Annotated in this window: 214 protein-coding genes, 4 tRNA genes and 2 pseudogenes; 80 read left to right on the plus strand and 140 right to left on the minus strand. The window is 58.7% G+C overall.

The annotated features are described in order from the left end of the window. Nucleotides 1-122: 122 nt before the first annotated feature. Nucleotides 123-593, minus strand: coding sequence for a hypothetical protein (locus tag AAEZ05_RS11425; protein ID WP_350647431.1), 471 nt, complete (start codon nucleotides 591-593; stop codon nucleotides 123-125). Between the two features lie 43 nt (nucleotides 594-636). Further along, a complete protein-coding gene (locus tag AAEZ05_RS11430; RefSeq protein ID WP_350647616.1) occupies nucleotides 637-1,032 on the minus strand; it encodes a DUF6957 family protein in 396 nt (131 codons plus the stop codon). A 159-nt stretch (nucleotides 1,033-1,191) separates the two neighbouring features. Between AAEZ05_RS11430 and AAEZ05_RS11435 the strand changes: the two genes are divergently transcribed. Then, complete coding sequence (locus tag AAEZ05_RS11435; protein WP_350647433.1) at nucleotides 1,192-1,647, plus strand: helix-turn-helix domain-containing protein; 456 nt, start codon at nucleotides 1,192-1,194, stop codon at nucleotides 1,645-1,647. Between the two features lie 175 nt (nucleotides 1,648-1,822). Here AAEZ05_RS11435 and tnpA read toward each other — a convergent pair whose 3' ends face one another. Continuing rightward, nucleotides 1,823-2,248, minus strand: a complete 426-nt coding sequence (gene tnpA, locus AAEZ05_RS11440) for an IS66 family insertion sequence element accessory protein TnpA (RefSeq protein ID WP_350647435.1) — start codon at nucleotides 2,246-2,248, stop codon at nucleotides 1,823-1,825. Nucleotides 2,249-2,428: 180 nt separating this feature from the next. On the opposite strand from tnpA, the gene AAEZ05_RS11445 reads away from it, so the two are divergent. Together AAEZ05_RS11445 and AAEZ05_RS11450 are read left to right on the plus strand one after the other, a co-directional pair. Beyond that, the gene (locus AAEZ05_RS11445; protein ID WP_350647437.1) at nucleotides 2,429-2,806 is read left to right on the plus strand and encodes a DUF1413 domain-containing protein; all 378 of its coding nucleotides are present in this window, start codon (nucleotides 2,429-2,431) and stop codon (nucleotides 2,804-2,806) included. A gap of 4 nt (nucleotides 2,807-2,810) precedes the next feature. Then, nucleotides 2,811-3,089 (plus strand): hypothetical protein, encoded by a 279-nt coding sequence (locus AAEZ05_RS11450; protein ID WP_350647439.1) that lies wholly within the window; start codon nucleotides 2,811-2,813, stop codon nucleotides 3,087-3,089. Between the two features lie 180 nt (nucleotides 3,090-3,269). Here the strand turns inward: AAEZ05_RS11450 and AAEZ05_RS11455 are convergent, their stop codons facing one another. Genes AAEZ05_RS11455 through AAEZ05_RS11475 form a run of 5 tightly spaced genes read right to left on the minus strand, consistent with a single transcriptional unit; the run spans nucleotide 3,270 to nucleotide 10,993 of the window. Further along, nucleotides 3,270-3,998: a M48 family metallopeptidase gene (locus AAEZ05_RS11455; protein WP_350647441.1), complete on the minus strand. Its 729-nt coding sequence runs from the start codon at nucleotides 3,996-3,998 to the stop codon at nucleotides 3,270-3,272. Further along, on the minus strand, nucleotides 3,988-7,101 hold the full coding sequence (locus AAEZ05_RS11460) for a type I restriction endonuclease subunit R (protein ID WP_350647443.1): 3,114 nt from the start codon (nucleotides 7,099-7,101) through the stop codon (nucleotides 3,988-3,990). The genes AAEZ05_RS11455 and AAEZ05_RS11460 overlap by 11 nt, the downstream gene beginning before the upstream one ends. Next, nucleotides 7,095-8,318, minus strand: coding sequence for a restriction endonuclease subunit S (locus tag AAEZ05_RS11465; RefSeq protein WP_350647445.1), 1,224 nt, complete (start codon nucleotides 8,316-8,318; stop codon nucleotides 7,095-7,097). Before AAEZ05_RS11465 ends, AAEZ05_RS11460 begins: the two co-directional genes overlap by 7 nt. Further along, nucleotides 8,315-10,726, minus strand: a complete 2,412-nt coding sequence (locus AAEZ05_RS11470; RefSeq protein WP_350647447.1) for a type I restriction-modification system subunit M — start codon at nucleotides 10,724-10,726, stop codon at nucleotides 8,315-8,317. The genes AAEZ05_RS11465 and AAEZ05_RS11470 overlap by 4 nt, the downstream gene beginning before the upstream one ends. Nucleotides 10,727-10,735: 9 nt before the next feature. Next, the gene (locus AAEZ05_RS11475; protein WP_248094449.1) at nucleotides 10,736-10,993 is read right to left on the minus strand and encodes a hypothetical protein; all 258 of its coding nucleotides are present in this window, start codon (nucleotides 10,991-10,993) and stop codon (nucleotides 10,736-10,738) included. Between the two features lie 181 nt (nucleotides 10,994-11,174). On the opposite strand from AAEZ05_RS11475, the gene AAEZ05_RS11480 reads away from it, so the two are divergent. Together AAEZ05_RS11480 and AAEZ05_RS11485 are read left to right on the plus strand one after the other, a co-directional pair. Beyond that, entirely contained in the window at nucleotides 11,175-11,648 is a 474-nt protein-coding gene (locus AAEZ05_RS11480; protein WP_350647449.1) for a hypothetical protein, read from the plus strand. A 57-nt stretch (nucleotides 11,649-11,705) separates the two neighbouring features. Then, nucleotides 11,706-12,275: a hypothetical protein gene (locus AAEZ05_RS11485; protein ID WP_350647451.1), complete on the plus strand. Its 570-nt coding sequence runs from the start codon at nucleotides 11,706-11,708 to the stop codon at nucleotides 12,273-12,275. A gap of 332 nt (nucleotides 12,276-12,607) precedes the next feature. Here AAEZ05_RS11485 and AAEZ05_RS11490 read toward each other — a convergent pair. After that, a pseudogene (locus AAEZ05_RS11490) lies at nucleotides 12,608-13,216 on the minus strand (histidine phosphatase family protein); the annotation flags it as partial. Nucleotides 13,217-13,723: 507 nt separating this feature from the next. Here AAEZ05_RS11490 and AAEZ05_RS11495 point away from each other — a divergent pair. After that, on the plus strand, nucleotides 13,724-14,131 hold the full coding sequence (locus AAEZ05_RS11495; RefSeq protein ID WP_350647453.1) for a hypothetical protein: 408 nt from the start codon (nucleotides 13,724-13,726) through the stop codon (nucleotides 14,129-14,131). 16 nt (nucleotides 14,132-14,147) lie between these two features. Continuing rightward, nucleotides 14,148-14,354, plus strand: coding sequence for a hypothetical protein (locus AAEZ05_RS11500; RefSeq protein WP_350647455.1), 207 nt, complete (start codon nucleotides 14,148-14,150; stop codon nucleotides 14,352-14,354). A 17-nt stretch (nucleotides 14,355-14,371) separates the two neighbouring features. Here the strand turns inward: AAEZ05_RS11500 and AAEZ05_RS11505 are convergent, their stop codons facing one another. Continuing rightward, a complete protein-coding gene (locus AAEZ05_RS11505) occupies nucleotides 14,372-14,911 on the minus strand; it encodes a hypothetical protein (protein ID WP_350647457.1) in 540 nt (179 codons plus the stop codon). 191 nt (nucleotides 14,912-15,102) lie between these two features. Between AAEZ05_RS11505 and AAEZ05_RS11510 the strand changes: the two genes are divergently transcribed. Further along, nucleotides 15,103-15,690, plus strand: coding sequence for a sce7726 family protein (locus AAEZ05_RS11510; protein ID WP_350647459.1), 588 nt, complete (start codon nucleotides 15,103-15,105; stop codon nucleotides 15,688-15,690). Here the strand turns inward: AAEZ05_RS11510 and AAEZ05_RS11515 are convergent. The 3 genes from AAEZ05_RS11515 to AAEZ05_RS11525 are packed head-to-tail and all read right to left on the minus strand — an operon-like array spanning nucleotide 15,649 to nucleotide 18,221. Then, nucleotides 15,649-16,725, minus strand: a complete 1,077-nt coding sequence (locus AAEZ05_RS11515) for a beta family protein (RefSeq protein WP_350647461.1) — start codon at nucleotides 16,723-16,725, stop codon at nucleotides 15,649-15,651. The two genes, AAEZ05_RS11510 and AAEZ05_RS11515, sit on opposite strands and share 42 nt — an antisense overlap. Continuing rightward, nucleotides 16,718-17,584: an ImmA/IrrE family metallo-endopeptidase gene (locus AAEZ05_RS11520; protein ID WP_350647463.1), complete on the minus strand. Its 867-nt coding sequence runs from the start codon at nucleotides 17,582-17,584 to the stop codon at nucleotides 16,718-16,720. Before AAEZ05_RS11520 ends, AAEZ05_RS11515 begins: the two co-directional genes overlap by 8 nt. Next, nucleotides 17,577-18,221 carry a hypothetical protein gene (locus AAEZ05_RS11525; RefSeq protein ID WP_350647465.1) on the minus strand — a complete coding sequence of 215 codons (645 nt, stop codon included), beginning with the start codon at nucleotides 18,219-18,221 and terminating at the stop codon, nucleotides 17,577-17,579. Before AAEZ05_RS11525 ends, AAEZ05_RS11520 begins: the two co-directional genes overlap by 8 nt. A gap of 498 nt (nucleotides 18,222-18,719) precedes the next feature. On the opposite strand from AAEZ05_RS11525, the gene AAEZ05_RS11530 reads away from it, so the two are divergent. Next, nucleotides 18,720-19,817 (plus strand): type IV toxin-antitoxin system AbiEi family antitoxin, encoded by a 1,098-nt coding sequence (locus AAEZ05_RS11530; RefSeq protein ID WP_350647467.1) that lies wholly within the window; start codon nucleotides 18,720-18,722, stop codon nucleotides 19,815-19,817. Nucleotide 19,818: 1 nt separating this feature from the next. Further along, the gene (locus tag AAEZ05_RS11535) at nucleotides 19,819-20,739 is read left to right on the plus strand and encodes a hypothetical protein (protein WP_350647469.1); all 921 of its coding nucleotides are present in this window, start codon (nucleotides 19,819-19,821) and stop codon (nucleotides 20,737-20,739) included. Between the two features lie 183 nt (nucleotides 20,740-20,922). Here AAEZ05_RS11535 and hrpB (AAEZ05_RS11540) read toward each other — a convergent pair whose 3' ends face one another. The 6 genes from hrpB (AAEZ05_RS11540) to hrpB (AAEZ05_RS11565) all read right to left on the minus strand — a co-directional run bounded on the left by hrpB (AAEZ05_RS11540) (nucleotide 20,923) and on the right by hrpB (AAEZ05_RS11565) (nucleotide 32,053). Further along, nucleotides 20,923-23,445 carry an ATP-dependent helicase HrpB gene (gene hrpB / locus AAEZ05_RS11540; RefSeq protein WP_350647471.1) on the minus strand — a complete coding sequence of 841 codons (2,523 nt, stop codon included), beginning with the start codon at nucleotides 23,443-23,445 and terminating at the stop codon, nucleotides 20,923-20,925. Nucleotides 23,446-23,626: 181 nt separating this feature from the next. Continuing rightward, nucleotides 23,627-24,058, minus strand: a complete 432-nt coding sequence (locus AAEZ05_RS11545) for a hypothetical protein (RefSeq protein WP_350647473.1) — start codon at nucleotides 24,056-24,058, stop codon at nucleotides 23,627-23,629. A 2-nt stretch (nucleotides 24,059-24,060) separates the two neighbouring features. Further along, the gene (locus AAEZ05_RS11550) at nucleotides 24,061-26,112 is read right to left on the minus strand and encodes an integrase (protein WP_350647475.1); all 2,052 of its coding nucleotides are present in this window, start codon (nucleotides 26,110-26,112) and stop codon (nucleotides 24,061-24,063) included. Continuing rightward, a complete protein-coding gene (locus AAEZ05_RS11555; RefSeq protein WP_350647477.1) occupies nucleotides 26,112-28,001 on the minus strand; it encodes a hypothetical protein in 1,890 nt (629 codons plus the stop codon). The genes AAEZ05_RS11550 and AAEZ05_RS11555 overlap by 1 nt, the downstream gene beginning before the upstream one ends. Further along, nucleotides 27,991-29,481, minus strand: a complete 1,491-nt coding sequence (locus AAEZ05_RS11560) for a site-specific integrase (RefSeq protein ID WP_350647479.1) — start codon at nucleotides 29,479-29,481, stop codon at nucleotides 27,991-27,993. The genes AAEZ05_RS11555 and AAEZ05_RS11560 overlap by 11 nt, the downstream gene beginning before the upstream one ends. 82 nt (nucleotides 29,482-29,563) lie before the next feature. After that, nucleotides 29,564-32,053, minus strand: coding sequence for an ATP-dependent helicase HrpB (hrpB, locus tag AAEZ05_RS11565; protein WP_350647481.1), 2,490 nt, complete (start codon nucleotides 32,051-32,053; stop codon nucleotides 29,564-29,566). A 110-nt stretch (nucleotides 32,054-32,163) separates the two neighbouring features. Here hrpB (AAEZ05_RS11565) and pmcY point away from each other — a divergent pair, with 110 nt between their 5' ends. Together pmcY and AAEZ05_RS11575 are read left to right on the plus strand one after the other, a co-directional pair. Next, nucleotides 32,164-32,583 (plus strand): periplasmic Zn2+ metallochaperone PmcY, encoded by a 420-nt coding sequence (gene pmcY / locus AAEZ05_RS11570; RefSeq protein ID WP_045062063.1) that lies wholly within the window; start codon nucleotides 32,164-32,166, stop codon nucleotides 32,581-32,583. A gap of 26 nt (nucleotides 32,584-32,609) precedes the next feature. After that, the gene (locus AAEZ05_RS11575) at nucleotides 32,610-33,515 is read left to right on the plus strand and encodes a cation diffusion facilitator family transporter (RefSeq protein WP_045062064.1); all 906 of its coding nucleotides are present in this window, start codon (nucleotides 32,610-32,612) and stop codon (nucleotides 33,513-33,515) included. Here the strand turns inward: AAEZ05_RS11575 and AAEZ05_RS11580 are convergent. Beyond that, complete coding sequence (locus AAEZ05_RS11580; RefSeq protein ID WP_350647483.1) at nucleotides 33,500-34,561, minus strand: DUF6515 family protein; 1,062 nt, start codon at nucleotides 34,559-34,561, stop codon at nucleotides 33,500-33,502. The genes AAEZ05_RS11575 and AAEZ05_RS11580 overlap by 16 nt on opposite strands. 415 nt (nucleotides 34,562-34,976) lie before the next feature. On the opposite strand from AAEZ05_RS11580, the gene AAEZ05_RS11585 reads away from it, so the two are divergent. Both AAEZ05_RS11585 and AAEZ05_RS11590 read left to right on the plus strand, forming a co-directional pair. Beyond that, entirely contained in the window at nucleotides 34,977-35,456 is a 480-nt protein-coding gene (locus AAEZ05_RS11585; protein ID WP_045062103.1) for an Lrp/AsnC family transcriptional regulator, read from the plus strand. Between the two features lie 215 nt (nucleotides 35,457-35,671). After that, nucleotides 35,672-35,881 (plus strand): DUF2788 domain-containing protein, encoded by a 210-nt coding sequence (locus tag AAEZ05_RS11590; RefSeq protein ID WP_045062067.1) that lies wholly within the window; start codon nucleotides 35,672-35,674, stop codon nucleotides 35,879-35,881. Here the strand turns inward: AAEZ05_RS11590 and AAEZ05_RS11595 are convergent. From AAEZ05_RS11595 to AAEZ05_RS11610, 4 genes are all read right to left on the minus strand, one after another. After that, nucleotides 35,876-36,517, minus strand: a complete 642-nt coding sequence (locus AAEZ05_RS11595; RefSeq protein ID WP_350647486.1) for a pseudouridine synthase — start codon at nucleotides 36,515-36,517, stop codon at nucleotides 35,876-35,878. The two genes, AAEZ05_RS11590 and AAEZ05_RS11595, sit on opposite strands and share 6 nt — an antisense overlap. 71 nt (nucleotides 36,518-36,588) lie before the next feature. Then, nucleotides 36,589-38,088, minus strand: a complete 1,500-nt coding sequence (amn, locus tag AAEZ05_RS11600; RefSeq protein ID WP_177328595.1) for an AMP nucleosidase — start codon at nucleotides 38,086-38,088, stop codon at nucleotides 36,589-36,591. Between the two features lie 129 nt (nucleotides 38,089-38,217). Further along, nucleotides 38,218-39,867, minus strand: coding sequence for an acyl-CoA dehydrogenase family protein (locus AAEZ05_RS11605; RefSeq protein WP_350647488.1), 1,650 nt, complete (start codon nucleotides 39,865-39,867; stop codon nucleotides 38,218-38,220). 75 nt (nucleotides 39,868-39,942) lie between these two features. Continuing rightward, nucleotides 39,943-42,321 carry a hybrid sensor histidine kinase/response regulator gene (locus tag AAEZ05_RS11610; protein ID WP_045062070.1) on the minus strand — a complete coding sequence of 793 codons (2,379 nt, stop codon included), beginning with the start codon at nucleotides 42,319-42,321 and terminating at the stop codon, nucleotides 39,943-39,945. A 283-nt stretch (nucleotides 42,322-42,604) separates the two neighbouring features. On the opposite strand from AAEZ05_RS11610, the gene AAEZ05_RS11615 reads away from it, so the two are divergent. The 4 genes from AAEZ05_RS11615 (at nucleotide 42,605) to AAEZ05_RS11630 (ending at nucleotide 46,146) form a co-directional block, all read left to right on the plus strand. Next, nucleotides 42,605-43,402, plus strand: a complete 798-nt coding sequence (locus tag AAEZ05_RS11615) for a hydroxymethylpyrimidine/phosphomethylpyrimidine kinase (protein WP_045062071.1) — start codon at nucleotides 42,605-42,607, stop codon at nucleotides 43,400-43,402. Nucleotides 43,403-43,434: 32 nt separating this feature from the next. Further along, nucleotides 43,435-44,058 carry a thiamine phosphate synthase gene (gene thiE / locus AAEZ05_RS11620; RefSeq protein WP_350647490.1) on the plus strand — a complete coding sequence of 208 codons (624 nt, stop codon included), beginning with the start codon at nucleotides 43,435-43,437 and terminating at the stop codon, nucleotides 44,056-44,058. Between the two features lie 31 nt (nucleotides 44,059-44,089). Further along, nucleotides 44,090-45,373: a glutamate-1-semialdehyde 2,1-aminomutase gene (gene hemL, locus AAEZ05_RS11625; protein WP_045062073.1), complete on the plus strand. Its 1,284-nt coding sequence runs from the start codon at nucleotides 44,090-44,092 to the stop codon at nucleotides 45,371-45,373. A gap of 224 nt (nucleotides 45,374-45,597) precedes the next feature. Then, nucleotides 45,598-46,146: a tetratricopeptide repeat protein gene (locus AAEZ05_RS11630; RefSeq protein ID WP_045062074.1), complete on the plus strand. Its 549-nt coding sequence runs from the start codon at nucleotides 45,598-45,600 to the stop codon at nucleotides 46,144-46,146. Nucleotides 46,147-46,284: 138 nt separating this feature from the next. Here AAEZ05_RS11630 and AAEZ05_RS11635 read toward each other — a convergent pair whose 3' ends face one another. Continuing rightward, nucleotides 46,285-46,614, minus strand: a complete 330-nt coding sequence (locus tag AAEZ05_RS11635; protein WP_045062075.1) for a DUF1820 family protein — start codon at nucleotides 46,612-46,614, stop codon at nucleotides 46,285-46,287. Nucleotides 46,615-46,749: 135 nt separating this feature from the next. Here AAEZ05_RS11635 and miaB point away from each other — a divergent pair, with 135 nt between their 5' ends. From miaB to lnt, 5 genes are all read left to right on the plus strand, one after another. Continuing rightward, nucleotides 46,750-48,078, plus strand: a complete 1,329-nt coding sequence (miaB, locus tag AAEZ05_RS11640; RefSeq protein WP_177328596.1) for a tRNA (N6-isopentenyl adenosine(37)-C2)-methylthiotransferase MiaB — start codon at nucleotides 46,750-46,752, stop codon at nucleotides 48,076-48,078. Between the two features lie 228 nt (nucleotides 48,079-48,306). After that, nucleotides 48,307-49,311 carry a PhoH family protein gene (locus AAEZ05_RS11645; protein ID WP_045062077.1) on the plus strand — a complete coding sequence of 335 codons (1,005 nt, stop codon included), beginning with the start codon at nucleotides 48,307-48,309 and terminating at the stop codon, nucleotides 49,309-49,311. Then, nucleotides 49,304-49,798 carry an rRNA maturation RNase YbeY gene (gene ybeY, locus AAEZ05_RS11650; RefSeq protein ID WP_350647493.1) on the plus strand — a complete coding sequence of 165 codons (495 nt, stop codon included), beginning with the start codon at nucleotides 49,304-49,306 and terminating at the stop codon, nucleotides 49,796-49,798. The genes AAEZ05_RS11645 and ybeY overlap by 8 nt, the downstream gene beginning before the upstream one ends. Before the next feature lie 5 nt (nucleotides 49,799-49,803). Next, nucleotides 49,804-50,643: a CorC family transporter gene (locus AAEZ05_RS11655; RefSeq protein ID WP_045062079.1), complete on the plus strand. Its 840-nt coding sequence runs from the start codon at nucleotides 49,804-49,806 to the stop codon at nucleotides 50,641-50,643. 8 nt (nucleotides 50,644-50,651) lie between these two features. Continuing rightward, nucleotides 50,652-52,175 carry an apolipoprotein N-acyltransferase gene (gene lnt / locus AAEZ05_RS11660; RefSeq protein ID WP_205893047.1) on the plus strand — a complete coding sequence of 508 codons (1,524 nt, stop codon included), beginning with the start codon at nucleotides 50,652-50,654 and terminating at the stop codon, nucleotides 52,173-52,175. A gap of 85 nt (nucleotides 52,176-52,260) precedes the next feature. On the opposite strand, the gene AAEZ05_RS11665 is transcribed toward lnt, so the two are convergent. Together AAEZ05_RS11665 and AAEZ05_RS11670 are read right to left on the minus strand one after the other, a co-directional pair. Continuing rightward, nucleotides 52,261-53,022: a YdcF family protein gene (locus tag AAEZ05_RS11665; protein ID WP_350647495.1), complete on the minus strand. Its 762-nt coding sequence runs from the start codon at nucleotides 53,020-53,022 to the stop codon at nucleotides 52,261-52,263. Nucleotides 53,023-53,128: 106 nt separating this feature from the next. After that, nucleotides 53,129-53,449, minus strand: coding sequence for a hypothetical protein (locus AAEZ05_RS11670; protein WP_045062082.1), 321 nt, complete (start codon nucleotides 53,447-53,449; stop codon nucleotides 53,129-53,131). A 279-nt stretch (nucleotides 53,450-53,728) separates the two neighbouring features. Here AAEZ05_RS11670 and leuS point away from each other — a divergent pair, with 279 nt between their 5' ends. The 4 genes from leuS to AAEZ05_RS11690 all read left to right on the plus strand — a co-directional run bounded on the left by leuS (nucleotide 53,729) and on the right by AAEZ05_RS11690 (nucleotide 59,549). Then, the gene (leuS, locus tag AAEZ05_RS11675; RefSeq protein WP_350647497.1) at nucleotides 53,729-56,335 is read left to right on the plus strand and encodes a leucine--tRNA ligase; all 2,607 of its coding nucleotides are present in this window, start codon (nucleotides 53,729-53,731) and stop codon (nucleotides 56,333-56,335) included. An 87-nt stretch (nucleotides 56,336-56,422) separates the two neighbouring features. After that, nucleotides 56,423-57,028 (plus strand): LPS-assembly lipoprotein LptE, encoded by a 606-nt coding sequence (locus AAEZ05_RS11680; protein ID WP_045062084.1) that lies wholly within the window; start codon nucleotides 56,423-56,425, stop codon nucleotides 57,026-57,028. Between the two features lie 39 nt (nucleotides 57,029-57,067). Beyond that, a complete protein-coding gene (gene holA / locus AAEZ05_RS11685; protein ID WP_045062085.1) occupies nucleotides 57,068-58,105 on the plus strand; it encodes a DNA polymerase III subunit delta in 1,038 nt (345 codons plus the stop codon). Between the two features lie 121 nt (nucleotides 58,106-58,226). Then, the gene (locus AAEZ05_RS11690) at nucleotides 58,227-59,549 is read left to right on the plus strand and encodes a lytic murein transglycosylase (RefSeq protein WP_350647499.1); all 1,323 of its coding nucleotides are present in this window, start codon (nucleotides 58,227-58,229) and stop codon (nucleotides 59,547-59,549) included. A gap of 117 nt (nucleotides 59,550-59,666) precedes the next feature. On the opposite strand, the gene AAEZ05_RS11695 is transcribed toward AAEZ05_RS11690, so the two are convergent. From AAEZ05_RS11695 to AAEZ05_RS11755, 13 genes are all read right to left on the minus strand, one after another. Then, nucleotides 59,667-60,617, minus strand: a complete 951-nt coding sequence (locus tag AAEZ05_RS11695) for a S66 peptidase family protein (protein ID WP_350647501.1) — start codon at nucleotides 60,615-60,617, stop codon at nucleotides 59,667-59,669. A 172-nt stretch (nucleotides 60,618-60,789) separates the two neighbouring features. Beyond that, nucleotides 60,790-61,812 carry a lipoyl synthase gene (lipA, locus tag AAEZ05_RS11700; protein WP_045062088.1) on the minus strand — a complete coding sequence of 341 codons (1,023 nt, stop codon included), beginning with the start codon at nucleotides 61,810-61,812 and terminating at the stop codon, nucleotides 60,790-60,792. 1 nt (nucleotide 61,813) lies between these two features. After that, a complete protein-coding gene (gene lipB, locus AAEZ05_RS11705) occupies nucleotides 61,814-62,461 on the minus strand; it encodes a lipoyl(octanoyl) transferase LipB (RefSeq protein ID WP_205893040.1) in 648 nt (215 codons plus the stop codon). After that, nucleotides 62,461-62,736 carry a DUF493 domain-containing protein gene (locus AAEZ05_RS11710; RefSeq protein ID WP_045062090.1) on the minus strand — a complete coding sequence of 92 codons (276 nt, stop codon included), beginning with the start codon at nucleotides 62,734-62,736 and terminating at the stop codon, nucleotides 62,461-62,463. Before AAEZ05_RS11710 ends, lipB begins: the two co-directional genes overlap by 1 nt. Before the next feature lie 86 nt (nucleotides 62,737-62,822). After that, nucleotides 62,823-63,980: a D-alanyl-D-alanine carboxypeptidase family protein gene (locus AAEZ05_RS11715; protein ID WP_045062091.1), complete on the minus strand. Its 1,158-nt coding sequence runs from the start codon at nucleotides 63,978-63,980 to the stop codon at nucleotides 62,823-62,825. Between the two features lie 180 nt (nucleotides 63,981-64,160). Then, nucleotides 64,161-65,174 (minus strand): septal ring lytic transglycosylase RlpA family protein, encoded by a 1,014-nt coding sequence (locus tag AAEZ05_RS11720; RefSeq protein WP_045062092.1) that lies wholly within the window; start codon nucleotides 65,172-65,174, stop codon nucleotides 64,161-64,163. Continuing rightward, nucleotides 65,174-66,184, minus strand: a complete 1,011-nt coding sequence (gene mltB, locus AAEZ05_RS11725) for a lytic murein transglycosylase B (RefSeq protein WP_045062093.1) — start codon at nucleotides 66,182-66,184, stop codon at nucleotides 65,174-65,176. The genes AAEZ05_RS11720 and mltB overlap by 1 nt, the downstream gene beginning before the upstream one ends. A gap of 17 nt (nucleotides 66,185-66,201) precedes the next feature. Continuing rightward, nucleotides 66,202-67,305 (minus strand): rod shape-determining protein RodA, encoded by a 1,104-nt coding sequence (gene rodA, locus AAEZ05_RS11730; protein ID WP_350647618.1) that lies wholly within the window; start codon nucleotides 67,303-67,305, stop codon nucleotides 66,202-66,204. A 31-nt stretch (nucleotides 67,306-67,336) separates the two neighbouring features. Then, a complete protein-coding gene (gene mrdA, locus AAEZ05_RS11735; protein ID WP_350647504.1) occupies nucleotides 67,337-69,232 on the minus strand; it encodes a penicillin-binding protein 2 in 1,896 nt (631 codons plus the stop codon). A gap of 10 nt (nucleotides 69,233-69,242) precedes the next feature. Then, nucleotides 69,243-69,710 (minus strand): 23S rRNA (pseudouridine(1915)-N(3))-methyltransferase RlmH, encoded by a 468-nt coding sequence (gene rlmH, locus AAEZ05_RS11740; protein ID WP_003185785.1) that lies wholly within the window; start codon nucleotides 69,708-69,710, stop codon nucleotides 69,243-69,245. A gap of 12 nt (nucleotides 69,711-69,722) precedes the next feature. After that, complete coding sequence (gene rsfS, locus AAEZ05_RS11745) at nucleotides 69,723-70,217, minus strand: ribosome silencing factor (protein WP_045062095.1); 495 nt, start codon at nucleotides 70,215-70,217, stop codon at nucleotides 69,723-69,725. Nucleotides 70,218-70,289: 72 nt separating this feature from the next. Then, entirely contained in the window at nucleotides 70,290-70,979 is a 690-nt protein-coding gene (nadD, locus tag AAEZ05_RS11750) for a nicotinate-nucleotide adenylyltransferase (protein WP_177328597.1), read from the minus strand. Between the two features lies 1 nt (nucleotide 70,980). Beyond that, nucleotides 70,981-72,252 carry a glutamate-5-semialdehyde dehydrogenase gene (locus AAEZ05_RS11755; RefSeq protein ID WP_350647506.1) on the minus strand — a complete coding sequence of 424 codons (1,272 nt, stop codon included), beginning with the start codon at nucleotides 72,250-72,252 and terminating at the stop codon, nucleotides 70,981-70,983. 188 nt (nucleotides 72,253-72,440) lie between these two features. On the opposite strand from AAEZ05_RS11755, the gene AAEZ05_RS11760 reads away from it, so the two are divergent. Both AAEZ05_RS11760 and AAEZ05_RS11765 read left to right on the plus strand, forming a co-directional pair. Further along, a complete protein-coding gene (locus tag AAEZ05_RS11760; protein WP_205893036.1) occupies nucleotides 72,441-73,139 on the plus strand; it encodes a DNA-3-methyladenine glycosylase in 699 nt (232 codons plus the stop codon). A 185-nt stretch (nucleotides 73,140-73,324) separates the two neighbouring features. After that, entirely contained in the window at nucleotides 73,325-74,641 is a 1,317-nt protein-coding gene (locus AAEZ05_RS11765) for a bifunctional DedA family/phosphatase PAP2 family protein (protein WP_045061507.1), read from the plus strand. A gap of 23 nt (nucleotides 74,642-74,664) precedes the next feature. On the opposite strand, the gene AAEZ05_RS11770 is transcribed toward AAEZ05_RS11765, so the two are convergent. Genes AAEZ05_RS11770 through AAEZ05_RS11780 form a run of 3 tightly spaced genes read right to left on the minus strand, consistent with a single transcriptional unit; the run spans nucleotide 74,665 to nucleotide 76,342 of the window. After that, nucleotides 74,665-75,255: an LON peptidase substrate-binding domain-containing protein gene (locus AAEZ05_RS11770; protein ID WP_045061508.1), complete on the minus strand. Its 591-nt coding sequence runs from the start codon at nucleotides 75,253-75,255 to the stop codon at nucleotides 74,665-74,667. A gap of 11 nt (nucleotides 75,256-75,266) precedes the next feature. Continuing rightward, nucleotides 75,267-75,983, minus strand: coding sequence for an LrgB family protein (locus AAEZ05_RS11775; protein ID WP_045061509.1), 717 nt, complete (start codon nucleotides 75,981-75,983; stop codon nucleotides 75,267-75,269). Further along, nucleotides 75,980-76,342, minus strand: a complete 363-nt coding sequence (locus tag AAEZ05_RS11780) for a CidA/LrgA family protein (RefSeq protein WP_045061510.1) — start codon at nucleotides 76,340-76,342, stop codon at nucleotides 75,980-75,982. Before AAEZ05_RS11780 ends, AAEZ05_RS11775 begins: the two co-directional genes overlap by 4 nt. A gap of 196 nt (nucleotides 76,343-76,538) precedes the next feature. Between AAEZ05_RS11780 and AAEZ05_RS11785 the strand changes: the two genes are divergently transcribed. From AAEZ05_RS11785 to AAEZ05_RS11795, 3 genes are all read left to right on the plus strand, one after another. Continuing rightward, complete coding sequence (locus AAEZ05_RS11785; protein WP_045061511.1) at nucleotides 76,539-76,994, plus strand: MaoC family dehydratase; 456 nt, start codon at nucleotides 76,539-76,541, stop codon at nucleotides 76,992-76,994. Nucleotides 76,995-77,107: 113 nt separating this feature from the next. After that, nucleotides 77,108-78,826 carry a C13 family peptidase gene (locus AAEZ05_RS11790; protein ID WP_045061512.1) on the plus strand — a complete coding sequence of 573 codons (1,719 nt, stop codon included), beginning with the start codon at nucleotides 77,108-77,110 and terminating at the stop codon, nucleotides 78,824-78,826. 27 nt (nucleotides 78,827-78,853) lie between these two features. Then, the gene (locus AAEZ05_RS11795) at nucleotides 78,854-79,495 is read left to right on the plus strand and encodes an oxidoreductase (RefSeq protein ID WP_045061513.1); all 642 of its coding nucleotides are present in this window, start codon (nucleotides 78,854-78,856) and stop codon (nucleotides 79,493-79,495) included. Nucleotides 79,496-79,594: 99 nt separating this feature from the next. On the opposite strand, the gene AAEZ05_RS11800 is transcribed toward AAEZ05_RS11795, so the two are convergent. The 4 genes from AAEZ05_RS11800 to AAEZ05_RS11815 all read right to left on the minus strand — a co-directional run bounded on the left by AAEZ05_RS11800 (nucleotide 79,595) and on the right by AAEZ05_RS11815 (nucleotide 83,943). Continuing rightward, nucleotides 79,595-79,879 carry a YceK/YidQ family lipoprotein gene (locus AAEZ05_RS11800; RefSeq protein ID WP_045061514.1) on the minus strand — a complete coding sequence of 95 codons (285 nt, stop codon included), beginning with the start codon at nucleotides 79,877-79,879 and terminating at the stop codon, nucleotides 79,595-79,597. After that, a complete protein-coding gene (ubiX, locus tag AAEZ05_RS11805) occupies nucleotides 79,872-80,504 on the minus strand; it encodes a flavin prenyltransferase UbiX (RefSeq protein ID WP_045061515.1) in 633 nt (210 codons plus the stop codon). The genes AAEZ05_RS11800 and ubiX overlap by 8 nt, the downstream gene beginning before the upstream one ends. Beyond that, on the minus strand, nucleotides 80,501-81,850 hold the full coding sequence (mpl, locus tag AAEZ05_RS11810) for a UDP-N-acetylmuramate:L-alanyl-gamma-D-glutamyl-meso-diaminopimelate ligase (protein WP_045061516.1): 1,350 nt from the start codon (nucleotides 81,848-81,850) through the stop codon (nucleotides 80,501-80,503). Before mpl ends, ubiX begins: the two co-directional genes overlap by 4 nt. Nucleotides 81,851-82,026: 176 nt before the next feature. Then, nucleotides 82,027-83,943: a sigma-54-dependent Fis family transcriptional regulator gene (locus AAEZ05_RS11815; RefSeq protein WP_045061517.1), complete on the minus strand. Its 1,917-nt coding sequence runs from the start codon at nucleotides 83,941-83,943 to the stop codon at nucleotides 82,027-82,029. Nucleotides 83,944-84,242: 299 nt separating this feature from the next. Here AAEZ05_RS11815 and exaC point away from each other — a divergent pair, with 299 nt between their 5' ends. From exaC to AAEZ05_RS11870, 11 genes are all read left to right on the plus strand, one after another. Beyond that, nucleotides 84,243-85,763, plus strand: coding sequence for an acetaldehyde dehydrogenase ExaC (gene exaC, locus AAEZ05_RS11820; protein ID WP_045061518.1), 1,521 nt, complete (start codon nucleotides 84,243-84,245; stop codon nucleotides 85,761-85,763). Nucleotides 85,764-85,911: 148 nt separating this feature from the next. Next, the gene (eat, locus tag AAEZ05_RS11825; protein ID WP_045061519.1) at nucleotides 85,912-87,363 is read left to right on the plus strand and encodes an ethanolamine permease; all 1,452 of its coding nucleotides are present in this window, start codon (nucleotides 85,912-85,914) and stop codon (nucleotides 87,361-87,363) included. A gap of 51 nt (nucleotides 87,364-87,414) precedes the next feature. Continuing rightward, nucleotides 87,415-88,809 carry an ethanolamine ammonia-lyase subunit EutB gene (locus AAEZ05_RS11830; protein WP_045061520.1) on the plus strand — a complete coding sequence of 465 codons (1,395 nt, stop codon included), beginning with the start codon at nucleotides 87,415-87,417 and terminating at the stop codon, nucleotides 88,807-88,809. An 8-nt stretch (nucleotides 88,810-88,817) separates the two neighbouring features. Next, the gene (gene eutC, locus AAEZ05_RS11835; RefSeq protein ID WP_045061521.1) at nucleotides 88,818-89,642 is read left to right on the plus strand and encodes an ethanolamine ammonia-lyase subunit EutC; all 825 of its coding nucleotides are present in this window, start codon (nucleotides 88,818-88,820) and stop codon (nucleotides 89,640-89,642) included. A gap of 118 nt (nucleotides 89,643-89,760) precedes the next feature. After that, nucleotides 89,761-90,219 (plus strand): GNAT family N-acetyltransferase, encoded by a 459-nt coding sequence (locus tag AAEZ05_RS11840; protein WP_045061522.1) that lies wholly within the window; start codon nucleotides 89,761-89,763, stop codon nucleotides 90,217-90,219. Between the two features lie 344 nt (nucleotides 90,220-90,563). Next, nucleotides 90,564-91,220, plus strand: a complete 657-nt coding sequence (locus AAEZ05_RS11845) for a DedA family protein (protein ID WP_045061523.1) — start codon at nucleotides 90,564-90,566, stop codon at nucleotides 91,218-91,220. A 6-nt stretch (nucleotides 91,221-91,226) separates the two neighbouring features. Further along, complete coding sequence (locus AAEZ05_RS11850; protein WP_045061524.1) at nucleotides 91,227-92,039, plus strand: M90 family metallopeptidase; 813 nt, start codon at nucleotides 91,227-91,229, stop codon at nucleotides 92,037-92,039. A gap of 113 nt (nucleotides 92,040-92,152) precedes the next feature. After that, the gene (gene ppa / locus AAEZ05_RS11855; protein ID WP_045061525.1) at nucleotides 92,153-92,680 is read left to right on the plus strand and encodes an inorganic diphosphatase; all 528 of its coding nucleotides are present in this window, start codon (nucleotides 92,153-92,155) and stop codon (nucleotides 92,678-92,680) included. A 230-nt stretch (nucleotides 92,681-92,910) separates the two neighbouring features. Then, nucleotides 92,911-93,663, plus strand: a complete 753-nt coding sequence (locus tag AAEZ05_RS11860) for a S24 family peptidase (protein ID WP_045061528.1) — start codon at nucleotides 92,911-92,913, stop codon at nucleotides 93,661-93,663. 471 nt (nucleotides 93,664-94,134) lie between these two features. Beyond that, complete coding sequence (locus AAEZ05_RS11865) at nucleotides 94,135-94,389, plus strand: helix-turn-helix domain-containing protein (RefSeq protein ID WP_205893027.1); 255 nt, start codon at nucleotides 94,135-94,137, stop codon at nucleotides 94,387-94,389. Between the two features lie 69 nt (nucleotides 94,390-94,458). Beyond that, complete coding sequence (locus tag AAEZ05_RS11870) at nucleotides 94,459-94,890, plus strand: SRPBCC domain-containing protein (RefSeq protein WP_350647514.1); 432 nt, start codon at nucleotides 94,459-94,461, stop codon at nucleotides 94,888-94,890. Nucleotides 94,891-95,068: 178 nt separating this feature from the next. On the opposite strand, the gene AAEZ05_RS11875 is transcribed toward AAEZ05_RS11870, so the two are convergent. Together AAEZ05_RS11875 and AAEZ05_RS11880 are read right to left on the minus strand one after the other, a co-directional pair. After that, a complete protein-coding gene (locus tag AAEZ05_RS11875) occupies nucleotides 95,069-95,542 on the minus strand; it encodes a hypothetical protein (protein ID WP_350647516.1) in 474 nt (157 codons plus the stop codon). Nucleotides 95,543-95,792: 250 nt separating this feature from the next. Then, complete coding sequence (locus AAEZ05_RS11880) at nucleotides 95,793-96,530, minus strand: response regulator (protein WP_236695812.1); 738 nt, start codon at nucleotides 96,528-96,530, stop codon at nucleotides 95,793-95,795. Between the two features lie 404 nt (nucleotides 96,531-96,934). Between AAEZ05_RS11880 and AAEZ05_RS11885 the strand changes: the two genes are divergently transcribed. Beyond that, on the plus strand, nucleotides 96,935-97,345 hold the full coding sequence (locus AAEZ05_RS11885; protein ID WP_205892813.1) for a hypothetical protein: 411 nt from the start codon (nucleotides 96,935-96,937) through the stop codon (nucleotides 97,343-97,345). 157 nt (nucleotides 97,346-97,502) lie between these two features. Here the strand turns inward: AAEZ05_RS11885 and AAEZ05_RS11890 are convergent, their stop codons facing one another. From AAEZ05_RS11890 to AAEZ05_RS11900, 3 genes are all read right to left on the minus strand, one after another. Beyond that, nucleotides 97,503-99,935, minus strand: a complete 2,433-nt coding sequence (locus AAEZ05_RS11890) for an ATP-binding protein (protein WP_350647519.1) — start codon at nucleotides 99,933-99,935, stop codon at nucleotides 97,503-97,505. A 232-nt stretch (nucleotides 99,936-100,167) separates the two neighbouring features. Further along, the gene (locus AAEZ05_RS11895; RefSeq protein WP_350647521.1) at nucleotides 100,168-100,602 is read right to left on the minus strand and encodes a cupin domain-containing protein; all 435 of its coding nucleotides are present in this window, start codon (nucleotides 100,600-100,602) and stop codon (nucleotides 100,168-100,170) included. Nucleotides 100,603-101,077: 475 nt separating this feature from the next. Then, a complete protein-coding gene (locus AAEZ05_RS11900; protein ID WP_350647523.1) occupies nucleotides 101,078-101,437 on the minus strand; it encodes a nuclear transport factor 2 family protein in 360 nt (119 codons plus the stop codon). A gap of 300 nt (nucleotides 101,438-101,737) precedes the next feature. On the opposite strand from AAEZ05_RS11900, the gene AAEZ05_RS11905 reads away from it, so the two are divergent. The 15 genes from AAEZ05_RS11905 (at nucleotide 101,738) to AAEZ05_RS11975 (ending at nucleotide 116,549) form a co-directional block, all read left to right on the plus strand. Continuing rightward, nucleotides 101,738-102,367 carry a response regulator gene (locus AAEZ05_RS11905; protein WP_350647525.1) on the plus strand — a complete coding sequence of 210 codons (630 nt, stop codon included), beginning with the start codon at nucleotides 101,738-101,740 and terminating at the stop codon, nucleotides 102,365-102,367. Between the two features lie 34 nt (nucleotides 102,368-102,401). After that, the gene (locus tag AAEZ05_RS11910) at nucleotides 102,402-104,570 is read left to right on the plus strand and encodes an ATP-binding protein (protein ID WP_350647527.1); all 2,169 of its coding nucleotides are present in this window, start codon (nucleotides 102,402-102,404) and stop codon (nucleotides 104,568-104,570) included. A 198-nt stretch (nucleotides 104,571-104,768) separates the two neighbouring features. Then, nucleotides 104,769-106,253, plus strand: coding sequence for an N-acetylglucosamine-binding protein GbpA (gene gbpA, locus AAEZ05_RS11915; RefSeq protein WP_350647529.1), 1,485 nt, complete (start codon nucleotides 104,769-104,771; stop codon nucleotides 106,251-106,253). An 83-nt stretch (nucleotides 106,254-106,336) separates the two neighbouring features. After that, nucleotides 106,337-106,852: a cytochrome b gene (locus AAEZ05_RS11920; protein ID WP_205892807.1), complete on the plus strand. Its 516-nt coding sequence runs from the start codon at nucleotides 106,337-106,339 to the stop codon at nucleotides 106,850-106,852. Nucleotides 106,853-106,888: 36 nt separating this feature from the next. Next, complete coding sequence (locus tag AAEZ05_RS11925) at nucleotides 106,889-107,437, plus strand: type II secretion system protein N (RefSeq protein ID WP_350647532.1); 549 nt, start codon at nucleotides 106,889-106,891, stop codon at nucleotides 107,435-107,437. An 11-nt stretch (nucleotides 107,438-107,448) separates the two neighbouring features. Next, on the plus strand, nucleotides 107,449-109,389 hold the full coding sequence (gspD, locus tag AAEZ05_RS11930; protein WP_350647534.1) for a type II secretion system secretin GspD: 1,941 nt from the start codon (nucleotides 107,449-107,451) through the stop codon (nucleotides 109,387-109,389). Continuing rightward, on the plus strand, nucleotides 109,386-110,876 hold the full coding sequence (gene gspE, locus AAEZ05_RS11935; RefSeq protein ID WP_350647536.1) for a type II secretion system ATPase GspE: 1,491 nt from the start codon (nucleotides 109,386-109,388) through the stop codon (nucleotides 110,874-110,876). Before gspD ends, gspE begins: the two co-directional genes overlap by 4 nt. A gap of 2 nt (nucleotides 110,877-110,878) precedes the next feature. Next, nucleotides 110,879-112,096: a type II secretion system inner membrane protein GspF gene (gene gspF, locus AAEZ05_RS11940; protein ID WP_205892803.1), complete on the plus strand. Its 1,218-nt coding sequence runs from the start codon at nucleotides 110,879-110,881 to the stop codon at nucleotides 112,094-112,096. A gap of 17 nt (nucleotides 112,097-112,113) precedes the next feature. Beyond that, on the plus strand, nucleotides 112,114-112,548 hold the full coding sequence (gspG, locus tag AAEZ05_RS11945; protein ID WP_336512425.1) for a type II secretion system major pseudopilin GspG: 435 nt from the start codon (nucleotides 112,114-112,116) through the stop codon (nucleotides 112,546-112,548). Nucleotides 112,549-112,551: 3 nt separating this feature from the next. Then, nucleotides 112,552-113,037 (plus strand): type II secretion system minor pseudopilin GspH, encoded by a 486-nt coding sequence (gene gspH / locus AAEZ05_RS11950; RefSeq protein ID WP_205892802.1) that lies wholly within the window; start codon nucleotides 112,552-112,554, stop codon nucleotides 113,035-113,037. Continuing rightward, nucleotides 113,021-113,407 carry a type II secretion system minor pseudopilin GspI gene (gene gspI / locus AAEZ05_RS11955; RefSeq protein WP_350647539.1) on the plus strand — a complete coding sequence of 129 codons (387 nt, stop codon included), beginning with the start codon at nucleotides 113,021-113,023 and terminating at the stop codon, nucleotides 113,405-113,407. The genes gspH and gspI overlap by 17 nt, the downstream gene beginning before the upstream one ends. Continuing rightward, on the plus strand, nucleotides 113,404-114,024 hold the full coding sequence (gene gspJ, locus AAEZ05_RS11960; RefSeq protein ID WP_205892801.1) for a type II secretion system minor pseudopilin GspJ: 621 nt from the start codon (nucleotides 113,404-113,406) through the stop codon (nucleotides 114,022-114,024). Before gspI ends, gspJ begins: the two co-directional genes overlap by 4 nt. Beyond that, complete coding sequence (gene gspK, locus AAEZ05_RS11965; protein WP_205892800.1) at nucleotides 114,017-114,904, plus strand: type II secretion system minor pseudopilin GspK; 888 nt, start codon at nucleotides 114,017-114,019, stop codon at nucleotides 114,902-114,904. Before gspJ ends, gspK begins: the two co-directional genes overlap by 8 nt. A gap of 5 nt (nucleotides 114,905-114,909) precedes the next feature. Beyond that, on the plus strand, nucleotides 114,910-116,052 hold the full coding sequence (gene gspL, locus AAEZ05_RS11970; RefSeq protein WP_350647542.1) for a type II secretion system protein GspL: 1,143 nt from the start codon (nucleotides 114,910-114,912) through the stop codon (nucleotides 116,050-116,052). Next, nucleotides 116,049-116,549 carry a type II secretion system protein M gene (locus tag AAEZ05_RS11975; protein ID WP_350647544.1) on the plus strand — a complete coding sequence of 167 codons (501 nt, stop codon included), beginning with the start codon at nucleotides 116,049-116,051 and terminating at the stop codon, nucleotides 116,547-116,549. The genes gspL and AAEZ05_RS11975 overlap by 4 nt, the downstream gene beginning before the upstream one ends. Here AAEZ05_RS11975 and AAEZ05_RS11980 read toward each other — a convergent pair whose 3' ends face one another. The 11 genes from AAEZ05_RS11980 to AAEZ05_RS12030 all read right to left on the minus strand — a co-directional run bounded on the left by AAEZ05_RS11980 (nucleotide 116,550) and on the right by AAEZ05_RS12030 (nucleotide 128,185). Continuing rightward, nucleotides 116,550-117,815 (minus strand): M20/M25/M40 family metallo-hydrolase, encoded by a 1,266-nt coding sequence (locus AAEZ05_RS11980; protein WP_350647546.1) that lies wholly within the window; start codon nucleotides 117,813-117,815, stop codon nucleotides 116,550-116,552. A gap of 227 nt (nucleotides 117,816-118,042) precedes the next feature. After that, nucleotides 118,043-119,320, minus strand: coding sequence for a hypothetical protein (locus AAEZ05_RS11985; protein WP_350647548.1), 1,278 nt, complete (start codon nucleotides 119,318-119,320; stop codon nucleotides 118,043-118,045). Further along, complete coding sequence (locus tag AAEZ05_RS11990; RefSeq protein ID WP_350647550.1) at nucleotides 119,310-119,810, minus strand: CS1 type fimbrial major subunit; 501 nt, start codon at nucleotides 119,808-119,810, stop codon at nucleotides 119,310-119,312. Before AAEZ05_RS11990 ends, AAEZ05_RS11985 begins: the two co-directional genes overlap by 11 nt. A gap of 316 nt (nucleotides 119,811-120,126) precedes the next feature. Beyond that, on the minus strand, nucleotides 120,127-121,374 hold the full coding sequence (locus AAEZ05_RS11995; RefSeq protein ID WP_350647552.1) for a hypothetical protein: 1,248 nt from the start codon (nucleotides 121,372-121,374) through the stop codon (nucleotides 120,127-120,129). 53 nt (nucleotides 121,375-121,427) lie between these two features. Further along, the gene (locus AAEZ05_RS12000) at nucleotides 121,428-121,901 is read right to left on the minus strand and encodes a CS1 type fimbrial major subunit (protein ID WP_350647554.1); all 474 of its coding nucleotides are present in this window, start codon (nucleotides 121,899-121,901) and stop codon (nucleotides 121,428-121,430) included. A 50-nt stretch (nucleotides 121,902-121,951) separates the two neighbouring features. Then, entirely contained in the window at nucleotides 121,952-122,692 is a 741-nt protein-coding gene (locus AAEZ05_RS12005; RefSeq protein WP_350647556.1) for a molecular chaperone, read from the minus strand. A gap of 41 nt (nucleotides 122,693-122,733) precedes the next feature. Beyond that, nucleotides 122,734-125,256: a TcfC E-set like domain-containing protein gene (locus tag AAEZ05_RS12010; RefSeq protein WP_350647558.1), complete on the minus strand. Its 2,523-nt coding sequence runs from the start codon at nucleotides 125,254-125,256 to the stop codon at nucleotides 122,734-122,736. Between the two features lie 110 nt (nucleotides 125,257-125,366). Continuing rightward, nucleotides 125,367-125,855, minus strand: a complete 489-nt coding sequence (locus AAEZ05_RS12015; RefSeq protein ID WP_350647560.1) for a CS1 type fimbrial major subunit — start codon at nucleotides 125,853-125,855, stop codon at nucleotides 125,367-125,369. Between the two features lie 502 nt (nucleotides 125,856-126,357). Then, nucleotides 126,358-126,687, minus strand: a complete 330-nt coding sequence (locus AAEZ05_RS12020) for a YceK/YidQ family lipoprotein (RefSeq protein ID WP_350647562.1) — start codon at nucleotides 126,685-126,687, stop codon at nucleotides 126,358-126,360. A gap of 48 nt (nucleotides 126,688-126,735) precedes the next feature. Continuing rightward, nucleotides 126,736-127,206: a GNAT family N-acetyltransferase gene (locus tag AAEZ05_RS12025; RefSeq protein WP_350647564.1), complete on the minus strand. Its 471-nt coding sequence runs from the start codon at nucleotides 127,204-127,206 to the stop codon at nucleotides 126,736-126,738. Nucleotides 127,207-127,756: 550 nt separating this feature from the next. After that, nucleotides 127,757-128,185 carry a hypothetical protein gene (locus AAEZ05_RS12030; RefSeq protein WP_350647566.1) on the minus strand — a complete coding sequence of 143 codons (429 nt, stop codon included), beginning with the start codon at nucleotides 128,183-128,185 and terminating at the stop codon, nucleotides 127,757-127,759. A 479-nt stretch (nucleotides 128,186-128,664) separates the two neighbouring features. Between AAEZ05_RS12030 and AAEZ05_RS12035 the strand changes: the two are divergent. Next, nucleotides 128,665-129,727 (plus strand): annotated as a pseudogene (locus AAEZ05_RS12035) (PDDEXK nuclease domain-containing protein). A gap of 66 nt (nucleotides 129,728-129,793) precedes the next feature. On the opposite strand, the gene AAEZ05_RS12040 reads toward AAEZ05_RS12035, so the two are convergent. From AAEZ05_RS12040 to AAEZ05_RS12065, 6 genes are read right to left on the minus strand one after another with little or no spacing between them, the layout of a single operon-like run. After that, nucleotides 129,794-130,600 (minus strand): YfaP family protein, encoded by an 807-nt coding sequence (locus AAEZ05_RS12040; protein ID WP_350647568.1) that lies wholly within the window; start codon nucleotides 130,598-130,600, stop codon nucleotides 129,794-129,796. Nucleotides 130,601-130,603: 3 nt separating this feature from the next. Continuing rightward, nucleotides 130,604-132,223: a DUF2300 domain-containing protein gene (locus tag AAEZ05_RS12045; protein WP_350647570.1), complete on the minus strand. Its 1,620-nt coding sequence runs from the start codon at nucleotides 132,221-132,223 to the stop codon at nucleotides 130,604-130,606. Nucleotide 132,224: 1 nt separating this feature from the next. Then, a complete protein-coding gene (locus AAEZ05_RS12050) occupies nucleotides 132,225-136,790 on the minus strand; it encodes an alpha-2-macroglobulin family protein (protein ID WP_350647572.1) in 4,566 nt (1,521 codons plus the stop codon). Next, nucleotides 136,787-137,389, minus strand: coding sequence for a DUF1175 domain-containing protein (locus AAEZ05_RS12055; RefSeq protein ID WP_350647620.1), 603 nt, complete (start codon nucleotides 137,387-137,389; stop codon nucleotides 136,787-136,789). The genes AAEZ05_RS12050 and AAEZ05_RS12055 overlap by 4 nt, the downstream gene beginning before the upstream one ends. A gap of 32 nt (nucleotides 137,390-137,421) precedes the next feature. Further along, entirely contained in the window at nucleotides 137,422-139,119 is a 1,698-nt protein-coding gene (locus tag AAEZ05_RS12060) for a DUF2138 domain-containing protein (RefSeq protein ID WP_350647574.1), read from the minus strand. 51 nt (nucleotides 139,120-139,170) lie between these two features. Then, entirely contained in the window at nucleotides 139,171-139,962 is a 792-nt protein-coding gene (locus tag AAEZ05_RS12065; protein ID WP_045057509.1) for a YfaP family protein, read from the minus strand. Between the two features lie 276 nt (nucleotides 139,963-140,238). On the opposite strand from AAEZ05_RS12065, the gene AAEZ05_RS12070 reads away from it, so the two are divergent. The 5 genes from AAEZ05_RS12070 to AAEZ05_RS12090 all read left to right on the plus strand — a co-directional run bounded on the left by AAEZ05_RS12070 (nucleotide 140,239) and on the right by AAEZ05_RS12090 (nucleotide 146,678). After that, the gene (locus AAEZ05_RS12070; protein WP_350647577.1) at nucleotides 140,239-141,384 is read left to right on the plus strand and encodes a Fic family protein; all 1,146 of its coding nucleotides are present in this window, start codon (nucleotides 140,239-140,241) and stop codon (nucleotides 141,382-141,384) included. 131 nt (nucleotides 141,385-141,515) lie between these two features. After that, nucleotides 141,516-141,758 (plus strand): exodeoxyribonuclease VII small subunit, encoded by a 243-nt coding sequence (locus AAEZ05_RS12075; RefSeq protein WP_003228627.1) that lies wholly within the window; start codon nucleotides 141,516-141,518, stop codon nucleotides 141,756-141,758. Next, the gene (gene ispA, locus AAEZ05_RS12080) at nucleotides 141,755-142,642 is read left to right on the plus strand and encodes a (2E,6E)-farnesyl diphosphate synthase (RefSeq protein ID WP_205892783.1); all 888 of its coding nucleotides are present in this window, start codon (nucleotides 141,755-141,757) and stop codon (nucleotides 142,640-142,642) included. The genes AAEZ05_RS12075 and ispA overlap by 4 nt, the downstream gene beginning before the upstream one ends. 92 nt (nucleotides 142,643-142,734) lie before the next feature. Beyond that, nucleotides 142,735-144,633, plus strand: coding sequence for a 1-deoxy-D-xylulose-5-phosphate synthase (gene dxs / locus AAEZ05_RS12085; RefSeq protein ID WP_350647579.1), 1,899 nt, complete (start codon nucleotides 142,735-142,737; stop codon nucleotides 144,631-144,633). 161 nt (nucleotides 144,634-144,794) lie between these two features. Further along, nucleotides 144,795-146,678: a TonB-dependent receptor domain-containing protein gene (locus AAEZ05_RS12090; RefSeq protein WP_350647581.1), complete on the plus strand. Its 1,884-nt coding sequence runs from the start codon at nucleotides 144,795-144,797 to the stop codon at nucleotides 146,676-146,678. 125 nt (nucleotides 146,679-146,803) lie between these two features. On the opposite strand, the gene AAEZ05_RS12095 is transcribed toward AAEZ05_RS12090, so the two are convergent. From AAEZ05_RS12095 to nrdR, 12 genes are all read right to left on the minus strand, one after another. After that, on the minus strand, nucleotides 146,804-147,607 hold the full coding sequence (locus tag AAEZ05_RS12095; RefSeq protein ID WP_350647583.1) for a cobalamin-binding protein: 804 nt from the start codon (nucleotides 147,605-147,607) through the stop codon (nucleotides 146,804-146,806). Next, entirely contained in the window at nucleotides 147,607-148,026 is a 420-nt protein-coding gene (locus AAEZ05_RS12100; RefSeq protein WP_122838872.1) for an MFS transporter, read from the minus strand. The genes AAEZ05_RS12095 and AAEZ05_RS12100 overlap by 1 nt, the downstream gene beginning before the upstream one ends. Continuing rightward, a complete protein-coding gene (gene ribA, locus AAEZ05_RS12105; protein ID WP_045057501.1) occupies nucleotides 148,023-148,640 on the minus strand; it encodes a GTP cyclohydrolase II in 618 nt (205 codons plus the stop codon). Before ribA ends, AAEZ05_RS12100 begins: the two co-directional genes overlap by 4 nt. A gap of 227 nt (nucleotides 148,641-148,867) precedes the next feature. Next, the gene (locus AAEZ05_RS12110) at nucleotides 148,868-149,593 is read right to left on the minus strand and encodes a substrate-binding periplasmic protein (RefSeq protein ID WP_350647586.1); all 726 of its coding nucleotides are present in this window, start codon (nucleotides 149,591-149,593) and stop codon (nucleotides 148,868-148,870) included. Nucleotides 149,594-149,616: 23 nt separating this feature from the next. Then, on the minus strand, nucleotides 149,617-150,120 hold the full coding sequence (locus AAEZ05_RS12115) for a phosphatidylglycerophosphatase A family protein (protein ID WP_045057499.1): 504 nt from the start codon (nucleotides 150,118-150,120) through the stop codon (nucleotides 149,617-149,619). Beyond that, complete coding sequence (thiL, locus tag AAEZ05_RS12120; protein WP_350599322.1) at nucleotides 150,117-151,082, minus strand: thiamine-phosphate kinase; 966 nt, start codon at nucleotides 151,080-151,082, stop codon at nucleotides 150,117-150,119. The genes AAEZ05_RS12115 and thiL overlap by 4 nt, the downstream gene beginning before the upstream one ends. An 18-nt stretch (nucleotides 151,083-151,100) precedes the next feature. After that, nucleotides 151,101-151,601 (minus strand): transcription antitermination factor NusB, encoded by a 501-nt coding sequence (gene nusB, locus AAEZ05_RS12125; RefSeq protein WP_045057497.1) that lies wholly within the window; start codon nucleotides 151,599-151,601, stop codon nucleotides 151,101-151,103. Beyond that, on the minus strand, nucleotides 151,598-152,074 hold the full coding sequence (ribH, locus tag AAEZ05_RS12130; RefSeq protein WP_003185938.1) for a 6,7-dimethyl-8-ribityllumazine synthase: 477 nt from the start codon (nucleotides 152,072-152,074) through the stop codon (nucleotides 151,598-151,600). The genes nusB and ribH overlap by 4 nt, the downstream gene beginning before the upstream one ends. Before the next feature lie 91 nt (nucleotides 152,075-152,165). After that, the gene (gene ribBA, locus AAEZ05_RS12135) at nucleotides 152,166-153,257 is read right to left on the minus strand and encodes a bifunctional 3,4-dihydroxy-2-butanone-4-phosphate synthase/GTP cyclohydrolase II (protein WP_045057496.1); all 1,092 of its coding nucleotides are present in this window, start codon (nucleotides 153,255-153,257) and stop codon (nucleotides 152,166-152,168) included. Between the two features lie 30 nt (nucleotides 153,258-153,287). Continuing rightward, entirely contained in the window at nucleotides 153,288-153,953 is a 666-nt protein-coding gene (locus AAEZ05_RS12140) for a riboflavin synthase (protein WP_045057495.1), read from the minus strand. 46 nt (nucleotides 153,954-153,999) lie between these two features. Further along, nucleotides 154,000-155,133 (minus strand): bifunctional diaminohydroxyphosphoribosylaminopyrimidine deaminase/5-amino-6-(5-phosphoribosylamino)uracil reductase RibD, encoded by a 1,134-nt coding sequence (ribD, locus tag AAEZ05_RS12145; protein ID WP_350647588.1) that lies wholly within the window; start codon nucleotides 155,131-155,133, stop codon nucleotides 154,000-154,002. Further along, nucleotides 155,130-155,594, minus strand: coding sequence for a transcriptional regulator NrdR (gene nrdR, locus AAEZ05_RS12150; protein WP_003228656.1), 465 nt, complete (start codon nucleotides 155,592-155,594; stop codon nucleotides 155,130-155,132). The genes ribD and nrdR overlap by 4 nt, the downstream gene beginning before the upstream one ends. Nucleotides 155,595-155,722: 128 nt before the next feature. On the opposite strand from nrdR, the gene AAEZ05_RS12155 reads away from it, so the two are divergent. From AAEZ05_RS12155 to trxA, 3 genes are all read left to right on the plus strand, one after another. Beyond that, complete coding sequence (locus tag AAEZ05_RS12155; protein WP_045057533.1) at nucleotides 155,723-156,187, plus strand: YbaY family lipoprotein; 465 nt, start codon at nucleotides 155,723-155,725, stop codon at nucleotides 156,185-156,187. Next, a complete protein-coding gene (locus tag AAEZ05_RS12160) occupies nucleotides 156,184-156,843 on the plus strand; it encodes a class I SAM-dependent methyltransferase (protein WP_350647590.1) in 660 nt (219 codons plus the stop codon). The genes AAEZ05_RS12155 and AAEZ05_RS12160 overlap by 4 nt, the downstream gene beginning before the upstream one ends. Before the next feature lie 169 nt (nucleotides 156,844-157,012). Beyond that, on the plus strand, nucleotides 157,013-157,885 hold the full coding sequence (gene trxA, locus AAEZ05_RS12165) for a thioredoxin (RefSeq protein WP_045057492.1): 873 nt from the start codon (nucleotides 157,013-157,015) through the stop codon (nucleotides 157,883-157,885). Between the two features lie 96 nt (nucleotides 157,886-157,981). On the opposite strand, the gene AAEZ05_RS12170 is transcribed toward trxA, so the two are convergent. Continuing rightward, nucleotides 157,982-158,326, minus strand: coding sequence for a hypothetical protein (locus AAEZ05_RS12170; RefSeq protein WP_350599311.1), 345 nt, complete (start codon nucleotides 158,324-158,326; stop codon nucleotides 157,982-157,984). Between the two features lie 128 nt (nucleotides 158,327-158,454). On the opposite strand from AAEZ05_RS12170, the gene AAEZ05_RS12175 reads away from it, so the two are divergent. The 5 genes from AAEZ05_RS12175 to AAEZ05_RS12195 all read left to right on the plus strand — a co-directional run bounded on the left by AAEZ05_RS12175 (nucleotide 158,455) and on the right by AAEZ05_RS12195 (nucleotide 162,650). Next, complete coding sequence (locus AAEZ05_RS12175) at nucleotides 158,455-159,057, plus strand: DUF2796 domain-containing protein (RefSeq protein ID WP_350647592.1); 603 nt, start codon at nucleotides 158,455-158,457, stop codon at nucleotides 159,055-159,057. Nucleotides 159,058-159,196: 139 nt separating this feature from the next. Further along, nucleotides 159,197-159,907, plus strand: coding sequence for an ABC transporter ATP-binding protein (locus tag AAEZ05_RS12180; protein WP_350647594.1), 711 nt, complete (start codon nucleotides 159,197-159,199; stop codon nucleotides 159,905-159,907). A 1-nt stretch (nucleotide 159,908) separates the two neighbouring features. Continuing rightward, a complete protein-coding gene (locus tag AAEZ05_RS12185) occupies nucleotides 159,909-161,174 on the plus strand; it encodes an ABC transporter permease (protein WP_045057488.1) in 1,266 nt (421 codons plus the stop codon). An 11-nt stretch (nucleotides 161,175-161,185) separates the two neighbouring features. Next, nucleotides 161,186-161,704, plus strand: a complete 519-nt coding sequence (locus AAEZ05_RS12190; RefSeq protein ID WP_045057487.1) for a DUF3299 domain-containing protein — start codon at nucleotides 161,186-161,188, stop codon at nucleotides 161,702-161,704. Nucleotides 161,705-161,951: 247 nt separating this feature from the next. Next, nucleotides 161,952-162,650: an OmpW/AlkL family protein gene (locus AAEZ05_RS12195; RefSeq protein ID WP_045057486.1), complete on the plus strand. Its 699-nt coding sequence runs from the start codon at nucleotides 161,952-161,954 to the stop codon at nucleotides 162,648-162,650. A gap of 94 nt (nucleotides 162,651-162,744) precedes the next feature. Here AAEZ05_RS12195 and pgnE read toward each other — a convergent pair whose 3' ends face one another. The 3 genes from pgnE to AAEZ05_RS12210 form a co-directional block, all read right to left on the minus strand. Then, nucleotides 162,745-163,674, minus strand: a complete 930-nt coding sequence (gene pgnE / locus AAEZ05_RS12200; RefSeq protein WP_350599300.1) for a UDP-N-acetylglucosamine epimerase PgnE — start codon at nucleotides 163,672-163,674, stop codon at nucleotides 162,745-162,747. Then, nucleotides 163,667-164,551, minus strand: a complete 885-nt coding sequence (locus AAEZ05_RS12205; RefSeq protein ID WP_122838858.1) for a sugar nucleotide-binding protein — start codon at nucleotides 164,549-164,551, stop codon at nucleotides 163,667-163,669. Before AAEZ05_RS12205 ends, pgnE begins: the two co-directional genes overlap by 8 nt. A 241-nt stretch (nucleotides 164,552-164,792) precedes the next feature. Then, nucleotides 164,793-166,916, minus strand: a complete 2,124-nt coding sequence (locus AAEZ05_RS12210) for a mechanosensitive ion channel family protein (protein WP_350647598.1) — start codon at nucleotides 166,914-166,916, stop codon at nucleotides 164,793-164,795. A 231-nt stretch (nucleotides 166,917-167,147) separates the two neighbouring features. Here AAEZ05_RS12210 and AAEZ05_RS12215 point away from each other — a divergent pair, with 231 nt between their 5' ends. Genes AAEZ05_RS12215 through AAEZ05_RS12230 form a run of 4 tightly spaced genes read left to right on the plus strand, consistent with a single transcriptional unit; the run spans nucleotide 167,148 to nucleotide 171,127 of the window. After that, a complete protein-coding gene (locus AAEZ05_RS12215) occupies nucleotides 167,148-168,074 on the plus strand; it encodes a DUF72 domain-containing protein (RefSeq protein ID WP_350647600.1) in 927 nt (308 codons plus the stop codon). Then, a complete protein-coding gene (locus AAEZ05_RS12220; RefSeq protein WP_045057481.1) occupies nucleotides 168,071-168,865 on the plus strand; it encodes an endonuclease/exonuclease/phosphatase family protein in 795 nt (264 codons plus the stop codon). The genes AAEZ05_RS12215 and AAEZ05_RS12220 overlap by 4 nt, the downstream gene beginning before the upstream one ends. Next, nucleotides 168,862-170,154 carry a cardiolipin synthase ClsB gene (clsB, locus tag AAEZ05_RS12225; protein ID WP_350647602.1) on the plus strand — a complete coding sequence of 431 codons (1,293 nt, stop codon included), beginning with the start codon at nucleotides 168,862-168,864 and terminating at the stop codon, nucleotides 170,152-170,154. Before AAEZ05_RS12220 ends, clsB begins: the two co-directional genes overlap by 4 nt. Then, complete coding sequence (locus AAEZ05_RS12230; RefSeq protein ID WP_045057479.1) at nucleotides 170,141-171,127, plus strand: lysylphosphatidylglycerol synthase domain-containing protein; 987 nt, start codon at nucleotides 170,141-170,143, stop codon at nucleotides 171,125-171,127. The genes clsB and AAEZ05_RS12230 overlap by 14 nt, the downstream gene beginning before the upstream one ends. A 67-nt stretch (nucleotides 171,128-171,194) precedes the next feature. On the opposite strand, the gene AAEZ05_RS12235 is transcribed toward AAEZ05_RS12230, so the two are convergent. The 3 genes from AAEZ05_RS12235 to AAEZ05_RS12245 form a co-directional block, all read right to left on the minus strand. After that, entirely contained in the window at nucleotides 171,195-171,953 is a 759-nt protein-coding gene (locus AAEZ05_RS12235; protein WP_045057478.1) for an alpha/beta hydrolase family protein, read from the minus strand. After that, entirely contained in the window at nucleotides 171,943-173,052 is a 1,110-nt protein-coding gene (locus AAEZ05_RS12240) for a DUF3182 family protein (protein ID WP_045057477.1), read from the minus strand. The genes AAEZ05_RS12235 and AAEZ05_RS12240 overlap by 11 nt, the downstream gene beginning before the upstream one ends. Nucleotides 173,053-173,181: 129 nt before the next feature. Beyond that, nucleotides 173,182-174,168: a GlxA family transcriptional regulator gene (locus tag AAEZ05_RS12245; protein ID WP_205892765.1), complete on the minus strand. Its 987-nt coding sequence runs from the start codon at nucleotides 174,166-174,168 to the stop codon at nucleotides 173,182-173,184. A 101-nt stretch (nucleotides 174,169-174,269) separates the two neighbouring features. Between AAEZ05_RS12245 and AAEZ05_RS12250 the strand changes: the two genes are divergently transcribed. Together AAEZ05_RS12250 and AAEZ05_RS12255 are read left to right on the plus strand one after the other, a co-directional pair. Further along, nucleotides 174,270-174,824 carry a cysteine hydrolase family protein gene (locus AAEZ05_RS12250; protein ID WP_045057475.1) on the plus strand — a complete coding sequence of 185 codons (555 nt, stop codon included), beginning with the start codon at nucleotides 174,270-174,272 and terminating at the stop codon, nucleotides 174,822-174,824. A gap of 135 nt (nucleotides 174,825-174,959) precedes the next feature. Further along, entirely contained in the window at nucleotides 174,960-177,164 is a 2,205-nt protein-coding gene (locus tag AAEZ05_RS12255; protein ID WP_350647604.1) for an OsmC domain/YcaO domain-containing protein, read from the plus strand. Between the two features lie 78 nt (nucleotides 177,165-177,242). Here AAEZ05_RS12255 and AAEZ05_RS12260 read toward each other — a convergent pair whose 3' ends face one another. Further along, nucleotides 177,243-177,776 carry a single-stranded DNA-binding protein gene (locus AAEZ05_RS12260; RefSeq protein ID WP_045057473.1) on the minus strand — a complete coding sequence of 178 codons (534 nt, stop codon included), beginning with the start codon at nucleotides 177,774-177,776 and terminating at the stop codon, nucleotides 177,243-177,245. Nucleotides 177,777-177,785: 9 nt separating this feature from the next. Then, complete coding sequence (locus AAEZ05_RS12265; protein ID WP_350647606.1) at nucleotides 177,786-179,183, minus strand: MFS transporter; 1,398 nt, start codon at nucleotides 179,181-179,183, stop codon at nucleotides 177,786-177,788. Nucleotides 179,184-179,374: 191 nt separating this feature from the next. Here AAEZ05_RS12265 and uvrA point away from each other — a divergent pair, with 191 nt between their 5' ends. Next, nucleotides 179,375-182,209 carry an excinuclease ABC subunit UvrA gene (gene uvrA, locus AAEZ05_RS12270; RefSeq protein ID WP_045057471.1) on the plus strand — a complete coding sequence of 945 codons (2,835 nt, stop codon included), beginning with the start codon at nucleotides 179,375-179,377 and terminating at the stop codon, nucleotides 182,207-182,209. Between the two features lie 132 nt (nucleotides 182,210-182,341). Here the strand turns inward: uvrA and bfr are convergent, their stop codons facing one another. From bfr to birA, 50 genes are all read right to left on the minus strand, one after another. After that, nucleotides 182,342-182,806: a bacterioferritin gene (gene bfr / locus AAEZ05_RS12275; RefSeq protein ID WP_045057470.1), complete on the minus strand. Its 465-nt coding sequence runs from the start codon at nucleotides 182,804-182,806 to the stop codon at nucleotides 182,342-182,344. A 149-nt stretch (nucleotides 182,807-182,955) separates the two neighbouring features. Further along, nucleotides 182,956-184,410, minus strand: coding sequence for a catalase (locus AAEZ05_RS12280; RefSeq protein WP_350647608.1), 1,455 nt, complete (start codon nucleotides 184,408-184,410; stop codon nucleotides 182,956-182,958). Nucleotides 184,411-184,634: 224 nt separating this feature from the next. Further along, nucleotides 184,635-185,021: a 50S ribosomal protein L17 gene (gene rplQ, locus AAEZ05_RS12285; RefSeq protein WP_007896790.1), complete on the minus strand. Its 387-nt coding sequence runs from the start codon at nucleotides 185,019-185,021 to the stop codon at nucleotides 184,635-184,637. Nucleotides 185,022-185,063: 42 nt separating this feature from the next. Next, on the minus strand, nucleotides 185,064-186,065 hold the full coding sequence (locus AAEZ05_RS12290; protein WP_003176403.1) for a DNA-directed RNA polymerase subunit alpha: 1,002 nt from the start codon (nucleotides 186,063-186,065) through the stop codon (nucleotides 185,064-185,066). A gap of 22 nt (nucleotides 186,066-186,087) precedes the next feature. Then, nucleotides 186,088-186,708 carry a 30S ribosomal protein S4 gene (rpsD, locus tag AAEZ05_RS12295; RefSeq protein WP_003210056.1) on the minus strand — a complete coding sequence of 207 codons (621 nt, stop codon included), beginning with the start codon at nucleotides 186,706-186,708 and terminating at the stop codon, nucleotides 186,088-186,090. Between the two features lie 18 nt (nucleotides 186,709-186,726). Further along, nucleotides 186,727-187,116 (minus strand): 30S ribosomal protein S11, encoded by a 390-nt coding sequence (gene rpsK, locus AAEZ05_RS12300; protein WP_002555466.1) that lies wholly within the window; start codon nucleotides 187,114-187,116, stop codon nucleotides 186,727-186,729. Between the two features lie 30 nt (nucleotides 187,117-187,146). Beyond that, complete coding sequence (rpsM, locus tag AAEZ05_RS12305) at nucleotides 187,147-187,503, minus strand: 30S ribosomal protein S13 (protein ID WP_045057468.1); 357 nt, start codon at nucleotides 187,501-187,503, stop codon at nucleotides 187,147-187,149. Between the two features lie 130 nt (nucleotides 187,504-187,633). Continuing rightward, nucleotides 187,634-187,750, minus strand: coding sequence for a 50S ribosomal protein L36 (rpmJ, locus tag AAEZ05_RS12310; protein WP_002555468.1), 117 nt, complete (start codon nucleotides 187,748-187,750; stop codon nucleotides 187,634-187,636). Between the two features lie 27 nt (nucleotides 187,751-187,777). After that, nucleotides 187,778-189,106: a preprotein translocase subunit SecY gene (secY, locus tag AAEZ05_RS12315; protein WP_008073883.1), complete on the minus strand. Its 1,329-nt coding sequence runs from the start codon at nucleotides 189,104-189,106 to the stop codon at nucleotides 187,778-187,780. Further along, nucleotides 189,107-189,544, minus strand: a complete 438-nt coding sequence (rplO, locus tag AAEZ05_RS12320) for a 50S ribosomal protein L15 (protein WP_007896782.1) — start codon at nucleotides 189,542-189,544, stop codon at nucleotides 189,107-189,109. Between the two features lie 3 nt (nucleotides 189,545-189,547). Continuing rightward, nucleotides 189,548-189,724 carry a 50S ribosomal protein L30 gene (gene rpmD / locus AAEZ05_RS12325; protein WP_003186033.1) on the minus strand — a complete coding sequence of 59 codons (177 nt, stop codon included), beginning with the start codon at nucleotides 189,722-189,724 and terminating at the stop codon, nucleotides 189,548-189,550. A gap of 2 nt (nucleotides 189,725-189,726) precedes the next feature. Next, on the minus strand, nucleotides 189,727-190,227 hold the full coding sequence (gene rpsE / locus AAEZ05_RS12330; protein ID WP_003186035.1) for a 30S ribosomal protein S5: 501 nt from the start codon (nucleotides 190,225-190,227) through the stop codon (nucleotides 189,727-189,729). Nucleotides 190,228-190,230: 3 nt separating this feature from the next. Continuing rightward, on the minus strand, nucleotides 190,231-190,581 hold the full coding sequence (gene rplR, locus AAEZ05_RS12335) for a 50S ribosomal protein L18 (RefSeq protein WP_017341069.1): 351 nt from the start codon (nucleotides 190,579-190,581) through the stop codon (nucleotides 190,231-190,233). 10 nt (nucleotides 190,582-190,591) lie between these two features. Further along, entirely contained in the window at nucleotides 190,592-191,125 is a 534-nt protein-coding gene (gene rplF / locus AAEZ05_RS12340; protein WP_003176412.1) for a 50S ribosomal protein L6, read from the minus strand. 12 nt (nucleotides 191,126-191,137) lie between these two features. Beyond that, complete coding sequence (rpsH, locus tag AAEZ05_RS12345; protein WP_008065722.1) at nucleotides 191,138-191,530, minus strand: 30S ribosomal protein S8; 393 nt, start codon at nucleotides 191,528-191,530, stop codon at nucleotides 191,138-191,140. Nucleotides 191,531-191,738: 208 nt separating this feature from the next. Then, nucleotides 191,739-192,044: a 30S ribosomal protein S14 gene (rpsN, locus tag AAEZ05_RS12350; RefSeq protein WP_003176414.1), complete on the minus strand. Its 306-nt coding sequence runs from the start codon at nucleotides 192,042-192,044 to the stop codon at nucleotides 191,739-191,741. A 13-nt stretch (nucleotides 192,045-192,057) separates the two neighbouring features. Next, nucleotides 192,058-192,597, minus strand: coding sequence for a 50S ribosomal protein L5 (rplE, locus tag AAEZ05_RS12355; protein ID WP_003176415.1), 540 nt, complete (start codon nucleotides 192,595-192,597; stop codon nucleotides 192,058-192,060). Between the two features lie 22 nt (nucleotides 192,598-192,619). Continuing rightward, nucleotides 192,620-192,934 carry a 50S ribosomal protein L24 gene (gene rplX, locus AAEZ05_RS12360; protein ID WP_003176416.1) on the minus strand — a complete coding sequence of 105 codons (315 nt, stop codon included), beginning with the start codon at nucleotides 192,932-192,934 and terminating at the stop codon, nucleotides 192,620-192,622. Nucleotides 192,935-192,945: 11 nt separating this feature from the next. After that, nucleotides 192,946-193,314 (minus strand): 50S ribosomal protein L14, encoded by a 369-nt coding sequence (gene rplN, locus AAEZ05_RS12365; protein ID WP_002555479.1) that lies wholly within the window; start codon nucleotides 193,312-193,314, stop codon nucleotides 192,946-192,948. 23 nt (nucleotides 193,315-193,337) lie between these two features. Next, a complete protein-coding gene (gene rpsQ, locus AAEZ05_RS12370) occupies nucleotides 193,338-193,604 on the minus strand; it encodes a 30S ribosomal protein S17 (RefSeq protein ID WP_003176419.1) in 267 nt (88 codons plus the stop codon). 2 nt (nucleotides 193,605-193,606) lie between these two features. Further along, nucleotides 193,607-193,798, minus strand: coding sequence for a 50S ribosomal protein L29 (rpmC, locus tag AAEZ05_RS12375; protein ID WP_008030901.1), 192 nt, complete (start codon nucleotides 193,796-193,798; stop codon nucleotides 193,607-193,609). Further along, a complete protein-coding gene (gene rplP, locus AAEZ05_RS12380) occupies nucleotides 193,798-194,211 on the minus strand; it encodes a 50S ribosomal protein L16 (protein ID WP_045057467.1) in 414 nt (137 codons plus the stop codon). The genes rpmC and rplP overlap by 1 nt, the downstream gene beginning before the upstream one ends. Nucleotides 194,212-194,223: 12 nt before the next feature. Then, the gene (rpsC, locus tag AAEZ05_RS12385) at nucleotides 194,224-194,910 is read right to left on the minus strand and encodes a 30S ribosomal protein S3 (protein WP_003176422.1); all 687 of its coding nucleotides are present in this window, start codon (nucleotides 194,908-194,910) and stop codon (nucleotides 194,224-194,226) included. A 13-nt stretch (nucleotides 194,911-194,923) separates the two neighbouring features. Continuing rightward, a complete protein-coding gene (gene rplV, locus AAEZ05_RS12390) occupies nucleotides 194,924-195,256 on the minus strand; it encodes a 50S ribosomal protein L22 (protein WP_003103908.1) in 333 nt (110 codons plus the stop codon). Between the two features lie 11 nt (nucleotides 195,257-195,267). Beyond that, on the minus strand, nucleotides 195,268-195,543 hold the full coding sequence (gene rpsS / locus AAEZ05_RS12395; RefSeq protein WP_003232420.1) for a 30S ribosomal protein S19: 276 nt from the start codon (nucleotides 195,541-195,543) through the stop codon (nucleotides 195,268-195,270). Nucleotides 195,544-195,559: 16 nt separating this feature from the next. Continuing rightward, on the minus strand, nucleotides 195,560-196,384 hold the full coding sequence (rplB, locus tag AAEZ05_RS12400; RefSeq protein WP_045057466.1) for a 50S ribosomal protein L2: 825 nt from the start codon (nucleotides 196,382-196,384) through the stop codon (nucleotides 195,560-195,562). Nucleotides 196,385-196,398: 14 nt separating this feature from the next. Further along, on the minus strand, nucleotides 196,399-196,698 hold the full coding sequence (rplW, locus tag AAEZ05_RS12405) for a 50S ribosomal protein L23 (protein ID WP_002555488.1): 300 nt from the start codon (nucleotides 196,696-196,698) through the stop codon (nucleotides 196,399-196,401). After that, nucleotides 196,695-197,297, minus strand: coding sequence for a 50S ribosomal protein L4 (gene rplD, locus AAEZ05_RS12410; RefSeq protein WP_007896707.1), 603 nt, complete (start codon nucleotides 197,295-197,297; stop codon nucleotides 196,695-196,697). Before rplD ends, rplW begins: the two co-directional genes overlap by 4 nt. Nucleotides 197,298-197,309: 12 nt before the next feature. Beyond that, a complete protein-coding gene (gene rplC / locus AAEZ05_RS12415) occupies nucleotides 197,310-197,945 on the minus strand; it encodes a 50S ribosomal protein L3 (protein ID WP_003186059.1) in 636 nt (211 codons plus the stop codon). 80 nt (nucleotides 197,946-198,025) lie between these two features. Beyond that, nucleotides 198,026-198,337 carry a 30S ribosomal protein S10 gene (rpsJ, locus tag AAEZ05_RS12420; RefSeq protein ID WP_003186070.1) on the minus strand — a complete coding sequence of 104 codons (312 nt, stop codon included), beginning with the start codon at nucleotides 198,335-198,337 and terminating at the stop codon, nucleotides 198,026-198,028. A 141-nt stretch (nucleotides 198,338-198,478) separates the two neighbouring features. Then, nucleotides 198,479-199,672 carry an elongation factor Tu gene (gene tuf / locus AAEZ05_RS12425; RefSeq protein WP_008145495.1) on the minus strand — a complete coding sequence of 398 codons (1,194 nt, stop codon included), beginning with the start codon at nucleotides 199,670-199,672 and terminating at the stop codon, nucleotides 198,479-198,481. Nucleotides 199,673-199,703: 31 nt separating this feature from the next. Continuing rightward, nucleotides 199,704-201,809 (minus strand): elongation factor G, encoded by a 2,106-nt coding sequence (gene fusA, locus AAEZ05_RS12430; RefSeq protein ID WP_045057465.1) that lies wholly within the window; start codon nucleotides 201,807-201,809, stop codon nucleotides 199,704-199,706. A 30-nt stretch (nucleotides 201,810-201,839) separates the two neighbouring features. Then, nucleotides 201,840-202,310, minus strand: coding sequence for a 30S ribosomal protein S7 (rpsG, locus tag AAEZ05_RS12435; RefSeq protein ID WP_002555493.1), 471 nt, complete (start codon nucleotides 202,308-202,310; stop codon nucleotides 201,840-201,842). A gap of 117 nt (nucleotides 202,311-202,427) precedes the next feature. Further along, nucleotides 202,428-202,799, minus strand: a complete 372-nt coding sequence (gene rpsL, locus AAEZ05_RS12440) for a 30S ribosomal protein S12 (protein ID WP_002555494.1) — start codon at nucleotides 202,797-202,799, stop codon at nucleotides 202,428-202,430. Between the two features lie 216 nt (nucleotides 202,800-203,015). Then, nucleotides 203,016-207,215 (minus strand): DNA-directed RNA polymerase subunit beta', encoded by a 4,200-nt coding sequence (gene rpoC / locus AAEZ05_RS12445; protein WP_045057464.1) that lies wholly within the window; start codon nucleotides 207,213-207,215, stop codon nucleotides 203,016-203,018. A gap of 64 nt (nucleotides 207,216-207,279) precedes the next feature. After that, on the minus strand, nucleotides 207,280-211,353 hold the full coding sequence (gene rpoB, locus AAEZ05_RS12450) for a DNA-directed RNA polymerase subunit beta (protein ID WP_045057463.1): 4,074 nt from the start codon (nucleotides 211,351-211,353) through the stop codon (nucleotides 207,280-207,282). Nucleotides 211,354-211,573: 220 nt separating this feature from the next. Beyond that, a complete protein-coding gene (gene rplL, locus AAEZ05_RS12455; protein WP_008145490.1) occupies nucleotides 211,574-211,939 on the minus strand; it encodes a 50S ribosomal protein L7/L12 in 366 nt (121 codons plus the stop codon). An 80-nt stretch (nucleotides 211,940-212,019) separates the two neighbouring features. Continuing rightward, nucleotides 212,020-212,520 carry a 50S ribosomal protein L10 gene (gene rplJ / locus AAEZ05_RS12460; protein WP_350647612.1) on the minus strand — a complete coding sequence of 167 codons (501 nt, stop codon included), beginning with the start codon at nucleotides 212,518-212,520 and terminating at the stop codon, nucleotides 212,020-212,022. Nucleotides 212,521-212,718: 198 nt separating this feature from the next. Then, nucleotides 212,719-213,414, minus strand: a complete 696-nt coding sequence (rplA, locus tag AAEZ05_RS12465; RefSeq protein WP_007896626.1) for a 50S ribosomal protein L1 — start codon at nucleotides 213,412-213,414, stop codon at nucleotides 212,719-212,721. Continuing rightward, entirely contained in the window at nucleotides 213,414-213,845 is a 432-nt protein-coding gene (gene rplK, locus AAEZ05_RS12470; protein ID WP_003210097.1) for a 50S ribosomal protein L11, read from the minus strand. Before rplK ends, rplA begins: the two co-directional genes overlap by 1 nt. A gap of 117 nt (nucleotides 213,846-213,962) precedes the next feature. Further along, nucleotides 213,963-214,496, minus strand: a complete 534-nt coding sequence (gene nusG, locus AAEZ05_RS12475; RefSeq protein WP_007896622.1) for a transcription termination/antitermination protein NusG — start codon at nucleotides 214,494-214,496, stop codon at nucleotides 213,963-213,965. A gap of 9 nt (nucleotides 214,497-214,505) precedes the next feature. Continuing rightward, nucleotides 214,506-214,874, minus strand: coding sequence for a preprotein translocase subunit SecE (gene secE / locus AAEZ05_RS12480; protein ID WP_009045851.1), 369 nt, complete (start codon nucleotides 214,872-214,874; stop codon nucleotides 214,506-214,508). Between the two features lie 45 nt (nucleotides 214,875-214,919). Then, nucleotides 214,920-214,995 (minus strand) — tRNA-Trp (locus tag AAEZ05_RS12485). Between the two features lie 53 nt (nucleotides 214,996-215,048). Beyond that, nucleotides 215,049-216,242 carry an elongation factor Tu gene (gene tuf, locus AAEZ05_RS12490; RefSeq protein WP_007896619.1) on the minus strand — a complete coding sequence of 398 codons (1,194 nt, stop codon included), beginning with the start codon at nucleotides 216,240-216,242 and terminating at the stop codon, nucleotides 215,049-215,051. An 84-nt stretch (nucleotides 216,243-216,326) separates the two neighbouring features. Then, a tRNA-Thr gene (locus AAEZ05_RS12495) sits at nucleotides 216,327-216,402 on the minus strand. A gap of 26 nt (nucleotides 216,403-216,428) precedes the next feature. After that, nucleotides 216,429-216,502: transfer RNA gene (locus AAEZ05_RS12500), tRNA-Gly, on the minus strand. A gap of 23 nt (nucleotides 216,503-216,525) precedes the next feature. Further along, a tRNA-Tyr gene (locus AAEZ05_RS12505) sits at nucleotides 216,526-216,610 on the minus strand. A gap of 142 nt (nucleotides 216,611-216,752) precedes the next feature. After that, entirely contained in the window at nucleotides 216,753-217,193 is a 441-nt protein-coding gene (locus AAEZ05_RS12510; RefSeq protein ID WP_350647614.1) for a hypothetical protein, read from the minus strand. A 7-nt stretch (nucleotides 217,194-217,200) separates the two neighbouring features. Continuing rightward, nucleotides 217,201-217,950 (minus strand): pantothenate kinase, encoded by a 750-nt coding sequence (locus tag AAEZ05_RS12515; protein WP_045057460.1) that lies wholly within the window; start codon nucleotides 217,948-217,950, stop codon nucleotides 217,201-217,203. Beyond that, the gene (birA, locus tag AAEZ05_RS12520; RefSeq protein ID WP_045057459.1) at nucleotides 217,940-218,899 is read right to left on the minus strand and encodes a bifunctional biotin--[acetyl-CoA-carboxylase] ligase/biotin operon repressor BirA; all 960 of its coding nucleotides are present in this window, start codon (nucleotides 218,897-218,899) and stop codon (nucleotides 217,940-217,942) included. Before birA ends, AAEZ05_RS12515 begins: the two co-directional genes overlap by 11 nt. Nucleotides 218,900-219,052: the final 153 nt, after the last annotated feature.

A 219,052-nucleotide genomic window follows, 5' to 3' on the forward strand; every position in this document is an offset into this window, starting at 1 on the left:
GACTGCCTGGCCGGATGAGCGTGGAACGAGTGGCCGGATGTTGGTGGACTGGGTGGCCGGATGGCGTGGAATGCGCAGCTTCACGTGAAGATCTACTGCGACCGTGTTGATCTCTGACATGACTACAAAACCCCCAGTTCAGAATTCGACACGGCTGCCGGAACGCTGCGCCGGTATAGCTCCTTCAGACACTTTAGGGACGCGACATCTAGATCACGCTGATGGGTGTCAACATACACAGCGCCACCCTCGACCTTTAGGACGCAGATCGGCACCTCCACCTGATTGAACCCCATCGACAGCGACGTCAGTTTTTCCATCTTCCAGCCCGAGCCTTTGTTCATCCAACTCGGCGTGACGACCTGGACTTCCTGAACCACTAGGCTCTCATCCTGGGCAACCAACAGCTCAACTAGGCGCGGTTCATCATTCAGCATCTCTTCGTAAGCCACGAGCCGCCCCTCGTGTCGACGCTTGAGGCTCACGTGATACCAATGCGTGGCCAAGGATCGTGACATGGCGTGAAAATGGGTAAGCCCATCCCCAAACATCCCAACGAGGCCAGCTTGGTCTTGCATGCTAATTCTGAACATCATGTATCTCGTGTGGAGCAGGCCCGCCTAGCGGCGCCCGCGATTAACATAAGCCGAATATTGTCTTCAGCGAGGCGGTCATCTCACGCCCCTGGCCCATAAGCACGTACACCGTGTTCCGGGTCTCGAACATGCACACGTCGTCGAAGGTCTTGCACAAAGTCGACCGTACCCATCCGCCAGGTGGGAACCGCCCCAGGCTGTCGTAGGTGACGCAATGGGCGTACATGAAGATCGGCAGCAGGCCTGTCGCACGCACCCTGGCAAGCGACTCAGGAGGCTCGTCCACGTGAAAAATGAGCCAATCCTCGACCAGGCAGTATGGTTTTCGACCGAAGCGATCCGCCACTAATGCCTCAATTTCGATTTGAGACAGTTCTGTTCCGTAGGACGAGATCTCACCCTCCCGGAGCAGCTCATGCTCTGAGGAATTACTCATAAATTGCTGATCCTCGTGACGACAAGAGGAATTCAGGGCGAGCCACATAGGCTAACCACCCTATGACGATCCACGAATTCCCACGACCATGACTATATACATTTGAGTGGGAACGATCAAACCCGGCATACCGTCTCCTTTTTGGAAAGGATTGCTTGGATGTCTTTGCGCAAGGCATACGCAGCAACGCTGCAGTGGCTGAGAGTTAGGCGCGGCTTATCGCAAGCGGAGCTCCAAACCCAGACCGACCAAGGCCACATAAGCCGCTTGGAGGCGTCGACGACTTCAGCCAGCGTCGACCTGAGTGCCGACCTAGCTAGGGCACTGGGCTTAACACCACTGTCGTTCTTTGCGCTGATAACAGCAGCCAGTGAGGGCAAAACGGCACGCGCAGCCTTAACGGATGCGCTTGCAGAGTTAGAGCTAGTGGGTGTTCTCGATGAGGAGCTACCTGGAGAACCTCAAAAGCTCACTCCGCCAAGAAAGATTACTGCAGAAGAAAAGCTCAAGGCGATTCGCGAGCTGAGGGAGGCGGGGCTTACTCAAATGGAGGTTTCCCGGAAGCTGGGATTACCAACAAGCACCGTTGGGCGACTTTGGCACATAGATGGTTAACCCTCAGATCACCGCCTGCGACGTGGTTTTGTCTGGAGGTATTTATGCTCCGCCTGGTCACATGGGAAACAGGTCGATAGCTGAGATACTGATCAAAGCACGGTGCGGATGATACTGATCCCTCGGCGCCAGCGTCTCAGGAATGTGCGCTTGAAGGTGAGTAATGCGAGCCCAGCTATTTGTCTGCTTTAGAAAAGAATTTGGCCGAGCCAGGAGGCTGCTCATTCAAAACCGCCCACAGGATTCGACCCAAAAGGCTGAAGGAAGCGTCGGTGACTATCGAACTGCCGCTTGGCGAGCAACACTCACAGTGAATGGCCAATAACCACGCCGACTCCACCGCGCGAGGAAACACCATCTCCCAGCCGCTTGGGTGTCGTCGCCGCTGGTCACTTGTTTGAGCGGGTTCATGTACGGTGATGGGTACCAACGTCAGCGTCTCATTTTGCAGCTCGCGACTTCGAAACCAATAACCAAAAGATTTGGCGTTGAGCTGGTGTTGCTCGCAGTAGGCGACTTGCGTCAGCCCGCTGTCGCGCCATGCCTGGACATGCTCAGCCCAGAATGCACGCCGGGCAGTGAGTGTGGCGGGTACTTTCATATGCGCTCGGCGACCCGGCTCCTAAACCTGCGCAGTAGAATGTGCTGAAGGGTACAAATGTGCTCTTCGCTAATTCGGCATAAACCAGAAAACCTTTTCTCTCCTTAGCAAAGGTTTTACTTCCAGGGCTTCATACCGCATACTCCTCCTAAATAAAATGCAGTCAAAAGGAGAGAACTCATGAAAATTACTGTGGAGATTCGTGACGATTTGTTAGCTGCACTGCTAGACCGCAGCAGCAGCTCGAACAGTACAGCTGAGGACGTGCTGAATGGCCTACTTGCGGCTGCCTTGGATCAGCCTGAAGCCGAATCTGTCGATCTGGTGAATGCTATCCAGGTCACCCTGAAGGCTGTGGAAAAGGTGCCTCACGGGGAGACTTTTCTAGTCGAGGATGTGATACCGAACGACATCTGGCAATCGATGACGACTGGTGACCGGAAATCCTTCGGCAAAACGTTCCGTAAACAAGTAGACCAAGCCGGCTTGGCCGCTTGGGTCACACGAAACAGCGGTAACAAAGCCATCTACCGCCGTTCAATTAATTCAGGAGAGTAAGAAAATGACTACATTGATCGACATTTCGCTTGCAGATCGATTCCTTGATGCGTCGATTGACGGTTTGCTGGGGAAAGGCCAGCTTGTCACTCGTCAAGAATTCATCGACTTTTTTGCAGACGAACCCAAGAACACCACCGGCTGCTTTCTGTCCAATTCCGAGATGAATAGCGGTACCCATAGCCCGCATTACCGCAAGCTGACTCTTCGGGTCAGTGATGGCGTTTATCGGATTCATCCTGATGTACTACTCGAACGCATGAAACAGCGAAATATAGTTTGATGCTACCAAGCAGTGCATGACTTGGCCGGTGGGTTACTGCCTTCCCCCACCGCGACCATTAATAATGTCTTGGATGTCCGCCCGTCGTTCTGATCATCGCCGCAAGCTGGCAACCCACAGTAACTGTCTTAGGGTTTGTGATAAGGCACCTGGCTCAGGCAAATCTGCGTAAGCAGTTATTTAATAATCCCAGCGCTCATCGGCCAATAATGAGCTATTTAGCTCATCTTGACGCGCCTGCCATTGCGGCAAATGCTGATCCATCAGGCCGCGAAAGCGGTCGTTGTGGTGGCGTTCGATCAAGTGCAGGAGTTCGTGGACGAGGATGTATTCCAAGCACTGGATAGGTTTTTTGGCGAGTTCAAGATTAAGCCAAATGCGGCGGGCTGCAATGTTGCAGGTGCCCCACTTGGTTTTCATCTTCTTGATGCCCCAAGCGTACGCCTCAACCCCCAAGATCGGCTGCCATTTATCTAGCAGCGCGGGGATGAGGCTTTTCAGCTCGGCACGGTAGAAGGCTTGCAGCAGTTCTTCACGTCGCTCCGTACTGGTCTCCGGACGCACGAACAGATCTAGCGAGGCCTTGCCCCGCAATGCGACCCGCATCGGTGTGCTGCCTTCGACTACACGCAGACGATAACGCTGACCCATAAAGTAATGGCTCTCGCCGCTGACCATGCGCCGTTGGGATTGTCGCGGCTGGGCTTGAAACTTGGCGCGCTGGCGTTTGATCCAGCCGAGTTTGCCAACCACTGCTAAGCGCACAGCATCGTCGCTGACGGTCGTTGGGGCAGCCACGCGCACTCGCCCCAAGGGCGGATAAACGCCTAGGTGTAGGTTTTTGATGTTCTTGCGCACCACCTCAACGCTCAGGCCGCTGACGGTGATGTTGTGGCTGTCAGTAGTCACGTTGGCTCGTTACCAGTTCTAGCAGTTTATCCAAGGCCTGATTAGTCGCGCCCGCGTGGTACTCGCCGACAAGCTCTGCCGCATCGTGGCCGGCTGCATCAAGCACCTCTTTTAACGCCAGCCGCACCTTGCGTACCTTGAAGGCGTTGTTGCGCCAATCGTCCTGACGGTTGGCCATTACTGCGTTATCGACCGCCAGTGCCAATCCAGCGTTTTTATCCAGGTTGTCGTACAGCGCCTGCCGCGCCCCGGTGTTCATGGTCGAAGGATAGCTATTGGTACTGCCGGGGTTCTTGGCCTGCTTGGCCAGCTCCACAACCTCCTGCAAATACTCCTGATAGTTGATGGCGTCCTCTTTGCGCTTGGCGATTAAGGCATCCAGCAGAGATGACATGGTCTCGTAATACTTCGGGTTAATCGGCGACTCATCGATGATCAGCTTACGCACGTTGTTCTCGATGGTTTCTGCCACGGCCTCCTGGCTGCCGCGAATCCCCTTGGGCAACGCGTCTACCGCATCAATGCCACGCTCGACGATCAGCTGAATCAGCGACATGTCATCGAATGCCGAAATTTTCTCGCTCTCTTCGGCACGGATGTAGGTGTCGATTAAAAAGCGCATGTCCGGCTCATAAGCCTTGAGGTCGATGTAGTCGCCGCTGGCAACCTTCACCTCGTCACGTACTTTGTTGTAGTGATCAACTTCTTCTTTGATCTCGGCAATTTGCTTGGCACTGTAGCCTGCCTCTTCAAGCTCGTTGGCCACAGCGGCGAAGCAGCGAATCAAGGTAGCGGTCATCTTGTACAGGTTTAGCCGGCGTGGCTCGTTGGCTTTTAGTTGCTCGGCATTGCCCGATTCAGTCCCGCAAAAATAGCGTAGATAAGCCGGCGTATCTCTTGGCCGATCAACAAGCTCGCACAGCGCTTTGATCGTCTCACGCGCATCCTCAAGGTCGTCACGGGCATTACTGAGACGGTCTTCCAGCAGGCCAGCGACATCGGCTTTATCGAAGCCATCCAGCGCTCCGCTGGTGTAGTCGCCGATTGAGTTTTCTAGCTGTTTGAACAGATCTTTGTAGTCGACGATGTAGCCGTATTGCTTGTCTTCACCATCGAGGCGATTGACCCGGCAGATGGCTTGAAACAGGCCGTGGTCGCGCATCTGTTTGTCGATGTACAGGTAGGTGGCTGATGGTGCATCAAATCCAGTCAGCAGCTTATCGACCACAATCAGCAGCTTCATCTGCCCTGGCTCTTTGATGAACTTCTGCTTGACCTCTTTCTCGAATACTTCCGGGTCTTTGCCATTCAGCATCTGGTTGTAGATGTTGTATTTACGCAGTTTCTCGGTCAGCCCTTCGCCGGTAGCCTCGCCCTTAATGTCGGCTGGTGATGGCTTGTAGCTGGTGACTATGGCGCAGGTATCGGCCATGCCGGCTTTGGCGAATAGCTCGTAGCATTTGCAGGCCTCGAAGATGCTGCTGGTGACCAGCATGGCATTACCCCGGCCATTGGCCAGGCGGTCACGGGTGGCCAGGTCGAGCATGATGTCGGCGACGATCTTCTCCAGCCGCGACTGGCTCGACAGCACCTTTTGCATACTGCCCCAGCGCTGCTTCAGCTGGGCCTTGGCCAAGTCATTCAGGCCTTTGGTTTTGGCCTCAAACCACTGATCGATCTTTTTCTGTGAGGTTATGTTCTGGTCGATGTCGCGGGCTTCGTAGCGTAAGTCGAGCACCACCCCATCCTTAACAGCCTCATCAAACTTGTAGGTGTGGATGTAACCGCCAAACACCTCGATGCTCTTCTGCTTGTCCGCCTTGAGCAGCGGCGTGCCGGTGAAACCAACAAACAGCGCATTGGGCAGAATCGCCTTCATCGCTTTGTGCAGTTCGCCAGACTGGGTGCGGTGGCACTCATCGACGAACACATAAATATCGCCCTTAGCTCGAAAATCAGCAGGCAGGTTCTTACGCAACTCCTCAAGGAAACCTTTGATATCCGGGTTATCGGAATCGTCTTCTTCGCGGCTGCCGAACTTATGCACCAACGAACATAACAACCAGGGCGCCGGTTGGTTCAGCTTGGCGATCAAGTCAGCTCCGCTCTGGCTGCGGTAAATTTGCTCATTAACCCCGGTGAAGACCTTCTCTATCTGCTCATCTAGCTCGGTGCGGTCGGTGATGATCAGTACCCGAGAGTCCTGGATGTTTTCACGAATCCATTTGGCCAGCCAGACCATAGTCAGTGACTTACCACTGCCTTGCGTGTGCCAGATGATCCCACCCTCACGACGGCGAAGGTGATCCTGCGCTGCACGCACACCGAAATACTGGTTCTGCCGGCAGAGCTTTTTCACCCCGCTGTCGTACACCACATAGTCGTGCACCAACTCCAGCAAACGGCGTTTGCTGCACATCTGCTGCAGGTGGCGATCCAGAAGGTTCTCGACTGGACTTTCTTCCTTCCAGGTCAGGAAATACTTCTCTCCTGTCTGGATGGTGCCGTAGCGCATGCCCTGTGTGTCGTTACCCGCCATCACCAACTGCATGGTAGAAAAGAACGGCTGGATGAATTCAGGCTTCTGGTTATCAAGGTTCTGGCGAATACCCTGATTGACTGCCGTGCGGGAACGTTTCAACTCCAGCACGGCTAAGGCGACACCGTTGATGTACAGCACGATATCCGGACGTTTGGAGCTTGCCTTGGCATCTGCGCCCCTGACCGTTACTTCCTCGGCCAGCGCGAAGTGGTTGTTTTCGGCGTTTTTCCAGTCGACTAACCACACCGTTTGGGTGTTCTCGCCAACCTCCGGCTTGACCCGCACCCCATAGCGCAACAGCTCATACACTGCTTTGTTGCGGTCATACAGGCTTTTGCTGGCATCGGCGGCCACCTTGGTCAGCTCGAACAATGCGCGGGTGATCAGCGTGGCGTCTTCCCCCTGCTTGGTCAGCCAGCTACGCAGCAGTTCTTGCTCGATGTTGGCGTTGTCGGCGCGATCCGCCCAGTCACCCAGATACTCGTAGCCGAGGGTGTGCTGGAACAGCTCTACCACGCGGTCTTGGGTCTTACGTTCGATCTGGCCAACTGCGGTTAGCATAACTTTGCCTCCTGCGAGCTTTGAGATAACCGAATTCTGCCGGTCAGTAGCTCTTGCATCATGCCCAGTTTGAGTTCTCGGGCTTTGTCGCGGCGGGTTTCAAGGGTCGCAAGTTCTCTGTCCATATCGGAGAGAATGGTGGTGATGGCGGATTGTTCGTCTTTACTGGGAGGCAAAGTGATTTCGAAACTCTGAAAGGTAGGCAGCCTGAGTGAATCCACCGTTGCCTTTACTGAGTTCTGCATTGCATGCGCACCAAAGTGCATGGTCATGTAAAGGTAAACAAATTTTCCTGACGTGTCGGGTGCAAACTGAGTTATGGCATAAACACGCTGATGAACATCAAAACGTCCATTTATATAATGGAAAATGCTACCGATATTGCCCTCCCCAGGGACGAGAATGGCCTCGCAGTCGAGAGAGAAACTATTAATATTCTCTACCGTTGCAGAACGTACAAAAAAAGGATATTGACCATCCTGAACTTTATCTTGGTTGTTACGACTGCCTGTTTTTATATTAGCCAGATCACCCAGCCGCTTCACCACCCGCTCCCCGCTAAACCCTGGTAGGCGTTGTTTTCCGGAGAGGAGTTGTTGCATAGTGGCTTGTTTGATGTCGCGTTTTTTGGCGATCAATTGATCGAGGCCACTGATCAGGGCGTCCATGTCGGAAAGGATGCCGCCGATGGCACGCTGCTCATGGACGGGGGGCATTGGCACAGAAAAATTACGTATTTGCTCTACGTTTATACGCTTGAAAGTCGAGCCAACCATCAAGTTAGTCAACTGATTCACGATCACAGGGGACTTGAAAACTGTTTGAAGATATGAGGTTGAGTAATTTTTCGACTTCTTTCTTAACAAACAAACATCTTGACCCATCGCAAAAGGAGGATGCCACTCTTCGACTTGGGCAACCTCCCCAACAGTTGCATTACGGCTCATGATCAGGTCGCCCGATTGTGGTTTACGACCACCTTCAATCAGTGACAAATAATATTTTTCCGTTGTTTTCTTTGCGTTATCGAGATCAATATATTTGCTTTGTACCTCGCGAATGCTCGCTACAGGGATACCACCTGTTGACACAAACTCAGCGGTGATGTGCTTGCAGTCTGTGACATCCCAGAATCTACCAAGACTTCCTGATTCCCAATCCTGCGGAATCACCCCAGCTTCAGTCAGCTTGTACCCCGGCCTAATATGCGCGCTCATAGCGCAAATCCCATCTTGGCTAAATGCTCGCTCACCCTGGCTGCCAGCGCCTCGACCTCAAGAGTCAATTGTGGCAACGGCGTGGCGTAGCGTTCGGCGAGTTGGCGGATGCGTGAAGTTAATGCTTGGGACACACGATCCAGTTCGGTCTGTACATCCAAGGCCAAGATCGCGAGCCATTTGTCTTCAATCACTAGGGCTTTGATATCCGCTTCGCTGAGTTGTGCATATTGCTTGGCGACTTTAGTATCCAGGGCCTTTTGCGCCTCTTTGACTTTTTTCCCAGCGGCGGCTTCTTGCTCCAGCACGGCGAGGTAATGCTCAAGGGCGGCGCGTTCATCGGAGGCATCCAGGTCGTTTTTGATCGCCTTGATGCGGTCTTTTATGCTTTTGGCGCTGAGTTTACCTTTGTCGGTTTTACCCTCGGCTAACAGGCCGTCTTCGCTGCCTTGCTCTTCGTCCAGCTCTTCCAGCTGGCGGCTAAAGGTGTCGCGAGCGGCTTCCAGCTGTTCGATTGCTGCGGCATCGGTGGCGAAGTAGCGCTTGATCAGCAGCTCTGGCGGCAGCAAATCGGTGTTCGGTTGGCCTTTGTTGGCACCGTCAACAATTAGAGCCTGCCAGCCGTCACTGACCAGTTGATAGAGATCGTCCTGCATCGCTGTGGCCCAGTAGTCGAGCAGGTGCTGGTACACGTCGTAGGCATCCAGCAACGGGGCTTGGGCGAAGCTGGCGAGCAGGTCTTCAGCCAGACTGTCGATCAAAGCCTTGGGTTTGTCGCCAATTGCGATGGCGTGCAGATGCGGACGATTGCGGATCTTCCAGCCTTCGAACAGATCGGTGATGGTCTGGTTGAAGGCAGTGAATTCAGGGTGAGCAAAGATGGTCGGCTTAATCTCGCCAATGGCCACCTGCAGCTGGCTGTAGCCGGCTCGCGCTGGAGTAAACAAGCTAGTGCGTACCGCCGGGATAACCTGCCAATAGGCGGCCAACACATCGATGTCGCGGTTGGGAATGCCGCCTTGCAGGTGGGCGGCAATGTCTTGCAGGTCTTCAGCGACGCTGGCATCGATATAGCGCGGGATGTTGAGGTTGTAGTCGTTGGCGGCAATCTCGGCCAGTGGCACCAGGCGGGCGTATTTGGCTACTTCGTGCTGCTGCGTAAAGGTGTCAACGATTTTGTGAATGTCTTGCTCGCGCAGGCGGTTTTTGTTGCCATCCTTAATGAAGCATTTGCTGGCATCCAGCATAAAGATGCCTTTGCGGCTGTGGGAGTGCTCTTTATCCAGCACGATGATGCAGGCCGGGATGCCGGTGCCGTAAAACAGGTTGGCCGGCAGACCGATGATTCCCTTGATAAAGCCCTGCTCCAGGATGCGCTGGCGAATAGCTCCCTCGGAACCGCCACGGAACAGTACGCCGTGGGGCAGAATCACCGCACCTTTGCCGGAGTGCTTGAGCGACGTAATGATGTGCAGCAAGAAGGCGTAGTCACCATTCTTCTCCGGCGGGATACCAAAGTTGAAGCGTTCAAACTCATCTTCAGCCGGATTGAAGCCGTTGCTCCAAGCTTTGGTTGAGAACGGTGGGTTAGCGACGACGAAGTCAAAACGCTTGAGCTTGCCTTTGAACGGGCCGTGGGCCTCGACGAAGTACGGTGCAGAGAGGCTATTGTCCTTCCAGATGGTAGCCGTCTCGCAGCTGTGTAAGATCATATTCATTTTGGCCAAGGCGCTGGTGGCGTTGTCCATTTCCTGGCCGTAGATGCTCAGGTCGAGGTTAGTGGCGTGCTTGGCCTCGTCGTGAGCTTTCAGCAACAGCGAGCCAGAGCCGCAGGCCGGGTCATAAATGGTCTGGGTACTGTCGGTGGCGCCGCTAATACCGATGACCTTGGACATAATCCGTGAGACTTCTGCCGGAGTGTAGAACTGCCCCTTGCTCTTGCCCGACTCAGTGGCGAAGTGGCGCATGAGGTATTCGTAAGCATCGCCGAGGATGTCATCACCCTGAGCGCGGTTCCCTTTGAAGTTTAGGCCTGGTGAATCGAAGATGCTGACCAGGTTGGAGAGCCGATCCACCATCTCCTTACCTTTGCCAAGCTTCTCGGCATCGTTGAAGTCAGCCACATCAATCACGCCGGTTAGGCCGTTGGCCTCGGCAAGGGTGCGAATGATGATGTTGAGCTTGTCGCCAATCTCCTTGTCGCCTTTGAGCGCAATCATGTCGGCAAAGCCACCGCCGACCGGCACCTCAAGCATGGCGCTGTGGTTGCCGGCGTACTTGTCGGATACGTACTTCACGAACAACAGAACCAAGACGTAGTCCTTGTACTGTGAAGCATCCATACCGCCACGCAACTCGTCGCAGGATTTCCACAGGGACGAATAGAGTTCAGATTTTTTGATGGCCATGGGGGTAAGTTACTGCCTTAGAAAAAGGGGGAGAAAGGAGGTTGAAATGGCCAGGTATTGCTCCTGATCCGAGGCGCGAATTGTCTGCAAAGGCTGCTTATGCACTATTGACTTGGGAAGGCTGAGGTTTCGTGGCAAATCTGGGTTGTTTCGTCTGGCGATGAGCAATGCACCGCCCTGCGTGCAGCCTGCAGCTCCTGGAAAGCCCATGAGTGCGCCGTTCGAGTGACCTAGGTAGCCATTACCTATTTGATACTGCCGTTCCATGCTGCCCTCCGTGCGCTCGGTAATGTGCAGCATTGTCGTGAAGTGGGAGATCAGGAGCAACCACCATGCGGCGTCCGCTTGCTTTTCCACGAGTTGAAAGCAGCGCTTCTACCCTCACGACTATAATCGTACGCTTTAGAGGTCAGCCGGAATGCTGACCCTCTGTCAGATGGAGGTCGTCATGGCCAGAACAAACCATCCGAAATCCAAAGCTCGACGAGGCCGCCCGAGGCTCGAAATGCAAAGGGCTCTTTATCAAATCAAGCTGTCCGGGTGGAACTTTACATGGTCGTTCAGTCTAGCCGTGCCTAATCATTCGTGGGCTAACGAAGGTCATTATAATGAGCACATGATCCTCACGTTAAAAGGCGAAGTGCTCTACCCTGAGTGCTTCAAATACCCAGAGGTCGAGTGCCAGCTCTATGCAGACCCGCGATTGACTCAAGACATTGATCCCCCCAAAGGAATAGGGTCTATGACAGCAAGTGGAACACGATTGATTGCGTATATAGCCGTACCTCGTGAGCGGATGGACGCCTTGGCCTGTGTGGCCGACCGGCTTTTGTCCCTAGAGTTGAACGCCACCCCTTTGCATTACCGACGTGCGCTGGTGATGTCGATTCATTTGGGTACAGAGCCAGAGCCAGATTGGTGATCCCATTTCCAGCATTGACCAGGCTCCCCGCAGTGCCTATCAAGGAACGCCACACAAATGCCGACTACCCAATTTGAAATCCGCGCCCTGACAAATCTACCGGTGCTCGTTTGGCATGTTGTTTGCGATGGTGCTGTAAATCAGCAGAATCCGGAAATCGACGTTTACGACGTACTCCAGCAAATGGCAAAGACTCATCCACTCGGTGAAAATTTGCTGTTCTGCGATTTTCGCGGTGTTTCACTCGACCGATTGGACAGTATTCTCAAATACGGGGTAGATGTGTGGCCGACAGATCAACCGATCTATGTCGCAGACTCTGACAAAGCCCTGGCATATGGGGAGTGGCCGAAGCTACTGATGTTCTTTCATCCTGACCAGCTCCAACCCACGTGGCGCGAAGTCCCGGCCACGCTCGATCCCGTCGAACTCACCGAGATGCGAAAGACCTATCCCACCCAGTTCGTGTCTAATGACGGTATTAAACTTTGGCTCAGCCGCTTCAGCCCGGACGCACCGCAAGTGGGAACTGACTATGAAGTAGCCTACGGTAAATACATACCGGGCAACCCATTCGACGCACTGGCCGGTGTGCTCGTGCTTGCCCCCGCCAGTTGGCAGCTGTAATCGCCAGATTTGGGGAATATCTAAACCCCGTTAACTTCCAAACACAAGGCAAAGAGCCTTCAATGAAGTCCAAAGAAATGCCATTGCTATTTGTGGGTTGGGACGTTGGGGGGTGGAGTTGCGACAAGAACCCGAACAGCCGCTTTTGCCTCTCGCAGTCTTTGCTCAGCGTACATAGCCGAGTCATCCTCTGGCAGCGGATACCCTGCCTTTGAGAGCGCCTTGGCCCGCTCTTCGATCAGCACGCGTTCAGGATTACGAACAGCTTGGTAGGCTCTGCCTGGAACGCGCCAAGTTGCGTCCATTCGCGGCTCTGCACGGGCTGACTGGTTTACTCTCAAAGCGGCATCATCAGGATATTTAGAAAGCATGTAGCCACCACAGTTGGGCACGTGGTTGGTGATTTCATACTCACGCCAGTCCGTCATGGCTCGCCCATCAATGACCAGCGGCTTTCGGTCGATCAGCCAAGCTACGGCGTTTATGAATTGTCCATGCGAAAATACCGCGATGTCTTGGGCGGGATGCTTTGCAAGTTGCCCCAGGAAGGACTGAACTCTGAATATGAAGTCCAAGAACGACTCGGCACCTGCACCATCCGTGAACACGGGGTCTGACTTGGCCCAATATGTCTTCACCCAATCTCGCCTCTGGGCAACGGTAGTGTTGGCACACCGCGCTGGTTCGAGGTAGGTGAATTCGTGAATCGGCCAGGTTTCGAGCGGGGTGCTAGGGAACGCAGCTACGGTCGCCATCGCGGTTGTCTGCGCTCGAGACAACGGAGAGGTGACTATGAGAGCAGGAGCATGGTTGAACGACCGGGCCACCAAATGCGCTTGTTCTACACCCTTCATCGTGAGAGGAATGCTCGCGTGATCCAGACTGGCTTCGCCTGCGTTAGCGGAGCTTTCTCCATGACGGATCAGCCTGACATGCTTCATTTACCAAATACCTGCCCAGTGCTTATCAAACGTAAAGCTAAGTATATCCGCGCGCTCTTGCCTAATGCGTCGGAATGATTTCTGTGATCGTCAATCGCGTCTCGTCGGATGACACTACGTCGGTTATGGTGTTGACAGTCCTTCAAGGGCTGGATTGGGACACACCCTTGCGCTAGGTTAGTGCTAACGACTGCGTTCACTGGAGAGAGCACATGTGTCTACGTGAAGAAGACTGGATCTGAAGCATAAGGTCGTAGCAAAAGTGGGCTTCCTGCGAGCTGAGTACAACGCCCGCCGCACCCACTAGAAATCGCATTCAGAATCCAGGTTTGCTGAGCCAGATACCCTGGCCATTCGAGCACCAGGCAAGCGGAGCGCGCAGGCGTGCGGGATGTCAGCCCGAAGGGCCGAGACGTGGCTTTCTACGGCTCGGTTCACGACAACTCTCCGCCATCGGCGGAACGCCACTAACCTAGGCCAGCTTCAACCAACCTGAAAGAGGCTGGAATGACCAACGTTGAACTCCGAAAGCTTGAGCGCGCCAAGCGGAGGGCCCTTTGGGAGATTGCCAGATTCTGTCCAGGTGACCCAAAGGCAGCCGATACCTTGGCCATCCTTGATGAGCTCGACGCCCAAGAGCGAACCGGTACGCCCTCAACCGCTGAACCACTCGAGCTGAAAGGGGTTCGTGACTCTGTCCCAGTGCAGCATCACAACTGCGGCATCAACATAGTCTTGGAACTAACCATTCCGCAGCCATGGAGGGAGCGTTTCCAGCAGGCGAGCATCGGTTCGACACGGGTGGTCGAAGGGCCTTACGCCACGGACTGGGATAAGTTCCTGTCTAGATGGGAAGCAGAGATGCTGCACCTCCAGCAACATAGAGCCGCGAGACACAAACCTGGAACAGATTGAGGGGGGGGCTACGGGTATGGCAGAAGACGACGATGACACGGTGTACTGCGACATTCAGATGCCGGTGGCCCAAGGCCGAGAGCTGCTGGAGCTAGTGAACGCACTGCGAGAATCGAAAGCACATCCCCGTCTCGATAAAGTCTTCGAGCACATGCAACACGAGCTCAGCATCTCAATAGATATCATTGAGAATCCGCCATCTTGGGGCCCATGGTGTCAGTGAGCCGTACTACGCGGACGTCAAAGCGCTGCGTCCCATGCATCCATAGCCTCACCCACAGTCGCGTACCAGTCGAGCTTGCTGTTTTGTAGGGCACAAGCGACGTGCCTGTTTGTATTGCTGTCGATCCAAGGCGGGAGACTCTCCGCCCCCCCAGAGAACAGGCTGGCTGCAGCGACAAAGAATCGACCTGTGCTCATGCACTGGAGACACGTGTAGCGCACAGCCGCGCCGCTGGTAAGCCGACGCCAAGCCACGACCTCGATGCAGTCCAGGGCTCCTTGTGGAGCATCTACGGCAGGACGCGCTCCTTGGCCTACCCTGGAAGTGCATCCTAGGCTAGGCGCTCCTGGCTTGTAGATAAGATGCTTCAAGTGCTCACGTGCCGCGACAATTTGCTCACGGAGCTCTTCAGGGTCGATAAACATTCCCCCCTCTGATGTCACCCTGAGGGTCTTTAAGCCGTTCGCTGCCTGGATGAACTCGCGCTCACGCCTCTGCTCCCAGTCGGGACGGCGGTCGGGAAACAGCCAGGCAAAAAAGCGGTTGAGGTTGATCATGTGGGGCTCCGGGTGCGGATGGTAGCGACGAGGCTCCACTAGGCTATCACCCCAACGCTTCCAGCCCGAATCGACCTTCCATGGCACCATAGCGCTATCGGTCGGGACGTGTTCAGGAAGAGGCGAGCGGACTCCACAATCGGGAGCTTCATAGGCTAAAATGTTGCGTTTGTACCCGCCTGGAGCTCTGAGTGCTCAGAGATAGAGAAATCCGAACCGCTTTAGTTGACCACTTAATGAAGCGGTCGCCTAAACCTGCTCGCGTGCTCGAAGAGCTCACCATCGATAATGGTAATGCCATTGCCGACGTAGTTGCCTGCTATCGGGAGATGCACTGCTATGAAATCAAAGGCGAGACCGATAACGTTCGCCGGATTCTGTCTCAGTCGGAGTTCTATTCAAGGTCGTTCCCCAAACTGACTTTGGTAACAACAGAAAACCATGTGCGTTGGGCAATGGAAAAGATCCCTGCCTATTGGGGCATTATTCTCGCCACACCAGGCAAAGAAAGGACAATCTTGCGTTATGTCCGCAAGGCCGGCACCAACCCAATGTTCTCCAAGAGAGATGCCCTTCTTATGCTCTGGAAGGCAGAGTTGACGGCAATTGCGACCGCACACCCTCAAGTGATCTTCAAAAAATCCTTCAACCGTGACGCTATCGCTGAGCAAATCAGCTACCAGCTGAGTCGGGACGACGCCCTGGCAGGAATCCAAGGCGCCCTCATCGAAAGGCGCTCAAATGTTGTTAACTACGAAAGTGATGTGAGCGGCAGTTGAGCTTTTAATCCACGTTCCTGGGTTGCCTGTCTTCTTCGACCTTGCCGGAGCCTTGTAGCTCCGCTCATGAATGTACTGTTCCCCATATGAGTAATGCGGTGTACGCAGCCTAAAGAATAGTTCATTCACAATCACATCAGAAATATCGAAATACTGCCTAAACTTGTGAGTTTTGAACCGTCGCCCACGGGCAATGAAAAAGCTATCGCTATAGGTGTAAAAAACTTTAGGCGCCGCCCGACTACTAATATACTCGGGCTCCATTTCGAAGTCTGAATACTCTGGACTGACCACGCCGTAATCTCCAAACAAAACCTCCTTGAAGTCCGGTGTTGAGCTCAGAGCCCGCCACAGCTTGTACTCCTCCCGAGGAATGTGAGCCTTGGAGTTTGTCGACAGGAGCCCAGCGATAGATGCAGGCACTACCGACCCAGAGACAACCACTTTGGCATCTGGAAAGTCACCTTGAAAGCTAGCCACAAACCTTTCCACTTTTCTCTTGGAGTCGGCTGGATCCTCGATGATGCGTAGATCAATCAAAAGGATTACTGTTTGCGGCTTGGCCACAGCCAAGTCTGCCCAAAGAGCCTGAAGATTACTCTTTGTGAGGTTATAACTTTCAATATCGACCATCTGAAGACGGATACCGACATCTGTCCCTGGTCGCGACTTCAAGAAATCAAGCGCCGCGACGTTATGATCTGGATGCCGATCAAATGCCAAAACTGGCATAACCCGATAATTCGACAGCGTTGCAAGAACGGCCCTGTACTGCGGGACACCGCCCAGATCGACACTGTCGTCGACGTCGAAGTTATCGATAAAGAATTTGTAACTGATGTCCTTTTCCTGAGCATTCCCTAGCTCTTTGTCTGCAATCCTCAAGCGATCAATGACCTCAGCTTCATCCATCACTTTCTGCGTTCGGGGAATGTCATACATCGGAGCGATTTGATCGCGAATCCCTCCATCCAAAACCCCTACACTCTGGATCTCATTCTGCTTAAGCTTTAAAAAAGGAAAGTATTTAATCATTGGCAAACCCGAAAGCGCTTTTAACGTCCATAGAGTGATGCAATTCAGGGTAAAGCTTGTAGTTCTTAGCTTGGTGGCGAATCATCCCCGCCATGATGGACGGATGAACTTCAGCCTTAACGCAAACATCCAGCAGCTGCTTTTTATCGGCCCTAACATTCCAGGCCGTCCGCCAGTATTGGCGAGAGACCAAACTATCTTTAGCAATGATATTTGCCTCGACCTCGCGATCAGAATCGTTTTCTTCTTCAAGGTCGTCCAGGATTGGATTGTCGAGATAGTCGTAATGCCTATGGATATGGGCAAGTTCATGCATGAGCGTGAACCAGAAGTTGTCGTAGCGGTTGTAACGAAGCGCTATCCCAACAACTGGCGTACCCTGCGACAACTTGAATGTGCACCCGTCCATTTTCATCGACTTGAAGCCAGGCTCTACCACCAAGAGCACCCCGTAGGACTCCGCCAGAACTTCAACCAAGGAGGTGATATTTCCAGGCTTGAGGCTCAGGAGAGCGATCTCTCGGAGCTGAGAGGAACTCAAGCCCTCGAAAGCAGGCACCATCCGGCTCAGTACAGTGAACTTGGATTTCTCATCGATCAGCGACAACCACGCCTGGATCTTGGTCTCTTCCGCAGAGTCATTTTTGCGATAGAGCACCGCCTTGTTGGTGGTCGCGTTGAGGGCAAGCCGAATGATGAAGTCGTCATACGCCTCACCAGGTCGCGCATGCGTCTTGGCATCCGCCGGCTTCAGCGCTTTCTTCAGGCTGGACAGAGCCGCCGTGAACTCAACCGCAGCACCCCGCGAGGATGGATAGACCTCGAAGTCGCCTGGAAGCCCTTCTGGAGCATCAGACATGATGAGCCTCCCCTGCCAGCTTCCCAGCTATCTCAGGGGGCGCTTCGAAGTAACGCAGGTTCTCTTTATCGGCATCAACGTCGTAATCGATCATACCCAGGTAGCGGTAGTACCCCTCCGCAGTCGGCAGCGAGTGCAAGCAGAAGCCTGGACGGTAGCCCAGCTGGTTGATGGCGAAGTGGGAGGCATGGGCGATCAGGATCCGGCTGACGCTCCCAAACTGCTTTACGTAGTTCGGTCGATCACGGTTCCAGTACGCGGACGCGACGTAGTCGATGTAAAAAATGCGCTCACCATCCAGGCGGCTTTCCTTGGGATGGTAGATGACGCAGGTCGCCTGGATCCGTCCCTGAGCACTCAGGAAGAACCAGTGGTAGTCATCGCTACGGAAGGCGAAGGCCTTATCCAGCCAGCTCCAATGGAAATCCGAAAGGCCATACGCCGGTAATTGATCGAAAAGCACGTTGGGGTCTTCAGCGGCAGCAGGGACATCCGCCATCAGCTGCCTCAGGATCTGACGCTTCTCGGCGTCCCATTGCTCGTTCAGCTGGAACACGTACATAGGTGCCAGGCCCTGGTGGATCTGGTAAGGCACCTGCTGCCCCGTATGGCGGCACTTCAGCGTTGGCTCACTCATCAACGCGCCCATCGCTCAAGGCGCAGCACTCGGCTAGTCCGAATGACGTCATGTGGAAATCCCTCCCCGTACTGATGGCTAGATGATGCCACCAATGATCGTTGGCCTCAACGTTTGGCTTATGGCGTCAAAATCCCATTGGCATCTAGACGCTCACTCAACCTCCCCAACCATGGCACAGCGCTGCCTGGGTCGCGATCTAGATTTTCTTGATTTCCTGTACAGGAAAAATAGGCTATACGCCGAATCAAGGGCTAATTTCGCTTGATTTCCTGAACAGGAAAAATAGCCGAAACACCGAACCAAAGCCACGATTCGCTTGATTTCCTGAACAGGAAAATGGCCAAAATACCGAATCAAGGCCTAATTTCGGTTGATTCCCTGTACAGGAAAAATAGGTCAAAAACCGAATCAAGCATTGATTTTTTTAAAATCTAGCGTAGCTTTGGGCTAAGAAATGGATGGAGGTTCGTCCAAGCTTTCGGTGCAGGGGTAGCAATGAATTACGATCTCGAAAAGCATGAACCGCTGATGAGCGCCTTCGCTGAGGCAATTGAGGAGGCCACAGGATCAGCGTTGTCATCTATCAACATCAATCCTAAAGGTGAGCCTTGGGAGCCGGATGCCACGGGTCGCCTGAACACCCCCGAGGGCGACTGGCGTCTCGTGTTCTCCATCAAGAAAGAAGCGTATCCACGAGACATCAAAGATGCCTTGTGGGATCTGCAGGGGCATCAGAGCCGAACGAGGAATGCTTCTGACATGGTGCCAATTTTCCTTGCCGAACACATCAGCAAAGGGGCGCGTGACGAACTCAGAAACCGTGGGGTGAGCTTCTTCGATGCCAGTGGCACACTGTTCTTCAAGCATCGAAACTGGCTAGTCAACATCGAAAAAGGTAAGTCTGCGACCAAAGGCACACTCCGAGAAGTGGATGTGTTCAAAGGTTCACGTGAGAAAATTATCCATACTCTGCTTCATATGGATAGGGACTGGTTTCATGGTCAGCAGGTAGTTGAGCTTTCCCAAACATCTGGCGCTACCGTGTCTAATTTGCTCCAAGAACTTGAGCGTCTTGGCTGGGTAGAATCCCAAGGAGAAGGACGGCACCGAATTCGCCGGCTCATCAGGCCTACCGAACTACTGGACGCCTGGGCCGAAGTATGGGTACAACGCAAGCAGCAAACTTCACGCTGGTATTTCTTCTGCCAAAACCCCAAAAGGCTTGTCGAGGAATTGTCCTCAAATATGAGCTGGAATGGTCGTGATCAACGAGATGGTTTGTCGGTAGCATTCACCGGCGCTATCGCTGCCAATCGTCTGTCACCCCTACTCACTCATGTCGATATTGCAGAAATCATAGTACCGACAAAAGCTGAGCGAGTTGCTGAAAAGCTTGGTCTAAAACCAGCCGAAAAAGGTGCCAACGTTGTTTTGGTCGAGCGCTCAGGAGCTAGTGAGCTCTTCCAAGAGTATTCGCACAATGAACAAGCCTGGTTTGCGAGTCCTTTCATACAATACCTTGACCTCTTAAATGGCCGTGGACGAAATGCAGAACTTGCGGCCCAATTTCGTGAAGATATCTTAAAGGTGTAATGTGGCAGTAGAAGCTAAACCACAGTCGGCTGATGGATACAGTGCTGCACAGACACATACCTGTGAGCAAGTGCTCGTCACCCTCCTCAGTGCCTTCGGTTCACTGAAGGATACCATCCGCCTGGTAGGCGGGTTGGTGCCGAGGTATTTGACGCCTGAACAGTACCCAGATGTGCCGGCCCACTTTGGTACATCGGATGTCGACGTTGCGCTTAATCTCTCCGTGCTCGCATCCGGAAAATATACTTCTCTGTCCAAGCAACTGCTGGCTCGTGGATTCAAGCGATGGGTTGATCCAAAAAATGGCTGGGACACAGCATGGCGGTGGGAGTATCAGATTTCTCCCAAGCAAGTCGTTTTGGTTGAATTCCTCAGAGGTTCAACCGATGACTGCCCACCAAGCAAGATTGCTGCACTCGATGGCGAGGATGTTTCAGCACTGTCAGTAGAGCACATGGAAATTGTGCATGACTGGTACGCGTCGAGAAAAATTGAGGCGGAAATGCTCGGTGATCGTGGCGTTACTATCGAGACCGTACATTACGCTGACGTCCCGGCATTCATCATCCTCAAAGCTTTGGCATTTCACAGCCGCGCAGAGAAGAAAGACTCGGGAGACCTGATTCATGTGATGCGCTTTGCCGGCACTCTCGAAGATGTAGTGGGCCAATTTGTTGCGCGTGCGAACTCTGGCCTGCATCCAGAGGCCGTCAAGGCATGCCGGATCGCATTGAAAGAGAGATTCTGCAGCACCCTGAAGACAGAGGGGCACGATCTGATTGGGCCTAAATCGTATGCTCAGTTTATGCTCGGAAAAGGGGCCGATGACGAAGAACTTGTATCCGAGGCCCGTTACGCGTCGGGCCTCATCGAAAATTTCCTGAAGTTGCTTGAACGTGATCTTGGGCCAGTTGATAACTAGCCTAAACCGCAGAAAAACAGGCAGCTGGGTCGTAACGGCTAGCGGCCTGGTCTAAGCACCATGCTGAAAAGCAAGCGGAGCACGCAAGCCAGGATGGCTGAAGGCGTGAGGATGGAAGCCCGCAGGGCCAAGACGCCAAGGCGGCTTGGTTCACGACAGCCGTCCGACAGGCACGCCCAAACCTCAGGGCTTCCTAGGCTTCGCTCTGGCAGTCGCCTCGGCCACCAATGGATCTTCAGGCCAATGGTGCTTGGGGTATCTACCCTTGAGATCTTTCTTCACCTCCGCATAGGTGCTGCGCCAGAAATTGGCGAGATCCTGGGTCACCTGTACAGGCCTCCGGGCCGGCGACAAGAGATGCAGAACCAGCGGTTGTTTTCCCTGAGCTATGCGAGGTGTTTCGGCCAGGCCAAAAAGCTCCTGCAGCCGCACAGCGAGGATTGGTGGATGCTGCGAGTAGTCGATACGAATACTCGAGCCGGAAGGCACCTGGATTGTCTGAGGAGCCTGAGCCTCCAGTTCTTGCGGAAGCGGCCAAGGCAGGAGATTTCTGACTATCGAAGACAGATCCAACTGGCTGAAGTGGCTGAGCCTGGTAACTTTGCCCAGGTACGGGGTGAGCCACTCTTCAAGTGTATCCAGGAGGTTGATATCGCTGAGGTCGGGCCACTTGCTTGCCGCCTGGCCATTTTGGATATCAAGCTGACGCAGCAAATCGACCCGCGCTTGCCACTGCCGCAGCTCAGGATTCCAGGGCAGAAGCTCGATTCCCTTGCGCCTCACTAGGTTGACCAAGGCCAACGAACGGGTTTGCTCATCAAGACTCGGCAGGGCTGTCGTCGACAAGATGAGTTGCCCAACCTTCAACTGCCGCTCAGCCTTGAGCACCCCTTCCCTTTCGTCCCAGTCAACCTCGTCGACAGACCTCACAAGGTCAGCCAGTTCGTCATCGAACAGGGCCGGATCGAGGTCACTCGCCAGGTAGATCCGCTCCTCACGCTGTCCTTGCCGGCTACCCAGATCGGCCACCACCAGCCACTCGTGCTTGGTAAGAGCATCGGGCTCTGAGAACACAGCAGCCCGACCGTTGGAGAGACGGTACTCGGATGCACTTGCACGCCTCTGGAGGCCGATTCGGTCAGGGTAGGCGAACGCCAGTAGGCACCCTACCCATCTTGGGTGATCGGGCTCGCTGACGGGGCTGGAAGCTTTTCCACGCAGCAGGGAGCGGTACTGCCGAGCAGACTGCTTCACCCGCTGGAGGGAACCGCCACTTCGACGTAAATGCTGCTCGCCTGACAAGGCACTCAGCCTAGTGTGAAGGTCGGCACCGGCTCCACGCAGGATGTCCTTCTCACCCAACAGCGCCGCGATGTTGCAACCCAAGTCATCCAGGCCCATCGCATTGCCTTTGATGAGCATGTGACCGATCCGTGGATGCGCTGGGAGCTCGCTCATGGCTGATCCGTGTGGTGTTAGCTGTCCAGCATCGTCGAGTGCGCCCAGGCGCTTCAGCAGGTCTCTGGCTTGGGCGAAGGGAGCTGATGGAGGCTGGTCGAGCCAGGTCATTTCCTCAGGCTTCATTCCCCATCGGGCCAACTGGAGTGCCAGCGCTGCGAGATCCGCCTGCAGGATCTCAGATATGCTGTAGCCGGCCATTTGTTCGTGTTGCGATTCCGACCACAGGCGATAGCAGACTCCTGGCTCCAGTCGCCCTGCCCGTCCTGCACGCTGAGTAGCGCTGGCCTTCGAGATACGCTGTGTGTCGAGTCGAGTCATCCCGCTACGAGGATCGAACTTCGGCACTCGCTCAAGACCACTGTCCACCACGACCCTGACGCCTTCGATGGTCAAACTGGTCTCGGCGATGTTCGTGGCCAGTACGATCTTCCGGGAGCCCTTGGGCGCCGGGTCTATAGCAGCACGCTGAGCGTTCAGGTCGAGGTCACCGTACAGCGGGCATACGATCACCTCTGGACGGCTGCTCAACTCCTCTTTGAGTGTCTCTGCCACCCGTCGAATCTCTGCCTGCCCAGGAAGGAAAACCAGAACGCTTCCTGACTGCTCATTGATGGCGGCCAAGCAGGTGTCCGTGACTCGCGCATCGATTCGCTCACCCGGCTGATATGGGCTGCCCCAAACCGTTGAGACTGGATACATCCGCCCTTCACTGGTGACCACAGGCGCATCATTCAGCACCTTTGAAAGGCGAGCACCTTCCAGCGTGGCGGACATCAGGAGCAGCTTGAGCGGGGGCTCATCGCGCAGTAGTTCGCGGGCACTCAGGCACAGAGCCAGTGCAAGGTCAGAGTCAAGGTTTCGAAGGTGGTACTCATCAAAGATGACCACGCCTACACCATCCAGTGCAGGGTCGTCTTGGAGCCGGCGAGCCAGAATACCTTCGGTGACCACTTCGATCTGGGTTCGCGGGCCTACTTTGCTTTCAAGGCGAATGCGGTAGCCGACAGTCTCACCAACCTTCTCACCCAGCTCACTCGCCAAACGCTCAGCAGCCGCCCGAGCGGCCAATCGACGGGGCTCGAGCATGATGATCTTCTGGTCACCAAGCCAAGGTTCGTTCAGTAGCGCTAGGGGCACTCGAGTGGTCTTGCCTGCACCAGGAGGAGCTTCAAGGATAACTTCGTGGCGGTTGGACAGGGCTTCTCGTAGGTCTGGCAATACGAGGTCAATAGGTAGAGAAATCATCGAGGCTCCCAAAGCAAGGGAGCAGTATACGCGGAGGGCGTGGAGCAGCGATTCAATCCAGGAAACTCGCGAGCATTTGAACTAGAAAATGGTATTGAAGCAAGGATAAGAGGGAGCGGCCAGCTGCAAACGCCACTGACCGCTTAGGCTATCCAGGTAAGAAGGGGCAGGCGCTTTTACCTTAAACTCTCGTTTTTTGCCTCTGGCCACCATTCACCTCAGCGACGTTATTGTGAATCTTGAGTAGCTCCTCAAGGTGGCGCACACGCTCGACCAACTGGACGTTCTGTGCCATGACTTGGTAGAGCTGAGAACGTGCAATTTCCAACTCTGCTAAGGCATTCGCCGCCTTGTCATTAGCACGCTTGACCTGTAACGCCTTGGAAGTGCTCTCAGTGCCATGGCTTTTGCGGTAGGCTTCAATCTCGGCGATCAAAGGCTGATGATTGGGACGATCTTTCTTGAGGTAGCCACGGTCGAAGCCACTCTCCACGCTCACGATGCCAGCGGTGACTTTCGTAGGATCCAAGCCAACATGCGCCGCGACCCGAGGCGTCCCAGCCTTGATCCTCTCAAAGCCCTCTCGGCATCTATCTATACCTTTAGCAGCCACGGTCACACCTCTACAACAGCAATAAATTTCTGGTGGAATTTCTTCAAGCTGTCCAGCTCCGCTTCGACCACTTGATATTCACCAGAGCCAGGCTCATACAAAGCAAGATCTGCCTCATCATCCTTGATAGCACCTTCAAGCTTGCATTTGTCAATAATCCCGTCCTTGCAGGACAAGCAAGATGACGCATCGCCCAGCAAATACGAATCGCACCTATCGACAGCGGTACAGCTACCCAGCAGCGTTACTTTGTGGGAGATTTTCCCTTCCGCAGCCAGTTTTTCGGTTTCCCTGCGAATGTCAGCGATATGAATATCGCCCTGCTCCATTTTCTTGCGCTGGTTGGAGATGTAAGTACCAGTCCCACCAAAAATCGGGGCATCACTACCAAAAGCATGATCGAGCAAGTCATATGCAATGCTCATCGGCACACCTGTTTGGTACTCGAACAACACATGGTTTTCTGGCAGGACAAAGTCTTTCGCCTCTTCATCGTAATAACCAAAGATAGTTTTGAGCTTATCAAAATTATTAGTGTAGTAGCGACTCATCTGCATCGTAAGATGCTTAAACTGCTTCCGAAGAGTTGGAAGGGATATGAATCCACTATTACTCCCAAAGAATGCCAAGGATCGACGAAACTGATGGCTCGCAAATGGCCATGGCGATCCAACCCTGAATTTTGCCTTTTGACTAAAATCCCGACCCGGATCACTAGCCTGCAATTCTTGAAAGTCAGCTTCAGTGATAATGAATCTTTCAGTCAAGAGCTTTGGCTTGTTACCTGGATCCAACTCCGCAACTTTAACGACATTGTTAGAGCTGACGCTGAAGATACCTGGCGTCAAAAACAAGGGCATATCATCAGGTGGCATATTGAAATGGCTCGACACACCACGACAGATGGAGCGTAAAATCTCGACCGCGCGAACCACCTCTTCGGTAGCCAGCCACGAAGCAGCCTTGCGATAGCCCGTATACTTGGTCGTAGTCGACAGCACCTTAACTGTCATCGCGTTGTCGACGGTAACACCATCCTCGTTTACTGTTGGAGCTACAATGTCCTCTGAATCAATACAGTTGTAAACCAACCGCATGACCTCTTGATCGCGCATGCCCGTATAGAGATGGATAACTGTCTTGAGGATCCATTGGATCTTTAGAATCCCTCCAGACAAATTATTCCTACCCACGCAAGCCAGATCACCCGTAAAGATCTGATCTACGCCATGTATTCGAAGAGCCTCATTGAAATCCGGCTCGTAGCGTTCCAAGCCAGGCGAAAACTTACTTTGATTTTTTCGCGTATAGCCATAGAGAGGATTCAAAAATGCCTTGATGAACTCTTCAATCGAGTCCCTCTTCTCATAAAGGTCATTCATTACATCGCCGGTAGCATTGATTATCCCAAGATAAATCCTGGTCGGGATAATTGGCGTTTGATTGTCCCTCCCATCATCACTACCGAACTTCAAATGAAAGACCCCTTGGATCTTGTATCCGAGACGCTGCTCTCCCATGGAGACCATGTGCTTTAACAGGGCACGCGTGGTCTTTCTTTCCATCCGCCCAATCTTATTCCTCACCATCCAATGGCTGTAACCGTCGAGATAGACGGGATTTGTAAGCAGTTGCTGGAGACTCAAAGCGCCAATCAGCGGGTTGGATTTAAGATCAGAACAGTACCTTGCAGCACGACGCAGCGCCACAAAATACTTGACCAATGTCTCAGCACTAACTCGGCCAAGGCGACCTGCCTGGACATAGAAAAGGAGACAAAAGAGAAGATACCTAACCTCTTCAACCAAGGCAGATTGCTCAGAATTGGGTTCTTCGAAAATGCTCTCAAAGGAAATCTTCTGAATACGATTTGCCATGAGCCTAATAGGACTAAGATCCCAAATAGGGCCACTGTAGACAGCCGTAGGCAGTCCCCTGTCATCCCGACAAATAACGAAGTCTGCCGAAGGCCTCCAAAAAGGCTCAACTGGAATTTGCGAAGCTGTCGCTGCAATTCGCTGCTCAACCATGTCGCTGTTGCGAAAAACTTCCATTAGAAATAGATACCCATCTTTTCATATCGCTGCAGCCGCTTTTCCCAGAAGACTGTCAGGATTCCAAGATCAAAGACTTTTTTCTTGACTGCTTTTACCAAAGCAGCCGACTCATCTGACCGCGAGGAAATACCCTCTAGGATGAAATTAATTCGAATAACCAAATCCTTGAAAACCTCTTCAGAGAATTGAAAATTCGGAGCATTGGCTCTCACGCCTTCGATCACATACAAAAAACTCAGAAGTTTATGAATATCTACCTCATCCGAATGGAGAAGGTAGTGGACACAAAACAGACATCCATATTGAGTTTTGCAGTCTGGCTCAATAGCCACAACGGGAATATCTTTCTGCGGACTGTCCATAGCCCCGCAATGACCAACGACAGTTGAGACACCTGGAATATCAGCAGAATTCTTAACCCGCTCAGCGGTTTTCCTTACTGCAGCCCAATATCTGCTATATTCATCACTCTGCCCAGAAACCGTAATGCCAGAATAACGTTCGGTGTTCGTGCGTACACTATGATTTAACACCGCGCTGACCAACAGTGGCGAGTGTCGTAGTTGGTGAAGAATGAGGCTTTTGTACTTTCGAACAAGGCGAGGAGGAATATTACTAACTCCTTCCGGGAGAAAAACGCCTTTCAGGATAGTAAAGAACTTGCTGGAAAATTCATTCTCCAAGGGATTAGGGGTAGCGTGAATTCCTTCACGGCTCCATGCCTGAAAGAAAAGATATTCAGTTTCTCGACCATTGAGAATCCATTCACGAAACTTAAGGTATTCTCGCAAAATTTCCATACCAGGCCCACGCCCGATTGAATAACTCACCTCTAGCCCTTTGGCCCGGAGCTTTATAGCAGATAGCTCATTTTTCAATGGTGACTTTATCAACCCAATTGCATCATCATTCAAAAATTGAACAAGCTCGCCAGAGTTCGCACCTACTACCATGTTGATGAGACAGGCAAACGCCCTCATAGCCACAGACGCTAGTCGCATTCTAAACTGATGTAGATGTTCAGAATTCCCATCACTTATGGCTTTGTTACCGGTCTCTACTGCCTCCTTAATAGTCCACAATGCCTGATCAGGCCGTTCCAGCACTAACTCATCAATACTCTTGATACGGCCATTTTTATAATCATAAGCCATCGAGCCATGCTTTCCCTCGGTGAGAGGGGTGATGAATTTTCCGTTACCAGGAAAAATATAGGTATGGTAGTAGTTAGTTTCAAACCTTAACGGATATTTTGCGCCACTGGTTAGAAACCTTGAGAACGTGAATGCAATTACCAAAGTTATATCGACATACTGACGGACATGGCGCTCTTCTGGCGGCTCTAGACCTTCTCGATTGGGCTGTATTGTAGGAACCCCCGTGATTATATATTCAGCCTCCAGAGGAAATTGCACTTCTAACGCACGTTTAAGCCCCCACTGATACAGTGACCCAGTATTCGGCTTCAATCCATCTGCACCCAGAACAGACTGAAACAGATGATTCGTATAGCTCACGTAGCTGGCACGAGCAGCCTCCGCGCTGCATAATACATCGCTAAAACCATTAGAATCACACCAGTCGAGAGCGTACTCAACAATCTTAAACTCAGTATTGATGCTCCGGTCGCTAGATCCTTGGACACTATATCTATCCAGCAACGCAATTAAAAACCCTCTACGGCTAGGAACGATGGAGGTTTTATCAACCCAAAAAAAACCCTTGACCTTCTTCCGTTTGGAGTAGGCTAGGCCTCCCACGTCTAGAGGATTCGCACGATGTTTCAATTTCAGGGCGAGCGATTCCGGATGAAGAATATGCTCCTGCTGCGCGACATGAAATAATTCAACCGCATTAATTTTTCGCGATGTAAAATTAGCCTGCATTGCGGTCAACCAAAATCAGATCACGATAAGATGACATCTCGAATAAGGCACCTTCATAATCCTCTTGAGCCTTAAGCTTTTCTGGGATCATAGTAAAGAGCTTCAAGTAATTTTCCGTAGTTTCACGTCGCTCATGATGAAGCCGTGCTTGAATAATGGAAATCTCTTCACCAGGTAACAGTCGGCGATCCTCAAGCCTTGGAACTAGGCGCTGATAGAGTTGATAAGCAAAGGTTGCTCGGAGCCAGTGATAGGTAAAGTCAGGAGGAAATTCTGCGGAAACGGATCGCATCAGTTTTTTCTTGAGGGTATCAGCTACAGCGCCCATAGGCGGGGTCTTGACGAAGCGATAGCGGGGATCAGACTCTGCCATGTAATAGCAGTTAGCTCGCTCAGACAGAAACACATATTCATCACCTTGGGCTATAGGCTCAAGATTGGGGTAACTAGCAGCGTAGCCTTGGCTGAACCGATTTCGACGGCTCTTGGCAAAGGGACTTCTAACATACGTTAGCAGATCCTCGGCAAGATCTTTTGGGACGTATAGAGTCTGTGACTTGCTGTTTTTGGTATCAATTCCAGTACCGGGCCCAGCCTTCAAGATGTATGTGCCTTCAGGCTGAAGCGGCCCTTTCATTAGCGCTTCAATATGTTTAACCCTCAGGGTCAGAACAGTTTGCTTCCTCGCACCAGTCATCAGGGCGAAAAGGATTACCAGCCGCTCTTGGGCGTCCCATCCATCGGAATTTATTACATCCACCAAACTTGCTAACTCTAGGTTCGTCAAGGGACGCAGGCACTCGCCCTCATCGTCAACAAAGCCCATAGGTATTACTCTGGTCTTATTATACGTCTGCGTCTGGCTTCGCTTCTCAACAGTTATTTGACGACTCTGCCCGTAGGTATTTTCAACAAAGATCCTTATCTGCTGTACGGTATCAACTCGCTCAATATCAATAGGATGCCAGTAGCGAGAGACAAACTTGTAGAACTGATAAACCACTCCAGTGTATTGGTTAGCCACTTGAGCGCCACGCGTACTCACTCCCATCAAATGCAAGTGATAGCGATAAGTTGGCCTTTGCGTAATTCTCCGCGCCGAGAAATCCAGCCAATCTATTCCGTTGTCTTCAGTAAAAATCAAATAGTCTAACAGGCGACTAGCCTTGCGCTGAGCATCGTCAGTTGGCCGATTGTGTGCATGTTTGTTTTTTACGATATCAAGCAGAAAAGAATTGGCTTCAACCCATGGTGCACCGTTGCGGCGGAATAGAAACGGCAAGTTGAATACACTTCGATCTACGAAGTCCCCGACAGATTCATTAACTTGAAATCCAGGGATATTATGATCTACTCCAACAATCTCAACAGGCACAGAATTGTTAGGCTCTATTCCAAAATAGAGATCGGCAAATGCTTCAGTTACTTGGGGGATTACCACCAAACGTGTCGAGTGGTTTTGGTTTACAAAAGCAGGCAAAGCTCACATCCAATCCGGGCTATCTGTCAATGATACACGTTGCATGATTATTTTAAAATCAAAATGTCAATGCACAAACGTTTCATGAGCAAGGCAATCCATGAACGTTGCGTGATAGCTTGGGGTATCGTCCTTTCAAGTCCTTCTTCACCTCGACGTAGGTACTGCGCCAGAAGTTCGCCAGGTCCTGGGTCACTTGCACCGGCCGGCGCGCCGGGGATAGCAGGTGCAGTTTCACCACCTGCCTGCCGCCGGCGATGCGCGGGGTGTCCGACAGACCGAACAATTCCTGCAAGCGTACCGCCAGGATCGGTGGCTGCTCGCTGTAATCCAGGCGGATCGACGAGCCCGACGGCACGTTCAGGTGATGCGGCGCCTGCTCGTCCAGGCGTTGCGGCAGCGGCCAGGGCAACAGGTTGTGGACGATGCTCGACAGGTCCAGGTTGCTGAAATGGCTCAGCCGCGAAACCTTGCCCAGATACGGCATCAGCCAGTGTTCAAGGCTTTTTAGCAATGCGGCGTCGCTGACGTCCGGCCATTCGCTCTCGCCCTTCCCCGCCAGATCCAGCTGGCGCAGCAGCGCCACTCGCGCTTGCCACTGGCGCAGCTCCGGGGTCCACGGCAATAGCTCCAGGCCCTTGCGCCGCACCAGGTTGACCAGCGCCTGACTCCGGGCGCTTTCATCCAGGCCGGTCAACGGCTCGCGGCTGAGGATCAGTTCCCCAACCTTGCGTTGGCGCTCGGCGCGCAACACGCCCTCGCGCTCATCCCAGTCAAGCTGGTCGACCACGCGCACTTGCTCGCACAGCACGGAGTCGAACAGCGCCGGATCAAAATCCGTCGCCAGGTAAATCCGTTCCTCTCGCTGGCCCTGGCGACTGCCCAGGTCGGCAATTACCAGCCACGCTTGCTTCATCAGGCTGTCCGCTTCGGCGAACAGCGCCGCCCGGCCGTTGGCCAGGCGATACTCGGCGCCGCCGGCACGGCGTTGCTGCGCCACGCGGTCGGGATAGGCCAGCGCTAACAACGCGCCCAGCCAGCGTGGATGTTCGGGATCACTGACCGCCTGCGTCGCCTTGCCCCGCAGGTAGCCGCGATACTGCCGTGCCAGTTGCCGCGCACGCTGGACGCCGCCCTGGGCGCCACGCGCGGCGCGTTCTGCGCCGGACAACAGCACCAACCGGCTATGCAGATCGGCACCGGCGCCGCGTAGGATATCGCGCTCCCCCAGCAGAGCAGCGACGTCGCAGGCCATGTCAGCCAACCCCAGGTCCTGGCCGCGCAACAGTAAATGACCAATACGTGGATGCGCCGGCAGCTCGGCCATGGCCTGGCCGTGGCGGGTCAGCGTCTCGCCATCCAGAGCGCCCAGGCGTTGCAGCAGATCCTGCGCCTGCGCATAGGCGGCGGCCGGCGGGATGTCGAGCCAGACCAGTTGCCCGGGCGTTACGCCCCAGCGACCGAGTTGCAAGGCCAGGCTGGCAAGGTCAGCCGAGAGGATTTCCGCACTGGCATAGGCCGCCAGCTGTTCGTGCTGATCCTGGGACCACAGGCGATAACACACCCCCGGCTCCAGGCGCCCGGCCCGGCCCGCACGCTGGGTGGCACTGGCACGGGAAATTCGCTGGGTGTCGAGGCGGGTCATGCCACTGCCGGGATCGAAGCGCGGCACCCGCGCCAGCCCGGCATCGATCACCACACGCACACCGTCGATGGTCAGGCTGGTCTCGGCGATGTTGGTGGCCAGCACTACTTTGCGCTTGCCCGCAGGAGCCGGCTCAATAGCCGCGCGCTGGGCGCCAAGGTCCAGCTCGCCGTGCAGCGGGCAGAGCAAAACCTGGGAACTGTCGCCCAGCGCATCGGCCAGCTGTTGATGCACCCGCCGAATTTCCGCCTGCCCGGGCAGGAACACCAGGACGCTGCCGGCTTCATCGTTCAAGGCTTCAAGTATTGTCTGCACCAGCCGCGGTTCGATGAATTCACCCGCCTGGAACGGCCTGCCCCAGCGCATCGCCACCGGGTACATGCGCCCCTCGCTGCGCAGTATCGGCGCATCATCGAGCAAGCCGGCCAGGCGCTCGCCTTCGAGGGTGGCCGACATCAGCAGGATTTTCAGCGGCTGGTCTTCCCGGAACAGCTCCCGGCCGTTGAGGCTCAGGGCCAAGGCCAGGTCGGCATCCAGGCTGCGCTCGTGGAATTCGTCGAAGATCAACAGGCCCACGCCTTCCAGGGCCGGGTCATCCTGCAGGCGTCGGGTGAGGATACCTTCGGTTACCACTTCGATACGGGTATTGGGCCCCACCCGGCTGTCCAGGCGAATCCGATAGCCCACGGTTTCCCCGACCTTCTCGCCCAACTCACTGGCCAGGCGCTCCGCCGCCGCTCGCGCGGCCAGACGCCGTGGTTCGAGCATGAGGATGGTCTGACCGGCCAGCCAGGGCTCGTCGAGCAAGGCCAGTGGCACCCGAGTGGTCTTGCCCGCGCCGGGCGGTGCTTCGAGCACCGCTTCATGACGTGCGGCCAGAGCTTCACGCAGGGCGGGTAAAACTTCATCGATCGGTAAAGAAATCATGCTGGCTCCCAAACAGAGGCGCGAGTATAACGGCGAACTGCCTGGCGTTTCTCACGGTCCTAATTCATACCGACGACGCTTCGTTTTCCAGATGACTCAAGGAGATTCATATGCGTGCTCCCTTTCGCCTGATTGGTGGTGTTCTAGTTGCGACCCTGCTGACTCAAGTGACCGCCTGCGGATCGATCTTCTACCCTGATCGCCGCGGTCAGATCGATGGCAAGATCGATCCGGCCATTGCCGTGCTCGATGCCGTGGGCCTGCTGTTCTACATCGTCCCGGGCCTGATCGCCTTCGCCGTGGACTTCGCCACTGGCGCGATCTACTTCGAACCGGGGAAGACCGCCCAGGTCGCTCCGGAAAAGCTCCAGGAAGCGATTGGCGCCGACGGCAAGGTCGACAACCGCAAGTTGCAGACCATCCTGGAAACCGAACTGGGCCGCAGCTTCCCGCTGGATGATCCACGCCTGATCCAGCACAAGGGCAGCACCCAGCAGTTGGCCATGTTCGGCCTGCAACCCGCTGCATAAACCTGTTGCAAGGAACCGCCGCACCTATGATCTCAAGCTCCGAACACGCCCGCCTGCTGCGGCTGGCGACCCGTGCCTCGGTGGCGGTGGCCTGTACGCTGATCGTCGCCAAAGCCATTGCCTGGTGGTTGAGCGGCTCGGTCAGCATGCTCGCCGGGCTTACCGATTCGACGCTGGACGGCGTCACTTCGATGCTCAACCTGCTGGCGGTGCATTACGCCCTGCGCCCGGCCGATGACGATCACCGCTACGGCCATGGCAAGGCCGAGTCGCTGGCCGGTATGGCCCAGGCGTTGTTCATTGGCGGGAGTGCGGTGCTGATCGCCCTGCAGGCGTGTGACAGGCTGCAGCACCCCGAACCGATAGGCGCAGCCTGGATCAGCATCGGGGTGATCCTGTTCTCCCTGGCACTGACCCTGGCGCTGCTGATGCTGCAGCATCGCGTGGTCAAGGCCACCGGCTCCAATGCAGTGCGCGCCGACTCGCTGCACTATCGCTCGGACATACTGCTCAACGGCAGCATCCTGGTGGCACTGGTGCTGGCGGCGTTCGGCTGGCATCAGCTGGATGCGTGGTTCGGGCTGGGCATCGCCGCCTACATCTTGTGGAGCGCCATCCAGATCGCCCGGGAGAGTTTTACCGTGCTGATGGATGAAGAACTACCACTGGATGTCAGCCAGCACATGCTTGAACTGGCCTGCAGTGTACCGGGCGTGCTGGGTGCGCATGACTTGCGCACCCGGGTCTCGGGCAACCAGTGGTTCGTGCAGTTACACCTGGAGCTGCCCGGCGACCTGACCCTGTCAGTGGCCCACGGCATCAGCGACCAGGCCGCTGATGCCATCCACGCCGCCTACCCACGGGCCGAGGTGTTGGTGCACGCCGACCCGCAGGAAGTGGTGCAAGCGGCCCGCGCTCAGAATTTGACCTGATAACCGCGACTGCCCAGGCAGTTGCCCTGGGCCTGACGGTAGATCTGCACCACCGAGGGGTCCGGCTGATAAGTATCGGCACGTGGATCGAAACCACTCTGCTCGACTGCATAGCGGTAGCAGTCGTAGCCGTCCTGATTGACCTGCTCCGGCGACTGTCCATTGGCCGGATAAGCTTCAACGTCGTAACCGTTGCTGGCCGACTGCGGCAGCGGTTGTCCCGGTGGCTCGACCACCACGTAATCCCGGGTGCTTTCCTGATAGGCGTAGTACGAACCGGCCGCCAGGAACAGCAGCGAACCGCCGATCCACACCTCGCGTGCGTAATCGGGCAGGTAGCCCACGCGAATCCCGCGCGGCGGTTGCACCACCACATAACGTGGCCCCTGTGGACGGTACCAGTAGCCGCCCGAGTAGAAGTAATCGCGGCCACCGTAGGGCACACGATAATCACGGTCCGGGAAGCGGTCGATCACGTGCCCTGGACGATACTGCGGCCCTGGCCCCCAGCCATTACCGTGCCCAGGCGGGCGACCGGGCCAGCGATTGTCATCACGATGGTCATCGGGACGCGCCCCCGGCCCGCCGACTTGCCACTGCGGGTTACCGTCGTTGCGCCGTGGCACATCCTGATAATAGCCCCGCTGAGGTTGCTGGGTCTGGCGCACGCTGTCGGGGCGACCCTGGATCGGCAGGTCATTGGCGGGTAACTGGGGTGGAGGCGGCGGTGGCCGCACCGGGCTGTTGTAATCCGGTGGCGGGCGGCTTTGCCCGTTGCGATTTTGTCCGTTCTGCTCGAACTGTCGGCTGTTGTCGCCACGAATGATGTCGTTGCCCTGCCCGCGGGGCTGATTATTCTGCTGAGGCGCATTCTGCGGGCGCTGCGCATGATCGTTGCCACCGCGCCCCGGATTGTTACCCTGGTGACCCTCACCTTGCTGTACACCGTCAGGCCCCCGATTGTGCGGCTCGTCAGCCAGCGCCTGGGTGGTGACACTGATGCACAGCAAACCAACACCGGCCAAACGCCAGATGCGCGACTTCATGCTTTTCCTCACAGTAGCTCAGGGCTTGTACGTAAGACTGGGAAAGCACAGGCCGGTTCTGCAACAGGTTATCAGTCGCGCAGTATTTTTCGCAGGCATTAAAAAAGGGAGACCCGTCGGCCTCCCCTTGAGAACTTCGTCCGTGCTCGACGCTTATGACGTCGGCTCACCTCACGCCGTCTTCTGGACAGTGTGCAGCTCGGAGGCCGGCACATCCCCGGTGGGGGTGGCGGCCGCAGCTGGCCTGATTGGGCGAGCTGCAGTGGACTGTTTGTCCGAGCAGTGATTCTGGTAATAAGAATAGGCTTGAGGCTGCGGCAGAGGATTGCGAAGATTGCTGAATTAAACATCACTTGCGCAATTTTTAACCCTGGATAGATAATCCGCCGCAATAGTTATGATAAAGGCCTGAATGATGAGCAAACTCGACCGATACGACTTGAGCATTTTGGCGGAATTGCAGCGTGATGCGCGCATCTCCAATCAGGAGCTGGCCGAACGCATAGGGCTGTCGCCTTCCCCTTGCTCACGTCGGGTCAAGCAGTTGGAGGACGACGGCTACATCACCCGCCAGGTGGCCCTGCTGGATCGCAAGATGCTCGGCCTGAGCCTGACCGCGTACGTGCTGATCGGCATGGACCGGCACACGCCGGAACGCTTCGAGAACTTCGAAGCGGCGATCCGCACTTTGCCCCAGGTGCTCGAATGCAGCCTGGTGACGGGGATGGACGCCGACTATCAGCTCAAGGTAGTGGTGCCGGATATGGATCACTACCAGAAGCTGCTGCTGGGGCACTTGACCCGGATTGACGGGGTGACGAGTGTGCGCTCGAGTTTTGTGTTGAACCAGGTGTTGAACAGTACCGAACTGCCTTTGACGCATCTGCGCAGTTGAAGACGCCATCGCGGGCAAGCCCGCTCCCACAGGTTTTGTGTTGAACTCACGATTGTGAGCGAGCACAAACCCTGTGGGAGCTGGCTTGCCAGCGATAGGGCCGGCGAAGGCGACCAATGACTGCGGCACACCGACGCAGGTCAATGCTGCGCGAACCTTGCGTGGCGTATACTCGCCCCCCGCAATTTTAGCCGCGTCCACGCCGGAGAGTTTCGATGGATCCTGCCGTATTCGAAGAGTGGATGATGACCGGACTGGTCACCATCCTGATCATATTCATGGGTTTCATCGTCTGGGATCTGGCGAAGAAATCCAAGGCCGGCCGCTTCGGTTCAATGATTCTGTTCTTCGTGCTGGGCCTGGGTGTGGCCGCGTTCGTCATCAAGAGTGTGGTGATCGGCCTGATCGAATCCGGCGCCTTATAAACGCGCCGGCACTTCCTTCCACTGGCCTTGATCGAGCCCTTCGATCGACCAGTCGCCAATTCTGACGCGCACCAGACGCAAGGTCGGCAAACCCACGGCAGCCGTCATGCGCCGCACCTGGCGGTTGCGGCCCTCGCGAATCACCAGTTCCAGCCAACTGGTGGGCACACTCTTGCGAAAACGCACGGGTGGGTTGCGCGGCCAAAGCTGCGGCTCGTCCAGCTGCCGCGCCTGGGCGGGCAAGGTCATGCCGTCATTGAGCTCGACGCCATCGCGCAAGCGCTGCAGCTGCACAGCGTTCGGCTCGCCTTCCACTTGCACCCAGTAGGTCTTGGCCAGCTTGTGTTTCGGGTCGGCGATGCGCGCCTGCAGCTGTCCGTCATTGGTCAGCAACAGCAAGCCTTCGCTGTCGCGATCCAGACGTCCGGCCGGGTATATGCCGGGTATCTCGATGTAATCCTTGAGCGTCGCCCGCCCTTCGCCGTCGCTGAATTGAGTCAGCACATCGAATGGCTTGTTGAACAGGATCAGCCGGGGTTCGGCAGGCGGCGCTTTGGCGACCCGGCGCGGGGCCGAAGCCGATGGCGCAAGGTTCGCACCGGGGCGGCGGGAAGCAGGACGTGGGGGACGAGACATGGCGAAGAGAACATCTAACGGTCAGGGCTGCTAATGCTAGTGCCCTGACCGCCAAATGACCATGAGAACAATCAGCGGAACGGCGGCTCGTCGAAGCTGCGCAGTTTGCGCGAGTGCAGCGAGTTGAGTTCGGTGCGCAACAGGTCCACCGCTTCGATGCCAATCTTCAAGTGCTGGCTGACCGCACGCTCGTAGAACGCGTTCGCCGAGCCCGGCAGCTTGATTTCACTGTGCAGCGGCTTGTCCGAAACGCACAGCAACGTGCCATACGGCACCCGCAAGCGATAGCCCTGGGCGGCAATGGTGCCGCTTTCCATGTCCACCGCCACGGCGCGGGACAGGTTGATCAGCGGACGCTCCTGGGCCCAGCGCAGTTCCCAGTTACGGTCGTCATAGGTCAGTACGGTGCCGGTGCGCAGACGCTTCTTCAGCTCGTCGCCCTTCTCGCCAGTGATGTTCGCCGCCGCCTGCTGCAAGGCCATCTGCACTTCTGCCAGGGCCGGAATCGGGATATTTGGTGGCACCACCCGGTCGAGAATGCCGTCGCGCCGCATGTAGGCGTGAGCCAGCACGTAGTCGCCGATGGTCTGGGACTGACGCAGGCCACCACAGTGGCCGATCATCAGCCAGCAATGCGGGCGCAGTACCGCCAGGTGATCGGTGATGTTCTTCGCGTTGGAGGGGCCGACGCCGATATTCACCAGGGTCACGCCATGACCATCGCTGGCGATCAGGTGATAGGCCGGCATCTGGTAGCGATGCCACACCACGCCTGCGGCAATGGCCGATGCCTCGCCGTGGTCCATGCTCTTTTCAATGATCACGTTGCCCGGCAGTACCATGCGCACGAAACGCGGGTCGCTGCGCAACTGCTCAAGGCCATGCACGATGAACTGGTCGACGTAGCGGTGGTAGTTGGTCAGCAGGATCCACGGCTGCACATGGCGCCAGTCGCTGCCGGTGTAGTGCACCAGGCGACGCAGGGAGAAATCCACCCGTGCGGCGTCGAACAGGGCCAGTGGCAGCGGGTCGGTGTTTTCCCAGTCGTACAGGCCGTCGGCAATGCCATCGGTGGCGGCGGACAGGTCGGTACTGGGGAACACGCGTGCCAGGACGGCAGCCGTTACCCCGGACCCCGCCAGCTCGTCGCCTTGCTCAACCACGTACGGATAAGGAATGTTCTGCTGGCTGATCCCGACTTCCACGGTCACGGTGAAGTCATGCATCAGCGGCACCAGCTGTTCGAGCAGGTATTTGCGAAACGCCGCAGGGTGAGTGACGGTGACGCTGTAAGTGCCCGGCAGTTGAACCTTGGCGTAGGCGCGGGTGGTCTGCGGCACTTCGCCCTGGCAGTGATAGGTCAGACGCAGTTCGGGATAACGAAACATCGCACGCTGTTCGGCGTCCGGTTCTATACGATCCTTGAGGTAACGCTTGAGCGCCTGATTCAGCGCAGTGGTTGCACGTTCGTGCAAGAGCGCAAGCCGATCCACGGCTTGCTCGGCGGTTTGAACGACAATAAAAGCTTCGGTCACGATCAGCATCCTGTGTTCTGACTTGCAGAGCTTCATCTTGCCTGCATCGTCGTCGGACGGGAACAGTGAAAAACAGATCGCAGCCTTCGGCAGCTCCTTGAAGAATCGCGAATCCCCGCAGGAGCTGCCGAAGGCTCGGGCCGCGTTCGGACGATCTTTTGCCCTTCAAATCATCTGCGGGGTTGATCGGGCGACGATCGCTTCTACCTCCAGGCCGCGTGGCAGCGCACCATACACGCGGCCGTTCGAGCCGAGTCGGCTGGCGATGAACGCATCACTGACGGCAGCATTACCCGCCTCCAGCAACAACCTGGCCTGCAAACCCAGGGCGATGTCCTCGGTGAGCTGGCGGGCTCGGTACTGGATATCGCCCGTGTCCTTGAATGCTGCGTGCAGCCGCTGGATATGCGCCGCCAGGCGCTTGTCGCCATGGCCATCGCCCAATTCATTGAACAGCACATCGAGCACGCCGGGCTCTTTCGACAACGCCCGCAGCACGTCGAGGCACTGCACGTTGCCGGAGCCTTCCCACGTTGAGTTCACCGGCGCCTCGCGGTACAGGCGCGGCAGGATGCTGTCCTCGACATACCCCGCACCGCCCATGCATTCGGCGGCTTCGTTGATCATGGCCGGTGCACGTTTGCAGATCCAGTACTTGCCCACGGCGGTCACCAGCCGGGCGAATTTTGCTTCATGATCGTCAGCCAAATGATCCAGGGCGCGGCCCATGCGCAGGCTCAAGGCCAGGGCCGCTTCGCTTTCCAGGGCCAGGTCCGCCAGCACATTCTGCATCAGCGGTTGCTCATTCAGCAGCCTGCCCCCGACGCTGCGATGCGCGCAGTGATGGCTCGCCTGGGTCAAGGCCTGGCGCATCAGCGAACTGGAACCGACCATGCAATCAAAGCGAGTCATGGCCACCATCTCGATGATGGTCGGCACCCCGCGCCCTTCCTCGCCGACCATCCACGCCAGCGCGCCGCGAAACTCTACTTCGCTGGAGGCATTGGAGCAGTTGCCGAGCTTGTTTTTGAGGCGCTGGATGTAGAACTGGTTGCGAGTGTCGTCCGGGCGATGGCGCGGCAACAGGAAGCAGGTCAAGCCTTTGTCGGTCTGGGCCAGCGTCAGGAACGCATCGCACATCGGCGCCGAGCAGAACCACTTGTGACCCACCAGTTCGTACGCCTGGCCCGGCCCACTGGCGCCAACCGGATAAGCCTTGGTGGTGTTGGCCCGAACATCGGTGCCGCCCTGTTTCTCGGTCATGGCCATGCCGATGGTGACGCCCGCCTTGTGCGCCATGCCGATGTTGCGTGGATCGTATTCGGTGGCGAGGATTTTCGGCAGCCAGATGTCAGCCAGATTTGGCTGCAGGCGCAGGGCCGGCACGCTGGCAAACGTCATGGTCAGCGGGCAACCGCTACCGGCTTCGGCCTGGCTATGCAGATAGGTCATGGCAGCGCGGGCAACGTGCGCTCCCGGCTGCGGCTGCGCCCAGGGCAACGACGTCAGGCCATGCTCGACCGCCGTGCGCATCAACTCATGATAGGCCGGGTGAAATTCCACCAGGTCGATGCGATGGCCGTATCGGTCGTGGCTGGAAAATACCGGCTTGTTCTCGTTGGCCAGGAACCCGGCTGCCATCAGCGGCCCACCGGCCAACGCACCGTAGGCATCAATGCGCGATTCGGCCCAGCCGGCGCCAAAATGCCGCGACCATTGCTGCAGCGGCAAATCCACGCGGTACAGGTTGGCGCCATCCAGCGACGGTGGCTGGTTGGTGACTTCGTGGGTTTCGGCGAACTGATGCAGGTTCATGACGGGGCTCCTTTGGTCGGCCAAGGGGTTTTCAGTTAAGCACTGCCCCCTGACCGTTCAAAGTGTCATACCTGCCTAATTGGCGGCGCTTTCGCCCTGCTCAAAACCCAGCACCCGGCGTTGCAGTGCTGCCTGCAAATCCTCGAACTTCACCGGCTTGCTCAAGTAGTCGATGAAACTGGCGCCGGTGCAGTGCTCGCGATCAATGCTCAAGGCAATCATGAAGACCGAAAGCTCGGCGCAGCCCGCCAGCGTACGGATCTGGCTACTGACAGACATGCCGTTCAATGGCGGCAATTGGCAGTCGAGCAATACCGCATCAAACGCCTCCCGCTGCAGGTAATCGAGTGCCGCGGACCCGCTGTCGGCCGTGCGCACCTGGTACCCGAGCTTGAGCAGCATGCCGCGGATAACCAATTGGTTGACGGTGTTCTCATCCACCAGCAGCACCTTGCAATCTCGCGGCTGGCGCAGGCGCGAGTAATGCTGTGAGGTGCGAGGCGGGGATTGCGTTATTGACAGTTCAAATTCGACATCCAGCTGGAACCGACTGCCGCGACCGGGCTCGGAACGGTGCGTCAGTCGCCCCCCAAGCAACTCGACCAGCTGCCGACAAATGGCCAGACCCACGCCCAGCCCGCCATACTCGCGGGTCATTGAGCCATCGAGCTGGAAGAAGCGCTGATACATGGTCGCCTCCCCCAGGTCGGTAAAACCGATACCGGTATCAATCACCGCAAAACACAGCGCCATTCTTCCAGGTTGCGCGGGTTTGCCTGTGACGCGCAGCGCCAGCCCGCCGACCCGGGTGAACTTGATCGCATTGTCCAGCAGGCATTCCAGGCATTGCGTCAGCTTGGCGCTATCACCGTGCAGGCGGTCCGGAAGGCCGGGTGTCACATCGACCTTGAAGTCCAGCAACTTGCTCAGGGCATTGCCCTCGAACTGCACGCGCAAGGCTTCGATCACGCTGCGCAAACTGAACGACGCCGCGCTGGCCGAAAGCCTGCCGGCCTGCAACTCGGTCAACGTGAGGATGCCGTTGACCATGCGCATCATGTCCCGGGCAGATCCCGCCGCTGTTTGCTGGTACTGCTCCAGCTCCGGATCCATCTCGACGGTTTGCATCAGCTCCAGCGAACCGATGACCCCGTTCATGGGCGTGCGCAACTCGTGGGTCAGGGTGGCGAGGAATTCGTCTTTGAGCCGGTTGCTGTGGGCCAGTTGCTGGTTCAGCACTTCGAGCTTCTGCCCGGCATCAAACAGGGTCTGCGCCTGCTGCTCGCGCATGGCATTGATGCGGTCGGCCAGCGCCAGGGACAGAAGTGCCACTTCGATGGCCGAACCGATCTGACTGGAATACATGGTCAGGAACACGTTTGGCAGGTAACCCAGGACCATCAGTGTGTTGATGATGCCGCCGAGCAAAAAGGCCGACCAGGCAATGATGAAATACCGCGCCACGCGCAAACCGCGCAGCCAGGCGAAGATCCCTGCGGCAAAAATCACCACGGTGAAAGTCAGCGCCAGGGCCGTGGCCAGGCGCAGGGCCAGGGCGTAGCTGGTCATGAGGGACAAACCAATGACCACTGCGCCAAACACAACCAGCGCCAGCAACAAGCGATCGAGCCAGCGACTGTGGGTGGCCGTCTGCAAGAAGCTGCGGGCGAACTGACTGCCAAACAACCCGGAACAGCCGATGAAGAACGGCGTGGCGGCATTGGCCCACCATGGACTGTCCGGCCAGAAATATTGCACGGCCGCACCGTTCACCGACAGTTGGTACAAGCCGAACGAGGCAATATAGAAGATGTAATAGAGGTAGCTGGTGTCCCGCACGCTCAGGTAGATGAACAGGTTGTAGACCAGCATCCCCAGCAACACACCGTAGATCAGGCCCAGCACGTACAGGCGCAGCGGTTGCTCTTCGAGGAACGCGGTACTGGACCACAAGGTCACCGGCGCCTGGATCGACCCCTCGCTTTGCAGGCGCAGGTACAGGGTTTGCGCCTGGTCGGGGGTGAAATCGAGATCGAACAGGTAATTGTTCTGGCGAATTTCGCGGGTGGAGAAAGGCAAGGCATCGCCGGTCTGGCGCACCAGTCGGTATTCGCCAGCAGCGTCGGGTAAATACAGATCCAGATGATCGAGGGGCGGGTAGGCCAGTTCCAGCAGCCAGGTTCTTTGCGCCGCTGGATTCTTCGGACGATAGTGCAAGTCGATTTTCAGCCAGAACGCTGAACGCGAATAGCCGGCGTTGAGGGTGGCATTATCGTGGGGCTTGAACCGTCCTGCGGCATCCTCGGCGCGGACGTCGGCAATGGTCGCTTGCCCGCCCGCGTCTTCGAACACTTGCAGGGTTCGGCCCAATGGCAGGCTTTGAGTGTTCTCGTCGAATTCGACTGCGCTCGCCAAAAGGGGCAAGCAGAGCAGCAACATCAGCAAATAGCGCATCTAAGCCCCAGCGTGGCCGGTCCGGTTATCTCAGGAAGCCCCTCATTCCCTTTGAGTAGACGTAAAACCGGTATTACCTGTTATTGATTTGGATCCACTCTAGCATAGCCGTTAGTGGCCAATGAACACCATTGAAAAATATACTCGAAAGGCTCTAGTACGGGCTTTGCAGCGCTATCTATTGAGCTAGAGCGGTTGCCCCCTCATGCCGACTGTGGGAGCGGCCCTGCTGCTACAGAGTCCACTGTCATGAGTCGAGTGACTGGTGGTAAGCTCGCGCACCATGAATATCTACAGCTCCCGCCCCGTTGTCCTCTGTCTCTCCGGCCACGACCCAAGTGGTGGCGCCGGCTTGCAGGCAGATATCGAAGCCCTGCTCGCCCAGGGTTGTCATGCGGCTCCGGCCGTCACCGCGCTGACTGTGCAAGACACGGTCAACGTCACTGATTTCCGCGTACTCGACCGAGCGTGGGTACTGGCCCAGGCCAACGCCGTGCTTAACGATTCCGAAGTCGCCGCCGTCAAGCTGGGCATGCTCGGTTCGCTGGAAATGGTCGACACCGTGGTCGAGCTGCTGCAGGCGCATCCGCACTTGCCGATGGTTTGCGACCCGGTACTGCGTGCGGGCGGCGGCGGACGCCTGGGCAAGGACGAAGTCGGCTACGCGATGCGCGAACGCCTGCTCCCACTGGCGATCATTGCCACCCCCAACCTGCCCGAAGCGCGCATCCTCGCCGAGCTCCCCGAAGGCACGGCAGACCAATGCGCGGAAAAACTGCTGCCCTACGTCAAGCATCTGCTGATCACCGGCGGTCACGGCGACGAGCAGGAAATTCACAACCGCCTGTACACACGCGACGGTCGCCGCGAAACCTTCACCTGCCAGCGTTTGCCCGGCAGTTACCACGGTTCCGGCTGCACCCTGGCCAGCGCCCTGGCCGGTCGTCTGGCGCAGGGTGAAAACCTCGTCAGTGCTGTGCAGACCGCGCTTAACTACACATGGCGCACCCTGCGTGATGCCGAGCAGCTGGGTAAAGGTCAATTTGTGCCACGCCGCCTGCCGCTGGATTTCTGTTCGTAACTTCCCATTAGTCATGCGGTGAGGCTTGTCCGATGAAACTACGTGGCCTTTACGCCATCACCGACAGCCAGTTGCTGGCCGGTAAATTCCTCTCGTACGTGGAGGCGGCGCTGGAAGGTGGCGTCACCCTGCTGCAGTACCGCGACAAGAGTACGGACGAAGCGCGGCGCCTGCGCGAGGCCGAAACCCTGCGGGATCTGTGCGACCGCTACAAGACCCGGCTGATCATCAATGACGATGCCGAGCTGGCTGCGCGCCTGAACGTTGGCGTACACCTCGGCCAGACCGACGGCCCGCTGACCCCGGCCCGCGCATTGCTGGGCCGCCAGGCGATCATCGGTTCGACCTGCCACGCGCAGATCAACCTTGCCGAGCAGGCCGCCAAAGAAGGCGCCAGTTACGTTGCCTTCGGTCGCTTCTTCAATTCCAGCACCAAACCCGGCGCGCCGACCTGCAGCCTCGAACTGCTGGATCAGGCTCGCAGCACATTGCATTTGCCGATCTGCGCAATCGGTGGCATCACCCTGGAAAACGCGGAGCCGCTGGTGGCCCACGGGGTCGATCTGCTGGCGGTGGTCCACGGCCTGTTTGGCGCCCAAAGCACGACTGAAGTCACACGCCGCGCCCGCGCATTCAACGAACTGCTTTCCATTTAAGTCGCTTAAAATCTGATTTGAGAGTCCGATCATGTCTCGTTCCGAAACGCTATTTGCCAATGCCCAGAAACACATCCCCGGCGGTGTGAACTCGCCAGTGCGCGCGTTCAAGAGCGTTGGCGGTACGCCGCTGTTTTTCAAACACGCTGAAGGGGCCTACGTCACCGACGAAGACAATAAGCGCTACGTTGATTACGTCGGCTCGTGGGGCCCGATGATCCTCGGCCACAGCCACCCGGACGTTCTGGACGCCGTGCGCAAGCAGCTTGAGCACGGCCTGTCCTATGGCGCACCGACCGAGATGGAAACCCAGATGGCGGATCTGGTGTGCTCGCTCGTGCCTTCAATGGAAATGGTGCGCATGGTCAGCTCCGGCACCGAAGCGACCATGAGTGCCATTCGCCTGGCCCGCGGCTTTACCGGTCGCGACAGCATCATCAAGTTCGAAGGCTGCTATCACGGTCACTCCGACAGCCTGCTGGTCAAGGCCGGTTCCGGCGCCCTGACCCAAGGCGTGCCGAGTTCGGCAGGTGTACCGGCGGCATTTGCCAAACACACGCTGACTTTGCCCTTCAACGACATCGACGCCGTCGAAACCATGCTGGCTGAAGTGGGCCAGGACGTCGCGTGCATCATCGTCGAGCCGGTGGCCGGCAACATGAACTGCGTTCCTCCGGCACCGGGCTTTCTCGAAGGCCTGCGGACCCTGTGCGACAAGCACGGCGTGGTGCTGATTTTCGACGAAGTGATGACCGGTTTCCGCGTGGCACTGGGCGGTGCACAAGCGCATTACGGCGTGAACCCGGACCTGACCACCTTCGGCAAGATCATTGGTGGTGGCATGCCGGTTGGCTGCTTCGGCGGCAAGCGTGAAATCATGTCGCACATTGCACCACTGGGGCCTGTTTACCAGGCCGGTACGCTGTCGGGTAACCCGCTGGCAATGGCGGCGGGCCTGACCACCTTGCGCCTGATCAGCCGTCCTGGCTTCCATGCCGAGTTGACCGACTACACCAGTCGCCTGCTCGATGGCCTGCAACAACGCGCCGATGCAGCCGGTATCCCGTTCGTGACCACCCAGGCCGGCGGCATGTTCGGCCTGTACTTCAGTGGTGCCGATGACATCGTGACCTTCGACGACGTAATGGCCAGCGATGCCAAACTGTTCGGGCGTTTCTTCCACCTGATGCTCGAAGGCGGCGTGTACCTGGCGCCAAGCGCATTCGAAGCCGGTTTCACCTCCATCGCCCATGGCGAAGCCGAGTTGAAACTGACGCTGGATGCCGCTGAACGTGCATTCGCTGCCTTGAAGTAATGCCGTGCCGCTGACGTTGGCGATTGCCAGCGTCAGTATTCCCTGCATCCGCGCCCCTTTTCCTGCTCATCTGCCAGGTTTTTCCCGCAAAGTGGGTTATATATTTCCCTCGCAGCAGAAAAACGAGTAAAGACTTTGTAAGGATGGCCCTGCTTATTTCATAATGCGCGCTTATTGGATCCCCTCGATGGGTCCGCGCGCCCTTCAGAGGTAAGTCGATTCCCATGAACCGCACCGGCCGCGCCCTTGCACTGGGCTGCCTGTTGCTCCTTCAGCCCTTGCTTGTACAAGCAGGCGGCAACTCGTTGTTAATCCCAGCGATGGGTCGCTGCACCCTCAATACTCAGCCGCAGGACTTGGCCCAGGCGCTTGCTGCCTGCCAGAAAGCCTCGGATGAAGGGGATGCACAGGCGCAATACGAGTTGGGTGAGTTCTACTACGACGGCAAAAATGCGCCGCGCGACCTCAATCAAGCCCTGAGCTACTTCGAAAAAGCCTCACTGCAAGGCCACGCCCAGGCGCAATTCAAGCTCGGCACCATGTTCTTCCACGGCGAAGGTGTGCCGGCCAACAATGTCCAGGCGTATATCGTGCTGAAGATGGCGGCGGTCAATGGCGCGGAGGATGCGCTGGACACTGCCGACGAGGTGGCCGAGAAGATGCCGCGTGAAGAGCTTGAGGTGGCCACTCAGGTGCTCGGGCAGATTTTCCGCAAGTACTTGATGGAATTGCAAAGCGCGGATGGGCGAACGCCGTTTTCGCCACTTCCCTGATTTTTGCTTCTATCTGACGACCCCATCGCTGGCAAGCCAGCTCCCACAGGAGCGCTGTCGTTCACAAATAATGTGAACGCCGCAGATCTACTGTGGGAGCTGGCTTGCCAGCGATAAGGTCGACGCGGTCTCGAAGGCTTACTTGTCCGGCATCGGCATCGGAAACGGCATCACATTGCCGACCGCGCCACGGGCTTCGCTGATTTTTGGCGTACCCAGGCGCTCGACTTCATCGATGCGCACAATCGAATGCATCGGCACAAAACTGCGTACCACACCCTCGAACTGAGCCTTGAGCTTCTCTTCGCTCGGATCGACGACCACTTGCGTGCGCTCGCCAAAGACGAATTCTTCCACTTCCAGGAAACCCCACAGATCACTTTGGTAGATCTGTTTGGCATACATTTCGTACACCTGGCCCTGGTTGAGGAAAATCACCTTGTAGATTGGAGCTTCACGTTTGGTCATGGTGGGCGAGCAACACATCGGGGGATAAAAATGAGGGCGCGAACTATAGCATAGCCGCCGGACGCACAGCGGTAGGAACATGGGACCATGTTCCCTATAATGCGCGGTTCTTTGAATCACGTGATGACTCTGTCCATGGCCAAGAAGCTTTACATCGAAACCCACGGTTGCCAGATGAACGAGTACGACAGCTCGCGCATGGTCGACTTACTGGGTGAACACCAGGCCCTGGAAGTCACTGCTCGCGCTGAAGATGCCGACGTGATCCTGCTCAATACCTGCTCGATCCGCGAACGTGCCCAGGACCGGGTGTACTCCCAGCTCGGCCGCTGGCGCGAATTGAAACTGGCCAACCCGGACATGGTGATCGCCGTGGGCGGTTGCGTGGCGAGCCAGGAAGGTGCGGCCATTCGCGACCGCGCGCCCTATGTCGACGTAGTGTTCGGACCACAGACATTGCACCGCCTGCCAGAAATGATCGACGCCGCGCGTGCCACCAAGTTGCCGCAAGTCGACGTCTCCTTTCCGGAAATCGAAAAATTCGACCACCTGCCCGAGCCGCGCATCGACGGCCCAAGCGCCTACGTGTCGGTCATGGAAGGGTGCAGCAAGTACTGCACTTTCTGCGTGGTGCCTTACACCCGCGGCGAAGAAGTCAGCCGCCCGTTCGACGACGTGATCGCCGAGATCATCCACCTGGCCGAAAATGGCGTGCGTGAGGTGACCCTGCTGGGCCAGAACGTCAACGGCTATCGTGGCGCCACTCACGACGGACGCCTGGCCGACCTGGCCGAGCTGATCCGCGTAGTTGCGGCTGTCGATGGCATCGACCGCATCCGCTACACCACTTCACACCCGCTGGAGTTCTCCGACAGCCTGATCCAGGCCCACGCCGAAGTACCGCAACTGGTCAAACACCTGCATTTGCCGGTTCAGTCAGGTTCCGATCGGATTCTTTCGGCGATGAAGCGCAACCACACGGCGCTGGAGTACAAATCCAAGCTGCGCAAATTGCGTGCAGCCGTTCCGGGAATTTGCATCAGTTCGGACTTTATCGTCGGTTTCCCGGGCGAAACCGAAAAAGATTTCGAGCAGACCATGAAGCTGATCGAGGACGTCGGTTTCGACTTCTCCTACTCGTTCGTCTATAGCCAGCGCCCGGGCACCCCGGCAGCCGACCTGGCGGACGAGACGCCGGAAGCGTTGAAAAAAGAGCGCCTGAACGCTTTGCAACATCGCCTGAACCAGCAAGGTTTCGAAATCAGCCGACAAATGGTCGGTTCGATCCAGCGGATCCTGGTCACCGATTATTCGAAAAAGGACCCTGGCGAACTGCAAGGCCGCACCGAGAATAATCGTATCGTCAACTTCCGTTGCGACAATCCAACCCTGATTGGCCAGTTTGCCGACGTGCACATCGATGCCGCCCAGCCGCACTCACTGCGGGGCTCGTTGATCCAGTAGCAAATATCCGAGGCATTGAAGACTTTGTGGGAGCTGGCTTGCCAGCGATAGCGGCGTAACTGGCAACATCTTCGCTGGACTTGATGGCCTCATCGCTGGCAAGCCAGCTCCCACAGTGGACCGAGTTGATCATAAGAATGAGCTCATCCATTTAAGAGCTTTCGCACCCAGCCCACTGGCGTTATCCTTGATTTCATCCTAATTGCCCCAGGGCGGCTAAATACGACCTTGAACGCACCTATCGAACCACATCGCTTTATCCTCGAGCCCTTTGAGGCTCGCCGCTTCGCCAATCTGTGCGGGCAATTCGACGAGCACCTGCGCTTGATCGAACAGCGCCTGACAATCGAGATCCGCAACCGCGGGAACCAGTTCGAGCTGATCGGCGACCCTAAACACACCACCTCCGCGGAAAACCTGCTGCGCCGCCTGTACCGGGAAACCAAGGGTACCGAGCTGTCGCCAGACATGGTCCACCTGTTCCTGCAGGAATCGGCCGTCACAGAGCTGGATAACGTGTCCCCGTCCGAACCGTCCGTCGCCCTGCGCACCAAAAAAGGCATGATTCGCCCTCGCGGCTTGAATCAGTTGCGCTACGTGAAGGAAATCCTCGGCAACGACATCAACTTCGGCATCGGCCCCGCCGGTACCGGCAAGACTTACCTGGCCGTTGCTTGCGCAGTAGATGCGCTGGAACGGGAGCAAATCCGCCGCATCCTGCTGGTTCGTCCGGCGGTTGAAGCGGGCGAAAAGCTCGGTTTCCTGCCCGGCGACCTGTCGCAGAAGATCGACCCTTACCTGCGCCCGCTGTACGACGCGCTGTACGAAATGCTCGGCTTCGAATACGTGGCCAAGCTGATCGAACGCCAGGTAATCGAAGTCGCACCGCTGGCCTACATGCGTGGCCGCACGCTCAATAACAGCTTCATCATCCTCGACGAAAGCCAGAACACCACCGTCGAGCAGATGAAGATGTTCCTGACCCGGATCGGCTTCGGCTCCACGGCAGTCATCACCGGTGACATCACCCAGGTCGACCTGCCAAAGGGCACCAAATCCGGGCTGCACCACGTGATCGAGGTGCTCAAGGACGTGCCAGGCATCAGTTTTACCCATTTCATGCCCAAGGACGTCGTGCGCCATCCGCTGGTGCAACGCATCGTCGAAGCCTACGAGCGCTTTGAAAACCGTGTGGCCGACGAAGCACCGAAGGACAGCCGCCGCGATGCTTGAGCTTGATCTGCAGCTGGCTACCAAGGCGCCTGTTCCCAGCGAAGCCGAGTTCCGCCAATGGTGCGAGCTGGCCCTGCGCCAACGCACTGCCGATTCCGAAATGACCATTCGCCTGGTTGACCAGGAAGAGGCGCGCGAGCTGAACCACACCTGGCGGCAGAAAGACTATGCCACCAACGTGCTGTCGTTTCCGGCTGACGTGCCTGACGAGTTCCTCGATATACCGCTGCTGGGCGATCTGGTGATCTGCGTGGCGGTGGTCGAGCGCGAGGCCGCTGAACAAGGCAAGGAACTAAAGGCCCACTGGGCGCATCTGGTGATTCATGGCTGCTTGCATCTGTTGGGTTACGACCATATAGATGACGACGAAGCCGAAGAAATGGAAGCGCTGGAACGAACGTTGCTTGCCGAGTTGGGTCATCCGGACCCGTACGCGGACGACGAAACACAAACATCCCCTATCGTTACAACAAAGGATTCAGAGTAATCGCTATGAGCGAAGATCGATCGAGCAACGGGCAGAAGTCATGGCTGGGTAAGCTCACCCAGGCTTTTGCCCACGAGCCGAAAAACCGCCAGGAGCTCCTCGAGCTTTTGCGTGATGCCCACCAGAACAAGTTGCTGGACAGCGAAGCGCTGGCCATTGTCGAAGGCGCCATCCAGGTCGCTGACCTGCAGGTACGGGACATCATGGTCCCGCGCTCGCAGATGATCAGCATCAAGGCGACCCAGACACCCCGCGAGTTCCTGCCTGCCGTGGTCGATTCGGCCCACTCCCGCTACCCGGTGATCGGCGAAAGCCACGATGACGTGATGGGCGTGTTGCTGGCCAAGGACCTGCTCCCGTTGATCCTCAAGGAGAACGGCGACAGCTTCAACATCAAGGATCTGCTGCGCCCGGCCACTTTCGTGCCGGAGTCCAAGCGCCTTAATGTGCTGCTGCGCGAATTCCGCGCCAACCACAATCACATGGCCATCGTGATCGACGAATACGGCGGTGTCGCGGGCCTGGTGACCATCGAAGACGTGCTGGAACAGATCGTTGGCGACATCGAAGACGAGCACGACGTCGAAGAAGACAGCTACATCAAGCCACTGCCCAGCGGTGACTTCCTGATCAAGGCCCTGACGCCGATCGAGAACTTCAACGAGTTCTTCGACAGCGAGTTCTCCGATGACGAGTTCGACACCGTCGGCGGCCTGGTGATGAGCGCGTTCGGGCACTTGCCAAAACGCAACGAAATCACTGAAATCGGCCCTTACCGCTTCCGCATCCTGAACGCCGACAGCCGTCGAATTCACTTGCTGCGCCTGACACCCATTGCTCGCTAAGGATTGAAATGCGCCGTCTGACCGCCCCCGGCTGGCCCGGTAACCTGCTGGCCGTGGCGGCCGGTGCACTCACCACCCTGGCCCTGGCGCCGTTCGATATCTGGCCGCTGGCATTGCTGGCGGTCGGCTTTTTCTACGCCGGCTTACGCCAACTGACTCCACGCCAGGCCTTGGGCCGTGGCTGGTGCTTCGGTTTTGGCCTGTTCGGTGCCGGTACCAGCTGGATCTATTACAGCATCCACCACTTCGGTGGCGCCTCGGTGCTGCTGGCCGGGTTCCTGATGCTGATCTTCACGGCGGCGATCGCCTGGTTCTTCGCGCTGCCCGCGTGGATCTGGGCGCGCTGGCTGCGCCGTAATGAGGCGCCGCTGGCTGACGCCCTGGCATTCGCCGCGTTGTGGGTCGCCCAGGAAGCCTTCCGGGGCTGGTTCCTCACCGGTTTCCCGTGGCTCTACTCCGGTTACAGCCAGCTCGACGGGCCTCTGGCCGGGCTCGCGCCTGTGGGCGGGATGTGGCTGATCTCCTTTGCCCTGGCCCTCACGGCGGCGCTTATCTGTAACGGCCTGCGCCTGGTCCGCACTGGACACAAAGGTTTCATGGCGGTGGGCGTATTACTGCTGGCCGGCCCGTGGGTGGCAGGCATTGCGCTGAAGGAACACGCCTGGACCAGCCCCTCGGGGGCGCCGCTGAGTGTTGCCGCGATCCAGGGTAACGTCGAACAGAGCATGAAGTGGGACCCGGCGCAGCTGAACGCTCAGCTTGCCCTGTATCGCGACATGAGCCTCAGCTCCAAGCGGGTCGACCTGCTGATCTGGCCGGAAACCGCGGTTCCGGTACTCAAGGAATCCGCCGAAGGCTACCTGAACATGATGGGCAAGTTCGCGGCCGAGCGTGATTCTGCGCTGATTACCGGCGTGCCGATCCGTCAGGAAGTTCACCACCAGAAACGCTTTTACAACGGCATTACCGTGGTCGGTGAAGGCGACGGGACCTACCTCAAGCAGAAACTCGTCCCGTTCGGTGAATACGTGCCGCTGCAGGACATCCTGCGCGGGTTGATCGCGTTCTTCGACCTGCCGATGTCCGACTTCGCACGCGGCCCGGCCGATCAGCCACTGCTGCAAGCCAAGGGTTATCAGATTGCGCCGTTCATTTGCTACGAAGTGGTGTATCCAGACTTCGCCGCCGACCTGTCGGCGCGCAGCGACCTGCTGCTGACGATCAGCAACGACACCTGGTTTGGTACGTCCATCGGCCCGCTGCAACACTTGCAGATGGCGCAGATGCGCGCACTGGAGGCCGGTCGCTGGATGATTCGCGCGACCAACAATGGCGTCACCGGGCTGATCAACCCATTCGGCCAGATCACCGCACAGATTCCGCAGTTCGAGCGCGGCATCCTGTATGGCGAAGTGGTGCCGATGCATAACCTGACGCCGTACCTGCAATGGCGTTCGTGGCCGTTGATCGTGGTGTGTGTGTTGTTGTTTGGCTGGGCCCTGGTGGCGAACCGGATGGCCAAGACCGTTTAATTTAATTGTGATGCCTTAAAAGATCGCAGCCTCGTTTCACTCGACAGCTCCTACCGGGTGACACGCCGCTGCGATCTTTTGATCTTCAACGGTAAAACAACGAATACCCCACCTGTCCTACCGCCTCGTTCATCAACTGCCCGCTCTGCCAGATCGACTTGAACTCCGGCATCCAGCCGCCCAGCGGTCGCGCGTTATCCCCACCGAGAAACCCCACCGGCGCAGGCACCACCTCGAATCCGGCTTTCTGGAAACTCCAGACCGCCCGCGGCATGTGGGCCGCCTGGGTTACCAGCACCACGCGCTTGATCCCCTGGGGCAGCAACATGCTGGCGCTCATCTGCGCGTTCTCCCAGGTCGTGCGGCTGAGTCCTTCCTGCCAGCGTACGGTCACCCCGAAATCGTCCAGCATCGAATCCGCCATCAACCTGGCTTCGGAAGGTGGGGTGCCGTAATGCAAGCCGCCACTGGTCAGCACCGGCAACCCCGACGCCTTGGCCAGGCGCGCGGCATAACGTTGCCGCTCCAGCCCGATACCTGTCGGCTGATCGGCGCCCCATGCCGGGTCACCACGCTCGCGCCCTGAACCCAGAACCACGATGGCATCGGCACGCTGGCCAAGTGTCGCCCACTCTTCACGTGCCAGCGGCGGCACGCGTTCCAGGGCATTGGCACTCCATTGCACGACAATCGGCAGGCTCATCAGCCAGAAGCCCCCCAGGCCCAACGCAAAGCACAGGCCAGCCAGTCGTGGCCGGGTGCGGCGCAGCCACCAGCCAAGGGCCAGCAAAAGCAACAGGATGCCGGGCGGCAAGAGAAGTTGTTTCACGAAATAACGAAAAGGCATCGAGCATCTCCAGAGATGCCCGAAGCCTAAGAGGGTTGACGCAATGCGACAACTAAATCGAAAGGACTAGACTGCTTCATTGCCTGAAATACGGCCGGAGCCTTATTTATTTGAATTGCAGCGACCGGACCTTTACCGCGTCCCTGCCAGGTACCTTGTCCTTGAGCCAGATGATTTTGGCCGAGCGCGGTGCGTCAAGCTGCTTCACTGCTTCTGACAGGCATCCGTGTGTTTCACGTTCACTGCGGTCCAGATACGCTTTTACCAAGGCAAATTCTGCGGGGCTCAGGCCACGCAGTTCCAACTCGAGGGGGCGCTCATCGCGCAGCCGGTCAGCGGTTTTAGCAGCGTCCAGGGCGATCCCCAGACGATCGATCAGTCGTTCATACAGCTGCGGTTTCGTGACTTTTTGCTGTGACTCAACCATCCCTCACCTCATTGAAGATAAGTCTTGCTCCCCATTTAGAGCTTAGCTTCCATCACCAAACCGGCTAAGCGCCGCGACCAACGGCCCTCGCCGGGCAAATCGGGCGGCGCCTGCGTGCAATCAGGGTTTCCCTCGGCAGAGCGCGGTCATGTATGCTACGGCGCTTCCTGTAACTCCACTTCCAGCTCGCCTGGACAGCGAAACGTCGAATTGGCGCGTTCACCGTCCAGCATTGCAACGAAGAGGATTAGGCCACCCCTATTCAGTTCAAAAGTAGCCATGCACGAACAATATCAGCCCCGTGAAATCGAAGCCGCCGCCCAGTCATTCTGGGACGAGCAAAAGTCCTTTGAAGTCAGTGAACAGCCAGGCAAGGAGACTTTCTACTGCCTGTCGATGTTCCCTTACCCTAGCGGCAAGCTACACATGGGGCACGTGCGCAACTACACCATCGGCGACGTGATCTCCCGCTACCAGCGCATGCAAGGCAAGAACGTCCTGCAACCCATGGGTTGGGACGCCTTCGGCATGCCGGCGGAAAACGCCGCGATGAAGAACAACGTGGCTCCCGCCAAGTGGACCTACGAAAACATCGCCTACATGAAGAACCAGCTGCGCAGCCTGGGCCTGGCGGTGGACTGGTCGCGTGAAGTGACTACCTGCAAGCCCGATTACTACCGCTGGGAACAATGGCTGTTCACCCGCCTGTTCGAAAAAGGCGTGATCTACAAGAAAAGCGGCACCGTGAACTGGGACCCGGTCGACCAGACCGTCCTGGCCAACGAACAGGTGATCGACGGTCGCGGCTGGCGTTCCGGCGCGCTGATCGAAAAACGCGAAATCCCGATGTATTACTTCAAGATCACCGCCTACGCGGATGAACTGCTCGAGAGCCTCGACGAGCTGACTGGCTGGCCTGAACAGGTCAAGACCATGCAGCGCAACTGGATCGGCAAATCCCGCGGCATGGAAGTGCAGTTCCCTTACAACGTCGACTCCATCGGCGAAACCGGCGCGTTGAAAGTCTTCACCACCCGTCCGGACACCCTGATGGGCGCCACCTACGTGGCCGTGGCCGCCGAACACCCGCTGGCGACCCTGGCGGCACAGAACAACCCTGAACTGCAGGCGTTCATCGCCGAATGCAAAGGCGGCAGCGTGGCCGAAGCCGACGTCGCCACCCAGGAGAAAAAAGGCCTGCCGACCTCGTTGTTCGTCGAGCACCCGCTGACCGGTGAGAAACTCCCGGTATGGGTCGCCAACTACGTGCTGATGCACTACGGCGACGGTGCGGTCATGGCTGTTCCGGCCCACGACGAACGTGATTTCGAGTTCGCGACCAAGTACAACCTGCCTATCAAGTCCGTGGTGCGCACCAGTTCCGGCGACACCAACCCGGCGCCATGGCAGGACGCCTACGGCGAGCACGGCATGCTGATCAACTCCGGCGAGTTCGACGGCCTGGACTTCCCGGGCGCGTTTGACGCCATCGAAGTCGCGCTGATCAAGAAAAACCTCGGTGCCTCGCGCACCCAGTTCCGCCTGCGCGACTGGGGCATCAGCCGTCAGCGCTACTGGGGCTGCCCGATCCCGATCATCCACTGCCAGTCTTGTGGTGACGTGCCGGTTCCGGAAGATCAACTGCCTGTCGTATTGCCCGAAGACGTGGTCCCGGATGGTGCAGGTTCACCTCTGGCGCGCATGCCCGAGTTCTACGAGTGCAACTGCCCGAAATGCGGCCAGCCGGCCAAGCGCGAAACCGACACCATGGACACCTTCGTCGAGTCCTCGTGGTACTACGCCCGCTACGCCTCGCCGCACTATGAAGGCGGCCTGGTGGAGAAATCCGCCGCTGACCACTGGTTGCCGGTGGATCAGTACATCGGCGGCATCGAGCACGCCATCCTTCACCTGCTGTACGCGCGCTTCTTCCACAAGTTGATGCGTGATGAAGGCCTGGTGAGCTCCAACGAACCGTTCAAGAACCTGCTGACCCAGGGCATGGTGATCGCCGAGACTTACTATCGTCGCGAAGCCAATGGTGCCTACACCTGGTTCAACCCGGCGGACGTCGAACTCGAGCGCGACAGCAAGGCCAAGGTTATCAGCGCCAAGCTGATCGCCGATGGCCTGCCGGTGGAAATCGGTGGCACCGAGAAGATGGCCAAGTCGAAGAACAACGGCGTCGACCCACAGTCGATGATCGACCAGTTCGGCGCAGACACCTGCCGCCTGTTCATGATGTTCGCCTCGCCACCCGACATGAGCGCGGAATGGTCCGACTCTGGCGTGGAAGGCTCGCATCGCTTCCTCAAGCGCGTCTGGCGCCTGGCTCAAGGCCATGTCATTCAAGGCTTGCCGGGCAAACTGGACGTCGCCGGCCTGAACGACGAGCAGAAGGCCATTCGCCGCTCGATCCACCTGGCTATCAAGCAGGCCAGCCACGACGTCGGCCAGAACCACAAATTCAACACCGCCATCGCCCAGGTGATGACACTGATGAACGTGTTGGAAAAAGCCCCGCAAGTGACCGAGCAGGATCGCGCCCTGGTGCAGGAAGGCCTGGAAGCCGTGACCCTGCTGCTGGCTCCAATCACTCCGCACATCTGCCACGAGCTGTGGAATCAGCTCGGTCACCCGGATGCGGTGATCGACGCCGGCTGGCCGGTGCTGGACGAAACCGCGCTGGTGCAGGACACCCTGACGCTGGTTATCCAGGTCAACGGCAAATTGCGTGGGCAGATCGAAATGCCGGCCAGCGCGACTCGCGAAGAAGTCGAAGCCGCTGCCCGCACCAACGAGAACGTGCTGCGCTTCGTTGACGGCCTGACTATTCGTAAAGTGATCGTAGTGCCCGGGAAACTGGTCAATATCGTCGCCAGCTAATTGGACCAGGCGCCAGGTGAGCCTGGCGCCGAGTAAAACCTTTCGGGCCGCACAGTCGGCCCACCTGGTTTCAAGGGGAACAACAAGATGATCAAACGCAATTTGCTGGTGATGGGCCTTGCGGTCCTGTTGAGCGCCTGCGGTTTCCAGCTGCGTGGTACTGGTACGACTGAGCTGGCGATCAAGGAACTCGACCTGAGCGCACGTAATGCCTACGGCCCTACCGTGACCCAGATGCGCCAGGTGCTCGAAAGCAGCGGCGTCAAGGTTATCGCCGGCGCGCCGTACAAGCTGATCCTGACCAACGAGCAGGAGAGCCAGCGCACTCTCAGCTATGCAGGTGCCGGCCGTACTGGCGAGTACCAGCTGACGACCGTGCTTGAGTACGATATCCGTGGCCAGCGTGATCGCGAGCTGCTGAGCGACAAGATCGAAGTGCAGAAGGTGTTCATCCACGACGGCAACAACCTGGTGGGCTCCGAGCTGGAAGCCGATGATGCGCGCAAGGAAATCCGTCGCGATCTGGTCCAGCGCATGATGTTGCGCCTGCAACAACTCACCCCGGCCCAATTGGATAAGATGCAGCAGACTGCTGACGCCAAGGCCCAGGCTGAGGCCGCCGCCATGGAAGCGGCGCAGAAAGCCGAGGCGGAGACGCCACGTCAATCGCCCGTTGAACTGCCGCAGCAGTAAGACCTGCGGGGCGCCCAGGCGCCCCGCTCCCCCTTTCCCATGAAACTCGCCCCCGCCCAACTCGCCAAACACCTGCAAGGCAACCTCGCGCCGGTCTACATCATCAGCGGCGACGACCCGCTGCTGTGCCAGGAAGCCGCCGACGCCATCCGCGCTGCGGCTCGCCAACAGGGGTTTGATGAGCGCCAGGTATTCGCCGCCGACGCCAGTTTCGACTGGGGCACCTTGCTGCAAGCAGGTGCCAGCATGTCGTTGTTCGCTGAAAAACGCTTGCTTGAACTGCGCCTGCCGTCGGGTAAACCCGGCGACAAGGGCGCTGCCGCTTTCATCGAATATTGCTCGCGACCTGCCGAAGACACAGTACTGCTGATCAGCCTGCCCAAGCTGGACGGCAGCGCACAGAAAACCAAGTGGGGCAAGGCGTTGGTCGAAGGCCAGCACACCCAGTTCGTGCAGATCTGGCCGGTGGATGCCAACCAGCTGCCCAGCTGGATCCGCCAGCGTCTGTCGCAGGCCGGGCTCTCCGCCAGCCAGGACGCGGTCGAACTGATTGCCGCAAGGGTCGAAGGCAACCTGCTGGCTGCCGCCCAGGAAATCGAAAAGCTCAAGCTGATGGCCGAGGGTGGGCAGATCACGGTGGAAACCGTGCAAGCGGCGGTGGCCGACAGCGCGCGTTTCGACGTTTTTGGCCTGACCGATGCGATTCTCAACGGCGAAGCGGCCCACGCACTGCGAATGCTTGAAGGCCTGCGCGGTGAAGGCGTCGAGCCACCGGTCATTCTCTGGGCCCTGGCGCGGGAGCTGCGTTTGCTCGCCAACCTGTCGCTGCAATACAGCCAGGGCGTACCACTGGACAAGGCATTCAGCTCAGCCCGACCACCGGTCTGGGACAAGCGCAAACCGCTCATGAGCAAGGCCCTGCAACGCTACTCGGCGCAACGCTGGGCGCAGTTGTTGCTCGAAGCGCAGCGTATTGATGCGCAGATCAAAGGTCAGGCAGCGGGCTCGCCATGGATGAGTTTGAGTCGGTTATCGTTGTTGATGGCTGGGCAGAGATTGTCGTTGCCTGCGGAATAAGATCAAAAGATCGCAGCCTTCGGCAGCTCCTACGGGTTGTTACTTTCGGGCGTCCTGAAAGGCAAGCAACCGCTCAACATGTTAAGGTCTGCACCTGACTCGTTTTTCCCTGGACCTGTGCATGCCCCTTAGTCTTTCCCGTCGTTGGCCCCTGCGCCAACTGCTAGCTGCCTCCAGCCTCGTTATGCTTGTCGCTTGCGCGGAAAAACCCACCGCCGCCGACGCTCAACCGCTCCAGACCCTCCCTGTCGCAACAGCCCCTGCGGTCATTCCGCCGGTTGTCCCGACCGGTGAAAATCTTGACCTCCAGCCCACGCAGACGTTTGCCGACTGGCAGGCCGGTTTCCGCAAGGAAGCACTCGCCGCCGGGATCCGTGCCGATCTGTTCGATCGCACGTTCGCCAATGTCAGCCTGGACCCCAGTGTCATTCGCGCCGACCGCAGCCAGCCGGAGTTTTCCCGCCCGGTGTGGGAATACCTCGATGGCGCGCTTTCGCCCCTGCGGGTGCGCAAGGGCCAGGCGCTGGTCAGCCAGTACGCCGACATCCTGCAAAGCATCGAGCAGCGCTATGGCGTTGACCGGCAGGTACTGGTGTCGGTCTGGGGCATGGAGAGCAACTTCGGGCAGTTCCAGGGCAGTAAATCGGTCATCAACTCCCTGGCAACCCTGGCCTACGAAGGCCGCCGTCCGGGCTTCGCCCAGGCGCAGTTGATCGCCGCGCTGCAAATCCTGCAACAGGGTGATATCGAACCCGAGAAAATGCTTGGTTCCTGGGCCGGGGCCATGGGCCAGACCCAGTTCATCCCGACGACCTACAACACCCACGCCGTGGACTTCGATGGCGACGGGCGCCGTGACATCTGGGGCAGCTCCGCCGACGCGCTGGCCTCCACCGCGCACTACCTGCAAAGCTCGGGATGGCAGAAAGGCCAGCCCTGGGGCTTTGAAGTTCAGCTGCCGACCGGTTTCAACTACGTCCTGGCAGACGGCACGCTGCGCAAGAGTGTCGCCGAATGGCGGCAGCTGGGCGTAACCCTGCCCGGTGGTGCCCAGGTTCCAGCAGGCTCAGAGCACCTGTCTGCCGCCCTGCTGCTGCCGGCAGGTTACCGTGGCCCGGCCTTCCTGGTGCTGGATAACTTCCGCGCGATTCTCAAGTACAACAACTCGTCGTCCTACGCCCTGGCCGTCAGCCTGCTGTCGGAACGGTTCAGCGGTGGTGGCCTGATCAGTGGTACCTGGCCCAAAGATGACATGCCGCTGAGTCGTACCGAGCGCATTGAATTGCAAAGCCTGCTGAGTGCACAGAACTACGACGCGGGCACCGCCGACGGGATCATAGGCGCCAATACGCGCAAGGCGATACGCAGTGCCCAACAGTCGTTTGGCTGGCCGGCGGATGGGTATCCGACGCACAAGTTGCTGGAAGGCCTGCGTAACCGCTAAAAGCTTCGCGGGCAAGCCCGCTCCCACAGGATCCAGGGCGTACGCAACATTCGCATTCAACCTGGTACTTGTGGGAGCGGGCTTGCCCGCGATGACTGACTATCAGTCCGTGATGATCTAAGACTTGATTACAACATCCTGCTCCAACACCAACGCCTTGCCCCCCGCATCGAGCTTCACCAACGCCCCCATCGGCAGCGTCAGGTTCGGATCACAATGCCCGCTGCGCCAACCGGCCAGTACCGGAATGCGTAAAGGCTCGAAAGTCTGCTTGAGCAACCGCTCAAGCGCAGCCGTCTCCACCCCCGCCACATCGCCAACCAATACCCCGCGCAGCTGGGCCAGCGTGCCCGCCAGGCGCAGGTGCGTCAGCAGCCGGTCAATACGGTACAGCGGCTCGTTGATGTCCTCGATAAACAGGATGACGCCCTCGGCATCGATCGCGTAGGGCGTGCCCATGACGGCCGCGATCATCGACAAGTTGCCGCCGAGCAAGCGCCCGTGGGCAATGCCTGGCTCGATCGTGATCAAGGGGTAGGCCACCGGGTGAGTCAGTACACTCCCCGCCTTCACCTGCCCTCTAAGCATGTTGAAAAACGAGGACTCGGTCGGCCGCTTCCGGTCACCCAGCAGGTCGGCATTGAGCAGCGGCCCGTGAAAGGTCACGAACCCCGCGTATCGACTGATCGCCAGGTGCAGCGCGGTGATGTCGCTGTAGCCAATGAATGGCTTGGCATTGTTGCGCAACAGGTCGAAATCAATGCGATCGAGCAAGCGCGGGGTGCCGTAACCGCCACGCAAGCAAATGATCGCATCGACTTGCGGATCGGCAAACGCGGCGTGCAAATCCGCCAGCCGCCTTTCGTCGCTGCCGGCAAGGTAACCCTCCTTCTCGTAGACCCCGGGAAAAATCCGCAGCGCATACCCGCGAGCACGCATCCAGGCGGTGGCTTTGTCGGTGTCCAGAGGCGCAGGGCCGGCGGGAGCGATGACGCCGATCAGGCCCTCGGCAGGCAGCGCCGGGACAGGAGCGTGCGGGCTGAGAACGTGGGTTGGTTTAACGGTCATCCATGAATCTCCCGGTGTGAAGGCGTCTTGCACCACAGTAGTCAGGAACGGGCACAAACAGAAGAGGGACAGCGCCCTCCAACTGCAGGAAAAAATCGCGGTGTGCCTTAGGCCAGGCAAAAAACAGCCCGCAAGCCGGACAGGCCTTGCGGGCTGTTTTACCAGCAGTTGATCAGGACGACATCAGCTCGGCCTTGACCAGCTTGGCCTGCTCGTCAGCGTGATACGAAGAGCGAACCAGCGGGCCGGATGCGACGTTCTTGAAGCCCATCTTGTAACCTTCCTCGGCGAACCAGGCGAAGGTGTCCGGGTGCACGAAGCGCTGGACTGGCAAGTGGCTGCGCGACGGTTGCAGGTACTGGCCCAGGGTCAGCATGTCGATGTCATGTTCGCGCATGCGCTTCATCACTTCGATGACTTCTTCATCGGTTTCACCCAGCCCCAGCATCAGGCCGGACTTGGTCGGAATGTGCGGCATCATCTGCTTGAAGCGTTGCAGCAGGGTCAGCGACCACTGGTAGTCCGAGCCCGGACGCGCAGCCTTGTACAGGCGCGGCACGGTTTCCAGGTTGTGGTTGAACACATCAGGCGGCTCAGCCACAGTGATTTCCAGCGCCACGTCCATGCGTCCACGGTAATCCGGGACCAGGGTTTCGAGCTGCACATTTGGCGACAGCTTGCGAATTTCGCGGATGCAGTCGGCGAAGTGCTGGGCACCGCCGTCACGCAGGTCATCGCGGTCAACCGAGGTGATCACCACGTATTTGAGTTTCAGATCAGCGATGGCGATGGCCAGGCTTTGCGGCTCATTGACGTCCAGTGGCTTCGGACGACCATGGCCCACGTCGCAGAACGGGCAACGACGGGTGCAGATGTCCCCCATGATCATGAAGGTCGCCGTGCCGCCGGAGAAGCACTCGCCCAGGTTCGGGCAGGACGCCTCTTCGCACACGCTGTGCAGCTTGTGTTTGCGCAGCAGCGCCTTGATGCGGTCGACTTCTGGGGAAACCGGGATGCGCACACGGATCCAGTCCGGCTTTTTTGGCAGTTCGGTGGTCGGAATGATCTTTACCGGGATGCGTGCAACCTTCTCGGCGCCGCGCAGCTTGACGCCGGCTTCAACCTTGGCACGCGGGGCCGGACGCTCGGTAACATCCAGCGTCGGGATCATGGTTTGCACTGCATCAGTAGTCATATCAGTCGATTCCGCCCGTTAGGGTCGTCTGCTCAGCATAGTCGAGGTGTTTGACGAGCTGCGCGCGCAGCCGGGCACTTACCTCGGCAAATTCAATCGATCCTGCGTGATCGCTCAGCTGGGTCATCGCCAGCCCGGCGTAGCCGCAGGGATTAATCCGTCGAAACGGTTCCAGGTTCATGTCCACGTTCAGGGCCAGGCCATGAAAAGAACAGCCGTGGCGAATGCGCAAACCCAGGGAGGCAATTTTTGCCCCGTTTACATACACACCCGGTGCATCCGGCTTGGCTGCAGCGATAACGCCGTAGCTCGCCAGCAGCTCGATCAGGCAATGCTCCATGCGGGTGACCAGGTCACGCACACCAAAACCGAGTTTGCGTACATCGAGCAACAGGTAGGCGACCAACTGGCCGGGGCCGTGATAAGTCACCTGGCCACCACGGTCGACCTGCACCACCGGAATATCACCCGGCAGCAGCAGATGTTCAGCCTTGCCGGCCTGGCCCTGGGTGAACACCGGTGGGTGCTCGACCAGCCAGATCTCGTCCGCGGCATTGCTGCCACGTTCGTTGGTAAAGCGTTGCATGGCATGCCAGACCGGCTCGTAAGCCATCTGGCCAAGCTCGCGAAAGCCCAGCGTGCCAGACATCACAGCACCATGTGCACAAAACCGGTAGCGCGCAATTCGCTGTTGATGTCGTACAGCTGCTCTTGACCGGTAGCGATGATGTGCAGCTGGATGGTCGTGTACTTGCCGTTGGTGCTCTGGCGTTCGGCGAACGTCTTGAGGTCAACAGTGGCGTGCTTCTCAAGGATCGCGATGATCCTGTCCTTGAAACCTACGCCGGTATCGCCGATCACCTTGATAGGATAATCCGCGCAGGGGAATTCGATCTTTGGCGCCTTTACTTCGGTATCGGTCATGGCGTAACGGCCTCGTAAGCGTAAGCCGTGGTAACGAACATGGCCCCGCACCGGATTGGAACGGGGCCATGCAGGTCCACACTAAATCAGTTGAACAAGCCGTAGAAGAATAGACGGATGCTATCCCACATGCGACGGAAGATACCACCCTCGTCGACCGCGTCCAGTGCGATCAGGTCTGCGCTGTGCACAACCTTGTCGTCCAGTTTCACTTCGACTTTACCGATCACGTCGCCTTTGGCGATTGGCGCAATCAGTTGCGGGTTCATGGTCATGCTGGCGGCGAGCTTCTTCAGCTGACCTTTTGGCAGGGTCATGGTCAGGTCTTGAGCCAGGCCGGCCTTGACCTGGTTGGTGGTGCCTTTCCAGACTGGAGCCTGGGCCAGCTCGGCGCCTTTCTGATAGAAGGTCTGGGTTTCGAAGAAGCGGAAACCGTAAGTCAGCAGCTTCTGGGTCTCAGAGGCGCGAGCCACTTCGCTGTTGGTGCCGAAGACCACGGCGATCAGGCGCATGCCGTCACGTACAGCCGAAGACACCATGCAGTAGCCGGCTTCGTCGGTGTGACCGGTTTTCAGGCCGTCCACGGTCTTGTCGCGCCACAGCAGCAGGTTGCGGTTAGGTTGCTTGATGCCGTTCCAGAAGAACTCTTTCTGCGAGTAGATCGCATAGTGAGCAGGGTCTTCGTGGATGATTGCGCGAGCCAGCACGGCCATGTCGTGAGCCGACGAGTAGTGCTCCGGGTTCGGCAGGCCAGTCGGATTCATGAAGTGGCTGTTGGTCATGCCAAGGTCGGCCACGGTTTTGTTCATCATGTCGGCGAAGGCGTCTTCGCTGCCGGCGATGTGCTCGGAGAGCGCAACACTGGCGTCGTTACCCGACTGGATGATGATGCCGTGCAGCAGGTCACTGACCGTTACCTGGGAGCCGACTTTGATGAACATCCGCGAACCGCCGGTGCGCCAGGCGTTTTCGCTGACGGTCACCGGATCGTTTTCGCCGATCTGGCCACGACGAATTTCCAGGGTCGCGATGTACGCGGTCATCAGCTTGGTCAGGCTGGCCGGAGGCAGACGCTGGTCACCGTTGTTCTCGACCAGCACGTTGCCGCTGCTGGCGTCCATGAGTACATAGGATTTAGCCGCCAGTTGAGGTGGCGACGGCATCATCTCGACCGCGAAAGCGGCAGGCGAGATGAGCAGCGGGACTAGCAGGCAAAGGCGTTTGGCAAAGGTGGTGATGTTCATCCGTCTCTCGAAATCGCTAATGGGAACTGCCCAAAGGCAAAACTAATCAGACAGCACTCTAACGAGCTGTCGCGTGTTCAGTTGTTCACTCATAACCCTTGCCGGGCTTTTATTCTTCATCGAGCCAACAACCAGGCTCACCCCCAAATCGCAAGTGAGCCTTCAATCAAGTACTACGTATTACTCGGCGGTGACCAGGCTCGGCGAACCGAGATTGGCCAGTCGCACGCTGTTCTGCACCTGCTGGATTTCACCCGGCGAGCCCATTGGCCCCAGGCGCACCCGGTGCAGGGTTTGCTGATTGCGCACTATCGAACTGATGAACACCGGAGCGCTCACCATTCCGCTCAGCTTCGATCTCAGGAGCTCTGCAGCGTCCGGGTTGGCGAACGCGCCCACCTGCAGATACTGGCCAGAGGCTGGTGCAGAAGCGTTTTTTTTTGCATCGATCTGCACGGGCACTACGGCCGCCGCGTGTTGCTGTGGCGGCGGAGTCCATTGCTCCACCGTACCGGCCGAAGCCGTGATGACCGGTGCCTTGTTCTGGGCGATCTGCGGTTCATTGAGCATCAACGGCGCCGGACGCCCCTTGGCGGCCCACCATTGTTGCGGGTCGATACCCTCGACCTTGACGCGCGCGGTCCCGGTTTCGGCATAACCGAGCTTCTTGGCTGCCGCATAGGACAGGTCGATGATCCGGTCGGAGTAGAACGGCCCACGATCGTTGACTCGCAGCACCACTGATTTGTTGTTGTCCAGGTTGGTCACCCGAACGTAACTTGGCAGTGGCAAGGTCTTGTGGGCGGCACTCATGCCGTACAAGTCATAGACTTCGCCGTTGGCGGTGTTCTGGCCATGGAACTTGGTGCCATACCAGGACGCCGTGCCCGATGCCACGTAGCTCTTCGATTCCTGAATCGGGAAGTAGGTCTTGCCCAGCACGGTGTAGGGGTTGGCTTTGTAAGGACCGGTATGCAGGGTCGGCGTGGCATCCGGAATGCGCGATACGTCGACATCCCACCATGGCGCGCCGTCTTTGTGAGCGCGGTTGATGTCCAGGCCCGGCATGGTGCGCACAGCCGTGGTCGCAGGTTTTTGCGTAGGAGAACGGCTGGTCGAACAACTGGCGACCAGCACCGCCAAGGCACCGAATGCCATCAGCTTCAGGGGTTTATTCATAGGCAATGCCCGCATTACTTGACGCCCCGTGCTTGGACCAGCTGTTCAGACAGTTGATGTACGGCCATGGCATACATCACGCTGCGGTTATAACGCGTGATCGCGTAAAAATTCTTCAGGCCCATCCAGTATTCAGGACCTTGGTCACCTTCCAGGCGGAAAGCCGTGACCGGCATATCATCGCGCAGCGCATCATGACTCGACCACCCCAACGCTCGCAACTCCCCGACGGTTTTAGTCGGCTCGATGCCCGTGGTCAAACCCTCGTCCACCTGGTCGCCACGCGCATCGGCGCGACTGACCACGGGTTCTCCGGCCACCCAGCCGTGACGCTTGAAATAACTGGCGACGCTGCCGATTGCGTCGTCCGGGTTGGTCCAGATATTAATGTGACCATCACCGTCGAAATCCACTGCATAGGCGCGAAAACTGCTCGGCATGAACTGCGGCAGCCCCATGGCCCCGGCGTACGAGCCCTTGAGGGTCAATGGATCGACCTGTTCTTCCCGGGCCAGCAGCAGAAACTCGCGCAATTCCTTGCGGAAAAATTCGGCACGGGGAGGATAGTCGAAACCGAGGGTGGACAAGGCATCGATCACCCGGAAATTACCGGTATTACGGCCGAAAAAGGTCTCAACGCCGATAATTGACACAATCACCTGGGCCGGTACCCCGTATTCCTGTTCGGCACGCGCCAATACGGCTTCGTGCTGGCGCCAGAAGTCCACACCGCGGGCAATGCGCGCGTCGGAGATGAACATCGGGCGATACTCATTCCACTGCTTGACCCGCTCGGCAGGTTTCGAGATCGCGTCCAGAATCGACTGCTTGCGCTCGGCTTCGCGGAACACGCCCATCAGCTGCTCACCGGCGAAACCGTAGTCGCGGGTCATTTCACCGACGAACTCGGCCACCTGCGGAGTGCCTTCGTAATCGCCGGCCAGCGCTTGCTGCGCTGTGCCAAGGATGCCTACCAGGCCGACCCACGGCGCGTATCGAGTCGCCCAGCCACGCATTTCTTGCATTGAAATCTTCACCTTATTCAAACTTGCGCGATCCACTTACGATGGGTATGGATCGACATCAAAACCCCAAACGCTGACAGCAGTGTCACCAGCGAAGTTCCTCCGTAGCTAATGAACGGCAACGGCACCCCCACAACCGGCAACAGGCCACTGACCATACCGATGTTGACGAAAACGTAAACAAAAAACGTCATGGTCAGGGCACCGGCGAGCAATTTTCCGAACAATGTCTGGGCCTGGGCAGTAATGACCAGGCCCCGGCCAATCAGCAACAGGTAGATCAGCAGCAGCGCACAGATGCCCACCAGGCCAAACTCTTCGCCCAACACCGCAATAATGAAGTCGGTGTGGCTTTCCGGCAGGAAGTCCAGGTGCGACTGGGTACCCAGCAGCCAGCCCTTGCCGAACACCCCGCCGGAACCAATGGCGGCTTTGGATTGAATGATGTTCCAGCCGGTGCCCAGCGGATCGCTCTCAGGGTCGAGGAAGGTCAGGACCCGCTGTTTCTGGTATTCGTGCATCACGAAGTACCACATGGCGACGGACACCGGCACCGCGGCCGCAAGCACGCTGAGGATCCAGCGCCAGCGCAGGCCACCCATGAACAACACGAAGGCGCCCCCCGCCAGAATCAGCAGCGAAGTGCCGAGGTCGGGCTGGCGCACGATCAGGATGAACGGCAAACCGATCAGGAACAGGCTTACCGCCACGTGCTTGAGCTGCGGCGGCAAGGTGCGCCTGGACAGGTACCAGGCGATGGTCGCCGGCATCAGGATCTTCATGAACTCCGAAGGCTGGAAGCGGATGACCCCGGGAATGTTGATCCAGCGCGTGGCACCCATGGCGTTGTGGCCCATGATGTCGACCACCACAAGCAACAGCACGCCCAGCACGTAACCTACCGGCACCCAACGGGCCATGAAGCGCGGCTCGAACTGGGCGATGACGACCATCGACACCAGGCCGATGCCGAACGAGGTGGCCTGCTTGGCCAGCAGATCCCAGCTCTTGCCGCTGGCCGAATACAGCACGAACAGGCTGCCGGCCGCGAGGGTCAACAGCAGGATCAGCAACGGACCGTCGATATGCATGCGTTGCAGCAGCGTCGCACGGCGACGCATCACATCTTCACTGGAGAGGATGCGGTCGAAATTACTCTTCACGGGCCGTAGCCTCCGCACTGGTAGGGCTGGCGTACTCGGCTTTCAGCCGACCGTCCTGGCCAAGGAGCCAGGCATCCATGATCTGACGGACCACTGGTGCCGCAACGCCGGAACCGGACTCGCCGTTCTCGACCATTACCGACACGACGATTTTCGGGTTATCGGCCGGCGCGAAGCCGACGAACAGGGCGTGGTCGCGGTGACGTTCCTGAACCTTGGAGCGGTCGTACTTCTCGCCCTGCTTGATCGCGACCACCTGGGCCGTACCACTTTTGCCGGCAATGCGGTATTGCGCACCAATGGCTGCCTTGCGCGCAGTGCCCCTGGCACCGTGCATCACCTGCTGCATGCCGTGGTTGACCTTGGCCCAGTCCGACGGATCGCGCAGGATGATATCCGGCATCGGGTTTTCGTCCTTGGGTCTCTCGCCTTCGACCGTCTTGGCCAGGTGCGGACGATTCCAGACGCCCTTGTTCGCCACCAGGGCCGTGGCTTGCGCCAGTTGCAGCGGTGTCGACTGCATGTACCCCTGGCCGATCCCCAGGATCAATGTCTCGCCAGGGAACCACGCCTGACGGCGGGTGGCGCGCTTCCACTCGCGGGACGGCATCAGCCCCGGCGATTCTTCGAACATGTCCAGCGAGACCTTCTGGCCGATGCCGAACTTGCCCATATAGGCCGACAGCCGATCGATCCCCAGCTTGTGGGCCAGGTCGTAGAAATAGGTGTCGTTGGAGCGCATGATTGCCGTGTCCAGGTCGACGAAGCCGTCACCGGAACGGTTCCAGTTGCGGTACTTGTGGTCGTAGTTTGGCAACTGGTAGTAACCCGGATCGAACACCCGGGTCGATGCGGTCACCACGCCTGAATCCAGGCCGGCAATGGCCACGGCAGGCTTGATGGTCGAGCCCGGCGGGTAAAGGCCGCGCAACACGCGGTTGAACAGCGGCCGGTCAATGGAATCGCGCAACTCGGCATAGGCCTTGAAGCTGATGCCGGTGACGAACAGGTTAGGGTCGAAACTCGGCTGGCTGACCATCGCCAGCACTTCGCCGGTGGCCGGGTCCAATGCCACCACGGCGCCGCGCCGACCGCCAAGTGCCGCTTCGGCAGCTTCCTGCAATTTGATGTCCAGGCTCAGGACAATGTCCCTGCCGGGAATCGGATCGGTACGCTTGAGCACCCGCAGTACACGGCCTCGCGCGTTGGTTTCGACCTCTTCGTAACCCACCTGGCCGTGCAGTTCGGGTTCGTAGAATCGTTCGATACCGGTCTTGCCAATGTGATGGGTGCCGCTGTAATTGACCGGATCGAGGGATTTGAGCTCTTTCTCGTTGATCCGCCCCATGTAACCCACCGAGTGCGCGAAGTGCGCGCCCTGCGGGTAGTGGCGCACCAGTTGCGCGACCACTTCCACCCCGGGCAGGCGGAACTGGTTGACCGCGATCCGGGCGATCTGTTCTTCCGAGAGTTCAAACAGGATCGGCACCGGCTCGAACGGCCGGCGCCCCTGTTTCATGCGCTTTTCGAATATCACCCGATCGTCCGGCGTCAGCTCCAGGACTTCGACGATCACATCGAGCACCTGCTGCCAGTCGCCGGAACGCTCGCGGGTCATGCTCAGACTGAAACTGGGCCGGTTGTCGGCGACAACGACGCCATTGCGGTCGAAGATCAACCCGCGAGTCGGAGGGATCGGCTGCACATGCACCCGGTTGTTTTCCGACAGGGTCGAGTGATACTCGTACTGAATCACCTGCAGGAAATACAGCCGCGCAATCAGCACACAAATCAGCGTCACCACCGCAATTGCCCCGAACACGACGCGGCCACGCACCAGACGGGCGTCTTTTTCGTGGTCCTTGATGCGGATTGGCTGGGGCATGAGGGCAAAGCTACTTGTGGTAAGGGTGGCCGGACAGCACTGTCCAGGCACGATACAGCTGTTCGCCGATCAGGATCCGCACCAGGGGGTGCGGCAGGGTCAACGGCGAGAGCGACCAGCGCTGATCTGCCCGGGCACAGACTTCCGGCGCCAGCCCTTCGGGGCCACCGACCATGAAGTTCACCGTACGCGAGTCCAGGCGCCAGCGATCGAGTTCGACCGCCAACTGCTCTGTACTCCAGGGCTTGCCGTGGACTTCGAGAGTGACAATCCGCTCGTTCGGGCCGACTTTAGCCAGCATGGCTTCGCCTTCCTGTCGGATGAAGCGTGCCACGTCGGCGTTCTTGCCACGGGTATTGAGCGGTATTTCCACCAGTTCCAGCGCCAGCTCGGATGGAAGACGCTTGGCATATTCATGCCAGCCTTCTTCCACCCATTTGGGCATGCGTGAACCGACGGCGATCAGTCGCAGTCGCACAGCGATCCCTTATTATTGCTGGTCTTTGTTGAGCTTGGTGAAGTGCTCATGGGTGTTCTCTGGGCTGTGGTGTGCAGCGCTGGCCGAGCGACTTTGCTCGGCACCGGCCCACAGGCGTTCCAGGTCATAGAACTGACGTGCCGAGGCAGTCATCATGTGTACGATGACGTCGTCCATGTCCAGCAATACCCAGTCGCTGTCGCCCTTGCCTTCTTCACCCAATGGCTTGACGCCCAGGGCTTTGACGGCTTCGCGGACCTTGTCCAGCATCGCGCCGATCTGGCGGTTCGAAGTACCGGTGGCGATGATCATGAAATCGGTGATGCTCTGCTTTTCACGAACGTCGATGACCTGGATGTCCTGGCCCTTCACGTCTTCCAGGGCTGCAACGGCAACCTTGACCAGCTCTTCACCGCGCAACTCCGGCCCGGTTGGCGCCTCTACTGGCAGAGGGGCGCTCTTGAATGTGCCTTTGCGCTTTACTTTAGCTACGTCTTTGTCAGTCATATAAAACTCGTTTTGCTCGTATGTTCGGGCGCTTCGCTACACGTGATCACGTGCCTTGAAGCTCGCCGTTTTTCAGTTCGACGCACGGTAGAGTCCGTGCGCATCGATGTAGGCCAGGACCGCGTCGGGCACCAGGAAACGTACCGACTTACCGCTGGCCAGCAGTTGACGGATCTGGGTGGCGGATACCGCGAGCGGCGTCTGCCAGACGAATGCAATCTGTCCGCTCGGCCCTTTCAGGGCCAGCGGGTCGCTCACCGAACGCGCTGCCAGCAGGTTGCGCAAGGCATCCGGCGGTTCGCTGTCGGCATCCGGGCGTTGCAGCACCAGGATGTGGCAATGCTGGAGTAACTCTTCCCAGCGATGCCAAGTGGGCAGGCCGCAAAATGCGTCCCAGCCCAAAAGTAGAAAAACCTGGTCCTCAGCGGCCAGTTCGGCGCGCATCAGCTCCAGGGTGTCGATAGTGTAGGACGGTTTGTCCCGCTGCAATTCGCGAGCGTCCACCACCAACGGTGCCACACCGGCCACCGCGCATTCGACCATTGCCAACCGGTCCTTCGCCGACACCTGCGGCGTACCGCGATGAGGCGGTCGGGCGCTGGGTGTCAGGCGCAATTCGTCCAGTGCCAGGGATTCGGCGACTTCCAGCCCACCGCGCAAGTGGCCGATGTGCACCGGATCGAACGTGCCGCCCAGTACGCCTATGCGTCGCGGGGCAGGCTCGTCGGGAGTGACCGGCGCTGTCAGGTCGAGGTCGCCCAAGTCAAACCGACGCCTGGCCGCGCAACTGGCCATCGCCGACCACGATATATTTCTCGCAGGTCAGGCCTTCCAGACCCACAGGTCCGCGGGCGTGCAGCTTATCAGTAGAAATGCCGATCTCGGCACCTAATCCATATTCAAACCCGTCGGCGAAGCAGGTCGGGGTGTTGATCATCACCGATGCCGAATCGACTTCGGCGACGAAACGTCGCGTGTCGGCGAGGCTTTCGCTGACAATCGAGTCGGTGTGATGGGAACCGTGCTGGTTGATATGTTCGATGGCCTGGTCCAGCCCATCGACTACGCGGATCGACAGGATCGGCGCCAGGTATTCGGTGTTCCAGTCGTCTTCGGTGGCCACGGCCGCATCGATGATCGCCCGGGTCCGGGCGCAGCCGCGCAGTTCAACGCCTTTCTCGCGGAACTGGGCGGCCATCGACGGCAGGAAATCCCTGGCAACGGTTTCATCCACCAGCAGGGTTTCCATCGCACCGCAGATGCCATACCGGTAGGTCTTGGCGTTGAAGGCGATGCGCCGGGCTTTCGCCAGGTCGGCGTGAGCGCTGACGTAAACGTGGCAAATACCGTCAAGATGCTTGATCACGGGCACTCGCGCATCGCGGCTGACCCGTTCGATCAGGCCACGGCCACCACGGGGCACGATGACATCGACGTACTCGGGCATGGTAATCAGGGCGCCGACTGCTGCACGGTCAGTGGTTTCGACCACTTGCACCACGGCGGCAGGCAACTCGGCCTCGGCCAGGCCGCGCTGGATGCACGCAGCGATGGCGCGATTGGAGTGAATCGCCTCTGAGCCGCCACGCAAAATGGTCGCATTACCCGACTTGAGGCAAAGGCTGGCGGCGTCGATGGTCACATTGGGACGCGACTCGTAGATGATCCCGATCACCCCCAGGGGCACACGCATCTTGCCGACCTGAATACCGGAAGGCCGAAAGCTCATGTCGCGAATGGCGCCTACAGGGTCGGGCAAGGCCGCGACCTGGCGCAGACCGACGATCATCCCGTCGATACGCTCCGGCGTCAGGGCCAGGCGCTCCAGCAGCGCAGGCTCCAGACCATTGGCACGACCGGCCGCCAGATCCAGCTCATTGGCAGCGGCAAGCTCGACGCGCGCCGCGTCCAGCGCATTGGCAGCAGCCTGCAGGGCGCGGTTTTTCTGCGCGGTGCTGGCACGGCCAATGACGCGAGAAGCTTCGCGGGCAGCGCGACCCAGGCGGGTCATGTAGTCAAGAACGGACTCAGTCATGGTCTAGAGTGGTCTTTGCTTGGTCTTGTTAAAGAGTAAAGCGGCAGATTATAGCTGCCGCGACCCGTGACTAACAGCGGTGACGGGCGGATGGTCGAAATGGACTTCAATTTGCCGACGTTCAGCCGTAATTAAGGTGCACATTGTTATCATCACGGCTCAATCAGCCCTGATAAACGCTGTTCCTCATGACTAACCTGAATGCCCCATCCGTCGCCGCCCTCAAGCCCCACGGGCTTGCGGACGCTTTTTTCGACCGCGACGCACAGACGCTGGCGCGGGATCTGCTGGGCAAAGTTATCCGGCACCGGGTCGGTGGATTGTGGCTCAGCGCCAGAATCATCGAGACCGAAGCCTATTACTTCGAAGAAAAAGGCAGCCACGCCTCCCTAGGCTATACAGAAAAGCGTAAGGCTTTGTTTCTGGATGGCGGCCACATCTATATGTATTACGCCCGCGGCGGTGACTCCCTGAACTTCAGCGCCCTCGGGCCGGGCAATGCCGTGTTGATCAAGTCGGCCTACCCCTGGGTCGACGAACTGAGCGGCCCGGCCAGCCTCGCGCAAATGCTGTTGAACAACCCCGATGGCCAAGGACGCCCTCGCCCGTCGCAGAAGCTCTGCGCCGGGCAGACCTTGCTGTGCAAGGCGCTGGGCCTGAAAGTGCCAATGTGGGACGCCAAGCGCTTTGACCATGAGGTGCTGTTGGTGGAAGACGTGGGAGCGGCACCGGCTCATGTGATCCAGACCACTCGACTGGGAATTCCCCAAGGACGGGATGAACACCTGATGTACCGCTTCGTCGATGCTGCTTATGCGCCCTATTGCACGCGGAACCCGCTGCGACGCGGGCAGGTCGAAGGGCGGGATTATATTTTGCTGAATTGATTAATCGAGCCCCCTGTAGGCGCGAGCTTGCTCGCGATGTTTTCCAGAGAGCCGCGCTGATGCAGAAAGCACTCGCTATCGTTAGCGACCATCGCGAGCAAGCTCGTTCCTACAGGGTCGGTGGTGTGTTGAAGCCTGCGTTCGTCCACTGCGGACGCTTATAAAAATTCGATGGAGTAGTTTTTATGGGCCCATGGCTCGATAGCGTGACCGGATGGCTTGCGGCAAACCCGCAGTGGTTGGCCGCGGCTGTATTCATCGTGGCCTTCGTCGAGTGCCTGGCGATTGCAGGACTGATTGTCCCCGGTACCGTATTGCTGTTTGCCGTCGCAGTGCTGGCCGGCAGTGGCGCGCTATCCTTGAGCGAGACGTTATTCCTGGGATTTATCGCCGGCATATCGGGCGATATCGTGTCGTACTTCATCGGGCGACATTTTCACCAGAACATCCGTCGCCTGCCAGGCTTGCGCCATCATCCGGAATGGATTGCCGGCGCAGAGTCGTACTTCCAGCGTTATGGCATTGCCAGTTTGCTGGTTGGCCGCTTCATCGGCCCGCTGCGTCCCATGCTGCCCATGGTCGCGGGAATGTTCGACATGCCCTTCCCGCGCTTTGCCGCCGTAAGCCTGTTGGCTGCTGCTGGCTGGAGCGTCGCCTACCTCCTGCCTGGCTGGGCCACCGGCGCGGCGATTCGTCTGCCTTTGCCGGAAGGTTTCTGGCCGGAAGCCGGCATCGTGGCGGGCAGCATTGCGGTGATGGTCGGCTTGAGCATCACCAGCAGCATGCGTCGCCATCGCAAGGCGACGGTGTTGATTGCCAGCATGAGCCTGCTGATTCTGGCCGGGTTGTTCATCGGCTATCCGCACCTGACCGCACTCGACCAGGGGGTGATGACGCTGGTGCAGGAACATCGCAGCCCGACACTCGATGAAGTCGCCGTGACGCTGACGATTATTGGCGAATTCCGCAACATGCTGCTGTTCAGTGCACTGCTTGTGACCTTGCTGCTGGTGATGCGTCAGTGGCGCCAGGCAGTATTCGCCTGCGCAACCTTGTTGATCACGGCACTGGCCAATACCGGGACCAAACAGTTCTTCGCCCGGGTACGTCCGGAAATTCTCAGCGACCCACTGACCAGCTACAGCATGCCCAGCGGCCATGCCTCCGGAGCGTTTGCGCTGTTCCTGACCCTGGCGGTGCTGGCCGGTCGCGGGCAACCCCCACGCATGCGCCTGACCTGGCTGCTGGTGGGATGCCTGCCGGCGCTGGCGATTGCGTTGTCGCGGGTCTACCTGGGTGCGCACTGGCCGACCGACATTACGGCAGGGGCCATGCTGGCGGCCTGTGTCTGTGCGGCAAGCCTGTGGACAATACAGCGCGGTGAAGAATTGAAGGCCATGCCACCCAGGGTCTGGTGGCTGGTATTGCCGGCAATGGTGGCGCTGTTCGGCTTCTTTGCCCTGCGCCACTTGCCGCATGCCATGCTGCGCTACGCCTACTGAGGCGCAGCGCATTGGCGTGGTGATCAGGTGAACAACTCACCTTGCAGTTCATCGAGCAGTGCCTGGATGGCATCCAGGCGCTGCTGCGGATCATCGAGTTGCAGCAAATCGATCTTGTCCACTTCGGCGAACGGCAACAGATACGCCAGCTGATTGGCCAACGACTGCTGCCCGGTCGCTTCGGTCCCCATGTTCAAGGCCTCGACCATCGGGTGCTCGGCCAATGCCTTGAGCAAGGCCACCAGGTCCGCGTCTTCGTCCTGCAGCGGTTGCTCCGGCTCGTCTTCCAGCCACTCGACCTCGGCAACCGTCAACTGATCGCGCTGGACCTCGGTGCTCAGCACATTGAAGCGCCTGCCGCCTTGGACGCGGATGCCCAGCAAACCATTGGCCTGCTGCTTGAAGTCGGTGATCAGCGCTTCACATCCCACCAGCGCATAACCCTGCGGAGCAAGGCCGACCTCTTCGCCATCAAGGATGCACACCACGCCGAACCCGCCGCCCTGCTTCATGCAACGGCCGATCATGTCCAGATAGCGCGCCTCAAAAATCTGCAAGTCGAGGATGCAGCCAGGAAACAGCACTGTGTTCAGTGGAAAAAGCGGCAAGCTCATAGACATTTTCCTTACACCACCATCGACACCGCCAACGGCAGGAACACCGCCGTGGCCACGCCCATCAGACTCATTGCCAGCGCCGCAAAGGCGCCGCACTCTTCACTTTCCTGCAGGGCTACCGAAGTGCCCACCGCATGGGCCGTCATGCCCAACGCCATGCCCCGCGCCTCAGGGCTGTGCACGCCGAGCCGATTCAACAGGCCAGGCCCGAAAATCGCCCCGATCACGCCGGTTATGAGCACGAACACCGCCGCCAGCGCGGCCACCCCACCAATCTGCTCCGCGACCAGCATCGCAATCGGCGAGGTCACGGACTTGGGCGCCATGGTCATCAGGATCATGTGCTCTGCGCCAAACGACCAGCCCAGCAACACCCCAAGACCGGTAGCGACCACGCCGCCTATCACCAGCGTAGTAAATATCGGCCAGAACAACTGCCGAATGCGTCGCAGGTTCAGGTAAAGCGGCACGGCCAGCGCCACAGTCGCCGGCCCCAGGAGGATGCTGAGGATCTCGGTGCTCTTGCGATACTCGGCATAAGTAATGCCGCAACCTGCCAGCACTGCAATCACCAACAGCATGGAGACCAGTACCGGTTGTAAAAAGACCCAGCGGGTCTTCTCGAATGCCGCCAGCACCAGCTGGTAGGCGCCCAGCGTAATGCCGATGCCGAACAATGGATGGTGGATCACGGACGTCCAGGCGCCCTGCCAGTCAAAGATCATTGGCTGTCCTCAGGCGGCGCGTGACGCTTGACCAAACGCTGCATCAGCACCCCGGCGAACGCCATCGACAGCAACAGCGACAGCACCAGCGCGCCAACAATGGCCCAGAAGTCTGCGGCAATATCCTTGGCGTACACCATCACGCCCACGGCTGGCGGCACCAGCAACAGCGGCAGGTAGCGCAGCAGGCTGCCGGCTGCCAGGCTCAGTGGCTCGCCCACCTGCCCGCGACTGATCAGATACGCCAGCAACAGCAGCAGCCCGACGATGGGCCCTGGCAACACCGGCAAAAACAGGTGATTGATCGCTGTTCCCAGCAATTGGAACAGCACCAGCCATGTCAAACCTCGTAGCAACATCCTGGCCTCCCGCCAATCCCGTCACCCGCAATGGCGGGCCGAGCATTATAAGCATGCCAACGCTATGGACCGGCATTCGCCAAAAGCATGGTCAGTTGACCGCAGTAAACGGCCATGGTGATCTAAAGTGGTAATTCGGGAGGTCTGAGCCCCCCACCTCAAAACTATAAAACCGATGAACCCAAGGAGAGTCTCAATGCCCTATGTTCCAGTTGCAGAGCTCAAAGATTATGTCGGCAAGGAACTTGGAAGTTCCGAATGGCTCACCATCGACCAGGAGCGCATCAACCTGTTCGCCGAAGCCACCGGGGATTACCAGTTCATCCACGTCGACCCGGTCAAAGCCGCGCAAACGCCATTCGGGAGCACCATCGCCCACGGCTTCCTGTCGCTGTCGCTGATCCCCAAGCTGATGGAAGACATCCTCATACTGCCTGAAGGCCTGAAGATGGTGGTCAATTATGGCCTCGACAGCGTGCGGTTCATTCAGCCGGTCAAAGTCAATTCCAGGGTCCGCCTCAAGGTCGACCTGGCCGAAGTCACCGAGAAAAAGCCCGGCCAATGGCTCCTCAAGGCCACCGCCACGCTGGAAATCGAAGGCTCAGAGAAACCGGCCTACATTGCCGAACCCCTGTCGCTCTGCTTCGTGTAAATGATCCTGGATGCGAAGCAGCTCATGCTGTTTCGCGCCTTCTCCTGCTTTCCTGGCTATATAAGGTCATGGAGCTGCGGCATACTCGGTCGCCTAATTGCCCGGATCCCGCTATGCGCTCGATTGCCCTCCTCGCGTTGACCCTGTTGCTGACCGCTTGCGGAGACGGCGAATCGCTGCTGCCCCCTGACGCGCGCCTGCCGGACGGCGGACGCTATCGCGGCGAACTGGTAGATGGATTGCTGCAAGGCCAGGGCCGCGTCGATTATCCGAACGGCAGCTGGTATGCCGGCGAGTTCGACAAAGGCCAATGGCATGGCCAGGGCGAGTGGCACGGCAGCAATGGCGAAGTGTATCGCGGACAATTCAACCAGGGCCTGTTCGACGGCCAGGGTACGCTGACCACCAATGGCAGCAGCTATACCGGCGGTTTCAAGGCCGGTCGAAGGGACGGCGAAGGCACCCTCAAAGAAAACGGCATGACCTATCGCGGCGAGTTCAAGGCCGATCAATATTCAGGACTGGGTCGCCTCGAGCTCGAGGACGGCAGTTCGTATCAGGGCCAGTTCGCCCATGGCAAACCCAACGGTGAAGGCCAGCGCGGCGACGCCAGTGGCAACCAGTTCACCGGCAATTTTGTCGACGGTCAGCTGGAGGGTAACGGGACCTTCAACAGTGCCGATGGCGATATCTATGTCGGCAGCTTCAAAAACAACCAGCTGCACGGCAAGGGTCGCTACGAGAATGCCGATGGCGATGTCTGGCTCGGGCAGTTCAAGGAAGGGTCGCTCAATGGCAAAGGCGAACTGATTGGCGCCGATGGCAGCCATTACGTGGGTCAGTTCAGCGATTGGCGCTTCAGCGGCCCGGGGCGATTGAACCTTGCGGACGGCAGTTTCTATGTTGGCCAGTTCGACAATGACAGCTACTCGGGTCGCGGCACGCTGGTGTTGACTGACGGCACCGTGCAAAGCGGTACCTGGATCGCTGGCCAGCGGGTTCGCGATGCCGAAGGCAAGCTGCTGCCTGACAGCCTTGAGCTTGGCCTGCTGGCCCAGGGGCGGTTACTGGACGACGCGCTGGCAAGCGTGCCCGCCTCGACGCCAGCCGTCGAGCTCTACACCCTGACCCTCGGGGGTGATGGCAAGCAGAGCGTGTTCCTGCGCGAGTCCGATTACGTCAGCAACATGCTCAGCAGCCGTTTCGGTGCGTTTGGCCAGATCCGCCTGGTCAATCATCGCGACCATCTGGTGGATCGACCGATGGCCACCCGGGAAAACCTGCGCCGCGCCGCGGCGACCCTGGCCGAGCGCAGCGGGCCGGAAGACCTTATTTTCATTTACCTGACCAGCCACGGCACCAGCGAGCATGAACTGGTCCTGGACCAACCGCGCATGGAGTTGTCAGACCTGCCGGCAGACGAGCTTGCCGCAGTGCTGGCCCCGCTGAAAAATCGCGACAAGATCATCGTGATTTCCGCGTGCTACTCCGGTGGTTTCATCCCGACCCTCAAGGATGAACGCACCCTGATCATGACCGCCTCACGGGCTGATCGCGTGTCGTTCGGCTGCTCCGAGGAAGCCAACTTCACCTATTTCGGCGATGCCCTGTTCGCCCAGGCGCTGAACCAGACCGATGACTTGGAACAAGCCTTCAAGCTGGCCAGGGCCACCGTGGCCGAGCGCGAGCTGGCTGACAACTTTGAAGCATCCGAACCGCAGATCTGGGCGCCCAAAACCGTCCTGTCGCACTGGCAATTATTGCGCAAGCAGCAGGCACGCAAAGCGCTGCAAAGTGTGTCTGTCGACAGCAAGGATGCAAAGAGCAACTAAGCTGAACAGTATCAAGGGAGAAACACTATGTACTTGACGCCTCAGCACGTATTGCTTGCCGGAGCTACCGGTTTGACCGGTGAACACTTGCTTGACCGCCTGCTTAATGAACCCACGATTAACCGGGTATTGGCGCCCTCACGCCGGCCATTGGCCAAGCACCCCCACCTGGAAAACCCTGTCGGCGACCCGGCGGTGTTTCTGCCGCAACTCAACGGCCGCGTGGACATTGCCTACTGCTGCCTCGGCACAACCATCAAGCAGGCCGGCTCGGAACAGGCGTTCCGCGCCGTGGACCTGGACATGGTGGTGGCATTCGCCAAACGCGCCCGGGAGATGGGCGCTCGGCACCTGATCGTGGTCAGCGCGCTGGGAGCGGATCCGAAGTCATCGGTGTTCTATAACCGGGTCAAAGGCGAGATGGAACAAGCCTTGCGCGCGCAAGACTGGCCGCAATTGACTATCTGCCGCCCTTCTCTACTGCTGGGTGATCGAGTTGAGCCACGCCTGGCTGAAAAGGTCGTCGGGCCGTTATCCCGGCTGATTCCGGGCAAGTACCACGGGATCGAAGCCTGCCAACTGGCGCGGGCGATGTGGCGCCTGGCACTGGAAGAACAGGATGGGGTTCGGGTGGTTGAGTCGGATGAATTACGTAAGTTAGGTAAATAAGATCAAAAGATCGTCCGATCGCGGCCCGAGCCTTCGGCAACTCCTACGAAAAATGCGCAAATCCTGTAGGAGCTGCCGAAGGCTGCGATCTTTTGACTTTCACAATCCCCCGGTCGCCTGGAAACCCACGCCAATCACCGTCAACAACGACAACGGCAACAGCAGCGTATCCAGCAACGCACTCGCCGGCAGGTCTACGCCAGGGTAGCTGGGAGCCTCAGCGCCAAAGCGATCCATGGCGCAGCACCCGCCGTTCAAGGCATACAAGTCCAGACGAGTCCCCGAATAAACCACTGGCGCCCCGGGCTTGGCGGCATCCAGCGTGCGTGCCGTGGCACAGCCGCCCAGTTGCAGCGCGAGGACGATCAACAGCAGCTTATTCATCGCTGGTCAGATGGTGTTCGCCCCAACGCGGCAGCATGTCCTGGGGAATGTTCAGCAGGTTGAGAATCCGCGCCACGACAAAATCGATCAGGTCATCAATCGTCTGCGGCTGATGATAGAAGCCCGGCGATGCCGGCAGAATGGTCACGCCCATGTTCGACAGCTTGAGCATGTGCTCCAGATGAATGCTCGAATAAGGCGCTTCACGGGGCACCAGGATCAGCTGGCGACGCTCTTTCAAGGTGACATCGGCCGCCCGTTCGATCAGGTTGTTGCAGGCCCCGGTGGCGATGGCCGACAAAGTCCCGGTGGAACAGGGCACCACCACCATCGCCGCCGGAGCCCCGGAGCCCGAAGCGACCGGCGACATCCAGTCTTCCTTGCCATAGACGCGAATCTGCCCGGCGGCAGCGCCGGTGTATTCGGTCAGGAACGCCTGCATCATCTGGGTTTTCGGTGGTAGCGAAACGTCAGTCTCGGTGGCCATCACCAATTGCGCCGCCTTCGAGATCAGAAAGTGCACCTCGCGGTCTTCGCGCACCAGGCAGTCCAGCAGGCGCAAGCCGTATTGGGCGCCCGAAGCGCCGGTCATCGCCAGCGTGATGCGTTCCGGACCGTTGTTCATTGCAGCGCCTCGGCAAGTTTGCCGTGCAGGCCGCCGAAGCCGCCGTTGCTCATGATCACCACGTGAGTGCCGGGCTGGGCCTGGCTCTTCACGCGTTCGATGATGCCTTCCAGGGAATCACTGACAATCGACGGTACCGTGCACAGCGCGGCGGTCGCGCCCAGGTCCCAGCCAAGATTGGCCGGGGCATACCAGATCACCTGGTCGGCATCGACGACGCTTTCCGGCAGGCCATCACGGTGTGCGCCAAGTTTCATGGAGTTGGAACGCGGTTCGATGATCGCAATCAGCGGTGCGTCGCCGATTCGCTTGCGCAGGCCGTCGAGCGTCGTGGCGATAGCCGTCGGGTGGTGAGCGAAGTCGTCATAGATGGTGATGCCGCGAACTTCCGCCACTTTCTCCATCCGCCGCTTCACGCTTTTGAAGGCGCTCAGGGCTGCGATGCCCATGGACGGCACCACGCCGACATGTCGCGCCGCCGCCAGGGTTGCCAAGGCATTGGCAACGTTGTGCTGGCCTGTCATATCCCACTCCACCACGCCCTGGACCTTGTCTTCGAACATCACTTCGAATTTCGAGCCGTCTTCGCTGAGCAGCCTGGCCTGCCACTGGCCGCCGGCACCGGTGGTCTGCACAGGTGTCCAGCAACCCATGTCGATCACCCGGTGCAGGGCAGGCTCGGTAGTCGGATGGATCACCAGGCCTTCACTCGGGATGGTTCGGACCAAATGGTGAAACTGCCGTTCGATAGCCGGAAGATCCGGGAAGATGTCCGCATGATCGAACTCAAGGTTATTCAGGATCGCGGTGCGCGGACGGTAATGAACGAATTTGGAGCGCTTGTCGAAAAAGGCACTGTCGTATTCGTCTGCTTCGATGACGAAGAACGGCGTATCACCCAGACGCGCCGACACCGAGAAATTCTGCGGCACGCCGCCGATCAGGAAACCCGGGCTCATGCCCGCGTGTTCCAGCACCCAGGCGAGCATGCTGCTGGTAGTGGTCTTGCCATGGGTCCCGGCGACGGCCAGCACCCAGCGGCCTTGCAGCACATGGTCCGCCAGCCACTGCGGGCCGGAGACATACGGCAGGCCTTTGTTCAGGACGTATTCGACTGCCGGGTTACCGCGGGACATGGCGTTGCCAATCACCACCAGATCCGGAGCCGGGTCCAGTTGCGCGGGATCGTAACCCTGGGTCAACTCAATGCCCTGAGCCTCAAGCTGAGTGCTCATTGGCGGGTAGACGTTGGCATCGGAGCCCGTGACACGATGGCCCAGCTCTTTGGCCAGGACCGCCATCGAACCCATGAAAGTGCCGCAGATACCAAGAATATGAATGTGCATAGTCGACCTCGTAAAACATGGCCGCAGGTTAGCCTAGGGAGGCAAAATTCGCACCCTGTGTTTCAAGATCACCGCCTACCCTGTAGGAGCGAGCTTGCTCGCGAAAAACGTCAACGATGACGCGTGTATTCTGAATGAGCACATTGTTCTCTGGTTTTTCGCGAGCGAGCTCGCTCCTACAGGGATCGGCTTAGGCCGTGCTTGCGAAGTTTGCGATACAGCGTATTTCGGCTGACACCCAGCTGCTCGGCCGTGTGAGTCATGTGCCAGCGCGTTTGCTCCAGCGCATTGAGCAAGGCCAAACGCTCGGCATCCTCCAGCGGATGCTCCGATGGTGCGGGGGCAATATCCGTTTGCGGCAACGCCTGGCGAATCATTGCCGGCAAGTCCGCAAGACCGATCCGCCCGCCGTCGCACAACGCCGCCAAGGTGCGCAGCACATTGCGCAGTTGGCGCACATTACCCGGCCAGGCAAACCCGAGCAGCGCCTGGCGCGCAGGCTCTTCAATCAGCACAGCGTCCGAGCCGGCCTCCTCGGCCAGCAGGAAATCGAGCAACTGCGATTTATCGGAGCGTTCGCGCAGCGCCGGCAAGGCGACTTCGAGTCCATTGAGCCGGTAATACAAGTCTTCGCGGAAACTGCCGTCCTGCACCCGCCCCAGCAAGTTACGGTGAGTCGCACTGATGATGCGTACATCCACCGCCTCCGGTTCACCGCCGATCGGCACCACCTGGCGATCTTCCAGCACCCTGAGCAGGCGGGTTTGCAATGCCAGGGGCATGTCACCGATCTCATCCAGGAACAGGGTGCCGCCATCCGCCTGCTGTAGTTTGCCTCGCATGCCTTCCTTGCGCGCCCCGGTAAAACTGCCGCCGCGGTAGCCGAACAACTCACTTTCAATCAGGCTTTCGGGGATGGCCGCACAGTTGAGCGCGACGAATGCTTTTTCGCAGCGCTGGCTGGCGTTGTGCACAGCTTTGGCAAAAGCCTCCTTGCCCGAGCCCGTCTCGCCGTTGATCAGCAGCGGCACGTCACGCTCGAAGACTCGCAAGGACTTGCGAAAATCCTCCTGCAGCGACGTATCCCCCAGGCAAATGCCGGCAGGACGCGGTTGCTGCGGCGCTACCGGGCTCTTTACTAGTGGTGCCGCAACACTGCGCGATTGCCCGCGCAACAAGGCGAACAGGTTGCGCCCGTCACGGGTGCGCAGTGGCCAACTGGCGCTGGCATTGATACTTGCACGACCGAGCAGCTCGTCCAGCGAACAGTCGAAAAACGCCTCGACGGGCTTGCCGAGCAGCCCGCCGCGAATGTGCCCCAACAGATTCAGGGCGCTCTGGTTGACGGCGCTGATCCGCCCTTCCCCGTCAAATGCCAGCAAGCCTTCGCTGAACAGTCCGACGGATTCGGCTTGCAGGTGAAAGCGCAGCAGCCATTGATTATCGAAATAGCGCAGGAAATAACAGCTCTCGATCATCTTCGCCGAGAGGTTGACCAGGGCCATGGTGTGGAACTGGCTCTGGCGCGATACATCGTGGCGCGCCGAGGACACGTCGAGCACCGCCAGCAGCTCGCCATGCGGGTCGAACACGGGGCTCGCCGAACAGGTCAGGCCGGTGTGACGCCCGCGAAAATGTTCATCCTGGTGGATGGTCAGCGACTGACGCTCCACCAGGCAGGTGCCGATGCCATTGGTGCCTTCGCACGCTTCGCTCCAGTCGGCGCCCAGCCAGAGGCCGGCACGCTCGAAGATCTTGCGTTCGGCAGGCGCCGTGACACAGTTGAGAATCACCCCCCGGGCATCGGTCAGCAGCACGGCATGACCGGCGCCGGACAATTGCTGGTGCAGGCTGGTCATTTCAGTACCGGCGATATGCAGCACTTGCTGTAAGCGCTCGCGACTTTCCAGCACGCGGCCGTGCTCCAGCACCGTGGGCGCCATCGTCAGGGAAGGGTCAAGGTGATAATCCTCAAGACAACGCAGCCACGAACGGGCGATGGACGGATCACTGCCGGGGCCCTGCAGGTGGGATTTGCCCTGGGTGACGGTCATGACCTGCTGGGCATGACGGCTCAAATGGTTGTCTTGCATCTCTTATTATTCTCCCGAGAGGTCCTACGCGGTCCATCACGCCCACTGAGCATCCTCCAGGCTCCAGCGCATTGCAATGCTGGCAAGACTGCCCAGTCACAAGGTGTGGCAAATCCGGCACAAACTGTCACCCACGCTGTGCCGATACCGTCACAGCGCCCGCCCACCCGTCCGAGAAAAACCGCGCAACCCCTTGATTCCCCTGCCCTGCAAGGCAGTGGCCCAACCTTTGCTCTACGCTTATGGCAAGCGCACATGCGCCACTCCCTCAATAAGCATAAAAGCCAAGGAGAACCATCATGCGTTACGCTCACCCCGGTACTGAAGGCGCTATCGTTTCGTTCAAAAGCAAATACGGTAACTACATCGGCGGCGAGTTCGTCGCGCCTGTCAAAGGTCAGTACTTCACCAATACCTCGCCAGTCAATGGCCAACCCATCGCCGAATTCCCGCGTTCCACCGCCGAAGATATCGACAAGGCGCTGGACGCTGCACACGCCGCCGCTGACGCCTGGGGCAGCACTTCTGCCCAGGCCCGTTCGCTGGTACTGCTGAAAATTGCCGATCGTATCGAGCAGAACCTGGAAGTCCTGGCGATCACCGAATCGTGGGACAACGGCAAGGCCGTGCGCGAAACCCTGAATGCCGACATCCCGCTGGCGGCCGACCATTTCCGCTACTTCGCCGGTTGCCTGCGCGCCCAGGAAGGCAGCGCTGCCGAGATCGACGGCAACACCGTGGCCTATCACATCCATGAGCCCCTGGGCGTGGTCGGGCAGATCATCCCGTGGAACTTCCCGATCCTGATGGCCGCCTGGAAACTCGCCCCGGCGCTGGCCGCCGGTAACTGCGTAGTGCTCAAGCCAGCCGAGCAAACTCCACTGGGCATCACCGTGCTGATGGAGCTGATCGGCGACCTGCTGCCGCCGGGCGTGCTCAACGTCGTGCAAGGCTTCGGCAAAGAAGCCGGCGAAGCGCTCGCCACCAGCAAGCGCATCGCCAAGATCGCGTTCACCGGCTCGACCCCGGTGGGCTCGCACATCATGAAATGCGCCGCCGAAAATATCATCCCGTCCACCGTGGAGCTGGGCGGCAAGTCGCCGAACATCTTCTTCGCCGACATCATGGACGCTGAAGAAACTTTCATTGAAAAGGCCGCTGAAGGCCTGGTGCTGGCATTCTTCAACCAGGGCGAAGTCTGCACCTGCCCGTCCCGCGCACTGGTGCAGGAGTCGATCTACGACGACTTCATGAAAGTGGTGATGAAAAAAGTCCTGCAGATCAAGCGGGGCGACCCGCTGGACACCGACACCATGGTCGGCGCACAGGCGTCCGAGCAGCAATTCGACAAGATTCTTTCGTACCTGGAAATTGCCAAGGGCGAAGGCGCGGAGCTGCTGACCGGCGGCAAGGTGGAAAAACTCGAGGGCAACCTGGCGACCGGGTATTACATCCAGCCGACCCTGCTCAAGGGCACCAACAAAATGCGCGTGTTCCAGGAAGAAATCTTTGGCCCGGTGGTGAGCATCACCACCTTCAAGGACGAAGCCGAAGCCCTGGCCATCGCCAACGACACCGAGTTCGGCCTGGGTGCCGGCCTTTGGACCCGCGACATCAACCGCGCCTACCGCATGGGCCGCGCCATCAAGGCCGGTCGCGTATGGACCAACTGCTACCACCTGTACCCGGCGCACGCCGCGTTCGGCGGTTACAAAAAATCCGGCGTCGGTCGTGAAACCCACAAGATGATGCTCGACCACTATCAGCAGACCAAAAACCTGCTGGTGAGCTACGACATCAATCCGCTGGGCTTCTTCTAAAACTCGCAGCACTTGCTCCCCCTGTGGGAGCGAGCCTGCTCGCGATAGCGGTTCACCCTTTCAACGCATCAGTTGAATGATCCACCGCCATCGCGAGCAGGCTCACACCCCACAAGGCCCACCCAAAACAATAAGAATGGTGAACCCTATGCCTAGCGAATCCCCTTCGGGCGTCCCGGCGACCGGCTCTTCCGTGGACTTTGAAAAAGTCGACTCGCAATACTTCCAGCAACGTGAACTGAAAAAAGGCGCCGCCGGCTGGGTCCTGCTGGTCGGCCTCGGCGTGGCCTACGTCATTTCCGGCGATTACGCCGGGTGGAACTTCGGCCTCGCCCAAGGTGGCTGGGGTGGCATGTTCCTCGCCACATTGCTGATGGCCACCATGTACCTGTGCATGTGCTTTTCACTGGCCGAACTGTCTTCCATGATTCCTACCGCTGGTGGCGGTTACGGTTTCGCCCGCAGCGCATTCGGCCCCTGGGGCGGATTCCTGACCGGAACAGCGATTCTGATCGAGTACGCCATCGCACCCGCAGCGATCGCGGTGTTTATCGGCGCCTATTGCGAGTCATTGTTCGGCATTGGCGGCTGGATGATCTACCTGGCGTTCTACATCATCTTCATCGCCATCCACATCTTCGGTGTCGGTGAGGCCCTGAAGCTGATGTTTATCATCACCGCCGTTGCCGCGCTGGCCCTGGGCGTATTTCTGGTGGCGATGGTGCCGCACTTCAACGTCGCCAACCTGCTGGACATTCCCGTAACGGACGCCAAGGGCGCGAGCAGCTTCCTGCCCTTTGGTTACGTCGGCGTGTGGGCCGCGATCCCCTACGCGATCTGGTTCTTCCTCGCGGTCGAAGGTGTGCCGCTGGCGGCAGAAGAAACCAAGAACCCGAAACGCGACCTGCCCCGCGGCCTGATCGGCGCGATGCTGGTGCTGGTGAGCTTTGCCCTGCTGATCCTGGTCATCGGGCCCGGTGGTGCAGGTGCCAACGCGCTGCTTACCTCGGGCAACCCGCTGGTCGAAGCCTTGAGCAAAGCGTATGGCGGTTCGACCTGGATGGGCGGCTTCGTCAACCTGGTGGGCCTTGCAGGCCTGATCGCCAGCTTTTTCTCGATCATCTATGCCTATTCGCGGCAGATTTTCGCCCTGTCCCGCGCCGGCTACCTGCCGCGCAAACTGTCTGAAACCAATAAAAGCAAAGCACCGGTGCTGGCGCTGATCATTCCAGGGATTATCGGTTTCGGCCTGTCGCTGACCGGCCAGGGTGACCTGCTCATCCTCGTGGCCGTGTTCGGCGCGACCATTTCCTACGTCCTGATGATGGCCGCCCACATCACCCTGCGCATTCGCCGCCCCAAAATGGATCGGCCATACCGTACGCCGGGCGGCATCTTCACCTCCGGCGTAGCCCTGGTACTGGCCTGCATCGCGGTAGTGGCGGGCTTCCTGGTGGATCCGCGGGTGGTCATCGGCGCAGCGATCATCTATGGAGTGTTAATTGCTTACTTTGCGTTCTACAGTCGGCATCACTTGGTAGCAGGCACGCCCGAAGAAGAGTTCGCGGCGATTCAGGCCGCTGAAAAAGCCTTGCACTGACCGCCGCAAACCACGGCGCAGGCCCGGCCTGCGCCGTCACGGAGAATCTGTATGGCTAGTTTTGCTCACACCGTCGGCGCCCAGGTCTATCGGTTCGAAAGCCTCAAGGACGTCATGGCCAAGGCCAGCCCGGCACGCTCCGGGGACTTCCTGGCCGGCGTTGCCGCGCTCAACGACGGCGAGCGGGTGGCCGCGCAAATGGCGCTGGCCGACATCCCGCTGACCCACTTCCTGCAGGAAGTACTAATCCCCTATGAAGCCGACGAAGTCACCCGGCTGATCATCGACACCCACGACAAGCAGGCCTTCGCGGTGGTCAGCCACTTAACCGTCGGCGGTTTTCGCGACTGGCTGCTCAGCGACCACGCCGACGAACAGAGCCTGCGCGCCCTCGCACCTGGCCTGATCCCGGAAATGGTCGCTGCCGTGTCGAAGATCATGCGCGTACAGGACCTGGTGCTGGTCGCGCAGAAGATCCGCGTGGTCACCCGGTTCCGCGGCACGATGGGCTTGCGCGGCCGGCTCTCCACTCGCTTGCAGCCCAATCACCCCACCGACGAACCCGCCGGCATTGCCGCGAGCATTCTCGATGGCCTGCTGTATGGCAACGGCGACGCCATGATCGGGATCAACCCGGCCACCGACAGCATCGCCTCCATCTGCGCGATGCTGGAAATGCTCGATGCCATCATCCAGCGCTATGACATCCCGACCCAGGCTTGTGTGCTGACCCATGTCACGACCTCCATCGAAGCGGTCAATCGCGGAGTTCCCCTGGACCTGGTGTTCCAGTCCATCGCCGGCACCGAAGCGGCCAATGCCAGTTTCGGCATCAACCTCAATGTCCTGCAGGAAGGCTACGACGCCGGGCTAAGCCTGAATCGCGGCACTCTGGGGCAGAACCTGATGTATTTCGAGACCGGCCAGGGCAGTGCGTTGTCCGCCAACGCCCACCACGGGGTCGATCAACAGACTTGTGAAACCCGGGCCTACGCCGTTGCGCGACATTTCAAACCGTTCCTGGTGAACACGGTGGTCGGGTTTATCGGCCCCGAATACCTGTACAACGGCAAGCAAATCATCCGCGCCGGCCTCGAGGATCACTTCTGCGGCAAGCTGCTGGGCGTGCCCATGGGCTGCGACATCTGCTACACCAACCACGCTGAAGCCGACCAGGACGACATGGACACCCTGCTGACCTTGCTGGGCGTTGCCGGGATCAATTTCATCATGGGCATCCCCGGCTCCGACGACATCATGCTCAACTACCAGACCACCTCGTTCCATGACGCGCTCTATGCCCGGCAGACCCTGGGCCTGAAACCCGCGCCGGAATTCGAACAGTGGCTGGCCAGGATGGGCATCTTTACCCAGGCGGAAGGCAAGGTCCTCTTCGGCAACAACCTGCCCCCGGCTTTCCGCCAGGCCTTGGCGCAATTGGGATGAGTGTTGATATGGACAAACCACCTGTTGATCCGCAAAACCCCTGGCTGGAACTGCGCCGCCTGACACCGGCGCGGATCGCCCTCGGACGAACCGGCACCAGCATGCCCACCAGTGCCCAGCTGGACTTCCAGCTGGCCCACGCCCAGGCGCGGGACGCGGTGCATCTGCCGTTTGATCACGCCGCTATCAGTGCACAACTCGATCAACGCGCACGTCAAAGCCTGCTGCTGCGCAGTGCCGCCACCGACCGCCACAGCTATCTGCAACGCCCCGATCTGGGCCGGAAATTGAGCGACGAGTCGGCCCAGACCCTGCGCGACCACGCACAAGCCAACCCCGGCGGAGTGGACCTGGTCATCGTGGTGGCCGACGGCCTGTCGGCGCTGGCCGTGCATCGGCACACCCTGCCTTTCCTGGAGCGCATGGAAGAACAGATCCAGGCCGAAGGCTGGTCAGTGTCGCCGGTGATCCTGGTGGAACAGGGTCGAGTCGCCGTGGGTGACGAAATCGGCGAGCTGCTGGGCGCAAAGATGGTAGTCATCCTGATTGGCGAACGCCCCGGCCTCAGCTCGCCGGACAGCCTGGGGCTGTACTTCACCTACAACCCCAAGGTCGGACTGACCGATGCCTATCGCAACTGTATTTCCAACGTTCGTCTCGAGGGCTTGAGCTACGGCATGGCGGCCCATCGCTTGCTGTACCTGATGCGCGAGGCCTGTCGGCGGCAGTTATCCGGGGTCAATCTGAAGGATGAGGCCCAGGTGCAAACCCTCGAAGCGGACCCGGACGTTGAGATGAAAGGCAACTTCCTGCTCAGCCCGCCAGAAGCCTGAACCGTTTCCGCATTGCGTTTGGCCTGCGGTTTCAGGCAGGATCGACGCACGGCTGCCGAGTGAGAACCGTTCGCCGCCAGAGCACGTGAAGACAGCCACTTGAAGACGAGACCTATCGATGCGGATTATTCAAGCGACCCTCGAACACCTGGACATGCTGACCCCGTTATTCGTCAAATACCGCGAGTTCTATGGCTCCCTGCCTTATCCGGACTCATCCCGGGCGTTCCTCGAAAAACGCCTGCGTCGCAAGGAGTCGGTGATTTACCTGGCCGTATCCGATGACGACAGCAAGCTGATGGGCTTCTGCCAGCTGTACCCAAGCTTTTCTTCGCTGTCGCTCAAACGCGTGTGGATCCTGAACGACATCTACGTCGCCGAAGATGCCCGGCGCCAACTGGTGGCCGACAATCTGATCCGCACTGCGAAGAAGATGGCCAAGGACACCAACGCCGTGCGCATGCGCGTTTCCACCAGCAGTGATAACGAAGTCGCGCAGAAAACCTACGAGTCCATTGGCTTCAAGGAAGACACCGAGTTCAAGAACTACGTGCTGCCGATCAGCGACGAACTCTGAGCGGTACACCCGGAGCTCGAGACTGAGGGTGCACGCTCACCCTCTACTGAGGGAGCAAGCTCACCTTCTACTGTGGGAGCAAAGCTTGCTCGCGATAGCGGTGGCACATTCATCTCAGTTGCTGCATGACACACCAGATCGCGAGCAGCCCACACAAAACCCTGCCGAATACACCGCCGGTCTCCCCGACATCCCCCGCTACAAACTCAACGGGCTTTTCAGTTGTCAGCTCGTATAATGCCGACCTTTTCGGCTCGTAAGAAAAACTACATCCCCTTGTAGGCCTTTTCGCGCAGTCATTCGCACAGGCTTGCTGAGTCGGGCCGTCACCACAGGTGCTTTCCATGGATTTCAACCCGCTCGACCTTATCCTGCATCTCGACGTCTACCTCGATTTGCTGGTCAACAACTACGGGCCATGGATCTACGCCATTCTGTTCCTGGTGATCTTCTGCGAGACCGGCCTGGTGGTCATGCCGTTCCTGCCGGGCGATTCCCTGTTGTTCATCGCCGGTGCCGTAGCCGCCGGTGGCGGCATGGACCCGGTACTGCTGGGAGGCCTGTTGATGCTGGCGGCCATCCTCGGCGACAGCACCAACTACGTGATCGGACGAACGGCGGGCGAGCGCTTGTTCAGCAACCCCAACTCGAAAATCTTTCGTCGCGACTACTTGCAGCAGACCCACGACTTCTACGACAAGCACGGTGGCAAAACGGTAACCCTGGCGCGCTTCCTGCCGATCATCCGCACCTTCGCACCGTTCGTCGCCGGCGTCGCCCGGATGCCTTACCCGCGCTTCTTCTTTTTCAGCGTACTGGGCACCATCCTCTGGGTCGGCGGGCTGGTGACGCTGGGCTACTTCTTCGGCAACGTACCGTTCATCAAGACCAACCTGTCGTTGCTGGTGGTCGGCATCATCCTGCTGTCGCTGATTCCGATGATCATCGGCATCGTGCGCAGCCGCATGGGCGGCTCCAGCTCCAAAACCGCTCAACACTGACCGGTCATGTGGTCCCTGAGCGCCTGGCGGCGCCAGCGCATCCTGGCCAAGCACCCGATTGCCGACGACCTGTGGCAACGGGTGCGCCATCATTTGAGCTTCCTCGACGGCATCAGCGCCGAGGAAGACCAGTGGCTGCGTGAAGCCAGCGTGCTGTTCCTCGACGATAAACACCTGACCGCCCTGCCCGGCGTCGAATTGCACCAGGAACAGCGCCTGCTGTTGGCCGTCCAGGCGCAATTGCCGTTGCTGCACCTGGGTGACCTGAACTGGTATCAGGGTTTTCACGAGATCGTTCTGTACCCGGATGACTTCCTCAGCCCTCAGCGCCATCGCGACGCGAGCGGCGTCGAGCATGAGTGGGATGGCGAACACAGCGGTGAAGCCTGGCAGCAAGGCCCGATCATCCTCGCCTGGCCGGGCGTGATGGCCAGCGGCGGCTGGGAAGGCTACAACCTGGTCATCCACGAACTCGCGCACAAACTCGACATGCTCAACGGCGACGCCAACGGCCTGCCGCCGCTGCATGCCGACATGCGGGTCAGCGACTGGGCCCGGGTCATGCAGCAGGCGTACGACGACCTCGATGGGCAACTGGACCACGATCCCGACGCCCAGACCGCCATTGACCCGTACGCCGCAGAGAATCCCGCGGAGTTCTTTGCCGTCACCAGCGAATACTTCTTCAGCGCCCCGGATTTGCTGCACGAGGCGTATCCTCAGGTCTACGAGCAACTGAAGCTGTTTTACCGGCAGGACCCGCTCGCCCGGCTACGGCAACTTCAAGCCGAAGACCCGGTCTATCAGGCACACGACTAAGGTCTCTACGACCCTTGGTACGTGGCATCGACGGCGGAATATGCCTATAATCGCCGCCACTTTTTGGTCAATCCGGCCAAGTGTTTTTGGTCAACTAACGGGGGCACCGCCCAATGAGCTACAGCAAGATTCCGGCTGGCAAAGACCTGCCGAACGACATCTACGTCGCGATCGAGATTCCGGCCAACCACGCGCCGATCAAGTACGAAATCGACAAAGACAGCGATTGCCTGTTCGTTGACCGTTTCATGGCCACCCCGATGTTCTACCCGGCCAACTACGGTTTCATCCCGAACACCCTGGCTGACGACGGTGACCCCCTCGACGTGCTGGTCGTAACCCCTTACCCGGTTGCCCCAGGCTCGGTGATCCGCGCTCGTCCGGTCGGCATCCTGCACATGACCGACGACGGCGGCGGCGATGCCAAAGTCATCGCAGTCCCGCACGACAAGCTGTCCCAGCTGTACGTCGACGTGAAGGAATACACCGATCTGCCAGCCCTGCTGCTGGAACAGATCAAGCACTTCTTCGAGAACTACAAAGACCTCGAAAAAGGCAAATGGGTGAAGATCGAAGGTTGGGGCGACGCAGAAGCAGCCCGCACCGAGATCATGAAGTCGGTTGCGGCCTATAAAGGCTAAAGAAGCCGCTTCAAGCGTCAAGCTTGCAGCTTCACGAAAAACCCCGGAGATCCGGGGTTTTTTGTGGGCGCTGAAAAAGCGCCTTAAACGACATGTTTAACAACAAGCCGAATTGGTTTTTCTTTGTTTAATTTTCCTACAAAGCGTCTTACATCCCGTGGCAAAAATCAGGCGATATTTGAACGGCTCGTTGATTCAAAGCCTTGGCCCGCCGCATTAAACTCGCGTTTATGAAAAAGAACAAAACCTGTGGCAAACGATTCAAGGCAGCCCTCGAGGAAGCGAAGATCACGACGACGGCATTCGCCGACTTCCTGCAGATCTCCAATGCGCAAAACGTCCATAACTGGTACACCCGAGGCGTGCCCGAGTACCGCATGGAAGAAGTCGCCAGGATTCTGTCCATCAACAGCGCCTGGCTGAAAATCGGCGAAGGCCCCAAGGACGCCACGGAAGCGCGCCAGATCGAAAACACCGGCAACATCTTCGACGCTCATGCAATCCGCGGCACCTACCAGGTAATCGAGCCGACGGATGTCGAAGTGCCCTTCTACAAGGAAATGCCAATTACACCCGGCTCCAGCAAAACCCACGTCGGCAAGGACCCGGAAAACTTCATCCGCCTGCCCCGCTGCGACCTCGACTCCCTGGAAATCAAATATTCCGACGCCATTTGCGCACGAATGATGGGCAACAGCATGGCCGAGAAAATCGAAGACGGCTCCCTGCTCGCAATCGATCGCGGACTCACTCAAATCATCGACGGCGAGATCTACGCCGTCGAACACGATGGCATGCTCCTGATCAAATACCTGCACCGCGTACCCGGCAACGCCATTCGCATGCGCAGTCACAACAACGCCCAATACCCCGACGAAGTCTTCCGCCCGGCGCAAATCGAAGAAGAAAACATCCGCGTGCTTGGCTGGGTCTTCTGGTGGTCCACCCTCAACAAACGCCGGCCGATCGTGCCGTTCCTGTAAACCTGACGAACTGACCTGTAGCAGCTGTGCAGCTAGCTGCTACACACCGAAACGCTCTACCGGCCACATCACACTGGGAATTGCCCACAAAAATCAGTATGCTGCGCCCCACATTTGCGCATCGACCCTTCCGAGGCCCAGATCGCACCGACCTGGCAGATGATTTTCTCCCCAGGTCCCACAGCCGGACGCAAGAGCCGGGTGTACGTTTTGAAGGCTGGCGCGGTTTACCAAAAATGAATCAAGCCAGTCCCCGAGAAGCCGGCCACAAGCCGGCTTTTTAATGCCTGAAATAAACCTGTCCGCTTTGGCATCCTTCCTGATTGCTCTTGTACTGGTCTACGCCACGACATGCTCCCAACGTCTGCGACGAAAACAGAATCCACCACAAAACTAGAACCGGTTAAACCCGTTTTGGGATAAACCTGAAAAAGGTTTATTTGATCTGTTGGTAAAAATCGGCAGACCCGCATGAAGACGATTCACACAGCACCGTATCAACACTTTCTCGCGCTTTTGGTCGAGGCACGGAAGACCTCGCAACTCACTCAGCAAGAGCTGTCCGAAAAGCTGGGCCGACCTCAGTCCTACGTATCGAAGTATGAGCGTGGAGAGCGCAGGCTCGACGTGATTGAATTTCTTGAGGTCTCCATGAATCTGGGTGCTGACCCGCACCGCATCCTGACCGAGATAGAACAAATGCTAATCAGGAACCGCCATGCCTAGAGCGAGCGGCCACTACATGCGCGTACTTGCCACTGGACGCCCGGTTTGTGCCGGAATGGCTTTTACATTATGAAAATCAAGATCCAAACGAGCGTTGCCGGGCCCATCGGTGAAACCTGGAAGGCGTTCAATAATCCCGGGGATATCCTGCAATGGGACGCCACTGATGATTGGCGCACCACTCATGCAGCGAATGATCTGACGGTGGGGGGACAACTGTTGTTGCGTATTGAGGGTAATGACGCAGGCCAGGGGTTCGACTTCGCTGCCACTTATACACAGATAGAACTGAACCGACTGATTGAGTTTCGAGACAGCGACGGTCACATGGTTCGACTGGATTTTGTCGAATCTGATAAAGGCATCACGATTCATCAGACTTTCGACGCCGATCCAGCGCAACCGGAAGATCAGCAGCGCGAGGAATGGCAAACTGTCCTTGACCGTTTCGCGCGATACGTCGAGCGGCAATTCACCGCCCAAAAACTACGAAGCCCATGAGGCCGCCCCTCAATCAATGACAGCTTCGCTGTTCTCGCCCATGCCCCCCAACGATAGTGTCCGAACCTTGGGGGGAATTCAGATTCAAGTGCAAACCATGTCCTGGCCTTGCTGGGCCGGCTAGTTAACTTGTAAGCGGCTGGCCAAGTCATTCACCCGATCGCACGCGGGATGACCGTTATCGCTGAGCGGTAGCGGGCCACTTGATGGGGCGAGGGTCAGCTTCATGATTTTTCTCAAGCAGGAACGTGCCATCCTGCTTGGGGATATTCTGGTCACTGGGGATGTGGGCTTGCTGTCCGAAGATGCCGGTCTTGGCATCGAATGTCAGGTCATGCAGCGCCACATTTCCGTACCAGTCATCTGAGGGTAACGAGATATAACTGATAGCGTAGTGTTGATCAGTGAAGGCGCCTTTCACTACATAAACACCATAGTGCTCTTCGCCCGGAGAAATAATTTTGTACAACCCGTTTTCGTAGTAATAGAGCGTCGCCTCTCTGAAAGGTTTGGCGTCATACAGCTTCTGATAGTTGAGGTGGTGGACATGCGTAGGTTTACCGAACGAAATGTCGATTGTTGGTGCCGTGGGAGCGGCCAGGGCCGGGATACTGATGGTCAAGAACATCCATCCCATAAAATTTATTTTCATTATTTATTCTCCGCAACTTATTTGGGAAGCCTGAGTTTACGAGTTCAGGCGCGCCAAAGTTATTTCCAGACTTGAAGAAATCTTTGAATAATGTGTCGATGCGGGTGTTCGGTACGCGTTCAGCCATCCAGTTCCAATGACGGAGGCCTGGGGTTCGGCTTCGCTGCACATCGATGAAATGACAGGCGAGGAGTCGGGATTCGTCACCCGTGATGACAAGCCTACAGGCTGAATACAATGACCCGCCGCACTACCAACCCTCAAACTGCGAACGCACCTTGAACAATTCGTTGTCATTGCGAATCCCGAGCTTTCTATAGGCAGAATGCTTTTGGGTGCTGATGGTCTTGACGCTGCGCGTGAATTTCTGGGCGATTTGCGTCACCGACAAGCCATCCAGGCAACAACGCAATACTTCCCGCTCACGAACCGAAAGCTCGCTGGATGTGATCAACGTGTTCAACCCCAAAGGGTTCGCCAGATCTTCCTGGCTCTCCTTGGCGATTGACACCTGATTGTCCCGCAGTTCGTTTTCCATCATGGGATGCAGGTAATCACGCCCGCTGGCGACACGACGAATCGCTATCAGCAACTGCTCCTTTGCCGTTTCCTTGCCCAGGAAACCCTTTGCACCGCAGCGCATCGCCATGGCCACCGTAGCCGGGGCGTGCAGTGCGGAAATCACCAGAAGGCTCACCTTGGGAAACTTGATCCGCAAGCCGCGAATCAGGTTTAGTCCGTCCACCTCGCCCGGACTCAGGGAATAGTCCATGAGGACCACATCCACCTCCTGTTGACTCAATGCGTCGATCAATTTCTGGCTCTGGGTAAAATACCCAAGCACAGTGATATCCCGCTCTTCCCTGACATTCTCGGAGATGCCTTGCAGAATAAGCGCATGGTCATCCAGCACCATAAGGCGAATGGGACGAAACAATGAAACCATGAAAAATTCCTTTGCCTCAGGACAAGCAAAATGGCCGCTCATGTCTTGAGCACAAGCCCATACGTTTCCCAAGGTTACTATGACTGGAACAAGCAGAGCCAAGAATACAGAGAACCAGCGCCCAAACAAAATAGGAATATTCCTAAATTTTTAAAGTTTCGGATTAATCCCATGGTGCGAAAAATGCTGGTATCGGCACGTTAATCATCCATACCAAAAATCAATCCACTTCGAACTCGAAAAAATCCCAACATGTAAAAACATCATCAACCCAACCGTCATTAATCATCCATACCAAAGACCCACCTTGGCGCCTGCAAAAAATTTTCAACATGTACAGTTGTTATATTCAGATACTTTACAGCAATTGACCCCAACCCTATCTCAACTTAGGTTTGCGTTGCCCTGTAAATTATTGGCAGGCACCACATTTCTGGAGGCACACTATGAACCCAAATAAAGTATTGCGAAATTCTGCCCTGCTGGCCGTACTAAGCATCAGCTGCACAGCATTCTCAGCCCATGCAGAAAATGAGTACTTTACCGCCTCGATCAGCAAAGAGGGAAAAGTACTCAGTCAGTCATCGGAATGGATCGATAGCGTAAAATACTTTTCCCAAAAAGATTGGTTTGCAAACTACGAAATTAATTTCAAGCCCGACACCTATAAAGAAGCACCCGCATTTTGCTCGGCATCCACGACTGCCAGCGAGGGCGAAGATGATCTGCTCTATGGGATAGCGAAACTGGGTGCAGCACCACGGCAGGATCGCGTCACCGTAATCACATCATATATGGGTAAGGCAGGCCCTTCAGGCGATACCTCTCAAAGCTTTATGCTGATCTGCTTCAAATAAAACCCGAATGACAGGACGAATGACTTTCGCCCCGTCATTAGTGCAAGTCAACCTCCAGACCGCGCCCGCCAATCGAAGGCCTTGATCGCCCAGGGACAGGTACCCAAGGGCAACAGAGGGCGCCTATCGACAACACCGGTTTGCCGGCCACGGCGAATCACCCAATGTCAAAGCATGACAAAGAGTCAACTGTTGCTCGCAGGCGTTCGATTGCCGCCGCAATGCCCTGGGCGTCCCCTGCCTCTGCTGCCAGGTACTCGACCTCCTGCGCAGCAGCAGCCACATCGGTTACCCCGAGCATCATGGCGGCCCCGGAAATACGATGGGCCAGGCGGGCCACCTGAAACCAGTCACTGGCGCCAAGGGCCTGGAACATATACCCAAGGTCCATGCTGGAGGTCGCAATAAATGCCTGTTGCAAATCAACTTCAACGCCAGGCGGCTCGTCTGCATCGACCGTCGCCAGCGGCGTGACATCACACCACAGGTCAATGATTTGCCCCAGTTGGTCGATTCTCAATGGCTTGGCCAGTACGCCATCCATACCAGCCTCGAAACAAACACTCATGTGCTCGGGGCCGACCAGCGCCGAGATTGCTATGATCGGCACACGCTCCAGGGTCTCGACCTCCCGTCGACGAACACGCGCGGCAAATGCGTAGCCATCTATGTCTGGCAAATTGCAGTCCAGCAGGATGATGTCGAACGTCGAACGGGCGTGCAGGCTGAGCCCCAGTTCCCCGGTTTCTGCCTGCGTAACGCAGTGCCCCAGTGCCTGCAGCTGGCGCTTGATGACAAACTGGTTTTCCGGATGATCCTCTACCACCAGCACACTTAGCGCACGCCGCTCCCCCGTCGACAACGGAGCGGTATGCCCTTCGTGCATCGGGTTGCTCAAAGGCGGGACCAAGGGCGCACTCAACAGTACCTCTACCTGGGTACCACGCCCGAACTGACTCTCCAGTCGAATGGAGCCACCCATCAACTTCAGCAGGCTGGCGCAGATCGTAAGCCCCAAACCGGAACCGCCAAACTTGCGCGTGACGGATTCATCCACTTGGGAAAACGCCTGGAACAGCCGCAGCTGTTGGCGCCTGGTGATACCCATCCCGGTGTCCGACACCACTAAACGCAGCCGACCGGTTCCGCAGATAAGCGGGTCGACCGTCACTTCAGCCTCGACGCTGACCAAGCCCGCCTCGGTAAACTTGATCGCATTAGACAACAGATTGATCAGCACCTGACGTACCCGCTGGGCGTCGATGACCAGCCACAGTGGCGAATCCAGCCGCACCGACATGCTCAACCGCAGGCGTTTTTCCTGGGCCCGCGACTCGACGATACTCAACGCGTCCTGAATCAGAGCCTGCAAATCAGTCGGCAGACAGCGCAACTCCAGCTTGTCGGCTTCGAGCTTGGAAAAATCCAGCACATCGTCCAGCAGCCCCAGCAGGGAATTGGCGCTGGTGACGGCGACCTTGGCCAACAACGCGTCGTCAGGCGACAACTTGCTGCGCCCCAGCAACTCCACCGACGACAGGACGGCATTCATCGGCGTACGGATTTCATGGCTCATGACCGCAAGGAACATGGCCTTGTCGCGCTCGCTGCGCTCGGCACGGCGTCGAGCCCTGTACGCTCGCAACAACAGGAAAACGAAGGCGAGCAACAAGATGACGGCGAGTGCCAGCTCCCACACGTAGTAATGCAGCATCGTCGACCACGAAGGCAGCTTGTAATTGGTGGTGCTTACCCATTGCGCCAGCATCAGGTCGGTCTCCTTCGCGGTCAGCGAAGCCAGCGACTTGTCGATGATGGAGATCAACAACTGATCTCCAATGCGCGTACCAATCCTGACCACCGCGAGCATATCCGGAAGAGAACCCGCCACGTGCAGGGTATCGAAGTAGCGTTTCTGCAGGATCGGAATCAGTGCCGCTTCGATATCGACCGCCGCGTAGGCGTGGCCTATGGCGACCTGCTCCAGCGCTTGAGCAGGACTATCAACTACCACCAGGTCGATGTCGGGGTAACTCGCGCGCAAGCTTTGTTCGTAACTGCCCCCGCCCTTGACGGCAACCCGTTTACCGCTGAGTTGGCGCGGATCAAAGATAACCGGCGAACTCGCCTGGGTGACGATCAGGGTGGAGCCGACAAAGTACGGTTCGCTGTAAGCGATCCGTTGCCGCAGCTTCGGAGGCGCCAGCCATTCGGAAACAGCCGGAAGCAGATCGACACGTCCCTCAAGCAGTGCCTCGGTAGCACTCGCCCAGCCTACCGGCGGTGCCAGGCGAAACTCCAGCCCGGACACTCTGGCGACCGCCTTCATATACTCGGCGCTGAGCCCCCTGTAGACGCCGTCCCCCATGTATTCGATGGGACGCCACTCGGGGTCGATGCCAATGGTCAACACCGGATGCGCAGCTATCCAGGCCAGCTCCTGCTCGGTAAACAAGTCGCTGGACTGGCTCCAGGCCTCCCCCTGAAAACCGGCGATCATCAACACCAGTATCCGCAGGAAACCTCGCAACAATCCCTTGCCCGACGCCTGTTCACCCTGGGCCCTTGGCATCTCAAGATTGCGCCGCATACCGGCCCCACCTGACCACTTCATCCATCATTCCCTGTCATAAAGACTCATACACCGCCATCAATAAGATCGATGGGTGGAACTTATTGTAAGACTCTTTAATTCGGACACTTCTTGAAATATGTTTACGAAATTGTAATGAGCGCATGGTTGGAATAGCGCCGCCAGTGCAACGGCAAACAGCGCAATCGCGCCCGAACAGCTACCTATTGATTGTCAGCCACGCAGCGCATCAAGGCTGGGACAACGGCATCCCTTTGGCCCCGGCATAAAACACAATCAGCACCGCGGGCAAGTCGCCCGTCAGGCCACGATGCAACGTCCCCACCATCTCCGGCAGCACCTGCCCTGCGCCCAGGGTCTTTTTCTCGCCACTGTCCTTTTTCTCGACAGTAAGCTCTCCGGACAAAACGTAGGCAGCATTGGGCATTGGATGCGTATGCCAAGGTAATGCCGTGTTTGCCGGGATGGAAATTTTAAGCACCGTCAGCTCGGGGGATCCGCTCGGGTAAGCCACATAAGGAAGCCCATCCCAGGATGCACTACTACGAAGTAACGTCTCTGATTCAACGACGGATTGATTGTGTGCACTTACCGAGCCCGCCAACAATGACAAGCCGATACTCCAAGTAAGTAGAACTGTTTTTGATTTTATAATATCAAACATGTACGACGTCACTCTCCGCAGAAAAACGCATCATTATTTTTCTTGTCGCCATTTGAAAAATCATTCAAATAACCGATCTGCGCCCTGCGCAAACGTACTTCCGCAAGGCTTCCAACTATATATACGACCCACCCCGGCACGCACATCGGAATACGCCTAATTACGACACCGCCTGCCGGACAGCAACACACTTAGAGTACTTCCCCGAACAGCCGGAAAACCCGGAACATCCAGCCTATGTACTTTGAGAGCTTTCTCAAATATGCGCCGTTTTAGCGCCCCCATTTTAAAGAGATAGAATGTCCCGGCGCACTCCTGCATGACACGCGCATGGAACCCACGGCATGGACATGCAACAACAGCCACCGGACGTCCTCACCCCGTCACCACCCAAGGGCGGCGGCACGGGCCGTGGCGCTGACGATTTGCGTGCCGATTTCGCCCGGACGCGGTTACGCCCCCCCCAAGAGGGCCCTCAGCCAAACACACAGGACTGATGAGATACGTAGACCCGGCCACCTTCACGCATCACCAGAGCGAAGGTTTCATAAAAGCAGCTCTTTTGCTCCAGCGCCTGGCTGTGCACCTCACCAATCACCACAATCAGCGCATTGCCCCCAAAGGGCAGCACATTGCTGGTATGCACGTGATGATCGAGCTGGCTGCGCCACGCACTGCCCTGAACGATCTCATTGGCGCCCTTGAACAGCTTGCCCTGGGAAAAACACACTGAATCGTCACCGTATAATCCGGCCAGTCTTTGCGGCGAGCGGATGACCTCACCGTAAAATGCCTCGACGAATGGCACGACCAACGCCTGAAGGTCTATTTTCATTGTCGCTCACTTCCCTTTGCCTGTCGGTCCTTCTGCCAGCAGCGCAGCCATCTTGTTTAGCGCGCACGAGCATCAACACCCATAGGAAAACTCCTAACTAAAAACCATATATAGAGGGAGCTTGAGTTCATGCCCCCCTGGCGCTACCCCGGCTAAAAACCAGGATTACATTTTCAGACTTCTCCTGAATTTTCCTACGTGCAACAACGGTAGGATCCTCGGGCCTTTGACCAGATGCACCTTGGCACGCCACAGGATGTCTGTCCTGCCTTCGCCCCAAACCTCGAGCACACCCCGAACATGACTCTGCGCGTAGTGATAGCCGACGACCACCCAATCACCCTGATGGGCGTGCGCGCCGTACTGAGAAGCCAAAGCGCACTCAAGATTGTCGGCGAGGCGCAAAGCGTGGAAACGCTGCTTGACGTGCTGCACCAGCAGCCCTGCGAGCTGCTGGTCACCGACCTGAACATGCCCTGCGACGACCAGATGGATGGGCTGCGGCTGATTCAGCGACTGCGCAGGCACTACCCCGACATGGCAATAGTCGTGGTCACCATGCTCGATAACCCGACATTGACCAGCCAGTTATTGAAGCTGAACATTCGCGGCCTGGTGAGCAAGCGCGGGTTGCTCAATGACTTGCCAAAAGCCATTAACCACCGTGGCGAGCGACCGTTCATGTCGCCCTCGATCCGGCAATTGCTCAACGTTGGTCACGACAGTTCGCAACAACTCAATCAACTGTCGGCCCGGGAAGTGGAAGTGCTGCGCCTGATCGGTTCGGGGCTCGGCGTCAGCATGATTGCCCAGCGCCTGTGTCGCAGCAAGCAAACCATCAGTACCCAGAAAAGCAGCGCCATGCGCAAGCTGGGCGTGGACACGGCGGCCGGCCTGTTCACGCACCTCAAGGCCTGCGGCCTGGCTTGAGCCGCGCCCCTCACTCACAGATCCCGGTTATTCAATGCTCGCTTTAACTCCCGCTTTCCATTACCGCATGGGGCGCCTGCTGCGCCTGATATCCGCCATATGCCTGCTTTCAGGACTTGGGGCCTGGTGCCCGATCCAGGCCTGCGATGAATTGCCTGCCAGTGTGCCAGCACCGATCCATTCGCCCTGGGCCCTGGTCTCGGACCAAGTCTGGGCTATCGCGCTGGTGATTCTGGTGATTTTCCTGTCGTCGCTGTACTGGAACTGGCGCCTGCAAATTCAGGTTCGACAGCGCAAATCGGCACAGGCCGAACTGCAGGATAAGCTGGCCTTTCAGTTTTCACTGATCAACAGCCTGCCGACTCCCCTCTACGTCTGCGACCTGCAGGGCCGCCTCAACACCTGCAACCGCGCCTACGAAGAATTATTCGGCACGGCGCTGGAGGATATTCAAGGCCGCTTACCCACCGAGCAGGACTGCCTGCCGGGTGCTTTTTCCCAAGACCTGCAACACGAACACCGTCGCTTGCTCAGGGCCCACCAACCGCACTTTGTCGACACCAGTCTTGAGCTCAACGGAGAACTGCGCCAACTTTACCAATGGCTGGTGCCCTTCTATAACGCCCGGGGAGAATTGGAGGGCCTGCTCGGCGGCTGGCTGGACATTTCCGAGCGCAAGCAGCTTGAACTCAAGCTGCGCGAGTCCAAACAGATCGCCCAAAAAGCCAGCGCGGCCAAGAGCGAATTTCTCGCCACCATGAGCCATGAACTGCGTACCCCGCTTAACGCCCTGGTCGGTTTGCTGGAGCTGGAAGCCACCGCCGAGACGACCCCGTCGATGAACCTGCGCATCGCCCAGCAATCGGCGATGTCGATGATCGACCTGATTGGCAATATCCTTGACCTCGACAAGATCGAAAGCGGCCTGATGCAGCTCACGCCGGCGCCGACGGCCTTGGAACCGCTGCTCAGGAGCAGCCTGCGCCTGTTCGCCGTCCAGGCCCATGAGAAAAACCTGGAACTGAGTCTCGACTATTGCGCAGCCCCGCAACGGCTGCATCACCTGGATGCCCTGCGCCTGCAACAGATCGTGCACAACCTGATCAGCAATGCCCTGAAATTTACCCATCATGGCGCCATCCTGATCCGTGTCCAGGAAACCGATACCGGGCCCGACAGCAGCCTGTTGACGCTCACGGTCAGCGACAGTGGCATTGGCATTCCACAAGCACAGCAGGCCGAGATTTTCGAGCCCTATCGCCAGGCCCACGCCAGCATCGCGCACCTCTACGGTGGTTCAGGACTGGGCCTGAGTATTTGCCATCAACTGGCCCAGCTCATGGCTGGGCGGATCTGGCTCGACAGCCTGCCCGGTAAGGGCTGCACCGTCAGCCTCGAACTGCCGTTGACTTGGCAGGCGGTGAACCCGCCCAGCGAAAAACGCCGCACGCCGACACCGCAGGCGAGCCGCGCCTTGAACGTCCTGGTGGTCGACGATGTATCGACCAACGGCCTGGTCATGGCCTTGCAACTGGAGCGCCTGGGCCATCAGGCCGCCCATGTGTGCAGTGGCGCCGAGGCACTGCTGGCCTTGCAGCTCGAGTCGTATGACGTGCTGATCAGCGACTGCAACATGCCCGACATGGACGGCTACGAGCTGACCCGCACGGTGCGCGCCGCGGAAAAAAACCGCCAGGCCTGGCCCCTCTCGATCATCGGCTACACCGCCAGCGCCCTGACCAACGAAGCGACGCGCTGCCTGGAAGCAGGGATGAACCAGTTGATGATCAAGCCGGTCACCCTGGAGCGCCTGCAGGAGGTGCTCAGCACCCATCGCTTCGCCCCTGCGCCGACACCTTGCGAGGAACCCGTCTGCAGCTTCAATCTGCAGCACCTGGAGACCTTCGCCGACAGCCCCGACCTGCGCCGGCGCGTGCTACTGGAGCTGAGCAACAACCTGAGCGAAGAAATCGCGCAACTGTGCCAACTCCCGGCGACAACCAAGGCCATCGACGACCTCGTGCATCGCCTCAACGGCGTCGCCTGCCTGATCGATGCCGAGGACCTGGCCCGGGCCTGCCATGCGCTCAAACAGTTGGCCGAGCACCAGCCGTCAGGCCTTCCCGACGGCCTGCTCGCGCTGCGCGAGAGCCTGACAACGCTGCACGACGACGTCCATCAGGCACTTGAGACAGTGGCCTGATCGGCACGCTGGCGGACGGGATCGATGTTCAGCGCACTCTCGTACTCCTCCCATACCCGCGTCTGCACGCCCGCCGTAGCCTGTCGTTGCTTCCTGAGGTGGCCCGGCAGCAGGTATCGACAAAGGTTATTGGCGTGTCGGGCCCACCCCTCAGGAGGCATGAACCCCATGAGTATTCATCTGATTTAAGGTCAACTGATGATCCGCAATAAACAATCGCGTCTGTTCCGCAAACTGCCACTGGTTGCCGCCATCGGCATGGCGTCCCTGGCCTCCATGGCCGTCCAGCAAGCCAGTGCTCACGGCTACATCGAAAGCCCGAAATCCCGGGCGTACATGTGCCGGACTAATGTGAACGCGGACTGCGGTGGCGTCACGTATGAACCGCAAAGCGTCGAATACACCCCATTTGTCGAACATCACTTTCCCGACGCCGCAAGTATGTGCAAGGAAGAATTCAGCCGATGCGGTCCGGCTGACGGCCGCATTGCGTCCGGCGGTATGGAGCGATTCAAGACGATCGACGAAGTCCGTAGGGACTGGGCCAAAACCGACGTAAAACCAGGCGTCAACGTATTTACCTGGAAGTACGAGGCTCGGCACCCGGTTAAATACAAAGAGTTCTACATTACCAAAAACGGCTGGGACTCGACCAAGCCCTTGACACGCGACTCGTTCGACCTCGAACCGATTTTGCACGTCGATGGCAATAACCAGATGCCATCGGACAGAGCCTCATACGAAGTCAATATCCCTGCTGACCACACCGGTTACCACGTGGTGCTAGCCACATGGAGAGTTGGCGATACCGATGCCACTTTCTATCAGGCCATTGACCTGAACATCGACGGTGAGGAAGTGGCGCCATCACCATGGACCACTCTGGGCGCGGTACTTCCGAAAGCCCTGGAAATCGGCGATAAAATCACCACTCGCGTGTTTGATGCAACTGGCGAACGTGTAGACAAGCAAGTCAGCCTGACCATCGCCTCGGACGAGCAGGCCAAGGCCGACATCTGGCCACACATGCTGGCGCAAAAGGTCAACGCCGCGAACTTCGGTTATCTGATGGGCGAGCTGAACACCGATGGCGAAGTAGTGCCGAACTTTGGCAAAAACACCGTTTTCGTCAAGAAAGGCAGTGATATCGAAAGCTTCCAGCTGGGCCAGGAACTGGTCAACCAGCCGATCGAGCTGAACATCACCGGCATGCAGCCGAGCTACACGTTGAAGGACGGCAATGTCGACCTGCATTTCAACGCGATCACCGATGGCAGTGATGTCACCATCAACGCCAAGGTCGTGAACGCCAAGAATGAAAGCATTGCGTACCAGGAAGCCGCGGCTGGCAACAATAGCCCGCACTTCTCGTTCAACCTGAAGGACATCGAAGCCGGCAAGTTCTCCCTGGAGGTCAACGCGGCACCGAAGAAAGGTTCGCCAACACAGAAGGTCGTCAACTTCACCGTGCAGGCTGAAAGCGATGGCTCGTATGACTTCGTCTTCCCTGAAGGCCTGAAAGAATACAAGGCTGGCACCACCGTGCTGCAACCGAAAGACGGCAACACCTACGAGTGCAAGCCTGGCCAGGTCGCTGGCTGGTGCATTCAGTGGAGCCCTACCGCCACCGGTTTTGAACCAGGCGTCGGTTCCAACTGGCAAGACGCCTGGATCCGCAAGTAAGCGATCCCGGAGTTGAACCAGGCGTGGCGCGCAAGCGCCACGCTTTCCGTCTTGTCCTGCCTATTTCGGAAGTAGAACCACCCATGCGCTTAATCGCTTATTCAACCCCACGCGTGCTGCTGCACTGGATCTTCGCCCTGGTGATTATCTGGGCCACCGTCAGTGGTTTCGGCAACGCGATGCTCGACCTGCCCGACGCCCTGAGCGACGGCATCAATTTCATCAACGTTTCGCTGACTGCGGTACTGATCCCGCTGTTTGCGCTGCGGATCTATTTCGCCCTGGCCCACCCCGTGGCGCATGCGCCAGACGAGGGCAACCAGGTGCTGGTCAAGGCCGGCCACCTCGGCCTGTACGTCATGACTGCGCTGGTGCTGGGCACCGGGGTACTGATGATGGAACGCCCGATCAACGTGTTTGCCCTGATGCTCATTCCTCAGCCTCTGACAGAACCGTTGCTGACCAGTTTTTTCAACACCGTGCACAAGGCCTGCTGCGTCGTCCTGGCCCTGCTGGTGGCAGGCCACGTCGCCGCCGTGGCGGTGCATCACCGGTGCGGGCACCCGCTGCTGCAGCGCATGTCGCTGCGCCTGTCATGACCGCCCGTGGCGATGCTTGCCGCCCATGGAGCCGCCGTGAAAGGGCTTGAAGCACGCCTGCGCCACAGGCTGAAAACGGCTGCCGTGGATACCTGGCTGGGCGTTGCCGCCTGCCTGCTGCTGTGTGCCTGGTTGAGCTGGCTGGGCCATGGCAGCTGGCTGTTGAGCAACGCCATGCCCACCAGTGAAGCCAACCATCAGGCCAGCGCCCGGCCGGTCGCCACGGCGCCGCTGAACAACAGTGCCATCGCCCGGCTGTTCGGCGCGGTGCCCGCCGCCGACACGCTGAATACCCCGCGTGTGCCGCTGGACCTGCTGGGCAGCCTGCTGGAAAGCAATCCGCAGCTGTCCAGGGCGCTGATCGGCAGCCCCCAGGGCAGCCGTTTCTACCAGATCGGCCATCCCCTGCCGGGCGGTGGCAGCCTGCGGCGGATCGATGCAACGCAGGTGGTGATCCTGCGCAATGGCGTGGAGCAGACGCTGACACTGGCAACGGCCAGGACCTCGCTACTGACCCCATCACCGCCGGCCGGCACGACGGTCGCCGCCGCGCCCGCCGGGTCCCTCATTCAACCGTCCTTGTGAAGCCAAAAATCATGAACCTAGCGTTACTGGCCGCGTCCCTGCTGACCCTCGGCACCGTGTTCTCCCCCGTGCAGGCAGCCGACAAGCCCCCTGCGGCGCAACAATGGACCCTGAACATGAAGGACGCCGAGTTGCGCGACCTGGTCAACGAAGTCGGGCAGATCACCGGCAAGACCATGGTCCTGGACCCGCGCCTGAACGGCAAGGTCACGGTGCAATCGACGACGGCCATGGACCAGCAAGGCATTTATTCACTGTTCCTTTCCGCGTTACGCAGCCAGGGCTTCGCGGCCATGGACCAGGGCGACCGGGTACTGATCCTGCCGGTGGCCGAAGCCAAGACCAAGGCCAGCGCCAGCCGCAGCGCCAGCAGTGAAGAAATCGTCACCCAGGTGGTCGAACTGCACCATGCCGCTGCCAACGAAGTGGCCGTGGCGCTGCGCCCGCTGGTAGCCACCGATGCCTACCTGGCGCCGTCCACCACCGCCAACGCCCTGGTGATTTCCGACAGCGCCAACAACGTCAAGCGCCTGCGCGAGGTCATTCGCGAGATCGACTCCCCCGGCAACAAAGCCTTCAGCACCCTGCAACTGCGCCATGCCTGGGCCGCCGACGTGGCCAAGACCCTGACCGAAAGCCTGAACCAGGGCGGCGGCGCCCAGCAAAGTGCCAAGGCCATCGGCGACAGCCGCAGCAACCAGTTGATCCTGGTCGGGTCGGCGCCGGTGCGCCAACAGATGCAGCGCCTGGCACAGGTGCTGGATGTGCCGAAAAACGCCGGCGACAACACCCGCGTGCGCCGCCTTAACCACAGCGACGCCAAGGAACTGGAAACCCTGCTCGGCGGCATCGGCAAACGCCTGGAGTCGGCTAATGGAAGCGACGGTGGCGGCGGCAGTGGCAGATCCAGTCAGAAGCAGAACGCACCGATACTGATCAGCGCCGATGAAAGTCAGAACGCCCTGGTGCTGATGGCCTCGCCGGCCCAACTGGCGATGTTCGACAGCGTGATCGACGAACTCGACCAACCCCGGGCCCAGGTGCTGGTCGAGGCGGCCATCGTCGAAGTCAGCGGCGATATCAACGAAGCCCTGGGCGTGCAATGGGCCGGCAGCGGCGGACGCTTCGGCGGTGCGGCCAACTTCAGCGGCACCGGTCTGGCCATCGGCACGCTGCTGGGCAGTTTGAAGGACGGCAAGCCCCCGACCCTGCCGGATGGCGCGATCATCGGCCTGGGCAGCAGTCATTTCGGCGCCCTGATCAATGCGCTGTCCAGCGACTCCAATAACAACCTGCTGTCGACCCCCAGCCTGTTGACCCTGGACAACCAGGAAGCGGAGATCCTGGTCGGCCAGAACGTGCCCTTCCAGACCGGCTCCTACACCACCAGCACCGATGGCGCGAGCAACCCGTTCACCACCGTGGAACGCAAGGATGTCGGGATCACCCTCAAGGTCACCCCGCACATCAACGAAGGCAACTCCCTGCGCCTGAAGGTCGAGCAGGAAAGTTCGGAACTGGCCGCCGCGCCTGCGGGCATCAGCACCAGCGACATCATCACCAACAAGCGCTCGGTCAAGACCACCATCCTGGCCAATGACGGGCAGATCATCGTGCTCGGCGGGCTGATCAAGGACAACGTCAAGGTGCAGGTCAGCAAGGTGCCCTTGCTCGGCAGCATTCCCTGGATCGGCAAGCTGTTTACCAGCACCAAGGAAGTCAACGAGAAGACCAACCTGATGGTGTTCCTGCGCCCGACACTGCTGCGCAGCGAAGCCAGCGCCGAGGCCTTGAGCTCACGCAAATACCGCAGCCTGCGTGAGCTGCGCAGCCCCGACGGCAAGACCCGCGCCCTGCTGCCGGAGAGCCCGCACCAGTTGTTCGACGCCGAACCGATTGACGGCCCGGGAGAGTTTGATATCCGCGCCCCGGCCAGGTTGCAGCGCCCATGACGGCGCCTGCGATGTCGCGCCTGAGTTTTGCCTACGCACGTCGCCACGGCGTGCTGCTGGAGCCCGGCGAGCAGGGCGCGCGCCTGTATTGCCGGGCCGACACGCCACTGGCGATCATCGCCGAAGTGCGCCGTCATCATGGCGCCGCGCTGCTCAGCCAGGTGCTGGACGACGACGCCTTCGCCCTGCAGATGGCCGCGCACTACCGCGACGGCCAGGACGGTGCACAACAGGTGGCCGAGGGACTGGGCGAGCAGTTCATCGAGGATTTCGACCTGGCCAGCCTGGCCGAGCAGTTACCGCGCACCACCGACCTGATGGAGCAGGAGGACGACGCGCCGATTATCCGCCTGATCAATGCGATCCTCAGCGAAGCGGTGAAGAACAAGGCCTCGGACGTGCACCTGGAAGCCTTTGAAGAACACCTGTCGGTGCGCCTGCGGGTCGACGGCCTGCTGCGCGAAGTGCTCAGGCCAAGGCGTGAACTGGCGACGCTGCTGGTGTCGCGGATCAAGGTCATGGCCAAGCTCGACATCGCCGAAAAACGCGTCCCGCAAGACGGCCGCATCGCCCTGCGCATTGCCGGCCACGAAGTCGACGTACGCGTCTCCACCCTGCCCTCCAGCCACGGCGAACGGGTGGTCATGCGCCTGCTCGACAAACAGGCCGGGCGCCTGGATTTGAGCCGCCTGGGCATGAATAACGAGGTGCGCCAGCGCCTGGAAAGCGCCCTGCACAAACCCCACGGCATCCTGCTGGTCACCGGCCCCACCGGCTCCGGCAAGACCACCACGCTGTACGCCGGGCTCGCCAGCCTCAACAGCCCGCAGCGCAATATCCTGACCATCGAGGACCCGGTGGAGTATCACCTCACCGGCATCGGCCAGACGCAGGTCAATGCCAAGGCCGAGATGACGTTTGCCCGTGGTTTGCGGGCCATTCTGCGCCAGGACCCGGACGTGGTGATGGTCGGTGAAATCCGCGACCGCGAGACCGCCGAGATTGCCGTGCAGGCCTCGCTGACCGGCCACCTGGTGCTGTCGACCCTGCACACCAACAGCGCAGTCGGCGCGGTCACGCGCCTGGCGGACATGGGCGTGGAGCGCTTCCTGCTCTGCACCTCGCTGCTGGGGGTGTTGGCCCAGCGCCTGGTGCGCCTGCTGTGCGCCGAATGCAAGCGCAGCGCTGTAGCCGATGCCGGGGCCTGCGAACGCCTCGGCGTAAACCCGGCCAGCGCACCGCTGCTGTACCAGCCACAAGGCTGCAGCGCCTGCCAGCAGAGCGGCTATCGCGGGCGCCAGGGCATCTACGAACTGGTATTGCTCGACGACCACCTGCGCCAGTTGATCCACGCCGGTGCCGGCGAGCACGAGCTGCTGGCCCAGGCCCGGCAGCACAGCCCTAGCCTGTTTGGCGATGGCTGCGCCCTGGTGCTGCAAGGCCTGACCAGCCTTGAAGAACTGCTGCGCGTGACCCAGGAGGACTGAGCATGGCCGCCTACGAATACCTGGCCATGTGCAGCGCCGGTCGCAAGTCCAGCGGCGTGATCGAGGCCGACAGCGAACGCCAGGTGCGCCAGCTGTTGCGCGAGCGCCAGTTGGTGCCGCTCAAAGTCACCGCCACCCAGCGCCAGCGCGTGCGCGGCGAAGGCCCGGCGCGACCCTCCGGTGGCGGCCTGAACAGCGCCGAGCTGGCGCTGTTGACCCGGCAGCTGGCGACCCTGGTGCAGGCGGCGCTGCCGCTGGAAGAAACCCTGGCGGCGGTCGCCGCGCAGTGCGAAAAACAGCGGATCAAAAGCATGCTGTTAGCGGTGCGGGCGCGGGTGCTCGAAGGCTACAGCCTGGCCAGCGCCCTGGGCGGCTACCCCAAAGCCTTCCCGCAGCTGTACCGCGCCACGGTCGCCGCCGGCGAGCGTTCCGGGCACCTGGGCCAGGTGCTGCTGAAACTGGCGGACTATACCGAGGCGCGCCAGGCCGCCCGCCAGCAGATCCAGCTGGCGATGCTCTATCCGAGCATCCTGATGGTCGCCGCCTTCAGCATCGTCGGCTTCCTGCTGGGCTTTGTGGTCCCGGACGTGGTGCAGGTGTTTATCGACAGCGGGCAAACGCTGCCGCTGCTGACCCGTGGCCTGATCGCCAGCAGCGCGCTGCTGCGTGACTTCGGCCTGCCGGTACTGGGGCTGCTGGGCCTGCTGGTGTTCAGCCTGCGGGTGGCCCTGCGCCAGCCGCGCCACCGCGAACGCTGGCACGCCACGCTGCTGCAATTGCCACTGATCGGGCGGCTGCTAAGGGCCAGCGATTGCACGCGTTTTGTCAGCACCCTGGCGATTCTCGGGCGCAGCGGCGTGCCCCTGGTGGACGCCCTGGAAATCGCCTGCGAAGTGGTGGCCAACGAGCAAATTCGTACAGGTCTTAAAGACATTGCCCGCGGGGTCCGTGAAGGTGTGAGCCTCACGCGGGCGCTGGAACTCAACGGCAGTTTCCCGCCCATGATGCTGTACATGATCGCCAGCGGCGAACGCTCCGGCGAGCTGGACAACATGCTCGAACGCGCGGCCCGGCAGCAGGAAGAACAACTGGCCAACCGCATTGCCTTGCTGGTCGGCCTGTTCGAGCCGGCGATGCTGGTGTTCATGGGCGCCTCGGTACTGATCATCGTCCTGGCGATCCTGATGCCGATCCTCAGCCTCAACCAACTGATCACCTGAATCCGGAACACTTGAACGTGCAAAATATCCAGCGACAACGCGGTTTTACCCTGATCGAAATCATGGTGGTGGTGGTCATCCTCGGGGTGCTCGCCGCCCTGGTGGTGCCACAGATCATGAGCCGCCCCGACCAGGCCAAGGCCACGGCGGCCCAGAGCGACATCAAGGCCATCGCCATGGCCCTGGACATCTACAAGCTCGACAATCACAACTACCCCACCGGCCAGCAGGGCCTGCAGGCATTGGTGAGCAAACCCGACGGCTACCCGCCGGCGCGCAGCTGGAACCCCGACGGTTACCTCAAGCGCCTGCCGATGGACCCCTGGGGCAATCCGTACCAGTACCTGATGCCGGGCAGCTACAACGACAGCTACGACCTGTTTTCCTTTGGCGCCGATGGCCAGAGCGGCGGCGAAGGCCTGAATGCCGACATAGGCAACTGGGAGCGCTAGGCGGTGGGCCCTTCACGCGCCAGGGGTTTCACCCTGCTGGAAGTGTTGCTGGTGATTCTGGTGATTGCCCTGTTCAGCGGCCTGGTCGGCATGCTCAACCCCGACTCCGGGACGCAACAGGTGCGCCGTGAAGGCGAGCGCCTGCGCGGCCTGCTGCAACTGCTGCGTGAACAAGCCGTGCTGACCAACCGCGAATATGGGCTGCGCTTCGAGCCCGACGGCTACGCCGTGCAGCGCCTGGAGGAACACGGGCGCTGGGCGCCGAATCAGGAATTTGCGCGCCAGACCCTGGCGCCGAACCTCAGCCTGCGCCTGGAGACCACCGACCTGCTCGACCATCCGTATCAGGGCCACGACCTGCCACAGCTGCTGGTGCTGTCCAGCGATGAAACCACGCCTTTCACCCTATGGCTGGAGTACCGCGGCCAACCGCTGCTAAGCCTGTCCAGCGACGGTATCCAGGAGCCGCTCCTTGAACCTGTCGATTGAACGCGGTTTCACCCTGCTGGAAGTGATGGTGGCCCTGGCGATTTTCGCCACCGCCTCCATCGCCCTCTACAGCGCCGTGCAACACATAACGCGCAACAGTGCCGGGCTGTCGGAGCGCACCCAGGCCCTGTGGATCGCCGACAACCGTCTCAATGAACTGCGCGCCGGCATGCTCGCCCCTGGCAAGGAACGCCAGGAACAACGGGTGGAATTCGGCGGGCGCCAGTGGTGGTTGCTGACCGATAGCGAGCCGGCGCCCGACTCGCGCCTGCTCAAAGTCAGCGTGCGGGTTTCCCCCCAGGCCAGCCTGGATGACGCCCGGCAATACAGCCGCGCGCACCTGGTCGGTTTTATCGAGGCACAACCATGACGCAGCGCGGCTTTACCCTGCTCGAAGTGCTGGTGGCCATCGCCATTTTCAGCCTGCTGGGCCTGGCCACCTGGCAGTTGCTCGACCGTGTGCTGCACAGTGACCGGCGTATCGCCAGTCACGAACAGCGACTGCGGCATCTGCAACGGGCCATGGGCCTGCTCGAGCGCGACCTGCAACTGGCCAGCCGCCGGGCCCTGAGCGACGACGCCAGCGCCAGCCAGGCCATGATCGGCCAACCCGGCGAACTGCGCCTGGTGCGTGGCGGCTGGCGCAATCCGCTGGACCAGCCGCGCAGCGAGCTGCTGCAGGTGCGCCACCTGTGGCGCGACCAGCAATGGCTGCGCGAGACCCTGCCGTTGCCCGGCGGCGAGCCGGGCGGCGCCCAGCCCCAGCTCCAGGTCTTGCTCAAGGGTGTACGCCTGAAGCGCCTGCGCTACGTCGACGGTCATGGCCAGGCGCACACCGGCTGGCCGGCGGACGGGCAGACCCTGGGCCTGCCGGGGGCCCTGGAAATCGTCATCGATGCGCCCGGCTTCCCGGACATCCGCCGGGTGATCCTGATGCCCGGCGGTGTGCCGGCCGGCGACAGCCACGCGGCCCCACCCCATGCGTAGTCCCGGGCGCCAGCGCGGCGTCGCCTTGCTCAGCGTGCTGCTGATCACCGCCCTGGTGACGGTGATCGTCAGCCATATGCTCGCCCGCCAGCGCCTGAGCCTGCACAGCAGTGCCAACCTGGTGCAGCACCAGCAACTCTGGCAACTGGCGCTCAGTGGCGAAAGCTGGGCCCGTCAGCAAATACTGGCGCAAGCACGCCGCGAGAATGGCTTGCAAGTGGTGCACCCGGGCCAGCCCTGGGCAGAGCCGGCGCCGGTCATGGACATCGAAGGCGGGCGCATTCACATCGAACTCGAAGACCTCGGCGCCCGGCTCAACCTCAACAGCCTGCGCCGCCCCAATGACCTGCTCGCCAGCGCCCGCTACCAACGCCTGCTGGCGCTGCTGGGGGTGCGTGCCCACGACCCGGCGTTGCTCTCAACCCAGCGCGGGCGCGACGGCAAGCCCCTGCCCCTGAGCGACATCAGCGAACTGCGCCAACTGCCCCAGGTAGACGCCGCTACCCTGGAAAAACTGCGGCCCGTGCTGACGGCCGGCCCCGCCAGCGCCTTGAACATCAACACCGCCAGCGCCCTGGTGCTGGCCAGCCTCGAAGGCCTGGACCAGGCCACGGCCAGCAACCTGGTCAAGACCCGGCCCGAGGCTGGCTACCCCAGCGTCCAGGCCTTCCTCGATCACCCCATGCTCGCCGGCCGCGACATCAAGGCCCGTGGGCTGGCGGTGGGCAGCCAGCAGTTTCGCGCCACCATCGACGTCGAACTCGACGGGCGACGCCTGCGCCTGGTCAGCGACCTGCGCAGCATCGACGGCAAGACCCTGCGCGTCGAACAACGCCACCTGCTCCCTAACCCCGCCAAAGCCGACCGGCCAAACGAGTAATGATCATGAGTCACTGGCTGTACCTCTCCCCCCCCGCCGACGCCGACGCCGAGTGGTCCCTGACCTGGTGGCAGGCCGACGCCCCGGCGCAGCATGGCACCCTGGCACAGGCCGCCGCACAACTGCGCGGTCAACCGCTAAGCCTGCTGCTGCCAATGGAAATGGCCAGTTATCACCAGGTCAGCGTGCCCGCCCGCAGTGGCCGCTGGCTGCGCCAGGCGCTGCAATCGGCTCTGGAAGATCAGGTGGTCGACGACCTCGACGACTTGCACCTGGCCCACGGCCCGTTGCGCGACAAACAACATTGCGCACTGTTTGCCATCGACCGCGAGCGCTTGCGCCAGTGCCTGGCCACCCTGGCGGCGCAGGACCTGCACCCGGTCCGCGTGCACATCGACGCCGACTGCATGCCCGCTGATCAGCCCTGCGCCCTTGGCTGGGACCAGCGTTGGTTGATCGGCGGCGCGGCGCCCTTGCGCCTGGCCCTGAGCGACGCGGAACTGCCAGCGCTCGCCCCGCTACTGCCCGGCCCATTGCACTGGTTCGGCGCCCAGGCACCGAGCGGCATCGACAGCGCGCAGTGGCACGCGCAGGACACCCCCTGGGCCCGCTTGAGCCAGGGCTCGGCGAGTGCCATCGACCTGTGCCAGGGCGCATTCGCGCGCCCCGGCAAACGTCGCTGGCCGTGGCGCACCCTGGCCGTGGTGCTGATCATCGGTTGCGCCGCGCAGCTGGTGCAGACCGTGGGCCATCGGCTGCTGATCGAGCAGCGCAGCGCCCAACTCAAACAGCAAAACCTGGCGCTGTGGCAACAACGCTTTCCGGACGACGGCCCGGTCATTGACCTGCCGCGCCAGTTGCAGGCCAAGCTGCGCCAGCAAGGCCAAGGCCAGGCCGGGATGACCCGCCAGCTGTCGCAACTGGCCGAGCAATGGGCCGCCAGCAGCGGCGCCCTCGCCGTGGTCCATCGCCTTAACTATCAACAAGGCGAAGGCTGGAGCCTGCAGGTCAGCGCCCCGGACTTCGCCGACCTGCAACAACTGCGTGAACGCCTGGTCACCCAGGGCCTGAGCGTCAGCGCTGAGGCGTCTGTACGCGACAGCCACGGCGTCAGCACGCGCCTCAAGATCAAGGAACAAGCCCTATGAGCGACGCCCCCGTAACCCCCACCGCAGCACCGTCAGCCGTCGCCCTGTTGCGCCGGCGCTGGCAAACCCTGGCAGCTCGCGAGCAAACAGCCGTGCGCGGCCTGGCTGTGTTCATTGGCGTGATGGCCGCGTACCTGCTGCTCTGGCAACCGCCGCAGCTGGCACTGGCCAAGGCCGAGCAGGCGTTTAATCAACAGAGTCGTTTGCAACAGCAACTGCAGGCCCTGCCCGCGCAACCGCGCGCCAGCAGCCAGGCCATCAGCGGCGAAGCGCTGCCGGGGCTGATTACCCGCACCAGCCGCCAGGCACAGCTCAACCTCGAGCGCATGGACAACACGCCCTCGGGGCACATCGACCTGAGCCTGGAAGGGCCTTTGGCGCCGTTTATCGGTTGGCTGGCAGAGCTCGAGCAGCAACAGGTCAAGGTCCTGTCGCTGTCGCTGGAAGTCAGCCCGCAGGCCCGGGCCAAGGCACAGTTGCAGCTATCGGGGAGTTAGTCAGGGCGCTGGCTTGACCAGCTCCAGCATCAGCAACGCGGCCAGTTGCGAGCGGGTGAACAGCGATTCGACGTCCAGCCGTTCGCGCGCCGAATGCTCGCCATCGCCGCTGGCGCCAATGCCCACCAGCGCGGTGGAAACATAAGGCGCGACATAGGAAATATCGCCACCACCGCGTAACTCGGCGGGCAGCAACGCCACAGGGCCGTGGCCCAGGCGCTGGCTGATCTGGCTGTAACGCTCGAACAGTTGCAGGCTGCTGGCGGTACTCGGCATCGGCGGCAGCACCTGCTCAAGCTGCAGGGTCGAGGTGGTGCCGGGCAGACTGTCTTTGACAATAGCGGCCATGCGCGCTTCGGCCTGTTGTTTTTGCGCAGTGGTCAAGTAGCGCACATCGCCACTGGCGATCGCGGTTTGGGCCACCAGGTTGGTCCGGCCAAAGACGTCACCCGCCCCGCTGGCCTTGTCGTACGTGGCCTCGACCCCGGCCACCAGTGTTCCAGGATTGACGGTCAACCCTGGTTCGCCGACCAGGCTTTTGCGCAGTTGATCGAGAATGCGCGCCAGTTCAAAACTTGCACCCGCCCCCACTTCGTCACTGAAGATGATCGACGAATGCCCCTCACGACCGGCAGCCTCAATCAACCAGTGCGCCGTGCCCCGCCGCCCTACCGAGGCATGGCCGCTCACGGTCGGTTCAAAGTCCAGCACCACATCACTGGCCTTGGCCATCTCGATCAAGGGCTGGCGCGAGACCGCGATCGGTTTGCCGCTGTTTTCCTCATCGCCGGTCAACACCACAGTGATACTCGCATCGTCCAGCGCGCCCATGGCGTGCAGGGCCTTGAGTGCATACAACAGCACCACCACCCCGCCCTTGTTGTCGATAATACCCGGGCCAGTGGCGAACCGGCCCTGGCGCTCGAACGTCTGGAACGGACTGTCCTTGGGAAATACGGTATCCAGATGGCCGATCAGCAGCAGTTTTTTCCCGGAGGTCCCTTTGCGCTCCGCGACCAGCGTGCCGGCGCGCTGCATCGTCGCTGGCAGCTCGATCCAGCGGGTGCTGAAACCGGCCGCCTGGAACTCGGGCTCCAGCAGCTTGCCAACCTTGAGCACGCCTTCGATATTCAGGGTGCCGCTGTTGGTGTTGACCAGGCGTTCCAGCAGTGAGAGTTGTTCGGCTTTTTGCGAGACAAGGTACTGACTGACCTGTTGATCCGAGGCCTGCACACCCGCCAGCGGCGTCAACAAAAAAACAGACAAACTAAGCGAACCGAGAATTCTCCTACCAAAACACATAAGCCATCACCGCCCCTTAATAGAATCACCCAATAACAATTACGCCCACCCCACCCCCACTGTAGGAGCGAGCTCGCTCGCGAAAAACCCGAGAACACCGCAGGAAACCAGACTCCCCGCGTTATCGTTAACGCCCCTCGCAAGCAAGCTCGCTCCTACAACCCTCCAATCGGCATTGGGGCGACACGGCATTAAACTTCTGAATCCCAAACAACCGTGATCGTCCCCGAGTAGGTGCTACCTGCATGCTCACGCAGCATCTCGTCAACCAAACGGTTGGTTTCGAAGTGTAAGGTGCCGGGCTTATGGTCCACGTAATCACCTAGCTGAAACTTTACGCCTCGATCATTTCTTAGTGCCTGACGAACGACCGGACGTCCCTCACTATCAACCATCCCGCTCGGCAAACTGACATCGACCGCCACGGGTATGGAGTGATTATTTTCATTTCTGATCGCGCACCATTCCCCATACATGTTGCTACAAATCAATCGCATACCAAACCGGCCGGACGCCGAGATATGGAAGGTCTGGTCACGAAACAGTCTTTTCGGTATGTGAGCCGGGTTTTGTAGCCAGCGCTGCCAACCACCCTCAGGCACTAGTTCCACACGATTGCCGCCCGGTGGAAGATAGACGTTGAGAACATGCTCAACATCAAGCGTAAATTTAAGTGTCAAGGCATTCTCGCTTGGGGCTAGGATGTCACCCACATCGAATTCGCCGCCAGCCCCCAACGTATATGTCAATGCCCCGACATACGTGCCCGAAGCCATGCCCCACGGATCAGGACTTTCCCACTGATAGACAATCTGCATTTCTTTAAAGTCTATCCTTGGGATATTAAAATTAGCCTTTTTGGCACATACCCCATCAACTGGCGTCATCCAAACAAAATTGAAATACTCAGGGCTATTAAGAGAAACACGAACACCCTCACATGGTCGAGGCGCCGTATCAAACGAGCCACCACTCCATAATGCTTGATAAGACTTTTCGCCACTAGGATCGCTTCCTACCGGCATCCCCACCAACTTTCTTACGTCTTCAGTTTCGCTCTTAAATCCAAAACCAGCGATCCTTGCTTTTAAAGTATGGCTTTCGCCAGTTTGCGTATTACGCACTTCAATCGTTTTCCAACTTGCCGGCACCTTGAACATAACACCCTGGCGTTCAATCGCATGATCGGCACGGATCTCGCCAGTAGATGTTAATACGATATTCACATCCGCACTAAATAGCTTATCATCGCGGCAACGTAGGTAAAGTAATTCACAGAACCTGCTAGGCCTTGTTGTGTTATAAAAGTTGTATTTATCATGACTCACTGGATAATATTTGGCTGTAACATCTACTTGCGCGGCCCATACAGGAGCAGCACTGCCTAAGCCCCCCAACAGCATCAACAACCAGTGCGAACCGGTCAACACCAAACGCCTAACAACACTCATAGAATAATCACCCTTCATCCAAAGCACCAGGTGCCGCAGCATTGAACAGAATATTAACATTGCCGTAGTAAGCTCCTGGGTTATAACCCTCCCCAGGTATTTGCGGGACAATTTCCAACTGAGCCCGAGTACCGACACTGGCGTCACGTGCCGACACCACCAACTTATACCCTTGAGCGTCCAGCTCCACCCCATTAAACTTCACTTGCAAATAAATATAGGAGCTTTCATTAAGAGAAGTCGTAAGAAACGGTCGGCTCACCAACTTGGCACTCACCCCACCGCCGTCATTAAGCACGTCAAACTCCCTGCGCAAACCGCCCAGGGTCGACTTGCGCACATCCCAGGGCAGTACCTGCTCCTGGTGCATCCAGCCGGGGTCGGTGGGGGTCACGTAGAACTGCAAGGTCGGGACGCGCACCGAGACCTCGAACTCGTGTTCCTCGCGGGCGGCCAGCGCAAAGGGGCTGGTCAACAGCAGCACGGTGGTGGTCATTGTCTTGAACATGTTAAATACCTGTAACTTCAGGGCGCCCTCGCCTGTGCGAGTCGCCGGGATCAACCCTTGACCTCGATGGACTTTTTCTTCTCGCCTTCAACCAGCTTCAAGCGGTATTCACCACCGGCCTGTTTGTCGACCTTGAACACGCGCTCGATATTCAAGGCGCCGCTGTTGGTGTTGACCAGGTGTTGCAGCAGTGAAAGTTGTTCGGTTTTTTGCGAGGTGAGGTATTACCTGACCTGTTGATCCTTCACGGTGGAGGCCTGCGCGATAAATAGGCATGTGAGTAAAAAAAGTGACAACCTATCGAACCGGTACTTAATTAAATATCGGAATCCCATACGACCGTGACAGTACCCGAGTACATCGTACCGGTTTTCATCTTCGCCATCTCCGAAGGGGACATTTTAAAACGCAGCGTCCCTCTACCTGAGACATATCCGGAAACCTTGAACTTATCATACCACGATACATTGAGGTATTTGTCACGCACAGGAGCTCCCGCGTCATCGGTCACTCCTTGAGGAAGCGAAACCCATGCTCCCACTCCTACTGAGTCGTTCTGCGAATTTTTCAAACCACAGTTGTTGCCCCCCGAGGGAAACTGGCAGAGAACTCTCATTGTAAAGGGCGACGTTGTCTCGAGATTGAAAGCTATGTACTTGGACGACAACCATTTTACGGGGCGCCCCTGGTCATTCCATGCCGGCCAACCTCCGTCCGGTTGAATGTCATACTTCCTGTCATTGCTATCCAAGGACACCCGAAACGTATGATTGACTTTCAAGGTAACTTTCACGTCGAATGACGGTCGACTCGGCTGCAAGTAACCGCCAGGATTGAAATCTTCTCTCATCCGATAAGTGGTAACGCCTTCATAAGTACCCGCTACCATCTCAAAGGGATTGGGTGTATCGAGCTGATACACAATGCTCAGTGAATCCAATTTCATTATTGGAATTGGGATAAAGGCTATACGTTTTCTTTTCCCACAGATCACTCCCGGATTGCCATGCCAGACAAAACGATATTGGGAGGGATGCATCCCGTTTTCTAGCTGCACGGATGAGCAAGGAGGTGGCGCATCGGCAAACATTCCACCCATCCACAGGTCAATATGCCCCCCAGGCGGCGGGTTACCCGTGATCGACGTTACCGTAGACGGACTAAGATCATATCGGGCAGCCACCCCTGTGATCTTAAGCTTCACGGGATACTCTCTACCATCAGCACCTTTTACAAAAAAACTTCGTAACTCAGGAATTTTAAACTGTACTATATTATCTACCGCCGGATTAGGAATACGCCCGCCAATCGTGACATCAATTTTCGAACTGCCCTTCCCCCCCTCAGGCCCGCAAGAAAAAGTCAAAGGCATCTCCGCACACAGTCCAGTAACAGGCGTCTTGTTCGTGAATTCTTTTTTACCCGGATTAGAAGAGTCTGACGCAAACTCAAATTGAAGATTAACATCAGCCGCGCAGGCCGGTGCCACTGTAACAGTGGACAGCATGGCAATCAGTAGCCAGCCAAAGCGCCCGAAATTTAGAGTTACCTGCGCACTTTTCATCTACTCCACCCTAAATAAAACCATCCCATAACGACCTCAAACATCACTATTAACTATGGCGCAACCGCATTGAACATCAAGTTGACAGCGCCTGAATAAGAGCCCGCCATGTAACCCTGTTGGGGCTTTTGCGGAATGATTTCCAATGGCACACGCTTGCCTGGCAATGCCTCTTGCTTGGAAACCACTTCCAGACTCGTCAATACGTTAAGCACCTTGCCATTGAACCTCACCTTCAACTCAATCCTGTCCTGACCGCTAGAAAGATACGGCTCGTCCACTAACCGTGCCGAGACGGCCCCTGCTTGATTAAGCACGGTAAAGTCCTTGCTCAAACTCTCCAAAGTCGAGGTGCTCTTGTTCCAGGACAGGCTCTGCGGGAGGCCAATCCAGCCCGCCTCTGCAGGACGCACATAAAATTGCGGCACAGGGATGAACACCGAAAGTTCAAAGGTATGCCTCTCCTTGGCTGCCAGGGCACAGGTGCTGGTCAACAGCAGCACGGTGGTGATCAATGTCTTGAACATGGCAAATACCTGTAACTTGAAGGCGCCATCGCCAATGCGAGGCGCCGGGATCAACCCTTGACCTCGACGGTCTTTTTCTTCTCGCCTTCCACCAACTTGAAGCGGTATTCACGACCGGCCTGTTTGTCGAACTTGAACTCGCGCCCGGCGAGGATGTGGTGCTTTGTCACCGGGTTGCATTCCTGCTCGTTCTTGCTCGAACAGTCCTTGAACTGATCGACGATCACCACGCTGTTGCCGTTATTGCGCAGCGTGTAATGCGTCTTGCTGTCGTCGACCTTGGTATCAAAGCGCGTGTGCTTGGGGCGCACGAAAAAGATCGTGCCGTAACCGGCGAGGATATTGACCCCAGCCGACAGCTCCTTTTTGTACTCTTCGCGCTCTTCGCTCGACACCGCGAACTGGTCTTCCTGCTCCGGCACCACCGGGATGAAGCGCACGCGGAAGTAACGCTCCTGCTCACGCTCGCCCATGTACAGCAAGCGGGTGCCCTGCATGCCATTGGCCGGTACGATCAAGCGCGCCGGGCTGGCCATCAGGCCATCGCGGGCCACTACGTCGGCCTGGTTCTTGACCGGGACTTCCTGGGGAACACCGTCGGCGTCGTAGACGATTTCCAGGATATTGACCTTGACGAAGGCCGTAGCATCGCCGCCGTTGAACACCCGCTTGAGGTAGGTGCTTTTTTCGCCGTCGAGGTAGTCATAGACCACCCCGACATTGATTTGCGGACCGGCTTGGGCGAGTAATGGCAAACAGCAAAAACTGAAGAGTGTGATCAGGTATTTCATGGCTTAAACCTCGTTTGTTGCTTGATCAATAAAGAACGGCATCACCCGGCCTTCTCTGCTTTATAAGTCGCATCCGCCAGGGTCTCCGGCGAACAGCGCAAATCACCGATCATCAACACATCCTGCTCGGTCGGTTGCGCCGCCGGGTCGAGGCGGAACTGGCACAGCAATTGGTCGTTGTGGCGCACTTCCAGGGTCGGGGCGCTGGCGCTCATTTCCATCGAGAAGAAGCCGTCCACTTCGCTGACGCCGCGGCTGGCGTGGTTGATCACGTGATGGCCCTTGAGCGGCCGGCCTTGCGGGTCGAGCAGGCGGCCGAGCACGGTCAGGGTCTTGCTGATGGTGATCTTGCGGTAGTCGACGCCGCCCTTGTTCAGGTGATAGCGGGTGCGCACCGGCTGGATGCTGGCGGCGGGCACGTGGTTGCCTTCGAAGTCGAAGCTGACCGTGCTGTTGCGGTAGGCGGTGATCGGCACGAAGTTGCGCCCGGGGCGCAGCCGGGTGCTGCCACCGCTGAAGTCGTCGGCGCGCAGGGCGATGTCTTCGAGATCGGACTCGACGTCGATGATCATGCCGGCGCCATCGCCCCGGGACTGGCTGGTCATGACCATCTGTTCGCCGCTGAAGGCGAAGGTGCTGTCCAGGTTCAGGCCGCCGGTGAAGTTGCCGTTATAGGACGAGCGCTGGGCAAAGGCATCGCCGCTGACCACCTCGGTGAGGAAACTCGCGGTACCGGAGACGCCGACGCCATAGGTGTCGGTGCTGGCGGTGGCGGAGACGCTTTGCAGCTGGTGGTCCTGCAGGGTCTTGCGATAAGTGACCGAGGCATTGTTGTCGCGGGCGCCGTCACGGGAGGTACGCGAGCCGATGCTGCCGCTGATCTGCTGGCCGGGGCCACCCAGGGACAGGTTGAGGCTCAGGTCGACCCCGCGATTGCGCTGGTTGCCGCTGCTGGAACTGCCCGGGCGGTCGAACAGCGACAGGCGCCAGTTGCCGTCGCTGCCAAACAGGAAGGTGCGCTGGTTCCAGCCCAGGTCCAGGCCGACGCCTTCGGTGTAGCCGTCGCTGTGGGAGATCCGTGCATTGAGCGAGCTTTTCTGGCTGATGCGGTGGTTGACCGACAGCGAGGAGTTGCTGGTCTGGCCGGTGAACACGTTGCGCTGGCGGATGCGCGTGCCGTCGGGCAGGGTTTCGTAGGTGTTGCGGGTGTCCAGCCAACTGCGGGTATGGCTGGCGATGAGACTGCCGGAACTGTAGCTGTAGAGGCCCTGCAAATCGACGCCGGTGCCGTAGTCCTGGGTTTGATAGAGGTTGGCATAGAGGCTGACGCTGTCGGCCAGGCTCCAGTCGACCGAGGTGCCATATTGCAGGGTGTCGCGGACCTGGCGCCCGGACAGGCCGACCACCACCCGTGGGTGCAGCAGGTAGTTCAACGCGACACCGGCGGTCATGGCGTCGTTCTTGTCGTCTTCCCAGTTACTCAGCAGCTTGGTCTCGCGCCCGGCGAACAGGTTGTAGCGCCAGCGTTCGTCCGGGTTGCGCCAGTTGTTGGGCTTGTACACCAGCTCCTGGCTGGTCGAAGTGATCTGCCCGTCTTCGATCAGGCGCACTTCGACTTCGTAGATACCGCCGGGCAGCGGCCGGGTATCGAGGGTCTGCAAGCCGGCGGGCACCGGCTGGGTGTTGATCAACAGGCCGTCGCGGTAGATCTCCACCGAACCCAGGCGATTGGCGGTGACATAGATCGGGTAGACACTCGGGGTCGAGATTTCGATGGCCAGGCTGTCAGAGCTGCCGTACATGACGCCCAGGGCGGTGTCCGGGCTGTTGCCGAAGGTCCGCGGCTGTCGACTCAAGCCTTCGGAAGCGGGCGTGAAATAGCCCAGGCGCAGGAAGTTGCCCTGCAGCTCGCGCTGGCTGTAAAGCTCGTGCACCGAGTGATAGAGCTGGTCATCGCCGCCGCCCATGCGCGCCAGTTGCATGTTGAAGTTCTGGGTCCAGTTGCCCAGGCTGCTGCTGGCCTCCAGGCCGTAGCGCCCGCCCAGGTCCTGCTGCTGGCCGCCGTTGAGGTTCAACTGGTTGCGCACGATCAGGCCGGTACTGCCAGCGCGTGGCTGGTCGTAGAAACGCGGCGTCTCGCTGTCACGTTCGGCGCGCTCGGTGGCAATCGACACCAGCGAGTTTTCCAGGCTGTAGTGCACCGCGAGCATCTGCTCCGGGCAACTGCCGGCACAGGCCCCCAGCGGTACGCCCTGTTGCAGGTAGGCCGCCCAGGTGTCGCGCTCATTGGCCGGGACCCGACTGTCGGCGACGTCGGTAAAGTCCAGCAGGGTGATGCGATCATCGCGCGACAGCACGATCATCGCCTCACCGAGAAATTGTTGATCGACCTCGACGCGAACCGCCAGCGGCACATCGAAAAAGTGTTCCTCGAATTCACTGGGCAGACCCTTGGCCTGGGCCATTAAACTGCGAGGCGTAGTGCCGATGGCAGAGGGGGCCGCGAGTGCACCGGCACAGAAAAAAAGCGCAAGCGCCGCCGCGATGGGCGTCATCGGGAACATGCAGGTAATTCTCTTGACGAAGGTGAAGGTTAAAAACGCGGCTGGCGAGGCAGATCTGCCCGCCAACCGCGTGACGCAGTAGCCTCGAAGCGCTGACTGTCCTTAACGGATCAAGCAGTCGGTTCGAAGATCAGCGATACGCTGCCGGTGTAGAGGCCTGGCTTGTAATTGTCTGTCGGCTTGACTGGCGCAATGACGAACTCCACCTGATGAGGCGAGTTGGCATCGGCATCGTCAACGACCTTGATCGCCTGAGTCGCCGACACGTCGATTCCATTGACCTTCACGGTCAACGCGATTTTTTTGTCGCCGTCGATCAGGACAGGTGGTACATCGAGCTTGGCCTGGATACCTTTCTCGGTATTCAGAACTTCAAGACGGTTCTTCCAGCCCAGCAGTTCCTTCTTGTTGATATCCCATTGCAGCACTTGCTCTTTGGTGAAATCTTCACCGGCTGGTGGGCGCACGTGGAAAGTAGCGGCCGGAATATCTGCCTTCAACTGGATATTGATGCGCTCCTGGTTTGCATCCGCCATGACCATGGAGGAGCTCAGCAGCAAAGCAGCGGCCGGAATGGAAAGTGCAAGTTTTTTGAACATGTTCACTACCTGTGATTGATTGGATTCAATATTGGAGTCAAATCGCCTCAGCGATGCAGAAACCTACATGTCACGACGAAATTTCCCACAAGCCAATTGCAGCCCATCTTTATATGACAGGACACAATAAGAAACGCCGAGTTATGTAGAGCGTATTTTTCTACAAGCCATTCGACAGCAACAAGATAAACAGTGCCCATCCACCCGCCACTAGGAAAAATCCTAAAGCCAATGACAATCCATTAACTCCAGAAATTTCTGAAGGACAAATACCACAAAACTAGTACTTGTCTCATTTAAGTGACGTCCATTTACCCGAATATGACTTTATTAGAGTAATAGCACCACAATTCACCCAATCGAAAGCGCTGGCGAATGGGTCCGCCATTGCTGTCAGGCACGCGTAATCAGTGGATAAAACCAAAGGTGTCAGGCCGAACCAGACGGGGAAGCGCAACAGCTAACGTGGCCGACCGAGGCCGCTTCGTCTGGCGCAGAGTAATTAATTAAGCTCAAGATTGCCGTAAGCAATCTGGTAATAAGCCGTATAAGGCAACAAGACCACATCAAATACGGCCGAAGCCATGATATCGAACAGTATAAAGGGCGTGTCATTGACATGTAGTCCACGCACAACGGCTTCAGCGCGCGGAGGGCCATTCAACACACATAAATCATAAACAAAGCCACTGAATACGCGAGGCAAGGCGGCACAATTGGTCTGTGACCACTTGAGCGTAGAGACCACTACAGAATCAGGAACAAAGACACTGTTGATAGTCCCGCACCCTGAGAGGCCAAACAGCAAACAACATAGGGATAAAAATCTCACGCGGACACCTGCACTATCATTGACGACATTTGATCACGGCTTAAAAAGTCATAACATTTTACGCATGCTTTGGCTGGTCACCTGATAGCCCGACTCATCGTAAAGGCGCCGCGCACCCGCATTATCAAAGTAAACCTCCAGCGCAATCGAGCGCACGTCCAGAGTCACAAAAAACGCTTCGATTTCCCGCATCGCCAATTTTGCATAGCCTTGGCGCCGGTAGGGTTCATGGATCACCAGGTCGAATATGAAACCTTCACGCCGCTCCTCTTCGACCACCCCAGCCCAGATGGCGCCTACGCACTCACCCAGGGCACTGTCCTGGATATCGAACAGGTAGTGGTCCGCGGTCAGCAAACCCTGGGGCAGCAACCGGGCGAAGGACGCCTCGGCCAGGGCCGGCGCCCGGTCAATCTCCCACTCACCGGTGCGCTGCATCTGCGCGGCGAAATCGGCAATGCTGTAAGCCTTGAAGCGCTCGAATGAAGCGGCGGACATGGGTTCCAGGACTATCATCATGTTGCTCCCAGGCAGAAACTCTTCAGTAGGAAAACAGGAGTGGCTACAGCCAAACACGATACACAACTAAAACAGAAGAAACCAATACAGCAAGTGATTACATATTACTTTATATTTACTGCTTCACTCCCGTAGAACATAACGAGTGCTATCGCAGAACATGACTTGCATCTATAAGATTATTCTTAACCCCGAACCTACACAGGATTTAAATGTGAATGATGCCCAACCTGCCTACTGCACTGATAAGCATGTAGACGGCCGTTATCGCAGTAATGAATGGGTACATCAGAAAGACAATGGGTGGCAGTCAGGCTGCCTTCGCTGGCAAGCCAGCTCCCACAGGGATCGCACCCACGCTGAACGTATTCACGCCATCGCCGGAAACACAACTTACCCAAAACCTGTAGAAGCCAGCTTGCTGGCGATGGACTCAAGTACGCCGCATTCAGCCAGCCCACACGCGTTATCGTTAACGACCATCGCCAGCAAGCTGGCTCCTACAGGGGAACGCGTACAACAAGCCAACCTTTAGCCTGTCGGCAACGTGTCAGCGACTCGCCGCATCGAGCGTATAGCGCCCGGTGTTCTGACGAATGTCCGGTTTGAGGGGGCCGTTCTGCTGACTGAAGACAAAAGTGCCCCGCTGGTTGGATTCACACACCAGGGTCCATGTGTAGTTCACCGGCTCACCTTGATACGTTTCTCGCATGACCAACTGACCCAGGTCGCGCGCATATTTACGGTATTCATATTCGCCAGTCGAAACGATCGGCTTTCCGAGCACTTCAAGTTGATAAGTGCCATCATTCAGCGTTAGCCGAACTTGATTACCGGCATTGGGATTACTCGGCGAATAAAGTGGATCGGCCACATTGATCATGGTCTGATTGACCAGTGAGTCCGGCATGTCACAGCTGGCATTGACCTGAGACGCCAGGCCGGCGAGCAATGATAGGGTTATGACGCGCGATAGCATCAGAGAATCTCCAAGCAAGTAGGGAACGTTTTTAGAACGATGGTAGAAAAAATGTGGCGAACATCTGGATGGTATTTTAATTTCCATGCAGCGTTGCGCACCGGCAAACCTGACGAGCATTAGCGTAAACATTCTTTATATCTATAGGATTTTGCTTACTTCTTGAGGTTTGCACGCGGCCGCGTCGCCAAAGGAATACTTTCAGCAACACTGCCGAAATCCCCTCACGGACAACTAAACCTTTTAACCAACGTCAACTTTCCCTCCGCCCGCATCGGCACCACAAACGCGCATTGAGCAATAATGGCCTGAAAGTAAGCATTTTCGCTTTCTTTTGAAGGAAACTTCCGAGAAAGCCCCAACTGCTTGCGCCTGACAATTGGGCTGACTAATCTTCGACCTTCACGACTGACCTCTAAACCGGCATAGCGGCACACGTGGCGAAGGCCGCGCCGAAAAAAATCATCAGGGAAAAACGCATGAGCGACCACCCCGCTAGCCTGAGCACGCCACCCGAAGGCTATGGTGATTGGCTGGCCGACCTCAAAGCCCGAATCCATCACGCCCAACAGCGCGCCACTCTGGCGGTGAACCGCGAACTGGTGCTGCTCTACTGGCAGATCGGTAAGGATATTTTGGCGCGTCAAGCGCAACAGGGCTGGGGTACCAAGGTGGTCGACCGTTTGGCTCAGGATCTGCGCGCTACCTTTCCTGATATGAAGGGGTTTTTCTCCACGCAATCTCAAATACATGCGCGCGTTTGCCAAGGCGTGGCCAGACGCGGAATTTGTGCAACAAGCTGCTGCACAATTGCCTTGGGGTCACAATCTGATGTTGATAGACAAGCTTCACGACCCTGAAACTCGCCGCTGGTATGCCGCACAAGCTATCGAGCACAATTGGTCGCGCAATATTTTGGTGATGCAGATCGAGACTGGTCTACTGGAGCGCAGCGGCAAGGCGGTCAGTAACTTCGATAGCCAGTTGCCCAAACCGCAATCCGACCTTGCCCGCGAATCACTGAAAGATCCTTACCGTTTAGACTTCCTGGGCCTGACGCTTGATGCACAGGAGCGCGAGATCGAAAACGCGCTGGTTAAACACGTCACCGACTTTTTGCTGGAACTGGGGGCGGGTTTTGCCTTCGTCGGCAAGCAAGTGCTACTGGACGTAGGCGGTGACGAGTTCTTTATCGACCTGTTGTTTTATCACCTCAAACTACGTTGCTATGTGGTGATCGAACTCAAGGCTGGCAAGTTCAAACCTGAACATCTGGGTCAGCTTGGTTTTTACCTGGCTGCCGTGGATGCCCAACTCAAGCACCCGCAGGACGGCCCGACCATCGGTCTTCTGCTGTGCAAAAGCAAGAACAAGGTCGTGGCCGAATATGCCCTGCGTGATAACGCCCGCCCCATCGGCGTGGCCGAGTACCAATTAGTGGAATCCCTGCCGGCCGAGTTGCAAACCAGCCTGCCGAGCATCGAACAGATCGAGCGCGAGCTGGCGAGTGATGACTCATCCTCGGAGGACGATGTGCAATGAGGAAACAGACTTATAAATTTGATGGGCGCAACCGCATGCAAGCACTGCGGTTGCACTATCCGAGCCTCACGGATAACTAAACCCCTTAACCAGCGTCAACTCCCCCACCGCCCGCATCGGCACTACAAACGTCTCCATCTTCTCGTTCGGCGTCCCTTCCTCCGTAATCACCGTCACCTGCGCCGTCGTCAGCGGTTGCACGGCATCTTCCTGGCCTTCGTCATCGCTGCGGTATCCGCCGCCGAAGTAATTCACGTACACCAGGTATTGCCCCTTGATCGGTGCCGGCATGGCGAAGATTTCCGGGCCGTAGCCGGTGGTAACGTCGACGTCGAGCGCCGCGCCGTTCGGGACGGCGCGGTCGCCGTACCAGATGTGGGCGCCGTCCGGGGTGATGAGGTGCAGGTCCAGGTCGGTGTTGTCGCTGTCCCATGCCAGCAGCACCCGCAGCTTGGCCGGGGTGGCGCCGCCGCTGGTGTTGAGGAATTGAGTGCGGTGGCGCTGCTGGCCGTCGGGGCTGCGGACTTCGACGCTGTTGCTGCCGTTGGGGAATGAGAACGGGCGATCGAAGCGGCCGGCGTCGTCGATCTTCAGGGGCATGCTGACGCCGTTGACGATCAGGCGGCCTGGCTGGGTGGATTTGGGGGTGGCCTTGATCTGGCCGCTGATGCGGGCGGTGTTGGCCTGGCCGGCTGGCGTGTTGACCGACGAAGCCGGGTAGTTGACGGTCTGGCGGAAACGCTCGCCCTCCCCCTCGGGCGCACCGGTGCGCCAGCCGCCGACGGGGGTGTCGAGTTTCACGGCGCTCTGGGCCGCCACAATTGTCGGCAACAGGCAGAGGAACAGGATGATCGGTGAATAACGGAGTTTCATGGCCTATTCCAGCAGCAGGTGACGGGCAAGCCCTTCGATGTAGGTTTCGTCCTGGCCGTTGGGATGTGCTTCAAAGGCCAGGTGCAGGTATTCATGAGTCAGGTCGAGACGATCCTGCAGCGACAGCACGCCGCGCACATAGAGCCGCTGGCGTTCGCGGTCGACGTAGGGGCGGCCGAACGCCAGGCGGCAGACGGCGAAGGTGCTGACTTCGTTGTAGCCGACCTCGCTGTCCAGCCGCGCACGCCAGCCTCGCCGCTGTTTTTGCAGCCAGTCCTGCGCGGCGGGCAGTGCTTCACAGGACGCGACGGGGTTGTCCCAGCGGCTGAGGCTGGCGCGCGGGTAAGCGTGCAGCAGGATGGCGTCGTAGCGCTGGCCGGCGTTGGCTTGTTCGACGGCTTGTTGCCAGGAGAGCTTGTCCGGGCCGGGCTGGTCGGAGTGATAGGTGACGGTACTGCCGGCCAGCACCAGGTCGCTGGTCCACGCGGCGATGTTGCGCGATTCGGCGGTGGCCGGGCGTGGGGCGACACGTTGACGAGTGCTGCTGTCGTCGATGCTCAGGCAGTCGCCGCTGCGGGTGGCGTTTTGCAGCAGGTAGGTGCGGATCGCGATAGCCAGGGCTTTGGCAGCCTCAACCGGTTCGGATTTGGCTTCTCGTTGCAGGACACGGGCGACGTATTCTTCGCGGTCCAGGCGCGCAACGAGTTTGTCCTTGAGCAGAAACAGCTCACCGTCGCTGTGGATATCCAGCTGATTGCCATTAGCGAACTCAACGCGATAGTCGCCCTGCAATGGCCCATCGGCAACCACCCGATCCGCCGCCAGAACGCGCCCGATCGGATAGCGTGAAAACAGACCAACCTCAACGCAACGTCCCGCATCCAACGGCCAACCCACCGGCAACACTGCGGCCAGGGCCTGGCCATGTTTGCGCAGAACCATCTGACTGGTGCCGCGCCCACCGGCCCAGATCGGCGTGCCATCCACTGTCCATCCGGCAAAACCACCCTGGCGCGACGACGGATCCTGATCGCCCAGCCAGCTCCAGGTTTTCACCCGCAACCGGCCGCCGAGTTCACCGACGACATTGCCGTCCGCCGCGTTCAACACCACATCGAGCAACACCCGCCGCGCCTGATCCTGCGCGGGCATTACGGCCAGCATCCGCAGCAAGTCAACGACCGGAACCCGCGTCGAAGGCTGCAACGACGGCAAGTTCAGCAACCACTGGGGTGCCTGTCGTGCCTGCCAATACGTGCGCCATTCAGCGCCCGCAATGCCCAACCGCGCAGGCTCAAAGTACAGCCCGCAGGACTTCACCAACGCCTGATCACGCCCGATCTTGCCGCCAGCCGTGCAGCAATACACTTCTTCCTTCGACTGCCCGCGACATTCATAAGGTGATTCATGGGCGCCGGTATCCACCAGCCAGGCGTAGACAAACAGCTTCCACACACTGCCTAACGGCGTCTGCAGATCTGAAGGCAACGGCTCGCGGGAGATCAATTGCGTCCGGCTCAACGACAGCAAGTCACCTTTGAAGCCCAGCCGCAGCGGTTCGTCCTGCGCTGTCGCCAGCGCAGGGAGCAAACACAGCAGTAGCCAGACCAGAGGCCGGGTCATGTCAGTGGACCATGACCTGGCCAAGCGCCGGTTTCTGTTCCTGGGCCTGGTGCTGTGGCGCGTAGATCTGGGTGAACCGCACTGGCGGCAGGTTGAACTGGCCTTTCTGCGAGAAGCGCACCAGGTGACGCACGCGCAATTCGCCGCTCAAGGCATCCACCGGAATCGCGTAAGCCATTTGCCCCGGTTCGAAACGCGCCTTCTCCAGCGAAGTCGGTTCGGTGCCGGCCTTGCCCATCAACTTGATGCCCCAGGTGGTGCGCTCGACATCGGCGCCCGGTGGCAGCGGCACTTCGATGATGCCGTAGCGCAGCGGTTTCGACGCTTTGCTGGTGATGATCACTTCGTCCAGGTACAGGCTGTCGCTGGACAACGGCTTGCCGTTCACCGGCTCGAGCTTGAAGGTGAAGGCTTCGTCACCGGGCACCAGTCGTGACAAACGGCGGGTAACGGTCACGGCCAATGGATCGGCTGGCGGCTGCCGCGTCTGGAAACTCAGCGCGGCTTTTAACGGCCGCTCCTGTGTCCCGGACAACGTCAGCACTGTCGGCACCGACGTAGCGCCCTGCCACGTCCAGTACAGCTCACCGGTAGCGCTATGCTGTTTCTTCCAGCCGTCTCCCGGTGCCAGCGCGATGGTGGGCGAGGCCTGTTCAATGCTGCGCGCCAGCCAGGTCAGCGCCAAAGCGCGTTCCAGGGTGGATTGTTGCGGCAGCAGGCGTTGCAGCAAGGCTTGCGCCTGGGCCTGATCGAAGGGTTGCAGCGACAGGTTCAATGCTTCGACAAAGGGTTGTGAACTGACCTCCAGGCGCTGCCGGGAGTCTGCCAGCTGACGATTGAACGCCTCCGGCAGGCTGACCTTCAACGGGTTGGCCAGGGACGCCGCCAGCACTCGAGCCACCGACAGGCCCAACGCCGAATCCGGATCGCCCATGACCAGGCTGTCTTGAGCGTCGTCGAGCATGTTCGCTGCCGGCCCCTCGCCTGCTTGTGTCAGGTCTTCCAGCAACCCGTTGAGCAAGGTGTTCACCGGCAATTGCATCTGCTTGGCGAAAGCCAGAATCAGCGCCCGCTGCAGCAGTGGCGTGTTCTTCGCTTGCTTGGCGTAAACCTCGAGCACCCGCTGCCAATGCTCCGGCGGCAGGGTCAGTTCCAGCGCTTTGCTGGCGTACCAGTCGGCGTAATAGGCATAAGCGGTAAGAAAGGCGTCCGGCTCCCCGTCCTGGCCCCACCAGGTGAAACTCGCCGAAGGACCGGCCATTTGCACCAGGCGCAGACGGCTGTTTTGCATGATCAGGCGCAAGCGATCGCGGACCTGAGGGTTCGACGACAGCGATGGATAGGCGATGCTCAATGGCAACAACTGGCTGGCGGTTTGCTCGACGCCGCCGTACGGATAACTCAACAAATCATCGAGCGCCGAGCGGAACAACGCCTGCGGACTGTCATCCAGGCGCAGGCGAATATCCGTCGCGTCCGCCGGCAAGGTCAGCGCTGTATCACCGCTGAGCGCATCCACGACCTGGCTCTGGGTGACCTGCCAACCTTCACCGGTCGCGGTCAGGCGCACCGCCAGGGCGTCGGCGGTTTTACCGTCCTGCACCAGTTCGGCGGTCCAGTCGCCACTCACAAGCGCAAACGCCGGCAACGCGATGTAGTTGATGCCGTTGTTCAGGGTCACCGGCACGCGCTGGTCGGCGCCGCCGTAATGAATCACCAGCTCAGCCTTGACCGGTTTTTCGGCCTGGCTGAAGGCGAACACACCGAGATCCGGTTTGTCGCCGGTACGGAATCGGGTCGGGCCGCTCCACTTCAGGTACAGCGGTTTTTCCGAGCGCACGAATTGTTTCTTTTGCCCGACCTGCCCGTCATCAGCGATGGCCCGGGCGGTGATACGCCAGCGAGTCAGCGAGTCCGGCATCTTGAAGGTGAAACGGGTTTTGCCGCTGGCATCGGTCACCAATTCCGGCTGCCATGCGGCCGTGTCGACGTCTTCACGACGCGGGCGCTCCAGCACCTTCACCCCGCGTTCGCTGCGGTTGGCTTTGCCCGGCGCGCCTGGGCTGCCGGGCAATGCCACGTCGTAGCTGATGAACGACAGGCTGGCGCTGGTACGCACGTTGTTGCGGCGCGGGTGGTAGAAGAACTGGTCGATGGTGGGCGCGACTTCCGGTTGCAGCGCGTAGATCATTTCATCGACGACGCTGACCGTCAGGTGCGCCGCAATTGGCTTGCCGGCGAACTGGGTGGTCAGGTCAACCGACACGGTATCGCCCGGCTGGTACGTCTCTTTATCGGTGGCAATCGCCACGTCGATTTGCGGCGTCACCACTTTGATGCCGGCGTTCTGGAAACTGTACTGACCGCCCTTGGTGTAGAGCACGGAGAATGTCAGGTTCGGTGCAAAGTTATCCTTCACCGGGATGCGCGCGCGGTACTGGGTCTCGCTGAGTTTTTCCATTTTCAGCCATTCACCGCCCCTGGACAGCAACGCGGTGGCCTCGACCTTGTCACGCTCCAGGGACAGCAGTGCATCGCTGACCGGTTCCGGGAAGGTGATCAAGGCGAGGGCTTCATCGCCGGTTTTGTACTCGGGTTTATCGAGGACAATTTCCACAGTGCCCGGCACGGCTTTGACGCCCTCGCCGGTGACCGAATGACCGGTGGCGCCAACGACGCGGCCATGCGCATCCTTCAGCGTCAGGTTGTAGGTGCCCGGACGGTCGAATGCGATAGTGAAGCCTTGGTCTTTGGCGCCGAGTTTGCCGTCGCCGGTGGTCTGGTCTTCCAGTCGCACCCAGCTGTAGCTGCTCGGGGTCACGGCTTTGCTTTGCTCGCCAGCACTTTCGTTGGCGTAGCCGAAGGCAACCTTGTCGCCGACTGCGCTGAAGCGCTGCGGTGCACGCAAGCTGAAACTTGCAGCACCACGGTCGATGAGGATTTCCTTGGTGGTCTTGACCCGATACGCCGCGCCATCGCTGGCGAACACCGTGAGCATGTAGCGGCTCGGTTTGTCGGCGGCCGGCAGGTCGAGGGTCGCGTTGCCCTTGGCATCGGTGGTCAGTTCGGTGCTGGTCAGCTCAATCGGGAACTGCCCTAGGTATTGCAGCTCGTTGTCGACCATCGACAACTGCTGGGCGCGCAGGCTCAGGGTCAACTTGGCGTTGGCCACCGGTTTGCCGTCCGGGTACAACAGCACGAGACTGCCCTTCACCGGCTCGCCCGTGCGGTAATCCTGCTTGGCCAGGTTCAGCGAGATTTCGAAGTGCGGCTTGATGTATTCGGCGACGCGAAAGGCACTGCTGTAGGCCTGATCCTTGTAGCTGAAACGCAATTCATAACCGCCCGCCACTGCGTTTTCCGGCAGCTGGAAACGACCCTGGGTACCGGATTTGGAGTCGAGCTTCAGAGCCAGCGATTGCAGCGCCGTGCCGGTGGCGTCAAGCACGGTCAAGTTGACGTCGGCAGCAGTCGGCGCCAGAGAATCCCGGGCGTTCTTGAACTCGCGGCCGACGATTTTCAGCGACACCCAATCCCCTGGCCGGTAAAGCGGCCGGTCGGTAAACGCATAGAGTTTGGTGTCGTAGATTTCGCTGTCGTAATAGAAGTTCTCGGAGACGAAAACACCGCCCTCCTCGTCCTCGCCGATCACGAACGAACGCTCAGGGCTGACGTGTTGCAGGCGCAGCAAACCGTCGGCGTCGGTAGCGCCGCTGCTCATCACGCCGAGACCATCGGTCCACAGCACGTTAACCTTCGGCACCGAGCTGCCTTCGTGTTTGCGCGCCGCCCAGACCACCAATTCATCACCGGCAATTTTGCTCACGGCCACGGTGTTGGAGACGAACACCATGGTGGTTGCGCGGTACTTGCCGATCAGCGCCTCCACCAGGTAAAGACCCGGCTTCAAATGACCCAGCGGGATGTAGACGTTGCCCGTAGCGACGCTGACAAAATCGCTGGAGGAACCGGCCAGGTTGACGCCTGGCGGCGGCTGGATCGGCTTGGCTTCCCACAGCGGATAGCGGAACTGGCTGACCACCGGCAAGCCCGGAATCAGGGCGAACTGCGGCTGGGCATCGTAGGGCGTGGGCGCAGCCATGGCGGCGCCCATCTTCAGCTCCGGTACTTGCTCGGTGACCTGTTTACGCGACTCGTAGGAAAACGCTCGCTGCATCACCCGACGGGACTTGCGATACCAGTTATCCCACAGGTACGCGAGGGTGTTCGACAGGCCTTCGCCCTTGAACTGGCCATCACTGACCACTCGGTGCAGGTTCTTCTGGCGCTTGAGAAAGTCCAGCGGCTTGTCGATGCGATACACCCGGATATCCGCGCCGCCATAGGGCTCCATGCGAAACCGGCGGTAATCGCGCCCGGGGGCTTCGAGCCGAACCACTGCGGGTTCGTCGCTGGCAAAACTGCTGTCGGCCAGCAGGAAAAAACTTTCGCCGGCCACCGGCGTGTAGCTACTTGGCTCGACGCTGTCTTCAGCATGAGCCGCCGGGAAAGGCAGCATCACAACCAACAGCAAAGGCAGAAAGCGCAGCATGCGGGCACCGATCATTGGGAGAGAAAATTCAGTCGATAGACGCCGATGAAGTTGGGATTGGCTGCGTCGGGTATCCATCGGGTGTCCTTCCATGTCATGAGTTGCTGCAGGCTCGCGGAGCGCATGCCGTTGTCAGTCGGGGTGGTGGTGCCAGTGTGATAGGCAATGTGGCGGCCCATCCAGATCATCAGGTGCTGGTCGTCACCCTGATCAAAAAACATCAGGTCGCCGGGCCGGGCCTGAGCCACGTCACGGCCAACCAGATGACTGTTGAACTGGATCAGCTTGATCGCGTTGACGTAGGGCCCGACCTTGCCGCCACCTTGCTGCCACTGTCGGGCCAGGCCACGTTGCGCCTCACTCAGTTGCAATTCCGGCGGCAGGTAGCGATTGGACAGGCCATTGCTGCGCAGCCATTTGTCGTCATGCACCTTCAGGGCTTCGTTGGCGGCAAATCGAACCAGCCCGGCGCAGTCCTGCTGATACCAGCGGGGGCTTGGGCCCTGCACCAACTGTTCCTGGGCGATGCGTACGAACCAGGCGCGAAACACCTGGGACTGCTGTGGATCGAGCGAGGCCGCGTCGCTGGCGAACACGCGAGTGCCCAAGAGCATCGCCACCAGGCCAAGGCTGCGGACAAGCAAGGTCACAGGGCTTTCCACTGCAACGGCAGCCACTGCCAATGGCCGCTGGGCTCGCTGCCTTCGGGCAAGGTCAGGGCGTATTTGCCATAGCCGCCCAGCGTGCGCAGTTTGGGCATCAGGTAAGTTTGGGCAGCGTTGTAAAACACCGGTTCCATGTCTTGTGGCAGGCTGTCGAGGGTTTCCTGCTGCATCAGTTGCGCCATGGCATCGGGGCCGAAATACACCGGCATCAACAGGTCTTTGGGCATCAGGTCGGCCATCGGCGGAAAACGCTTGTCGAGGGTGTCGAGGGCTTTGTCGACGAGTTTGTCGTCGAGGGAGAACAGCAGCGTCGAGCCATGGCGCGCCAGACTCACGCGCATGAACGCCTTGCCGGTGATCGCCGCCGGTTGCTCGGCCTCGCTGGCTGCATAGGGGCCGAAGTTGGAGCTGACCTGACGCTGCCACTGGCGGGTTTCACCCTGCTGTTTCTCCACCACAGGGAAAGCATGCCCATCGACCTTGCCTTCATAGGCACCGACCATCGAGCCGAACAAAGTGCCCAGGTCGCCGTCGAGTCTGGCGCTGTCATCATCGTCCAGGCTCGCCACCATCAACGGTGTGTACAGCCGCGAATCGGCGTACCAGCACAGGCCGGCAGCACCTGCCATGTGTCCGGTCAACGCCTCGGCCACCTTGTCGTCGGCGCCGAGCTTCACCAGTAAGGGTTGCTGTTGCTCGGCGGCCAGCGGCAAGGCCACACAGGCGCTGGCGCCCATGGGCATGGCCTGCCAGATCGGCTTGAAATCGAAGTCCGGCTGGTTGTCCAGTTCGTCCATGGCGAGGAAGCTGTGCCAGCCCTGGTCGTCCATGTCGAACCGCAGCCCGGCAAAGTTGGGGATGAATCGCTGGTAGCCCATGGCCAAAACACTGGAATTCACCGACAGCCGCTGTTTCACCTCCGGGGCTCGGGGTTGCAGGCCAAATGCTTCGGGGAACAGTTTTTCGCCATTGAGCAAGGCCGCGATGGCCTGGCTGGAAACGCCGCCCGGCTCTGGCGCTGCACCATCTTCGGGGTCTTGCAGGCGGACCGGATTGGACAGCACCACCAATTTGTCGCCATGAGAAGCGAACAGCAACGCCTTGGTAGCGTTATAGGTCAGCTGGTACAGCGCGACATCGTCGGCTCCGACTTTCACCTCAGCGACCTTGCTCAACTGCGTATCATCCAGCGCCACCTTGGCCAGCGGCTCCAGCACTTTGGCCAGGCCTCCACGATCCATCACCAGCAGAAAATCCTTCAGGCGACCATCTGCCCCGCGCCACAGTGCAATGTCTGCCGGCTGATCGAACAGCTGCTCGATGAGGCTGTCCTGTAATTTCAGGTCATGCTCGTAGATGATCCGCCGCAGGCTGCCGATCAAGCCCAGGCGATCGGCATGGGTCTCGTAATAGAAGACGAAATCCTCAGTCAGGGTTTCCTTGAGGAACGGCACGGCCAGCAGGTCTTTGGGCAACTGACTCAGGGAATGGGTTTCGAGCAGGCCGTCCGGCCGGCTCATCCCCAGCTTGTCGCTGGCCAGCAGCGCCATCGGCGCCTTGGGTTTGTACATGAACCAACCCATGGCGCCGGCCACGCCAGCCACTACGCACAGCCCGATCAACAGTGCCGGCCAGCGACGCGGGGGATTGGCTGACGCAGGTACAGTGTTATCGCTCATATTCACGCTCATGTTCCCGAGGCTCAGCTGTTCATCCGTGGAGCGGGATGCTTAATAGTTGAAAGTCTTGACCAGCAGCAGGTCACCAATCGCGCGCAGGGGCACGATGAAGGTTTCGCGTTTTTCGTTGACGGTGTTCTCGTTCAGCACCAGGTTGATTTGCGAGGTGATGACCTCGTTCTGGTTACTGGTCTCATCGAAGTTATAGCCGCCGCTACCGAAGTTGCCCCAATAGTTGACGTAAACCAGATAGGTGCCATGCATCGGCGCGGTCATGGTGAACATTTCCGGGCCGGGACCGTCCACCCCGTCCGGGTCCAGGCCGCCCCCGTTGGATAACGCCGGATGCGACCAGAACGCATGCTGGCCATCGGGTGTGACGATGTGCAGGTCGAGCTCGGCTTTCGGATCGTCCCAGCCCAGCACCACGCGAATCTGCGCCGGGGTGCGCAGGCTGTTGGCTTCATAGAATTGAACGCGCTTGAGGGATTTGCCTTCGGCACTGCGCACTTCGACACTATTGGAGCCGGCACCGAACGCATAGGGCCGGGCGAAGCGGCCCTGGTCGTCGGTGTACAGATTCAGGGGATTGCCGTTGACGGCCAGGGTATGCGGCCCGCGCTGGGTGCCGATGGCCTTGAGCTGGCCCTGGATCATGGTGCGATTGCGCTGCACGCCCCGGTCGATGGGTGGCGTCGGATAGGCAACCTGAGGATATTCACTGCGATCGAGCAAGCCGTTGTAGCGCCAGCCACCGACCGGTTCTGACAATTGCGCCGTCGGCTCGGCCAAGGCAGCGCAGGCCCAGCCCAGCAGCATCAGCAGTGAAAGAAAACAACGCATGTGACGCCTCCTGCCATGCATAACGAAACCTGGCACCCGATCCTCGGTGCGTTAAAGATCCAAAAATTGCGTTTCGTCAGAATGACCCGCGAATATCGGGTCAAGGATGGCGCGAGGTTAGACAGTCGGGCTGTTTTTAACAATCAGGTCCGGCTGATTTGCAGTAGGAATCGCGACCAAGGGGTGGACGGTGAGCCGAATAAACGCCATATTCGGCTCATCAGATGAGCCGAATAGACTCTCTAATCGGCTCACACATCTCAAAAGGACCGGATTATGGCCCTGAACTGGATCTGGCAGCAGCCGGATTGGCCTGACTTCAACTGGCAAACCGAACGCCTCGCACCTTTGCTGCGCGACTGCGTCCAGGTGCAAGGACAGTTGATGGGCATGTCGAGCTCAGTGAGTCATTCGCTGAGCGCGCAGAGCGAACTGGATGCTTTGCTGCAAAACATCGTCACCTCTTCCGCCATTGAGGGTGAGCAACTGAATGTCGGGTCGGTACGGTCGTCGCTGGCGCGACGCTTGGGGCTGGAGTTGATCCACGGCAATAACGTGAGCCAGCGCAGTGAAGGCTTGGCGCAACTGATGCTTGATGCCACCCGGCATTTTGACCAGCCGCTGACATTGGCACGCCTTTTTGATTGGCACCAGTGGCTATTTCCCGAGCAGGACTCCAACCTGTCCGCCCGACCGATCCGTGTCGGCGCGTTACGCGGCGATGACCCGATGCAAGTGGTGTCAGGACGAATCGACAGGCCCACCGTGCACTTTGAAGCTCCGCCCAGGCTCGGTCTTGAACAGCATCTGCAGACTTTCCTGGCGTGGTTTGAAGCCAGCCGTAGCCAAGCGAATCTCGATCCACTACTGCGGGCGGGCATTGCGCACTTCTGGTTTGTCACTCTGCATCCCTTCGACGACGGTAACGGTCGGCTGACGCGAACGATCACCGATCTTGCGCTGGCCCAGGGTGAGGCGCAGGCCATTCGGTTTTATGCGATGTCAGCGAGCATTCTTGAAGACCGTTCGGGGTACTACCGGGTACTGGAAAACAGCCAGAAGGCGACGGTTGATATCACAGAGTGGCTGGAGTGGTTTCTGAAAACCCTGTTGCGCAGCTTGCGGCAGGCCATGGTGAGGATCGAATCGGTGCTGGGCAAGGCGCGGTTCTGGCAGGCGCACCGGGAGTCTGCACTGACGGTAGAACAAACCAAGGTATTGAACCGTTTGCTCGATGGTGGGGAGCACGGTTTCGAAGGCGGGATTAGCGCGGCGCAGTATCAGGCTGTGGCGAAGGTGTCCAAGGCGACTGCCACTCGTCACCTATCCGAACTGCTGGAGAGGGGTTATCTGAGGCGACTGCCCGGCGGCGGGCGTAACACTCGATATCAAATCAATTTTCCAGACCCTTCAACACAATGACCTGTTGAAACACACTCCTGTGGGAGTGTGTCAATGCCCCTGAAACAGGGCATAAAACCCCCGTTCATTTGCCCATAACCCCCATGTCTGCTAGTGTCGCGCCGGTTTAACGTCAACCGGAAATAGCCGCCATGGCCCGCAAAAAAGCTGCACTGGATTTCGAACAATCCCTCGCTGACCTGCAAACACTGGTCGAGCGACTGGAGAACGGCGAGTTGTCGCTGGAAGATTCGCTGACGGCTTTCGAGCAGGGCATCGGGCTGACTCGCGATTGCCAGGCGGCGCTGGCTCAGGCCGAGCAAAAGGTTCAGGTGCTGCTTGAGCGCGATGGCGAACTCGCCGAGGAACCCTTCGACGCGGAACAGCCGGAATGATTGGCGCGTATTCGGCCAACAGCCAGGCGCGTGTCAATGCGGCACTGGAGACCTTGTTCATCGCCCCAAGCCCCGAACTCGGGCGTTTGTACGAAGCCATGCGTTACAGCGTGATGAACGGCGGCAAACGCGTTCGCCCATTGCTGGCCTATGCCGCCTGCGAAGCACTGGGTGGCAAGGTCGAGCAGGCCAATGGTGCGGCCTGTGCGGTTGAGCTGATCCACGCCTACTCCCTGGTGCACGACGATTTGCCGGCCATGGACGACGACGATCTGCGTCGCGGCCAGCCGACTACGCACAAGAAGTTCGATGAAGCGTGCGCCATTCTGGCCGGTGACGGCTTGCAGAGCCTGGCGTTCAGCGCCCTGCTCGATCCGCAGCTGAGCAGCGCCGATGCTGACATCCGCCTGCAGATGGTCAGCGCCCTGGCGTTGGCCGCAGGCCCGGCCGGCATGGTGGGCGGCCAGGCTATCGACCTCGGCTCGGTCGGCCTGAAGCTCGATCAGAAGGCGCTCGAATACATGCACCGGCACAAGACCGGCGCGTTGATCGAAGCCAGCGTCAAGCTTGGCGCCCTGGCCAGCGGTCGTGCCGAAAAGGACAAACTGAATTTCCTGCAGACTTATGCACAGGCCATCGGCCTGGCGTTTCAGGTGCAGGACGACATTCTTGACGTCGAAAGTGATACCGCTACCCTGGGCAAACGCCAGGGCGCCGATATTGCGCGCGACAAACCGACCTATCCCGCCCTGCTCGGCCTCGACGCGGCCAAGGCTTACGCCCTGGAACTGCGCGATCAGGCCCTGCACGCCCTGCGACCGTTTGACGCGGCAGCGGAGCCGTTGCGCGACCTGGCCCGCTATATTGTCGAGCGCCGCAGCTGAAGGCGTATCCGCCAAGTTAAAACCAACGCGTGGGCAGGGGGCGATGCATCAGGTAAACTGCCGCATCTTCTATACCTATAACGATTCGCCTGATGCCCACGACGTTTCATGAGATTCCCCGCAAGCGCCCGACCACGCCCCTGCTCGACCGTGCCAACACGCCGGACGGCCTGCGCCGGTTAGGCGAAGCCGAGCTGGAAACCCTGGCCGATGAGTTGCGCCTGGAATTGCTCTATACGGTCGGACAGACCGGTGGGCATTTCGGTGCCGGCCTGGGCGTCATCGAGCTGACCATCGCGTTGCATTACGTATTCGACACCCCGGATGACCGGCTGGTGTGGGACGTGGGTCATCAGGCTTATCCGCACAAGATCCTCACCGGCCGCCGCGAGCGCATGGCCACCTTGCGCCAGAAGGACGGCGTTGCTGCGTTCCCGCGTCGCTCCGAAAGCGAGTACGACACCTTTGGTGTCGGCCACTCCAGCACCTCGATCAGTGCTGCGCTGGGCATGGCCATCGCCGCCCGCCTGCAGAACAGTGATCGCAAGGCGATCGCGGTGATCGGCGACGGCGCACTGACCGCCGGCATGGCCTTCGAAGCGCTGAACCACGCGCCGGAAGTGAACGCCGACATGCTGGTGATTCTTAACGACAACGACATGTCGATTTCGCGCAACGTCGGCGGCCTGTCGAATTACCTGGCGAAGATCCTGTCGAGCCGCACTTACGCGAGCATGCGTGAAGGCAGCAAGAAGGTCCTGTCGCGCCTGCCCGGTGCCTGGGAAATCGCTCGTCGTACTGAGGAATATGCCAAGGGCATGCTGGTCCCCGGTACGTTGTTCGAGGAATTGGGCTGGAACTACATCGGACCGATCGACGGCCACGACCTGCCGACCCTGATCGCGACCCTGCGCAACATGCGCGACCTCAAGGGCCCGCAGTTCCTGCACGTGGTCACCAAGAAAGGCAAAGGCTTCGCTCCGGCAGAAGTCGACCCGATCGGCTATCACGCAATCACCAAGCTGGAGCCGGTCGACGCACCGGCGGCGGCACCGAAGAAAGCCGGCGGCCCCAAGTATTCGGGCGTATTCGGCGAGTGGCTGTGCGACATGGCCGCCGAAGACCCGCGACTGGTCGGCATCACTCCGGCCATGAAGGAAGGCTCGGACCTGGTGGCGTTCAGCGAACGGTTCCCGGAGCGCTATTTCGACGTGGCGATTGCCGAACAGCACGCCGTGACCTTGGCGGCAGGCATGGCTTGCGAAGGTTCAAAACCAGTGGTGGCGATCTACTCGACCTTCCTGCAACGTGGCTACGACCAGCTCGTGCATGATGTGGCGGTGCAGAACCTCGACGTACTGTTTGCTATCGACCGTGCCGGCCTGGTGGGCGAAGACGGTCCGACCCACGCGGGCAGCTTCGACCTGTCGTTTCTGCGCTGCATCCCCGGCATGCTGGTGATGACACCGAGCGACGAAAACGAACTGCGCAAGATGCTCACCACCGGCCACCTGTACAACGGTCCGGCTGCAGTGCGCTACCCACGCGGCACTGGCCCGAATGCTGCGATAGAAAAAACCCTGGAGCCGATCGACATCGGCAAGGGCATCGTTCGCCGCCAGGGCAGCAAGGTCGCCCTGCTGGTGTTTGGCGTGCAACTGGCCGAAGCGTTAAAGGTCGCCGAGACGCTGGATGCAACCGTGGTCGACATGCGTTTCGTCAAGCCACTGGATGAAGCCCTGGTCCGTGAAATTGCCGGCCGTCACGACTTGCTGGTGACCGTCGAGGAAAACGCGATCATGGGCGGCGCTGGCGGCGCGGTCAGCGAATTTCTGGCTCGGGAGAACATCCTTAAGTCGATGTTGCACCTTGGCTTGCCGGATACCTACGTCGAGCACGCCAAACCGGCGCAGATGCTGGCTGAGTGTGGACTGGATGAGGCCGGGATCGAGGCGTCGATTCGCCAGCGCCTGGCGCTGCTCAACCTGTAAACCCGCTCCCCCGTAGGAGCTGCCGAAGGCTCGGGCCGCGTTCGGACGATCTTTTGATCCTGATCTTCGGCAGCGCCACTACCGCCCAAAGATCAAAATCAAAAGATCGCAGCCTTCGGCAGCTCCTACAGGGCGTTGTGCCGCATCACCTCGGATCCTCCATGAAACTCTCCTCGCTCGCCCTGGCGCTGACCCTCCTGCCAGCCGGTCCGCTCCTGGCCGACACCTTTGAACGCGACCAGGCCCTGAAGCTTCCCGACGTGCTGATCAGCGCCAACCGCCAGGTCGAAGCGCGCAACGACAGCAGCGCCGCCAACACTGTGTTCACCCGCGAAGATATCGACCGCCTGCAACCGGCCAGTGTCACCGACCTGCTGCGGCGCGTGCCGGGGGTACAGGTCGGACAAACCGGCGGGCGCGGCAGCCTGCCGGGGATCTACATTCGCGGCACCCGGTCGGCGCAGAGCCTGGTGCTGGTGGATGGCCAGCGCATCGGCAACTCGACTTCCGGCGACAGCAACCTGCAGCACATCAACATCGAGCAGGTTGAGCGAGTGGAAGTGTTGCGTGGCTCCCGGTCGGTGATTTACGGCAGCGATGCCATTGGCGGGGTGATCCAGATTTTCACCCGCCGCGGCGGCGAGCCGGGCCTGAAGGCGCGCCTGCACGCCGGCGTTGGCAGCAATCAGACCTGGGAACGCAGCCTTGGCTTGTCTGGCGGTGACGAGAAAACCCGTTTCGACCTCGGGGCCAGTCTCGATGAGACCGCCGGCATCGATCGCACACACGAGTCGTACCCCAGCGATGGCGACCATGATGAGTACCGTAACAAGTCGGTGAGCATGAGCCTCAGCCATGCGCTGACCGATGACATCGAAGTCGGCGCCAACCTGTTGGATAACCGCGGCAAAAGCGCGTTTGACAACCCGTTTGGCCGCTTCGACCTGGATACGTTTGAATCATTTCAACAGCAACCCTACAGCGACTTTGCCGTCAGCAGCTTCAGCAGCTACGTCGATGCCAGGGTCAACGACCGCTGGAAAACCCGGGTCGAACTGGGGCACAGCGAGAACCGCGAGAAGACGCTCGACAAGCTCAGCGACGAGCGCAGCGTCTTCAACACCTACCGCGACTCGGTGAACTGGCAGAACGACCTGACGCTCAATGACCGCAACAGCCTGATCCTTGGCGGCGACTGGTATGAAGACCGGATCAACAGCAGCACGCCGTTCGATGAAGACAGTCGCTGGAATCGTGCTGCGTTCATTCAGCACCGCTACCAGGCGCAGAGTTTTTCCACGGAGCTGGGCTTGCGCCGGGACCAGAACCAGCAGTTTGGCGGCCAGAACAGCTGGAGTGGCACCTTTACCCTGCCGCTGAATCCGGACAATGACCTGTTGCTGAGCTACAGCGAAGGTTTCCGCGCACCGACCTTCAACGACCTGTATTACCCGGATTTCAGCAACCCGGATCTCAAGCCGGAAACCTCGAAGAGCTACGAACTGCAGTGGCGCAGCCAGTTAAGCGACACCAGTCGCCTGGAGGCGTCGCTGTATCGCACCGACCTGGAGGACGCGATCATTTTCGGCAGCAATTCACGCCCGCAGAACGTCGCATCGGCGCGAATCAACGGGTTCGAGGCTGCGTTGAAGCAGGAACTGTTCGGCTGGCAAGGCAACCTGGGCCTAGCGATCATTGATCCGCAGGATCGCGACACCGGCCATACCCTGGCCCGCCGCGCTCGACGCACCCTGAGCCTGGACCTGGATCGACAGTTTGACCGGCTGGGCGTCGGCGCCAGCTGGCAGGCCGTGAGCAGCAGTTACGACGACGAGACTAACCAGCAGCCCTTAGGTGGTTATGCGCTGCTGGGGTTGCGCAGCAGCTGGGAGTTGAATCGCGAGTTCAGGCTTGAACTGAAGGTGGACAACCTGCTGGACAAGGGTTACAGCCGGGTGCTGTACAGCTATGACGGGGGTCAATACGGGTATCGCGAGGAAGGCCGGGCGTGGATGTTCGGGGTGAGCTGGACGCCGGAGCTCTGACCCAACGTTGCCTGGGCTGGCCTCATCGCGGGCAAGTCGAACCGTCGAACCGCCGCTCCCACAGGTTTCAGGTAAGGCACAAAACCTGTGGGAGCGTGGCTTGCCCGCGATGCAGGCGACTCGGTTTAGCGCTCCGGCGCAATTAGCCGACACAATGCGGCCGTCGCCTCGACCATCTGCCCGCTAGGCCGCTCCAGCCCCTTATCCACCACGCGCAACAACCGCCCGTGCGCCACGGCCGCGACCTGGGGCCAGGCCCTCCATGCCTCAAGCTGTGCCTGATCCCCGGCAAGAATGACCTCGGGATTGCGCTGCAGCACCGCCTCCACGCTCACCTGCGGCGCCGGCAGCTGCAGGTCGGCAAACACATTGCGCGCCCCACACACCTCAAGCGCATCACTGATGATCTGCCCGCCACCCACGGTATACATCGGTCGATCCCAGACCTGATAAAACACCCGCAACGGTTCATCCCTTCGGTATCGCTGGCGCAACTCAGCCAGGCGAGCTCGCAGACTTGCAGCCAGCGCCAGACCCCGCTCCGGTCGCCCGAGCTGGCGGGCTATCGCTTCGATCTGTGCCGCAAGTTGTTGCAGGTCATGCGGTTCGGCAACATAAGTGGGGATATTCAGGCGCTTGAGCTGTTCGCGCTGGGCCGGGCCGACGCTGCCGGGCCATAACAACAGCAAATCCGGCTTGAGACTGAGCAGGCGCTCCATGTCCAGCTGGCCGTAGCGGCCGACCGAAGCCAGATGATTCAGTGCAGCGGGGCGCTCGCCGGCATCCAGTACGCCCACGAGGAGATCTGCGGAATTCAACTCAACGACGATTTCAGTCAGGGATGGCGCCAGGCTGACAACCCGCTCGACCGCCGCAGCGTTGCCGCTCACGGCCAGCAGCAGCAGTACCGCCAGCCAATTACGCCACATCAGCCAAGCTGACGCGGGATGCGGTAGAGGTAGAACAACACGGCGGTCGACAGCGCCAGCAGAAACAGCGGCACCGCTTCCAGGCCGACAAACACCGCCAGGGCGCCGATCCAGGCAGGCAAACCGGCGACCAGGAACGCCGTGCGGCGCTTGGCGGCCAGGGCGATCCAGGCGGCGGGCTCTTCAGGGGTATCGAGGGCTTTTTGCGTGGCGATCAGCGCGTGCTTGTAGGCACCGAAGAATTTCAGGCTGACAAACATCGAGGCGACGCCGGCAATGAACAAAGGCATCGCCAACACCGGCAGGATGGGCTCCATTTGGCCGAACACGCCGTTGATCACGAACAATGGCACCAGCGCCAGCGCCAGGTATTGCCACCAGTTGACGGACAGTCGCCGCCGCACCTGACCTCGGGTCACGCCCGATCCGCCTCGCCCTGATGCTCGTTGCCCATCATGTGGTCGAGCTTGCTGGCCTTGGTGGCCAGGTACAGTTTGTTGTGCGGGTTATGCCCGGTGTGCAGCGGCACGCGCTCGGCGACCACGATGCCCATGTCGGTCAAGGCTTTGACCTTGCGTGGGTTGTTGGTCATCAGGCGCAGGGATTTCACTCCCAGATGTTCCAGCATCGGCAGGCACATGGCGTAGTCACGCTGGTCAGCGGCGAAGCCCAGGCGCTCGTTGGCTTCGACGGTGTCGGCGCCTCCGTCCTGCAGTTCATAGGCCCGGATCTTGTTCAACAGGCCGATGCCGCGACCTTCCTGGCGCAGGTACAGCAATACGCCACGGCCTTCACGGGCGATGGCCTGCAAGGCTGCCTCAAGCTGCGAACCACAGTCGCAGCGCTGACTGAACAAGGCATCGCCGGTCAGGCATTCGGAGTGCAAGCGACCGAGTACCGGAGCACCGTCATCGAACTCACCCAGGCTCAGGACTACGTGCTCGCGCCCGTTCTCTTCGTCGAGGAAGCCGTGCATGGTGAATTGCGCAAAAGGCGTTGGCAGTTTGGAAGCGGCGACAAAAACGACAGGCACCGGTGTGCTCCTGATCTATAGGTACTGGAGATTCGCAGACGCGGCATTGTAACAGCAGGTTCCAGCGGACGCTTAGGCTGAATTATGGGGCATAACAATCAAAATGTTTGATCAACGGTCGTGCGATCAGCCCCGTAGGAGCTGCCGCAGGCTGCGATCTTTTGATTTTGCTTTCAAAAACCAGATCGAAAGATCGCAGCCTGCGGCAGCTCCTACAAGGCTGGACGTTAGAAGGGGTAGGGTTGCTTCCAGCGTTCGAAGATCGGTTTCAACTGGCCGTTCTTCACCAGCACTTCCATGCGCTGATCAAACAACGCCATCAGCCCGCGCGCCCTGGGGTTGTCGGCAAAGCACAGGTACAACGGCAACTCGGCGACATGGGTACGGCGAAACTGCGCAGGATCCTTGGCCCGGCTGACCACGTAATCCACCTCGGTGAGGGCATCGATGTAGTAGTCGGCACGGTTGTGCAGCAGCATCGACAGGATGCCAGTGCGCCGGACCACTTCGTTGTAGCGGCTGATATTGGGCAGGTAAAGTTGAAACTGGTAGCCACGCACCCAGGCCAGCCGGTAGTTGCCCAGGGTATCGAGGGTAGGCGCGGGATTACTGGCCAGCCCCAAGGCATAGATGTGATCGGTGTCGTAGCTCCACCTTGGATAAAGCAGGTCGCTGACTTCGTCACGATAGCCGCCGACACAGGCATCCACTTCACCGCGCTGGGCCAGGCCGATGGAGCGGGTATAGGGTTCGGTACGGATATCCAGCTTGACGCCCGCCGGCTCGAACACTTCGCGCAAGACGTCCCAGGCCAGGCCATGGCCATCGGCAGCGGTATAGTCTTCCCACTCTTCGCTGGCCAGATGAATCACCGAGGGTGGCGCCAGGTCACCCGCTTGCACCCACGAGCACAGCATCGCCAAAATCATTAACGCCAAACCACGCCGAGCCATTCCCTGTCCCCCTGGTCAGTCCCTCAAGCCAATAACCACACCAACCCCTGCATCGCCAGCCAGGCAAACACACCGGCCAATACGTCATCAAGCATGATCCCGACGCCGCCATGCACGTGCCGGTCGATCCAGCGAATCGGCCACGGCTTGAGAATGTCGAAGAAGCGGAACACCAGGAAACCCGCCAGTAACCAGTACCAGCCCTCCGGCACCAGCCACAGCGTGATCCACATTCCGACCATCTCGTCCCAGACGATACCTTCGTGGTCGTGCACGCGTAAATCGTCGGCCACCTTGCCGCACAGCCAGAAGCCGAACAGCATGGTGATGCCCAGCATCAGCCAGTAACCCCAATCGGGCAGCATCTGCCATAAGGGGATGAAAGGTAGCGCAACTAATGACCCCCAGGTGCCCGGCGCCTTTGGCAAGGTGCCCGAGCCAAAGCCGAAGGCCAGGAAATGCCATGGATTGCGCCAGACCGACGGCGGTACGAATTCCGCCGGAACCTGCTTGGGATGATCTGTCACGTTGTCTCCCGAAAATGTTGGTAGCCCCGGGTTTGCGGGGTGATGTCTCTTCCGTCGGCATCCAGCAGGGTCACGCCCTGACCACTGACTACACGTCCGACCACATGGATCGGCCAGCCGTCGGCCAACAGGCCGGGTAACTCGACGGACGGTAGGGTAAAGGCCAGCACGTAATCGTCGCCACCGCTCAAGGCCGCCTCTTGCGCGCCCGCCTGGCCGAGGAAGGCCACCAGGGGCGCAGAGACCGGCAGCTTACTCTGCTCGACCTGAACGCCTACCTTCGAGGCGAGCGCCAGGTGACCGCAGTCCGCCAGCAGGCCGTCGGAGATATCCAGCGCCGAGGTCGCCTTGCCCCTTAGCGCTCGACCCAGGGCCAGCTGAGGCTGGGGCGACCAGTAATGTGCCAGCAACGGATCGGCAATCGACGGTTCGGCCGTTCGCTGGCCGAGCACCAGCGGCAAGGCCCCGGCAGCGTTGCCCAGCTCACCGCCAACACACACCAGGTCACCTGGCTGCGCGCCGCTTCGCACCAGGGCCTCACCGCTGGGCACTCGGCCAAACACGGTCATGGTCAGGCTCAGCGGGCCGCGGGTGGTATCCCCGCCCACCAGCGCCACGCCGCAGCCCTGGGCCATGAGGTTCAAACCACGGGCATAGCTTTGCAGCCAATCGGCAGTCACCGTCGGCAAGGTCAGGGCAAGGGTAAAGGCAACCGGCGTGGCGCCCATGGCGGCCAGATCGCTGACAGCCACCGCCAGCGAACGCTGGCCGAGCAGAAAAGGGTCGCAAGGATCTGCGAAATGCACACCTGCAACCAGGGTGTCGGTGGAAATGGCCAGCTGCTCCCCGGGGGAAACAGCCAGCAAGGCACAATCGTCGCCGATTCCCAGAGCAACGCCTTCGCCGCCTTGCGCACAAGGCGCGGCGGCGAAGAAATTGCGGATCAGCTCAAACTCGCCCATAGCGATACCAAACGCCGGTTAGCGCTTGAACGCCTTCACTTCAGCTTCACGCAGACGCGGGGCCAGCTTGTCGAGTACGCCGTTGACGAACTTGTGGCCGTCGGTGGAACCGAAGACCTTCGCCAGCTCGATACCTTCGTTGATCACAACGCGGTACGGCACGTCGACGCGCTCGAGCAGCTCCCAGGTGGACAGGCGCAGCACGGCCAGTTCAACCGGGTCCAGCTCTTCGATGGTGATGTCCAGGCAAGGCGCCAGTGCGGCATCGATGCGGTCTCTTTGTGCCGGAACGCCGTGCAGGATTTCACGGAAGTAGGCACCGTCGACATCACTGAAATCGTTATCGACCCGGAACTGCGCTTCGATCTCGTTCAGCGACTGCCTGGCCATGTGCCATTGGTACAGCGCCTGGGTCGCGAGCTGACGGGCTTCGCGACGCTTGACGCTTTTCGATGGCTTGCCGGCATCCGCAGGCTTTGGATCGCGCGGGTTGAAACGATCGCTTTCGTCGCTAATCACTTGGCCTCCAACTGCGCCAGCAGGCTGACCATTTCCAGGGCGGACAGGGCAGCTTCAGCACCTTTGTTACCGGCCTTGGTGCCGGAACGCTCGATGGCTTGTTCGATGGAATCAACGGTCAGGACGCCGAAAGCGACCGGTACGCCGAACTCCATGGACACCTGGGCCAGGCCCTTGGTGCATTCGCCAGCGACGTATTCGAAATGCGGGGTACCGCCACGAATGACTGCGCCCAGTGCGATGATTGCAGCGTACTCGCCCTTCTGGGCGACTTTCTGTGCAACCAGCGGAATTTCGAAGGCGCCAGGGGCGCGGATGATGGTGATGTCGCTTTCGCTCACGCCATGGCGAACCAGGGCATCAACTGCACCGCTGACCAGGCTTTCAACGACGAAGCTGTTGAAACGGCCGACTACCAGGGCGTAGCGGCCTTTAGGGGCGATGAAGGTACCTTCGATGGTCTTCAGGGTCATTCGTTAGATCTCTTAAAGAGCCGGGACGCGTTTTCTACGCGTCCCTCAGTGATGTGTTAACCGCGAATCAAGGACTGGAAACAACCGGTCTTTATTCGGAGGGCACGTATTCTACAACTTCCAGATCGAAACCGGATATCGCATTAAATTTCATTGGCGCACTCATCAGGCGCATTTTGCGCACGCCAAGGTCCCGAAGGATCTGCGAACCGGCACCGACGATGCTGTAGGTGGTCGGTTTTTTCACAGGCGTCTGGTCCGCCGTTTCACGGATATGCGCAAGCAAAACGTCGCCATCGAGCGGGTGACCGAGCAACAGCACCACCCCGCTACCGGCCTCGGCAACCGCCGCCATCGCAGCGCGCAGGCTCCAGCGGCCCGGTTGCTTGACCATCAGCAGGTCACGCAGCGGGTCCATGTTATGCACGCGAACCAGCGTCGGCTCGTCGGCGCACACGGTGCCCAGGGTCAGCGCCATGTGCACGTCGCCTTCCACGGAATCACGATAGGTCACCAGGTTGAATTGGCCCAGTTCGCTGTCCAGCGGCTGCTCGGCAATCCGCTGAACGGTACGTTCGTGGATCATCCGGTAGTGGATCAGGTCGGCGATGGTACCGATCTTGATGTTGTGTTCGGCAGCGAAGGCTTCCAGTTCGGCACGACGGGACATGGTGCCGTCATCGTTCATGACTTCGCAGATCACGCCGCTCGGCTCGAAACCGGCCATGCGCGCCAGATCACACGCGGCCTCGGTGTGGCCAGCACGGGCCAGGGTGCCGCCGGCCTGGGCCATCAGCGGGAAGATGTGGCCGGGGCTGACAATGTCTTCAGCCCTGGCGTCTTTCGCTGCAGCCGCCTGCACGGTGCGGGCACGGTCTGCGGCAGAGATGCCGGTGGTGACGCCAGTGGCCGCTTCGATGGACACGGTAAACTTGGTGCCAAAACCGGAACCGTTGCGCGGGGCCATCAAGGGCAGCTTCAACAGTTCGCAGCGTTCGCGGCTCATCGGCATGCAGATGAGGCCGCGGGCGTGCTTGGCCATGAAGTTGATGTGTTCTGGCTGGCAGCACTCGGCGGCCATGATCAGGTCGCCTTCGTTCTCGCGGTCTTCGTCATCCATGAGGATGACCATCTTGCCTTGGCGGATGTCTTCAACCAGTTCTTCGATGCTATTGAGCGCCACAAGGCACCCCCCTTCTTTCGAAATTAGAGCTCAGGATTTGAGGTAGCCGTTTTGGGCCAGGAAGCTTTCAGTAATGGTGCTGCCGGCGGCTGGCTCTGCGGCCTTGTCGCCCAGCAGCAAGCGCTCCAGGTAACGGGCCAGCAAGTCCACCTCCAGGTTCACCCGGCGACCTGGCTGATACGACGCCATGATGGTTTCGCTCAGGGTGTGGGGAATGATCGTCAGCATGAACTCGGCGCCATCGACCGCGTTCACGGTCAGGCTGGTGCCGTCGACGGTGATCGAGCCTTTGTGGGCGATGTACTTGGCCAGCTCCTTCGGGGCGCGGATGCGAAACTCCACGGCACGGGCGTTTTCGGTGCGTGCAACCACTTCGCCGACGCCGTCGACGTGACCGCTGACCAGATGACCGCCAAGGCGGGTGGTGGGGGTCAGGGCTTTTTCCAGATTGACCGGGCTGCCGCTTTTGAGGTCGTTCATGGCGGTGCAGTCGAGGGTCTCGCGACTGACGTCGGCGGCAAAACCATTGCCTGGCAGCTCAACTGCGGTCAGGCACACGCCATTGACCGCGATGCTGTCACCCAGCTTGACGTCGCTCAAATCGAGCTTGCCGGTTTCTACGTGAACCCGCACATCTCCGCCTTTTGGGGTCAATGCACGAATACTGCCGATGGATTCGATGATGCCGGTAAACATGGAGTCCTCCTCGAGAACGGGCCAGCGTTGTAGCGATGGCCGGGAATTATACGCTCGCTGCTGGCACAGGAATGGCAGTGACCCGCCAGTCATCGCCAACCGCACGAATTTCGGTGATTTTGAGTGCTGGCGCGTCTTTCATCTGCGCCAGTGGCCAATCCAGCAGGGGGCGTGCCGAGGAACCAAGGAACTTGCCAGCGATGAAAATCTGGAACTCGTCCACCAGCCTCTGTTGCGCGAAAGCTCCGGCCAGACGCGGCCCCGCTTCCACCAGCACTTCGTTGACCCCACGGGCAGCCAGTTCGACCAGCAGCTTGCGCAGGTCGACCAAGCCATCCTCGCCCGCAACGATCAAGCACTCCGGGCCATTGGCATATTGCTCTTCGATCGCCATGCACGTAGCGACCAGCGCCGGGCCGGCCTTGAAGAACGGCGCGTCCAGCGGCACTCGCAGACGGCCGTCGATCAACACGCGCAACGGCGGCCGGCTCATGGCCAGCGCGGTTTGCTCGGCATCCAGGCCCAGCTCATCGGCGCGCACGGTCAAGCGGGCATTATCGGCCAGCACCGTGTCGGCGCCAGTCAGCACCACGCTGGCCTGGGCACGCAGGCGTTGTACCGCCGAACGCGCTGCCGGGCCGGTAATCCATTGGCTTTCGCCGCTTTCCATCGCCGTGCGACCGTCGAGGCTCATCGCCAGCTTGACCCGCACGAACGGCAAGCCGTGTTCCATGCGTTTGAGAAAGCCTTCGTTGAGCTTGCGCGCCTCGCCTTCGAGCACGCCGCTTTCAGTGGCAATACCGGCTTGAGACAGACGCTGCATGCCGCGACCGGCAACCGCCGGGTTCGGGTCCTGCATGGCCGCAACGACCCTGGCCAGGCCCGCATGCACCAGCGCATCGGCGCAGGGCGGCGTACGGCCGTGGTGGCTGCACGGTTCGAGCGTGACGTAGGCGGTGGCGCCCCGGGCCTTGTCGCCAGCGGCGCGCAAGGCGTGGACTTCGGCGTGAGGCTCGCCGGTGCGCTCGTGCCAGCCTTCGCCGACAATTTGCCCGTCGCGCACGATCACACAGCCGACCCGCGGGTTGGGGTGGGTGGTGTAGTGACCTTTGCGCGCCAGTTCCAGGGCGCGGGCCATGTAGTGGGCGTCGAGGACGGCTTGCTCTGCGGATGTGCTCATTCTTTCACCGGCTCACGGGCCAGGCGATCGATCTCTTCACGGAACTCATTGAGGTCCTGGAAGCGTCGATACACGGAGGCGAAACGAATGTAGGCGACTTCGTCGAGCTTTTGCAGCTCGGCCATCACCAGTTCACCGACCACGAGAGACTTGACCTCACGTTCGCCGGTGGCTCGCAATTTGTGTTTGATGTGCACCAGCGACGATTCGAGGCGTTCGACACTCACCGGACGCTTTTCGAGGGCACGCTGCATGCCGGCGCGGAGTTTTTCTTCGTCGAACGGCTGACGACTGCCGTCGGTTTTGATCAGGCGCGGCAACACCAGTTCAGCCGTCTCGAACGTCGTGAAACGTTCGCCGCAGGCCAGGCATTCACGCCGGCGGCGCACCTGTTCGCCCTCGGCGACCAGACGCGAGTCGATGACCTTGGTGTCGTTGGCACCGCAGAAGGGACAGTGCATGGTGGCAGGCAACAAAAAAAGGGAGGGCCATGGTAGCGCATCCCCGTGGCAAGACAAGCCATAGGGTTTGCGGTATACAGACTGGCTATATCGAACGATCCATGGATTTCACCCTGCTGGAGCCGCAAATGCCACTAAAACCGCTCGTTTTACTCAGCCTTCTCAGCCTGCTGGTGGCCTGCGGCACTGATGCGCCCAAGCCGCAACCGCCGACCCCGGGCCCCGCACCGCAACAGGCGCAGAAAAAAGCCCGGGAGTCGGCCCAGCTTGGTCCACTGCCCGCTTACCAGCGCGAACTGAGCGGCACGCTGCAAGGCGTACCGGCCGGCGCCGAAGTCGAACTGGCGTTGCTGGTAATCGACGACAAGGACCGTCCGCAGCAGTTGCTCGCCAGTTCCAGCCTGATTGGTACCAATCAGGTCCTGCCGTTCCACCTGCGGTTCAATCCGGAATCCTTTCCGGCGGGCCAGCGGGTTGAACTGCGTGGCCGCGCCAGCCAGTCGGGGCAGCTGATTCTGCATCTGCCGTCGCAGGTTATTACTCAACCGACGACCCAGGCCATGGGTCAGCTGCAATTTATCAAAGCACCATGATTGCACCGCTCGACCTGCAGCAGTCGCTGGGGCAATTGCTGGGTGATGCGCAGCTGGTGCCTGTGGCGTTGCCCGGAACACAGCTAAAGCTCTGGCTGATCGACGGCGACAACATGGACCGCGCCTTCAGCCCGGAGGAAACCCGGCGGATCCTGCATAAGCCGCCGTACTGGAGTTTCTGCTGGGCCAGTGGCCTGGCGGTGGCGCGCTACCTCGCCGAACACCCGCAGTGGGTCGCCGGCAAACGGGTGCTGGACTTCGGTGCCGGTTCCGGGGTGGCGGGCATTGCTGCGGTCAAGGCCGGGGCCCTGGAAGTGGTGGCCTGCGATCTCGACCCGCTGGCGATCGCAGCGTGCCGGGCGAATGCCGAGCTCAATGATGTGCAACTTGCCTACTCGACAGATTTCTTCGCCGAAGCAGATCGGTTCGACCTGATCCTGGTGGCCGACGTCCTGTACGACCGGGCGAACCTGCCATTACTCGATGAATTCCTGAGTCGTGGGCGCGAGGCGCTGGTGGCGGATTCGCGGGTGAGGGATTTTCGCCATCCGTTGTATCGGCGCATCGAGATGCTGGAAGCGATGACCTTGCCGGATCTGGCCGAACCGGAAGAGTTTCGGCATGTGAGTCTCTACCACGCGCGGCGCCCTGTCTGACGCCATCGCCAGCAGGCTGGCTCCCACAGTTGACCGCATTCCATGGTGGGAGCCAGCCTGCTGGCGAAGCGTCAGATCAGGCGATACAACTCTCCCGGTCACACCCCGCTTCCGGCCACCCCCCGCCAAGCCTTATAGTGGCCCCATTCACGCTTTTACGAGATCCCCCATGAGTCAGGAAACGCCGTACATCTTCGACGCCACCACCGCCGATTTCGACCAGTCGGTGATCGAGAACTCATTCCACAAACCCGTCCTGGTGGATTTCTGGGCCGAATGGTGCGCGCCGTGCAAAGTGCTGATGCCGATGCTGCAGACCATCGCCGAGAGCTATCAGGGCGAGCTGTTGCTGGCCAAGGTCAACTGCGATCTGGAGCAGGACATCGTCGCCCGCTTTGGCATTCGCAGCCTGCCGACCGTGGTGCTGTTCAAGGACGGCCAGCCGGTGGACGGCTTTGCCGGCGCGCAGCCGGAGTCAGCCGTACGCACCATGCTCGAGCCGCATGTGCAGATGCCACCGCCGGCCGCCGCCGATCCGCTCGAACAGGCTCAGGCGTTGTTCGACGACAGCCGCTTCGCCGATGCCGAAGCCGTGCTCAAGGAGCTGCTGGGTGAGGACAATACCAACGCCAAGGCGCTGATTCTCTACGCCCGCTGCCTGACTGAACGTGGCGAGCTGGCTGATGCGCAATCGGTACTCGACTCGGTCAAGAGCGACGAACACAAAGCCGCCCTGGCCGGTGCCAAGGCGCAGATCCAGTTCCTCGGCCAGGCCAAGGACCTGCCGGATGCCGCAGACCTGAAGGCGCGCCTGGCGAAGAACCCTCTGGACGATGAGGCCGTCTATCAACTGGCCGTCCAGCAATTGGCCCGTCAGCAATACGATGCGGCGCTGGACGGATTGCTCAAGCTGTTCATCCGCAATCGCAGCTACAACGAAGGCCTGCCGCACAAGACCTTGTTGCAAGTCTTCGAGCTGCTGGGCAACGATCACCCGCTGGTGACCACGTACCGTCGCAAGTTGTTTGCTGCTCTTTATTAAAAGAGCAACAGATCGCAGCCTCGTTTCACTCGACAGCTCCTACGGGGTGCACGTGACTCCTTGCAGGAGCTGTCGAGCGAAGCGAGGCGGCGATCTTCAATCGACCCAGCTGTAAAGCGGCGTATCTGCGCCGCTGACCACCTTCACGTCCGCACAATGGCGCAAGCGCACCAGCAAGCGCTTGCCCGCTGCCGCGCTGCCAGTCAGCCCTTCCAGCTGCTCCAGCAAATCCGGCCCGCTCAACTGCCCGGCCTGGCGCAACAGATCCTTGGCGACCTGCCACAGCGCATCGTCCTGGGGGACCGGTTTCGCCGCAGGCGTAGCGCTGGCGTCTACCGGAGCGACCTGCAACTGCGCGCCAAGCCGCGCCCAATCCGCGTCGTCCATCTCCAATGTCAAATCCACCGGCCAGGCGCCGATGCTTCCGCGTATACGCAACATGAGTCTGCTCCCGCATTTTTCTTCTGCGCATGCTCCCACGGGACTTGTGCAACGCCAAGCAGGCAGTCAAACTCCGTACACGTTATAAGATCACATAACATTTCGTTACCTTCCGCCCGGAGAGTCCCATGCGTCGACTGTTGCTTGCTTTGCCATTCGCCCTGTTGCCGCTGGCCGATGCTTACGCCGCTCAAGCCCATGAACATGATCACGACCATGAACATAACGAAGAGCATGCCAGCCTGGAGGCCCATGAGCATGGCGTCGGCCGCTTGAACGCGGCCCTGGACGGTCAGACGCTGGAGTTGGAACTGCAAAGCCCGGCAATGAACCTGGTGGGTTTCGAACACCAGGCCACCACCGACGCCGACAAAGCCAGGGTCGCCGCTGCCCGGGCCGCGCTGGAAAAGCCCCTGGCCCTGTTCAGCCTGCCAGCCGCTGCCGGCTGCGTGGCAACCAGTCAAGCGCTGGAAAGCCCGCTGTTCGGTGACAAACCGGACGCCGAGGATGATCACGAAGCGACGTCCAAGGGCGAGCATCACCACGATCACAGCGAAATTCACGCCCATTACCACTTCACCTGTTCGACACCGGCAGCGCTGAAGTCCCTGGATCTGGCGAATATCTTCAATACCTTCCCGGCCACCCAGAAAATTCAGGTACAACTGATCGGCCCGAGCGGCCAGCAGGGCGTTGAAGTGACGGCCAAGGCCGCTGCCCTGACATTCTGAATCCACCCTGAATCCCGTAGGAGCTGACGAGTGCAACGAGGCTGCGATCTTTTGATCTTGCTTTGAAAAATCAAAAGATCGCAGCCTCGTTGCACTCGGCAGCTCCTACCGGGTCATCCGCTTTCATGAAACCGGTGTTATGACTCAACCTCTCATCGAACTGTCCAACCTGGGCTTCAGCTGGCCCGGTCATCCGCCCTTGCTCGACATCCCGGCGTTTCGCCTGGAAGCCGGCGAGAGCTTGTTTCTCAAGGGGCCCAGTGGCAGCGGCAAGACCACTCTGCTGGGGCTGCTCGGTGGCGTGCAGAAGCCCGATCGCGGCAGCATCCGCCTGCTCGGCCAGGAGCTGACCGAGCTGTCCGCCGGTGCGCGCGACACGTTTCGCGTCGATCACACCGGCTACATTTTCCAGCAGTTCAACCTGCTGCCATTCCTCTCGGTGCGCGATAACGTCGAGTTGCCGTGCCATTTCTCCAGGTTGCGCGCCGAACGGGCAATCCAGCGTCACGGCAGCGTCGACCAGGCTGCCGTCACCCTGCTTGCCCACTTGGGCCTGAAAGATCAGAACCTGTTGAGCCGACGCGCCGACTCCCTTTCCATCGGTCAGCAACAGCGAGTAGCCGCCGCCCGTGCGCTGATCGGCCAGCCTGAACTGGTGATCGCCGACGAGCCGACTTCGGCGCTGGACTACGACGCCCGGGAAAACTTCATCCGCCTGCTGTTTGCCGAATGCCGCGAAGCCGGATCGAGCCTGTTGTTCGTCAGCCACGACCAGAGCCTGGCGCCGCTGTTCGACCGCCATCTGTCCCTGGCCGAACTCAACCGCGCCGCCACGTCCGAAGAGGTTTGAGATGTATCTGTTTCGTCTAGCCATGGCCAGCCTGGCTAATCGTCGCTTTACTGCGATCCTGACTGCATTCGCCATCGCCTTGTCGGTCTGCCTGCTGCTGGCCGTGGAACGGGTTCGTACCGAAGCCAAGGCCAGTTTCGCCAGCACCATCAGTGGCACCGACCTCATCGTCGGCGCACGCTCCGGTTCGGTGAATCTGCTGCTGTATTCGGTGTTTCGCATCGGCAATGCCACCAACAACATCCGCTGGGACAGCTTCGAGCACTTCGCCAACAACCCGAAAGTGAAGTGGGCCATCCCGATGTCCCTCGGCGACTCCCATCGCGGTTACCGGGTGATGGGCACCACCGAGGCGTATTTCGAGCACTATCAATACGGCCGCCAGCAGCACCTGGAACTGGCCGACGGTCGCGCATTCGCCACCGATCCGTTCGAAGTGGTACTCGGCGCCGAGGTGGCCGATGCGCTGCACTACAAACTCGGCGACAAACTGGTCCTGGCCCACGGCGTCGCGGTGATCAGCCTGGTCAAGCACGACGACAAACCATTCACTGTGGTCGGCGTCCTTAAACGCACGGGTACGCCCGTGGACCGCACGCTGCACATCAGCCTGGGTGGCATGGAAGCGATTCACGTCGACTGGCACAACGGCGTACCGGCCCGGGGTAATGGGCGCATCAGTGCCGATCAGGCGCGCAACATGGACCTGACGCCGCAGGCGATCACCGCCTTCATGCTGGGCCTGAACAGCAAGATTTCCACCTTCGCCCTGCAGCGTGAGATCAATGAATTTCGCGGTGAGCCGATGCTTGCCATCCTGCCCGGCGTCGCCCTGCAGGAATTGTGGAGCCTGATGAGCACAGCGGAAAAAGCCTTGTTCGTGGTGTCGCTGTTCGTGGTACTGACCGGGTTGATCGGCATGCTCACGGCGATTCTCACCAGCCTCAACGAACGCCGGCGGGAGATGGCGATTCTGCGTTCGGTCGGCGCTCGCCCGTGGCATATCGCCTCGCTGCTGGTGCTGGAGGCGTTTGCCCTGGCGTTGTCCGGGGTGATTGCCGGCGTGGCCCTGTTGTATGTGTGTATCGCAGGCGCCCAGGGTTACGTGCAGGCCAACTACGGGTTGTATTTACCGTTGGCGTGGCCAAGTGAATATGAATGGACGCTGCTCGGTGGCATCCTGTGCGCTGCGTTACTGATGGGGAGCGTGCCGGCCTGGCGTGCGTATCGCCAATCCCTTGCCGATGGCCTGTCGATCCGTTTATGAGGAAGTCGAAGATGCCCCGCGTCCTGCTCGCGCTGTTGATGCTGTTCGCCCTGCCGCTGTGGGCAGCCCAGCCCAAGGACCTGACCTGGTCGGAGATGATCCCCCCGGACGCAGCACCGGAAGTGCCGGACATGACGCCGCTGCATGACCTGTCGCAGATGAGCAGTGCGCTGTCGGCCGAATCGGCACCCGCGGCGAAGCAGGACATGCCCAATGCCCCCGTGGTGCAGGGACTCGACGGCCAGAACATTCGCCTGCCGGGGTACATCGTGCCACTGGAAGTGAGTGAGGAAGGGCGCACCACGGAGTTTCTGCTGGTGCCGTATTTCGGCGCCTGCATCCACGTACCGCCACCGCCGTCGAACCAGATCGTGCATGTGAAAAGCGAGTTGGGCGTGAAGCTGGAGGAGCTGTATCAGCCTTACTGGATCGAGGGTGCGATGCAGGTGAAGGCGTCGACCAGCGAACTGGCGGATGCGGGGTATCAGATGGAGGCGGACAAGATTTATGCGTATGAGCTGCCGGAGTAAACCCCGGTAATTTTAGGCTGTTTGTAAGGGCCCCATCGCTGGCAAGCCAGCTCCCACAGGTTTCGTCGGTGACACAAAAAGTGTGAACGACTCGATCACTGTGGGAGCTGGCTTGCCAGCGATGGGGCCCTCAAAGGTTCCACGAAAAACCACCCCTTCACTGTTTCATTGAGCTGAATCAAAAGACCTGATTGTTAGCCGCCTTACCATTGGACATCGAAAATTTTTAACGTCCTTTGGAGCCCTCATGCACAAGTCCGCGCTCTGCGCTTCGCTGTTTGCCCTCGCGCTCGCAGCCCCGCTCGCCCATGCCCACGACGCTGGCGATATCATCGTTCGCGCTGGCGCTATCACCGTCAACCCGACAGCCGACAGCTCCAGCGTCAAGGTCGACCAGGGCCCACTGGCCGGGGCCGACCTGGGTGGCAAGGCGACCATGAGCAGCGACACGCAGCTGGGTTTGAACTTCGCGTACATGATCGACAGCCACTGGGGTATCGAATTGCTCGCCGCCTCCCCGTTCGAGCACGACGTGAAGATCAAAGGCACCGCCCTGGGTGCGGCCAACGGCAAACTCGGTTCGCTCAAACACCTGCCGCCGACCCTGAGCGTGGTGTACTACCCGCTGGATCACAAGTCGCTATTCCAGCCGTATGTGGGTGCCGGCATCAACTACACCTGGATCTACGACGAACACGTGGGCAGTGAAGCCAGCGCCAACGGTTTCAGCAACTTCAAGGCGGAAAACTCCTGGGGCATGGCGTTCCAGGTGGGTGCCGACTACATGATCACCGACAACATCATGCTCAACGCGCAGGTGCGCTACATCGACATCGACACCACCGCCACCGTGGAAAACAACGCAGTGGCACCGGGCACCCGGGCCAAGGTCGACGTGGATGTGGATCCGTTCATCTACATGGTTGGCCTGGGTTACAAGTTCTAAACCGCTTGGGTCGGAACGCTTTCGCGAGCAAGGTCAACACCCGTCCAGAAATGATAAAGGCGCCTTCGAGGCGCCTTTATCATTGCGGCAGGACTCAGCGCCCCAACAACCGCGCCAACCCCACGCTCATCGGCGTCTGCTCCGGGTAGGTAAACCGCTCCAGCAGCCGTCGATTGTTCGCCCGTGAATGACGAATATCTCCGGAGCGCGCCGGTGCGTAGCTCACCGGCGGCAACTGACCCACCACCACTTCCAGCGCCTGCAGCATCTGCTTGAGCGTAGTCGCCTGGTTCCAGCCAACATTAATCGCGCCCACCTCGACCTGCGGCTTCTCGATGGCCTGCACCAACAGGTCGACGAGGTCTTCAACGTAAACAAAATCCCGAGTCTGCTCGCCATCGCCAAACACGGTGATCGGCAAGCCTTTCTGCGCCCGCTCGCTGAAGATGCTGATCACCCCGGAGTACGGCGAGGACGGATCCTGGCGCGGGCCGTAGATGTTGAAGAAACGGAAGACCACCGGTTCCAGGCCATGCTGTCGCCGGTAGAAGTCAAAATAGTGCTCGCTGGCCAGTTTGTCCGAGGCATAGGGCGTCAACGGCGATTTGGGCGTTTCTTCGTCGATCGACTCGCCTTCACCGTTGTTGCCGTAGACCGCCGCGCTGGAGGCAAACAACACGCGTTTGACTCCGGCCTGGCGCATGGCTTCGCACACATTCAACGAAGCTACGAAATTGCTCTGGTGGGTTCTGACCGGATCATCCACCGAGGCCTGGACCGAAGCGACCGCCGCCAGGTGTGCCACGGCGCTGCAGCCGACCATCGTGCGCGCCACCAGCGCTGCATCGGCGACATCACCGAGAATCAGCTCAACCTTGGGATTGTCCAGCGGCAGGTTGCTGCGCTTGCCGGTGGACAGGTCGTCGAGAATGCGCACCGAATGGCCCTTGGCGAGCAAGGCATCGGTCAGGTGCGAGCCGATGAAACCGGCACCGCCGGTGATGAGAATTGGGCCGTCAGCCATGGCGATAGAACCTGTCCAGTAGGCTCGGGAGTGCCGCGCGCCAGGCACGCGGCTTGATCCCGAACGTGTGCAGAATTTTCTTGCAGGCCAGCACTGCATGCTGCGGCTCGTCGGCAGCGTCAGGGCGCGCGGCGTGAGCCTGGGCGGTCGGTGCTTCGATGGCCAGCGGGTGCAGGTTGCGCGCTTCGGTCAGGATAGCCTGCCCCAGTGCCAGCGGCGTAGTGGCCTCATGCCCTGCGTAATGGTAGGTGCCCCACAGCGGCGCTGCACAATCAAGTTGCTTGAGCACCGAAATAATCACCCGGGCGGCATCGTCGACCGGCGTCGGATTGCCTCGGCGATCATCAGCCATCAGCAGTTCTTCTGGCTGCTCGGCACGAGCCAGGAAACGCCCCAGGGCGCCATCGGCGCTGTCATCGAGCAGCCAGCCGAAGCGCAGCAGCACATGCTGCGGGCAAGTGGCCCGCACGCTTTGCTCGATACGCCACAGGGCCTGACCACGCAGGCCCAAGGGCACCGGCTCGTCTTTTTCGCTGTAGGCCGTCGCGCGGGAACCGTCGAACACCCGATAGCTCGACGGTTGCAGCAGGACGATATTGTGGTGCTGGCACAATTCGGCCAGGCGCTCGACTGCGCGCTCCTGCCCGGCCAGACGCTGCTCGCTGACCGCCTCGGCCTGGAACCAGTCGAAGTAGTACGCAAGGTTGATCAGCGCGTCCGGGCGGGTGTCGTCGAGCAATTGCGTCAGGCTCGCGGCATCCCAGCCGTCTTGCGGCGGGCGGGGGGCGAGGAAGCCGATGTCTTCCTCCGCACCGAGGCGAATCAGCGCCTGCCCAAGGGCATTTCCGCCGCCCAGTAACATAAGGCGCATTCGCATAGAGTCAGCAGGCCCAGTCTGATTGGAACGATGGCTGTTAGACAGCACCCAGGGTGATGCCATTGATAATTGCCGGAATCGTTGCATTTTGCGGGTTTAGTACGCAACCGTCACCCGTAAAGTGTATTTGCGTGGATTGTGCTGTTGCCGATGGCCCCTTCGCGGGCAAGCCCGCTCCCACAGGGTTGATCGGGGGTTACAAATTTTCTGCTCGCGATAGCGGTGTGACCCACACCGAAAATCACTGCGAACGCGGCGGATCCGGCAGCAAAACAGCCCCATGCTGTGGAGCCTGCCCATCCTCCAGAACCTCGTCACCCTGCCGCTTGGGCAACAAAACCTGCTGTGGATAAGTCTGCGCGAAATGCACCCAAGGGCTGTTATCCACAAGCTTTTTCAAGCGTTGGTTGAACGCCCGGCTCACCGCATATTGCCCACCCGATACCGTGCGGAACTGTGCGGTAAGCACCACGCCATTGAGGTCCATCTTGTCGACACCAAACACGTCAAGCGGCCCCTGCAGGTTGTACTTGAGGAACGCATCTTCGCGGATCGACTCCCCGGCCTCGCGGATCAGCTCGATGGCCTTATCAACATCGGTGTCATACGTGAACTGCACCGAGAAAAACGCATAGGCGAACTGCCGAGATTGATTGGTAACCGCCTTGATCTGGCCGAACGGCACCGAGTGCACGAAGCCTTTGCCATCGCGCAGGCGCAAGGTGCGAATGGTCAGGCCCTCGACAGTGCCGGCGTGGCCCGAGTCGAGCACCACCCAGTCGCCGATCGATAGCGTGTCTTCGATAATAATGAACAGGCCCGTGATCACGTCTTGCACCAGCTGCTGGGAGCCGAAACCGATCGCCAGACCGACCACCCCGGCACCGGCAAGCAGTGGCGCCACGTTGATCCCCAGGTTGGCCATGGTGGTAATCGCGCAGATCACCACCAGGATGATCTTCATCGCATTGCGCAGCAGCGGCAGGATGGTTTTCACCCGGGTGCTGGGCTGACGCGCCGATGAGCGCTTGTTGACGGGCGGCTTCAGGGCCTCCTGAATGGCCGTGTCGAGCACCACCCAGAACAGCCAGGTCACCAGGAAGATCAGGCCGATGCGGCTCAGCGAGTCGCTGATCGCCCGCCCGATCGAGTTGCGTTCGGCAAATTCGAACAGCGAAACTCCCCAGATCCGGCCCAGAATCTCGATAAAAGCCACTGCCATCACAATCCGCACCAGTGCGTGCAGCAGGCTGAGAAAACGCTCCTTGTAAGCGCTGCTGCGCTGCAGCGCCTCGGCTTTTCGCGACTTGAACAGGTGCTGGAATACCGTGCTGAGAAATACCGTGGCGATCAGCAGGATGGTGGTGAACAACGCACAGCGCAGGGCTTTCTGATTATCCTCCCCTACCCCGATCAAATTGATCGCTGACACCATGACCATCAGCAGGATCGGCCAGTACCAGAGTCCGGAGAAAATTCGCAGGGACTCCTGCAGCGATGGCTGCTTGAGCCGTTGCGCCAGGGGTCGGTTGCGAATCAGGTGAGCCACCGGACGACGCAGGCGGATCACCAGCAAGCCAAAGATGATCGACGCAAACAGCCCGGTGAACACCGCGATGCTGCTGGTGATATTGCCGCCCAGTTGCCGGGCGATCTGCGGGCTGGTCAGGGCATCGCTCAGCGCGGCGAGGAAGCCGATCATGAATAGAGGCTTGGGACAGTAGTCGCGGATGATCTGCACCGCCGCACGCTTGTGCCCGGTGTTGAACATGACGATCACACACAGCAGCATCGAAGTGGAAAATATCCCGCTGCTGGTGGCGTAGGCAAAGCACAGCGCCAACGCCCGGCCTACCGAGGCTGGCAGGAAATGGCTGATGGACAGCGTCAGCGGCAGACACATAATCGCGGGCAATGTGTAGGGCAATACGTAGCTGAGCAGGTCCTGACTGCGTTGGCGGGTACCTAGCCAGCGACCCTGGTTCAGCCGCTTGGCCAGCAGGCCACCGAGCACCGTGAGCAAGGCAAAGGCGCCCAGCCAGACCCCGGACAACAACAGGAAGTCACCCGCGATGCTCATGGGCGAGCGCGCCGAGGGCTGGTTGACCAGCTTGTCGACTTCGTCCGCTGCCCGATCAGCTCGCAAACGCCAGGCGTCCACCAGGTCTTCGTTGAGGTCGAGTTTGTCCTGCACGTTATCGATGCTGGAACTGATGGCACCGAGCAAACCGCCCTGCACCAGCGGCTCCGGCGTGGCCGGCTCTTCGGCAGCGGCTGGAAGGCCCGGCAACGCGGCGGCTTGTAATGCGTTGCTGGCAAAAATCAGCAACGCCCCCAGTAGTATCGCGGTCCTGAACTTGAGCAAAACGCGGAGCTCCTCGAAAACGCATCTGTGAGGAACTGATCGACAAATCCCGTGCAAGTTCGGTTTTGGCCGCGAGATAGCGGCAGCAGTGCCCCATCAATAACTGGCAAAACCCTCTCCTCGCCGCTTGTCCACGGGAGATACCGTCCGTAGCCCGCTCGAAACTTTCTCTATCGCCCCGCAGTCAGCAATGGAACGGGGTAAACCGAGGACCACAAGACGGGAGGCGACATGGCGGGGATTCATATTGGTATTTCAGGCTGGCGCTACTTGCCCTGGAGGGGGGATTTCTACCCAAAGGGGTTGACCCAGAAACGCGAATTGCAGTTCGCGTCGAGGGCGGTCAACAGCATCGAAATCAATGGATCGTTCTACGCGTTGCAACGTCCGCAGCGGTATGCCGAGTGGTACGCCCAAACCCCGGCGGATTTCGTCTTCAGCGTCAAAGCCCCACGGTTCATCACCCACGTCAAACGCTTGCGCGACGTGCATAAGCCCCTGGCCAATTTCTTCGCCTCCGGGGTGCTGGAACTCAAGGAAAAGCTGGGGCCGGTCCTCTGGCAATTCCCGCCCAACTTCAAATTCAATGCCGAATTGTTCGAAAGCTTTCTCGAACAGCTCCCCCACAACACCCAGCAGGCCGCCGCCCTCGCCCGCCAGCACGATTCCCATGTACCGGGGCATGCCAGTATCAAGGCCTACAGGAAACGACCGCTGCGCCATGCCGTGGAAATCCGTAACGATAGTTTCGTCGACCCGGCGTTCGTGCGCTTGCTCAAGCGCTACAACGTGGCACTGGTGATCGCCGACACGGCGGGAAAATGGTCCTATCGCGAAGACATCACCAGCAATTTTGTCTACTTGCGCCTGCACGGGGCCGAAGAACTGTATGCCAGCGGCTACACGGCCCAGGCGCTGAAACGCTGGGGCGACCGGATCGATGCCTGGAACCATGGGCAGCAACCTGCGGATCCACAGCTGATCGCTCCGCGGCTCAAACCCCAGCCGCGCAAGTCCCGCGAAGTGTTCTGCTATTTCGATAACGACATCAAGGTTCGCGCGCCGTTTGATGCGCGTAGGCTGCTGGAGCGCTTCCATCTTGCAGACAGTCTGGCCACTACCCCCGGCGAGCCCGCAGCCGAAGGAGTGCTGTCATGAGCATGTCTGAACAGCCCGAGGCACCAGAACAATTGCAACCCCTCGCGGCCGTGCGGCGTTTCACCGTGCTGACGGTGAACACTCACAAGGGTTTCACCGCGCTCAACCGGCGTTTCATCCTGCCCGAGTTACGCGAAGCGGTGCGCGCCGTGTCCGCCGACGTGGTGTTTTTGCAGGAAGTCCACGGCACCCACGAGCAACATCCCCAGCGCTACGACAACTGGCCGACGATGCCGCAGTACGAATTCCTCGCCGACAGCCTGTGGCCACAATTTGCCTATGGCCGCAACGCGGTCTACCCCGAGGGCGATCACGGTAATGCGCTGCTGTCGAAATTCCAGATCATCCGCCATGACAATCTCGACGTGTCCATCAGCGGCCATGAAAACCGCGGAATTTTGCACTGCGTGCTACGCCTGCCGGGCGACGGTCCGGAGGTGCATGCGATCTGCGTCCACCTGGGCCTGCACGAGGCCCACCGCAACGAACAACTGGGCCTGCTGGCCCGGCGTCTGGAAGAGCTGCCCAAGGATGCGCCGGTGATAGTCGCCGGCGATTTCAATGACTGGCGCCAGCGCGCCGATGCGCTGCTCAAGCCGTGCGGTTTGCGCGAAGTGTTCGCCGAGCATCATGGCAAGCCCGCGCGCAGCTTTCCGGCTCGCCTGCCGGTCCTGCGCCTGGACCGCATTTATGTCCGCAACCTCAAGGCCAGCCGCCCGCAGGTATTGGCTGCACGGCCCTGGTCCCATCTTTCCGACCACGCACCGCTATCGGTGGAGATCGAGCTATGAGTATCCCGTCGATGGATAAAACCACGCTGGACAGCGTTTCCGTCCCCCCGGTGCGCGAGCCTGCAGCCGTTGATGTCGAGTACGGCTGGCAAGGCAATAATCGTGTGGAACTGCTGGAAAACGGTGAGGAATATTTCCCCAGGGTGTTCGAGGCGATGCGCCAGGCCAAGACGGAAATCCTCCTGGAAACGTTCATCGTCTTTGAAGACAAGGTCGGTAACGAATTGCAGGAAGTGCTGATCGACGCCGCCAGACGCGGGGTGCGCGTCACTGCCAGCCTTGATGGTTTTGGCTGCGGCGAACTCAGCACGGGCTATCTCACGGCGCTGAGCGAAGCCGGTGTGCACCTGCAGATATTCGACCCAGCCCCCAAGCGCCTTGGCGTACGCACCAACTGGTTCCGCCGGTTGCACCGCAAGATTGTGGTGGTGGACGGCACGATTGCATTTATCGGCGGCATCAACTTTTCCGGCGATCACCTGCTCGATTTCGGCCCTGAAGCCAAGCAGGATTATTCCGTGGAGATCCAGGGGCCGGCAGTGGCTGATATCCATCACTTTGCCCTGCTGCAAAGTGGCCGCCCTGGCCGCGCCAAGTATTGGTGGCAGCGTCGTCGGCAGCGGCGCTCGGAACTGGCGTTCACCGACCACGATGGCCAGGTGCGCCTGGTGTATCGCGATAACGGTGACCATCGCACCGATATTGAAGAGGTCTATCGGCAGGTGCTGCGCAGTGCCCAGCGCCGGGTGGTGATCGCCAACGCCTATTTCTTCCCGGGCTATCGCCTGCTGCGCGAGATCCGCAATGCGGCCCGCCGGGGCGTGGAAGTCAAACTGATCCTGCAAGGCCAGCCGGACATGCTGGTCGCCAAGCTGGCTGCACGCATGACGTACGACTACCTGCTCAAGTCCGGCGTGCAGATTCACGAGTACTGCCAGCGCCCGCTGCACGGCAAAGTGGCGCTGGTGGATGAGGACTGGAGCACCGTTGGTTCGAGCAACCTGGACCCGCTGAGCCTGTCGATGAATCTTGAAGCCAATGTGCTGATTCGCGATCGCACCTTCAATCGCCAACTGTTCGAGCGCCTTGAAGACCTGAGCAACAATCACTGCAAGGCCATGTCCGCAGAGAAATCTCCACGCGGGCGGATTTGGCACATGACCGTGGGCTTTCTGGTGTTCCACTTTCTGCGCCACTTCCCTGCATGGGCCGGTTGGTTACCGGCCCATAAGCCGCGCCTGAAACTGTTTACCCATTCGACCGGGAGTGATCGCCATGAGCAGCGCTGAAACACAGTCGGCGCCGCACGCCGAGAGCCCGGGAAAATCCCGCTGGAGTCGCTGGAAACGGCCACTGACGATGCTGTTTTTCCTGGCGCTGATCGTGCTGTTCACGATGCTCGCCCGCCGCATCGAATGGAATGAAGTGTTCGACACCCTGGCGGACTTCAAAGTACGCACTTTGATCATTGCTTCAGGGCTGACGCTGGTGAGCTTTCTGGTATACGCCTGTTTCGACTTGATTGGTCGCACCTACATACGCCAGGACCTGACCTGGAAACAGATCCTTCCGGTGGGCATCATCAGCTATGCGTTTAACCTCAATCTCAGCGCCTGGGTCGGCGGCATCGCCATGCGCTATCGCCTGTATTCGCGCCTGGGCGTGAGCAAGGCGAACATCGCCAAGATCCTCGGCCTCAGCCTGGCGACCAACTGGTTCGGCTATATGGTGATTGCCGGTGCGGTGTTCAGCAGTGGACTGGTGCGCATGCCGCCGGGCTGGAAGCTGAGCAGCACGGCCCTGCAGGGCGTCGGGGTGCTGCTGTTGCTGGTGAGCGCAGGGTATCTGGCGGCGTGTCAGTTTTCCAAACGTCGCGAGTGGTCGATTCGCGGAGTGGAAATCAATCTACCGTCGCTGCGCATGGCGGTCTTGCAACTGGCATTGGGCGCGCTGAACTGGTCGCTGATGGCCGCCGTGATTTTCACCTTGCTCCCGAGCAAGCTGGATTATCCACTGGTGCTGGGTGTACTGCTGATCAGCGCCATCGCCGGGGTGATTACCCACATACCTGCCGGTCTTGGGGTGCTGGAGGCGGTGTTTGTCGCGCTGCTGCAGCATGAAGCTTCGCGTGGCAGCCTGGTGGCGGGGTTGCTGGCGTATCGGGCGATCTACTTTATTTTGCCGCTGCTGATTACGCTGGTGATGTACCTGGTGGTGGAAGCCAAGGCCAAGTCGCTGCGGATAGCCAAGAAGCCGGGTTGAGCCATTTGGTGAAACAGATGACGCCATCGCGAGCCTGCTCGCGATGGTTTCAAGAACGCCACACCTCTCACTTCGATTGAATGATACTCAGCCGTTCGCCCACCACCATCTCGGTAATCCAGTCCACCAGGATCGAGGTGTACGCCTGCTGCGACACCGGCTCGCTCAAGGCATGGTCCGCACCATCGATGATCCGATGGGTCAGCGAGTGAGTCTGCTGGCACGCCGCGCGGTAACTCATGATGGTCGCATGAGGGACAAAATCATCAGTCTCCGACTCCACCAGCAAGACATCCCCGGTGAACTGTGAACACGCGTGCAGCGCGCGATTACTGTCGGCGCGGATCAGCGTGCTGCGATAGTCACGTAAATCAGTCTTGTCCAGTTCGCGCTTGGGCGTGTGCCACTGCTCATCGCGATACAGTGCCGGCACTCGCAAGGCCAACCAGCGCACTGGACGCAATGACGTCAGGATCGACGCCAGGTAACCACCGTAACTGGTGCCGACCACCGCAATCGCCGAAGTATCCAGGGCCGGATGGGCCAGCAGCCGGTCGTAGGCGGCCAGCAAGTCGCGCAAATTGTCCTCACGGGTGACCCGGGTCAAAGGAATGCCAGTGCCGCCGGTGTGCCCCCGCAAATCAAAGGTCAGGCACACGCAACCCAACCCGGCAATGCCCATGGCCCGTTCCAGGTCGCGCTCCTGGCTACCGCCCCAGCCGTGCACAAACAGCACGCCTGGCACTTTCGACTTGGGGCTCAGGAAAGTCCCGCTCATCTGTTCATCGTCGATGTCGATCTGAATGGTTTCGCTTCTAGCCGTCATAGGATTTGACCGTTACGTACTTGAGAAGAAAGTCACTGTTTTCCGCGGGTCCGCGGTACACCTCGATAGCGTCCGCCGGCAACGGCTGATCAACGTAGGTTTCCACCGACGACACCCGTATCGCGCGCATCCCCGGATCGTTGACGAAGGACTGCAGGGCCGCCACCTCAGCGCTGCTGGCGCCGCCCATGCGCCAGGACTGCTCCAGCACCCCGCTGCGCACCTGCCCTTCGCTGTCCAGGCCTTGGGCGATATCGTAATTGCGCCGCGAAGCGTAGAAACCGGGGTAGGCCTCGTCGGCGGCGCTATCAAACACCTGGGCCTGGCGAATCGCCAGCCGCACATCTTCTGCCAACGGTAACTCGAGCAGGTCTTCGTAGTAACCCCGGACGACCAGCAGGTTTGAACCGCCGTAGACCTGCTCGCCGTGAGCATCCTCGGTCAGGTACTGATCACCGCAGTAGCTGAGCACCTGGTCGCCGATGAAGCTCTGGCCGACGCTGTGGGTGATGACGTTTTGCAGATCCTGCTCCAGCACCACACCCTCGCTGAACAAAGACTGGGCATCGGGTCTGGCGAGAATGGTGTCGAATTGCTGGAGGGTTTTGACGACCTCCTGGCCACGACCGGCGCACGCGTGCACCGGTTTTAAGCGGATCGGGCCGCTTTGCAACAGATGCTCCGCTGCGGGACGGGCGTCTTCCAGGGAAAAGACGCTCAGACCGTCCAGCACCACGTTACGCACCCGCTCGGAAAACAACGGTGACCAGCCTTCAGGCGCACAGGCATCGCGACTGAATAAACCATGGCTGATGGCCTTGGTGCAGATGAAATCGTGGTCGACATAGCCGCCCCACAAATCTTCCGGTCCCCTAACCCCCAGTTCCCGAGCGGCCGCCACGCCTACCAGCGTCTGGGTTGGCAATAGATACAGCTCGCGACCGCCGTGTACGCTCGCGTCGTAACTGCCACCAAACTTGAGCCCGAGAATCTGCGCCAGCCAACGAGCCAGCGCGCGGTTGGTCTCCACCTCATGCTGAGGTGCCTGGGCCCGCACGGAGTGCGCGACGACCAGTTTCTTGCGGTTTGTTGGGGTCATGCATCCCCCTTCAATCTGCGTTTGGTGGATGTCGCAGGTCAGGGCTTCTGATCAAGCCGGGTGCCACCTGCTGGATGCCGCCAGTGAATCTTGCGGTTAATCACTCCGACATTCCCCCTGTTCGAGCGTTCAACTCTGGCCAGCGCCGACGCCGAAGCGACTGCGGTAATCACTCGGCGCCAGGCCGGTAATTTTCCTGAACGTGGCCCGGAACGCACTCGGGTCTTGATACCCCACCGTCCAGGCAATGTGATCGATCGTGCCGTTGGTGAATTCAAGCATTTCCCGCGCCTTGCCGACTCGCAGATGCTGGCAGTACTCGGTCGGTTTGAGCCCGGTAGCGGCACGAAAACGACGCAGGAAAGTGCGTTCTTCCAGGCCCGCGCGTTGCGCCATTACGCTCAGGGATACCTCGGTCGCGCCTGTGCTTTGCAGCCAATGCTGAACCTTGAGGATCGCCGCGTCGCCATGACTGAGAATAGGTGAGAAGTTGCTGCCGCACTCGCTGGCACTGTCGCTGTGCTCGACCACCAGAAAACGTGCGGTGCCGGTAGCGATGCTCGGCCCGAGCAGGCGGTCGACGAGCCGCAGGCCCAGCTCTGACCAGGCCATCAACCCGGCCGTGGTAATCAGGTCGCCATCATCGACAATCGGCGTCTCGGCCTTGAGCTTGATCGCAGGATAGCGCTCGGCGAAACCCTTGGCCGAGGTCCAGTGTGTGGTGGCGCTGCGGCCGTCGAGCAAACCGCTCTCGGCCAGCAGAATCGAACCCACGCAAACGCCACCCAGGGTCGCACCACTGGCATGTTGCTCACGCAACCAGTGGAACAACGACGGCGGGGCCTGGCCCTCGGTAAAACCGGCAATCGACGGCGGGATCAAAATCGCCACCAGGGATTGTTCAGGTGCGGGATGGCTGTCGTATACCCGGGTCGGGGGCAGATCGCCGGTCACTTGCCAATGACTGACCCGCAACAGCGGCAGTTGTGCAGCCTGATGTTCGGCAGCAATGCGGTTGGCCACCCCGAACAGATCCGTCAAGCCATGTACCGCTGCCATCTGTGCGCCTGGATAGATCAGCACGCCCAGCTCGGCGACGGTCCTTTGCAGACTCATTGTCAGTTTTCCCCCTTCTATTGTCGGTGCGGCCAATCCTCGGAATGCCTGCCACACCCGATACTCCATTGCACACCCAAACACTTCAAGAGGAAACAGTCATGGCCAAGCAAGCACTCATCGTAGTCGATATCCAAAACGACTACTTTCCCCAGGGCAAGTGGCCGCTGGTCGGCGCCGACGCTGCTGCCGACAACGCCGTACGACTGCTCAAGGCCTTTCGCGATGCCGGTGACTCGGTGGTGCATATTCGCCATGAGTTCACTTCCGACGAAGCGCCCTTCTTCACTCCAGGCTCCGACGGCGCGAAATTGCACCCCAAGGTTCTGAACCGCGCTGATGAACCGGTGGTGCTCAAGCACTTCGTCAACTCGTTCCGTGAAACCGAACTGCAGTCGATCCTCGACGAGCAAGGTATCAAGGAACTGGTCGTGGTCGGCAGCATGAGCCACATGTGCATCGACGGCATTACCCGCGCCGCTGCCGACTTCGGCTACACCGTTACCGTGATTCACGACGCTTGCGCCTCACGCGACCTGGAGTTCAACGGCGTCACAGTGCCAGCCGCCCAGGTTCACGCCGCGTTCATGTCGGCCTTGGGCTTTGCTTACGCCAGCGTAATCTCGACTGACGAATTCCTCGCAGCCAGCCGCTGACCTTGAAAAGGGCCAGGCCGAATCCTCCGGCCGGCCCTTGCTTTGCCGGCTAAAACAGCCCGACGGGGGAGACTTACCGTTGAAATGCCGGATAATGGCGGCCAAATCGACTAGCCCGCTATTCTGGTAACCCCCATGGAAATCAAGGTCAACTTTCTCGACAACCTTCGACTTGAAGCCAAGTTCGATGACTTCACGGTGGTGGCCGATCAACCTATCCGCTACAAGGGCGATGGCTCGGCACCGGGCCCGTTCGACTACTTCCTGGCTTCGTCGGCGCTGTGCGCGGCGTACTTCGTAAAGTTGTACTGCAGCACCCGCAATATCCCTACCGACAACATCCGGCTGTCACAGAACAACATTGTCGACCCGGAAAACCGTTACAACCAGATCTTCAAGATCCAGGTCGAACTGCCCGCCGACATTTCCGACAAAGACCGCCAGGGCATCCTGCGGTCCATCGACCGTTGCACCGTGAAAAAAGTGGTGCAGGCCGGCCCTGAGTTTGTGATCGAGGAAGTGGACAACCTCGACGCCGATGCCCAGGCGCTGCTGATGCCGGCTTCCAACGCCCAGGCAAGCACCTATATTGCCGGCAAGGACCTGCCGCTGGAGCAAACCATCGCCAACATGTCGGCCATTCTGGCCGACCTGGGCATGAAGATCGAAATCGCCTCGTGGCGCAATATCGTACCCAATGTGTGGTCGCTGCATATCCGCGATGCGCACTCGCCAATGTGCTTTACCAACGGCAAGGGTGCGACCAAGGAAGGCGCGCTGGCGTCGGCGCTGGGCGAGTTTATCGAGCGACTCAACTGCAACTTCTTCTACAACGATCAGTTCTGGGGCGAAGACATCGCCAACGCCGCGTTTGTGCACTACCCGGACGAGCGCTGGTTCAAGCCTGGCCGCAAAGACGCGCTGCCGACTGAAATTCTCGACGAGTACTGCCTGAAGATTTACAACCGCGACGGCGAGCTGCGCGGCTCCCATCTGATCGATACCAACTCGGGCAATGAAGAACGTGGCATCTGCTCGCTGCCTTACGTGCGGCGTTCGGACGGTGAAGTGGTGTACTTCCCTTCCAACCTGATTGAGAACCTGTTCCTGAGCAACGGCATGAGTGCCGGCAACACCCTGGCCGAAGCCCAGGTGCAATGCCTGTCGGAGATCTTCGAGCGCGCGGTCAAACGCGAAATCATCGAAGGCGAATTTGCCTTGCCTGATGTGCCGGCCGACGTGCTGGCGAAGTACCCGGGTATCCTGGCCGGCATTCAGGCCCTGGAGGAGCAAGGGTTCCCCGTATTGGTCAAGGATGCGTCCCTGGGAGGTGAATTCCCGGTGATGTGCGTGACCCTGATGAACCCGCGCACCGGCGGCGTGTTCGCCTCGTTCGGCGCCCACCCAAGCCTGGAAGTGGCACTGGAACGCAGCCTGACCGAATTGCTCCAGGGTCGCAGCTTCGAAGGCCTCAACGACTTGCCCCAGCCGACTTTTGAAGGGCACGCGGTCACCGAGCCGAATAACTTCGTCGAACACTTCATCGACTCGAGCGGCGTGGTGTCGTGGCGCTTCTTCAGTTCCAAATCGGATTACGAATTCGTCGAGTGGGACTTCTCCGGCCAGGGCGAAAACTCGAATGCCGAAGAAGCCGAAACCTTGTTCGGCATTCTCGACGGCATGGGCAAGCAGGTGTACATGGCGGTCTACGAGCATATCGGCGCCAAGGCGTGCCGCATCCTGGTGCCGGACTACTCGGAAATCTATCCGGCGGACGACCTGATCTGGGACAACACCAATAAGGCGCTGTTCTTCCGCGCCGACATCCTCAACCTGCATCGCCTGGACGACGAGGAACTGCAGGCACTGGTTGAGCGCCTGGTGGAAAGTGAGCTGGACGACTACACCGACATCACTTCGTTGATCGGCATCGAATTTGATGACAACACCGCTTGGGGTCAGTTGACGATCCTGGAGTTGAAGCTGCTGATTTATCTCGCCCTGCAGCAATATGAAGAGGCGAAAGAGGCCGTGGAAATGTTCCTGCAGTACAACGACAACACCGTTGAACGTGGCCTGTTCTATCAGGCAGTCAACGTCGTGCTGGAAATGAAACTCGACGAAGACCTGGAACTGGAAGACTACGAGGCTAATTTCCGCCGGATGTTTGGCGACGAGCGAACGGATGCGGCGATTGGTTCGGTGGACGGCAGCGTGCGCTTCCATGGCTTGACGCCGACCAGCATGAAGCTGGAGGGGCTGGACCGGCACCTGCGGCTGATCGACAGCTACAAGAAACTGCACTCGGCGCGGGCCAATGTGACTGCTCTGTCCCGTTAACCTTTTAACGGCGCCCACAAAAAAGCGAAGCCATATGGCTTCGCTTTTTTTGTTTTGCGGTTCTGAACAAGCTGCGGATCAGAACGGGATATCGTCATCAAAGCTGTCGAAATCCGGAGCTGGCTGCGCAGCGGCCTGCTGAGGGGCTGGACGCGACTGCTGCGGTGCAGACTGTTGCGGTGCCGATTGCGGACGTGGAGCCTGCTGGCGTGGAGCCGGGGCGGACTGCTGGTAGTTGTTGCCCCCGCCTTGCTGGTCGCCCTGTTGTGGACGGCCGCCCAGCAGCTGCATGGTGCCTTGCATGTCGACCACGATTTCAGTGGTGTAACGCTTGATACCGTCTTTTTCCCACTCGCGGGTCTGCAGCTTGCCTTCGATGTACACCTGCGAACCCTTACGCAGGTATTCGCCGGCGATCTCGGCAACCTTGCCGAACATCGATACACGGTGCCATTCGGTCTTCTCGACCTTCTGACCGGTTTGCTTGTCGGTCCACTGTTCGCTGGTCGCCAGACTCAGGTTAGTCACGGCGTTACCGTTAGGCAGGTAGCGAACTTCGGGATCCTGGCCGCAAGTGCCGACCAATATGACTTTGTTAACCCCACGGGCCATAACGTTCTCCTAGGCTTCGCACGCTGTCGGGGCCGGGTTGTTCACCAGGCGCTCGAGGGTGGTGCGATCCAATAGTTCGGTGTCCAATTTGATGTAAATGGCTGCTTCATCAGCAACCACGACTGCGTCTGTTACCCCTACGACGGCCATCAGGCGCTCGACCAGACCCGCTTCGCGGATCGCCTCGGGCGACAGCGGCAAGCGCAGGCTCGTCACGTAGGGTGGTTCGCGCATGGTAACAGCAAAGGCCAACCAGAGGGCAGCCAGCCCGGCGCATCCAAGGAACACAGCCGACAAACCGCCATGCTGGAACATCCACCCGCCCATGATCCCGCCCAACGCCGAACCGAGGAACTGACTGGTGGAATAAACCCCCATGGCCGTGCCCTTGCCGCCTGCCGGTGAAACCTTGCTGATCAGCGATGGCAACGAAGCTTCCAGCAGATTGAACGCGGTGAAGAACACCACCGTGCCGATTACCAGAGCCCGCAAGCTATCGCCGAACTGCCAGAAGAATAGCTCAGTGAGCATCAGCGTCAGCACCGCGCCCAATAAAACTCGTTTCATTTTGCGTTTCTTCTCGCCGTAGATAATGAACGGGATCATGGCGAAGAAGGAAATCAGCAGCGCAGTGAGGTAAACCCACCAGTGCTGCTCCTTGGGCAGGCCGGCTTTTTCGACCAGTGCCAGGGGCAAGGCAACGAAGCTGGACATCAACATGGCGTGCAACACAAAAATGCCCAGGTCAAGGCGCAACAGGTCCGGATGCTTGAGCGTTGGCAGCAGCGCCTGGCGGGCCACACCGGATTCTCGATGCAGCAGCGGACCGGTGGCACGGGGCACCATGAACATCACGATGACGATGCCAAGCAGCGCCATGGCGCCAGTGGCCAGGAACAACCCGGACAGGCCGAAGGCGCGTGTCAGCAGAGGGCCCACGACCATTGCGACGGCGAATGACAAGCCGATGGTCATGCCGATCATGGCCATGGCTTTCGTGCGGTGCTGCTCGCGGGTCAGGTCGGACAGCAGTGCCATCACCGCAGCGGAAATCGCGCCTGCACCCTGCAGGATTCGCCCGGCAATCACACCCCAGATCGAATCGGCATTGGCGGCCAATACGCTACCCAGGGCAAAGATGATTAGCCCCAGGTAGATCACCGGGCGACGGCCGATGCGATCGGAAATGAAGCCGAACGGAATCTGGAAGAGCGCCTGGGTCAGGCCGTAAGCGCCAATCGCCAGTCCGATGAGGGCCGGGGTGGCGCCAGCCAGGTCCATGCCATAGGTCGCCAACACGGGCAACACCATGAACATGCCAAGCATACGGAAGGCGAACACCAGGGCCAGACCGCTTGCTGCGCGGGTCTCACTGCCACTCATGCGTTCGCTGTGGGGATCGTGCATGGAAAAACCTCATGTGAACCGGCGGCGATTCTACCAGTCCCATCGATTGACAGGGTATATCGCGACGCTTTGCCGCGCTCACCTGTCAGACTCTTCATGTAAGAGAATAACCCGCTCGTTTGATAGTGTGCATCCATCCAGTATTTGGCCGTATACTCCTACGTTTTCGACGCCCGCCAAGCGAGGCCACTTTGGACAAGATCCTGATTCGTGGGGCCCGAACCCACAACCTGAAGAACATCGACCTGACCCTGCCACGGGACAAACTGATCGTCATCACCGGCCTGTCCGGATCCGGCAAGTCTTCCCTGGCTTTTGACACCCTGTACGCCGAGGGCCAGCGCCGCTACGTCGAATCGCTGTCGGCCTATGCGCGGCAGTTCCTGTCGATGATGGAAAAACCTGACGTCGACACCATTGAAGGCTTGTCGCCAGCGATTTCCATCGAGCAGAAGTCGACGTCGCACAACCCGCGCTCGACCGTCGGCACCATCACCGAAATCTACGATTACCTGCGCCTGCTGTACGCCCGCGTTGGTATCCCGCGCTGCCCGGACCACGATATCCCGCTGGAAGCGCAAACCGTCAGCCAGATGGTCGACCTGGTCCTCGCTCAACCGGAGGGCAGCAAGCTGATGCTGCTGGCCCCGGTCATTCGCGAGCGCAAAGGCGAACACCTGTCGGTCTTCGAAGAACTGCGCGCCCAGGGCTTCGTGCGCGCCCGGGTGAACGGCCGGCTGTGCGAGCTGGATGAACTGCCGAAGCTGGACAAGCAGAAAAAGCATTCGATTGATGTCGTGGTCGACCGCTTCAAGGTTCGCGCCGATCTGCAACAGCGCCTGGCCGAGTCTTTCGAGACCGCCTTGAAACTGGCCGACGGCATTGCCCTGGTAGCGCCGATGGACGACGAGCCTGGTGAAGAGATCATCTTCTCCGCGCGCTTCGCCTGCCCGATCTGCGGCCATGCGATCAGCGAGCTTGAGCCCAAGCTGTTTTCTTTCAACAACCCGGCTGGCGCTTGCCCCACCTGCGACGGCCTGGGGGTGAAACAGTTTTTCGATATCAAGCGACTGGTCAATGGCGAGCTGACACTCGCAGAGGGCGCCATACGCGGCTGGGATCGGCGCAACGTCTATTACTTCCAGATGCTCGGGTCGTTGGCCTCGCATTACAAATTCAGCCTTGAAGTGCCGTTCAACGAATTGCCCGCCGATCAGCAGAAATTCATTCTGCATGGCAGTGGCTCGCAGAACGTCGACTTCAAATACCTGAACGACCGTGGCGATATCGTCAAACGCTCGCACCCATTCGAAGGCATCGTGCCTAACCTGGAACGTCGCTATCGCGAAACAGAGTCGGCGTCGGTGCGCGAAGAACTGGCCAAGTTCCTGAGTACCCAGCCTTGCCCGGACTGCCGCGGCACCCGCCTGCGTCGCGAAGCGCGGCACGTCTGGGTGGGCGAGAAGACGCTGCCGGCAGTGACCAACCTGCCGATTGGCGACGCCTGTGAATATTTCGGTGGGCTGAAGCTCACCGGTCGTCGCGGTGAAATTGCCGACAAAATCCTCAAGGAAATCCGCGAGCGCCTGCAGTTCCTGGTTAACGTGGGTCTCGACTACCTCTCGCTGGACCGTAGTGCTGACACCTTGTCCGGCGGTGAAGCCCAGCGAATCCGCCTGGCCAGCCAGATTGGCGCCGGCCTGGTGGGCGTGCTGTACATCCTCGACGAGCCTTCAATCGGTCTGCATCAGCGTGACAACGACCGTCTGCTGGGCACCCTCAAGCACCTGCGCGACATCGGTAACACGGTGATCGTGGTCGAGCATGATGAAGATGCGATCCGCCTGGCGGATTACGTAGTGGATATCGGCCCAGGCGCCGGGGTACACGGTGGACATATTGTTGCCGAGGGCACGCCCGCCGAGGTCATGGCCCACCCGGATTCATTGACCGGCAAATATTTGTCCGGACGCGTGAAGATCGCGGTGCCCGCCAAGCGCACCCCACGCAACAAGAAGCTGTCGTTGTCTCTCAAGGGCGCTCGCGGCAATAACCTGCGCAATGTCGACCTGGAGATTCCGATCGGCCTGTTGACCTGTGTGACCGGCGTATCCGGCTCGGGCAAGTCGACGCTGATCAACAACACCCTGTTTCCCCTGAGCGCCACTGCGCTGAACGGTGCAACCACACTCGAAGCTGCCGCACACGACAGCATCAAGGGGCTGGAGCATCTGGACAAGGTTGTCGACATCGACCAGAGCCCGATCGGTCGTACGCCGCGCTCCAACCCGGCGACCTACACCGGGCTGTTCACGCCGATTCGCGAATTGTTTGCCGGCGTACCGGAGTCCCGTTCCCGTGGTTACGGCCCGGGTCGCTTCTCCTTCAACGTAAAGGGCGGCCGCTGCGAAGCGTGCCAGGGTGATGGCCTGATCAAGGTAGAGATGCACTTCCTGCCGGACATCTACGTGCCGTGCGACGTCTGCAAGAGCAAGCGCTACAACCGCGAAACCCTGGAGATCAAGTACAAGGGCAAGAACATTCACGAAACCCTCGAGATGACTATCGAGGAAGCCCGGGTATTCTTCGATGCGGTTCCGGCTCTGGCGCGCAAGCTTCAGACCCTGATGGACGTGGGCTTGTCCTACATCAAGCTCGGACAGTCGGCGACTACCTTGTCCGGCGGTGAAGCCCAGCGGGTCAAACTGTCCCGCGAGCTGTCGAAACGTGACACGGGCAAGACCCTGTACATCCTCGATGAGCCGACCACCGGCTTGCACTTCGCGGATATCCAGCAACTGCTCGATGTATTGCACCGTCTGCGCGACCACGGCAATACCGTGGTAGTGATCGAGCACAATCTGGATGTGATCAAGACAGCTGACTGGCTGGTGGATCTTGGCCCGGAGGGTGGTTCCAAGGGTGGGCAGATCATTGCAGTGGGCACACCCGAAGAAGTGTCCGAGATGAAGCAGTCTCACACCGGTTTTTATCTCAAGCCGTTGCTGGCTCGCGACCGGGACTGATCTGCGCCCATGAAAAAGCCCCTGTCACTTTGTCGGTGACAGGGGCTTTTTTGTATCTTCTATAGGCTTCGGCAGCTCCTACGTGGGAATGCGCGCACCTGTAGGCGCTGCCGAAGGCTGCGATCTTTTGGATCAGAACTGCGATTGCAGGTAATTCTCCAGGCCGATCAACTTGATCAGGCCCAACTGCTTCTCGAGCCAGTAGGTGTGATCTTCTTCGGTGTCGTTCAACTGAATACGCAGGATCTCGCGGCTGACGTAGTCCTTATGCAACTCGCAGAGCTCGATGCCCTTGCAGAGTGCGGCGCGGACTTTGTATTCCAGGCGCAGGTCGGCGGCGAGCATGTCCGGCACGGTGGTGCCCACATCCAGGTCGTCCGGACGCATGCGTGGCGTGCCTTCGAGCATGAGGATGCGACGCATCAGGGCGTCAGCGTGCTGCGCCTCTTCTTCCATCTCGTGGTTGATACGTTCGTAGAGCTCGGTGAACCCCCAGTCCTCATACATCCGCGAGTGAACAAAATACTGGTCACGCGCGGCGAGTTCGCCGGTCAGCAACGTGTTGAGGTAATCGATAACATCTGGGTGGCCTTGCATCGCCCTACATCTCCCTGCTTGAAAGTCTGTAGTTTGAACCAACATGCCCGGAACGTCACTCGCCAGACGCAATAAATGCGAAGATATTCAGAGAAAACCGGCCTAAATAACGCAAAAACCGCCCAAATGAGGGCGGTTCTGCTTCTCGTTTAGACTTCGTTAATCTGTACGTTGAGTGCCTTTGCGATTGCTTCTCCATACGCCGGATCGGCCTTGAAGAAATGTTGCAGCTGACGATCAACCACGTCGCTGGAAACACCCGACATCGCTCCAGAGATGTTGCTGACCAGCAGATGCTTTTGCTCGTCGTTCATCAGGCGAAACAGCGCACCGGCGTGACTGTAGTAGTCGGTGTCTTCGCGATGATCAAAGCGGTCAGCGGCGCCGCTCAGCTGCAGGGCTGGCTCGGCGTAACGAGGCGCCTGCTTCGGAGCGTCCACGTAGCTGTTCGGCTCATAGTTGGGTGCCGCACCACCATTGCTGCCAAATGCCATCGAGCCGTCGCGCTGGTAAGTGTTCACAGGGCTGAGAGGTGCATTCACCGGCAGATGCTGGTGATTGGTACCTATGCGGTAGCGGTGGGCATCCGCATACGCGAATACACGGCCCTGGAGCATGCGGTCCGGCGACAAGCCAACACCTGGGACCATGTTGCTTGGCCCGAATGCCGCTTGCTCGACTTCAGCGAAGTAGTTCAGCGGATTACGGTTAAGCTCAAGCTCACCCACTTCGATCAGCGGAAACTCTTTCTGCGACCAGGTCTTGGTCACGTCGAAAGGATTTTCATAATGAGCAGCCGCTTGCGCCTCAGTCATGATCTGAATGCAAACGCGCCATTTCGGGAAGTCTGCGCGCTCGATCGCTTCGAACAGGTCGCGCTGGGCGTAGTCTGGATCGGTACCCGCCAGGCGTGCAGCATCTGCCGGCGCGAGGTTCTTGATCCCTTGCCGGGTTTTGTAATGCCACTTCACCCAGTGACGCTCGCCCCTGGCATTGAGCAGGCTATAGGTGTGGCTGCCGAAGCCGTGCATGTGACGGTAGCCGTCAGGGATTCCACGGTCCGAGAACAGGATGGTGACCTGGTGCAGCGCCTCAGGCGAGTGGGACCAGAAGTCCCACATCATCTGCGCGCTTTTGAGATTGCTCTGGGGTAGACGTTTTTGCGTGTGGATGAAGTCAGGAAATTTCAGCGGATCACGGATGAAGAACACTGGCGTGTTGTTACAGACGATGTCCCAGTTACCTTCCTCGGTATAGAACTTCAGGGCAAAGCCCCGCGGGTCACGCTCGGTATCGGCCGAACCACGCTCACCACCTACGGTAGAGAATCGCAGGAAGGTTGGGGTTTGCTTGCCGACCGCTTCGAACAGCTTGGCGCTGGTGTACTCGGTAATGTCACGAGTTACCGTGAAGGTGCCATAGGCACCTGAACCCTTGGCGTGGACGCGGCGCTCAGGGATGTTTTCACGGTTGAAATGCGCGAGCTTCTCGATCAGATGGAAATCGTCGAGCAGAAGCGGGCCGCGAGGGCCTGCAGAGCGGGAATTCTGGTTATCAGCGACAGGAGCGCCACTGGCGGTGGTTAGCGTTCTGGTTTGGCTCATGCGGTGTTCATCCTATGTCAGGTCTGGATCTTGCCGGCTAATCGGCTTGAGACGAGTATTACCGTTGATCGCCTAATCTACAAATTCATTAATTTGCGACAATCAATAGAAAAATACTAACAACAGTCCCGACCGAATAATGACCGTAACCACCACAGCGATGCATTTCTTGCAGACACAAAAAACCGGGCACTAGGCCCGGTTCTTCGTTTCAGACTGACGTCTTACTCAGCGGATACAGCTTCACCGCCAACTGGACGATCAACCAACTCAACGTACGCCATAGGCGCGTTGTCACCCGTGCGGAAACCGCACTTGAGGATGCGCAGGTAGCCACCCTCACGGGTAGCGTAACGCTTGCCCAGGTCGTTGAAGAGCTTACCAACGATAGCTTTCGAACGAGTACGGTCGAAAGCCAGACGGCGGTTAGCCAGGCTGTCTGTCTTGGCCAAAGTGATCAGCGGCTCAGCAACGCGACGCAGTTCTTTAGCTTTTGGCAGTGTAGTTTTGATCAGCTCGTGCTCGAACAGCGACACCGCCATGTTTTGAAACATGGCCTTGCGGTGCGAGCTGGTGCGGCTCAGGTGACGACCACTTTTACGATGACGCATGGTTCATTCCTTACCAAACACAACGTTCGGTGATTACGACGATCAGGCAGTCGCCTTGTCGTCCTTCTTAAGACTTGCAGGCGGCCAGTTGTCGAGGCGCATGCCGAGGGACAGACCGCGGGAGGCCAGAACGTCCTTGATTTCAGTCAAGGATTTCTTGCCAAGGTTCGGAGTCTTCAACAGCTCTACTTCGGTACGCTGAATCAGGTCACCGATGTAGTAGATGTTTTCCGCCTTAAGGCAGTTAGCCGAACGTACAGTCAGTTCCAGATCGTCAACCGGGCGAAGCAGGATCGGATCGATCTCGTCTTCCTGCTCGATAACCACTGGCTCACTGTCACCTTTGAGATCGACGAACGCAGCCAACTGCTGTTGCAGGATGGTTGCAGCACGGCGGATAGCCTCTTCAGGATCCAGGGTACCGTTGGTTTCCAGATCAATAACCAGCTTGTCCAGGTTAGTACGCTGCTCGACACGGGCGTTTTCCACCACGTATGCGATACGGCGAACCGGGCTGAACGAAGAGTCAAGCTGCAAGCGACCGATGCTGCGGCTTTCGTCTTCATCGCTCTGACGCGAGTCTGCCGGTTCATAACCACGACCACGAGCTACGGTGAGCTTCATGTTCAGGGCGCCGTTAGACGCCAGGTTAGCGATTACGTGATCGGGGTTAACGATCTCGACATCATGATCCAGCTGAATATCGGCAGCGGTAACCACCCCCGAACCCTTCTTCGACAAGGTCAGCGTAACTTCGTCACGACCGTGCAGCTTGATAGCCAGACCTTTAAGGTTCAACAGGATTTCAATTACGTCTTCCTGTACGCCTTCGATGGCGCTGTACTCATGGAGTACACCGTCAATCTCGGCCTCGACTACTGCACAGCCGGGCATTGAGGACAACAGGATGCGTCGCAGCGCGTTGCCCAGGGTGTGGCCGAAACCACGCTCGAGAGGCTCGAGAGTGATCTTGGCGCGGGTTGGACTGACAACCTGCACATCAATATGGCGGGGTGTCAGGAACTCATTTACCGAAATCTGCATGGATGCACCTATTTTCTAGCCCTTACTTGGAGTAGAGCTCGACAATCAGGCTTTCGTTGATGTCGGCGGACAGATCACTGCGAGCTGGAACGTTCTTGAAAACGCCCGACTTCTTCTCAGTGTCTACTTCTACCCATTCTACGCGGCCACGTTGGGCACACAGATCGAGAGCTTGGACAATGCGAAGTTGGTTCTTTGCTTTCTCGCGAATCGCGACCACGTCACCAGCACGAACCTGGTACGACGGCACGTTTACGGTCTGACCGTTAACGCTTACGGATTTGTGCGATACCAGCTGACGGGATTCGGCACGAGTCGAACCAAAGCCCATACGGTATACAACGTTGTCCAGACGGCATTCGAGCAGTTGCAGCAGGTTTTCACCGGTTGCACCTTTCTTGCCAGCAGCTTCTTTGTAGTAGCCGCTGAATTGACGCTCGAGAACGCCGTAGATACGACGGACCTTCTGCTTTTCACGCAGTTGGGTGCCGTAATCGGACTGGCGACCGCGGCGTTGGCCGTGGATACCAGGTGCTGCTTCAATGTTGCACTTCGATTCGATCGCGCGCACGCCGCTCTTCAGGAAGAGATCGGTGCCTTCGCGACGAGCGAGTTTGCATTTTGGACCAATGTAACGAGCCATTCTTTACAATCTCCTGGATTACACGCGGCGCTTCTTCGGCGGACGGCACCCGTTGTGCGGGATTGGCGTCACGTCGGTGATGCTGGCGATCTTATAGCCACAGCCGTTCAAAGCACGGACAGCAGACTCACGACCTGGACCTGGACCCTTGACGTTAACGTCGAGGTTTTTCAGGCCGTATTCCAGCGCAGCTTGACCAGCACGTTCAGCAGCTACTTGAGCAGCAAACGGGGTGGACTTGCGGGAACCGCGGAAACCCGAACCACCGGAGGTAGCCCAAGAAAGCGCGTTACCTTGACGGTCGGTGATGGTCACGATTGTGTTGTTAAAAGAAGCATGGATGTGGGCGATGCCATCAACCACTGTCTTTTTAACTTTTTTACGAGGACGAGCAGCAGGTTTTGCCATGATAATTTTCCTGTCGATTCGCTGGGGCGATTACTTGCGGATCGGCTTACGCGGACCTTTACGGGTACGCGCGTTAGTCTTGGTACGCTGACCGCGCACTGGAAGACCACGACGATGACGCAGACCGCGATAGCAACCGAGGTCCATCAAACGCTTGATTTTCATGTTGATTTCGCGACGCAGGTCACCTTCAGTGGTGAACTTCGCCACTTCGCCACGCAGCAATTCAATCTGCTCGTCGCTCAGATCCTTGATCTTAGCGGCTGGGTTTACCCCAGCAACCACGCAAATTTTCTGCGCAGTAGTGCGACCAACACCATAGATGTAGGTCAGCGAGATAACAGTATGCTTGTTATCTGGAATGTTAACGCCTGCAATACGGGCCATTCAGTGGGACTCCAATTGACAGCTACCTACGCCCCGGAAGCCAAGAAATAGGGCGCGAGATAATATCGCTGTAATAACAAATAATCAACCCGGTAGCGCACTAGCTACCGGGCTTGAAGCACAATCACACTCAGCCTTGGCGCTGTTTGTGACGCGGTTCCGCGCTGCAAATTACTCGAACAACACCTTCGCGGCGAATAATCTTGCAGTTACGGCACAGCTTTTTCACCGATGCACGAACTTTCATCACCAACTCCTCGAACCTTATGGGTACTCAGCGCAACATTCCGCTGCCGTAACCCTTCAGGTTGGCTTTCTTCATCAGGGATTCGTACTGGTGCGAAACGAGGTGCGATTGTACTTGGGACATGAAGTCCATCACAACCACGACGACGATCAGCAACGAGGTCCCGCCAAGGTAGAACGGAACGTTTGCCGCAACCACCAGGAACTGGGGCAGCAGGCACACGGCCGTCATATATAGAGCACCGAACAGGGTCAAACGCGTCAGAACGCCATCAATGTAGCGCGCCGACTGCTCGCCTGGACGGATGCCCGGAATAAAGGCACCGGACTTCTTCAGGTTTTCCGCTACGTCTTTCGGATTGAACATCAACGCCGTATAGAAGAAGCAGAAGAAAATAATCCCTGCACTAAACAGCAGAATATTCAACGGCTGACCAGGAGCGATCGACTGCGAGATGTCCTGCAACCAGCCCATACCTTCAGACTGACCGAACCAGGTACCCAACGAAGCCGGGAACAGCAAAATGCTGCTCGCGAAAATAGCCGGAATAACACCGGCCATGTTCACCTTCAGCGGCAAGTGGCTAGTCTGCGCAGCGAAGACCTTGCGGCCCTGCTGACGCTTGGCGTAGTGAACAGCAATACGACGCTGGCCACGCTCAATGAACACCACAAAACCGATAATCGCTACTGCCAGCAAACCGATCGCAACCAGGGCGAAAATGTTGATATCACCCTGACGCGCAGACTCGAAAGACTGCCCGATCGCTCTCGGAAGACCGGCGACGATACCTGCGAAAATCAACATCGAGATACCGTTGCCAACACCACGCTCAGTAATCTGCTCACCCAGCCACATCATGAACATCGCACCAGCCACAAAAGTGGATACCGCGACGAAATGGAAGCCAAAGTCACCAGTGAACGATACGCCCTGCCCCGCCAGACCAATGGACATGCCAATTGCCTGAACGAGAGCGAGGACGACAGTGCCGTAGCGGGTGTACTGGGCAATCTTGCGACGCCCAGCTTCACCTTCCTTCTTCAACTGCTCCAGCTGCGGGCTGACGGCTGTCATCAGTTGCATGATGATCGATGCCGAAATGTACGGCATGATCCCCAGTGCAAAGATGCTCATCCGCTCCAGCGCGCCGCCGGAAAACATGTTGAACAAGCTAAGAATGGTCCCCTCATTCTGTCGAAACAGGTCCGCGAGTCGGTCCGGGTTGATACCTGGAACCGGGATGTGTGCGCCTATTCGGTAGACGATAATCGCCAGGAACAGAAAACGCAGACGAGCCCAGAGTTCAGACATACCGCCTTTGCCGAGCGCAGAGAGAGCACCTTGCTTAGCCATTTATTCCTCGAACTTGCCGCCAGCTGCTTCGATAGCCGCACGCGCACCTTTGGTGGCGCCGATTCCCTTTCCGATGGTAACAGCGCGAGTAACTTCGCCGGACAGCATGATTTTCACACGCTGAACGTTGACGTTGATCACGTTGGCATCTTTCAGGGACTGCACGGTGACGATGTCGCCTTCCACTTTAGCCAGCTCGGACAGACGCACTTCTGCGCGGTCCATGGCTTTCAGGGAAACGAAACCGAACTTCGGCAGGCGACGATGCAGCGGCTGTTGACCGCCTTCAAAGCCTGGAGCAATGGTGCCACCGGAGCGGGAGGACTGACCTTTGTGGCCACGGCCACCGGTCTTGCCCAAACCACTACCGATACCACGGCCCGGACGATGCTTTTCGCGACGGGAACCCGGCGCTGGACTCAGATCATTGAGTTTCATCGATTAACCCTCGACACGCAGCATGTAGTAAGCCTTGTTGATCATCCCGCGATTCTCGGGAGTATCAAGTACTTCTACAGTGTGACCGATGCGACGCAGACCCAGACCCTTAACGCACAGTTTGTGGTTAGGGATGCGGCCGGTCATGCTTTTGATCAGCGTTACTTTAACGGTAGCCATGATCAGAAGATCTCCTTGACGCTTTTGCCACGCTTGGCGGCAATGGATTCAGGAGACTGCATAGCTTTCAAACCTTTGAAAGTGGCGTGAACCACGTTTACCGGGTTAGTCGAGCCATAGCACTTGGCCAGAACGTTCTGAACGCCAGCAACCTCGAGGACAGCACGCATAGCGCCGCCAGCGATGATACCGGTACCTTCAGAAGCAGGCTGCATGTACACCTTCGAAGCGCCGTGAGCGGACTTCATTGCGTACTGCAGAGTGGTGCCGTTCAGGTCAACTTGGATCATGTTGCGGCGAGCAGCTTCCATTGCCTTCTGGATCGCAGCAGGCACTTCACGCGACTTGCCACGGCCGAAGCCAACGCGCCCTTTACCATCACCAACCACGGTCAACGCGGTGAAAGTGAAGATACGGCCGCCTTTAACGGTTTTGGCTACGCGGTTAACTTGAACCAGCTTCTCGATGTAGCCTTCGTCGCGCTTTTGGTCGTTATTTGACATAACTTAGAACTCCAGCCCAGCTTCACGAGCAGCATCAGCCAGCGCTTTAACGCGGCCGTGGTACTTGAAGCCAGAGCGGTCGAAAGCCACTTGCGAGACGCCAGCGGCCTTAGCACGCGTAGCGACCAGCTGGCCAACCTTAGTGGCCGCGTCGATGTTGCCAGTGGCACCATCACGCAGTTCTTTATCCAAAGTCGAGGCGGATGCCAGAACTTTGGCGCCGTCGGCCGAAATGACCTGGGCGTAAATGTGCTGCGACGAGCGGAACACGCAGAGACGCACGACTTCGAGTTCGTGCATTTTCAGGCGTGCTTTGCGAGCGCGACGCAGTCGAGTAACTTTTTTGTCGGTCATTTGCTATGCCCTACTTCTTCTTGGCTTCTTTACGACGGACGACTTCGTCCGCGTAGCGCACACCTTTGCCTTTGTACGGCTCTGGTGGACGGAAGTCGCGGATCTCGGCGGCCACTTGACCTACCAGCTGCTTGTCGATGCCCTTGATCAGGATATCGGTCTGGCTAGGAGTCTCAGCGGTGATGCCTTCCGGCAGTTCATAATCCACTGGGTGCGAGAAGCCAAGAGCCAGATTCAGCACTGTGCCTTTTGCTTGCGCTTTGTAACCAACACCGACCAGCTGGAGCTTGCGCTCGAAGCCTTGGCTTACGCCTTGGACCATGTTGTTTACCAACGCACGAGTGGTACCAGCCATTGCGCGAGTTTGTTGATCGCCATTGCGAGCAGCGAAACGCAGCTCACCAGCTTCTTCAACGATCTCAACGGACGAATGGATGTTCAGTTCGAGAGTGCCCTTGGCACCCTTCACCGAAAGCTGTTGGCCTGCGAATTTGACTTCGACACCGGCTGGCAGCTTAACGGGGTTCTTAGCGACGCGTGACATGCTTATCCCCCCTTAGAACACAGTGCAAAGAACTTCGCCGCCGACACCGGCAGCGCGCGCAGCACGATCCGTCATCACACCTTTGTTGGTGGAGACGATAGACACACCGAGACCGCCACGAACTTTTGGCAGATCATCGACGGACTTGTACTGACGCAGGCCTGGACGGCTAACGCGCTTCACTTCTTCGATGACCGGACGGCCTTCGAAATATTTCAGCTCGATAGACAGCAGTGGTTTTGTTTCGCTGCTGATCTGATAACCCGCGATGTAACCTTCGTCCTTCAGGACTTTAGCTACAGCCACCTTCAACGTGGAAGAAGGCATGCTTACGACGGACTTTTCAGCCATCTGGGCATTACGGATTCGAGTTAGCATGTCCGCTAACGGGTCCTGCATACTCATGGGCTAGACGCTCCTAATACAAAAAAATTAGCCTTGCGGCTACATATGTCGCCGAGAATCTCCGGGCCTAAAACACACGGGCTCAGGCGAGCCGCGTATTTTAGACATACTCCGGAAATGAAACAAGCCCCAAAAGGGGCTTGTTCCAGATTCTAGGTCACCGGCGGTCAGTCTCTTGCGATTCTGGCCACCTGGACTTCGAAAGTACTTACCAGCTGGCTTTAACCAGACCAGGTACGTCACCACGCATTGCAGCTTCACGCAGTTTGTTACGGCCGAGGCCGAACTTGCGGTAAACGCCGTGTGGACGACCGGTCAGGCGGCAGCGGTTACGCATGCGCGAGGCGCTTGCGTCACGTGGCTGCTTCTGCAGAGCTACTGTAGCTTCCCAACGCGCTTCTGGACTTGCGTTCAGATCAACGATGATAGCTTTCAGTGCTGCACGCTTTTTGGCGTACTTGGCAACCGTGAGCTGACGTTTCAGCTCGCGGTTTTTCATGCTCATCTTGGCCATTTTCCTACTCCAATCAGTTGCGGAACGGGAATTTGAAAGCACGCAACAGGGCGCGACCTTCATCATCGTTCTTGGCAGTGGTGGTCAGGGTAATGTCCAGACCGCGGAGAGCATCGATCTTGTCGTAGTCGATTTCCGGGAAGATGATCTGCTCTTTAACGCCCATGCTGTAGTTACCACGACCATCGAAGGACTTGGCATTCAGGCCGCGGAAGTCGCGGACCCGAGGCAGGGAGATCGACAGCAGACGATCCAGGAATTCGTACATACGCTCACGGCGCAGGGTCACTTTGACGCCGATCGGCCAACCTTCACGGACTTTAAAGCCAGCGATGGATTTCCGAGCGTAAGTCACAACGACTTTCTGACCGGTGATCTTTTCCAGGTCGGCAACAGCGTGCTCGATGACTTTTTTGTCACCGACCGCTTCGCCCAGCCCCATGTTCAGGGTGATTTTTGTAACGCGTGGAACTTCCATCACGTTCGAAAGCTTAAGTTCTTCCTTAAGCTTCGGTGCGATTTCTTTCCAGTAAATCTCTTTTAGTCGTGCCATGGTCTCATCTACCTAGCAGTGTTCAAGCATCAACCGCTTTTTGGGTCGACTTGAAGACACGAATTTTCTTGCCGTCTTCTACTTTGAAACCAACGCGATCAGCCTTGTTGGTTTCGCCGTTGAAAATGGCGACGTTAGAAGCGTCCAGTGGAGCTTCTTTTTCGACGATACCGCCTTGCACGCCCGACATCGGGTTAGGCTTGGTATGACGCTTAACCAGGTTCAGACCACCAATAACCAGACGGTTGTTAGCGAGAACCTTAAGCACCTTACCGCGCTTACCTTTGTCTTTGCCGGCGATCACGATGATCTCGTCGTCACGACGAATCTTTTGCATGTCGGATCTCCTTACAGCACTTCTGGGGCGAGCGAGACGATCTTCATGAACTTCTCAGTACGAAGTTCACGGGTCACTGGCCCAAAGATACGGGTGCCGATCGGCTCTTGCTTGTTGTTCAGAAGAACAGCAGCGTTGCCATCAAAGCGGATAATGGAGCCATCAGCACGGCGTACGCCGTGACGAGTGCGGACTACAACAGCAGTCATCACTTGGCCTTTTTTCACTTTACCGCGAGGAATTGCTTCCTTCACGGTAACTTTGATGATGTCACCGATACCAGCGTAACGACGATGGGAGCCACCCAGCACCTTGATGCACATAACGCGGCGTGCGCCGCTGTTATCGGCCACATCGAGCATGGATTGAGTCTGAATCATATAATTTCTCCGACCCCTAGTCCTTAGACTTCCACAGCGCGTTCGAGAACATCAACCAGCGCCCAAGACTTGGTCTTGGCCAAAGGACGAGTTTCACGAATAGTGACTTTGTCGCCGATGTGGCACTGATTGGTTTCGTCGTGCGCGTGCAGCTTAGTCGAACGCTTAACGTATTTACCGTAGATCGGGTGCTTTACGCGACGCTCGATCAGAACGGTGATGGTCTTGTCCATTTTGTCGCTGACAACACGGCCAGTCAGCGTACGGACGGTTTTTTCGGCTTCAGCCATGATTACTTACCTGCCTGCTGTTTGAGCACAGTCTTCACGCGAGCGATGTCACGCTTAACTTGCCGGAGCAGGTGAGACTGCCCCAACTGGCCAGTTGCTTTCTGCATGCGCAGATTGAACTGGTCGCGCAGCAGGCCGAGCAGTTGCTCGTTAAGCTGCGGCGCGTCTTTTTCACGAAGTTCGTTCGCTTTCATCACATCACCGTCCGTTTAACGAAGGCGGTGGCGAGCGGCAGCTTTGCAGCAGCCAAGGCAAATGCCTCACGCGCCAGCTCTTCAGTAACACCCTCGATTTCATACAGGACTTTGCCTGGCTGAATCTGGGCAACCCAGTACTCCACAGAACCCTTACCTTTACCCATCCGAACTTCGAGGGGCTTTTTGGAGATCGGCTTGTCCGGGAATACACGGATCCAGATCTTGCCGCCACGTTTAACGTGACGGGTCAGTGCACGACGCGCTGACTCGATCTGACGAGCGGTGAGACGACCACGAGCTACAGACTTCAGCGCATATTCGCCGAAGCTGACTTTGCTACCGCGCTGAGCCAAGCCACGGTTGTGGCCAGTCATCTGCTTGCGGAACTTCGTACGCTTTGGTTGCAACATTTGGCGTACCCCTTACTTAGCAGCTTTTTTACGAGGCGCTGGTGCTTGTGGTTTCAGTTCTTCTTGGCGACCACCAATTACTTCGCCTTTGAAGATCCAAACCTTTACACCGATCACACCGTAAGTGGTGTGAGCTTCGTAGTTGGCATAGTCGATGTCGGCACGCAGGGTGTGCAGTGGCACACGACCTTCGCGATACCATTCAGTACGTGCGATTTCAGCACCGCCGAGACGACCGCTCACTTGGATTTTGATGCCTTTGGCACCAATGCGCATGGCGTTCTGTACAGCGCGCTTCATAGCGCGACGGAACATTACGCGACGCTCCAGCTGCTGAGCTACGCTCTGCGCAACCAACATACCGTCGAGCTCCGGCTTGCGGATTTCTTCGATATTGATGTGCACAGGCACACCCATTTGCTTGGTCAGGTCCTGACGCAGTTTCTCAACATCTTCACCTTTCTTCCCGATAACGATACCTGGACGAGCGGTGTGGATGGTGATACGTGCTGTTTGAGCCGGACGATGGATATCGATACGGCTTACGGACGCGCTTTTTAGTTTGTCTTGGAGATACTCACGCACCTTCAGATCAGCGAACAAATAGTCCGCATAAGTCCGACCGTCTGCGTACCAGACGGAGGTGTGCTCCTTGACGATTCCCAGGCGAATGCCAATGGGATGTACTTTCTGACCCATCTCTTCGACTCCGTTACTTGTCAGCAACCTTGACAGTGATATGGCAAGACCGCTTGACGATGCGATCAGCACGGCCTTTGGCACGTGGCATGATTCGCTTCAGCGAACGCCCTTCGTTGACGAAAACGGTGCTGACTTTAAGGTCATCAACGTCTGCGCCTTCGTTATGCTCGGCGTTGGCTACGGCCGACTCCAGCACTTTCTTCATGATCTCGGCGGCTTTCTTACTGCTGAAAGCCAACAGGTTGAGCGCTTCGCCCACCTTCTTCCCGCGGATCTGGTCGGCGACCAAGCGGGCTTTCTGGGCGGAGATTCGAGCGCCCGACAACTTAGCGGCTACTTCCATTTCCTAACCCCTTAACGCTTGGCTTTCTTGTCTGCCACGTGCCCACGGTAAGTGCGGGTACCGGCAAACTCGCCTAGTTTGTGGCCGACCATGTCTTCGTTAACGAGAACTGGGACGTGGAGACGACCGTTGTGTACAGCGATGGTCAGACCGACCATTTGTGGCAGGATCATCGAACGACGCGACCAGGTTTTAACTGGTTTGCGATCGTTCTTTTCCGCCGCCACTTCGATCTTCTTCAGTAGGTGAAGATCAATAAAAGGACCTTTTTTCAGAGAACGTGGCACTGTCGTATCCCTCTATTTACTTGCGACGACGGACGATCATTTTGTCGGTACGCTTATTACCACGAGTCTTCGCGCCCTTAGTCGGGAAGCCCCATGGCGATACCGGATGACGACCACCAGAGGTACGACCTTCACCACCACCATGTGGGTGGTCAACCGGGTTCATGGCAACACCACGAACGGTTGGGCGAACGCCACGCCAGCGTTTGGCACCAGCTTTACCCAGCGAACGCAGGCTGTGCTCGGAGTTCGAGACTTCACCCAGGGTCGCGCGGCATTCAGCCAGCACTTTACGCATCTCACCAGAACGCAGACGCAGGGTCACGTAGACACCTTCACGAGCGATCAGCTGAGCCGAAGCACCAGCGGAACGAGCGATTTGCGCGCCTTTACCTGGCTTCAATTCGATGCCGTGTACGGTACTACCAACTGGAATGCTGCGCAGTTGCAACTGGTTGCCCGGCTTGATCGGAGCCAAAGCACCCGAAATCAGCTGGTCGCCAGCGCTCACGCCTTTAGGGGCGATGATGTAACGGCGTTCGCCGTCTGCGTACAACATAAGAGCAATGTGAGCAGTACGGTTTGGATCGTATTCGATACGCTCGACAGTGGCTGGAATGCCATCTTTGTCGTTGCGACGGAAATCGACCAGACGATAATGCTGCTTATGGCCACCACCGATGTGACGAGTGGTAATACGACCATTGTTGTTACGACCACCAGTCTTCGATTTTTTCTCGAGCAGCGGTGCGTGAGGAGCGCCTTTATGCAGCTCCTGGTTGACCACCTTGACCACATGACGGCGGCCAGGGGAAGTCGGTTTGCATTTAACGATTGCCATGATGCACCCCTTCCTTACTCAGCACTGCTGCTGAAATCGAGATCTTGGCCTGGCTGAAGGGAGATAACTGCCTTCTTCCAGTCATTACGCTTGCCCAGACCGCGAGCAGTGCGCTTGCTCTTACCCAGAACATTCAGGGTAGTAACACGCTCTACTTTCACGCTGAACAGGCTTTCGACGGCCTTCTTGATTTCCAGCTTGGTTGCGTCAGTTGCAACCTTGAAAACGAACTGGCCTTTCTTGTCAGCCAGAACCGTAGCCTTCTCGGAAACGTGCGGGCCAAGCAGAACTTTAAATACGCGTTCCTGGTTCATCCCAGCAGCTCCTCGAATTTCTTCACGGCCGACACGGTGATCAACACCTTGTCGTATGCGATCAGACTAACTGGATCGGAACCTTGCACGTCACGTACATCAACGTGTGGCAGGTTGCGAGCAGCCAGGTACAGGTTCTGATCAACCACTTCAGACACGATCAAGACGTCAGTCAGGCCCATGCCGGTCAGTTTGTTCAGCAGATCTTTGGTCTTCGGTGCATCAACAGCGAAGTCCTGAACCACAACCAGACGATCAGTACGCACCAGCTCAGCAAGGATGGAACGCATTGCTGCGCGATACATCTTCTTGTTCAGCTTCTGGGTGTGATCCTGAGGACGAGCTGCGAAAGTGGTACCGCCGCCACGCCAGATTGGGCTACGGATAGTACCGGCACGCGCGCGGCCAGTACCTTTCTGACGCCATGGGCGCTTACCGCCACCACGAACGTCGGAACGGGTCTTTTGCTGCTTGCTACCTTGACGGCCGCCGGCCATGTAGGCCACGACTGCTTGGTGAACCAGCGTCTCGTTGAATTCGCCGCCAAATGTCAGTTCGGAAACTTCGATCGCTTGAGCGTCATTTACATTTAATTGCATGTCAGCTTCCCCTTAACCGCGAGCCTTGGCTGCTGGACGTACAACCAAGTTGCCGCCAGTAGCGCCAGGAACAGCGCCCTTGACCAACAACAGATTGCGTTCAGCGTCCACGCGCACTACTTCGAGGGACTGCACGGTCACGCGCTCAGCGCCCATATGACCGGACATTTTTTTGCCCTTGAATACACGACCAGGAGTCTGGCACTGGCCGATAGAGCCTGGAACGCGGTGGGACACGGAGTTACCGTGGGTATTATCTTGCCCGCGGAAGTTCCAACGCTTGATCGTACCCTGGAAGCCTTTACCTTTGGACTGACCGGTTACATCAACCAGTTGACCAGCGGCGAAGATTTCAGCGTTGATCAGATCGCCGGCCTGGTACTCGCCTTCTTCAAGGCGGAATTCCATTACGGTACGACCAGCGGCAACGTTCGCTTTAGCGAAGTGGCCAGCCTGAGCAGCTGTAACACGCGAAGCACGACGCTCGCCTACAGTGACTTGCACTGCACGATAGCCATCGGTTTCTTCAGTTTTGAACTGGGTGACGCGATTCGGCTCGATCTCAATGACCGTGACCGGAATGGAGACACCTTCTTCGGTGAAAATACGGGTCATACCGCATTTACGACCGACTACACCAATAGTCATGTTGTAAACCTCATGAGTGTACGGGGCTTTCACCCGCTATGGCCGCCCATTTCAGAGCGTTACACGACTAAGACCGAGTCTTAGCCGAGGCTGATCTGCACTTCCACACCGGCCGCAAGATCAAGCTTCATAAGAGCATCAACGGTTTTATCCGTTGGCTGGACGATGTCCAGTACGCGCTTATGAGTACGGATCTCGTACTGGTCACGCGCGTCTTTGTTGACGTGCGGGGAGACCAGAACGGTGAACCGCTCTTTACGGGTAGGCAGTGGAATTGGACCACGCACTTGAGCACCAGTACGTTTCGCGGTTTCCACGATTTCCTGGGTGGATTGGTCGATCAGGCGATGGTCAAAAGCCTTCAACCTGATACGGATTTGCTGATTTTGCATTGGATTTCAGACTCCGGCTGCTATTCCCAGCGAGCGCAATACGCCCGTTAAAAGGAGGCGCAATTCTATAGACGGGCTACCACAGTGTCAACCCAATAAAAAAGCCCCCGCTAGGCGGGGGCTTTTTCAAGTCATCACTTATTAAGCGATGATTTTGGCTACGACGCCAGCGCCGACGGTACGACCGCCTTCACGAATGGCGAAACGCAGACCATCTTCCATTGCGATGGTTTTGATCAGGGTGACAACCATTTTGATGTTGTCGCCTGGCATTACCATTTCAACGCCTTCCGGCAGTTCGCAGTTACCGGTCACGTCAGTGGTCCGGAAGTAGAACTGTGGACGGTAGCCTTTGAAGAACGGAGTGTGACGACCGCCTTCTTCTTTGCTCAACACGTACACTTCAGCTTCGAAGGTAGTGTGCGGCTTAACCGAACCTGGCTTGACCAGAACCTGGCCACGCTCAACGTCGTCACGCTTGGTGCCGCGCAGCAGCACGCCGCAGTTCTCGCCAGCACGACCTTCGTCGAGCAGCTTACGGAACATTTCAACACCGGTGCAGGTGGTGACGGTAGTGTCACGCAGACCAACGATTTCCAGTGGATCCTGAACCTTGACGATACCGCGCTCGATACGGCCAGTTACAACAGTACCGCGACCGGAGATCGAGAATACGTCTTCGATTGGCATCAGGAACGGCTTGTCGATAACACGGACTGGATCTGGGATGTAGCTGTCCAGAGTCTCAACCAGTTTACGAACGGCAGTGGTGCCCATTTCGTTGTCGTCTTGGCCGTTCAGAGCCATCAGAGCGGAACCGATGATGATCGGGGTGTCGTCGCCTGGGAAGTCGTAAGTGCTCAGCAGATCGCGCACTTCCATCTCAACCAGTTCCAGCAGCTCAGCGTCGTCTACCATGTCAGCCTTGTTCAGGAAGACAACGATGTACGGAACGCCAACCTGACGGGACAGCAGGATGTGCTCACGGGTTTGTGGCATCGGACCATCAGCGGCCGAGCAAACCAGGATAGCGCCGTCCATCTGCGCAGCACCGGTGATCATGTTCTTCACATAGTCAGCGTGACCTGGGCAGTCAACGTGAGCGTAGTGACGGATCAGCGAGTTGTATTCAACGTGCGCGGTGTTGATGGTGATACCACGAGCCTTTTCTTCCGGAGCGCTGTCGATCTTGTCGAAAGCAACAACGGCCGAACCGAAAACTTCGGAGCAGACGCGAGTCAGAGCAGCGGTCAGCGTGGTTTTACCGTGGTCGACGTGACCGATGGTGCCAACGTTGACGTGCGGGAGGGTACGGTCAAATTTTTCTTTAGCCACGACAATTAACTCCTAGCCTAAAGGGGCTGAATCAGCCTTGTTTTTTGGTAACGGTTTCGACGATGTGCGACGGAGCCGTATTGTATTTTTTGAATTCCATAGAGTAGCTTGCGCGACCTTGGGACATGGAGCGAACGTCGGTTGCGTAACCGAACATCTCACCCAACGGAACCTCGGCACGAATAACTTTGCCGGAAACCGTATCTTCCATACCCAGGATCATGCCGCGACGACGGTTAAGGTCGCCCATCACGTCACCCATATAGTCTTCAGGTGTAACAACCTCTACCGCCATGATCGGCTCAAGCAGCTCACCACCGCCCTTCTGGGCCAGTTGCTTGGTCGCCATGGATGCAGCCACCTTAAACGCCATCTCGTTGGAGTCGACGTCGTGGTAGGAACCATCAAACACAGTAGCCTTCAGGCCGATCAGCGGATAGCCGGCAACAACGCCGTTCTTCATCTGCTCTTCGATGCCCTTCTGGATAGCCGGGATGTATTCCTTAGGAACCACACCACCCACTACTTCGTTCACGAATTGCAGACCTTCCTGACCTTCGTCAGCAGGAGCAAAACGGATCCAGCAGTGGCCGAACTGACCACGACCGCCGGACTGACGAACGAACTTGCCTTCGATTTCACAGTTCTTCGTGATGCGCTCACGATAGGAAACCTGAGGCTTACCGATGTTGGCTTCGACGTTGAACTCACGGCGCATCCGGTCAACCAGGATGTCCAGGTGCAACTCGCCCATGCCGGAGATGATCGTTTGACCAGTCTCTTCATCAGTCTTGACGCGGAAAGATGGATCTTCCTGAGCAAGCTTGCCCAGAGCGATACCCATTTTTTCCTGGTCATCCTTGGTCTTAGGCTCAACGGCAACCGAAATAACCGGCTCCGGGAAGTCCATGCGAACCAGGATGATTGGCTTGTCAGCGCTGCACAAGGTTTCGCCAGTGGTGACGTCCTTCATGCCGATCAAGGCCGCGATGTCACCAGCGCGTACTTCCTTGATTTCTTCACGGGCGTTTGCGTGCATTTGCACCATACGACCCACGCGCTCTTTCTTGCCCTTAACCGAGTTGATCACGCCGTCGCCGGATGCCAACACGCCCGAGTAAACACGGACGAAAGTCAAGGTACCCACGAATGGGTCGGTAGCGATTTTGAAAGCCAGAGCCGAGAACGGCTCGCTGTCATCTGCGTGACGTTCCATCTGCTTTTCCTCGTCATCAGGGTCAGTACCCTTGATGGCAGGAATATCAGTTGGAGCAGGCAGGTAATCGATAACGGCGTCGAGAACCAGGGGAACGCCCTTGTTCTTGAAGGAAGAACCGCAAACAGCCAGGACGATTTCGCCAGCGATAGTACGCTGACGCAGAGCGGCCTTGATTTCCGCGTTGGTGAGTTCTTCACCTTCGAGGTACTTGTTCATCAGCTCTTCGCTGGCTTCGGCCGCAGCCTCAACCATGTTGCCGCGCCACTCGTCAGCCAATTCCTGCAATTCAGCAGGGATAGGCTCGCGACGTGGAGTCATGCCTTTGTCAGCGTCGTTCCAGTAAACAGCTTCCATAGCGATCAGATCGATCTGACCCTGGAAGTTGTCTTCGGAACCGATGGCCAATTGGATTGGCACCGGAGTGTGACCCAGACGCTGCTTGATCTGACCGATCACGCGCAGGAAGTTGGCACCAGCACGGTCCATCTTGTTTACGTAAACAAGACGTGGAACGCCGTACTTGTTGGCTTGACGCCATACGGTTTCCGACTGAGGCTCAACACCCGAGGTGCCGCAGAACACAACGACCGCGCCGTCGAGAACACGCAGGGAACGTTCAACTTCAATAGTGAAGTCTACGTGACCCGGGGTGTCGATGACGTTGAAGCGGTATTGGTCCTTGTGCTGCTTCTCGGAACCCTGCCAGAAGGCGGTAATGGCAGCAGAAGTAATGGTAATACCACGCTCCTGCTCCTGAACCATCCAGTCTGTGGTCGCGGCGCCGTCATGCACCTCGCCCATTTTGTGACTTTTGCCAGTGTAAAAAAGGACGCGCTCGGTGGTGGTGGTTTTACCAGCATCCACGTGAGCAACGATACCAATGTTACGGTAGCGATTAATCGGTGTTGTACGAGCCATAAAGCCCTCGCAAAATTAGTGACGCTAAAATTAGAAGCGGTAGTGCGAGAAAGCTTTGTTAGCTTCAGCCATACGGTGCACGTCTTCACGCTTCTTAACTGCAGCACCTTTACCTTCGGCAGCGTCCAACAGTTCGCCAGCCAAACGCAGAGCCATAGACTTCTCGCCGCGCTTGCGGGCGAAGTCTACCAACCAGCGCATTGCCAGGGCGTTACGACGGGACGGACGAACTTCAACCGGAACCTGGTAAGTAGCACCGCCTACACGGCGCGACTTCACTTCGACCAGCGGAGCGATGGCGTCGAGAGCTTTCTCGAAGATTTCCAGGGGGTCGCTGTTCTTGCGTTCTTTAACCTTTTCCAGCGCGCCATAAACGATACGCTCGGCAACGGCTTTCTTGCCGCTTTCCATAACGTGGTTCATGAACTTGGCCAGGATTTGGCTTCCGTATTTTGGATCGTCAAGCACTTCGCGCTTGGCTGCTACGCGTCTTCTTGGCATGGATAAGCCCTCAAACGGTCTTCAGGTTCGCTCGGAATCGGTGCCCTTTCGGGACGCCTCCGACCTTACTCTTATCGACTCAGAAAAATAGAAAATCAGTTTTACAAAAAGCCGCTACTACTTAGGCTTCTTGGTACCGTACTTCGAACGACCCTGGTTACGACCTTTAACGCCGGAAGTATCCAGAGAGCCGCGTACGGTGTGGTAACGAACACCTGGCAAGTCTTTTACACGACCGCCGCGGATCAGTACCACGCTGTGCTCTTGCAGGTTGTGGCCTTCACCGCCGATGTACGAGGAAACCTCGAAACCGTTGGTCAGGCGCACACGGCATACTTTACGCAGTGCCGAGTTAGGTTTTTTCGGCGTGGTGGTATACACACGGGTGCATACGCCACGACGTTGCGGGCAGTTCTGCAGCGCAGGCACGTCGGATTTCTCGACGATACGCTTACGCGGCTGACGTACCAGCTGGTTGATAGTTGCCATCTACTAGCTCCACTGTTGTCTTGCGACGCTATTGTCTTGCAAGAAAAGCAAAATGGCAGGAACGAATTCCCGCCAAATTTAGGGGTACAAGAGTCTAAAGAGGATCTTGTCCCCAGTCAAGGCAAGGCCCCGACCTCCCCGCTCATCCAATCTCGACAATTTGTCTCGATTCGACGAACGGAGCGACCAGGGCCTCACACTCATTTATCGCAGAACTCAGTTACCGCTAGAGTTCAGCGCTTCGGTCAGTGCAGCTTCCACTTCACTGGCGCTTACGCGCAACGGCTTGTCAGCTTCACGACGACGCTTGCGCTCGCTGTGGTAAGCCAGGCCGGTACCCGCCGGGATCAGACGACCCACGACCACGTTTTCTTTCAGGCCGCGCAGGTAATCGCGCTTGCCGGTTACCGCCGCTTCGGTCAGTACACGAGTGGTTTCCTGGAAGGAAGCCGCCGAGATGAACGATTCGGTGGACAACGACGCCTTGGTGATACCCAGCAACACACGAGTGAACTTGGAAACGAATTTCTCGTCGCCAGCCAGACGCTCGTTCTCTACCAGAACGTGAGTCAACTCCATCTGGTCGCCCTTGATGAAAGTCGAGTCGCCGGATTCAGCGATTTCAACCTTACGCAGCATCTGACGCAGGATGGTCTCGATGTGCTTATCGTTGATCTTCACGCCTTGCAGACGATAAACGTCCTGGATCTCGTTCACGATGTACTTGGCCAGCGCACTCACACCCAGCAGACGCAGGATGTCGTGTGGATCGCTCGGGCCGTCGGAGATAACTTCGCCGCGGTTTACCTGCTCGCCTTCGAAGACGTTCAGGTGACGCCACTTCGGAATCAGCTCTTCGTACGGATCGGTACCGTCGTTCGGGGTAATGACCAGACGGCGTTTGCCTTTGGTCTCTTTACCGAACGCGATGGTGCCGCTGACTTCAGCCAGGATCGAGGCTTCTTTCGGACGACGTGCTTCGAACAAGTCGGCAACACGTGGCAGACCACCGGTGATGTCACGGGTCTTCGAAGTCTCTTGCGGGATACGAGCGATAACATCACCGATCGCAATCTTCGCACCATCCGCCACACCGACCAGGGCGTTGGCTGGCAGGAAGTACTGAGCGATAACGTCAGTGCCTGGCAGCAACAAGTCCTTGCCGTTGTCATCAACCATCTTCACAGCAGGACGGATATCTTTACCGGCAGCTGGACGGTCTTTGGCGTCGAGTACTTCAATGTTGGTCATACCGGTCAATTCGTCAGTCTGACGCTTGATCGTGATGCCTTCTTCCATGCCCACGTAGGTCACGGTACCTTTCATTTCGGTAACGATTGGGTGAGTGTGCGGATCCCACTTGGCCACGATTGCGCCAGCGTCGACCTTGTCACCTTCTTTAACCGAAATCACGGCACCGTACGGCAGCTTGTAGCGCTCGCGCTCACGACCGAAGTCATCAGCGATTGCCAGCTCACCGGAACGGGACACAGCTACCAGGCAGCCATCCACTCGCTCAACGTGCTTCAGGTTGTGCAGACGGACGGTACCGCCATTCTTCACCTGAACGCTGTCAGCAGCGGAGGTCCGGCTTGCCGCACCACCGATGTGGAACGTACGCATGGTCAGCTGGGTACCCGGCTCACCGATGGACTGGGCAGCGATAACGCCGACCGCTTCACCGATGTTCACCTGGTGACCACGAGCCAGATCACGGCCGTAGCACTTGGCGCAAATGCCATAGCGGGTTTCGCAGCTGATCGGCGAACGCACGATCACTTCGTCGATGCTGTTCAGCTCGATGAACTCGACCCACTTCTCGTCTACCAGGGTGCCGGCAGGAACGATAACTTCCTCGGTACCTGGCTTGAATACGTCACGGGCAATGACACGACCCAATACGCGTTCACCCAACGGCTCAACAACGTCACCGCCTTCAATGTGCGGAGTCATTACCAGGCCATGTTCGGTGCCGCAATCGATCTCGGTCACAACCAGATCCTGCGCCACGTCTACCAGACGACGAGTCAGGTAACCGGAGTTCGCAGTTTTCAACGCGGTATCCGCCAAACCTTTACGAGCACCGTGAGTGGAGATGAAGTACTGAAGTACGCTCAAACCTTCACGGAAGTTCGCAGTAATCGGCGTTTCAATGATGGAACCATCCGGCTTGGCCATCAGGCCACGCATACCGGCGAGCTGACGGATCTGCGCAGCAGAACCCCGTGCACCCGAGTCGGCCATCATATACATCGAGTTGAAGGACTCTTGGTCGACTTCGACGCCATGACGGTCGATGACTTTCTCTTTCGAGAGGTTGGCCATCATCGCCTTGGAAACTTCGTCGTTCGCCTTGGACCAAAGGTCGATCACTTTGTTGTACTTCTCGCCCTGGGTTACCAGGCCGGAGGCGTACTGACTTTCGATCTCTTTCACTTCATCAGTAGCAGCATTGATGATGCGGGCTTTTTCATCCGGGATAACGAAGTCGTTAACACCGATGGAAACGCCGGAAATGGTCGAATAGGCAAAACCGGTGTACATCAACTGGTCAGCGAAGATCACGGTCTCTTTCAAACCAACCACGCGGTAGCACTGGTTGATCAGCTTGGAGATCGCTTTTTTCTTCATCGGCTGGTTGACGACATCGTACGACAGGCCAGGTGGAACAACCTGGAACAACAGCGCACGGCCGACAGTGGTGTCGACGATACGGGTGTTCTTGACGCTGCCGCCATCACGGTCGTTAACGGTTTCGTGGATCCGCACTTTGACCTTGGCGTGCAGTGCGGCTTCGCCGGCACGGAACACACGGTCAACTTCCTGCAGATCCGCGAACACACGACCTTCGCCCTTGGCGTTGATCGCCTCACGAGTCATGTAGTACAGACCCAATACAACGTCCTGCGACGGAACGATGATTGGCTCACCGTTGGCTGGCGACAGAATGTTGTTGGTCGACATCATCAACGCACGCGCTTCCAACTGGGCTTCCAGCGTCAGCGGTACGTGCACGGCCATTTGGTCGCCGTCGAAGTCGGCGTTGTACGCAGCACAGACCAGAGGGTGCAGCTGGATAGCCTTACCTTCGATCAGTACCGGTTCAAACGCCTGGATACCCAGACGGTGAAGGGTCGGTGCACGGTTGAGGAGAACCGGGTGTTCACGGATCACTTCAGCGAGAACGTCCCAAACCTCAGGCAGCTCGCGCTCGACCATCTTCTTGGCAGCTTTGATGGTGGTAGCGAGACCACGCATTTCCAGCTTGCCGAAAATGAACGGCTTGAACAGCTCGAGAGCCATTTTCTTCGGCAGACCGCACTGGTGCAGACGCAGGGTCGGACCTACGGTAATTACCGAACGACCGGAGTAGTCAACACGCTTACCGAGCAAGTTCTGACGGAAACGACCCTGCTTACCCTTGATCATGTCAGCCAGGGATTTCAGAGGACGCTTGTTCGAACCGGTGATAGCGCGGCCACGACGACCGTTGTCGAGCAGTGCATCGACAGCTTCCTGCAACATACGCTTTTCGTTGCGCACGATGATGTCCGGAGCGGACAGATCAAGCAGGCGCTTCAAACGGTTGTTACGGTTGATCACTCGACGATACAGATCGTTGAGGTCGGAAGTCGCGAAGCGACCGCCATCCAGCGGGACCAGTGGACGCAGATCTGGCGGCAGAACCGGCAGAACGGTCAGCACCATCCATTCTGGAAGGTTGCCGGAACCCTGGAAGGCTTCCATCAACTTCAGACGCTTGGACAGTTTCTTGATCTTGGTTTCGGAGTTGGTTTGCGGAATTTCTTCACGCAGGCGGCCAATCTCGTGCTCCAGGTCGATAGCGTGCAGCAGTTCACGGACAGCTTCGGCACCCATGCGGGCATCGAAATCGTCGCCGAACTCTTCCAGCGCTTCGAAGTACTGCTCGTCGTTGAGCAGCTGACCTTTTTCAAGGGTGGTCATGCCTGGATCGATAACGACATAGCTCTCGAAGTAGAGAACGCGTTCGATATCACGCAGGGTCATGTCCATCAGCAAACCGATACGCGACGGCAGCGATTTCAGGAACCAGATGTGGGCCACCGGGGACGCAAGCTCGATGTGCGCCATGCGCTCACGACGAACCTTGGCCAGCGCGACTTCAACGCCGCACTTCTCGCAGATCACACCACGGTGCTTCAAGCGCTTGTACTTACCGCACAGGCACTCGTAATCCTTTACCGGGCCAAAGATCTTGGCGCAGAACAGGCCGTCACGTTCAGGTTTGAACGTACGGTAGTTGATGGTTTCCGGCTTTTTAACTTCACCGAACGACCACGAACGGATCATCTCAGGCGATGCCAATCCAATACGGATGGCGTCGAACTCTTCGACTTGACCCTGGTTTTTCAGCAAATTCAGTAGGTCTTTCAAGGCCTTTCCTCCTGGCGGAGCAGAGAGCGGGCAATCCTGCCCCGCTCTCGATTCGCGTCACGTGTTATTCGGTTTCCAGATCGATATCGATGCCGAGGGAACGAATTTCCTTGATCAACACGTTGAAGGACTCGGGCATGCCCGGCTCCATACGGTGATCGCCATCCACGATGTTTTTGTACATCTTGGTACGGCCGTTCACATCGTCCGACTTCACTGTGAGCATTTCTTGCAGAGTGTAAGCAGCACCGTATGCTTCCAGTGCCCAGACCTCCATCTCCCCGAAACGCTGACCACCGAACTGTGCCTTACCACCCAGCGGCTGCTGGGTAACCAGGCTGTACGAACCGGTAGAACGAGCGTGCATCTTGTCGTCTACCAAGTGGTTCAGCTTCAGCATGTACATGTAGCCAACAGTAACCGGGCGCTCGAACTTGTTGCCGGTACGGCCGTCGGTCAGCTGCATCTGGCCGCTTTCTGGCAGGTCTGCCAGTTTCAGCATGGCCTTGATTTCGCTTTCCTTGGCGCCGTCGAACACTGGAGTGGCCATTGGAACGCCGCCGCGCAGGTTCTTCGCCAGATCCAGGATTTCCTGGTCGGAGAAGCTGTCCAGGTCTTCGTTACGACCGCCGATCTGGTTGTAGATCTCGTCGAGGAAGGTGCGAAGTTCAGCAACTTTACGCTGCTCTTCGATCATCCGGTTGATCTTCTCGCCCAGACCTTTGGCCGCGAGGCCCAGATGGGTTTCGAGGATCTGACCAACGTTCATACGCGAAGGTACGCCCAACGGGTTGAGGACGACGTCGACCGGGGTGCCATTGGCATCGTGCGGCATGTCTTCAACCGGCATGATCACGGAGACCACACCTTTGTTACCGTGACGACCGGCCATCTTGTCGCCCGGCTGAATGCGGCGACGGATTGCCAGGTAAACCTTGACGATTTTCAGCACGCCTGGAGCCAGGTCATCGCCCTGCTGCAGTTTGCGCTTCTTGTCTTCGAACTTGTCGTCCAGCAGACGGCGACGATCAACGATGTAGGCCTGAGCCTTCTCGAGCTGCTCGTTCAGAGCATCTTCAGCCATGCGCAGTTTGAACCACTGACCATGCTCAAGACCGTCGAGTACTTCGTCGGTGATGTCCTGACCTTTCTTCAGACCAGCGCCGCCTTCAGCCTTGTGGCCTACCAGGGCGGAGCGCAGACGTTCGAAAGTCGCGCCTTCAACGATACGGAACTCTTCGTTCAGATCCTTGCGGATCTCGTCGAGCTGAGTCTTCTCGATGGACAGTGCACGAGCATCACGCTCAACGCCGTCACGAGTGAAGACCTGTACGTCGATGACGGTACCCTTGGTGCCGGTAGGCACACGCAGGGAGGTGTCTTTAACGTCGCTGGCTTTTTCACCGAAGATCGCACGCAGCAGTTTTTCTTCCGGGGTCAGTTGGGTCTCGCCTTTCGGAGTAACCTTACCTACCAGAATGTCGCCTGCGCCTACTTCAGCACCTACGTAAACGATACCGGCTTCGTCCAGCTTGTTCAGTGCAGCTTCACCCACGTTCGGGATGTCTGCAGTGATTTCCTCTGGCCCAAGCTTGGTGTCACGTGCCACACAGGTCAGTTCCTGAATGTGGATCGTGGTGAAGCGGTCTTCCTGAACAACACGCTCGGACAGGCAGATGGAGTCTTCGAAGTTGTAACCGTTCCAGGCCATGAACGCGATGCGCATGTTCTGACCCAGCGCCAGTTCACCCATGTCGGTGGACGGACCGTCAGCCATGATGTCGCTGCGCTGAACCCGATCACCCTTACGTACCAGCGGACGCTGGTTGATGCAGGTGTTCTGGTTGGAGCGGGTGTATTTGGTCAGGTTGTAGATGTCGACACCAGCTTCGCCGGTTTCAACTTCGTCATCAGCAACACGAACCACGATACGGCTGGCATCAACGGAGTCGATCACGCCGCCACGACGAGCCACGACGCAAACGCCGGAGTCACGGGCTACGTTACGCTCCATGCCGGTACCGACCAGCGGCTTGTCAGCGCGCAGGGTTGGTACAGCTTGACGCTGCATGTTCGAACCCATCAACGCACGGTTGGCGTCATCGTGCTCGAGGAACGGGATCAGCGACGCTGCAACCGAAACTACCTGCTTCGGCGAAACGTCCATCAAGGTGACGTCTTCCGGCGCCTTGACGGTGAACTCGTTCAAGTGACGAACAGCTACCAATTCGTCGACCAGCATTTTCTTGTCGTTCATCGTGGCCGAAGCCTGAGCGATCACGTGATCAGCTTCTTCGATGGCGGACAGGAACACGATCTCGTCAGTGACCAGAGCGTCTTTCACCACACGGTACGGGCTTTCGAGGAAGCCGTACTGGTTGGTGCGCGCATAGGCGGCCAGGGAGTTGATCAGACCGATGTTCGGACCTTCCGGCGTTTCAATCGGGCATACACGACCGTAGTGAGTCGGGTGTACGTCACGAACTTCAAAGCCGGCACGCTCACGAGTCAGACCGCCAGGGCCGAGTGCAGACACACGACGCTTGTGGGTAATCTCGGACAGCGGGTTGTTCTGGTCCATGAACTGGGACAGCTGGCTGGAACCGAAGAACTCTTTCACCGCCGCAGCCACAGGCTTGGCGTTGATCAGGTCTTGCGGCATCAGGCCTTCGCTTTCAGCCATCGACAGACGCTCTTTGACCGCACGCTCAACACGTACCAGGCCAACGCGGAACTGGTTCTCGGCCATTTCGCCAACGCAGCGAACACGACGGTTACCCAGGTGGTCGATGTCATCGACGATGCCTTTACCGTTACGGATGTCGACCAGAGTCTTCAGAACCGCGACGATATCTTCCTTGCACAACACGCCCGAACCTTCGATCTCGGTACGACCGATACGACGGTTGAACTTCATCCGGCCGACCGCAGACAGGTCATAGCGCTCAGGGCTGAAGAACAGGTTGTTGAACAGGGTCTCGGCAGCATCCTTGGTTGGCGGCTCGCCTGGACGCATCATGCGATAGATCTCGACCAGCGCTTCCAATTGGTTGCTGGTGGAGTCGATCTTCAGGGTGTCGGAGACGAACGGACCGCAGTCGATATCGTTGGTGTACAGAGTTTCGATGCGAACAACCTGGGCCTTGGCAATTTTTGCCAGGATCTCGGTGTTCAACTCGGTGTTGCACTCTGCCAGGATTTCGCCGGTTGCCGGATGCACGATGGCCTTGGCGGTAGTGCGACCCAGGACGTAGTCCAGAGGCACTTCCAGGGTCTTGAGACCGGCTTTTTCGATCTGGTTGATGTGGCGCGCAGTAATACGGCGACCCGCTTCAACGATGACCTTGCCCTTCTCGTCCTGAATATCAAGAACAGCGATTTCACCACGCAGACGCGAAGCAATCAGTTCCAGACTGAGGGTTTCGCCGCTCAGGTGGAAAACGTTGGTGGTGTAGAACGCGTCGAGCACTTCTTCAGTGGTATAGCCGAGCGCGCGCAGCAGTACCGATGCAGGCAGCTTGCGACGACGGTCGATACGCACGAATACGCAGTCTTTCGGGTCGAACTCGAAGTCCAGCCACGAACCGCGGTAAGGAATGATGCGCGCGGAGTACAGCAGTTTGCCGGAGCTATGCGTCTTGCCGCGGTCGTGGTCGAAGAACACGCCCGGGGAACGGTGCAGCTGGGAAACGATTACACGCTCGGTACCGTTGATTACGAAGGTACCGTTTTCAGTCATCAGGGGGATTTCACCCATGTAGACTTCTTGCTCTTTGATGTCCTTGATCGCTTTGTTCGACGATTCTTTGTCGAAAATGATCAGGCGCACTTTTACCCGCAAAGGTACGGCGTAAGTCACACCGCGCAATACGCATTCTTTGACATCAAATGCCGGTTCGCCCAGGCGATAACCGACGTACTCCAGCGCAGCATTGCCGGAGTAGCTGATGATCGGGAAAACGGATTTGAAGGCCGCATGCAGGCCCACGTCGCGGAACTGATCTTTAGTCGCTCCCGCCTGCAAGAATTCACGATACGAATCCAGCTGGATTGCCAGGAGATACGGCACATCCATGACGTCCGGCAACTTGCTAAAGTCCTTGCGGATACGTTTTTTCTCAGTATATGAGTAAGCCATCAGCGTTCCCCAGCTTGGTCACCTGCTTGTTTGGCCCCTCCCGACGGGAGCAGCCAGAAAATCGTGCAAACCCCATGGTTTGCGCCACCGCATCGGGTGGTTACAGCTCGTTACCAGCACCGACCCAGTCGGTTGCCAATAACGGAAAAAGGCCGGTGGCAAGAGCCACCAGCCATCAGCCTTTCGCTTAACGCTCGGGCTGGAGACGCAAGGTCGATGCTTACTTCAGCTCGACTTTAGCGCCTGCTTCTTCCAGAGTGGCTTTAGCTTTGTCAGCTGCATCTTTCGATACGGCTTCCAGAACAACGCCAGGAGCGCCGTCAACTACTGCCTTGGCTTCTTTCAGGCCCAGACCGGTCAGTTCACGTACTGCCTTGATCACGTTAACTTTCTTCTCGCCAGCTTCCAGCAGCATGACGTTGAATTCAGTTTGTTCTTCAACAACGGCAGCAACAGCAGCTGGACCAGCGGAAGCAGCGGCAGCGGAAACGCCGAACTTCTCTTCCATGGCCTTGATCAGCTCAACGATTTCCAGAACGGATTTTTCGCCGATTGCTTCGATGATTTGGTCGTTAGTCAGAGACATGACTATAAATTCCTGTATTGGGGTGACAGCCTACGCGGCCATCGAAATAAACAATAAACGCTGAAAGGAGTCGCTTAGCCTTAGGCTGCAGCTGCTTCTTTCTGGTCGCGAAGTGCCGCCAGAGTACGAGCCAATTTGCTGGTTGCGCCTTGAATCACGCTCATCAGCTGAGAAATTGCTTCGTCACGGGTCGGCAGGCTTGCCAGTACGTCGATCTGATTAGCTGCGAGGAACTTGCCCTCGAACGCAGCTGCCTTGATCTCGAACTTATCCTGACCTTTTGCGAATTCCTTGAAAATACGAGCAGCAGCGCCCGGATGTTCTTTGGAGAATGCAATCAAGGTCGGGCCAGTGAACACGTCGTTGAGCACGTCATATGGAGTGCCAGCAACGGCGCGCTTGAGCAGGGTGTTACGTACAACACGTACGTAAACGCCAGCTTCACGAGCCTCTTTACGGAGTCCGGTCATAGCGCCAACTGTCACGCCGCGGGCATCAGCCACAACAGCAGACAGGGCAACTTGGGCAGCCTCGTTGACTTCAGCGACGATGGCCTTCTTGTCTTCGAGTTTAATTGCCACGGGTTTAACTCCTGCTTGTTACCGTTTCATCCAACCGAGGCCGGATGTCGTTTTGGTGTCTGATTCGGTAAGGAACCGGGAGCACCATCTGCGTAGGCTTGAGGTTTAAGACTTGCGTCGCCTACGGTCTTGGATAGCCCCCGCCAGGCAGGGACCCCAATCTTTCAATTGGCGCAATCACTTGCGCCAACCTGTGTCTTACGCGTCGAGCGAGCCTTGGTCGATGACCAGACCTGGGCCCATAGTGGTGCTCAGGGTAACGCGCTTGACGTAAATGCCTTTCGAGGAAGCTGGCTTGATACGCTTCAGATCAGCGATCAGGGCTTCAACGTTTTCCTTCAGCTTGACGGCGTCGAAGCCGACTTTGCCAACGGAAGTGTGGATGATGCCGTTTTTGTCGGTGCGATAACGAACCTGACCAGCCTTGGCGTTTTTAACCGCGGTAGCTACGTCTGGTGTTACGGTGCCGACTTTAGGGTTAGGCATCAGGCCACGTGGACCGAGGATCTGACCCAACTGACCAACAACGCGCATTGCATCCGGGGATGCGATAACAACGTCATAGTTCAGGTCGCCGCCTTTCATTTCGGCAGCCAGGTCGTCCATACCTACACGGTCAGCGCCGGCAGCCAGAGCGGCCTCAGCAGCTGGACCCTGGGTGAACACAGCTACGCGAACGGTCTTGCCAGTACCGTGCGGCAGCACAGTAGCGCTACGAACGACCTGGTCGGATTTACGCGGGTCAACGCCCAGGTTCACAGCAACGTCGAACGACTCGCTGAACTTGACAGTCGACAGCTCAGCCAGCAGAGCAGCAGCGTCTACAAAGTTGTAGGACTTGCCTGCTTCGATTTTGCCGGCGATAGCCTTTTGACGCTTGGTCAACTTAGCCATTACACACCCTCCACGTTAAGGCCCATGCTACGAGCAGAACCGGCGATAGTGCGCACGGCCGCATCCATATCAGCTGCAGTCAGATCCGCGTTTTTGGTTTTCGCGATTTCTTCCAGCTGAGCACGAGTCACGGTGCCAACCTTAACGGTGTTCGGACGAGCGGAACCGCTAGTCAGACCAGCCGCCTTCTTCAGCAGAACCGAAGCAGGAGTGGATTTGGTTTCGAAAGTGAAGCTACGGTCGCTGTAGACAGTGATGATCACTGGAGTCGGCAGGCCTGGCTCAATACCCTGGGTACGGGCGTTGAAAGCTTTGCAGAATTCCATGATGTTCACGCCGTGCTGACCCAGTGCAGGACCAACAGGTGGGCTTGGGTTAGCCTGAGCGGCCTTCACTTGCAGCTTGATGTAAGCGGTAATCTTCTTGGCCATGAGGCACTCCAATTACGGGTTCAAACGCCTCGAAAGGCTCCCCGGTTACTTGCGCGTTTATCCCAGTGACGACAAAACCCCACAGCCTAAGGCTGCGGGGTTGGGATGCTTGCCCAGCTAGACCTTTTCGACCTGGCTGAACTCTAGCTCTACCGGAGTAGAGCGACCGAAAATGAGCACTGCCACTTGGATCCGGCTCTTTTCGTAGTTAACTTCTTCGACCGTGCCAGTAAAATCAGCAAACGGCCCGTCGTTGACCCGTACCGACTCGCCTGGCTCGAACAACGTCTTCGGCTTCGGCTTGTCGCTACCATCAGCAACGCGACGCAGAATCGCTTCTGCCTCTTTATCGGTGATCGGCGCAGGTTTATCAGCAGTACCGCCGATGAAACCCATCACCCGAGGAGTATCCTTGACCAAGTGCCAAGTACCCTCGTTCATGTCCATCTGGACCAGCACATAACCTGGGAAGAACTTGCGCTCGCTTTTGCGTTTCTGGCCATTACGCATTTCAACCACTTCTTCAGTGGGAACCAGAATTTCGCCGAAGCCATCTTCCATGCCAGCCAGCTTTACGCGCTCTACCAACGAGCGCATGACATGCTTCTCGTAACCGGAGTAAGCATGCACAACGTACCAACGCTTAGCCACGGGACACCCTTAGCCGACAATCAAGGAAACAAGCCAGCCGAGCAGGGAATCAAGACCCCACAACAGCAACGCCATAACCAGAACAACAGCCACTACGATCAACGTGGTCTGCGTGGTTTCTTGGCGAGTTGGCCATACGACTTTACGAATCTCAGTGCGAGCTTCCTTTACCAGTACAAAGAAAGACTTGCCCTTAGCTGTCTGCAGGCCTACAAAGGCAGCTACAGCAGCAATGGCAAGCAGTGCCAGTACGCGGTACAGGATCGGCGAAGCAGAGTAATACTGATTGCCAACAACGCCAACAACCACCAAAGCGACTACTACTAGCCACTTGAGCAGATCGAAGCGAGAGCCTTGAGCTTCAGCTTTAGGAGTCATCTATGAAGATCCTGTGAAAAGAAAGCCAAACCCACCAAGTGAATCTGGCAGGTCAGGAGGGAATCGAACCCCCAACCTACGGTTTTGGAGACCGTCGCTCTGCCAATTGAGCTACTGACCTAAAACAAAATCAGGCCGACCATTATGCCGGCCTGAAAAAGACATTACAACAACTTACTCGATGACTTTTGCCACGACACCCGCGCCGACGGTACGACCGCCCTCACGAATAGCGAAACGCAGACCATCTTCCATCGCGATGGTTTTGATCAGGGTAACGGTCATCTGAACGTTATCACCCGGCATAACCATCTCAACTCCTTCTGGCAGCTCGCAGTTACCAGTCACATCAGTCGTACGGAAGTAGAACTGTGGACGGTAGCCTTTGAAGAACGGCGTATGACGACCACCTTCTTCCTTGCTCAGAACATAAACTTCAGCTGTGAACTTGGTATGCGGCTTGACGGTGCCGGGCTTGACCAATACCTGGCCACGCTCAACATCATCACGCTTGGTACCACGCAGCAATACGCCGCAGTTCTCACCTGCACGACCTTCGTCGAGCAGCTTGCGAAACATCTCTACACCCGTGCACGTAGTCTTGACCGTGTCACGCAGACCAACGATCTCAACTTCTTCCTGGATGCGAACAATGCCACGCTCAACACGACCAGTCACAACAGTACCGCGACCGGAGATCGAGAACACGTCCTCGATCGGCATCAGGAACGGCTTATCAATAGCACGCTCAGGCTGCGGAATGTAGCTATCCAGAGTCTCGACCAGCTTCTTGACGGCAGTGGTGCCCATCTCGTTGTCGTCTTGACCATTCAACGCCATCAGCGCCGAACCAATGATGATTGGAGTGTCATCACCTGGGAAATCGTAGGTGCTCAACAGGTCTCGCACTTCCATTTCAACCAACTCAAGCAGCTCCGCATCATCTACCATGTCAGCCTTGTTCAGGAAGACAACGATGTACGGAACGCCTACCTGGCGCGACAGGAGAATGTGCTCACGGGTTTGCGGCATCGGACCATCAGCGGCCGAGCAAACCAGAATCGCACCATCCATCTGTGCAGCACCGGTGATCATGTTTTTTACGTAGTCGGCGTGACCAGGGCAGTCAACGTGTGCGTAGTGACGCACGGCCGAATCGTACTCAACGTGAGCGGTGTTGATGGTAATACCACGAGCTTTTTCTTCTGGGGCGCTATCGATCTTGTCGAAGTCAACCTTTGCCGAACCGAACACTTCGGAGCAGACGCGGGTCAAGGCTGCAGTCAGAGTAGTTTTGCCGTGATCGACGTGACCAATGGTGCCTACGTTGACGTGCGGCTTATTACGTTCGAACTTTTCCTTAGCCATCGAAATCACCCTCAGGAGAAGAATGTTACAAGTCAAACAAGCCATTAAAACAAAGGCAGATATTTTCATATCTGCCTTGTTATATGGAGCTCTTGAGCGGATTTGAACCGCTGACCTCACCCTTACCAAGGGTGTGCTCTACCAACTGAGCTACAAGAGCGTAACACTGTGCAAGATCTGCAAACGTGGAGCGGGTAGCGGGAATCGAACCCGCATCATCAGCTTGGAAGGCTGAGGTTCTACCACTAAACTATACCCGCGAGCTTGCAACTCTCGCTAAAAATGGTGGAGGGGGAAGGATTCGAACCTTCGAAGTCGTAGACGTCAGATTTACAGTCTGATCCCTTTGGCCGCTCGGGAACCCCTCCTAAGCGAGCCGGCATTCTATATCATGCCAGCCTTCTGTCAAGCATTTTCTCATTAAAAACCTGAGGTTAGCTGCGTTGACCTCGTTCCGCTGCGTTGACCTTTAAAGGTCTTCACTGCGAAGCGGGCGCCATTCTATGCAAACTAATCCGCCTGTGCAACCCCCTCGCACGGCATTATTTTATGTTTTAACTCATTGAATTCTCTGGAAAGGTTTTGCAACTGCACATCATCCAGCCAGCGTCGGCTTTCAGGTGCGATCCGCACCCAGTAACCAGGCGCATCCGGGAGGTCGCGCGGCAAGGCCTGGAACTTGATCTCCATGCCAGTCAATCTTCGCTCGACGGCCTGAGCCACGTCCTGCCGCAAATAGCCGCCTACATACAGGCACCCGCTATCAGGCTGAACAGCCTTGGCCTTGTCCCGCGCGGCATCGGTGGATTCGCTCAGCAGGCGAATATCCTGCTGCGAACCACGATACAGGCTCAAAGGCGTCACATCCTTGGCGCGCAAGGGGGCTTCTTGTTGATGCCAGATGTAATAGAAAACATTGAGCACTAGCAGTAGCAGGAACAACCAACGCATAAATACCTCAACTCAAAGGGCACGCCATCGCCAGGCCCACAAACACCAGATCTGGAACCACGCGGGCTTCAGGGACGACGCCCGAGACAAGACTTGCGTCCCCACCCGTGAGAAAAACCACAAAGTCTTCACCCCAGTAACTGCGCGCCATCTCCAATTGCGTAAGCACGAATCCCCTGAGCATCAACGAACAGCCGCGCTCTACCGCTTCGACGGTGGTGCGACCAGGAGCAAGGCTTTCCAGCGCGCGCTCGGCTGCGATGTCGCCATACCGTATCTTGCGCGTGTGGGTGCGCAGCTGATTGCGCATCAAGGGCATCCCCGGACAGATGAAGCCACCGAGATGCTCGCCGTCGCTGTCTATAAAGTCAGCGGTAACGGCTGTACCGAAGTCGAGCACAAGACACGAGCCCGACGCCAGATGGAATCCACCCAGCATCGCCAGCCAACGGTCGAGCCCCAAGCGCTCGTATTCTTCATAGCCGTTACGAACACCAGACATTTCGCGAGAGGGCGCAGCGCAGGCAACTGACACGCCATAAGCACTCTTGAGCAAGGCGGTCAATGCACCGGTTTCTTCGGTGGTCCTGACGCTTACCAGCCGGCAATAGGTCAATGACAGGCTCACGATGGCATTCAGGCTCTCGAGCAACGCCAGATCCGAGTCAACGACCCCCTCTCCCACCGTCATACCGCCGCCCACACCCAGCACGCGCCATTTGATAAAACTGTTTCCGCAGTCGAGCTCAAGAATCATCACGCAACCTCAGGCTGAGCTCACCACCGCTAAAGACTTTTTCCACACCACCCACCTTCAAGCGCAAAGCACCTTGTTTATCGATACCCAGCACTTCGCCATCTATCTGGTTGACCCCGGCAATCAGCGATACGGCGCGCCCCTGCCACAGATGATTCTGCTCCCACTCCGACTGGATGGCAGCAAACCCATCGGTCTGATGACGGTGCAAATAACCCTGCAGCTTCAAACCCAGGGCTGCGACGAGATGGTTGCGATCGAACACCTTGCCGGTCTCGAGACGCATCGACGTCCATTGCTGATCAACCTCATCAGTCATCTGCATGTTTACATTGATTCCAACGCCTAGCACTACGTGGCATACGTCAGCGGGATCGCCCACCAGCTCCAGAAGTATGCCGGCGATTTTTTTCTGCCCGACCAATACGTCGTTTGGCCATTTAAGACCTGCAGCCGAAACTCCGAGCTCACGCAGGGCCTGCATCACTGCCAGGCCTACAACCAGACTGAGTCCTTCCAGCTGCCGCATTCCACCGTCGATGCGCAACACAAGGCTGTAATAGACGTTTTCGGCAAAAGGGCTGACCCACTTGCGTCCGCGACGCCCTCGCCCGGCCGTCTGCCGTTCGGCAACCACCAGGAATGGTGCGGCCTGGCCACGCTCGATCGCGCGCAAGGCCTCGGCATTTGTCGAGTCTATGGAGTCAAAGACCAGGGTGGGCCATTCGCAGGAAGGAGCCGCCTCGCGGATGCTGACAGGGTCGAGCAGCGTCAATGGCGCAGCCAGTTGATAACCGCGACCGCGCACTTTGTGGATGGATAAGCCCAACTCAGCTTCCAGGAGCTGGAGCTGTTTCCAAACCGCACTACGACTGACACCCAGGGCGATGCCAAGGGCCTGGCCAGAATGGAACCGGCCATCCTTAAGAAGCTTCAACAACGTCAGCATGCAAGTCTCGCCTCACAATGAGGCCCGCATGATAGCCATGCACCGAGCGATTGCATAGAAACACGAAGGCCTGAACTTTCCTGCGGACAAAAACAAAACCCCTACCTGCATACGCAGATAGGGGTTTCGGAATTTAATCTTGACGATGACCTA

Origin of the sequence: Pseudomonas sp. HY13-MNA-CIBAN-0226 (assembly GCF_040310305.1) — a bacterium.
In the GTDB taxonomy this organism is placed as follows: domain Bacteria; phylum Pseudomonadota; class Gammaproteobacteria; order Pseudomonadales; family Pseudomonadaceae; genus Aquipseudomonas; species Aquipseudomonas gregormendelii.

Bases quoted from the DNA above. Each gene is read 5' to 3' on its own strand.
- AAEZ05_RS11425 (WP_350647431.1), bottom strand. From the start codon at position 593: ATGTTCAGAATTAGCATGCAAGACCAAGCTGGCCTCGTTGGGATGTTT.
- AAEZ05_RS11430 (WP_350647616.1), bottom strand. From the start codon at position 1,032: ATGAGTAATTCCTCAGAGCATGAGCTGCTCCGGGAGGGTGAGATCTCG.
- AAEZ05_RS11435 (WP_350647433.1), top strand. From the start codon at position 1,192: ATGTCTTTGCGCAAGGCATACGCAGCAACGCTGCAGTGGCTGAGAGTT.
- tnpA (WP_350647435.1), bottom strand. From the start codon at position 2,248: ATGAAAGTACCCGCCACACTCACTGCCCGGCGTGCATTCTGGGCTGAG.
- AAEZ05_RS11445 (WP_350647437.1), top strand. From the start codon at position 2,429: ATGAAAATTACTGTGGAGATTCGTGACGATTTGTTAGCTGCACTGCTA.
- AAEZ05_RS11450 (WP_350647439.1), top strand. From the start codon at position 2,811: ATGACTACATTGATCGACATTTCGCTTGCAGATCGATTCCTTGATGCG.
- AAEZ05_RS11460 (WP_350647443.1), bottom strand. From the start codon at position 7,101: ATGCTAACCGCAGTTGGCCAGATCGAACGTAAGACCCAAGACCGCGTG.
- AAEZ05_RS11465 (WP_350647445.1), bottom strand. From the start codon at position 8,318: ATGAGCGCGCATATTAGGCCGGGGTACAAGCTGACTGAAGCTGGGGTG.
- AAEZ05_RS11470 (WP_350647447.1), bottom strand. From the start codon at position 10,726: ATGGCCATCAAAAAATCTGAACTCTATTCGTCCCTGTGGAAATCCTGC.
- AAEZ05_RS11475 (WP_248094449.1), bottom strand. From the start codon at position 10,993: ATGGAACGGCAGTATCAAATAGGTAATGGCTACCTAGGTCACTCGAAC.
- AAEZ05_RS11480 (WP_350647449.1), top strand. From the start codon at position 11,175: ATGGCCAGAACAAACCATCCGAAATCCAAAGCTCGACGAGGCCGCCCG.
- AAEZ05_RS11485 (WP_350647451.1), top strand. From the start codon at position 11,706: ATGCCGACTACCCAATTTGAAATCCGCGCCCTGACAAATCTACCGGTG.
- AAEZ05_RS11495 (WP_350647453.1), top strand. From the start codon at position 13,724: ATGACCAACGTTGAACTCCGAAAGCTTGAGCGCGCCAAGCGGAGGGCC.
- AAEZ05_RS11500 (WP_350647455.1), top strand. From the start codon at position 14,148: ATGGCAGAAGACGACGATGACACGGTGTACTGCGACATTCAGATGCCG.
- AAEZ05_RS11505 (WP_350647457.1), bottom strand. From the start codon at position 14,911: ATGATCAACCTCAACCGCTTTTTTGCCTGGCTGTTTCCCGACCGCCGT.
- AAEZ05_RS11515 (WP_350647461.1), bottom strand. From the start codon at position 16,725: ATGATTAAATACTTTCCTTTTTTAAAGCTTAAGCAGAATGAGATCCAG.
- AAEZ05_RS11520 (WP_350647463.1), bottom strand. From the start codon at position 17,584: ATGTCTGATGCTCCAGAAGGGCTTCCAGGCGACTTCGAGGTCTATCCA.
- AAEZ05_RS11525 (WP_350647465.1), bottom strand. From the start codon at position 18,221: ATGAGTGAGCCAACGCTGAAGTGCCGCCATACGGGGCAGCAGGTGCCT.
- AAEZ05_RS11530 (WP_350647467.1), top strand. From the start codon at position 18,720: ATGAATTACGATCTCGAAAAGCATGAACCGCTGATGAGCGCCTTCGCT.
- hrpB (WP_350647471.1), bottom strand. From the start codon at position 23,445: ATGATTTCTCTACCTATTGACCTCGTATTGCCAGACCTACGAGAAGCC.
- AAEZ05_RS11550 (WP_350647475.1), bottom strand. From the start codon at position 26,112: ATGGAAGTTTTTCGCAACAGCGACATGGTTGAGCAGCGAATTGCAGCG.
- AAEZ05_RS11555 (WP_350647477.1), bottom strand. From the start codon at position 28,001: ATGCAGGCTAATTTTACATCGCGAAAAATTAATGCGGTTGAATTATTT.
- hrpB (WP_350647481.1), bottom strand. From the start codon at position 32,053: ATGATTTCTTTACCGATCGATGAAGTTTTACCCGCCCTGCGTGAAGCT.
- pmcY (WP_045062063.1), top strand. From the start codon at position 32,164: ATGCGTGCTCCCTTTCGCCTGATTGGTGGTGTTCTAGTTGCGACCCTG.
- AAEZ05_RS11575 (WP_045062064.1), top strand. From the start codon at position 32,610: ATGATCTCAAGCTCCGAACACGCCCGCCTGCTGCGGCTGGCGACCCGT.
- AAEZ05_RS11580 (WP_350647483.1), bottom strand. From the start codon at position 34,561: ATGAAGTCGCGCATCTGGCGTTTGGCCGGTGTTGGTTTGCTGTGCATC.
- AAEZ05_RS11585 (WP_045062103.1), top strand. From the start codon at position 34,977: ATGAGCAAACTCGACCGATACGACTTGAGCATTTTGGCGGAATTGCAG.
- AAEZ05_RS11590 (WP_045062067.1), top strand. From the start codon at position 35,672: ATGGATCCTGCCGTATTCGAAGAGTGGATGATGACCGGACTGGTCACC.
- AAEZ05_RS11595 (WP_350647486.1), bottom strand. From the start codon at position 36,517: ATGTCTCGTCCCCCACGTCCTGCTTCCCGCCGCCCCGGTGCGAACCTT.
- amn (WP_177328595.1), bottom strand. From the start codon at position 38,088: ATGAAGCTCTGCAAGTCAGAACACAGGATGCTGATCGTGACCGAAGCT.
- AAEZ05_RS11605 (WP_350647488.1), bottom strand. From the start codon at position 39,867: ATGAACCTGCATCAGTTCGCCGAAACCCACGAAGTCACCAACCAGCCA.
- AAEZ05_RS11610 (WP_045062070.1), bottom strand. From the start codon at position 42,321: ATGCGCTATTTGCTGATGTTGCTGCTCTGCTTGCCCCTTTTGGCGAGC.
- AAEZ05_RS11615 (WP_045062071.1), top strand. From the start codon at position 42,605: ATGAATATCTACAGCTCCCGCCCCGTTGTCCTCTGTCTCTCCGGCCAC.
- thiE (WP_350647490.1), top strand. From the start codon at position 43,435: ATGAAACTACGTGGCCTTTACGCCATCACCGACAGCCAGTTGCTGGCC.
- hemL (WP_045062073.1), top strand. From the start codon at position 44,090: ATGTCTCGTTCCGAAACGCTATTTGCCAATGCCCAGAAACACATCCCC.
- AAEZ05_RS11630 (WP_045062074.1), top strand. From the start codon at position 45,598: ATGAACCGCACCGGCCGCGCCCTTGCACTGGGCTGCCTGTTGCTCCTT.
- AAEZ05_RS11635 (WP_045062075.1), bottom strand. From the start codon at position 46,614: ATGACCAAACGTGAAGCTCCAATCTACAAGGTGATTTTCCTCAACCAG.
- miaB (WP_177328596.1), top strand. From the start codon at position 46,750: ATGGCCAAGAAGCTTTACATCGAAACCCACGGTTGCCAGATGAACGAG.
- ybeY (WP_350647493.1), top strand. From the start codon at position 49,304: ATGCTTGAGCTTGATCTGCAGCTGGCTACCAAGGCGCCTGTTCCCAGC.
- AAEZ05_RS11655 (WP_045062079.1), top strand. From the start codon at position 49,804: ATGAGCGAAGATCGATCGAGCAACGGGCAGAAGTCATGGCTGGGTAAG.
- lnt (WP_205893047.1), top strand. From the start codon at position 50,652: ATGCGCCGTCTGACCGCCCCCGGCTGGCCCGGTAACCTGCTGGCCGTG.
- AAEZ05_RS11665 (WP_350647495.1), bottom strand. From the start codon at position 53,022: ATGCCTTTTCGTTATTTCGTGAAACAACTTCTCTTGCCGCCCGGCATC.
- AAEZ05_RS11670 (WP_045062082.1), bottom strand. From the start codon at position 53,449: ATGGTTGAGTCACAGCAAAAAGTCACGAAACCGCAGCTGTATGAACGA.
- leuS (WP_350647497.1), top strand. From the start codon at position 53,729: ATGCACGAACAATATCAGCCCCGTGAAATCGAAGCCGCCGCCCAGTCA.
- AAEZ05_RS11680 (WP_045062084.1), top strand. From the start codon at position 56,423: ATGATCAAACGCAATTTGCTGGTGATGGGCCTTGCGGTCCTGTTGAGC.
- holA (WP_045062085.1), top strand. From the start codon at position 57,068: ATGAAACTCGCCCCCGCCCAACTCGCCAAACACCTGCAAGGCAACCTC.
- AAEZ05_RS11690 (WP_350647499.1), top strand. From the start codon at position 58,227: ATGCCCCTTAGTCTTTCCCGTCGTTGGCCCCTGCGCCAACTGCTAGCT.
- AAEZ05_RS11695 (WP_350647501.1), bottom strand. From the start codon at position 60,617: ATGACCGTTAAACCAACCCACGTTCTCAGCCCGCACGCTCCTGTCCCG.
- lipA (WP_045062088.1), bottom strand. From the start codon at position 61,812: ATGACTACTGATGCAGTGCAAACCATGATCCCGACGCTGGATGTTACC.
- lipB (WP_205893040.1), bottom strand. From the start codon at position 62,461: ATGTCTGGCACGCTGGGCTTTCGCGAGCTTGGCCAGATGGCTTACGAG.
- AAEZ05_RS11710 (WP_045062090.1), bottom strand. From the start codon at position 62,736: ATGACCGATACCGAAGTAAAGGCGCCAAAGATCGAATTCCCCTGCGCG.
- AAEZ05_RS11715 (WP_045062091.1), bottom strand. From the start codon at position 63,980: ATGAACATCACCACCTTTGCCAAACGCCTTTGCCTGCTAGTCCCGCTG.
- AAEZ05_RS11720 (WP_045062092.1), bottom strand. From the start codon at position 65,174: ATGCGGGCATTGCCTATGAATAAACCCCTGAAGCTGATGGCATTCGGT.
- mltB (WP_045062093.1), bottom strand. From the start codon at position 66,184: ATGCAAGAAATGCGTGGCTGGGCGACTCGATACGCGCCGTGGGTCGGC.
- rodA (WP_350647618.1), bottom strand. From the start codon at position 67,305: ATGCGTCGCCGTGCGACGCTGCTGCAACGCATGCATATCGACGGTCCG.
- mrdA (WP_350647504.1), bottom strand. From the start codon at position 69,232: ATGCCCCAGCCAATCCGCATCAAGGACCACGAAAAAGACGCCCGTCTG.
- rsfS (WP_045062095.1), bottom strand. From the start codon at position 70,217: ATGACTGACAAAGACGTAGCTAAAGTAAAGCGCAAAGGCACATTCAAG.
- AAEZ05_RS11755 (WP_350647506.1), bottom strand. From the start codon at position 72,252: ATGACTGAGTCCGTTCTTGACTACATGACCCGCCTGGGTCGCGCTGCC.
- AAEZ05_RS11760 (WP_205893036.1), top strand. From the start codon at position 72,441: ATGACTAACCTGAATGCCCCATCCGTCGCCGCCCTCAAGCCCCACGGG.
- AAEZ05_RS11765 (WP_045061507.1), top strand. From the start codon at position 73,325: ATGGGCCCATGGCTCGATAGCGTGACCGGATGGCTTGCGGCAAACCCG.
- AAEZ05_RS11770 (WP_045061508.1), bottom strand. From the start codon at position 75,255: ATGAGCTTGCCGCTTTTTCCACTGAACACAGTGCTGTTTCCTGGCTGC.
- AAEZ05_RS11775 (WP_045061509.1), bottom strand. From the start codon at position 75,983: ATGATCTTTGACTGGCAGGGCGCCTGGACGTCCGTGATCCACCATCCA.
- AAEZ05_RS11780 (WP_045061510.1), bottom strand. From the start codon at position 76,342: ATGTTGCTACGAGGTTTGACATGGCTGGTGCTGTTCCAATTGCTGGGA.
- AAEZ05_RS11785 (WP_045061511.1), top strand. From the start codon at position 76,539: ATGCCCTATGTTCCAGTTGCAGAGCTCAAAGATTATGTCGGCAAGGAA.
- AAEZ05_RS11790 (WP_045061512.1), top strand. From the start codon at position 77,108: ATGCGCTCGATTGCCCTCCTCGCGTTGACCCTGTTGCTGACCGCTTGC.
- AAEZ05_RS11795 (WP_045061513.1), top strand. From the start codon at position 78,854: ATGTACTTGACGCCTCAGCACGTATTGCTTGCCGGAGCTACCGGTTTG.
- AAEZ05_RS11800 (WP_045061514.1), bottom strand. From the start codon at position 79,879: ATGAATAAGCTGCTGTTGATCGTCCTCGCGCTGCAACTGGGCGGCTGT.
- ubiX (WP_045061515.1), bottom strand. From the start codon at position 80,504: ATGAACAACGGTCCGGAACGCATCACGCTGGCGATGACCGGCGCTTCG.
- mpl (WP_045061516.1), bottom strand. From the start codon at position 81,850: ATGCACATTCATATTCTTGGTATCTGCGGCACTTTCATGGGTTCGATG.
- AAEZ05_RS11815 (WP_045061517.1), bottom strand. From the start codon at position 83,943: ATGCAAGACAACCATTTGAGCCGTCATGCCCAGCAGGTCATGACCGTC.
- exaC (WP_045061518.1), top strand. From the start codon at position 84,243: ATGCGTTACGCTCACCCCGGTACTGAAGGCGCTATCGTTTCGTTCAAA.
- eat (WP_045061519.1), top strand. From the start codon at position 85,912: ATGCCTAGCGAATCCCCTTCGGGCGTCCCGGCGACCGGCTCTTCCGTG.
- AAEZ05_RS11830 (WP_045061520.1), top strand. From the start codon at position 87,415: ATGGCTAGTTTTGCTCACACCGTCGGCGCCCAGGTCTATCGGTTCGAA.
- eutC (WP_045061521.1), top strand. From the start codon at position 88,818: ATGGACAAACCACCTGTTGATCCGCAAAACCCCTGGCTGGAACTGCGC.
- AAEZ05_RS11840 (WP_045061522.1), top strand. From the start codon at position 89,761: ATGCGGATTATTCAAGCGACCCTCGAACACCTGGACATGCTGACCCCG.
- AAEZ05_RS11845 (WP_045061523.1), top strand. From the start codon at position 90,564: ATGGATTTCAACCCGCTCGACCTTATCCTGCATCTCGACGTCTACCTC.
- AAEZ05_RS11850 (WP_045061524.1), top strand. From the start codon at position 91,227: ATGTGGTCCCTGAGCGCCTGGCGGCGCCAGCGCATCCTGGCCAAGCAC.
- ppa (WP_045061525.1), top strand. From the start codon at position 92,153: ATGAGCTACAGCAAGATTCCGGCTGGCAAAGACCTGCCGAACGACATC.
- AAEZ05_RS11860 (WP_045061528.1), top strand. From the start codon at position 92,911: ATGAAAAAGAACAAAACCTGTGGCAAACGATTCAAGGCAGCCCTCGAG.
- AAEZ05_RS11865 (WP_205893027.1), top strand. From the start codon at position 94,135: ATGAAGACGATTCACACAGCACCGTATCAACACTTTCTCGCGCTTTTG.
- AAEZ05_RS11870 (WP_350647514.1), top strand. From the start codon at position 94,459: ATGAAAATCAAGATCCAAACGAGCGTTGCCGGGCCCATCGGTGAAACC.
- AAEZ05_RS11875 (WP_350647516.1), bottom strand. From the start codon at position 95,542: ATGAAAATAAATTTTATGGGATGGATGTTCTTGACCATCAGTATCCCG.
- AAEZ05_RS11880 (WP_236695812.1), bottom strand. From the start codon at position 96,530: ATGAGCGGCCATTTTGCTTGTCCTGAGGCAAAGGAATTTTTCATGGTT.
- AAEZ05_RS11885 (WP_205892813.1), top strand. From the start codon at position 96,935: ATGAACCCAAATAAAGTATTGCGAAATTCTGCCCTGCTGGCCGTACTA.
- AAEZ05_RS11890 (WP_350647519.1), bottom strand. From the start codon at position 99,935: ATGCGGCGCAATCTTGAGATGCCAAGGGCCCAGGGTGAACAGGCGTCG.
- AAEZ05_RS11895 (WP_350647521.1), bottom strand. From the start codon at position 100,602: ATGTTTGATATTATAAAATCAAAAACAGTTCTACTTACTTGGAGTATC.
- AAEZ05_RS11900 (WP_350647523.1), bottom strand. From the start codon at position 101,437: ATGAAAATAGACCTTCAGGCGTTGGTCGTGCCATTCGTCGAGGCATTT.
- AAEZ05_RS11905 (WP_350647525.1), top strand. From the start codon at position 101,738: ATGACTCTGCGCGTAGTGATAGCCGACGACCACCCAATCACCCTGATG.
- AAEZ05_RS11910 (WP_350647527.1), top strand. From the start codon at position 102,402: ATGCTCGCTTTAACTCCCGCTTTCCATTACCGCATGGGGCGCCTGCTG.
- gbpA (WP_350647529.1), top strand. From the start codon at position 104,769: ATGATCCGCAATAAACAATCGCGTCTGTTCCGCAAACTGCCACTGGTT.
- AAEZ05_RS11920 (WP_205892807.1), top strand. From the start codon at position 106,337: ATGCGCTTAATCGCTTATTCAACCCCACGCGTGCTGCTGCACTGGATC.
- gspD (WP_350647534.1), top strand. From the start codon at position 107,449: ATGAACCTAGCGTTACTGGCCGCGTCCCTGCTGACCCTCGGCACCGTG.
- gspE (WP_350647536.1), top strand. From the start codon at position 109,386: ATGACGGCGCCTGCGATGTCGCGCCTGAGTTTTGCCTACGCACGTCGC.
- gspF (WP_205892803.1), top strand. From the start codon at position 110,879: ATGGCCGCCTACGAATACCTGGCCATGTGCAGCGCCGGTCGCAAGTCC.
- gspJ (WP_205892801.1), top strand. From the start codon at position 113,404: ATGACGCAGCGCGGCTTTACCCTGCTCGAAGTGCTGGTGGCCATCGCC.
- gspK (WP_205892800.1), top strand. From the start codon at position 114,017: ATGCGTAGTCCCGGGCGCCAGCGCGGCGTCGCCTTGCTCAGCGTGCTG.
- gspL (WP_350647542.1), top strand. From the start codon at position 114,910: ATGAGTCACTGGCTGTACCTCTCCCCCCCCGCCGACGCCGACGCCGAG.
- AAEZ05_RS11975 (WP_350647544.1), top strand. From the start codon at position 116,049: ATGAGCGACGCCCCCGTAACCCCCACCGCAGCACCGTCAGCCGTCGCC.
- AAEZ05_RS11985 (WP_350647548.1), bottom strand. From the start codon at position 119,320: ATGAAGGGTGATTATTCTATGAGTGTTGTTAGGCGTTTGGTGTTGACC.
- AAEZ05_RS11990 (WP_350647550.1), bottom strand. From the start codon at position 119,810: ATGTTCAAGACAATGACCACCACCGTGCTGCTGTTGACCAGCCCCTTT.
- AAEZ05_RS11995 (WP_350647552.1), bottom strand. From the start codon at position 121,374: ATGAAAAGTGCGCAGGTAACTCTAAATTTCGGGCGCTTTGGCTGGCTA.
- AAEZ05_RS12000 (WP_350647554.1), bottom strand. From the start codon at position 121,901: ATGTTCAAGACATTGATCACCACCGTGCTGCTGTTGACCAGCACCTGT.
- AAEZ05_RS12005 (WP_350647556.1), bottom strand. From the start codon at position 122,692: ATGAAATACCTGATCACACTCTTCAGTTTTTGCTGTTTGCCATTACTC.
- AAEZ05_RS12010 (WP_350647558.1), bottom strand. From the start codon at position 125,256: ATGTTCCCGATGACGCCCATCGCGGCGGCGCTTGCGCTTTTTTTCTGT.
- AAEZ05_RS12015 (WP_350647560.1), bottom strand. From the start codon at position 125,855: ATGTTCAAAAAACTTGCACTTTCCATTCCGGCCGCTGCTTTGCTGCTG.
- AAEZ05_RS12025 (WP_350647564.1), bottom strand. From the start codon at position 127,206: ATGATGATAGTCCTGGAACCCATGTCCGCCGCTTCATTCGAGCGCTTC.
- AAEZ05_RS12030 (WP_350647566.1), bottom strand. From the start codon at position 128,185: ATGCTATCGCGCGTCATAACCCTATCATTGCTCGCCGGCCTGGCGTCT.
- AAEZ05_RS12040 (WP_350647568.1), bottom strand. From the start codon at position 130,600: ATGAAACTCCGTTATTCACCGATCATCCTGTTCCTCTGCCTGTTGCCG.
- AAEZ05_RS12045 (WP_350647570.1), bottom strand. From the start codon at position 132,223: ATGACCCGGCCTCTGGTCTGGCTACTGCTGTGTTTGCTCCCTGCGCTG.
- AAEZ05_RS12050 (WP_350647572.1), bottom strand. From the start codon at position 136,790: ATGATCGGTGCCCGCATGCTGCGCTTTCTGCCTTTGCTGTTGGTTGTG.
- AAEZ05_RS12055 (WP_350647620.1), bottom strand. From the start codon at position 137,389: ATGCTCTTGGGCACTCGCGTGTTCGCCAGCGACGCGGCCTCGCTCGAT.
- AAEZ05_RS12060 (WP_350647574.1), bottom strand. From the start codon at position 139,119: ATGAGCGATAACACTGTACCTGCGTCAGCCAATCCCCCGCGTCGCTGG.
- AAEZ05_RS12065 (WP_045057509.1), bottom strand. From the start codon at position 139,962: ATGCGTTGTTTTCTTTCACTGCTGATGCTGCTGGGCTGGGCCTGCGCT.
- AAEZ05_RS12070 (WP_350647577.1), top strand. From the start codon at position 140,239: ATGGCCCTGAACTGGATCTGGCAGCAGCCGGATTGGCCTGACTTCAAC.
- AAEZ05_RS12075 (WP_003228627.1), top strand. From the start codon at position 141,516: ATGGCCCGCAAAAAAGCTGCACTGGATTTCGAACAATCCCTCGCTGAC.
- ispA (WP_205892783.1), top strand. From the start codon at position 141,755: ATGATTGGCGCGTATTCGGCCAACAGCCAGGCGCGTGTCAATGCGGCA.
- dxs (WP_350647579.1), top strand. From the start codon at position 142,735: ATGCCCACGACGTTTCATGAGATTCCCCGCAAGCGCCCGACCACGCCC.
- AAEZ05_RS12090 (WP_350647581.1), top strand. From the start codon at position 144,795: ATGAAACTCTCCTCGCTCGCCCTGGCGCTGACCCTCCTGCCAGCCGGT.
- AAEZ05_RS12095 (WP_350647583.1), bottom strand. From the start codon at position 147,607: ATGTGGCGTAATTGGCTGGCGGTACTGCTGCTGCTGGCCGTGAGCGGC.
- AAEZ05_RS12110 (WP_350647586.1), bottom strand. From the start codon at position 149,593: ATGGCTCGGCGTGGTTTGGCGTTAATGATTTTGGCGATGCTGTGCTCG.
- thiL (WP_350599322.1), bottom strand. From the start codon at position 151,082: ATGGGCGAGTTTGAGCTGATCCGCAATTTCTTCGCCGCCGCGCCTTGT.
- ribH (WP_003185938.1), bottom strand. From the start codon at position 152,074: ATGACCCTGAAGACCATCGAAGGTACCTTCATCGCCCCTAAAGGCCGC.
- AAEZ05_RS12140 (WP_045057495.1), bottom strand. From the start codon at position 153,953: ATGTTTACCGGCATCATCGAATCCATCGGCAGTATTCGTGCATTGACC.
- ribD (WP_350647588.1), bottom strand. From the start codon at position 155,133: ATGAGCACATCCGCAGAGCAAGCCGTCCTCGACGCCCACTACATGGCC.
- nrdR (WP_003228656.1), bottom strand. From the start codon at position 155,594: ATGCACTGTCCCTTCTGCGGTGCCAACGACACCAAGGTCATCGACTCG.
- AAEZ05_RS12155 (WP_045057533.1), top strand. From the start codon at position 155,723: ATGCCACTAAAACCGCTCGTTTTACTCAGCCTTCTCAGCCTGCTGGTG.
- AAEZ05_RS12160 (WP_350647590.1), top strand. From the start codon at position 156,184: ATGATTGCACCGCTCGACCTGCAGCAGTCGCTGGGGCAATTGCTGGGT.
- trxA (WP_045057492.1), top strand. From the start codon at position 157,013: ATGAGTCAGGAAACGCCGTACATCTTCGACGCCACCACCGCCGATTTC.
- AAEZ05_RS12170 (WP_350599311.1), bottom strand. From the start codon at position 158,326: ATGTTGCGTATACGCGGAAGCATCGGCGCCTGGCCGGTGGATTTGACA.
- AAEZ05_RS12175 (WP_350647592.1), top strand. From the start codon at position 158,455: ATGCGTCGACTGTTGCTTGCTTTGCCATTCGCCCTGTTGCCGCTGGCC.
- AAEZ05_RS12180 (WP_350647594.1), top strand. From the start codon at position 159,197: ATGACTCAACCTCTCATCGAACTGTCCAACCTGGGCTTCAGCTGGCCC.
- AAEZ05_RS12185 (WP_045057488.1), top strand. From the start codon at position 159,909: ATGTATCTGTTTCGTCTAGCCATGGCCAGCCTGGCTAATCGTCGCTTT.
- AAEZ05_RS12190 (WP_045057487.1), top strand. From the start codon at position 161,186: ATGCCCCGCGTCCTGCTCGCGCTGTTGATGCTGTTCGCCCTGCCGCTG.
- AAEZ05_RS12195 (WP_045057486.1), top strand. From the start codon at position 161,952: ATGCACAAGTCCGCGCTCTGCGCTTCGCTGTTTGCCCTCGCGCTCGCA.
- pgnE (WP_350599300.1), bottom strand. From the start codon at position 163,674: ATGGCTGACGGCCCAATTCTCATCACCGGCGGTGCCGGTTTCATCGGC.
- AAEZ05_RS12205 (WP_122838858.1), bottom strand. From the start codon at position 164,551: ATGCGAATGCGCCTTATGTTACTGGGCGGCGGAAATGCCCTTGGGCAG.
- AAEZ05_RS12215 (WP_350647600.1), top strand. From the start codon at position 167,148: ATGGCGGGGATTCATATTGGTATTTCAGGCTGGCGCTACTTGCCCTGG.
- AAEZ05_RS12220 (WP_045057481.1), top strand. From the start codon at position 168,071: ATGAGCATGTCTGAACAGCCCGAGGCACCAGAACAATTGCAACCCCTC.
- clsB (WP_350647602.1), top strand. From the start codon at position 168,862: ATGAGTATCCCGTCGATGGATAAAACCACGCTGGACAGCGTTTCCGTC.
- AAEZ05_RS12230 (WP_045057479.1), top strand. From the start codon at position 170,141: ATGAGCAGCGCTGAAACACAGTCGGCGCCGCACGCCGAGAGCCCGGGA.
- AAEZ05_RS12235 (WP_045057478.1), bottom strand. From the start codon at position 171,953: ATGACGGCTAGAAGCGAAACCATTCAGATCGACATCGACGATGAACAG.
- AAEZ05_RS12240 (WP_045057477.1), bottom strand. From the start codon at position 173,052: ATGACCCCAACAAACCGCAAGAAACTGGTCGTCGCGCACTCCGTGCGG.
- AAEZ05_RS12245 (WP_205892765.1), bottom strand. From the start codon at position 174,168: ATGAGTCTGCAAAGGACCGTCGCCGAGCTGGGCGTGCTGATCTATCCA.
- AAEZ05_RS12250 (WP_045057475.1), top strand. From the start codon at position 174,270: ATGGCCAAGCAAGCACTCATCGTAGTCGATATCCAAAACGACTACTTT.
- AAEZ05_RS12255 (WP_350647604.1), top strand. From the start codon at position 174,960: ATGGAAATCAAGGTCAACTTTCTCGACAACCTTCGACTTGAAGCCAAG.
- AAEZ05_RS12260 (WP_045057473.1), bottom strand. From the start codon at position 177,776: ATGGCCCGTGGGGTTAACAAAGTCATATTGGTCGGCACTTGCGGCCAG.
- AAEZ05_RS12265 (WP_350647606.1), bottom strand. From the start codon at position 179,183: ATGCACGATCCCCACAGCGAACGCATGAGTGGCAGTGAGACCCGCGCA.
- bfr (WP_045057470.1), bottom strand. From the start codon at position 182,806: ATGCAAGGCCACCCAGATGTTATCGATTACCTCAACACGTTGCTGACC.
- AAEZ05_RS12280 (WP_350647608.1), bottom strand. From the start codon at position 184,410: ATGAGCCAAACCAGAACGCTAACCACCGCCAGTGGCGCTCCTGTCGCT.
- rplQ (WP_007896790.1), bottom strand. From the start codon at position 185,021: ATGCGTCATCGTAAAAGTGGTCGTCACCTGAGCCGCACCAGCTCGCAC.
- AAEZ05_RS12290 (WP_003176403.1), bottom strand. From the start codon at position 186,065: ATGCAGATTTCGGTAAATGAGTTCCTGACACCCCGCCATATTGATGTG.
- rpsD (WP_003210056.1), bottom strand. From the start codon at position 186,708: ATGGCTCGTTACATTGGTCCAAAATGCAAACTCGCTCGTCGCGAAGGC.
- rpsK (WP_002555466.1), bottom strand. From the start codon at position 187,116: ATGGCAAAACCTGCTGCTCGTCCTCGTAAAAAAGTTAAAAAGACAGTG.
- rpsM (WP_045057468.1), bottom strand. From the start codon at position 187,503: ATGGCCCGTATTGCAGGCGTTAACATTCCAGATAACAAGCATACTGTT.
- rpmJ (WP_002555468.1), bottom strand. From the start codon at position 187,750: ATGAAAGTTCGTGCATCGGTGAAAAAGCTGTGCCGTAACTGCAAGATT.
- secY (WP_008073883.1), bottom strand. From the start codon at position 189,106: ATGGCTAAGCAAGGTGCTCTCTCTGCGCTCGGCAAAGGCGGTATGTCT.
- rplO (WP_007896782.1), bottom strand. From the start codon at position 189,544: ATGAAACTCAATGATCTGAGTCCAGCGCCGGGTTCCCGTCGCGAAAAG.
- rpmD (WP_003186033.1), bottom strand. From the start codon at position 189,724: ATGGCTACCGTTAAAGTAACGCTGATCAAAAGCATGACCGGCCGCATC.
- rpsE (WP_003186035.1), bottom strand. From the start codon at position 190,227: ATGTCAAATAACGACCAAAAGCGCGACGAAGGCTACATCGAGAAGCTG.
- rplR (WP_017341069.1), bottom strand. From the start codon at position 190,581: ATGACCGACAAAAAAGTTACTCGACTGCGTCGCGCTCGCAAAGCACGC.
- rplF (WP_003176412.1), bottom strand. From the start codon at position 191,125: ATGTCACGCGTCGCTAAGAACCCCGTTAAGCTGCCAGCCGGTGTCGAA.
- rpsH (WP_008065722.1), bottom strand. From the start codon at position 191,530: ATGAGTATGCAGGACCCGTTAGCGGACATGCTAACTCGAATCCGTAAT.
- rpsN (WP_003176414.1), bottom strand. From the start codon at position 192,044: ATGGCCAAGATGAGCATGAAAAACCGCGAGCTGAAACGTCAGCTCACG.
- rplE (WP_003176415.1), bottom strand. From the start codon at position 192,597: ATGGCACGACTAAAAGAGATTTACTGGAAAGAAATCGCACCGAAGCTT.
- rplX (WP_003176416.1), bottom strand. From the start codon at position 192,934: ATGCAAAAGATTCGTCGTGACGACGAGATCATCGTGATCGCCGGCAAA.
- rplN (WP_002555479.1), bottom strand. From the start codon at position 193,314: ATGATTCAGACTCAATCCATGCTCGATGTGGCCGATAACAGCGGCGCA.
- rpsQ (WP_003176419.1), bottom strand. From the start codon at position 193,604: ATGGCTGAAGCCGAAAAAACCGTCCGTACGCTGACTGGCCGTGTTGTC.
- rpmC (WP_008030901.1), bottom strand. From the start codon at position 193,798: ATGAAAGCGAACGAACTTCGTGAAAAAGACGCGCCGCAGCTTAACGAG.
- rplP (WP_045057467.1), bottom strand. From the start codon at position 194,211: ATGTTGCAACCAAAGCGTACGAAGTTCCGCAAGCAGATGACTGGCCAC.
- rpsC (WP_003176422.1), bottom strand. From the start codon at position 194,910: ATGGGTCAGAAAGTACATCCCATTGGCATTCGCCTGGGAATCGTCAAG.
- rplV (WP_003103908.1), bottom strand. From the start codon at position 195,256: ATGGAAGTAGCCGCTAAGTTGTCGGGCGCTCGAATCTCCGCCCAGAAA.
- rplB (WP_045057466.1), bottom strand. From the start codon at position 196,384: ATGGCAATCGTTAAATGCAAACCGACTTCCCCTGGCCGCCGTCATGTG.
- rplW (WP_002555488.1), bottom strand. From the start codon at position 196,698: ATGAACCAGGAACGCGTATTTAAAGTTCTGCTTGGCCCGCACGTTTCC.
- rplD (WP_007896707.1), bottom strand. From the start codon at position 197,297: ATGCAATTAAATGTAAATGACGCTCAAGCGATCGAAGTTTCCGAACTG.
- rplC (WP_003186059.1), bottom strand. From the start codon at position 197,945: ATGACTATTGGTGTAGTCGGTCGTAAATGCGGTATGACCCGTATTTTC.
- rpsJ (WP_003186070.1), bottom strand. From the start codon at position 198,337: ATGCAAAATCAGCAAATCCGTATCAGGTTGAAGGCTTTTGACCATCGC.
- fusA (WP_045057465.1), bottom strand. From the start codon at position 201,809: ATGGCTCGTACAACACCGATTAATCGCTACCGTAACATTGGTATCGTT.
- rpsG (WP_002555493.1), bottom strand. From the start codon at position 202,310: ATGCCAAGAAGACGCGTAGCAGCCAAGCGCGAAGTGCTTGACGATCCA.
- rpsL (WP_002555494.1), bottom strand. From the start codon at position 202,799: ATGGCAACTATCAACCAGCTGGTACGTCAGCCGCGTAAGCGTATCGTC.
- rpoB (WP_045057463.1), bottom strand. From the start codon at position 211,353: ATGGCTTACTCATATACTGAGAAAAAACGTATCCGCAAGGACTTTAGC.
- rplL (WP_008145490.1), bottom strand. From the start codon at position 211,939: ATGTCTCTGACTAACGACCAAATCATCGAAGCAATCGGCGAAAAATCC.
- rplA (WP_007896626.1), bottom strand. From the start codon at position 213,414: ATGGCTAAGTTGACCAAGCGTCAAAAGGCTATCGCCGGCAAAATCGAA.
- rplK (WP_003210097.1), bottom strand. From the start codon at position 213,845: ATGGCCAAGAAGATTACCGCTTACATCAAGCTGCAAGTGAAGGCCGCT.
- secE (WP_009045851.1), bottom strand. From the start codon at position 214,874: ATGACTCCTAAAGCTGAAGCTCAAGGCTCTCGCTTCGATCTGCTCAAG.
- tuf (WP_007896619.1), bottom strand. From the start codon at position 216,242: ATGGCTAAGGAAAAGTTCGAACGTAATAAGCCGCACGTCAACGTAGGC.
- AAEZ05_RS12510 (WP_350647614.1), bottom strand. From the start codon at position 217,193: ATGCGTTGGTTGTTCCTGCTACTGCTAGTGCTCAATGTTTTCTATTAC.
- AAEZ05_RS12515 (WP_045057460.1), bottom strand. From the start codon at position 217,950: ATGATTCTTGAGCTCGACTGCGGAAACAGTTTTATCAAATGGCGCGTG.
- birA (WP_045057459.1), bottom strand. From the start codon at position 218,899: ATGCTGACGTTGTTGAAGCTTCTTAAGGATGGCCGGTTCCATTCTGGC.